At 36.9% G+C, this 161887-nt stretch carries 160 protein-coding genes, 3 pseudogenes, 2 riboswitches and 1 other annotated feature (1 of these 166 only partly in view); of the genes and pseudogenes, 56 read left to right on the forward strand and 107 right to left on the reverse strand.

What is annotated here, in order from left to right:
• From ACIQX2_RS03840 to ACIQX2_RS03915, 16 genes are all read right to left on the reverse strand, one after another.
• Positions 1-1218 carry the 5' portion of a (Fe-S)-binding protein gene (locus ACIQX2_RS03840; RefSeq protein WP_402847161.1) on the reverse strand. The gene continues 939 nt to the left of window position 1, outside the view, so the window shows 1218 of its 2157 coding nt (coding positions 1-1218); its start codon is at positions 1216-1218; the stop codon falls past the left edge of the window.
• Positions 1219-1495: 277 nt separating this feature from the next.
• Entirely contained in the window at positions 1496-2158 is a 663-nt protein-coding gene (locus ACIQX2_RS03845) for a hypothetical protein (RefSeq protein WP_402847163.1), read from the reverse strand.
• Positions 2151-2633: an ECF transporter S component gene (locus tag ACIQX2_RS03850; RefSeq protein WP_402847164.1), complete on the reverse strand. Its 483-nt coding sequence runs from the start codon at positions 2631-2633 to the stop codon at positions 2151-2153. Before ACIQX2_RS03850 ends, ACIQX2_RS03845 begins: the two co-directional genes overlap by 8 nt.
• Positions 2634-2638: 5 nt before the next feature.
• Positions 2639-3229 (reverse strand): cob(I)yrinic acid a,c-diamide adenosyltransferase, encoded by a 591-nt coding sequence (locus ACIQX2_RS03855; RefSeq protein ID WP_402847166.1) that lies wholly within the window; start codon positions 3227-3229, stop codon positions 2639-2641.
• Positions 3213-3614: a bifunctional adenosylcobinamide kinase/adenosylcobinamide-phosphate guanylyltransferase gene (locus tag ACIQX2_RS03860; RefSeq protein WP_402847168.1), complete on the reverse strand. Its 402-nt coding sequence runs from the start codon at positions 3612-3614 to the stop codon at positions 3213-3215. The genes ACIQX2_RS03855 and ACIQX2_RS03860 overlap by 17 nt, the downstream gene beginning before the upstream one ends.
• Entirely contained in the window at positions 3566-4165 is a 600-nt protein-coding gene (locus ACIQX2_RS03865) for a histidine phosphatase family protein (RefSeq protein ID WP_402847170.1), read from the reverse strand. Before ACIQX2_RS03865 ends, ACIQX2_RS03860 begins: the two co-directional genes overlap by 49 nt.
• Positions 4135-4884 carry an adenosylcobinamide-GDP ribazoletransferase gene (gene cobS / locus ACIQX2_RS03870; RefSeq protein WP_402847171.1) on the reverse strand — a complete coding sequence of 250 codons (750 nt, stop codon included), beginning with the start codon at positions 4882-4884 and terminating at the stop codon, positions 4135-4137. Before cobS ends, ACIQX2_RS03865 begins: the two co-directional genes overlap by 31 nt.
• The gene (locus ACIQX2_RS03875) at positions 4881-5711 is read right to left on the reverse strand and encodes a cobyric acid synthase (protein ID WP_402847172.1); all 831 of its coding nucleotides are present in this window, start codon (positions 5709-5711) and stop codon (positions 4881-4883) included. The genes cobS and ACIQX2_RS03875 overlap by 4 nt, the downstream gene beginning before the upstream one ends.
• Before the next feature lie 8 nt (positions 5712-5719).
• Positions 5720-6250 (reverse strand): bifunctional adenosylcobinamide kinase/adenosylcobinamide-phosphate guanylyltransferase, encoded by a 531-nt coding sequence (locus tag ACIQX2_RS03880; protein ID WP_402847174.1) that lies wholly within the window; start codon positions 6248-6250, stop codon positions 5720-5722.
• Positions 6223-7299: a pyridoxal phosphate-dependent aminotransferase gene (locus tag ACIQX2_RS03885; protein ID WP_402847176.1), complete on the reverse strand. Its 1077-nt coding sequence runs from the start codon at positions 7297-7299 to the stop codon at positions 6223-6225. The genes ACIQX2_RS03880 and ACIQX2_RS03885 overlap by 28 nt, the downstream gene beginning before the upstream one ends.
• Entirely contained in the window at positions 7286-8245 is a 960-nt protein-coding gene (cbiB, locus tag ACIQX2_RS03890) for an adenosylcobinamide-phosphate synthase CbiB (protein WP_402847178.1), read from the reverse strand. Before cbiB ends, ACIQX2_RS03885 begins: the two co-directional genes overlap by 14 nt.
• Before the next feature lies 1 nt (position 8246).
• A complete protein-coding gene (locus ACIQX2_RS03895) occupies positions 8247-9716 on the reverse strand; it encodes an adenosylcobinamide amidohydrolase (protein ID WP_402847180.1) in 1470 nt (489 codons plus the stop codon).
• Positions 9717-9718: 2 nt separating this feature from the next.
• Positions 9719-10702 (reverse strand): FecCD family ABC transporter permease, encoded by a 984-nt coding sequence (locus ACIQX2_RS03900; RefSeq protein ID WP_402847490.1) that lies wholly within the window; start codon positions 10700-10702, stop codon positions 9719-9721.
• A gap of 4 nt (positions 10703-10706) precedes the next feature.
• Positions 10707-11693 carry an ABC transporter substrate-binding protein gene (locus ACIQX2_RS03905; protein WP_402847182.1) on the reverse strand — a complete coding sequence of 329 codons (987 nt, stop codon included), beginning with the start codon at positions 11691-11693 and terminating at the stop codon, positions 10707-10709.
• A gap of 124 nt (positions 11694-11817) precedes the next feature.
• Positions 11818-11958: riboswitch (cobalamin riboswitch) on the reverse strand.
• A 276-nt stretch (positions 11959-12234) separates the two neighbouring features.
• Positions 12235-13902, reverse strand: coding sequence for an arginine--tRNA ligase (argS, locus tag ACIQX2_RS03910; protein WP_402847184.1), 1668 nt, complete (start codon positions 13900-13902; stop codon positions 12235-12237).
• Positions 13903-14322 carry a YwiB family protein gene (locus ACIQX2_RS03915; RefSeq protein WP_402847186.1) on the reverse strand — a complete coding sequence of 140 codons (420 nt, stop codon included), beginning with the start codon at positions 14320-14322 and terminating at the stop codon, positions 13903-13905.
• A gap of 149 nt (positions 14323-14471) precedes the next feature.
• Between ACIQX2_RS03915 and ACIQX2_RS03920 the strand changes: the two genes are divergently transcribed.
• Positions 14472-15569 (forward strand): diguanylate cyclase, encoded by a 1098-nt coding sequence (locus ACIQX2_RS03920; protein WP_402847187.1) that lies wholly within the window; start codon positions 14472-14474, stop codon positions 15567-15569.
• Between the two features lie 54 nt (positions 15570-15623).
• Here the strand turns inward: ACIQX2_RS03920 and speB are convergent, their stop codons facing one another.
• Positions 15624-16496 carry an agmatinase gene (gene speB, locus ACIQX2_RS03925; RefSeq protein WP_402847189.1) on the reverse strand — a complete coding sequence of 291 codons (873 nt, stop codon included), beginning with the start codon at positions 16494-16496 and terminating at the stop codon, positions 15624-15626.
• A gap of 4 nt (positions 16497-16500) precedes the next feature.
• Complete coding sequence (speE, locus tag ACIQX2_RS03930; protein WP_093061358.1) at positions 16501-17334, reverse strand: spermidine synthase; 834 nt, start codon at positions 17332-17334, stop codon at positions 16501-16503.
• A gap of 168 nt (positions 17335-17502) precedes the next feature.
• Here speE and ACIQX2_RS03935 point away from each other — a divergent pair, with 168 nt between their 5' ends.
• Positions 17503-19569, forward strand: a complete 2067-nt coding sequence (locus tag ACIQX2_RS03935) for a transglycosylase domain-containing protein (protein ID WP_402847192.1) — start codon at positions 17503-17505, stop codon at positions 19567-19569.
• A gap of 289 nt (positions 19570-19858) precedes the next feature.
• On the opposite strand, the gene ACIQX2_RS03940 is transcribed toward ACIQX2_RS03935, so the two are convergent.
• Entirely contained in the window at positions 19859-20374 is a 516-nt protein-coding gene (locus ACIQX2_RS03940) for a YwhD family protein (RefSeq protein WP_402847195.1), read from the reverse strand.
• 66 nt (positions 20375-20440) lie between these two features.
• Between ACIQX2_RS03940 and ACIQX2_RS03945 the strand changes: the two genes are divergently transcribed.
• Positions 20441-20626 (forward strand): 2-hydroxymuconate tautomerase, encoded by a 186-nt coding sequence (locus ACIQX2_RS03945; protein WP_090564533.1) that lies wholly within the window; start codon positions 20441-20443, stop codon positions 20624-20626.
• A 434-nt stretch (positions 20627-21060) separates the two neighbouring features.
• Here the strand turns inward: ACIQX2_RS03945 and ACIQX2_RS03950 are convergent, their stop codons facing one another.
• The 3 genes from ACIQX2_RS03950 to ACIQX2_RS03960 all read right to left on the reverse strand — a co-directional run bounded on the left by ACIQX2_RS03950 (position 21061) and on the right by ACIQX2_RS03960 (position 23212).
• Positions 21061-21576, reverse strand: coding sequence for a YwgA family protein (locus ACIQX2_RS03950; RefSeq protein ID WP_402847199.1), 516 nt, complete (start codon positions 21574-21576; stop codon positions 21061-21063).
• A gap of 28 nt (positions 21577-21604) precedes the next feature.
• Positions 21605-22900 (reverse strand): HD domain-containing protein, encoded by a 1296-nt coding sequence (locus ACIQX2_RS03955; RefSeq protein ID WP_402847204.1) that lies wholly within the window; start codon positions 22898-22900, stop codon positions 21605-21607.
• 84 nt (positions 22901-22984) lie between these two features.
• A complete protein-coding gene (locus ACIQX2_RS03960; protein ID WP_093061364.1) occupies positions 22985-23212 on the reverse strand; it encodes a YuzB family protein in 228 nt (75 codons plus the stop codon).
• A gap of 171 nt (positions 23213-23383) precedes the next feature.
• On the opposite strand from ACIQX2_RS03960, the gene ACIQX2_RS03965 reads away from it, so the two are divergent.
• Positions 23384-24007 carry an RsfA family transcriptional regulator gene (locus ACIQX2_RS03965; RefSeq protein ID WP_402847213.1) on the forward strand — a complete coding sequence of 208 codons (624 nt, stop codon included), beginning with the start codon at positions 23384-23386 and terminating at the stop codon, positions 24005-24007.
• Positions 24008-24143: 136 nt separating this feature from the next.
• Here the strand turns inward: ACIQX2_RS03965 and lipL are convergent, their stop codons facing one another.
• Both lipL and pta read right to left on the reverse strand, forming a co-directional pair.
• Complete coding sequence (lipL, locus tag ACIQX2_RS03970) at positions 24144-24983, reverse strand: octanoyl-[GcvH]:protein N-octanoyltransferase (protein WP_402847217.1); 840 nt, start codon at positions 24981-24983, stop codon at positions 24144-24146.
• Positions 24984-24994: 11 nt separating this feature from the next.
• A complete protein-coding gene (gene pta / locus ACIQX2_RS03975; RefSeq protein WP_402847221.1) occupies positions 24995-25939 on the reverse strand; it encodes a phosphate acetyltransferase in 945 nt (314 codons plus the stop codon).
• 151 nt (positions 25940-26090) lie between these two features.
• Here pta and hemQ point away from each other — a divergent pair, with 151 nt between their 5' ends.
• A complete protein-coding gene (gene hemQ, locus ACIQX2_RS03980; RefSeq protein WP_402847223.1) occupies positions 26091-26840 on the forward strand; it encodes a hydrogen peroxide-dependent heme synthase in 750 nt (249 codons plus the stop codon).
• Positions 26841-27151: 311 nt separating this feature from the next.
• A complete protein-coding gene (gene gerQ / locus ACIQX2_RS03985) occupies positions 27152-27490 on the forward strand; it encodes a spore coat protein GerQ (protein ID WP_402847225.1) in 339 nt (112 codons plus the stop codon).
• Positions 27491-27587: 97 nt separating this feature from the next.
• On the opposite strand, the gene ACIQX2_RS03990 is transcribed toward gerQ, so the two are convergent.
• Genes ACIQX2_RS03990 through ACIQX2_RS04010 form a run of 5 tightly spaced genes read right to left on the reverse strand, consistent with a single transcriptional unit; the run spans position 27588 to position 29868 of the window.
• The gene (locus ACIQX2_RS03990) at positions 27588-27968 is read right to left on the reverse strand and encodes a DUF423 domain-containing protein (RefSeq protein WP_402847227.1); all 381 of its coding nucleotides are present in this window, start codon (positions 27966-27968) and stop codon (positions 27588-27590) included.
• A 27-nt stretch (positions 27969-27995) separates the two neighbouring features.
• Positions 27996-28244 (reverse strand): YwdI family protein, encoded by a 249-nt coding sequence (locus ACIQX2_RS03995; protein ID WP_402847229.1) that lies wholly within the window; start codon positions 28242-28244, stop codon positions 27996-27998.
• Positions 28241-28420 carry a uracil-DNA glycosylase gene (locus ACIQX2_RS04000; RefSeq protein WP_402847231.1) on the reverse strand — a complete coding sequence of 60 codons (180 nt, stop codon included), beginning with the start codon at positions 28418-28420 and terminating at the stop codon, positions 28241-28243. The genes ACIQX2_RS03995 and ACIQX2_RS04000 overlap by 4 nt, the downstream gene beginning before the upstream one ends.
• 37 nt (positions 28421-28457) lie before the next feature.
• Positions 28458-29117, reverse strand: a complete 660-nt coding sequence (locus tag ACIQX2_RS04005) for a uracil-DNA glycosylase (protein WP_402847491.1) — start codon at positions 29115-29117, stop codon at positions 28458-28460.
• Between the two features lies 1 nt (position 29118).
• A complete protein-coding gene (locus ACIQX2_RS04010) occupies positions 29119-29868 on the reverse strand; it encodes a DUF4230 domain-containing protein (RefSeq protein ID WP_402847233.1) in 750 nt (249 codons plus the stop codon).
• Between the two features lie 104 nt (positions 29869-29972).
• On the opposite strand from ACIQX2_RS04010, the gene ACIQX2_RS04015 reads away from it, so the two are divergent.
• The 5 genes from ACIQX2_RS04015 (at position 29973) to ACIQX2_RS04035 (ending at position 33904) form a co-directional block, all read left to right on the forward strand.
• A complete protein-coding gene (locus tag ACIQX2_RS04015) occupies positions 29973-30230 on the forward strand; it encodes a hypothetical protein (protein WP_402847235.1) in 258 nt (85 codons plus the stop codon).
• A gap of 69 nt (positions 30231-30299) precedes the next feature.
• Positions 30300-31133, forward strand: coding sequence for a bifunctional hydroxymethylpyrimidine kinase/phosphomethylpyrimidine kinase (thiD, locus tag ACIQX2_RS04020; RefSeq protein ID WP_402847238.1), 834 nt, complete (start codon positions 30300-30302; stop codon positions 31131-31133).
• 271 nt (positions 31134-31404) lie between these two features.
• Complete coding sequence (locus ACIQX2_RS04025) at positions 31405-31755, forward strand: YojF family protein (protein WP_093061378.1); 351 nt, start codon at positions 31405-31407, stop codon at positions 31753-31755.
• A gap of 13 nt (positions 31756-31768) precedes the next feature.
• Entirely contained in the window at positions 31769-32455 is a 687-nt protein-coding gene (gene bshB2 / locus ACIQX2_RS04030; protein ID WP_402847241.1) for a bacillithiol biosynthesis deacetylase BshB2, read from the forward strand.
• A gap of 108 nt (positions 32456-32563) precedes the next feature.
• Positions 32564-33904, forward strand: coding sequence for a YjiH family protein (locus ACIQX2_RS04035; protein ID WP_402847244.1), 1341 nt, complete (start codon positions 32564-32566; stop codon positions 33902-33904).
• A 130-nt stretch (positions 33905-34034) separates the two neighbouring features.
• Here the strand turns inward: ACIQX2_RS04035 and ACIQX2_RS04040 are convergent, their stop codons facing one another.
• The 3 genes from ACIQX2_RS04040 to ACIQX2_RS04050 form a co-directional block, all read right to left on the reverse strand.
• A complete protein-coding gene (locus ACIQX2_RS04040) occupies positions 34035-34766 on the reverse strand; it encodes a class I SAM-dependent methyltransferase (RefSeq protein WP_402847246.1) in 732 nt (243 codons plus the stop codon).
• Between the two features lie 266 nt (positions 34767-35032).
• Positions 35033-35371, reverse strand: coding sequence for a hypothetical protein (locus tag ACIQX2_RS04045; RefSeq protein WP_402847248.1), 339 nt, complete (start codon positions 35369-35371; stop codon positions 35033-35035).
• A 62-nt stretch (positions 35372-35433) separates the two neighbouring features.
• Positions 35434-36402 carry an NAD(P)-dependent alcohol dehydrogenase gene (locus ACIQX2_RS04050; RefSeq protein WP_402847251.1) on the reverse strand — a complete coding sequence of 323 codons (969 nt, stop codon included), beginning with the start codon at positions 36400-36402 and terminating at the stop codon, positions 35434-35436.
• Between the two features lie 494 nt (positions 36403-36896).
• Here ACIQX2_RS04050 and ACIQX2_RS04055 point away from each other — a divergent pair, with 494 nt between their 5' ends.
• Positions 36897-37094: a hypothetical protein gene (locus ACIQX2_RS04055; protein WP_402847253.1), complete on the forward strand. Its 198-nt coding sequence runs from the start codon at positions 36897-36899 to the stop codon at positions 37092-37094.
• A gap of 305 nt (positions 37095-37399) precedes the next feature.
• Here ACIQX2_RS04055 and ACIQX2_RS04060 read toward each other — a convergent pair whose 3' ends face one another.
• Positions 37400-38359, reverse strand: coding sequence for an L-threonine 3-dehydrogenase (locus ACIQX2_RS04060; RefSeq protein WP_402847255.1), 960 nt, complete (start codon positions 38357-38359; stop codon positions 37400-37402).
• A gap of 165 nt (positions 38360-38524) precedes the next feature.
• On the opposite strand from ACIQX2_RS04060, the gene ACIQX2_RS04065 reads away from it, so the two are divergent.
• The gene (locus ACIQX2_RS04065) at positions 38525-39163 is read left to right on the forward strand and encodes a hypothetical protein (protein WP_402847258.1); all 639 of its coding nucleotides are present in this window, start codon (positions 38525-38527) and stop codon (positions 39161-39163) included.
• A 245-nt stretch (positions 39164-39408) separates the two neighbouring features.
• On the opposite strand, the gene ACIQX2_RS04070 is transcribed toward ACIQX2_RS04065, so the two are convergent.
• The 10 genes from ACIQX2_RS04070 to ACIQX2_RS04115 form a co-directional block, all read right to left on the reverse strand.
• Positions 39409-40599: a glycine C-acetyltransferase gene (locus tag ACIQX2_RS04070; protein WP_402847260.1), complete on the reverse strand. Its 1191-nt coding sequence runs from the start codon at positions 40597-40599 to the stop codon at positions 39409-39411.
• Positions 40600-40846: 247 nt separating this feature from the next.
• Positions 40847-41908, reverse strand: coding sequence for a hypothetical protein (locus tag ACIQX2_RS04075; protein WP_402847263.1), 1062 nt, complete (start codon positions 41906-41908; stop codon positions 40847-40849).
• 78 nt (positions 41909-41986) lie between these two features.
• Entirely contained in the window at positions 41987-42634 is a 648-nt protein-coding gene (locus tag ACIQX2_RS04080; RefSeq protein ID WP_402847266.1) for a YczE/YyaS/YitT family protein, read from the reverse strand.
• Between the two features lie 240 nt (positions 42635-42874).
• Entirely contained in the window at positions 42875-43357 is a 483-nt protein-coding gene (gene ybaK / locus ACIQX2_RS04085; RefSeq protein WP_402847270.1) for a Cys-tRNA(Pro) deacylase, read from the reverse strand.
• Between the two features lie 15 nt (positions 43358-43372).
• Positions 43373-44044 carry a hypothetical protein gene (locus ACIQX2_RS04090; protein ID WP_402847272.1) on the reverse strand — a complete coding sequence of 224 codons (672 nt, stop codon included), beginning with the start codon at positions 44042-44044 and terminating at the stop codon, positions 43373-43375.
• Between the two features lie 195 nt (positions 44045-44239).
• Positions 44240-44773: a thiol-disulfide oxidoreductase ResA gene (gene resA, locus ACIQX2_RS04095; protein ID WP_402847276.1), complete on the reverse strand. Its 534-nt coding sequence runs from the start codon at positions 44771-44773 to the stop codon at positions 44240-44242.
• A gap of 26 nt (positions 44774-44799) precedes the next feature.
• Positions 44800-45204 (reverse strand): disulfide oxidoreductase, encoded by a 405-nt coding sequence (locus tag ACIQX2_RS04100; protein ID WP_402847280.1) that lies wholly within the window; start codon positions 45202-45204, stop codon positions 44800-44802.
• Entirely contained in the window at positions 45194-45835 is a 642-nt protein-coding gene (locus ACIQX2_RS04105) for a DsbA family protein (RefSeq protein WP_402847284.1), read from the reverse strand. Before ACIQX2_RS04105 ends, ACIQX2_RS04100 begins: the two co-directional genes overlap by 11 nt.
• A gap of 57 nt (positions 45836-45892) precedes the next feature.
• On the reverse strand, positions 45893-46741 hold the full coding sequence (locus ACIQX2_RS04110) for a M56 family metallopeptidase (RefSeq protein ID WP_402847288.1): 849 nt from the start codon (positions 46739-46741) through the stop codon (positions 45893-45895).
• A gap of 3 nt (positions 46742-46744) precedes the next feature.
• Positions 46745-47158, reverse strand: a complete 414-nt coding sequence (locus tag ACIQX2_RS04115; protein WP_402847292.1) for a BlaI/MecI/CopY family transcriptional regulator — start codon at positions 47156-47158, stop codon at positions 46745-46747.
• Between the two features lie 155 nt (positions 47159-47313).
• Here ACIQX2_RS04115 and ACIQX2_RS04120 point away from each other — a divergent pair, with 155 nt between their 5' ends.
• Together ACIQX2_RS04120 and ACIQX2_RS04125 are read left to right on the forward strand one after the other, a co-directional pair.
• The gene (locus ACIQX2_RS04120; protein ID WP_402847294.1) at positions 47314-48255 is read left to right on the forward strand and encodes a VOC family protein; all 942 of its coding nucleotides are present in this window, start codon (positions 47314-47316) and stop codon (positions 48253-48255) included.
• 103 nt (positions 48256-48358) lie between these two features.
• Positions 48359-50548 (forward strand): DNA topoisomerase III, encoded by a 2190-nt coding sequence (locus tag ACIQX2_RS04125; protein ID WP_402847311.1) that lies wholly within the window; start codon positions 48359-48361, stop codon positions 50546-50548.
• Positions 50549-50614: 66 nt separating this feature from the next.
• On the opposite strand, the gene ACIQX2_RS04130 is transcribed toward ACIQX2_RS04125, so the two are convergent.
• The 5 genes from ACIQX2_RS04130 to ACIQX2_RS04150 form a co-directional block, all read right to left on the reverse strand.
• Positions 50615-51919, reverse strand: a complete 1305-nt coding sequence (locus ACIQX2_RS04130) for a DUF4179 domain-containing protein (RefSeq protein WP_402847313.1) — start codon at positions 51917-51919, stop codon at positions 50615-50617.
• Positions 51912-52430 (reverse strand): sigma-70 family RNA polymerase sigma factor, encoded by a 519-nt coding sequence (locus ACIQX2_RS04135; RefSeq protein ID WP_402847316.1) that lies wholly within the window; start codon positions 52428-52430, stop codon positions 51912-51914. The genes ACIQX2_RS04130 and ACIQX2_RS04135 overlap by 8 nt, the downstream gene beginning before the upstream one ends.
• Before the next feature lie 250 nt (positions 52431-52680).
• Positions 52681-53244: an NADPH-dependent FMN reductase gene (locus tag ACIQX2_RS04140; RefSeq protein WP_402847318.1), complete on the reverse strand. Its 564-nt coding sequence runs from the start codon at positions 53242-53244 to the stop codon at positions 52681-52683.
• Positions 53245-53326: 82 nt separating this feature from the next.
• Positions 53327-55153, reverse strand: coding sequence for a cation:proton antiporter (locus ACIQX2_RS04145; RefSeq protein ID WP_402847321.1), 1827 nt, complete (start codon positions 55151-55153; stop codon positions 53327-53329).
• An 11-nt stretch (positions 55154-55164) separates the two neighbouring features.
• Positions 55165-55923, reverse strand: a complete 759-nt coding sequence (locus ACIQX2_RS04150) for an oxidoreductase (RefSeq protein WP_402847325.1) — start codon at positions 55921-55923, stop codon at positions 55165-55167.
• Positions 55924-56000: 77 nt separating this feature from the next.
• Here ACIQX2_RS04150 and ACIQX2_RS04155 point away from each other — a divergent pair, with 77 nt between their 5' ends.
• The 3 genes from ACIQX2_RS04155 to ACIQX2_RS04165 are packed head-to-tail and all read left to right on the forward strand — an operon-like array spanning position 56001 to position 58839.
• Positions 56001-57005, forward strand: a complete 1005-nt coding sequence (locus tag ACIQX2_RS04155; RefSeq protein WP_402847328.1) for a hypothetical protein — start codon at positions 56001-56003, stop codon at positions 57003-57005.
• A gap of 48 nt (positions 57006-57053) precedes the next feature.
• Positions 57054-57239, forward strand: a complete 186-nt coding sequence (locus tag ACIQX2_RS04160; protein ID WP_402847330.1) for an SE1832 family protein — start codon at positions 57054-57056, stop codon at positions 57237-57239.
• A 34-nt stretch (positions 57240-57273) separates the two neighbouring features.
• Entirely contained in the window at positions 57274-58839 is a 1566-nt protein-coding gene (locus ACIQX2_RS04165) for an ABC-F family ATP-binding cassette domain-containing protein (RefSeq protein WP_402847332.1), read from the forward strand.
• Between the two features lie 202 nt (positions 58840-59041).
• Here the strand turns inward: ACIQX2_RS04165 and ACIQX2_RS04170 are convergent, their stop codons facing one another.
• The 3 genes from ACIQX2_RS04170 to ACIQX2_RS04180 form a co-directional block, all read right to left on the reverse strand.
• Positions 59042-59590, reverse strand: a complete 549-nt coding sequence (locus ACIQX2_RS04170) for an RNA polymerase sigma factor (RefSeq protein WP_402847333.1) — start codon at positions 59588-59590, stop codon at positions 59042-59044.
• Between the two features lie 378 nt (positions 59591-59968).
• A complete protein-coding gene (locus ACIQX2_RS04175) occupies positions 59969-60427 on the reverse strand; it encodes a DIP1984 family protein (protein WP_402847334.1) in 459 nt (152 codons plus the stop codon).
• 103 nt (positions 60428-60530) lie between these two features.
• Positions 60531-61802, reverse strand: a complete 1272-nt coding sequence (locus tag ACIQX2_RS04180; protein WP_402847335.1) for a hemolysin family protein — start codon at positions 61800-61802, stop codon at positions 60531-60533.
• A 176-nt stretch (positions 61803-61978) separates the two neighbouring features.
• Between ACIQX2_RS04180 and ACIQX2_RS04185 the strand changes: the two genes are divergently transcribed.
• On the forward strand, positions 61979-63376 hold the full coding sequence (locus tag ACIQX2_RS04185; RefSeq protein WP_402847336.1) for a dipeptidase: 1398 nt from the start codon (positions 61979-61981) through the stop codon (positions 63374-63376).
• Positions 63377-63681: 305 nt separating this feature from the next.
• A complete protein-coding gene (locus ACIQX2_RS04190; protein WP_402847337.1) occupies positions 63682-64449 on the forward strand; it encodes a hypothetical protein in 768 nt (255 codons plus the stop codon).
• A gap of 103 nt (positions 64450-64552) precedes the next feature.
• Here ACIQX2_RS04190 and ACIQX2_RS04195 read toward each other — a convergent pair whose 3' ends face one another.
• On the reverse strand, positions 64553-65128 hold the full coding sequence (locus ACIQX2_RS04195) for a nitroreductase family protein (protein WP_402847339.1): 576 nt from the start codon (positions 65126-65128) through the stop codon (positions 64553-64555).
• Positions 65129-65269: 141 nt separating this feature from the next.
• Between ACIQX2_RS04195 and ACIQX2_RS04200 the strand changes: the two genes are divergently transcribed.
• Positions 65270-65842 carry a glycerol-3-phosphate acyltransferase gene (locus ACIQX2_RS04200; RefSeq protein ID WP_402847341.1) on the forward strand — a complete coding sequence of 191 codons (573 nt, stop codon included), beginning with the start codon at positions 65270-65272 and terminating at the stop codon, positions 65840-65842.
• Between the two features lie 105 nt (positions 65843-65947).
• On the forward strand, positions 65948-66796 hold the full coding sequence (locus tag ACIQX2_RS04205) for a DegV family protein (RefSeq protein ID WP_402847342.1): 849 nt from the start codon (positions 65948-65950) through the stop codon (positions 66794-66796).
• Between the two features lie 50 nt (positions 66797-66846).
• Here the strand turns inward: ACIQX2_RS04205 and ACIQX2_RS04210 are convergent.
• Positions 66847-67326, reverse strand: a pseudogene (locus ACIQX2_RS04210) (amidase domain-containing protein); the annotation flags it as partial.
• A gap of 124 nt (positions 67327-67450) precedes the next feature.
• On the opposite strand from ACIQX2_RS04210, the gene ACIQX2_RS04215 reads away from it, so the two are divergent.
• Complete coding sequence (locus ACIQX2_RS04215; protein WP_402847344.1) at positions 67451-68473, forward strand: DUF2804 domain-containing protein; 1023 nt, start codon at positions 67451-67453, stop codon at positions 68471-68473.
• Positions 68474-69114: 641 nt separating this feature from the next.
• On the opposite strand, the gene ACIQX2_RS04220 is transcribed toward ACIQX2_RS04215, so the two are convergent.
• The gene (locus tag ACIQX2_RS04220; protein WP_402847345.1) at positions 69115-70155 is read right to left on the reverse strand and encodes an NAD(P)/FAD-dependent oxidoreductase; all 1041 of its coding nucleotides are present in this window, start codon (positions 70153-70155) and stop codon (positions 69115-69117) included.
• 124 nt (positions 70156-70279) lie between these two features.
• Here ACIQX2_RS04220 and ACIQX2_RS04225 point away from each other — a divergent pair, with 124 nt between their 5' ends.
• The 4 genes from ACIQX2_RS04225 to ACIQX2_RS04240 are packed head-to-tail and all read left to right on the forward strand — an operon-like array spanning position 70280 to position 74044.
• The gene (locus ACIQX2_RS04225) at positions 70280-71074 is read left to right on the forward strand and encodes an ABC transporter ATP-binding protein (protein WP_402847347.1); all 795 of its coding nucleotides are present in this window, start codon (positions 70280-70282) and stop codon (positions 71072-71074) included.
• Position 71075: 1 nt separating this feature from the next.
• The gene (locus tag ACIQX2_RS04230) at positions 71076-71996 is read left to right on the forward strand and encodes an iron-hydroxamate ABC transporter substrate-binding protein (protein ID WP_402847348.1); all 921 of its coding nucleotides are present in this window, start codon (positions 71076-71078) and stop codon (positions 71994-71996) included.
• 57 nt (positions 71997-72053) lie between these two features.
• A complete protein-coding gene (locus tag ACIQX2_RS04235) occupies positions 72054-73040 on the forward strand; it encodes a FecCD family ABC transporter permease (RefSeq protein WP_402847349.1) in 987 nt (328 codons plus the stop codon).
• A complete protein-coding gene (locus ACIQX2_RS04240) occupies positions 73037-74044 on the forward strand; it encodes a FecCD family ABC transporter permease (RefSeq protein ID WP_402847350.1) in 1008 nt (335 codons plus the stop codon). The genes ACIQX2_RS04235 and ACIQX2_RS04240 overlap by 4 nt, the downstream gene beginning before the upstream one ends.
• 124 nt (positions 74045-74168) lie before the next feature.
• Here ACIQX2_RS04240 and ACIQX2_RS04245 read toward each other — a convergent pair whose 3' ends face one another.
• Both ACIQX2_RS04245 and ACIQX2_RS04250 read right to left on the reverse strand, forming a co-directional pair.
• Complete coding sequence (locus ACIQX2_RS04245; protein ID WP_402847351.1) at positions 74169-74888, reverse strand: glycerophosphodiester phosphodiesterase; 720 nt, start codon at positions 74886-74888, stop codon at positions 74169-74171.
• A 41-nt stretch (positions 74889-74929) separates the two neighbouring features.
• A complete protein-coding gene (locus ACIQX2_RS04250) occupies positions 74930-75643 on the reverse strand; it encodes an AAA family ATPase (protein WP_402847352.1) in 714 nt (237 codons plus the stop codon).
• A 312-nt stretch (positions 75644-75955) separates the two neighbouring features.
• Here ACIQX2_RS04250 and ACIQX2_RS04255 point away from each other — a divergent pair, with 312 nt between their 5' ends.
• Positions 75956-76873, forward strand: coding sequence for an aldo/keto reductase (locus ACIQX2_RS04255; RefSeq protein ID WP_402847353.1), 918 nt, complete (start codon positions 75956-75958; stop codon positions 76871-76873).
• A 178-nt stretch (positions 76874-77051) separates the two neighbouring features.
• Here the strand turns inward: ACIQX2_RS04255 and ACIQX2_RS04260 are convergent, their stop codons facing one another.
• The 5 genes from ACIQX2_RS04260 to ACIQX2_RS04280 form a co-directional block, all read right to left on the reverse strand.
• Positions 77052-77285, reverse strand: a complete 234-nt coding sequence (locus tag ACIQX2_RS04260) for a hypothetical protein (RefSeq protein ID WP_402847355.1) — start codon at positions 77283-77285, stop codon at positions 77052-77054.
• A gap of 136 nt (positions 77286-77421) precedes the next feature.
• Complete coding sequence (locus ACIQX2_RS04265; protein WP_402847357.1) at positions 77422-78288, reverse strand: GNAT family N-acetyltransferase; 867 nt, start codon at positions 78286-78288, stop codon at positions 77422-77424.
• Between the two features lie 10 nt (positions 78289-78298).
• Positions 78299-80119, reverse strand: a complete 1821-nt coding sequence (locus ACIQX2_RS04270) for an ABC transporter ATP-binding protein (protein WP_402847359.1) — start codon at positions 80117-80119, stop codon at positions 78299-78301.
• Positions 80103-81839 (reverse strand): ABC transporter ATP-binding protein, encoded by a 1737-nt coding sequence (locus tag ACIQX2_RS04275; protein ID WP_402847361.1) that lies wholly within the window; start codon positions 81837-81839, stop codon positions 80103-80105. The genes ACIQX2_RS04270 and ACIQX2_RS04275 overlap by 17 nt, the downstream gene beginning before the upstream one ends.
• Before the next feature lie 108 nt (positions 81840-81947).
• The gene (locus ACIQX2_RS04280; protein ID WP_402847363.1) at positions 81948-82877 is read right to left on the reverse strand and encodes a DMT family transporter; all 930 of its coding nucleotides are present in this window, start codon (positions 82875-82877) and stop codon (positions 81948-81950) included.
• A 130-nt stretch (positions 82878-83007) separates the two neighbouring features.
• Here ACIQX2_RS04280 and ACIQX2_RS04285 point away from each other — a divergent pair, with 130 nt between their 5' ends.
• A complete protein-coding gene (locus tag ACIQX2_RS04285) occupies positions 83008-85023 on the forward strand; it encodes a sensor domain-containing protein (RefSeq protein WP_402847366.1) in 2016 nt (671 codons plus the stop codon).
• Positions 85024-85536: 513 nt separating this feature from the next.
• Here the strand turns inward: ACIQX2_RS04285 and ACIQX2_RS04290 are convergent.
• The 3 genes from ACIQX2_RS04290 to ACIQX2_RS04300 all read right to left on the reverse strand — a co-directional run bounded on the left by ACIQX2_RS04290 (position 85537) and on the right by ACIQX2_RS04300 (position 88977).
• Positions 85537-85986 (reverse strand): threonine/serine exporter family protein, encoded by a 450-nt coding sequence (locus ACIQX2_RS04290; RefSeq protein ID WP_402847368.1) that lies wholly within the window; start codon positions 85984-85986, stop codon positions 85537-85539.
• Positions 85987-85998: 12 nt separating this feature from the next.
• Positions 85999-86742, reverse strand: a complete 744-nt coding sequence (locus ACIQX2_RS04295) for a threonine/serine exporter family protein (RefSeq protein WP_402847369.1) — start codon at positions 86740-86742, stop codon at positions 85999-86001.
• A gap of 117 nt (positions 86743-86859) precedes the next feature.
• Positions 86860-88977, reverse strand: coding sequence for a beta-propeller domain-containing protein (locus tag ACIQX2_RS04300; RefSeq protein WP_402847370.1), 2118 nt, complete (start codon positions 88975-88977; stop codon positions 86860-86862).
• 200 nt (positions 88978-89177) lie between these two features.
• Between ACIQX2_RS04300 and ACIQX2_RS04305 the strand changes: the two genes are divergently transcribed.
• Positions 89178-90494, forward strand: coding sequence for a short-chain fatty acid transporter (locus ACIQX2_RS04305; RefSeq protein ID WP_402847371.1), 1317 nt, complete (start codon positions 89178-89180; stop codon positions 90492-90494).
• 305 nt (positions 90495-90799) lie between these two features.
• Here ACIQX2_RS04305 and ACIQX2_RS04310 read toward each other — a convergent pair whose 3' ends face one another.
• Genes ACIQX2_RS04310 through ACIQX2_RS04320 form a run of 3 tightly spaced genes read right to left on the reverse strand, consistent with a single transcriptional unit; the run spans position 90800 to position 94647 of the window.
• On the reverse strand, positions 90800-91993 hold the full coding sequence (locus ACIQX2_RS04310) for an acyl-CoA dehydrogenase family protein (protein ID WP_402847374.1): 1194 nt from the start codon (positions 91991-91993) through the stop codon (positions 90800-90802).
• A 2-nt stretch (positions 91994-91995) separates the two neighbouring features.
• The gene (locus ACIQX2_RS04315) at positions 91996-93153 is read right to left on the reverse strand and encodes a saccharopine dehydrogenase family protein (RefSeq protein ID WP_402847375.1); all 1158 of its coding nucleotides are present in this window, start codon (positions 93151-93153) and stop codon (positions 91996-91998) included.
• Between the two features lie 15 nt (positions 93154-93168).
• A complete protein-coding gene (locus tag ACIQX2_RS04320) occupies positions 93169-94647 on the reverse strand; it encodes an aldehyde dehydrogenase family protein (protein WP_402847376.1) in 1479 nt (492 codons plus the stop codon).
• Between the two features lie 161 nt (positions 94648-94808).
• On the opposite strand from ACIQX2_RS04320, the gene ACIQX2_RS04325 reads away from it, so the two are divergent.
• Positions 94809-95609, forward strand: a complete 801-nt coding sequence (locus tag ACIQX2_RS04325) for a TIGR00266 family protein (RefSeq protein WP_402847377.1) — start codon at positions 94809-94811, stop codon at positions 95607-95609.
• Positions 95610-95898: 289 nt separating this feature from the next.
• On the opposite strand, the gene ACIQX2_RS04330 is transcribed toward ACIQX2_RS04325, so the two are convergent.
• The gene (locus ACIQX2_RS04330) at positions 95899-96429 is read right to left on the reverse strand and encodes a DUF2798 domain-containing protein (RefSeq protein ID WP_402847378.1); all 531 of its coding nucleotides are present in this window, start codon (positions 96427-96429) and stop codon (positions 95899-95901) included.
• A 277-nt stretch (positions 96430-96706) separates the two neighbouring features.
• Positions 96707-97270 carry a TetR/AcrR family transcriptional regulator gene (locus ACIQX2_RS04335; protein ID WP_402847379.1) on the reverse strand — a complete coding sequence of 188 codons (564 nt, stop codon included), beginning with the start codon at positions 97268-97270 and terminating at the stop codon, positions 96707-96709.
• Between the two features lie 206 nt (positions 97271-97476).
• On the opposite strand from ACIQX2_RS04335, the gene ACIQX2_RS04340 reads away from it, so the two are divergent.
• The 5 genes from ACIQX2_RS04340 (at position 97477) to ACIQX2_RS04360 (ending at position 101868) form a co-directional block, all read left to right on the forward strand.
• Complete coding sequence (locus ACIQX2_RS04340) at positions 97477-97680, forward strand: hypothetical protein (RefSeq protein WP_402847380.1); 204 nt, start codon at positions 97477-97479, stop codon at positions 97678-97680.
• An 81-nt stretch (positions 97681-97761) separates the two neighbouring features.
• Positions 97762-97868: riboswitch (SAM riboswitch) on the forward strand.
• Between the two features lie 82 nt (positions 97869-97950).
• On the forward strand, positions 97951-99069 hold the full coding sequence (locus tag ACIQX2_RS04345; RefSeq protein WP_402847381.1) for a methionine biosynthesis PLP-dependent protein: 1119 nt from the start codon (positions 97951-97953) through the stop codon (positions 99067-99069).
• Positions 99066-100253 carry a cystathionine beta-lyase gene (metC, locus tag ACIQX2_RS04350; protein WP_402847382.1) on the forward strand — a complete coding sequence of 396 codons (1188 nt, stop codon included), beginning with the start codon at positions 99066-99068 and terminating at the stop codon, positions 100251-100253. The genes ACIQX2_RS04345 and metC overlap by 4 nt, the downstream gene beginning before the upstream one ends.
• A 1-nt stretch (position 100254) precedes the next feature.
• Positions 100255-101361 carry a 5-methyltetrahydropteroyltriglutamate--homocysteine S-methyltransferase gene (locus tag ACIQX2_RS04355; protein ID WP_402847383.1) on the forward strand — a complete coding sequence of 369 codons (1107 nt, stop codon included), beginning with the start codon at positions 100255-100257 and terminating at the stop codon, positions 101359-101361.
• Between the two features lie 201 nt (positions 101362-101562).
• Positions 101563-101868 (forward strand): hypothetical protein, encoded by a 306-nt coding sequence (locus ACIQX2_RS04360; RefSeq protein WP_402847384.1) that lies wholly within the window; start codon positions 101563-101565, stop codon positions 101866-101868.
• 91 nt (positions 101869-101959) lie between these two features.
• On the opposite strand, the gene ACIQX2_RS04365 is transcribed toward ACIQX2_RS04360, so the two are convergent.
• From ACIQX2_RS04365 to ACIQX2_RS04380, 4 genes are all read right to left on the reverse strand, one after another.
• On the reverse strand, positions 101960-103108 hold the full coding sequence (locus ACIQX2_RS04365; protein ID WP_402847386.1) for an acyl-CoA dehydrogenase family protein: 1149 nt from the start codon (positions 103106-103108) through the stop codon (positions 101960-101962).
• 11 nt (positions 103109-103119) lie between these two features.
• Positions 103120-104271: a thiolase family protein gene (locus ACIQX2_RS04370; RefSeq protein WP_402847388.1), complete on the reverse strand. Its 1152-nt coding sequence runs from the start codon at positions 104269-104271 to the stop codon at positions 103120-103122.
• 194 nt (positions 104272-104465) lie between these two features.
• Positions 104466-105236: a 3-hydroxyacyl-CoA dehydrogenase gene (locus tag ACIQX2_RS04375; RefSeq protein WP_402847389.1), complete on the reverse strand. Its 771-nt coding sequence runs from the start codon at positions 105234-105236 to the stop codon at positions 104466-104468.
• A 109-nt stretch (positions 105237-105345) separates the two neighbouring features.
• Positions 105346-105912: an NADPH-dependent FMN reductase gene (locus ACIQX2_RS04380; RefSeq protein WP_402847391.1), complete on the reverse strand. Its 567-nt coding sequence runs from the start codon at positions 105910-105912 to the stop codon at positions 105346-105348.
• Positions 105913-106076: 164 nt separating this feature from the next.
• Here ACIQX2_RS04380 and ACIQX2_RS04385 point away from each other — a divergent pair, with 164 nt between their 5' ends.
• The 4 genes from ACIQX2_RS04385 (at position 106077) to ACIQX2_RS04400 (ending at position 108203) form a co-directional block, all read left to right on the forward strand.
• The gene (locus ACIQX2_RS04385) at positions 106077-106985 is read left to right on the forward strand and encodes an AEC family transporter (RefSeq protein WP_402847392.1); all 909 of its coding nucleotides are present in this window, start codon (positions 106077-106079) and stop codon (positions 106983-106985) included.
• A 146-nt stretch (positions 106986-107131) separates the two neighbouring features.
• Complete coding sequence (locus ACIQX2_RS04390; protein WP_402847393.1) at positions 107132-107356, forward strand: spore coat associated protein CotJA; 225 nt, start codon at positions 107132-107134, stop codon at positions 107354-107356.
• The gene (locus tag ACIQX2_RS04395) at positions 107353-107619 is read left to right on the forward strand and encodes a spore coat protein CotJB (protein ID WP_402847394.1); all 267 of its coding nucleotides are present in this window, start codon (positions 107353-107355) and stop codon (positions 107617-107619) included. Before ACIQX2_RS04390 ends, ACIQX2_RS04395 begins: the two co-directional genes overlap by 4 nt.
• A gap of 14 nt (positions 107620-107633) precedes the next feature.
• Positions 107634-108203 carry a manganese catalase family protein gene (locus tag ACIQX2_RS04400; protein WP_093061459.1) on the forward strand — a complete coding sequence of 190 codons (570 nt, stop codon included), beginning with the start codon at positions 107634-107636 and terminating at the stop codon, positions 108201-108203.
• Between the two features lie 51 nt (positions 108204-108254).
• Here the strand turns inward: ACIQX2_RS04400 and ACIQX2_RS04405 are convergent, their stop codons facing one another.
• Positions 108255-110345 (reverse strand): MMPL family transporter, encoded by a 2091-nt coding sequence (locus ACIQX2_RS04405; protein ID WP_402847395.1) that lies wholly within the window; start codon positions 110343-110345, stop codon positions 108255-108257.
• Positions 110346-110449: 104 nt separating this feature from the next.
• The gene (locus ACIQX2_RS04410) at positions 110450-111025 is read right to left on the reverse strand and encodes a TetR/AcrR family transcriptional regulator (protein WP_402847396.1); all 576 of its coding nucleotides are present in this window, start codon (positions 111023-111025) and stop codon (positions 110450-110452) included.
• A gap of 169 nt (positions 111026-111194) precedes the next feature.
• Between ACIQX2_RS04410 and ACIQX2_RS04415 the strand changes: the two genes are divergently transcribed.
• Positions 111195-111968 carry an SDR family NAD(P)-dependent oxidoreductase gene (locus ACIQX2_RS04415; protein WP_402847397.1) on the forward strand — a complete coding sequence of 258 codons (774 nt, stop codon included), beginning with the start codon at positions 111195-111197 and terminating at the stop codon, positions 111966-111968.
• Positions 111969-112060: 92 nt separating this feature from the next.
• Here the strand turns inward: ACIQX2_RS04415 and dacB are convergent, their stop codons facing one another.
• The gene (gene dacB, locus ACIQX2_RS04420; RefSeq protein WP_402847398.1) at positions 112061-113542 is read right to left on the reverse strand and encodes a D-alanyl-D-alanine carboxypeptidase/D-alanyl-D-alanine endopeptidase; all 1482 of its coding nucleotides are present in this window, start codon (positions 113540-113542) and stop codon (positions 112061-112063) included.
• 216 nt (positions 113543-113758) lie between these two features.
• Between dacB and ACIQX2_RS04425 the strand changes: the two genes are divergently transcribed.
• Both ACIQX2_RS04425 and ACIQX2_RS04430 read left to right on the forward strand, forming a co-directional pair.
• Positions 113759-114094 (forward strand): PadR family transcriptional regulator, encoded by a 336-nt coding sequence (locus ACIQX2_RS04425; protein ID WP_402847399.1) that lies wholly within the window; start codon positions 113759-113761, stop codon positions 114092-114094.
• Positions 114091-114756: a DUF1129 family protein gene (locus ACIQX2_RS04430; protein ID WP_402847400.1), complete on the forward strand. Its 666-nt coding sequence runs from the start codon at positions 114091-114093 to the stop codon at positions 114754-114756. Before ACIQX2_RS04425 ends, ACIQX2_RS04430 begins: the two co-directional genes overlap by 4 nt.
• A 63-nt stretch (positions 114757-114819) precedes the next feature.
• Here ACIQX2_RS04430 and ACIQX2_RS04435 read toward each other — a convergent pair whose 3' ends face one another.
• Complete coding sequence (locus tag ACIQX2_RS04435; RefSeq protein WP_402847492.1) at positions 114820-116076, reverse strand: erythromycin esterase family protein; 1257 nt, start codon at positions 116074-116076, stop codon at positions 114820-114822.
• Positions 116077-116199: 123 nt separating this feature from the next.
• Positions 116200-116460, forward strand: a binding site (T-box leader).
• Positions 116461-116519: 59 nt separating this feature from the next.
• Here ACIQX2_RS04435 and ACIQX2_RS04440 point away from each other — a divergent pair.
• The 3 genes from ACIQX2_RS04440 (at position 116520) to ACIQX2_RS04450 (ending at position 119446) form a co-directional block, all read left to right on the forward strand.
• On the forward strand, positions 116520-117722 hold the full coding sequence (locus ACIQX2_RS04440; protein WP_402847401.1) for an MFS transporter: 1203 nt from the start codon (positions 116520-116522) through the stop codon (positions 117720-117722).
• Between the two features lie 283 nt (positions 117723-118005).
• Complete coding sequence (locus tag ACIQX2_RS04445; RefSeq protein ID WP_402847402.1) at positions 118006-118692, forward strand: TVP38/TMEM64 family protein; 687 nt, start codon at positions 118006-118008, stop codon at positions 118690-118692.
• Positions 118693-118711: 19 nt separating this feature from the next.
• Positions 118712-119446: a metallophosphoesterase family protein gene (locus ACIQX2_RS04450; protein WP_402847403.1), complete on the forward strand. Its 735-nt coding sequence runs from the start codon at positions 118712-118714 to the stop codon at positions 119444-119446.
• Positions 119447-119719: 273 nt separating this feature from the next.
• Here ACIQX2_RS04450 and ACIQX2_RS04455 read toward each other — a convergent pair whose 3' ends face one another.
• Positions 119720-120217: a flavin reductase family protein gene (locus tag ACIQX2_RS04455; RefSeq protein WP_402847404.1), complete on the reverse strand. Its 498-nt coding sequence runs from the start codon at positions 120215-120217 to the stop codon at positions 119720-119722.
• A gap of 151 nt (positions 120218-120368) precedes the next feature.
• Here ACIQX2_RS04455 and ACIQX2_RS04460 point away from each other — a divergent pair, with 151 nt between their 5' ends.
• The gene (locus ACIQX2_RS04460; protein ID WP_402847406.1) at positions 120369-120689 is read left to right on the forward strand and encodes a YflT domain-containing protein; all 321 of its coding nucleotides are present in this window, start codon (positions 120369-120371) and stop codon (positions 120687-120689) included.
• Positions 120690-120758: 69 nt separating this feature from the next.
• Here the strand turns inward: ACIQX2_RS04460 and ACIQX2_RS04465 are convergent, their stop codons facing one another.
• Complete coding sequence (locus tag ACIQX2_RS04465; protein WP_402847407.1) at positions 120759-121817, reverse strand: C45 family autoproteolytic acyltransferase/hydrolase; 1059 nt, start codon at positions 121815-121817, stop codon at positions 120759-120761.
• Between the two features lie 176 nt (positions 121818-121993).
• Here ACIQX2_RS04465 and ACIQX2_RS04470 point away from each other — a divergent pair, with 176 nt between their 5' ends.
• Both ACIQX2_RS04470 and ACIQX2_RS04475 read left to right on the forward strand, forming a co-directional pair.
• Positions 121994-124129, forward strand: coding sequence for a type IA DNA topoisomerase (locus ACIQX2_RS04470; protein WP_402847408.1), 2136 nt, complete (start codon positions 121994-121996; stop codon positions 124127-124129).
• Positions 124130-124151: 22 nt separating this feature from the next.
• On the forward strand, positions 124152-124352 hold the full coding sequence (locus tag ACIQX2_RS04475; RefSeq protein WP_402847409.1) for a hypothetical protein: 201 nt from the start codon (positions 124152-124154) through the stop codon (positions 124350-124352).
• Here ACIQX2_RS04475 and ACIQX2_RS04480 read toward each other — a convergent pair.
• Both ACIQX2_RS04480 and ACIQX2_RS04485 read right to left on the reverse strand, forming a co-directional pair.
• Entirely contained in the window at positions 124337-125386 is a 1050-nt protein-coding gene (locus ACIQX2_RS04480; RefSeq protein ID WP_402847410.1) for a DmpA family aminopeptidase, read from the reverse strand. The two genes, ACIQX2_RS04475 and ACIQX2_RS04480, sit on opposite strands and share 16 nt — an antisense overlap.
• A gap of 5 nt (positions 125387-125391) precedes the next feature.
• Positions 125392-126780, reverse strand: a complete 1389-nt coding sequence (locus tag ACIQX2_RS04485; RefSeq protein ID WP_402847411.1) for a bifunctional metallophosphatase/5'-nucleotidase — start codon at positions 126778-126780, stop codon at positions 125392-125394.
• A gap of 136 nt (positions 126781-126916) precedes the next feature.
• On the opposite strand from ACIQX2_RS04485, the gene ACIQX2_RS04490 reads away from it, so the two are divergent.
• Positions 126917-127417: a TspO/MBR family protein gene (locus ACIQX2_RS04490; RefSeq protein WP_402847412.1), complete on the forward strand. Its 501-nt coding sequence runs from the start codon at positions 126917-126919 to the stop codon at positions 127415-127417.
• 418 nt (positions 127418-127835) lie between these two features.
• On the forward strand, positions 127836-131564 hold the full coding sequence (locus ACIQX2_RS04495; RefSeq protein WP_402847413.1) for a DUF6359 domain-containing protein: 3729 nt from the start codon (positions 127836-127838) through the stop codon (positions 131562-131564).
• A gap of 52 nt (positions 131565-131616) precedes the next feature.
• Here ACIQX2_RS04495 and ACIQX2_RS04500 read toward each other — a convergent pair whose 3' ends face one another.
• The 4 genes from ACIQX2_RS04500 to ACIQX2_RS04515 form a co-directional block, all read right to left on the reverse strand.
• A complete protein-coding gene (locus tag ACIQX2_RS04500; protein WP_402847415.1) occupies positions 131617-132462 on the reverse strand; it encodes a DUF1028 domain-containing protein in 846 nt (281 codons plus the stop codon).
• Positions 132463-132556: 94 nt separating this feature from the next.
• The gene (locus ACIQX2_RS04505; RefSeq protein ID WP_402847416.1) at positions 132557-133414 is read right to left on the reverse strand and encodes an MBL fold metallo-hydrolase; all 858 of its coding nucleotides are present in this window, start codon (positions 133412-133414) and stop codon (positions 132557-132559) included.
• A gap of 312 nt (positions 133415-133726) precedes the next feature.
• Positions 133727-134074 carry a hypothetical protein gene (locus tag ACIQX2_RS04510; protein ID WP_402847417.1) on the reverse strand — a complete coding sequence of 116 codons (348 nt, stop codon included), beginning with the start codon at positions 134072-134074 and terminating at the stop codon, positions 133727-133729.
• A 43-nt stretch (positions 134075-134117) separates the two neighbouring features.
• Entirely contained in the window at positions 134118-134489 is a 372-nt protein-coding gene (locus tag ACIQX2_RS04515; RefSeq protein ID WP_402847418.1) for a hypothetical protein, read from the reverse strand.
• A 272-nt stretch (positions 134490-134761) separates the two neighbouring features.
• Here ACIQX2_RS04515 and ACIQX2_RS04520 point away from each other — a divergent pair, with 272 nt between their 5' ends.
• A complete protein-coding gene (locus ACIQX2_RS04520) occupies positions 134762-136768 on the forward strand; it encodes a methyl-accepting chemotaxis protein (RefSeq protein ID WP_402847419.1) in 2007 nt (668 codons plus the stop codon).
• 227 nt (positions 136769-136995) lie between these two features.
• Here ACIQX2_RS04520 and ACIQX2_RS04525 read toward each other — a convergent pair whose 3' ends face one another.
• From ACIQX2_RS04525 to ACIQX2_RS04535, 3 genes are all read right to left on the reverse strand, one after another.
• Complete coding sequence (locus ACIQX2_RS04525) at positions 136996-137928, reverse strand: GNAT family N-acetyltransferase (RefSeq protein ID WP_402847420.1); 933 nt, start codon at positions 137926-137928, stop codon at positions 136996-136998.
• A gap of 212 nt (positions 137929-138140) precedes the next feature.
• Entirely contained in the window at positions 138141-138329 is a 189-nt protein-coding gene (locus ACIQX2_RS04530) for a hypothetical protein (protein ID WP_402847422.1), read from the reverse strand.
• 326 nt (positions 138330-138655) lie between these two features.
• A complete protein-coding gene (locus ACIQX2_RS04535; protein ID WP_402847424.1) occupies positions 138656-138907 on the reverse strand; it encodes a hypothetical protein in 252 nt (83 codons plus the stop codon).
• Between the two features lie 454 nt (positions 138908-139361).
• On the opposite strand from ACIQX2_RS04535, the gene ACIQX2_RS04540 reads away from it, so the two are divergent.
• The gene (locus tag ACIQX2_RS04540; RefSeq protein ID WP_402847426.1) at positions 139362-139553 is read left to right on the forward strand and encodes a hypothetical protein; all 192 of its coding nucleotides are present in this window, start codon (positions 139362-139364) and stop codon (positions 139551-139553) included.
• 358 nt (positions 139554-139911) lie between these two features.
• Here ACIQX2_RS04540 and ACIQX2_RS04545 read toward each other — a convergent pair whose 3' ends face one another.
• The 4 genes from ACIQX2_RS04545 to ACIQX2_RS04560 form a co-directional block, all read right to left on the reverse strand.
• Positions 139912-140409, reverse strand: a complete 498-nt coding sequence (locus ACIQX2_RS04545) for a hypothetical protein (RefSeq protein WP_402847428.1) — start codon at positions 140407-140409, stop codon at positions 139912-139914.
• A 311-nt stretch (positions 140410-140720) separates the two neighbouring features.
• Positions 140721-140903: a hypothetical protein gene (locus tag ACIQX2_RS04550; protein ID WP_402847430.1), complete on the reverse strand. Its 183-nt coding sequence runs from the start codon at positions 140901-140903 to the stop codon at positions 140721-140723.
• A 1143-nt stretch (positions 140904-142046) separates the two neighbouring features.
• On the reverse strand, positions 142047-142472 hold the full coding sequence (locus ACIQX2_RS04555) for a GNAT family N-acetyltransferase (protein ID WP_402847432.1): 426 nt from the start codon (positions 142470-142472) through the stop codon (positions 142047-142049).
• A gap of 473 nt (positions 142473-142945) precedes the next feature.
• A complete protein-coding gene (locus tag ACIQX2_RS04560) occupies positions 142946-143818 on the reverse strand; it encodes a DUF2785 domain-containing protein (protein ID WP_402847433.1) in 873 nt (290 codons plus the stop codon).
• A gap of 359 nt (positions 143819-144177) precedes the next feature.
• Between ACIQX2_RS04560 and ACIQX2_RS04565 the strand changes: the two genes are divergently transcribed.
• Positions 144178-145026 (forward strand): methyl-accepting chemotaxis protein, encoded by an 849-nt coding sequence (locus ACIQX2_RS04565; RefSeq protein WP_402847435.1) that lies wholly within the window; start codon positions 144178-144180, stop codon positions 145024-145026.
• A gap of 566 nt (positions 145027-145592) precedes the next feature.
• On the opposite strand, the gene ACIQX2_RS04570 is transcribed toward ACIQX2_RS04565, so the two are convergent.
• Positions 145593-145913, reverse strand: a complete 321-nt coding sequence (locus ACIQX2_RS04570) for a hypothetical protein (protein ID WP_402847437.1) — start codon at positions 145911-145913, stop codon at positions 145593-145595.
• Between the two features lie 404 nt (positions 145914-146317).
• Here ACIQX2_RS04570 and ACIQX2_RS04575 point away from each other — a divergent pair, with 404 nt between their 5' ends.
• A complete protein-coding gene (locus ACIQX2_RS04575; protein ID WP_402847439.1) occupies positions 146318-147994 on the forward strand; it encodes a putative bifunctional diguanylate cyclase/phosphodiesterase in 1677 nt (558 codons plus the stop codon).
• 53 nt (positions 147995-148047) lie between these two features.
• Positions 148048-148299: pseudogene (locus ACIQX2_RS04580) on the forward strand (winged helix-turn-helix transcriptional regulator); the annotation flags it as partial.
• Between the two features lie 448 nt (positions 148300-148747).
• On the opposite strand, the gene ACIQX2_RS04585 reads toward ACIQX2_RS04580, so the two are convergent.
• The 14 genes and pseudogenes from ACIQX2_RS04585 to ACIQX2_RS04650 all read right to left on the reverse strand — a co-directional run bounded on the left by ACIQX2_RS04585 (position 148748) and on the right by ACIQX2_RS04650 (position 161705).
• Positions 148748-149314, reverse strand: a complete 567-nt coding sequence (locus ACIQX2_RS04585) for a hypothetical protein (RefSeq protein ID WP_402847441.1) — start codon at positions 149312-149314, stop codon at positions 148748-148750.
• Positions 149315-150359: 1045 nt separating this feature from the next.
• The gene (locus tag ACIQX2_RS04590) at positions 150360-151922 is read right to left on the reverse strand and encodes a sensor domain-containing diguanylate cyclase (RefSeq protein WP_402847442.1); all 1563 of its coding nucleotides are present in this window, start codon (positions 151920-151922) and stop codon (positions 150360-150362) included.
• A 99-nt stretch (positions 151923-152021) separates the two neighbouring features.
• A complete protein-coding gene (locus tag ACIQX2_RS04595; RefSeq protein ID WP_402847444.1) occupies positions 152022-152288 on the reverse strand; it encodes a hypothetical protein in 267 nt (88 codons plus the stop codon).
• Between the two features lie 36 nt (positions 152289-152324).
• A complete protein-coding gene (locus ACIQX2_RS04600) occupies positions 152325-152687 on the reverse strand; it encodes a methyl-accepting chemotaxis protein (protein WP_402847446.1) in 363 nt (120 codons plus the stop codon).
• Between the two features lie 107 nt (positions 152688-152794).
• Positions 152795-153055 (reverse strand): annotated as a pseudogene (locus ACIQX2_RS04605) (MCP four helix bundle domain-containing protein); the annotation flags it as partial.
• A gap of 951 nt (positions 153056-154006) precedes the next feature.
• Positions 154007-154504 carry a zinc metalloprotease gene (locus ACIQX2_RS04610; protein WP_402847447.1) on the reverse strand — a complete coding sequence of 166 codons (498 nt, stop codon included), beginning with the start codon at positions 154502-154504 and terminating at the stop codon, positions 154007-154009.
• A gap of 720 nt (positions 154505-155224) precedes the next feature.
• A complete protein-coding gene (locus ACIQX2_RS04615; RefSeq protein WP_402847493.1) occupies positions 155225-156208 on the reverse strand; it encodes a phosphatidylglycerol lysyltransferase domain-containing protein in 984 nt (327 codons plus the stop codon).
• 781 nt (positions 156209-156989) lie between these two features.
• The gene (locus ACIQX2_RS04620) at positions 156990-157391 is read right to left on the reverse strand and encodes a hypothetical protein (RefSeq protein WP_402847448.1); all 402 of its coding nucleotides are present in this window, start codon (positions 157389-157391) and stop codon (positions 156990-156992) included.
• 197 nt (positions 157392-157588) lie between these two features.
• Positions 157589-158002: a VOC family protein gene (locus ACIQX2_RS04625; RefSeq protein WP_402847449.1), complete on the reverse strand. Its 414-nt coding sequence runs from the start codon at positions 158000-158002 to the stop codon at positions 157589-157591.
• A gap of 280 nt (positions 158003-158282) precedes the next feature.
• Positions 158283-159032 (reverse strand): glucose 1-dehydrogenase, encoded by a 750-nt coding sequence (locus ACIQX2_RS04630; RefSeq protein WP_402847450.1) that lies wholly within the window; start codon positions 159030-159032, stop codon positions 158283-158285.
• 273 nt (positions 159033-159305) lie between these two features.
• On the reverse strand, positions 159306-159692 hold the full coding sequence (locus ACIQX2_RS04635; RefSeq protein WP_402847451.1) for a DUF7668 domain-containing protein: 387 nt from the start codon (positions 159690-159692) through the stop codon (positions 159306-159308).
• A gap of 620 nt (positions 159693-160312) precedes the next feature.
• A complete protein-coding gene (locus ACIQX2_RS04640) occupies positions 160313-160882 on the reverse strand; it encodes a P-loop nucleotide/nucleoside kinase family protein (protein ID WP_402847452.1) in 570 nt (189 codons plus the stop codon).
• Between the two features lie 68 nt (positions 160883-160950).
• Positions 160951-161181, reverse strand: a complete 231-nt coding sequence (locus ACIQX2_RS04645; protein ID WP_402847453.1) for an ATP-dependent Lon protease — start codon at positions 161179-161181, stop codon at positions 160951-160953.
• Between the two features lie 395 nt (positions 161182-161576).
• Positions 161577-161705, reverse strand: coding sequence for a hypothetical protein (locus tag ACIQX2_RS04650; protein WP_402847454.1), 129 nt, complete (start codon positions 161703-161705; stop codon positions 161577-161579).
• Positions 161706-161887 lie beyond the last annotated feature (182 nt).

Consider the following 161887-nt stretch of genomic DNA (forward strand, 5'->3'; position numbering starts at 1 on the left):
CATTACAAGGTAGCGGCGAAGATCAATAATTTTGTCTACATGCTCGTTCATAACGGGACATTGATCTTCACAGTTACGGCAAGTTGTACAAGCCCAAATTTCTTCTTCTGTTATTACATCTCCAATAAGAGATGGGCTATAAATATCTTCGATTACTGCTCCTTCTGCTCCAGCAGCCATCGCAAGTTGGTTTCCTTTTGTTCCTTGGAAAGCTAATGCAGGTACCCAAGGTTTTTTCTTCGTTTCAACTGCTCCAGTGAATGTTAAGTGATCGCGTAGTTTCACGATTAAATCCATTGGTGACAGCATTTTCCCTGTTCCAGTTGCTGGACACATATTCGTACAGCGTCCACATTCTACACATGCATAGAAGTCGATCATTTGTGCTTGTGTAAAGTCTTGAATTCGACCAACACCGAACGAAGGCATTTCTTCTTCAGCCTCCGGGTCTTCATCTTCCTCTTCTTCAAAATTGATTGGACGTAATCTTCCAACTTTGTCTAAACGATGGAAGTATACATTTGCTGGTCCAGTGATTAAGTGGAAATGTTTTGATTGTGGAACATATACTAAGAATGTTAGTAAGATTATTAAATGCACCCACCACATCGCAAAGAAAACAACAGCTCCAGCGGTTGGTGGTAAAAATCCGAAAATAGTAGCGATAGCTGAAGCAACTGGTTCTGACCAAGTAGCACTATGTTCGTGCCAAACCATCCCCATACCATTACCGATTAATACAGAAAGCATTAAACCACTGAGGAAAATAAGTACTAATCCATTTTTCCATCCTCGTTTTAAGCGAACTAGTTTCTCTACATATCGACGGTAAAACGCCCATACAACTGCAACCAAAATAAGTAAAGTGACAATTTCTTGGAAGAAAGTAAACGCAGGATATAACGGGCCAAGTGGCAAATGTGAACCTGGCGCTAACCCTTTCCAAATAAAATCGATTGCTCCGGCTTGGACAAGCAAGAAACCATAGAAGAACATAACGTGGATTGCTCCACTCTTCTTATCTTTTAGTAGTTTCTTTTGACCAAAAACATACACCCAAATTTTGCGAAGTCTTTCCTTCACATTATCTTCAAATTCGACTTTTTTCCCTAGTTTGATGTAGGTATATCTAGTTTTCAACAAATATACGAACAATCCTAAAGCATACAGGACTACTGCGATAAACAGCAACCAGTTTGCGAATAACAATGGATTCATCTTATTTCTCCCCCTCTGAGTTGTAAAATGACATTATGAATAGAATAATACATTAGATTCTTAAACTAATATATAAGTAATTCAATATTAAAACTGAATGAGCATTCAGTCAACAATTATTTATTCGAATTGATGTGAATTTTGAGATTTCGAGGACTCATAATTGCTCAAAAAGCTTATTATATCCACTAGCTGCTTGGATTTTTTGGAATAATTATCCTAATCGAGAGTAGCGTACGGACCCACAAATAAAAACTCCTCAAAAAAGGCTATCTCCTCAAGAGATAGCCTCAAAATAATCGCCAAAATGAAGTTTCGCTTCTTTTTCTTTAGAAATATCCACACCCAGTAAAACTATCGTAGCAGGTCCGCCAGATTTCTCCACGTCCCAATCGACTAAATTGCCATGCAATCCTAGTCGTTCACACTCTCCTTTAATCCCGTTGGATCCTACTGGCCAGACTTGATGCACGAGTCCTGTATTTATAGCTTCTCTAATTTTTTTCAAGTTTGCGATTTTATCACTATTCTTGATGACTTCCGCACCGACGCTTGGTTTGCCATATGCATACCACTGAATTTTCGCAAAATATTCTTCTACCTTTTCACCTATCATTGTTACCGCAATTGCCGATTGCAGCGTTTCCATATTTGTCTCACTGCTGCCGGTAATTTCGGGGCATTTTACACCGATTTCGTTAAATAACTTTTCTATTCCATCGACATATTTCACCCAGCTTTGGTTACCTGAAAAGTTATGAACGACGATGGATAGTGGCGTTGCACCAGCTGCCCATTGCTCAAGTAATGCGACTCTTGCTGCGAAATAGGAAACTATTTCGTCTGGAGTTGAAACTACATCTTCTATTTTTTCTCCAATGCCCGCTGAGTTATCTGTCGTCAAAACAAATCCATTTGGCAATAAAACTGCATTACGCATGTGTTTTCACTCGTTCCATTACTCGCTCCACAACTGGTGAAACAATCATGGCAATTGCTGCATTCAAAAAAGTAGCAAGCGTGATAGCTGGTAGCACCGCTGCAAAGAACTCTGGTGAAATGATCCAGTAAAACGGAAGCGTTGCAAGCACACTATTCGCAAATATAAAGAATACCCATTTCCAAACATGATGCCCTGCTTGATGCAGCTTTGTGTAAACGAATAAAATGACAAACATTTCAGCTGCAATAATTATATGCATTGGACCTAACGGAAAGCCTGCATACAACGAAGAGGTTAAGTGGCCAATTAACGATGCTGCTCCCGCATAAATCGGTGGTAAAAAGGACGCGGAAATGAGAGCAGGCACCGTATCTAAGGCCGCACTCCCGATCCCGACAGGAATCTTGATGAAGGCACCAATTGCACATAGGGCAGCAAACATTGCTGCAAGTGTTAATAATCGAAGTTTCATACGATTTACTCCTCTACTTTCTTCTCGCTTCCTACATTTTTAAATACTTTTGCACTGCGCACGTATTCAATGTCTGAGACATTTTCTCTCACATTCGCTACGCGAGCTACTGCAAATAAATAATCAGATAAGCGGTTTAAATAGCGCTGTACTACTGTTGGTACATCCTCCTGTGTTTTCGTCAAAGTCACCGTTAAACGCTCTGCACGTCTCGTAACTGTTCGAGCTATATGAAGTGTTGCCGCAGCTGGAGTTCCACCCGGTAAGATGAATCGTTCTAAAACTGGTCCTTCTTCTACTAGCACATCGATTCTTTTTTCCATTGCTTCGATTGCTTCATCTGTCATTTTATAAACGCGTTTATTAGATACATTCGCTAAATCACCACCACAGTCAAATAGCTCATGCTGAATCGTCTCTAAATCCTCTAAAATATCGGCAAATTTTAAAGGATCTAGCTCTGTAACTGCTTTTCCGATAAAGGAATTCAATTCATCTATAGTTCCGTAAGCTTCTACTCGGATATCGTCTTTGTCCGTTCTTCCCCCGATTAAACCTGTTTGTCCTTTGTCACCCGTTTTAGTGTAAATTTTCAATTTGTCCATCTCCCTTTATTGTTTGTGAAATACCGTACCAAATTCGTGTCACACTGTCTGCTTTTGTAAAAAGCTGCTGATAAAACCGACCGACATCATCTCGAAGCTTACGCATACTTGCTTCCATCGGTACTATTCCACGACCGATTTCTGTGGCGATGACTATCACTTCTGCTTGTTCTTCCCATTGTTCCATTTTCTCTAGTAACTCAACGCTCTTATGTTCTAGCAAATTTTCAACGCCAAACACAACGATCACTTCCATATTTGGCAAAAATACATGTGCATCTGATTCCGCATCCAACCACTGCACGTTGCGTCCTTGAACTCTTTGCTCTACATACGCTCGTTTTCCATTAAATGCTCCACCGAAAATGACGTGCATCGCCTTCCCTCCAATATCGCTTCTTTGCTTTCCCAGTTCAATGTATACATACAGCCATGTAGTACTTCCCAATCCCAAAAACTCTTTTCGAAAGTTGCAAATTTCGTTAATAAAAATCGCATTGGTCCACCGTGTGTAATAATTAATGGGTCATTCAACAGTTCAATTGTTTCCAAGAAAGCTTGTAAAACTCGGCTTTCCATTGCTTCCATTGACTCTCCATTTGGAGGGGCTATTTTCTGCGGATTATCAAGCCAATTTCTGTATGAATCTTCTTCTTTTAATTCATTATATGTTTTTTGTTCCCAATCACCAAAGGAGCATTCCCGGAAATTGGCATTCTCTGTATAAGGAACTCCACTAAATAGATGGGCTGCAGTTTGCTTGCAGCGCAGCAAATCACTACCGATAACTTGAACAATGTCTCTAGGAATTTTTTCCACGGTTCCAGTGGCAATTATCGGTTCATCGGTCCAACCAATATACTTTTTGTCTCGATTTCCTTGGGTTGGGAAATGCCTTATGAGAGTAACAGTAAAAGGGTTAGCCATAGCACCACCTCCGACATTTCTACACTTGCACCAAGTAAATCCCCTGTGACTCCCCCGAAGTTTTTCAACATCCAATTTCGAAACATACAAATAAAAGTAAATATCACTACGAAAACAGTAACGGCAACCATCCAATTGGTGATCCAACCTAATACACCTATTCCGATAAAGAAGGGGCACACTACTGCAATTAGAACGACATTCGCATTCATTTTTTGCTTAAAATAATAAGCAAGCCCACTCGTTTTAGCACTCGCTGTTATTGAAAATAATACTGTCAGTGTTGCTCTTGAGAAAAACGGAATAAGCAGGACGAAAATCCAATGAAACGATTCGGACGATAGTACCTCTGATACAATAATTACTTTCCCGAGTACTAAAAAAACAACCGCCATCACACCAAACGCACCGACTCTCGGATCTTCCAATATTTCGAATCGCTTCAATCGATCCTTGTAGGAAAAAAATGCATCCGATGTATCAATAAATCCGTCCAAATGGAGACCACCTGAGAGCATAATACCGAGAAGTACAATACTAAACGCCGACATTAGTGCACTCCATTCAAAAAAGAGAACTAAACAAGCAATCGCCCCAATGCCAGCTCCTATCCAAGGAAAAATACTGTACATTCCTGTTATCGATCGTTTGTCCATCGGCAGATTTTTATGTATTGGAAGGACGGTGAAAAATTGAAGTGCTAACAAAATGCTCTTCATCTTATCACCACATCGTTCGACAAAAGGCTTATGATTTTTTCCCATTTCACATGATTTTTAAAATGACTTGCCCATTCATTAATTTGTTCATCTGAAGCACTTTGCCCTTTTTTTGATTCGCCGTCTTCTTCCTCGAATTCATTTGAAAAATAAGGGATTACTCCTAAAACCTCTATTCCTGTGTAAGATTCTATGAAGTCTATTCCGTCTTGAAACAAGGACACGTCCCCTTGAAACTTATTTATAATAATCCCTTTTACACGTGCTCTCTGTGGTTCTGGCAGGAGAGCAAGCGTACCGACTATAGATGCAAACACACCGCCATATTCAATATTAGCTACTAAAATAACTGGAACATCTGCCATATCCGCCACTCGCATATTTACTAATTCTCGGTCACGTAAATTTACTTCCACAGGACTGCCTGCACCTTCTATTATCAAATACTCATATGAGTTAGAAAGAATAGTTAAACTTTCTTTTATGAGTTCTTGCCCTTTTTCAAAGAATTTTTCTCGGTAGTGCATGCCACTCATTGTATTCAGCTTTTTCCCTAAAATAATAATGTCTGACTCCATATTTCCAGTAGGTTTCAATAATATGGGGTTCATTTCGGGTAAATAAGGTATTTTTGCTGCCCTTGCTTGCAAAGATTGTGAAACACTTATTTCCAACCCATCTTCTGTTTGAATGCTTAAGCCTGACATGTTTTGTGATTTAAAAGGGGCTACTTGCTTATCTTCATTTGCAAGTAGTCGGCAAATAGCTGTACATATCAAACTTTTCCCTACACTAGAAGCAGTACCTTGCACCATTAAGCCCTTCATCTAATCCCTCACTTCCACTGATGCCTGATGCCGTATTCCATTTCGAAGACATGATCCGCCTTCGCTACAAGCTGTTGATGGATTCGGCCGATCCAAGCTTGATACATAGCCGTGTATTCATATTTTGATAAAGCTTCATCGAGCACTTCATTTGAAACGATGACGACTACTTGAGCTTTTTCTAATAACTGATCGATTGCCACATATAGCTGCTTTTTTACTTCTTCCATATGACCTTCGTACAGTTCGTTAGCTAGCCATGTAGTGACACAGTCCCACAAGATCCCATCCCCTCGCTGAATTTGAGGTACGACTTGTTCAAAATGGCGTGGTTGCTCGATTGTAATCCAATCTACTGGGTAGCTTTCACGGTCGTCTTGGTGCCTTTTTATGCGCTCTTTCATTTCGCTATCAACTGCAACTCCAGAAGCGATATACACATTTCGTTTTGCCTGCTCATTCATCAAATAATGTTCTGCAAAGCTGCTTTTACCACTGCGCACGCCGCCCGTTATGAAGACAAGTTTTCCTCGAACCATATAGTCATCTCCTTTTGCAAATGCTCCATTTGTGAACTTTCTTTCATTCCTATACGATACCATTTTCCGTCTAGTCCTTTGAAATTCTCGGTATGGCGGAGCACACATCCTTTAAGCAATAAATACTCAAAAAACTCCTTTGAAAGAGCAGGATCCGGTAATTGAAAACAAATAAAATTAGTCGCCGATGGTAACACGATGCAGTTCCATTTCTCTAAGAACACCGTCATTTGTTCGCGCATTTCTTTTGCAAAAGTAATTGCTTTCATTCGGTAATCTTCCTCCAGCAAACACTCCGCTCCAATTGTTGTCGCAATGGCATTACTATTCCAATGAGGCATTCTCGAACGTATGTCGTTTACGATTGTTCTACTCGCCAGCGCGTACCCAAGTCGAATGCCAGGAATTGCATACATTTTCGTCATCGATCTTACGACAATAACGTTTGGAAAGTCAGTCAAATACGGAATAAATGATTCTTTTTCATCTATAAAATCTAGAAATGCTTCGTCTAAAATGACCTCACATTTAAATCTTCTAGCGTATTTTGCTATTTGAATAATCTCTTCTAATGGAATTAAATATCCAGTTGGATTATTTGGTCTGCAAATATAAATCACTTCTGCAAACTCAACTTCATCGAGCACTTCGTCTAAAGGGAGCTTCCCAATCGCGGTTATTTCTTTTATGAACACTTTGTAAGGAGCTAGTGTTGCCTCATACTCTGAAAAAGTTGGATGAATCAGTACAGCTCGTTTATTTTCATATCGTTTGGCAAGGCTTGAGAATATTTCCGCTGCCCCATTTCCAACGATTACATTTTCAAGTGATACATCGTGATATTTGGCTGCTGCGGATAAAAAAGGCTCTCCAATTGGCTCGGGATATTTCGTAATTAGAGGTGCATACGATTCCCACTGTTCATACACAAACTTTGGAGGTCCTAATGGATTTACATTTTCACTATAGTCAATTACCGTTTCCGGCATTTCTATTCCTAGCCGTTCATAGACGTGATGAGCATTTGCTCCGTGATTAGGTAATGCCAAACAAAATCCCTCCAATGACCATCATCCACAGCCAAAATAAAATGACAGCCGAATTCAAATGAGAAATGGTACTTAATATATGGGGTGGCGATAATGGAACCTCTCCAATTCCCATAAGTGCACGATTAGAAACAATTCCTTTATATGTATTAATACCGCCAAGTTGAATACCTAGTTGATAAGCGGTGGCAGCTTCCAAATAACCGCTATTAGGACTTGGATGTTTTTTCGCATCTTGCCACCAGCCTTTCATCCGTTTGCTAAAAGGCAAGCGGCTCTCTTTCTTGCCCCATAGCATAATGATATAGCCTGTCAGACGACTTGGTATGTAGTTCGCAATGTCGTCTAGCTTAGCAGCTGCATATCCGAAGTCCTCGTATTTCTCATTTTTATAACCAACCATTGAATCAAGCGTATTTATCGCTTTATATAGCCACAGTCCCGGTGCTCCTGCAAACACAAATGCATAAAAAAGTGGAGCAGTTATTCCATCACTAATATTTTCGGATACTGTTTCGACAACACCGCGAGTTATTTCTTGCTCATCCAATTTGTCTGTATCACGACCGACAATCCAGGAAAGCTTTTGCCTAGCAGCGGGTAAATCTTTTTCAATCAAAGGTTTATACACTTCCATTGCTGCCACTTTTAAACTTTTTTGAGCAAGCCCAGAGGCAATCAGGATACTTTCCACTGCAATTCCGACCCACAGATGAACAGAATATGCACCTATTAAAATGGCAAGTGTTACGGAGAAAGTTATACCAACGACAATTAAAACGAGCAGTAATCCTTTCGCCTTGCGAGCTCTTCCTTTATTCAACCAGCCTGTTAGCTTCGAAATAAGTGTTCCGATAAACCTAACAGGATGCGGCCAACTTGGTGGGTCGCCTATTATGTGGTCCAATATTAAGCCAAACGCTATTGCAATTATATGTGGACCCATATTATTTCCAACCCTTTGCTTTTTTGTATATTTGAATAGCTTCCACTGTACATTCATATACTCCAAGTCCGATTTTATTTCCTATTTCCGTAATAGGACCAGCATATGGAATATGTCGACCTTTTTGTGTAGCCGCTATCAATACACTATCTGTGGATGTTCCAGTAGCAATCGTTCCCGTACGAGGATCTGTAACCTGCTCGAAGGCAAGTGCTTTCGTTTTAGACTCGGTTGCTGTAATAACTGCTTGAATAAAAGCCTCATCGGAAAGTTCACCGTTAACAATTATCCATGTATTAATGGTTCCGATTGCGGGAAGCATCTCTACTTCATGCGCTCTAGAAACATCCACTGCATTCCCCACTCCTGCGGTAACCATAATGACTATGCTTCCAAAAGGTGTGTCATATTCTTTAATGATAGCATCTGTTGTTTTTACCGCAGTCATCATTCCAACTGTATCGGCTTCAGAAAATCCTTTATTGGCCAAGTATTCAAGCATTTCTTCTTGTACGTTATCACAAGCGTAGCTAGCGTCTACTCTTCTATTGACGAAGTTTTTGTACCATCCACTTCCGGCATTAATTACTGCTGATGACCATGTTTTGAGTTGGGTTTCAGCTTGAAAAATAACTAAATCAGCCGTTGCCTGAAAGTTATCTACTGTAATTGTTTTTTCACTTCGCTTTTCATTTACATCCGGAAGAATGGTAATTTGAGGCTTTGGTCTTTCTGGATGTGGATTTGTGCTAATACGGGCTTTGTATACCTTTTCGATTTGATCTTTTTTCACAACTTCATGCGGTACACCTAATACTTTAACCTCTCCTTCATCCATCAAAAGCAAACGATCACAGTATAGAGAAGCAAGATTGATATCATGAAATATACTAATAATCGTAATTCCTTTTTCAATTGCCTGGGTTTTAATCGTATCTAGTAATTGTTTTTGATGGGCAATGTCTAGATGATTGGTCGGCTCATCGAGTAGCAGTATAGGTGCTTGCTGAGCAAGTGCTTGAGCGACAAATACGCGCTGTTGCTCCCCACCTGATAATAAATCCAGCATTTGATGTTCGTATCTTGCCATTCCTGTCAGTTTCATTGCTTCAAGAACAGCGGTTTCGTCGTCAGCTGACCAAGACGAGAACAATCCTGTTTGATGAGGATAGCGACCGAGTGCAATTGTATCTCTTACAGAATGTGAAAAGGTATGACTATGTAATTGTGGTAAAACGGCCATTTTTTTCGCAAGCTCTTTCGATGAATATGCTGCTAGTGGTTTCCCATCAATCAGGACATTCCCCGACTCCATATGTAGTATTCCGCTTATTACCTTCAGCAACGTTGATTTTCCGCTTCCATTGGGACCAAGAATCCCTAACATTTCTCCTTTTCCAACTTCAAAAGAGACGTTTTTAACAATCATTTTGCGATCATAGCCACCTGATACGTTTTCCACTTGCAACATAGTTAAATGCCTCCTTTTTTTCGTTGTCTAAAGAAAATAAATGCGAAAACGGGTGCCCCTATAAAAGCAGTTATTACACCTATCGGTAGCTCCGTTGGCGAAATAATTGTGCGAGATACTAAATCACAAATAATTAATAATGCCGCTCCATTTATAAAGCTTAGTGGTAATACATGACGATTATCTGAACCGAATAATAGTCTTGTCATATGCGGAACTACTAAACCGACGAATCCAATCGTTCCCGATACAGCAACCGCTGTTCCAGTAAGCATAGAACCACCGATTAAAATCATCATCTTCCGTTTTTTCACATTGACGCCTAAATGCTGTGCTCGTTCTTCTCCAAACAGCATCGCATTTAACTCTCTCCTATTCAACCACAATAAAAACGTACCAATAACAACAAACGGCAACGCCATTTGGACAAAACTCCACCCACGCATCGATACGCTTCCGAGGAGCCAACCAATAATTTGTCTGAGTTCCTCTCCAGTCAGTGCAATCATTAACGAAATGACAGAGCCTAAAAAAGAACTAAATATAATACCAGTCAATATAATCGTTTCCATTTTCATCGCACGATCGACTAGTTTAGCAAAAGTTATGACTAGTAGCATCGTAACTAGAGCACCGATCATACTAAAAACAGGCAATGTATATATTCCTAAAAACGGCACCGAAATACCGAAAAAGAGCGTAGTCACGGCACCTACTGAGGCACCCGACGACACTCCTAACGTATAAGGATCGGCAAGCGGATTTTTTAATAATCCTTGGAATGCAGCACCTGCAATGGCTAGTGATGCTCCAACTAGCCCTGCAAGTACCACACGTGGCATGCGAATTTTCCAAACAATATTGGTCGCAATTGCATCTGCTCCCGTATCCCATAATGTGCTGATCGGTACCTTTACGGATCCGACCGATACACCAAGCCAAATTGCAACGAAAAGTGCAACTATAGACAAGATGTAGCCGATCAACGCTTTACTCACTAAAAGCCTCCGGGTAGATTGCTTTCGCTACTTCTTCCAATCCTTCTGCAAGACGTGGACCTGTACGACTTGTTAAGTTTTCATCTACTTGTACAACTTCATTGTTTTTCACAGCCGTAATAGAATCAAAACCGTCACGAGCCTTTACACTTTCTACAATTCCTTCGACATAGCTGTACATCACTATAATTACATCTGGGTTGCGGTTAACAATTTCTTCTGGCTCCATTTTAAACCAGCCTTCTTGATCCGCTGCAATATTTTCTGCATTCACCATATCTAAAATTTCTTGCATGAACGTCCCTTTACCAGGTGTATAAATTTCCGGAACGTCCGAAGTTTCAATGAAAACCGTTTTCTTTGTTTCAACTTTAGCAACTTTCTCTTTCACTTCATCTACTTTTGCTTTCATGTCTTCAACAATTTTTTGTGCTTCTTCTAATTTGCCAGTAGCACGACCAATTTCTTCAATTGTTGTATAAGTTTCATTGAAATTCATTGCATTTTTTACTACAAATAGTTTCACACCCGCATCGCGAATTTGTTGGAACCCAGCTTCACCCATACCTAGAGCCGATTCATGTGCAAAAACAACATCCGGTTTCATCGCAATAATTTTCTCTACGTTGAATTCCATACCACCGATTTTCTCTTTTTCAAGGGCTTCCTCTGGGTAATTATCATAATCATTAACACCAACGATTTCATCATTTAAACCAAGTGCAAATAAAATTTCTGTGTTACTTGGTTGCATAGAAATAATTGTTTTAGGTGCTTCCTCCAATGTAATTTCATTGCCGACTGCATCGGTCATTGTTATAGGAAAAGTTGTTTCATCCACTGTTGCTTCATCTGTAGTTGCCTTTTCTTGTTGTGTACTGTTGTTATTTTCATCCGTTTTTACTTCTTCTTGTCCACATCCTACTAACAGCAGTACTGCAAATGCTACTGTCATCCATAATTGCCAAAGTTTCTTCATTTTACATTCCTCCTATATTGAAGCAACAAAAAATCCCCCATCCTTTAGATGAGAGATAGATAGGTATAAATCCGCACGAAGTCACAGTGAACCAGATCTACACCAAACCTATCCTCGTAGGTAAAGGGCGTAAAGCATACAGGCAGGTTTTCTGACTCATGATGGGTTACATCATATACAGTGGCGGGACCGTGCTGGACTTTAACCAGCTTCCCTTTTAACTCTAGTAATCCGTAACTAGAGCACCTCTATGCATCGAATTATTCATATTGCTTTGTATTCATTATACCTTAACTTTTATGCCTGTCGACCTCGATTTTGGGGATTGGGAGGTCTGACCTTTGGAGTGGGTCTCTCCTATAAAGCCAGCTTTTCCTTTACTCGCTGTCGTTTGCCGGTTACTCTCTTTCGTTCCGCCTTTACCTTTCTTGCGTTCTGAATGCGAATACTCGCGGACGATGTATGTTTACTCGCTCAGGATATTTATCCCAAATTTCAATTAGAAAAACCCTCGAGCAACGTCGAGGGTTTGGGTTTCGATTTACATTTGTTCTGGAGCAGATACACCAAGCAGGCGTAAGGCATTTGCGATTGTTTGACGTGCTGCTGTTACTAGTGCAAGGCGAGCTTCTGTTTGCGGAAGATTATCGGCATTTAAAACTTTGTCTGCGTTATAGAAGCTATGGAATGTCGTAGCTAATTCTTGGATATAAGTTGCAATACGGTGAGGTGCACGAAGTTTTGCAGCATCTGCAACTATTTGTGGGAAGTCACCAATTTTTTTCAATAAATCTAATTCTTTTTCACTTTGTAATAACTCAAGTGAATCCATTGATATTTTCATTCCCTGTGTTTCTGCTGAACGCAAAATCGAACAGATACGTGCGTGTGCATATTGCGCGTAGAACACTGGGTTTTCATTTGACTGAGAAACGGCTAAATCTAGGTCGAAGTCCATATGGGAGTCCCCTGATCGCATACCGAAGAAATAACGTACTGCGTCTAGCCCTACTTCTTCTACAAGCTCACGCATTGTAACAGCTTTCCCTGTACGTTTACTCATTTTCATTTTTTCGCCGTCTTTATATAATTGAACCATTTGAATGACAGATACTTCAAGTTTTTCACGTTCATATCCAAGCGCTTCAATTGCTGCTTTCATACGTGGGATATAGCCGTGGTGGTCTGCTCCCCAAATATTGATCAGCTGATCGAATCCACGAACTAGTTTGTCTTCATGGTATGCGATATCTGGCAATAAATACGTGAAAGAGCCATCACTTTTAATAAGTACACGGTCTTTGTCGTCTCCAAATGTAGTAGAACGGAACCAAGTTGCTCCTTCTTCTTCAAAAATATGCCCATTTGCACGTAATTTATCTAAAGCAACTTCGATTTTGCCGTTTTCATATAAAGAAGTTTCTGAGAACCAGTTATCAAAGCCAACACGGAAATCAGCTAAGTCTTTTTGTAGTTTTGCAAGCTCTACTTTTAACCCATGTGCACGGAAGACTTTATAGCGCTCTTCATCCGACATGGATACGAATTTATCTCCATGTTCTGCAACAAGAGCCGCAGCGATGTCGATAATATCTTGTCCATGGTAGCCACCCTCTGGCATTTCTTTGTCTAATCCCAAAGCTTGGAAGTAACGAGCTTCAATCGAAATAGCTAAGTTATGAATTTGGTTCCCAGCATCATTAATATAATATTCGCGAGAAACGTCATATCCAGCAAAATCAAGCACATTACACAAGGAATCACCGACAGATGCCCCACGTGCATGCCCTAAATGTAAGTCGCCGGTTGGATTTGCAGAAACGAATTCCACTTGAACTTTTTCTCCAGCACCTGAAGTTGAACGGCCGTAGTTCTCTTTTTCTGCTAAGGCAGCCTTTACTACATCCTGTAAGTAATCTTTACGAACCGTGATATTCATAAATCCGGGACCTGCAATATCAATTTTCTCCATCATTGTTCCAGACATATTAAGGTTTTCTACGATTGCTTCCGCTACTTGACGAGGATTCTTTTTTGCAAGCTTTGTCAGTTGCATTGCAATATTTGTTGCGTAATCACCATTTGCTTTGTCTCTTGGTGTTTCCAGTTGAATAGCAGGAATTTGTTCTTCATTGACAAGTTCTGCTTTCAATATTGCTTGTTGTAATGCTTCCTTAATGGATTGTTGTAGCTTCTCTACTGCGTTCATTTAATCCGCCTCCGTATAAATTAGTTCTAATGTATATGTACCAGCAACTTCTTCATTGATAATTAGCTCATATTCAACTTGAAAATGACCGTTTTCAAAATGTAGGTGCTTTGTATTTGTTGTAATCATTAAAGTGCCATATGGTGTATCATAGCTTCCTGTTTGAAGTTCTCCACGTTCAAAAGGCAAACGCATTTTAACTCCACCACTTCGTAATATTAATGCATTCTTACCGCTTAGTTTTACAGTTGTTCGAATTGCTTTTTCATCTTGCAGTTCTTCGTAAACTAAATAATACTGGGTACCTTTAAGCGTTAGCGTACCTGAAGTTTCTAAATTAATAGTTTCTGCGGGGACATTCGGATGACGAATCGAGGAAACTAATTGTATATTCACGGTCTTTTGTAATGATGTAGACATGCCTAACATCCTTTGTAGAAATTTTATTTGCATTTTACTATAACCTTCATATTATAGCTTAAATTAAATGCAGGTGACAACTAATCATTCAATTAGTAATATACTATTCATTTGCTAAAGGTTATAATGGACCGAGATATTTTAAGAAGGTGACCATATTGCTTATTGACTTTATAATAAATTTTTGTATTCTATTTACTTTTGCGATTCTTACCTATATACCATTTCAAAATAGGTTAAATGTTTATATTCCATCATCCAAATACACCCCTTTTATTCTTGGAATACTAAGTGGATTTACTGGTTGTTTATTAATGTTAACCTCTGTTAGCATTTCTGATTTCGTTATTATGGACGGTAGAATGGCTGTTATTGCATTGTCTGGTGTCCTAGGAGGACCAGTTGCAACTATTATAAGTGGAACAATTATTGGAGTGTTCCGTTTGTTTATGTACGGATATTCACAAACTTCCCTTATTGCTGGAAGTAGCACTATTATAGTGGGAGTGGTTATTGGATTTTGGAGTTGGAAGAAAACGATGACCTATCAAAACGTTTACTACTTTTTTGGATACTCAATCATACAAACCTCTCTTGTAATAGGTTTTTTAGATAACTGGAAACTTGAAACATGGTTGGCAATTATAAGTTTTATCTTATATTCAATCTTGTCGTTTTCCATTATTTTTGTCATTTTAAAACAACTTAGCAACCTCTTTGAAAAGATTAAGCATATTGAAGAGATGTCCGTAACAGACTACCTCACTGGTTTGAATAATAATAGGAAGTTTCAAGAATATACCCATAATCTTTTATCGAAAGGTGAAATATTTTCACTTCTCTTATTAGATATTGACTATTTCAAAAAAGTAAATGACACATATGGACACCCTGTAGGCGACGAAGTATTGAAAGAATTAGCACTCCGAATAAAGGAAACAAGTAATTCCTTTGGAGGTATTGTTTCACGAAATGGAGGCGAAGAGTTTTCCGTCCTCCTTCCAAATACTTCTGAGGAAAAGAGTCTAGAAATTGCCGATCTTATTAGACAAGCGATAGATAACAATTTGTTTCAAATTTCAACGGGAGAAAAATTGGGCATTACCATTTCAGGTGGTATTAGTACTTTCCCACAGGATGCCGTAACCACACATGAACTATACAAGCTTGCTGATGAGGCCCTTTACCTGGCTAAAACATCAGGAAGAAATAAAGTAGTCCATATCAATGATGATAAATCAATTTGAATATGAATATAAAAACGTGATGTCCTTAGTTAGGACATCACGTTTTTATGCTTCCTACTTAACCCAGCCTAAGATCATTTCTCTTAGAAGCTTCGAAGCAGTGTTTACTGTTTGCTCCGACGGGTCATAGTTTGGTGCTACTTCGACTAGATCGAAGCCTACTACGTTTACGCCAGAATTTGCGATTGCGTGGATGGATGCTAGTAGCTCGCGGCTTGTGATTCCTCCGCAGTCTACTGTTCCTGTTCCTGGTGCGTGTGCAGGGTCGAGTACGTCGATGTCGATTGTTACATAGACGGGACGTCCTTCTAATGTTGGTAGCACTTTTTTCAATGGCTCCAGCACTTCAAATTTATGAATTTGCATGCCATTTTCTTTTGCCCAATCGAACTCTTCTTTCATGCCAGAACGAATTCCGAATGAGTAGACGTTTTTTGGACCAATGTATTCAGCAATTTTACGGATTGGTGTGGAGTGAGATAGCGGTTCGCCTTCGTATTCTTCACGTAAATCTGTATGTGCATCCATATGAATAATCGCTAGATTGTCATAGTTGTCTGCCACTGTTTTCATGACAGGCCAAGACACTAGGTGTTCGCCACCCATGCCGACAGGAATTTTCCCGTTTATTAACAGCTGACGAATAAAACCTGCAATTAGCTCTAAGCTTTTTTCTGCATTACCAAATGGTAGCGGAATATCTCCAGCATCAAAATACTTTACTTCATCAAGCTCGCGATCTAGATACGGGCTATATTCTTCTAAACCAATCGATGCTTCACGGATACGCTGTGGACCAAAGCGTGAGCCTGGACGATAGCTTACCGTCCAATCCATTGGCATACCGTAAATAACTGCCTGTGCTTCGTCATAGTTTTGCTTACTTTTTATAAAAACATTTCCTGAGTAATCTTCACTGAATCGCATAGACTTACTCTCCCGCAAGATCTTTCACAAATTTTGGTAGTACAAATGCCGCTTTGTGAAGCTCTTTTGTATAATATTTTGTTTCGATATCAAAGAATTGCTCGTCTGGTACTTGTAGTGGATCATATTTTTTTGATCCGATTGTAAAGCACCATAGTCCGCTCGGATATGTTGGAATGTTCGCCAAATACATATTAGTAATTGGGAAAATTTCTTTCACATCTTTTTGCACTTGGCGGATTAAGTCTGCCTTAAACCAAGGGTTGTCCGATTGTGCGACAAATAGACCGTCTTCTTTTAATGCTTTAGAAATTCCAGCATAGAAGCCTTTTGTAAACAGATTTACAGCAGGTCCTACTGGTTCAGTAGAGTCTACCATAATTACGTCATATTCGTTTTCAGATTCTGCGATATGCATGAATCCATCCCCCACTTGAACATCTACGCGTGGGTTTTCTAATTCACATGCAATTTCTGGTAAGTATACTTTTGAATACTCAATAACTTTTCCATCTATATCAACAAGTGTTGCTTTCTTCACTTTTGGATGCTTCATAATTTCACGAATTACTCCACCGTCTCCACCGCCAACTACTAACACATTTTCAGGATTTGGATGCGTGAATAAAGGAACATGTGCCACCATTTCATGGTAGACAAATTCATCTTTTTGCGAGGTCATGACCATGCCATCTAAAAAGAGCATATTTCCCCATTCTTCAGTTTCTGCCATTTCTAACAGTTGAAAATCAGTTTGCTCGGTATGAAGAGTGCGTTTCACCTTCATTGTGATGCCAAAATTCTCGGTTTGCTTTTCTGTAAACCAAAATCCAGCCATTTATCTATCTCCGTTTCTATAATGGGATTTGGTATTTATTTAAAAAAATAAATACATTGAAAGTATAGAGCTTTTTGACAAAAGTGCAATACTTTTTTGTTTTTCCGTTTAATTTGAATCTATTGTTCTCATACTAATGAAAACATCATTTAGAACGGAGTTGATTTCATGGGGCGTGTTCAACATAGAAAAAAAGTCATCCGAAGCAAACGGTGGAAAAGGCTATTACTGATAAGTATTGCTGCTACCTGTGCACTTTTTAGCGCACTCATCACGCTCCGAATATATGCACAAATTGTGGGTGCCCCTAGGATTCAGGTGCCAATTTCTTCTGTTTTTTTAGACAATCAAGGAAATGTTATTGGTGATCGTTTTGAGGATCAACGTAGATACTGGATTTCATTGGAGGAAATGTCTCCTTTTCTACCTCAAGCCACTGTAGCAGTAGAGGATCAGGATTTTTATGAGCATCACGGGTTTGATTATTCTCGAATTGCCTCTGCTATTTTAAAGGATATTAAAGCGGGTAAAAAGGTGGAGGGTGCTAGTACCATTACGCAGCAATACGCTCGAAACTTGTTTTTAACTCATGAAAAGTCTTGGACTCGAAAAATAAATGAAGCGTTATATGCGTATCGTCTAGAGCTGTTCTACGAGAAGGAAGAGTTACTAGAGGGATACTTGAATACGGTGTATTTTGGCCATGGTATGTATGGGGTCGAAGCTGCTAGTAGATTCTATTTCGGAAAGAGTGCCAAATCTTTAACTCTAGCAGAATCTGCACTTTTAGTCGGCATTCCGAAAGGTCCTACCTACTATTCACCTTTAGTAAATGAAGAAAAAGCAGTAAATCGCCAGCAGCTCATCCTTCGATTGATGGAAAATCAACAATTAATCACTACCGACCAAAAGGAACGTGCTATGAACGAAAAATACGTATTAAAAGCGGATGATTCCTTGATTAAGCGAAAAACTGCTCCATACTTTTTAGAGGAAGTATGGAAAGAGGCTACAGAAATTGCGTTGGAAAAAGGGCGACGAATTGAAGAAGGTGGCTGGACGATTGAAACAACGTTAAATAAGCAGCATCAACAAGTGGCAGAAGAGATGATTGAAAAGTGGATGCCAGACGGAGAATTACAAGTAGCATTCGTCAGTATGGAGCCAGATACTGGTTATGTGACGGCGATGATCGGTGGACGTAATTTTGCGGAAAGTCCCTTCAACCGAGTTACACAGGCTAAAAGGCAGCCTGGTTCTACGATAAAAGCGTTATTATTTGCGGCGGCTTTAGAAAATGGATTCTCCCCACTTACGTATATGAAAAGTGAACGAACTATTTTCACCTATGATAATGGGCGCAGAGAATATGAACCAAAAAATGTGAACGGAGAGTTTGCTGACCATCCGATTTCCATGGCACAGGCACTTGCTATTTCAGATAATATTTATGCGGTTAAAACACTAGAACAAATTGGCTATAAACCTTTTCAACAATTAGCAGAAAGATTTAACTTGGATATGAGCGTCAAGGATACGCCCGCTACAGCGCTTGGTACTACGGAAATTTCTCTTTTAGAGATGACTAAGGTTTATAACACTATATCGGCTAAAGGAATTCAGCAAGAACCAACGTTTATTACTAAAATTACGGATAATAGAGGAAATGTCATTTATGATATTAAAGAAAGTGATGTAAAAGGGAAAAAGGTATTAACTGAACAAGATTCTTTTATATTATCCCATTTACTCACAGGTATGTTCGACCCCGTCTTCAACGATTACTCTCCAGCTACAGGAATCAGTATTCGAGCAAAACAAACGAGACCTTATGCAGCGAAGTCGGGAACTACGAATACTGACCAATCTTTGATAGGCTTCTCTCCTCAGTTAACAGCAGGTGTATGGAATGGATACGATCAAGGCAAACAAGTGAGCGAGGCCGAGGCAAGACAAGTAACAAAACAAGTATGGATTGAATTTATGGAAGCTGTTCATCAGGGACTCCCAGTCGAACCTTTCATCGCTCCAGATGGTGTGCAGGGCGTCATTGTTGATATTGAAACAGGCGGAATCGCTACTTCTGCCTGTGAAAAGCAGCGACTTGTATATTTGAAGAAAAAAGATGTTCCTACGAAGCTTTGTACCGATCCTAAATTGAAGCAACAAACGTTCGAGGCGAAAGTGGAAGATTCTGTTCCATGGTCTATCTTCCCATTTAATTTATTTGAATAAGGTTATAAAATGAGAATCGGTCGAAAGAGGTTCATAACCGGTTGAATCATAGTGGATATAAAAATAAAAAGCATTCTCCTACCTAACTCTAGGTAGGAGAATGCTTTTTCTTAGCTTGGCTTTCTGTAAAAAGATTGCGTTTATTGGATTGGGTGTCAATTTGCACAAACCATTTACTTACTCGAGTCCACTAAGTGTCCTAGCATTACATGGAAGTAAGCTTTAACTAAATTGTACTGTCTTTTTACTTTTAATTCAACCACCTAAACAGACTATTTGAGTGTGTAGCTTAAACAGATAAGTCTTGGTGTAGCTTTGCGTCGCTTCTGTCCCACATTTCTTTGTTATGAGACTGCAAAAATTCACTTAAAATATTTTTGGAACGATCATCCATAAAATCTACTAAAATTTGGCGTTTCATCGATTTGTCCATTCGATTTACATGATCAGCTAAATTTTTATAGCCGCGGCGTTTTTCACGGTTGATAACCATTTCGCAGGCACTAACTCCAGCAAAATACGGTCCTTGTGGATTGTAATCTATCGTGACCCACACAAGCCAATATGGTTTCCCTCCAGCTGAGTCTTCTCGGTTCGTTGTAAATTTAATGCCACGCTCCGTGTCACTTCTGGCATGCATCGCTCCGATTTCGACCTGTGCAATGCCTTCTTCTATATCAATAATGACTGGAGATACATTCTCTAAAGAAAGAGAACCTATTCCGAATCCTTTATGTCCATCGGTCGGATCATTTTTTATTATCGTAAAGCCAATCTTTTGTTTTGGTTTTTCTTCATTTGCCATTCGACAGTTCCCTCCGTTCTGTTATGATACTAGTATACAGAAAATTTCACTAAAGGAGGAAACGAAATGCCATATGTAACAGTCAAAATGCTTGAAGGACGTACAGATGAACAAAAAAGAGCATTAGTAGAGAAGGTAACTGCAGCAGTTTCTGAAACAGTTAATGCACCTGTGGAGAACGTTACTGTATTTATTGAGGAAATGCCGAAGAATCATTATGGAACTGCTGGAAAGCTGTTCAGTGATCGATAATTAGAACAAAAACGAACCCTTTTTTGTAGGGTTCTTTTTTTAGGCATATTATCGAATTAATTTCATATAAAACATACTCTAAAAAGTGAAATCTAATTTCTTCATTCTTAATTGCAAAATAGTATAACTTATTCCAGGGACGGTTTTATCTATATATTAACTTTGAACTATTATCATCTAAGCGATACGCTATGCTAAATCTTTTAGTCGAATACTACACATAATATTGATTGTAGTGAAGGGTGGCGACTCCAGCGGGATGAGTGAGACAGATGAGTTATCACAGCGACGTGTAGCGACGGTGATAGCTCATCGCTCCCCCCGCGGAACGCGTCCACCTGTAACGGAAATCACAAGTATTATCCATCCTTTAAAGTGCTATGAATTGAGTGTTCACGGGATATTTTATTATAGATTCTTTAAAAAGAGCCATCCTATTGGATAGCTCTTTCATTCATGAGATTCATGACAAATGTAAATGCTTCGTCTATTTCTTCTTTTGAGAAGTTAAGTTTCCCTTTAACGACGTGAAGTTTTTCGATTTGCTCTTCTTTTGGAAGGTAATCAAAATACAATAATGTCGATACTAGCTCTAGGAAACGAGAACTTTTATCTTTCATATTGTTAATGCATGCTACTAAATCTCGTGTCGCTTCAGGGACTTGAGCCATTTGCATGAAATGTTCGCCTGCGTCGGTCATTTGGTATTTATATTGTACATAGGAGCCTTTATCTTGTCGTTCTTCTTGTAAAAATCCCATATTGCACAATTCTTCAATTCTTAAGGTAAGCTCTTCTGAATAAGGGCCATAAAAATGGAATTCGTACTTTTCCTTATATGGATATTGCAGTTTTTTTGCAATGTAAATCATTTTTTGTAGTTTTTTTCTACCGGTAATGCCGTTTGCTGCTCCGATAAATTGCACAATTTTAGCATGTTCTTCTATCAATTAGACCCCTCCTTTACTTTCAATTACATTAAGTCAATAAATCGAGTATTTGTTTTTTTAGTGCTTTCTTCTTACCATCCTTTGTTAAAATATCCTCTGGGAAATACAATTTATGATCCGTTCTTCTTTTTCCAGAAATCGCCTCTACTATTTCAGATTCTCTTGAGAGCTCTCGGATTTCTCCGTTCGGCTTCAACAAGTGAATTGGTATGCGTTCCCCTTCTTCCCCTGGACGATAGAAGTCATAAGGCAAATCTGAAGAGGAATCGAAAACAAGGTAATACTCTGGGTCTATACCCGCTTTTTTGAACAGCAACTCCAACTCTTTCATTTTCATATAATCTTTCGCTAAATCAAACTCAATATATTGAAATAACTTTCGATTCACAAAACGATTACTCAAGTCAGATAAAATTGGATCTTTTTCAGTCATCCAAAGCTGAAAATAAGTCAATAAAACCCCTTCATCTAATGCAAGGTACTCGTCTAGTGTGTATGTACTATCAAAGAAACCTTTAAAATGAGTCGGCTGCTGGTCAAAGTCATATCCCATCTCACTCAATGCTTTTGCTCTATGCAAAATTTTCGTCAAAACTACTTCCGCACTGCGTGAAACTGGATGAAAATACACTTGCCAATACATTTGATATCTACTCATTATATAGTCTTCAACTGCATGCATTCCGCTCGATTTGATGACTACTTGATCTTCTCTTGGTCGCATCACGCGCAATATTCGTTCCATATCAAAGTGTCCGTAACTTACTCCAGTAAAATACGCGTCTCTTTGTAAATAATCCATTCGATCAGCATCAATTTGACTCGATATTAAACTAACTACCTGCTTGTTTGGGTATGTTTTACCGATAACATTTGCAACTCGCTGTGGAAAATCGTCACTAACTCTTTTTAAGATCTCATTGACTTCGGTATCGCCAAGTATTATTTGTTGGGTGAAATATTCATGGTCTAACCCGAACACATTTTCAAACGCATGAGAAAAAGGACCGTGCCCTAAATCATGGAGAAGAGCGGCACATAGCACTACTAGCCTTTCAGAATCATCCCATTCCGGACGTCCACTAAAACTATCATCTACAATTCTTCGTACAATTTCATACACACCTAAAGAGTGATTGAAACGGCTATGTTCAGCACCATGAAAAACTAGATACGTAGTTCCAAGCTGTTTTATGCGGCGAAGTCGTTGAAATTCTTTTGCGCCAATAACATCCCAAATAACCTGATCGCGTACATGGATGTAGCGATGAACTGGATCCTTAAACACTTTTTCTTCTGCTAGCTTTTGTGTCGCATAGCTCATTTTTCCACCCCCAAAATGTTAGTCATCATTAAGTATTCATTATAAAGAAAAAAGCCGCATATGGAAAGGCGGCAAAAGTTCGTATTAATCAGCTATCTTGGCGCGTACTTTTTCCATTAATTCGTCTTCCGTTAATGCTGCAACGGGACGGTTATTGATAAAAGCGAATGTTTTTTTACGTCCGGGACCGCAGTATGATTGACATTCCTTCACTTCAATCTCTGCCTCCGGATCAATCGCCTTAAGTTTTGGAATTAATGTTTTTAAATTAACGGCCTGACACTCATCGCAAACTCGAAAATGGTTTGCCATCGTTCACAACCCCTTTGATATTTTTAAATAGGTGAAATAGTAATAGTCTACAGGTCATTGTATCTTAAAGATTATATTGCTATCAAGTGTATATTACGTGAATAAAAGAGCAATAAGTTGACCATTATGTTAATAGAACAACGAAACTATGAACATGGTAGGAGGAAAAACATGGTAAAGATTAGACAAGACGCCTGGATGACAGAAAATGATGAAATGCTAGCAGAGCTGGTATTACGTCACGTTCGCGAAGGCAGTACGCAACTAAACGCATTTGAGGAAGCTGGTGATGCTTTAAGTCGAACTGCAGCAGCATGCGGGTTTCGCTGGAATGCAGTCGTTCGCCATCAATACGAAAATGAGTTAAAGGAAGCGAAAAAAGAAAGAAAAGAAAAGCTTCGTATTTTAGGAAAAGATTATAGACGAAGAGGAAACGGAATTTATCTAGCAAAATCACAAGACGATGAAGATCGTGCACAATCCATTCCAGTATCTGCACTTTCAATTGACATTATTATTGCCTACCTAGTACGCTTGCAGCATAGTGATTCAGATATTTCTAGATACCGTCATCTTTCCACTATTGCGAATGAAAAGATTCGTAAATTAGAAAGCGAACTTGCGAAGCTCGAAAAAGAAAACGCAGCAATTAAACAGGATTACGAGCAATTTGTACAAATCATGAACCGTGCAAGACGTCTTGTCACATTAAATGAAGAAGAAGTTCCAACAGTACCCGTTTTTCAAATGGAGAAAAATGGTAATCTTGTATCTAAAGAACCACCAATCGTTTAGTAGATTGGTGGTTCTTTTTTGGTTGGAATGTGAGTGTACCGGTGGATGTCATTTCCAATTAGGTTGGCTTTGCTTTCGTTTAGAACGGAATCTCTCTCGTATGTCTAAGCTCTTTCTGCACTACCTGATTTCTATATTAATTCTCTAGCATTTTTTTATTTCGATCGACTACTCGCTGCATGTAAAATAAATACAGATCCATTTCATCGGGTGTGACAGATTGATTGATAACTGTATCGGATAATTGTTGTAGTAGCTGTTGGATACGAATGACGATATCCTCTACTCTGAACGATGTACCTATTAGTTCATTCATGGAAGCCATTACTTCTGGTTTAATAACGGGATATGTAAACTTTGTGGTTTCTCCTTGAATCCCGATTTCGTAAAAACTACGAATAAGTTCTGCTCGTTCACTTCCACTGCCTTCAATACATAAATACACTTGGACCGCAATTCCCTGTCGCAGTCTGCGCTGAGAAATTCCTGCAAACTTTTTACCACCTATACTTAAATCATATGAACCTGGACAATACGATCCTATAATTTCATAAGCTTCTATTTTACCTTCTGCCTCTGGAAATAAAAGCTGAACAAATGCAAGCATTACTTCATATCCAGTAGGTATATCAATTGCTTGCTTTGCTTCTGGCAAAATAATAGATACATTCAATACACCTTCATCTAAGACTACAGCTAATCCCCCCGAATTCCGTACGATTGGGGAAAAGCCCTGTGTGCGAAGAAAATCCTGTGCGTCCTCTATAAACGGTAGTCGGTGATCTTGTATACCTAACACCACTGCTTGATCGTGCACCCATGTGCGTACAGTCGCTGGTGACTGCCCTTGTCCCACTAAATGACAAAGTAAATCGTCCGAAGCGAATGATTCGAGTGCAGATCTATTTTTACCACTAAGCGATTGATCCCAAAACCGCCACTTTTCTTGTTGCAATAAATCTTCTATCTGTGACATGTGACTTCTCCTTAAATAAGTGCTTGTGCAGCAGTAATATAAGCTAGCTTATATACGTCATCTGCAGAACAACCTCGTGATAAATCGTTTACCGGTGCATTCAATCCTTGTAAAATAGGACCAATTGCTTCAAATCCTCCTAGACGCTGAGCAATTTTATATCCAATATTCCCAGCTTCTAACGAAGGAAATACAAAAACAGTTGCATCACCTTGTACCACTGCATCTGGTGCTTTGGTAGCCGCAATCGACGGAACAATGCTCGCATCGAATTGAAGCTCTCCCTCTATTAGAAGATTTGTGTCCAATTGTTTAGCTAATTCAGTAGCTTTCACTACTTTTTCTGTTTCTTCTGACTTGGCAGAGCCTTTTGTAGAGAATGATAGCATCGCAACTTTAGGTTCTATCCCAAAAGCGGCAGCAGTTTTAGCACTCTCTACTGCTATTTCTGCTAAATCCTCGCTCGTTGGTGCAATAGTTATGGCGCAATCAGCGAATACATATCGAATATCCTCTTTCACCATGATGAATGATCCACTCGTTTTCGATATCCCTGGCTTCGTTTTAATAATTTGCAATGCAGGGCGCACAGTTTCGGCAGTCGTATGCGCCGCTCCACTTACCAAGCCACTTGCTTGCTTCATATATACGAGCATCGTCCCGAAATAATTGACGTCCTGTAGAATCTCTCTTGCTTGTGCTTCTGTCGCTTTCCCTTTTCGGCGATCTACGAAAGCAGCGACAAGTTCGTCCATCTCTTCATATTTTTTTGGATTAATAACAGTTATAGCGGAAGGAATTTCTTCTTCATTTCCAATAATGATCGGACGTATGATTCCTTCTTCCTGCAATTTTAAAGCCGCAGCAATAATTCGCTCATCGTTTCCTTCGGGCAATATAATCGATAAATTGGCATCCCTTAATTTCTCTTTTATTTCCCCTAAAAAATCCGCCATTTCGTCTCCTCCTACGCACATTTTTGTTACTTCAAGCATACACGAGTTTGTCACAGATTGTCATGTCAAAGCCGTATCATTAGAAGAAATGTTCGAATGTATATGATACACTTAATATGCGATTATTTAAATTAAAGGAGTGTCATAAATAATGAATGAAGCAGCAATTACATTAGATGGCTGGTACGTCTTACACGATTTCCGCCAAATGGACTGGGCATCCTGGAAACAACTTGATCCAGAATTACGCAAACAAGCTACAGATGAGTTCGTAGCATTTTTAGATGAAATGCAACTAGCGGATGATGCTAAAACGGGAGCACATGCTTTTTACACAATCGTTGGGCAAAAAGCAGATTTTATGTTAATGACATTACGTCCTACAATGGATGAGCTTCAAGAACTTGAAGCAAGGTTTAATAAATTAACAATAGCGGACTTCACGATTCCTGCTTATTCATATGTTTCAGTAGTAGAATTGTCTAACTACCTAGCTGGTGAATCTAACGAAGATCCATATCAAAATCCACATGTACGTGCTCGTTTATACCCTGAGCTTCAACGCTCCCAATATATTTGCTTCTACCCAATGGACAAGCGTCGTGACGGTGATGACAACTGGTATATGCTTCCAATGCAAGAGCGTAAAGATTTAATGCGCAGCCATGGTTTAATCGGCCGCAGCTATGCTGGTAAGGTAAAACAAATTATCTCGGGTTCAGTAGGATTCGACGATTTCGAATGGGGCGTAACTCTATTCTCAGATGATGTTCTTCAATTTAAAAAATTAATTTACGAAATGCGTTTTGATGAAGTAAGCGCTCGTTATGCAGAATTTGGTTCATTCTTCACAGGTACAATTCTTGCAGGCGAAAAACGCTCAACATTTTTTAGTATCTAAGAGGAAAAGGCTGCATTAATGCAGCCTTTTTTTATTTACAAAAAGAATTTTTCCTATTATTTCCCAAAGAGCGAGTAAATGATGATTGAACGCAAGTAAAATACATGTAGTCGAGAGTAAGCTTAAGCTTAAAGAAAGTAATTTAATCCTCAACACAAGTAAACATTAAATGAAAGCGAGTAAACACGTTTTAGACTACCTTTGTTCATGATTACTGAACTGGATGCATAGTGTATGGGTAGGAGGTGATGCCTACCTTGACTTCAAAGATCACCCGCACACTAGAAATTTAATCGAGAAAGGATGTATGAATGGTTCAATATTATTGGCACCCTGGAGGTTTTCCCCAACAACAACAACAAATGCAAATGCAACACCCTATGACCCCACCTCAAATACCGGCAGCTACTAGAGGTCAGGAAGAATCTTATATCGAAAATATATTACGAGCGAACAAAGGTAAGTTAGGGACATTCTATTTTACGTTCGAGAACAACCGAGAAAGGAATAATTTTGTAGTTACTGGCTATATAGAAACGGCTGGTCGCGATCACGTCATTATTAGTGATCCAAATGGTAAACGATACTTAATGCTTATGATTTATTTAGATTATGTAACATTTGATGAGGAAATCAATTATTACAAGTAATGCTTAAAGCTTATTCGTTATGCGAATAAGCTTTTTCTTTTACCGGTTGGAACTCAGACAACAAAAAAGCCGAACCTATGATAGATTCGACTTTTGTTTAGCTTGCGTATTTCACAGCTGCTACTATAAGCATGATCCAACCCGCTAAAAACGCTACGCCGCCAATTGGAGTAATGGCTCCCAATATGCCGATGCCCGTTAAGCTCAATACATACAAGCTGCCAGAGAATACAATAATTCCTGCAAGTATTAAATATCCAGCCGTATTCAAGGAGGATACAGGTCCTATTAGCTTACTACTCATTAAAATGCCAATCGCAATCAATGCTAGTGCATGGAACATTTGATATTGAACCGCCGTTTCCCAAATTGCTAAATACTTTTCGGATAGTTTTTCTTTTAAAGCATGTGCACCAAAAGCTCCCAATGCTACTGCTAAAAATCCGTTGATCGCTCCTGCAATGATAAATAACTTCACAATCATTCCTACTTTCTATCTTTCTATTTAGAAATCAAATAATGACTCTCCATTTGCATCTTCTTCCTTTAGCGCTACTGTCTGTTGTATCGTTGGTGCGACTGGTATTGCTACGGATGTATCTTGTGGGAAAGGCGAAGGTACTGATTCTAGTGCTAAATCACATAATGCTCGAATTGCAGCGAGCGCTTCCCTCTTTGTTTGTGCATTGCGAGTTACTTTTGCTTGTTGCAATTGTTTATCTATTTGCATTAAAAGTTGATCATTAGAAATCATCGTCTTTGTCCCTCCACTTGCTTTGGTTCAAATTTCAAGCATTCCATTCCGGAGGAACGCTGTACTACTACGGAGGGGAGTTCCTTTGTTTTAAATCCATATGCTTTACATCCACGGGGATTTCGCGCATCCCATGTCGTAAAAAAATGTCGACATTTGAAACAGTTTACAGCCAATGTCCTTCCCCTCTTTCCACTGACTATCGTAGCATATTTATAGACAAAAATCGATTGGCTGGTCACCCCATGCCACTAATTGAGCATTAATCTTGGAATATGGCTTACTTCCCAAAAATCCTCGATGTGCACTCAAAGGACTAGGATGTGGAGCTTTTAAAATCATATGTTTTTCTGTATCGATTAGTTTTATTTTAGACTGAGCTGGCTTGCCCCATAAAACGAAAATAACGGGGTTTTGACGTTCAGAAAGCTTTTGAATCACAGCGTCCGTAAACGTTTCCCAGCCCATTCCTTTATGGGAATTCGCTGCCCCAGCTCGAACAGTCAATACCGTATTTAAAAGCAAAACACCTTGTTTTGCCCATTTTTCTAAATAGCCACTAGCTGGTAAGGGACAGCCTAAATCATTCTCTAATTCTTTCAGCATATTTCTCAAGCTTGGCGGTATACGAACACCTGGTTTTACGGAAAAACTCATACCATGTGCCTGTCCCTCCCCATGGTATGGATCTTGCCCCAATATCACTAGCTTGACGTCATCGTAAGCTGTCATCTGAAAGGCACTGCCAATTTTGTTTCGTGCTGGAAAAATGGTTTGCGTAGCATACTCCTTATCTAAAAATAATTGTAGCTCTTTAAAATATGGCTTCTCCATTTCCTCCTTTAACACCGCTTTCCAACTAGTCATGACCATGTCACTCCTTAAACTCAACTTCTACATCATAATCCACTAACTGGAACATTTCTTTCACCGATTTAGCAGCATTTTCTTCTGCTAACTCTAAAATACCCTGCCCCGTTGTTTCTTCAATCATCATCTGTTTTGCAGTCTCTGCAAGTTCATATGCTTCCTTAATATCTGCTTTTTCACGGAATAATCCTTCATACGAGAATACCTCCACCTGTTCAAACAAAATCTCCGGTCCGCCTAAAAACTCAGGTTTTGGCAATGTTAACATGGCTGTTCTATTCTCATCATCTACTTTTATATCCGATTCCGTCACCTGCGAAAAATCGACACCTGCTTTGACCGAGCCTGGCACAACAACAAGTAGCTGCCTTTTCGTACCAGGTAAATCAATGCCAATCTCTTTTCCAAATACAGCATTATCTTGTCTTTCAATAATTACTTTCGTGTATGCCTGTGCTGTAGACAGCTCATTTAAGGCTTGTACTTGCTCCACGAATGACCCTTTACTTTCGGTGAATGTACTTCCTTTAATAGCCCAAAATGCAGCGAATGGAAGTGCTGCTATCAATAAAAGAACGAGAAGCCCAATTAGTAGGAAGGACTTGGAGCCAAATCGAAATAAAACACCAGGCATCTTCCAAAAGTCAAATCCTTTATGAGTGGGGCTTTCTGCAATAGTAGCAGCCGTTTCATCCTGTGCTTTTAATTCCTGAAGAAGCTTTTCCATTTCACGAATCTTGTCCTCTTTTCGCATATCATCCCTCTTTTCCTCTAAATCTATTACGTTTACAATATATAAAAGTTTCGCTATTAACAACCAATTCGCCATGATACGATAAAAAAAAGGAGATTTTCTAAATGGCAGACTTACACTATCGTGAAAAGCTAAAACAGATTGAAAAAGCAGCTAGCTCCAATAACATTTCCGAAGATGCGAAAACCATCGGAATGGGCTGCTTTATTATTGCATTCATTCTTCTAATTATATTTCTCCTATTTTTAGCTATTTCGTTATGGATTAACGAAATTATAGCAGGTTCACTTATAACAGCAGTTGTAATGATTATTTGTATGCTTGTATTATACAAGCTATGGACTGCTCCCAATATTCCATAATGTAATTATCTGAAAAAATCTGATACAATGAATTAAATACACACAGCACAGAAAAAGGAGAAAAGTTCAATGTCTATCAAAAAAACACTTACAATAGCTGGTTCCGATACTTCTGGTGGAGCTGGAATTCAAGCAGATTTAAAAACTTTCCAAGAACACGGTACATATGGTATGAACGTTTTAACAGTAGTAGCTACTATGGATCCTGATAACGGTTGGAGCCACGGTGTATTTTCATTGCCAGTAGACGAAATTAAACGTCAAGCAAAAACAGCATTATCTACAAATGTAGATGCTATTAAAACTGGTATGCTTAGTACCGAAGAAATTATCGAAACTGCAGGGAATATAATCGAAGAAGCAGGAGTTCAAAGTGTCGTTATCGACCCTGTTATGGTATGTAAAGGTGAGGATGAAGTACTAAATCCAGGTACAGTGAACGCGATGATTGAGTTTTTACTTCCACGCGCACTAGTAGTCACGCCTAATCTATTTGAAGCTGGTCAACTTTCTGGACTTGGAGCATTAAAAACTGTTGAGGATATGAAAGCTGCCGCAGAAAAAATTCATGCACTGGGTGCTAAAAATGTTGTCATTAAAGGTGGAAAGCAGTTAAAGCATGAAAAAGCTGTCGACCTATTCTTTGATGGTCAAACCCATACACTATTAGAAACAGAAAAAACCGAAACTACTTATAATCACGGTGCTGGCTGTACATTTGCTGCAGCGGTAACTGCAAACCTAGCTAACGGCTTATCTGTTGCTGATTCAGTTTTTGAAGCAAAAGAATTTGTTTCTGCTGCCATCGCACATGGCTGGAAACTAAATCAATATGTTGGACCAGTTCTTCATGGTGCTAAAGGTAAATTTGGTGCACCAGAAGTAACTACTACAACTGTTTAATACGTATTTAATAACTCGTAATGTCATTTATGACTTGCGAGTTTTTTTTGTGATTAAGAAATTATAAATTCTTTGGCCATATGGCTAAGAACGGCTCGAGCCGTGCCCTCAGAAAGCGTCCGCACGGGGAAGAAATCAAAGGCATATCCAGTTTTTTTCTTAAAGGACCCGTACTCTATTACCCGGTTTTTCTTATTTTAATTCAATCATTCGCTTCAGGCACTTTTTTTCATTATACTAGTAACAGACAGTATGTTAGGAGGCAATATGAATGGAACTTGTTCAAGTAGATCGCTTGCAGGAGCTTTTGAATAACTTTGCAAACGAAGATATATATATACATTTAGAAACGACAAATGGTGCGTATGCAGCCCATTTTAATGAGAATGTTTTTAATGCGGGAGCCTTTATCCGTAACGTAATGATCCGTTATGAACTTGGGAAAATAGCTGGAGAATCTCCACACCGTATAGGTTTGAAACTTCCATATGGCTGGGTTTATGCGCAAGGGATTACCCATTTCGAGCTAGATGAGCACGGGCGATTGCTTATGGCAGGACATGACCAAGCTGGAAAGCTAGCTGTGGCATTACAAATTAGTAAAACACCATTTACGTATTAAGGAGGACATATAAATGACATTACCAATGGAACGACATGTACTTGTAGTATTCCCCCATCCAGACGATGAAGCATTTGGGGTATCAGGTACAATAGCTACTTATATCAATCAAGGGATTCCGGTTACATATGCTTGCTTAACATTAGGTGAAATGGGAAGAAATTTAGGTAACCCTCCTTTTGCTACACGCGAAACATTGCCGCATATCCGCAAGGAAGAATTACTTGCCTCTGCTAAAGCAATGGGTTTGACAGATCTTCGCATGATGGGATTACGTGATAAAACAATCGAATTTGAAGATGATGAAAAAATGGTGGAAATGATGCAAGATCTGATTTCCGATACAAACCCTTCTCTAATTATTACGTTTTATCCGAACTATGCAGTTCACCCTGATCACGATGCCACTGGCCGTGCTATGATTCGAGCTGTTAGACGTATGCCTGTGGAGCAGCGCCCTAAAATTTATGCATTGGCATTCTCCAATGACTCAAAAGAGGTTCTTGGAGAACCAGATATTATTCATAATATAAAAGAAGCTGCAGAACAAAAAATGGGTTCGATGCGTGCGCATATTTCACAAACTGCATGGATGTTAGAGGAAATGGATAAACGCCTAGCGGATGGTGAAGTCGAGGCAGAAAATTGGCTTAACTTTGAACGTTTTTACACATACGATTTCTCCAAAGATTTCGAATAAAAGAACTTCCATATATCCTATAGACTTCTTCATGCATTTGAATTATTATGTATAAATATCATTCAATGATGTATAAATATCCACATTTACAGAAAGTTGGTCTTATGCATGAAAAAGTTTTCCTTATCTACCTGGTTATTGTTCCTGCTTCCTTCTATAGCAGGTGTTATATTATTCATGATTCCTCTACCGATTGACGGTGGGTTTCAAATACCTATTGCATGGCTAGCAGGTCTTCTATCAGGAGTGCTTGAACCGGTTGTTCAATGGCTTGCGTTAATCACTTTATTAGTCGCGGCAATTGGTTCGATTATTTTTCTTTTCTTACCAAAAGAGGATACGTTTATTAATAACTTGTTTAAAGTGACGCCATTTTGGACAGTAACACGGATTGTCGGAGCGGTGTTTGCTATCTTAATCATTTGGCAGCTTGGTCCTGAAGCAATTTGGAGTGAAAATACTGGTGGGTTGTTATTAAGTCCTACTGGATTAGTATCCTTCCTGTTCACTATTTTCCTTTTTGCTGGATTGTTACTACCCCTTCTATTGAACTTCGGTCTCTTGGAGTTCTTTGGTACAATGATGGTGAAAATCATGCGTCCTTTGTTTAAGCTTCCTGGTCGTTCTGCAGTTGACGCCCTTACTTCTTGGGTTGGAGATGGAACAATCGGAGTCTTGCTAACGAGCAGGCAGTATGAAGAAGGCTATTACACGAAAAAAGAAGCAGCAATTATTGGATCTACTTTCTCTGTTGTTTCAATCACTTTTTGTATCGTTGTTTTAGAACAAGTAGGTTTAGAGAATTACTTTATTCCCTATTATTTAACTGTTCTTCTTTGTGGGGTAGTTCTTGCGTTTATAATGCCAAGAATATACCCACTTGCTGGAAAAGATGATACCCATATTGATGGTCGTCCGCTAGATTTAGAAGCTGAAAAATCCCCTGAAAATTATAATGCTGTTACACATGGTTTAGAAAACGCATTAAATACGGCAAATAAAAACCGCTCAATCAGTAAGTTTTTTTCCGATGGTATAAAAAACGTGGTTGATATGTATATTGGGGTTGCACCTGTAGTACTTGCTTTCGGTACGATTGCATTAATGCTTGCAGAATATACTTCAATCTTCTCTATATTAGGGAAGCCATTTGAGCCACTATTAATGTTATTTGGTATTCCAGAAGCAGCGGCTGCAGCCCAAACAATGGTTGTTGGCTTTGCGGATATGTTCCTACCATCCATTCTTGGGGCATCAATTGAATCGGAATTGACTCGTTTCTTTATTGCAACGATGTCGGTAACTCAGTTGATTTATATGTCTGAGGTTGGTGGATTGTTATTAGGTTCGAAAATTCCGGTTAATTTTAAAGATTTACTCGTTATTTTCTTATTACGTACGCTTATTTCGTTCCCAATCATTGCAGCTGTCGCACATATATTATTTTAAATATGGCTATGTTAAAGTTAATGATTGATTTTGTACAGAAAAAAGAGCCAGGAGAATCATTTCCAAGCTCTTTTTTTCTTGATTTTTTTTACAAATACACACGTTCGATCAACAATATTAGGATATTTATTTACTTCACACAAGAAAAAGCCAGTACAATAGGAATCCGTTGCCTTCTTACAAATTCATCTTCACTACTAAAATGTTCCCGCTTTGGTGTACCTTCACGTAAATCTAGAACTGAAAAGCCAGCCTGTTTAAGTGCTATAAAATAATGTTCGATTGTTCGATGGTATTTAACCACTATTTGGTCAATCCAAGGTTCTTTTCTTTCCCCCTCATGAAAGTAGTCATCAACAATCCAATTACCGCGTCTATCTCCAGATTGTTTACTAGCAAAAGACGAGGTTGTAAGTGGATGTTGGATACTAAAAACAAATCTCCCATTTTCTTTAAGTGTTTTATGAACATCTTGAAACAGGCGGTTAATGTCCGAAACATAATGGATTGCAAATCGAGATGTCACAAGATCAAATGCCTCTTTTGGATAATTATAGGATTCCATTGTTTCAAAGTGTATTGTCCCTTTTTGTTCAAGCATATTAGAGCGTGCTACTTCCACCATTTGTTCCGAACCTTCCACTCCTGTGTAGTTTTTTGCTCCTAAATGCAAGAGTTCTTTTCCAAACGATGCATCACCACACCCTAAATCTAAGACGCTATTATCTTGAAAGTTCCCTATTAATTCATAGATAATCGGTCCTTCAATGGCATTATTTGGACTATCTTTTCTGTTTCTTCTAGTCATATAATTATTAAAAAAATTCGTTTGATCGTAAACGCTAGATCCTTTAAATTCCATCGAAACGTCTCCCCCTCGAATACACAAATTAATGTATTCTATCACATGTTTCTTAGAATAGACAAGTTGGATGTTATTTACTTTCTATAAAAAATTATCTCTATAAACGATTCCTGATTGAACAAAACTCCTGCGTTAGTTGTTAAAAGCTGTAACTCGGCAGCACTGATTTACTATGTCGCCATGTTAGTATCATATCTTTTTTGTTCTGATGCACTGGTAAATATTCGAAAGAAAAACGTCCTTATAGAACATTTCTTAATTTACTATTTGTCTTCTGTTTTAATTGGTCTAATTACCTTTCCGTTTTTAACCATAGCCCATTGTTCAATCTTGTCTTCTTCATTCAAGTATAATAGGTATTCTAAATCGCTTTCCTTATCATCATCTAATGGTTTCACAAGATATGTTCTCGTTGCTGCTCTCAATGTACCGTGTGATTGTCTATCTAGTACTTTAATCTCAAAACCCAATTTTAACTCGATTTGTTGAACTTCCTTGGATCTTTCAGTCGAGTCCCATATACTTAATCCTACCAACGCCAGAATTACTATTCCTATGCAAATAAACATAATCCATTTTAAAGTACTGCTTCTAGTTTTCATCACTTCCCCCTCCTTTGTTATAGATTTTTATATTAATTTGTTTAATTCGCTAATCTGCTGCTTCAGTTCCCCAGGATGACAACCTTTCCCTTTGCGTTACCTTCTCCAAGATACTGTATAGCGTCTGCAACCTGGCTTAAGGAATATCTTCTATCTATTACAGGTCGCACTGTTCCATCTAAAAAAAGCTCCTGTAAAATGTTTTGATCATGTTTGTTGGGTTTATGGACAAGGATATTCATATTCTTTCTTTCCATTTTAGAGATTATAGGTCCCAGAAACAATATTTGAGAGATTAGTGACATCGGACCGCCGACCATTACATAAGTGCCTTTAGTTTTTAATAAACGCTTATAATCAAAAATGGACCGATTTCCTACTACATCAAGAATAAGATCATACAATTTACCTTTTTGCACGAAATCTTCATGAGTGTAATCAATTACATAGTCTGCTCCTAACGCCTCCAGCATTCCTAACTTCCCTGTGCTGTCTACACAGGTTACTTCGGCACCATGTAATTTGGCAATCTGCAACCCGAACGTACCCACACCGCCGCCTGCCCCATTAATTAAAACCGTTTGCCCTTCCTGAATCCGTCCTTTATCGCGAAGTCCCTGCAAGGCAAGAACAGCAGCTTGTGGTATGGCTGCTGCTTGTTCAAATGTCATACTTGATGGTTTTAAGGATAATGCATTTTCATGCACACATACATACTCCGCAAATCCACCCCAGCCACACCAGGAAATATCTCCAAATACCTCATCTCCTGGAAGAAGGTGTGTTACATCCCTGCCAATCGCTTCAACCCGCCCCGCTACGTCTGCTCCGAGTATTTTGTATTTTGGTTTAAGCAATCCTCCAATACGAGCTACAAATGGTTTACCTCTTAGGAGGTCCCAGTCCCAAGAATTCACGGATGCAGCATGGACTTTTACCAATACTTCATTGTTCCGAGGAACTGGTATTTTTACTTCTTTGAGTGTAAGAACGTCTGTCATTCCGTACCTATCGTAGACCATCGCCTTCATGAAGATTCCTCCTTTACATTTAATTGATGCCAGTTCTAAAATATTTATTGAATATAATAATTTCTTCATTTTTTTGTTAATTCCTTCTTCCAATAACTTGTTGCTTTAGTTCCATTAGAAAAAGGCTTTACTCCTTCATGAAGAAGAGTGCCCATTTTGAAGATGCGTTATTGATAAATAGAAAGGTTATAACAAATAAAATTACAATGGTCCCAATTAGTGTGACTTTTCTCTTTTTCAGTTAGTAACCTTCTTTTTTAATTTAAGTATATGACTGAATAAGAGTTCGAAATCACATAATACGGATTATTGAACTAAACTGCGTGAATAAGAAAAAAAGCTTTACTCCTTCTTGAAGTAAAGCACTCGTTGAACAAGCGCCCTCTCTTCTATTACAAATTATGGTTAGCTTGTGTCATTTACTTTTATTTAGCTATAAGAGTATTTTTTAGCCTTTTAACCCACACTAATGTGGTCAAGGGGGTGAACTAGTCATGGTGAATAACAACAATAAAAATAAAAACCGCAATAATAACAACGACCAAAATAATTCAGCTGAATTTGGTGATGATTACAACTTTGAAAATTTAAATTTGGAATATCTAAACTTAGATAGAAATGAGCGAAACAAAAATCGCAACGACAATAACAAAAATAAAAATAACAACAACAACAACAACAATAACAACTAGAAATACTATTTAGTTAAAACAGTCATTTCTAAATATAACTTTAGTGATGACTGTTCCTTTATAGATTATCAACAGTCTCAGTTTTATAACACTTTTTGGTCAAACTGTACTATTTCAATTTGGATGATTATTACAACTTACACACACTTTTTCGTCATTAACTGATTCAGTTTCTTCGCACATTATAAAAATGTCTATTGTGTGATTTTGAGACATATTCTTCATCTCCCATACTCCGCGAAATGTTCAACTTTGACATAAAAACTCTCCTTCTCTAAGCCTTAAATAAAAACAGCGGACCTATTTTAATAGGTTTCCGCTGTTTTTTTTGCTGCTAGTTTAGTTAACATATCCTTTGTCATAGCATCTAAATCAAATTTATATGAAAAGCCCCACTCTTCCTTCGCAGCTGTAGCATCGATAGAATCCGGCCAGCTATTGGCTATTCCTTGTCGAACTGGATCTACTTCATAGTCCATTGTAAACGTCGGTATTTCCTTTCGTATCGACGCTGCAATTTGCTCAGGTTCAAAGCTCATTGCTGTTACATTAAATGCATTTCGGTGAATCAATTTTGAAGCATCTGCTTCCATTAAATCCACAATTGCTTGAAGTGCATCGGGCATATACATCATATCCATATAGGTCCCAGCTTCTATATACGAAGTATAAGAACCATTTTTAATGGCTTTATAGTAAATATCGACAGCATAATCAGTCGTTCCCCCACCAGGTAAGGTTTCATTCGAAATCAGTCCAGGAAAACGAACACCTCTTGTATCTACTCCAAATTTATTAAAGTAGTAATCACATAATAGTTCACCAGATACTTTGTTCACACCATACATCGTTGTAGGGCGTTGAAGGGTATCTTGAGGCGTATTCTTCTTAGGTGTGGATGGACCAAATGCTCCGATAGAGCTTGGAGTAAAGAATTGCAGCCCAAGTTCTCGGGACGCTTCTAATGCGTTGACTAGACCACCCATATTTAAATTCCACGCAAGTAAAGGCTTTGCCTCAGCAGTTGCTGATAAAAGAGCTGCCATATGAATCATCGTATCCGCTTTAAAATCCTTCGCAAGCTGATGCATTTTTTCTCCATCTGTAACATCCAAAATTTCAAAAGGACCACTTTCTGTTACTGGTGAAGCTATATGTCTAATATCTGTTGCTAATATATTCTCCGAACCGTATTCTTTTCGCAATTTGGTTATTAACTCTGAACCAATTTGACCCAATGCTCCGGTAACCATAATTTTTTTCATAATTTTCTTCCTTTCAAAAACATTTGTATTTTTGAAGAGTACACTAAATTCTTTAAAACCATTGATAGTACTAGTCTTTTATGGGAGTTATTATACAGTGTTCATTCAATAAACACAATATCTCAACATAAAGAGTTTTGGTATAATTAATTAAAGGAGGATAATATGAGACTATTACCATTTATTTATATATTTATTTTTGGGGTTGCACTAACAGTAGCTTTGCTGTCTATAGATTTATCATTTTGGTTAATTTATGCTGTAATTATAGCGGTATATATTGTATTGATTGTTTTACCACCAGTATATACGATTTATAAATCCAACAACCTAAAAAAAATTGAGCGCTTTTTGGAGAATAATAAACGAAAGCCCTTATTTGCTTTTCCACTAGCAGTAAAAGGTGGTAATCGCGAAGAAATAATTCGTGCGATTCAGGTGATCTTATCAAAATACAAGCAACCATATATGAAACAAGTGTATAAAACGAATTTAGCTTTATTTGAAAAGAATTTAACACTGTTTGAACAGCATGCAAAACAAATAAGTAAAGAACCGCTCTATACATATTACGTAGCTTATGCAGAAGCATGGAAGGGTAATTTTGAAAAATCCCAAGCTTTAAAAGAAAAATTACCTACGGGTTGGATGCCTTCAGCAATTGATGCAGTCATTGCTAAGGAAAAAGGTGACTTAATTGATTTTCGAAGAGCGGCTGACGAGAGTATTCGCTTAGCTAGAGGCGTTCAGAAATTTAATTTATTCTATTCATTTGAGTGGATGGAAAAAGAAACTACAAAATAAACGAAAAAAACGCTGAATGAATGTCAGCGTTTTTCCACTATTTGTCCTCTTCCATTGTCAATATCCTACCATCAACATTATCCATCCCTTTGGTTTCACTCCCTTTCAACCCAACGACGACTAAAGTAATAAAAGCTTTTCAAAAATATTTACCAGGCTAGATATTCATTCTACCTTCTCTATATGTAAACCTCTTTCCTCATAAAAAATAGCTACCAAGCACTTGACTTGGTAGCTGTTTCAATTTATTTAATTACCCCAAGCTCTTTACCTACTTTTTCGTAAACAGCTATGGCATCATCCAACATTTCTTTTGTATGGGCTGCAGTTGGCATATTGCGGACGCGGCCAGTTCCTTTTGGTACGGTTGGAAAGACGATGGATTTTGCATAGACGCCTTCCTCGAATAGCCTTTTGGAGAATTGTTGTGTTAATTTTTCATCTCCGATAATACATGGTGTAATCGGTGTTTCGGATGCGCCGATGTCAAAGCCAAGTTTCGATAATCCTGCTTTTAAGTAATCGCCGTTTTCCCACAGCTTGTCGTGCAATTCAGTAGAATCGATGATCATTTGAACTGCTGCTGTTATTGCAGCAACATCACCAGGTGGTAATGCTGTGGAGAATAAAAATGGACGCGAACGAACTTTTAACCAGTCGATTAAATCCTTTTTACCTGCAACATATCCACCTACAACACCGATTGCTTTAGAAAGTGTACCAATTTGGAAGTCAATTTCTTTTTCTAACCCAAAATGCTTTACAGTTCCCTTCCCTTTACCAGTTACACCTGAACCATGTGCATCGTCTACGTAAGTGATCAGGTCAAATTCTTTTGCAATTGCCACGATTTCGGGAAGCTTTGCAATGTCACCATCCATAGAGAAAACACCATCTGTAATAACCATTACTTTGTTGTATTGACCAGACTCAGTTGCAGTTTTTGCTTTTGCACGTAAATCATCCATATCTGAGTGGTTGAATGGAATAATTTTAGCTTTCGATAGTCGGCAGCCGTCGATTATAGATGCATGGTTTAATTGGTCCGACAGTATTGCATCGTTTTTGTCCATCACCGCAGAAATAGCAGCCATATTACAGTTGAAGCCTGATTGGTACGATATAGCAGCTTCTGTTCCTTTGAATTCCGCTAGCTTTTCCTCTAACTTCACGTGAAGATCAAGCGTTCCGTTAATCGTACGAACAGCACCTGCACCTACCCCATACTTGTCCACTGCATCTTTGGCAATTTGTTTAAGCTCTGGATTTGTCGCAAGCCCTAAATAGTTATTTGAAGATAGGTTTATGAGTTCAGAACCTTTTACATTGATTTTCGCCCCATTTGGACCTTCTACAGGGTCAATTTCGTTATATAAACCTTGGTTTTTTAATTCATTTAAGTTTTCGGATAAAAAATTATTTAATACGTTAGACATGCTCCTCATCCCTTCATACTTATTATTCCATTCTATCTTACCATGCCAGGTAACTGAATGAAATGAACATACGAAATCCACCGCTGATACAAATCAGCGATGGATTTTTATTAGTTGGAATTTTAAGCAATTCAGTTGGGATTTTTGAATAGTTTAGTTGGAAAATGAAAAACAAATAATTTACCGACAGCTTATTTGTCTCAAAAACTAATTTCTAACTTGCATTTAAAAATCGGAAAGTATTTTTTCATCTTATCGTTTCAAGCATTTTCTCTAGTAATTCACTCCACTTTTCCTCATCAATGGCTGAATCGTACAACATTTTAATCATTTTGGATTCTCCTGCATATGTGCACAAATAATCTTGAGCAAGCTCCATTTCATTTGCGTAACGCTGTCTTACTTCTAATATCTTATCTTCATCTAACATAGTTTTGTCTATATGTGAGAAGAAATCGATAATTTCATCCCCACTTCTTTCAGGCTCATATACATGAGGGCTTGTAGCGTCTACCAAACATAATTGAAGCTCTGGAAGCACTACTCCATCTACACTACTCGCATCTAGACCACACCAAATATACCGGACATCCAAACCATGTAGTTTTGCTTCTTCACCAAACTTCTTCATAAAAGAAGATTTTCCGCTACCCGGTAATCCTTTTATATATAATCTAGTCTTTAAATTTTTTGAAATAGATTCTAGTGTATCCTTTGCACCGAGTGGAGTAAGGGATCCCATTAACCGATGGGATACTTTAGGATTTTTTTGCAGCTGAATATTGCCGATATTTTTCTTGGTGCGCTCTTCAAGTAATGCATTGATCCCATCCCAGTTGACAGCTACTTGTATAAGCTGCTCCCATTCATCATGAATCTTCTTTGCTCGAGATAACGCTTGAAGTCCTTTTGTTAGCCAAACATCATTACTAATCTGCTTTTCTTTTACGATGGAACCAATATCCCGGAGCTTCCTATCATTATATGCATCGTAATATGGAACCCATTCATGCCCTGCTCCATAGTATGACGGATCTATATTATCCGCTTGCAAGTAAAGTGTTTTTGTTTCACTAATATATAAACCTTCTAACAGATCCTCATGCATTGGATCATAGAACCACTCCATATTTTTACCTCGGCGTACGGCGTTATAGCCTATTTCCTTCAATATATCCGTCAATCGATAGGTAGTCGGTCCTTTAAAGAAATATACTTTGTTTGCTTCTTGAATAACTTCCTTATAAAAGTTTTTCACACCTTGTCCAGTATATGACCTTCCCATATAATGAGTAATTATTCCGTTCATAGCGTCATCCTCCCTATCATTCCTTCAAGAAATACTATATGCAACGCTCCGGTAGAATATGAAAAAGAGTGTGGAAAATCAGGATTGATTTTCTACACTCTTCTTTACATACGGCACTGTATAACCGGAGATCTTATATAATAGTTTTTGAGATAAAGGCAATGAATAGTGAACGATCTGACCGAGTAATAAAGCAATAACAATAGTACCTAGTCCTACCGGCCCACCAAGCGCCCACCCGGCCAGCGCCACGATTATTTCAATACCGGTGCGAACCATTTTAATACTCCAACCCGTTTTCGCCATAACCAGCAGCATTAGAGAATCTCGTGGACCTGCTCCCACATTAGGAGAAACATAAACCCCTACCCCCACTGCAATCACCACAATCCCAACAATAAATATAATAAGCTGACCTATATAACTCGTCACATCTGGCAATAGCCAGTTAAACACATCGATAAAAGAGCCTATAAAAAGAATATTTAGCCATGTTCCAAGCTGCGGAAATTTCTTCGTTCCAATCATTGTGATCAGCACAATGATAATACCCGTCAAAATAGCCCAAGTACCAATAGTTAAACCTAAATGATTATGTAAACCAACATGAAACACATCCCATGGTCCAATTCCAAATTGCTGTCCCTTAATCGTCATCGAACTACCTAAAGCCATTGTAGTGACTCCGGTAACAAAAAATATCCAACGCCAAACTATTTGCTTCATCTTAAAAGTCCTACTTCCTATCCTGAAAAGCTCATGCGCCTATGTTCGCTACATCATGGTGCTCCTGTACAAAATACAAAAACACTTCGCAACGACTGACTTCCCCGCAAATTTGAAGCGACTAAGACGGACTTGGCGCTATAGCTATCCAGTTAATAACTGAAAAGCACATACTCCCTTTGTTTTTTTACAAAAGGAGTATGTAGTAGGTCTATTATAACGATATTTTTATAGATACGATTACATTTTAATAATTGTTGCAATTCGGCCATTCGTCAATTGAAGCAAATCTTGCAAGCTTAGTTTTACTTGCAGACCAATTTTACCTCCACTAACAATGATAAAATCAAGTGCCTCTGCACTTACATCTATCCACGTTGGAAATAGTTTCTTCATCCCAATTGGAGAACAGCCACCGCGGACATAGCCAGTAGTCTGCAGTAATTCTTTCAAAGGCAGCAGCTCCACTTTTTTCTCACCAACTGCTTTAGCTACTTCTTTCAAATTTAACTCTTTGTGAACCGGGATAATGCACACAAAATGTTTATTTGTTCCAGCCGTAACAAGTAAAGTTTTATATACAACAAAAACGGGATAGCCTATTTTATCCGCTACAGTTACCCCGTCTACTTGATCGCCAGTAAGCTCGTATTCTATTAACTCAAACGATATTTTCTGCTGCTCTAATCTACGAACAGCATTCGTTTTTAGTTTTTTACTCATATTCGAGTGCTCCTTTTAAGCTATACGGAAAAAACTTGGCTGTTGGTCTGCAAAACCATACTTTTTCATGTGTACTTGGTATGCATATTTGGCAATTGCTTGTTCTTTGAATCTTCTTTTCTGTATATCTTCACTCAACACTTTTGGAGATTGAAAATCCGATTGAACGGAGCGATTTGATATAGCTGCCTCATCTTCTCTTTGCCTTTTAGCTTCCACTTCAATTTTTCTAATGGCTTCTTGGTTCAGTGAAATTTGTGATTGGACCGTTTGAATTTTCGCGGTAGCATTCGCAACTACTCGCAGGTCCTGTGGGGTCGGTTCATCCGAGGCAAGAGCTGAGCTTCGAACTTTTTCCAATAGCTCGATCGTCTTTTCTGGCGTTGGTCCACCAATTGTTTGCACTGGAATGGCGGGGCCTTTTACATCTAGCATGCTTTTGTTTTTTTCTATTTCCTGATATTCTTTTACTGCTGCACTTACTTCTTTTGATTCGCTCTCTTTTTCTTTATTGCCAAGTAGTAAATCCTCTAACTCAGCTAAAGTAGGATGCTTTTTAGGCTGATAGAACTCAGAGTGTTTACGGTAGGCTTGTCCTACATCTTTTCGTTGAAAAGCTAGCTTTCTTTGCTCTATTTCAGCTCTTACATTTGCAGCACCATTCCCTGTTGCTTTCACTAACGTCATCTCTTCCACCTCTTTCGCCTAGTTATCCTTCTTAACATTTTACCATTTTCACAAAATATTCAAACTTACTATTGTCATAAATTTCACATGCACAAAGGCTCAATTATTATTTTTGAAAATTTTAGTGAATTTAGGTCTTTAAAACTATACAAAAAAGCCCCCCAAATCAATTAATGGAGGACTTACTCAAAAAATTTAGATAGGGATAATTTGTTCCATATATTCCTTAATCATTTCTTCGCTCATTTCACCTGTAATGACTTTCTCAATTTTTCCTTCAGGATTGATAAGTAATGTTGTTGGTAAAGGATTAATCTTGTACGTTTCCATTACACTTTTGTTGTTGTCGATTAGTACTGGAAAACTTAAACCTTTGCGATCTATAAATTTTTGAACCGCAAAATCAGATTCTCCTATATTTACCGCTAAAATTTCAAGTCCTTTATCTTTATAATCTTGGTATTGCTTGTCCATAAGTGGAAATTCTCTTTCGCATGGTTTACACCAGGTTCCCCAGAAATTTAAAAAGACTCCTTGTCCTTTATAATCGGATAATTGATGTTTTTCCCCATTCATATCCACAAGAGCAAAATCAGGCGCATCATCTCCCACCTGTATTAATGCAGTTCTTTCCTTCGTTACATTCGTATAAATTGTAAATACAATTGCCACTAACATTAAAGCTAAAATAACTGTACGCATATAGAAGCGTTTTTTCTTTTTATCCATCTTTGGTCTGTCCCTTCCTTAGTGAATTACTTGCGTTTCCACAGCACTAGCATCATTCCAGTTATAAGTGAAAATGCAATGAGCGCTAAAAATGGAATTGTTACAAAACCAAACCAGTTGATATATTGGCCCGAACATGGTACTCCGTTTGTACATGCACTAAACTCACTTAATGAGGGAATTTTCTGCAGTGCATAATGATAACTAGAAACTACCATTCCAATCAGTGACAGCGGAAGAATATACTTATAAACCTTTCCGTCATTTTGGTAAAAAGCGATACCTAGAAAAACCACCAATGGATACATCAAAATCCGCTGATACCAACAAAGGGTGCATGGAACAAACCCCATTCGCTCACTAAAAATTAAGCTTCCTACCATTGCGATAATCGATGTTATCCACGCTAAGAGAAGAGGTTTATTGACCATTTGTAGACTCATCTACCATTTCTACGAAATCATCCATTGTTTGACCAGTGAATTCCTTACCACCAATATAAATTGTAGGCGTTGAATTGACACCTAAATTATTTGCCGTATTCATATCTTTATCCAAAGCTGCTTTCGCTTTGTCATCACTGAATGCAAGCTTCACTTTTTCCACTTCTTCCTCCGTTGCAAATTCTGCTAAGACAGTAGTCAAAAACTCCTCTGACATTAAATTTTCTTGCCCAGACTCGTTTGTTTGGTTTGCGAACAGGAGATGATGAAACTCCCAGAATTTTTCATTACCTAGTTCTTGAAAAACAGTTTCTGCAAATTGTGCCGAAGTCGTAGAATCTGCCGCTATAAACGAATAGTTCATAAAGTAAAATTTTGCTTTCCCAGTTTCCACTAATTCCTGATTGATCATCGGAAGGAGTGTGTTATTAAAATCCCCACAGTGTGGACATTTATAATCACCAAATTCAACAATCTCCACTGGCGCAGACTCTTCACCTATAAATGGTTGTCCTTCATAATCTATTACTACTGCATCTTCTTTAGCATTCGTTAAGATGACTATGGCAATAAGGCATATTGCCACTACACCGATGAACCAAAATAATTTCTTAGACAATCGAAACACTCCTCTGTTTAAATAAAACTACATCATGTAGTGTAAAAGAATAAAAATTTACGCAAGCGCGTAAATAAAAAATGCACATAGCAAAATAAAAATAGCTAATGACAAAAATGCTTTTTTATATGGAACCTCGCATGGAACATACTTTAATGGATTTAATATATGCTCAATCCGGTAGTTGACCGATGTATCTGCAAATGATGCATAAGCAAATGGCATTTTATCTTGTTTGCCAACTTTCAACATCTTTAATAGTGCGCTTCCCAAGTTCACAGATGTCTCCTGTTTCCTAATGGCAAATTCATCTGCCAATACTTCCTGGATGATTCTATATTGATGATTGAACCACTTTAGAATTGGAATATACCCAATTGTGGATGCGCAAAGTGAAAGTAAAAATATTTTTAACGGATCACGGTTATCCTTATGGTATATTTCATGAGAAATGACAGCTTTTAACTCATCATCCGTCAATAAGTTTATCAACCCTGTTGATATAACAATTTTAGGTTTTACAAACCCCATTGTTATCGCTATAGGTGCAGGATTCGAAATGATGATGAAATCTTTTTTCCCACTACTGTGTGTCTGATTCATATCGTTAGTAAGCAAATTATCTTTATATTGCTCAAAATGTTTTTTCAAACGTGATGCATAGAAAAATTGAGATGCTATATGCCAAATGGAAAATAAGAGCGTATAGATTACGAGTGCATCAAGTGCATATTCAAGTGAAGACAATCCGATTGCCTTTAACCAGCTATGACAAACTTCCACAATATTAAATTTAACGTTCCAGCCTGCCAGCATGGAAAGAACGTATATAGCCATTTGAATAAAAATCGTTCCCGAAATAATAAGTGATAAGTTAAACATGAAAGATGATTGACGTTTAGACATAAATTACATACCCTTTTTCAATTCTTTAATTTTCTGCTCGAGCTTTGCCACAAGATCATCATCTACGTCTTCCAGCGCATCTAGCATATGACTGACCACAACGTTTCCAAACTCATCCATTAATTCATTTGTCATTTCTTTTGACTGCTCACTCAAAAATTCTACTCGTGATTGAACAGGTTTATAGAGAGAGGATCTGCCTTCTGCACGTTTTTCTAGAATCCCTTTTTCGACTAAACGATTCATGACAGTCATTACTGTATTAAAGTTAGTCATCTTATCCTTGTCCAAAACTTGCTGAACGTCTTTTATAGTCATTTCCACGTCATTCCATAGAATATCCATAATTTTTGCTTCAAGTGGTCCGAAAAAACGATTCAACCCACTTTCATTAATTTTAAACTTTCGAATCAACACGAATTTACCACCTCACATTACTTATTGTAGTGTGAGTGACTTATCTAGTCAACAATTGTTCCTCCATAACCATTTGGAAACATTTAAAGATGAATTACTTCGTATATCCTGTTACACTACAAATTGTAGTTTATATAAAAAAGGAGATTTATGCAATGATAAACAAACGAATAACTTTTATCGGTATAGCGCTAGTTTTAGTACTCACTTCCCTATTCTTTGTGTTCAAATCGAAGGAGTCAGCTTATGGAATATATGATATTAACTCCCCTTCTCGATTGCAGGAAGTACATTTGAATGTATCTAACCTTGAAAAATTATCTACGTTTTACCAAGAAGTAATTGGCTTTGATATTTTAAAAGAAGAAAAAAATAGAATTACACTTACAGCTGACGGATCTACCCCTTTACTAGTCTTAGAGGAAACTCCTGACTCAGTGGAAAGGCCAATAAAAACAACTGGTCTCTACCATTTTGCTATTCTTTTACCGGACCATGCTAGTTTAGGTACAATGCTTGTGCATCTTTCTCAGACTGAGTACCCAATGGATGGTGCCGCTAATCATCAATATAGTGATGCAATCTATTTCACAGATCCGGATGGTAACGGAATCGAGATTTATGTGGATCTTCCTCCTGAAAAATGGGAACGATCTAAAGAAGGTGGATACGTAGGTGGTTCTTATCCGATTGACTTTGACATGCTTATAGAAGAAGCTACTCCTTCTTGGGCTGGTCTTCCTGTTGATACTCGAATTGGTCATATGCATTTGCAAGCTGCTGAACTTGAAATTACAGAACAATTTTATGTAGAAGGCCTTGGCTTTAGTGTTACGACGAAAGGAAATGGAGCTCTCTTTTTATCAAAAGATAACTATCATCATCATGTCGCACTAAACACATGGGCTGGTACTGGTTTACCTGCTCCTCCATCTAACTCGAGAGGCTTAAAACAGTTCACAATTATCTTTACGAAAGAGGAAATAGAACAAGCAAAATCAGAGCTTAAACGTTTAGATTTTCCTTTTGAAACAGCTGAAGACTCGATTGTTGTCGAGGATCCTTCCGGTAATACTTTACACATAGTATCCAAATAAGAATTTGGAATCTTATATGCCAAAAAAGGACGTCCATCACTGCAATTGCCATTGTCGTATGATATATTAATTTTTAGTGGTAGTTCGAAGGGATGTAATAAAAATGAAGAAAAGTGTAGTAATTGCAGAGAAGCCCTCTGTTGCTCGCGATATCGCAAATGTACTGAAGTGTCATAAAAAAGGAAACGGTTATTTAGAAGGTGACAAATATATCGTTACTTGGGCATTAGGGCATTTAGTAACATTAGCAGATCCTGAAGTTTATGATGCAAAATATAAAACTTGGAACTTGGATGATTTACCAATGCTCCCTAACGACTTGAAGCTAGTCGTTATTAAACAAACTGGCAAGCAATATAATGCAGTCAAAAGCCAATTAATTCGCACAGATGTTAGTGATATTATCATTGCGACCGACGCTGGTCGTGAAGGCGAGTTAGTAGCTAGATGGATTATAGAAAAAGCAAAAGTACACAAGCCAGTTAAGCGACTTTGGATATCCTCTGTAACAGACAAAGCTATTAAAGAAGGCTTTCAAAATCTAAAACCAGGTAAGGCATATGAAAACTTGTATCATGCAGCTGTAGCAAGGTCCGAGGCTGATTGGTATATCGGACTAAATGCAACCCGTGCACTTACGAGTAAATTCAATGCACAGCTTTCATGTGGACGTGTCCAAACTCCTACTGTCGCTATTATTGAACAAAGAGAAAATGAGATACGCAATTTTAAACCGAAAACCTATTATGGCGTAGAAGCACATACGGACCAAAAGCTAAAGCTTACATGGGTAGATAAACAAACGAATGATTCCAGAACATTTTCAAAAGAAAAAGTAGAACAAATTCTTGCGAAAGTAGATAAAAAGCAAGGGACAATCGTAGAAGTAGATAAAAAACAAAAGAAAAGCTTTGCTCCTCAACTATATGATTTAACTGAATTACAGCGTGATGCCAACAAAATCTTTGGCTATTCAGCGAAAGAAACACTTGGCATTATGCAAACTTTGTATGAGCGACATAAAGTGCTGACGTATCCTCGGACGGATTCAAGATATATTTCTACTGATATTGTAGAAACACTACCAGAACGATTAAAGTCATGTGGAATCGGTCAATATAGACCATTCGCAAACAAAGTTTTACAAAAGCCCATAAAAGTAACTAAGGCTTTTGTCGATGATAGTAAGGTTTCGGATCATCATGCAATTATTCCAACCGAAGAAACTGTGATCCAATCTAACTTCACAGACAAAGAACGTAAAATTTATGATTTAGTTGTTAAACGCTTTATCGCAGTGCTTTATCCTCCATTTGAATATGAGCAAATTACAGTCAAAGCATCTATTGGTGAAGAAACATTTGTAGCAAAAGGAAAAACGATTCTTTCTTCCGGTTGGAAAGAAGTATACGAAAATCGTTTTGAAGAGGACGAAAATACGGAAGACATGAAAGAACAGCTACTTCCTAGTATAAACAAAGGCGATAAGTTAGTCGTAAAATTAGTGGCGGAGACTTCCGGACAAACGAAAGCACCTGCAAGATTTAACGAGGCATCCTTACTTACCGCTATGGAAAATCCAGCAAAGTATATGGGTACACAAGATAAAGAACTAGCCAAAACACTAGATAAAACAGGTGGTTTAGGAACAGTTGCTACAAGAGCTGACATTATTGAAAAGCTGTTTAACTCATTCCTTATGGAGAAAAAAGGGAAAGATATTTACTTAACATCCAAAGGGAAACAGCTACTCGAATTAGTTCCAGAGGACTTGAAAACCCCTGCCCTTACAGCTGAATGGGAGCAAAAGCTGGATGCAATTGCAAAAGGAAAATTGAGTAAAAACCTATTTATCAATGAAATGAAAACTTATACAAAAACAATTGTTAACAATATTAAAAATAGCGATAAGAAATTCAAGCATGACAATATTTCCACCAAAAGCTGCCCAGACTGTGGTAAACCTATGCTTGAGGTTAACGGAAAAAAAGGAAAAATGCTCGTATGTCAGGACCGTGAATGTGGTCACCGTAAAAACGTAGCCAGAGTAACCAATGCCCGCTGTCCACAATGTAAGAAAAAACTAGAATTACGTGGTGAAGGGGAAGGTCAGATCTTCACTTGTAAATGTGGATATCGCGAAAAACTATCCGCTTTCGAACGTCGCAGAAAAAATTCAGGTGGCAAAGTCGATAAACGTGATGTACAGAAGTATTTGAAGAAACAAAACCAAGAAGAAGAACCTGTAAACAATGCGCTAGCAGAGGCATTGAAAAAACTGAACTTGAAATAATCTTAAAAAGGGGAAGAAAAACTAATCATTTTTCTTCCCCTTTTATAAATTTTTTGAGTAGGTTGCTTATTTTATTTGAATAGAAACAGAACCGTCTAAGTAATTAGGATACGCGACAAAGTCTAGCTTAACAGGGTTAATAATATCCTTTGTATCAATCGTAACTTCAGCATACTGTTCGTTTTCATTTCCTGAGTTACTTTCTCCTAATAAATCAACTACCTCTCCTAGCGCATTTTCTCCCTGAGAAAACAAAGCGTACATGTGATCCTTTCGTGTTGTACGATACTTCATTTCAATCGTGTTACTGCTAATGTTTAATACTTTTATTTTTTTATCCGAAGGTTGCTTCAGTATTTCTTTTTTCGCAAAGTCCACGAGCAAATAGCTTTCCTCCTTAGGAAGTGCCTGCACTTTATCGAATTTTAAATAAAGCTCTTCCGGCTCTTTAAAATAGTTACTTTGTAAGAAATACGTATTTTCTTTCTTTTGGTTTTCACCTAAACCTGTTATTCCATTCTGAATGGAACTCCAAACTTCCCCGTTTTCATCCTCAATTCGCATATCCTCAAACTGCAATATTTTCATTTCATTTTGTTCATTAAATTCTAAAGTTACCCGTACCCTTAGTGGATATACCTTTATTTCCTTAACTTCAATTTGTTGTCCATCTATCTCGACTGTTTCATTTAGTGTAAATATTTTCCCCGACTTCATTTCTTTTTTGATTGTGAAGGGTATATTGAAATTTATCTTTTCATTACCCTGCTTCACCTCTAATTGTATTTCAAAATCAGAACTAGTAAATTGTTCTGTCTCTACAAAAACAAAACTAAACTGACCTTCTTTTCTATTTTCAGTTAAATGACCTGGTGGGTCATAACTCATTGATGCCATTAGCTCCTGACCACTATTCAAGAACTTAATTTCCCCATATTCCATATCTTTAAGTGAGTGAGCTGCTTCTAGTGTATAAAAAATTTCAGCCCCTGTTTCATCGATAATAATTCCATCTACCGTAAACGTTATATTATCCATTACTTGGCTTTTACCTAAAGACTCATAGTAATCATTTTCGACGATTGCTTTCATACCCTTATCAAACTGAATGAGATGTACAAACCGCTCCATCCCTGGAATAGTAGAAACAGCACTCGCGAAAGCCGGCGATACGCGAATAGAGGTCACAAAGGTTAGAATCAGAATTGCTGCAACGGAGAAAGCCCATAACGTTTTTTTCCGTTTTCGCTTCTTAGCTTTAGCTTGGAGTAGCCCCTGTTGAATAGCGTTATTTACAAGCTCTTCAGGTACTACAACTTTTTCTAATTTCTTTTTAGTTGTATCTAGCATCTCTTCTTCTTTTTCAAACATGGTCTGCATCTCCCTTCTCTGACAGGAAATTCCGAAGTGACTTGAGTGCGTTGTGAAGCCTTGATTTAACCGTGCCTTCTGGGATTTTCTCTAGTTCTGCAATTTCTTTTATCTTTGTATTTTGAAAATACTTTAGAAATATTAGCTGCTGTTCTTTGCTCGACAAGGATGCGATTGCTTCGTTGATGTCTAGGTGAGTAGTGTCTTCGCTAAACCCAATCTCCTGTAGTATTTCGATCGATCTATATCTTTTACTCTTTTTCAACTGATCCTGACAATAATTCATCATGATTCGAACTAGCCATGTTTTCACGTAGCTCGGTTCTTTGACAGTGTGTATTTTTTGATAAGCTCGAAAAGTAACTTCCTGCATCGCTTCCACTGCTTCATGTTCCGTTTTTAAAAAGGCAAATGCTGTTCGATATAATGTATCTTTATATAATTGCATTATCTGTAAGAAAGCCTCGTCATCCCCTTTAATAGCTTTCTTAGCTATTTCTATTACTTCCACTCGGTCACCCCCTTGTTCTGTTATACATTAGACATCGTAATGCGGAAAAAGTTCATTTTATTTTTCAAGACTTTAAGATACTCTCGTTCCATGGTTGTTTATTAGCGCTCATCTTTTCATTACTCTCGGATCAGATAGATTTACTCTCGGTCAATTCTATTTACTCGCTCTCCTGGGTACAATACTCTCAGAAAGGATATTTCTTCCACAAAAAAAGATGTCTCTTTTTAGCGAGACATCCTGATTGGACTTAATGTATGTCAATTGGCTCCTTGCAGAGGCTTTTGCTCATTTCGGCGTACTGGATAAACACGCGAGCGAGCTCTCTTAAGCGATCGTGTACATCGTTATCAATAATTTTATTGTTTTCATCAAAGTGGTCTTTATGTGTATATACATAATTAGGGGTTACTAAGCATCTAAAATAATCTAAAATTGGTTTCAGCTGATTTTCAATTACTAGATGATGCTGGTACGTGCCACCATTTGCCACGATGGATACTGGTTTATAGCGCATTGACTTTGGATGTAGGAAATCGAATGTATTTTTTAGCACACCAGGTATGGAACCTTGAAAAATCGGTGATGCGATAATAAAACCATCCGCTTGGTCGAACTTACTTACAAGCAACTTCATGTCGTCATTGTAATTTTCAAAAGGACGTCCATCTACAAATTGATGCTCATAATTAGAAAGTCGAATAATCTCTATAGTGTATTCGTTATTCATTTCTTCTATATAGTCTTTCACTTGATCTAAAATGACACCTGTTTTCGTGCCGATGATCGTTCCGTCTACGAGTAAAATTTTCACCTTGCGTAAACCTCCTTATTCGTCCTATATTGTATCAAAAAAAGGAGTTATTATCGTCAAAAGAGATCGCATTTATCAAAGTTCATCCTTTTGACGGAGAGTTATTAATCGTATCTGACTCTTGCATATGAGTTGGAGGGGTCAAGCTGACAACAAAATCACCTGGATTTGCAATGAGTTCCATTTTGGTCGTAAAGAACTTCAGCGTGCCATCTGCTCGAATAATATACAGTAAGATCGATTCTTTCATGCGAGCATCTAAGTATTGGTTGTAGTCGTACTGCTCTGTAATATTAGTCTTTCGAATGACGAAGCCTTTTAGTACAAGTTCTGTTAGATCAAAAATATTTGCATCGCTATTGAAAAGCGTTTTACCACCAATAGATGGGTGATACTTATTTCCTGTAACATGACTAGAAGCGGTTTGATATAGCGCATCTCGTCCTAACTCTACTACAAAGTTCGAGCAGATTAATGCATTATAGGCATCCATTTCGGTTGCCGCAATCATTTTAGGATAGGGAGCTAGATCTAACGAATACTCCGTTTGCTCCGATAATATATCCCCTGCATAAGTGGGGACTCCTAGTTTCCTTGCATATCGTAGCTGCTCCCATGAATTATCAACTACTAGTACATCCATGTTCTCTTTCAGCAATGAATGGGCGAGCTCTGCTGTAAATGCATTTCCTCCTACAATAAGTACGCCAGGTTTTTCTGTAGCAACAAGCTTGAGTTTTTTGGCAACCCATCCGATAGAAAATCCATGGAAGATTACAGTTGCAAATACGAGGGCAAATGTTAAAGCTGTTAGCATTTCCGCATCCTTGTATCCACTTTCTTGTAACACCGTAGCAAAATAACCGGAAACAGTAAGTGCCACAATCCCTCTAGGAGCAATCCAACCGATCAATATTTTTTCATTGTTCATTAAGTCCGTTCCAATGGTCGATAACCATATGGATAAAGGACGGACGATAAATAGCATTGCTAATACAAAAAATACGATGCGAGGATTGAATATTTCCAATAATATACTAGGATTTAAGGAAGCCGTTAACATAACAAAAATACTAGAAACGAGTAATATAGATATATTTTCCTTAAAATGTCTCATATCATTGATGGAGGCAATATGCATATTGGCCATAGTTATACCCATTGCAGTTACAGCAAGTAAGCCAGTTTCATGCATAATTACATCAGAGAAAACAAAAACCAATAGTACAACCGCAAAAACGACAGGTGCCTTTAAATACTCAGGTATCTGTCCTTTTTCAAACATTTTCCCTAAGATTCTGCCGAACAACCAGCCGAGTCCCCCGGCAAAAATGGAACCTGTGAAGAACAGTAAAAATGCTGTGAACGTCTCATTGCCATTAATAAATTTAATAAGTTCAAATGCAAACACCGCTAATAATGCACCAAACGGATCTACTACAATCCCTTCCCACTTTAAAATTGCAGCAGGTCTGGATTTTAGTTTCGCTTGTCTTAGTAGCGGCAAAATAACCGTTGGACCAGTTACGATAAATAGCCCGCCGATAACAAATGCGACAGCAACGGATAGCCCTGCAATATAATGAGCAGCTAGGGAACCAACAATCCAAGCAATAAACGCACCGAGCGTCACTATTCGGGTAAGCGGTTTGTTAAAGCTCCGCACTTCGCGGAAATCTAGATTTAAGCTTCCTTCAAATAAAATAATGGCGACTGCTAAAGAAATAAGCGGGCTAAACAATTCCCCCAAACTCTCCTGCGGGTTGATCAAGCCTAAAATAGGTCCAACCAATAATCCAACAATGGACATTAAAACAATTGCAGGCATTCGTATACGCCACGCTAACCACTGTGAAAATATTCCTAATACAACAACAAACATCAAAACAAATAATATAGAGCCTAACATTGCATCTCTCCTTACTTGTTGACCTTTTCCTGATCCACAAAAATATCCTTTCGATTATCCCAATTGAATAATTCTTCTCGAGAAATCGGCTGTTCTTCTATTTTCTCTATAGGCTTAGCGTTCAAAATATCGATTGGTTTATAAACCGTTACAGCTTTTTTTGTATTATGTATTGCATAGTGATACATGGCATATGCAAGCTGTTCCCCTGGAATGGAGCGCATTCTTTTAAACGGTCCGATTAATAAGGGATTTACTAGCTGGAAGATACCTTCGGATAGGCGCTCGCCCAAGCGAAATTCTCTTCTTCCCCCCGTTAACAAGGAAGGTCTATAAATGAAAAGATGCGGTAGTTCCATTTCTATTAATCCCTCCTCCATCTCGCCTTTCACTCGGCTATAGAAAAAAGGTGAATTTTTATTAGAGCCAATTGCAGAAATGACATGAAAATTTGGAATGCCACGTTTTTTTGCTAAAGAAGCAATTCGTAATGGATATTCTAAATCTACTCGCTCAAAGTTCTCTTTTGACATGGCTTTTTTCATCGTAGTTCCTAAACAGCAAAATAGATCATCCGCAATTTCTAAATCGTTTTCCTCTAATTTATCGAAATCTTTTACTTGTACGTCAAGTTTGGCATGCTTAAAAGTAAAATCTCTTCTGACAATGACGGAAACTGCAGCATACTCTTCACTCTCACATAATTGTTTTACCAAAAATTGTCCAGTAAAACCAGTAGCACCTACTACTATAGCTACTCTTCTAGCCATTTTACTTTCCCCCTTGTCATAAGCACCTGTCCATTCCCATACACTAAAGAGATAACTTATGGAAAGGAAGATAAAATATGAAACTAGCCTACTTATTGAATACATTACCACATCGCGGACACTATCCCGCAGATCGTGCAGTAGCATTGCTTTCTTCATTAGAACCGACTAACTCCGAAATTTTTGTGCATCATTCTAATACAAGCCTTATTCAATATTTAAAAAAACAACAGATTCAACCTCTTTTATATAGAAATAATGCCCACCTAATCGAAGAAATGAAAGCTTTTCAACCAACTTGCATTATGCACGATGGTGGAAATTCGGAAAAAGATCTTATTCGGCGTTTAAAAGCGTTAAATAGTAAGCTTATTCATTTAGACGACCATGGGGATGGCGGGGCTTTAGCTGATCTTGTTATTCAATCGCTGTATGAAAATCCAAAAGACGTTACGAAAGAGAACTATGTATTTGGTCCGCTTGGATATATTCCAGCCAAAAAAGTTATTTATAAAAATAATAACACGATACAGGATCCCCCGCATATAATCGTCTCTTTCCCTCATGAAGATCCCGAAAATTTAACCTATAGGACCTTAAGACATCTTGTACAGCTCCACATCCCACTTAAGATTAGTGTACTAGTGGATGAACATTACAAGCATGACATATTTGAATTAAAACGTTTTGCACTTACTCGTAAATCTATACAAATTATTTCTACCTCGGAGCCTGAAACACTGTTACCTAAAAGTGATATTGTGATTACAAGTGGGTCTTATATGCCTTTTCTAGTTGCACAGTTTCACATACCCTGCATCGTTCTTTGTGCACATGAAGAAGAAGTAAATTATGCATTCCCACAGGAAGGACATGGCTTCGCAAACCTTGGTCTTGGTAGGAAGATTAAACAATCTTATCTACAAAATGCGGTGATGGAAATTATCCTGCACAATAACAGAAGAAACGCCTATATACAGAAACAGAGTCGCTTTGACTTTAGTAATAACTTAGAAGAATTAGTAAAATTGATTGAGCAAACGATTGCAAGTTCAAAAGAGGAACAAGAAATCGTACGCTAAGTCCTTTTTTATGCTACAATAAATGCAAAATGCTGAAGGTGATTGATAATGACAAAATCACAGCTACAAGCTGAAATTGCAGAGCTAAAATTGGACTATATTAACTTGCAAGGTGATATGGAAAAATTAGAATCTAATGGCCACCCTACTCAGGTTGAAAATGCTGAACGTAGACTAGCAAAAATGGAAGAAAAACTTGCTGAACTAAACAAACAGCTCGCGGAATTATTATAATCCGCAGAGCTTTCTTTTTGGAGGAAATAGATACATGAGCTTATTAGTAGAAAATTTAGGACATACATTCGGAGACCGTACCCTTTTCAAGGAAGTTTCATTTCGCTTAGTCGAAGGTGAGCATGTAGGACTTGTAGGTGCAAACGGTGTTGGCAAATCAACATTGATGAATATTTTAACAGGAGAAATCATTCATGACGAAGGCCGAGTAGAATGGTTACCGAACACACATTATGGATATCTAGATCAGCATACACGTCTGCAATCTGGACGTTCTATGTTTGATACACTGCGAGATGCATTTTTGCCATTGTACAAAAAAGAAGAAGAATTAAACGAAATTATCGGTAAAATGGCGGATGCAACGCCCGAGGAGCTAGAAGTATTATTAGAGCAAATGGCAGAAATTCAAGATGCTTTGGATGCTGGTGACTTCTATTCTTTAGATATGAAGGTAGAAGAAGTTGCTCGTGGTCTTGGTTTGGATGTTATTGGTCTAGAGCGCCCAGTAGAAGCACTTTCTGGTGGTCAGCGTACAAAGGTATTACTTGCAAAGCTTTTATTAGAAAAGCCAAAAGTATTGTTACTTGATGAGCCTACCAACTATTTAGATGAAGAACATGTAAACTGGCTTTCCAACTACTTGAAAAACTATCCGCACGCATTTTTATTGATTTCCCATGACACCGAGTTCATGAATGGGATTGTCGACGTGATTTTCCACTTGGAATTTTCGAAACTTACTCGATACACTGCGTCCTATGAGAAATTCTTAGAGCTTGCTGAGTTAAATAAACGTCAGCATATCGATGCTTATGAGAAGCAACAGGATTTCATTAAGAAACAAGAAGATTTTATCGCCAAAAATAAAGCCCGATACTCAACGACAGGACGAGCAAAATCTCGTCAAAAACAGCTAGATCGAATCGAACGAATTGACCGACCTGAAACTGCAGCAAAACCAGAATTTAGCTTTAAGGAATCCCGTAGCCCTAGCCGCTATGTTGTAGAAGCTGAGCATTTAGAAATCGGTTACGATAAAGCGTTACTACCACCTTTAACATTTACAATTGAGCGCGGTGAAAAAATTGCGCTTGTTGGAATGAACGGAATTGGTAAATCGACATTACTTAAAACAATTCTTGGCAAGATACCTCCTGTCAGCGGAACAGTAACACGCGGTGATTTCTTAACTCCTTGTTATTTCGAACAGGAAGTAAAAGCTGGAGATATTACACCGATCGAAGCAATCTGGGAAACGTATCCAAGTATGGGACAAGCCCAAGTACGTGGAGCCTTAGCTCGTACTGGTCTTAAGAGTGAGCATATCTCCCGCCCGCTATCAAGTTTAAGTGGTGGCGAGCAAGCAAAAGTGCGTCTATGTAAGCTAATGATGGAAGAAACGAACTGGTTAATCTTCGATGAGCCGACAAACCATCTGGATATTCATGCGAAAGAAGAGTTAAAGCGTGCGATGAAAGAGTTCAAGGGGACAATCGTGCTAGTCAGTCATGAACCAGAATTTTACGAAGGTCTTGTAACAAAAGTATGGAACGTGGAAGAATGGTTCTCTACTGGTAAAGAAGTTATTAAAGAATAGACACTATATGCAGACCCTGAGCGCCTTACACTCAGGGTCTTTTCATGATTTTGTAGTGTGTTCGCTTGCTTGACGAGAGTAATCACTTAGTATCCAAGAGTAAAACAAGTGCGTACGAGAGTATTCTGTGGCCATCCGAAAGTAACCATTCAAGACCGAACTACATCAAAAAAAAGCCTTCTTTAATAGAAGGCTCTTACTTTTATGCTAGCAGTAATGATTCTTTTGCAAATTCGTCATTCATGATTAATTCTTTCAAACGTTGTTTTGCGCGGAACAGTCTAGATTTCACAGTACCGATTGATACTTTCATCACTTCGGCAATTTCGATTAGTGAAAATTGATGTACATAGAAATACATTACTGTTTTCTGATATATACCATCCAATTCACTCACTTTGGATCGAATCATTTCACCAACGTCTTCCTTCTCTAATTGCTCCTCAACAGTTAGAACATCTGCAGCGATTAAATCCAGCAAGGAAATATCTAATTGCTCCGGTTGATTTGCTACGTATTTGCTGCGTCTAACCTGTTTGCGATATCTATCACGGAATGTGTTCATACAAATTGTTGTTAACCATGCTTTTACATGATCGACTTCTTTCATATATGATTCATATCGTACGACTTTCACCCAAACTTCTTGCATTAAGTCTTCTGCTTCTGTTTGATTTTTAGTTAGCTTCAAAGATAAATAATATATATAACGGTTATATTCCTCGTAAATTTCTTCTAATTGAACCTGCATGTTAGTTTCCTCCGCTCGGCTTTTCTTGTTAACTCTATAATGCCAAACTTTAACCTTACCCTCTATCGTATTCTCTTTCAGAAAAATTACAAAGGTGTAAGCCAAAATTTAGGAGGACACCGAACTAACATAGGTGCATTGAAAAAAGACTGTAAGATAGTCTTAACTTTTAAGTTCCCCTTATCCACCCTCACGAAATGCAAATCAGTACGCGGTAGTTAATTGTAAAAAATAACTTGTACTCATGTGACAGTACTGGGTATAACTTGTATTAAGAGGACTCGAACCTCGAGGTTACCCCGAAACCTCTACCCGTAAGTCCAACTTGACCAGTTGGAGGTTTTGTACTCGCCTTTACATTTCGCTACCAACTTTCGGCTATTCGATTACATTTGTAAGCCAATTAATTTCTTGAATTTTAGTATCTAATACTCGATGTTTTTGGGATAGTTCATCCACATAATTCTGCGTTTCTCTTACATTGATAGTCGAGACATGTTTAATCTCTGTTCTGGAATATCTATCATGCGACAAAGAAGCTGCATCCAATAAAGCACTATATATTTTTCTTTCCTGACTAAGCAGATCACGTTCAGTTAAGGCGTCTGCTAGAGATTGACGATCGTCAAATGCAGTGTGTAAATTTGTCCGATTAATATTTTTTATTAGTTTTTTTAAATCACTCAATAGTTGATCCAGTTCCTTTATCAATACTTTAGGGTCTTCGTTTGGAGTCTCCCCTTCTTGTATTTTAGCATTTTGAAGTAGTCGATTTCTCAACTGTTCCAGTCGCTTTTGGTAATCGGATCTTACTATTAAAGCTTCTGCTAATTTCATCCTTATCCCCCCTGTATCCAACTATTCGGTGTATGCTGGAGTATGTCCTCTTTTTATAAGAAAAAAGTTCTTATTATGAAATAACAAAAAAACAAGAGGTTTTTTAATCCTCTTGCTTTTCTAGCTCTGGCAATGCAGCTACTTCTCTTTTAGTTATAGTCAATTTAACTATACGACTGCGATCCATTTCATTAATTTCAACTATTAATTCTTCATAGGCGAATTGTTCATTCTCTTCCGGCACATGCCCTAACTGATCCAAAACAAAGCCACCTATTGTTTCATTTTCATTGACGATAGCAACGTGGAATAGCGAATTGACTTCTTCGATTTCCATTCTACCTGCACAGACTAAACGGTTTTCCGTCATCTCATGCACAAGAATTTCTTCGTCCACATCGGTTTCATCTTCTATTTCCTGCCCAATCATTTCTTCTATTAAATCTTCATGAGTGACAATCCCAAGTGTTCCACCATATTCATCCAACACAATGGCCATATGTTTTTTATGGGTCAGCATAAGTTTAAATACTTTTTCCACACTCAGGGTTTGTACAACGAATAATGGTTCTTTGTCGATAAAAGTGTCGAGTTCAATAGATGTATCCATGGACCATTCGATAAACTTTTTCGAGTAAAACATACCAACAATTGTATCTAAGCTATCATCGTAAACTGGATATCTAGTATAATGATGCTCCAGGATGGTATCACGAACCTCTTCATATGTAGCTTCAATCGGGATACCTACTACTTCCGTTCTATGTGTTGACAAAACATCGGAAACATCCTTATTTGGAAAATCCAGCATTCCTTTTATTCGTTCAGATTCTTCGTCTTCAAACGTTCCATCCGTTGAAGCAAGATCAACCATGGAAAGTAACTCTTCTTTTGTAATTGTCGTTTCCGTTATAGCACCCTTTGAACCAATTCGAATAAATAAATTGGTGATTTCAGCTATAAATGCTGTAATTGGTCGCAAAATGATGACGAGTAAGCGTATAAATGGAGAAACTACATACACAACACGATCCGAGAATGTTGCGGCAATTGTCTTAGGAAGTACTTCACAAAATAAAATAATAAACGCCGTTAAAATGGCAATAGACCAACCAATATGCCATTCAAAATGTTCTGCGATTAATATTAAAATTACGGCCATACCTATATTAGCTATTGTATTTCCTACTAAGATGGTAATAATCATTCGGTCCGGCTTTGAAAGTAGGGATAGTATTTTCTCAGATTTTTCGTCTCCCTGTTCTGCTCTAAGCTGGACCTTCATCCTATTAACTGTCATTAACGCTGTTTCACTACCTGATAAAAAAAGGGATACGAGTACTGAAATAGCAAATAGTACAAATTCTATGTACAAAATTGTTGCCTCCTGTGGGTATTAATATACGTTCCATATGCTTTCTTATAACTATATCATATTGTGATTTTAGTTGTCACAAAACTAATATCAACCCTGACTAAATACCTCTAATATGCACAAAACTTATGCTATACTATTTCTATTCACGAAATTTTTTGAAAAGAGGGATTGTAATGAGTCAACTAACTACATTAGACCATTATTTCACAGAAAAAAGAGAAGAACATTTAGAAGAACTAAAACAGTTTTTACGTATCCCAAGTATTTCTTCTTTATCGGAACATAAAGAGGATATGCAAAAAGGTGCCCAGTGGCTTGCTGATTCCTTAACAAAAGCAGGACTGGAAAATGTCGTAGTCGATAAAACAAGCGGACACCCAGTTGTCTATGCGGATTGGTTACATGCAGAAGATAAACCTACTATGCTTATATACGGACATTATGATGTTCAACCAGTCGATCCTCTAAATCTTTGGGATAGCGAACCGTTTGAACCTCAAGTAAGAGACAATAAATTATATGCACGTGGATCAAGTGATGATAAAGGGCAAGTATTTATGCATGTTAAAGCTATTGAGGCACTCCTACAATCAAACAAATCCTTACCAGTAAATGTTAAGTTTTTAATCGAAGGAGAAGAAGAAGTTGGTAGCCCTAATCTAGAAGAATATATTGAAAATAATAAAACAAAGCTCGCTGCAGATGTTATTGTGATTTCCGATACAGGTATGCAAGGCCCTGGTCAACCAGCAGTTTGCTACGGTTTACGTGGACTATGCGGCGTTCAAATTGATGTAAAAGGGGCTAAAGGCGATCTTCACTCCGGCCTTTATGGTGGTGGGGTACAAAACTCCATTCATGCATTAGTTTCTATATTAGAATCCTTCCGTGATGCAGAGGGAACTATTGAGGTAGAAGGCTTCTATGACAATGTACGTCCCTTATCGGACGAAGAAAGAGAAGCTTATGCCTCCCTTGGCTTTGATGAAGATGAATTAAAAGCAGAAGTTGGAGTCGAAGAATTATTCGGCGAAAAAGGCTTTACGCATTTAGAACGCGTTTGGGCACGCCCAACTTTAGAAATCAACGGTATCTTCGGTGGTTTCTCTGGTGAAGGTATTAAAACTGTACTTCCAAGTGAAGCTGGTGCAAAAATAACTTGTCGTCTAGTTCCCGATCAAGACCCGGACGAAATTGTTGCTAAACTAAGGGCTCATATTGAAAAGAACAAGCCAGTTGGAGTCACCGTAACACTTACGGAATTCGATAAAGGTAAACCATTCATCACTCCTTTCGATCACCCTGCTATTCAAGCAGCTGGTCGCAGTTACGAAAAAGTATATAACGTTCCTACAGCATATACTCGTGGTGGCGGTTCTATTCCAATTGTTGCTGCATTTGACGAAATTCTCGGACTTCCAGTTGTATTAATGGGCTTCGGACTATCTACAGAAAATTTCCATGCTCCTAACGAGCATTTCCATTTGGAAAACTTTGACCAAGGTCTTCGTGTCATTAGCGATTACTATTTCGAATTAGCTGAGCTTTCGAAAGAGGATTTGAAAAAATAATTATTAGAACACATGGGTTGTCTGATCCATGTGTTTTTCATTGACTGGCTAACGCATACCCTGGGATATATTTTTATAATAAATATAAAAATATATACACTACTGATTTCCGTTTCAGGTGGACGCGTTTCGTGGGGTGAGCGATGAGCTATCACCGCCGCTAGCGCGTCGCCACCTGTAACGAAGATCAACGAAGTAAGTGGTACTACACTCTATGATTGAGCATTGAATATCGCCAAGCGTCTATTTAGCGGAAATCAAATTGGATTCTTTTTACCTAAATTATCTTGTTGGAGGAGGAATGTATGGATACGACAGGTGTTAGTTTTGTATCTCGTAAGCTAATAGCGTCTTTTGTTACTACATTACTTTTGGCTATGGTTATGAGCCTTTTCAATGTAGATCTGGCTATTTATGAGCAGGGTAATCATTTTGTAGGTTGGACTTTCGTTATCTTTCTGTACGCTGGAGCAATAATCTTAACATATGGAAATATTATTTCTATAGGAGTCGAATTATTACAAAGAAAATATTTTGCCCGTCACAATTGGTTATACGTAGCTGTTCTTGGACTTTTCGGGTCTTTATTTGGCATTTTATTTGAAGAAATACTCTTTGCAGCTCTCGGATTTTGTAGTGCAGTCTTATATGCTTTTTTAGATTTAGGGTTAATGAAAAATAGTTATAAAACGAAGCAATTATTCATCTTAATCCTATCGCCTATGTTTATTTTATTTAGCCTTTGGTTATATTTTCAGGTAATGTCTCCCCCTCTACCTCCTTTTACAAAGGAAGCTGCAGTTACGTTTGCAACTTCAGGGGAAGGTACGAATATCAGCGAGTTCCCAAAAGAAATAGGTTCATGGAATGGAACAATTGGAGACTATGAAGTAAAGAGGGAAACAAGTGTAATTTCCAGTGGTAATGAAAAATATTTAGTCATCTTTAAAGAAGAATGGAGAAAAGGAGACACAACTGGCAGCTCTTTCACCTCTTATATCGTTGAGCGAAATTCGATGACACTCAAAAATTCGGAAGGGGAATTTCCTCCGTATTATACAAACAATCATTAACGATACTTCGTCAGTGTCATTTTGGTGGAACTATCCCTCTTCTTAGTAGAATACAAACAAAAAATCGAGTGAGAGACGGATATCTCTTACTCGATTTTTTTAGTTATTCTTTTTTCTCAAAAATAGTTACTACGTCTTCTACACCTTTACGTTCTTTTGGTTTTGGCATTTCATCAAAGTAGCCGACTTGGAGCATGCTGATAATGCGTTCACCTGGTTGAACTCCAAGCTCTTTGCGGAACAACGGGTTGTCTAAAAACCCTGGAGTTTTCCAGCAAGATCCTATCCCTCTGTCCCAAGCAAGTAATTGAATATTTTGTACTAGCATACTTGCTGCTGCATAATCCTCTAAACGTTCCTTTTGACGAGCATCCTCCGGCACCACAACAAATACATATCCGCCGGGATTCGTAAATTTCTTCATTTGTTTTTCTAGGTCCTCTTCCGAAAGCTCTTTCCATTTGGGAATGGCAAATTCCTTTAACACGCTATATAAATCATCTAATTCTTTTCCACACGCCACTATAAATCGCCAAGGCTGTCTTAATTGATGGTTAGGTGCCCATACTGCGTCATCTAAAATAGATAACAGTATTTCTCTTTCTACGGGCTGTCCGTTAAACAATTTAATTGACCTTCTTTGAATTATTGCATCGCGTACCGTTAGTGAATGCATCATTAATTAGTTCATTCTCCCTTTTACAATTGAATTATTTCCTTCATCATACCAATTTAATCATTTATTAGAAAGTGTAGTGTATTATAAAATTAGAGGTTCAATAGTACTCCTCTTTTTACTCACATACATTGAGGTGACAGCATGCTACTCTATTGGTTGTTTAGTTATATAATTGGTAACTTCCTTACTGCTTGGTGGATCGGTAAATGGAAAAAAATTGATTTAAGAAAAGAAAGAAGTGGCAATTTAGGCGCAAGGAATGCTGGTGCAGTACTTGGAAAATCTGCATTTCTTCTTACTTTTTTAGGTGATGCCTTAAAAGGTGTTGGTGTAATTTATATCGGCTTTTATTTTCAATACTCTTTAGAGTTTATTGCTATAGCAGGTGGAGCAGTAATTTTAGGACATCTTTTTCCGTTCTGGTTAAAAGGAAAAGGCGGAAAAGGTATTGCTACGTTCATCGGCGTAGCTGGAGCAATAGAACCTACATTGTTCGGTATATTGGTCATTTGTTTTATCATTATAATGGCGCTGCTTAGAAGTGCAACTTTAAGTATGACCATTGCATTTAGTGCATATGCTATTTTAACTTGGATTATACCTGTATTCGCTTCTCTTTGGCCACTTTCCATTGCAATTCTTATTATTCTTCTCCGTCACAGGTTAGATATTGTAGAATCTTGGGATAAGAGATGGTGGAAAAAGCAACTATAATATTATTAAATTTATAATTGATTTCTTCTATAAGAATCATACTTTAAGTCTTAATATGATATAATTACTATCATTTAAATAATAAATTAGATAGGATGTCCGAAAATGACTTTGAAAAAGATTGCGTGGTTAGTCGACAGTAGTGCATATATAAGCAATACATTAAAAGACCACTCAGATGTATACGTTATTCCTCTTAATATTCATTTTGGTTTGGAACAATTTGTAGATGGCGTTGATTTAACACCCGACCAATTATACGATCGTCTTCGCAATGGAACAGAAGCCGCTAAAACCTCTCAGCCTTCTGCGGGTGAATTTGCCATGTTATATGAAAAACTAAGTAAAGAATATGATTCTATTATAGCAATTCACGTTTCTAATAGTCTTAGTGGAACACTCTCTTCCTCTATCAGTGGTGCTGAGATTGCGCAAATTCAAGTAGAATTTATCGACTCCTTTTCCTTATCAGCAGGTATTACAGGTTTAGTAGAAAAAGGACTGCAATTACAAGAAGCAGGTCAATCATACCAGGAAATTGCAACTGAATTAAGAAATATGACCTCGAAGTTCCGTAACTATATCTTAATAGGCAACTTAACTCAACTGTATAAAGGTGGTAGACTGAGCAGTGCTCAATTCTATTTGGGTAGCCTACTTAAAATAAAACCAATTATTCAGATCAATGCTGAGGGCGAGCTAAAGGAACTAGATAAGGTTCGGTCTCATAAAAAAGCAATCCAGTACCTCATCAATAAGGCAGTTGAAGCTGCTGAAAAGGATGATTTAAAGCATGTGTACATCATGCATGCTAACGCTGAGCAACAGGCAACAGACTTAAAACTAGCAATTTTACAACAAGCACCAAATTTACAGTTCACTATCGGTGAAATTAGCACATCCCTTGCAGTGCATGCAGGCGAAGATACAATTGCCTTGCTTTGGTATTTGTAGAACGTAAAAAAAGAGACTTCCGAATACACTTTCGGAAGTCTTTTTGTGTTTTAAAAATTATCTTTTACATGGAAAAATATATACTTTGTTCTTGGTGTATGTGCATATGAATCCTCGTAGCTCCAATAACGATTGCGGCTATTATTCGTATGTGCATTTACATAAGGAACACCATCCTGAACACTTGTTACAATGGTCGAGTGATCAAATCGACCATCGCCTTGGAAGTCATAAAAAATTAGATCTCCTGGGATTAACTGATCAGGTGAGCTAACTTGGGTTGCCTGCAGACCCTTTGTAGAGCCCGCTAAGTACCAGCGTAATGAATGAGGTGTGCTCCAGCTCAAACTCCACGTTTCGTTGCTCAACCACCACCCTCGCTCCCTGTTTGGTTGCCCTCTCATAGGGGCTCCCCCCGCAAACAAGCATTGCGAAATGAAATTTGTACAGTCAACATCGAATATCGGAAACCTTGGATTATAACTGTTCCACCACTTTTGTGCATAGGCTACTGCCTTCTCTCGATTGTATGTTGCCAATTTTCATCCTCCCTCTATTTTGTTTATATGATTAAACAGAAAATATATGCTAGTATGGAATTAATGAAATAATTTATTTTTTTGGCAAATTACTTTTTAGAAAGGAAGATGGTCAGTGAGACAGCATGCAGAAAAAGAAATTTCAGTGCCCACTTTACTTTGCGATAAAAAAGGTAATTTGAATCCTAAAGCAATTGGATACGCAAAGAAACCATTGATTGAAAGTAATTTGAAGGGTCACTATATGCGTAAGAAAAAGTGGAATTACTGGTGTGTTTTTGGAGATGATATTCTTTTCTCTGCCACTATTAGTCATCTAGATTACGCAGCGGTCTGCTTTGTCTATTTCCTTAACTATGAAACGCAACGCTACGTTGAAAAGACAGTTACGATTCCCCTAGGAAATAAAATAAAAATGCCCACTAATATCTTGGAAAGTATACAGCTTCATTCCAAAGAAATGTCTATCCAATTACTTTATATACAAAATGAAACTCATATGACTGTAACTATCCCAGATTTTGATGGTGATTTGTTACATGCAGATTTACATATAACTCATCCAGTTGAAGATGAATCTTTGAATGTAGTTATCCCCTGGAATCGGACGCAATTCCAATTTACAGGAAAGCACCACACATTGCCTACATCTGGCTTTGTGAAGATCGGTGATTCTCGCTTTAGCTTCCAGCAAGAGGACAATTTTGCGGTACTCGATTATGGTAGAGGTATATGGCCAAGAGAAGCTATCTGGAACTGGGGCTTTGCATCTCAACGAGTGGGCACTAAAAGAATTGGATTAAACTTTGGCGGAAAATGGACAGATGGTACTGGTATGACCGAAAACGCGATTATCATTGATGGTAAGTTGACTAAAATACACGAAGACTTATTGTTTACTTATGATTCGAATGATTTTATGAAGCCCTGGAAGGTTAAGTCTAAATTTTCCGATCAGGTGAATATGACATTCACTCCATTTTTTCACCGCATTGCGAAAACTGATCTGAAACTTATTTCCTCTGAGGTTCACCAGATGATTGGTTATTTTAATGGCAAAATTCAGCTAGAAAATGGACCCACCCTGGAGATAAAGCAATTACTAGGGTGCATTGAAGAACATAAAGCTAAATGGTAAATAACATGAATAGTGGTCTGTGACTCAAGTCACAGACCTCTTTTTTTGTGTGTCAGGGTAGTTTTTGGTTTAGTTGGATATTAGATTAGTTTAGTTGGAATAATCGAGTTCTCAGTTGCAACATTTAAAATCTGGATATGCCATTGATTTCCACGCAGATCGGACGCTTTCCGTGGGCACGGCTCGAGCCTGTAGCTTCTCACTCGTGCTGTTCCCACAGGAGTCGCAGACCTGCGTTCCAATTAATAATAACCTCTTTTATATAAGGAAAATTCCAATCAATCTCACAAATATTTGTCTTAACATCTATCATTGGCCTACAATTCAAATTCAAAAAAGTTAATGGAATGTAGTTAATTGTTCTCTAAAATTTGCTTTATCTATTTATGTGAAGCATAAGCTATGCAAAATCTCTCCATATAGTACTACACATCAATTGATTGTAGTAAATGGTGGCGACTCTGGCGGGATAAGCGAGAAAGTCGAGACCCCGCAGGGAACGTAGCGTACGAGGAGGCTTTGCCTCGCCCGCGGAAAGCGTTCACCTGAAACGAAAATCATAGTATTTATTTATCCTGACTAGTCCCTTGAACTGAACCCGGCGTTAACGAGACAACTTTGGGAAACTTGATGCAGTCCTTTTAAACAAGTTGCTTCACAAATTTTTTATTTCGTTCTTTAAATACTTCGTTGTGCGAAGAGACCATTGCAAATTTGTTTGCATCTGGCTGGATATATTGCTTAGCCTGATTGACTGCATTTGCAGCATCCTGGAAGGTGCCAGCTATTAAGTTTACTTTGCCCGGATATTGGATGATGTCTCCTGCTGCATATATTCCAGCAACAGATGATTCGCACGAGCTAGTACCCTTCACATAAAAATCATCTGCGATATCGATTGATATTTTACTATTTTTCAGAAGCTCTGCATCCTGATCGTAGCCATGATTGATTATGACCTCATCAACTTCAATATTTGTAACTTCTCCTGTTTCATCATTTAAAACAGCAACTCTTTCTATCATTTCATGATTTTCACTAGCAATTAACTTCGTAATCTTTGTATTGAAAAAACACGTTACAGAGCTCTCCAGCAATTGTGTAACCTGTGCTTCATGACCATTTAACGCATCTTTGCGATAAGTGAGGTACACTCTTTTAGCGATAGACTCGAGTTCATTTGCCCAGTCAATTGCTGCATTCCCTCCTCCTGATATAATGACAGTTTTATCTTTAAAACGCTGGATTGATTTCACCGTATAGTTTAAATTGCTTACCTCGAAACGTTCGGCCCCTTCTATTTCAAGCTTAGTTGGCTTTAAAATCCCACTACCTACTGCAATAATAATAGTTTTCGAATAATGTTCAACACCGGTAGTAGCATGCAAAACAAAAACTCCATCTTCTCGGTGAGTAATCGATTCAACCTTCTCATTCAGTACCACCTCAGGGTCAAATGTTAGACCTTGTTGAACTAATTGACCGATTAGTCGCTCTCCCGAAATCGGAGTCTGGCCACCTACGTCCCAGATCATCTTTTCTGGATACACATGCAACTTACCACCTAATTGCGGTTGATATTCTATAATCTTCGTTTTCATTTCTCTTAAACCACTATAAAAGGCGGAATATAGACCTGCAGGACCTCCGCCAATAATCGTCACATCAAATACATTTTGCATCTGTTAGTCTCCCACCCTCTAAAAAATTTTGTTGACATAAGTAAAATAATTAAATATAGTTGCTAATATGATAATGATAATCGTTATCAATTAATTAAGCAACATTTAGTTTGGAGGTATTCAAATGGTTCGTTTATATACAGACGATTTGTCTATTGGCTATGGTGACCAGCTCATCATAAAGGATTTGTCTGTGCAAATTCCCAACCAGAAAATCACTACAATTATCGGACCAAACGGATGTGGTAAGTCCACTCTTCTCAAAGCAATTACTCGAATCATCTCTCATCAGTCTGGTGCAGTCGTATTAGATGGTAAAAATGTTGCAAAGGAAAATACTAAAATTCTTGCAAAAAAAATGGCCATTTTACCTCAAACACCAGAGAGTGCAAGCGGTCTAACTGTGGGTGAGTTAGTATCGTATGGGCGTTTTCCCTATCAAACTGGATTTGGAAGACTTTCTAAAAACGATTATGAGGTGATAGATTGGGCACTTCAGGTTACGAACACGAGTTCATTTAAGTATTTGCCTGTCGATTCTCTTTCCGGTGGTCAACGTCAGCGCGTGTGGATAGCTATGGCTCTTGCACAGGAAACAGAGATTATATTTCTTGATGAGCCCACCACCTATTTAGATATGGCACATCAGTTAGAAGTTCTTGAGCTTTTGCAGCAACTAAATAAGGAGGAAAAACGAACGATTGTAATGGTTTTACATGATTTAAACCAAGCAGCTCGATTTGCCGACTATATCGTTGCCTTAAAGGGTGGACATATTGTGAAAGCAGGATCCTGCGAGGAAGTTATAACAAAAGAAGTTTTACGTGATGTCTTTAATATTGATGCTGAAATTGGAAAAGATCCACGAACAAGTAAGCCGATGTGCATATCATATGATTTATTAAAAGGAGAAAAATAAAATGAAAAAATTAATTTTGCCAGTTCTGTTAATTTTAGTACTTATCCTAGGTGCTTGTAATAGTGAATCAGCCACAACAAAAACAAATGAAACGAAAGAAGATCCAACAACTATTACATATGAATCAGAAACTGGACCAATAGAAGTACCGGCAGACCCTCAAAGAGTTGTCGTCTTATCTACATTTGCAGGAAACGTTGCCGCACTGGACGTAAATTTAGTCGGAGCGGATTCTTGGTCAAAGTCTAACCCAGGATATGATTCATTCTTAGCTGATGTTGAGGAAGTATCAGAAGAAAATTTAGAGAAAATTATTGAGCTGAACCCTGATTTAATCATTGCTCTTTCAACCGTTCAAAACTTGGATAAAATAAGAGAAATTGCGCCAACAGTTACATACACTTATGGAAAAGTAGATTATTTAACTCAGCATTTAGAAATCGGAAAATTACTGAATAAAGAGCAAGAGGCTCAGACATGGATTGATGATTTCAAAAAACGCTCTGCTGTGGCTGGTGAAGAAATTAAAGCAGTAATCGGAGAGGATGCAACTGTTTCCGTTATCGAAAACTTTGACAAACAATTATATGTGTTCGGTGATAATTGGGGTCGTGGAACAGAAGTTATCTATCAAGCAATGGGCTTGAAAATGCCTGAAAAAGTAAAAGAAATGGCTTTAGAACCTGGTTATTATGCTTTATCTTTAGAGGTTCTTCCGGAGTTTGCTGGTGACTATGTCATCCTGAGTAAAGTAGCAGATCAAGATAATTCATTCCAAGAGACAGATGTATTTAAAAATATTCCTGCTGTCCAAAATGGTCAATTGTTTGAAGCAAATGCTGAAAAATTCTACTTTAATGACCCTATTTCCTTAGATTATCAATTGGAGTTCTTTAAAGAAAGCTTCTTAAACAGCAAGTAATCATAGCGGAGGAATTCTACTGGATTCCTCCGCTATTTTTGTAGAAAGGATAATTTGATGAAAACCTCTATTCAATTTGTTATTGGTCTTATTTTATTGATTGTAATGTTCGGTATTGCCATGATTTTTGGTGCTGCTTCTACATCAATACAAGATGTATGGCAGGCACTTTTTTCTAATGTAAAAAGTGATTCTATCAATATTTTGCGAGAGCTTCGATTACCTAGAGAAGTCGGTGCTATATTGGTTGGAGCTTCCTTAGCTGTTGCTGGAGCGATTATGCAAGGAGTGACCCGTAATCCGCTCGCTGATCCAGGTTTGTTGGGTTTAACTTCCGGTGCAAACGCTGCTCTAGCTATAAGTCTTGCATTGATTCCTGGGATTAATTATTTCGGAATTACGGTTGCCTGCTTTATAGGTGCTGCGGTTGGTGCAGTAATGGTATTTGGGATTGGTGCAATGAAAAAAGGAGGATTTTCTCCACTACGTATTGTGCTGGCAGGTGCTGCGGTCTCCGCTTTTTTATATGCAATTGCCGATGGTGTTGGTATCTATTTTAAAATTTCCAAAGATGTCTCTATGTGGACAGCCGGCGGTTTAATTGGAACCTCTTGGAGTCAGCTCCAAATGGTGACTCCTTTTATCGCTATTGGAATTCTTGTTGCTCTTCTGTTATCTAGACAGCTCACTATTTTAAGTTTGAATGAAGAAGTAGCAGTCGGACTTGGACAAAAAACTACCCAAATAAAAACGATTTTATTTATCGTCGTAATTTTACTAGCGGGTTCCTCTGTTGCACTTGTTGGGAATATGGCTTTCGTTGGGTTGATGGTTCCTCATATTGTACGAGCAATTGTTGGAACGGATTACCGATTCATTATCCCGATGTCCGTAATAGCAGGAGCCATCCTTATGCTACTAGCTGATACAATTGGACGAACTATTAATATTCCATATGAGACACCAGTTGCTGCAATCATAGCTATTATGGGATTACCTTTCTTTTTAGTGATCGTTCGTAAAGGAGGGCGTGTATTTCAATGATTCATCGTCAGCAAGTTAAAAAACAACGGATACTTTTGATTGTTTTACTGTCATTGATTATTATTACTGCCTTTGTGAGTGCAGGAATTGGATATTCCACCCTATCCTTTAATCGTCTTTTACCAACCTTTTTTGGTCAAGGAACATTTAAAGAGGAGTTTGTTTTGTTTTCCGTTCGTTTACCAAGAATTATCATTACAATTCTTGCGGGAATGGCATTAGCGCTGTCTGGTTCTATTTTGCAAAGTATTACGAGAAATGATTTAGCGGACCCCGGGATTATTGGTATTAATTCGGGAGCTGGGGTAGCGGTTTCTATTTTCTTTTTATTCATGCCTATACAGCCTGGTTCCTTTGTGTATTTACTGCCGGTAGTGGCATTTATCGGGGCATTGATCACTGCCTTTTTCATCTACATCCTTTCCTATAACCGTGAAGTCGGGCTACAGCCGGTTCGATTAGTTTTGGTTGGGGTTGGTTTCTCAATGGCTCTTTCAGGATTAATGATTGTCTTTATTTCATCTGCCGATCGCCAAAAAGTAGATTTCATCGCCAATTGGATGGCAGGAAATATTTGGGGCGCTGATTGGCCATTTATATTGGCTCTCTTGCCTTGGCTAATAGTATTAATTCCGTTTACGTTATATAAAGCAAATAAATTAAATTTACTTCATTTAAACGAGCCGGTTGCAATTGGATTAGGAGTAGCTATTGAGAAGGAAAGAATTATCCTCTTATTTGCCGCTGTCGCCCTTGCAGCTTCAGCAGTATCAGTAACAGGTGGAATTGCTTTCATAGGGTTGATGGCCCCTCATATCGCTAAATCATTAGTTGGACCGCGCCATCAATTGTTCATCCCTATTTCCATCCTCATCGGTGGTTGGTTATTACTTTTCGCAGATACAATCGGTCGCAATGTTGTCGAGCCAAATGGAGTTCCCGCAGGAGTGGTAGTCGCCCTAATAGGAGCGCCTTACTTTATGTATTTATTGATGAAGAAGTAATTCATAAACCTTCTCATTGGAATAATTTTGGTGAAATTAATGGATGAATTTCCCTTTTTGTGAGTAAATCAATAAAGTTATAGTATTAAAAAATGGACTACGATTTTTTTCGTAGTCCATTTTTCTATGACTGAAGGTATTTCCACATTTTCTCTGGATAGTCTGTGAAAATAGCATCCACCCCAACTTGTTTTAGCAAATCAGCATATTTCTCTTCATTGACAGTAAAAGTACGAACTTTTTTGCCACTGGCAATGGCCTCCGCTCCCATCTGCCTTAGAGCTGCCGGGAAAAAAACATGTAATGCATCTGCTCCCACCAGTTCTGCATATTTGTGTGGCTCTATCATCACTTCCATAAAGAGAATAGCAGTTTCAATAGGAGGTGCCATTTGTTTGAATTTCCTAACCATCTCATGGTTAAACGATGAGATTACGACACGTGGTTCTAGTCGGTAATCGGTTAACATTTGCAATACCGCCTGCTCCATGCCTTCGTAAGGGAAAATATCTGATTTTAGCACTATATTTAGATGGTGATCTGTATCTTTAAATACATACAACACTTCTCTTAGTGTTGGAATTGTTTCCTGTTTAAACTTAGGGGAGAACCAAGAACCAAATTCAAATTCCTTCAATTCAGTTAACGTCATATCTTTAATAAAACCTGTTCCATTGGATGTCCGATCAATCGTCTCGTCGTGAATAACAACCAATTCATGATCTTTCGTCATATGAACATCAAATTCAACGCCGTGCACAGGCAATTTTGCAGCCGCTTTAAAGGCTGCGAGTGTATTTTCTGGATGTGTACCTGAAGAACCTCTATGGGCATAAATTTTCATAAAGCCTACCTCCTTGTACCATTAATGACTCCATTATACTTCTAATCCTGTTCTAATATCTCTTGTAAAAACTTTTCTCTATTTTGTAAAAAATATTTTGTTAGTTGAAAATGATCTGTTTCCTCATACTCTACCTCTTTAATTTCCCCATCATCAAAACTTAGAATGGTGGCATCTGGGTAGCCTAATAGGATCGGAGAGTGCGTAGCAATAATAAATTGACTATCGTCTTCTTGCAATAAATTATGTAAAATCCTTAAAAATGCTAACTGACGCGAGGGCGATAAAGCAGCTTCCGGTTCATCTAACAAATAAATTCCTCTACCTCTAAACCTATTAGAAAAAAGCGAGAAAAATGCCTCTCCATGAGACTGATGATGTAAGGACTTTCCACCGTAAGGACCTGTCCCCATTGTGTCGATATGAGATGCGAAACTATAAAAGGATTCTGCTCGGAGAAAGAAACCATTTGTTACTTTCGGTAACCAGGATAGTTTAATATAGTCGCCAAGTGCTGACTCCGATGCATCTACTTCGTAAAAATTGTTCCTTCCCCCTCCTGCTGTATTAAATTCACATTTATCAGCAATGGCTTCTAACAAAGTAGATTTTCCGGAACCATTTTCTCCAACGAAAAAAGTAACTTTGCTTTGTAAGTCGATTTGTTTTAAATTTTGGATAGAAGGGATAGAAAATGGATACTGATTAAAAGATGAAATATTTTCTCGCTCGAGTACAATTCTTTTTAAAAACAAGCTTATCACCTACGATTCACTTTTCTTTATTGTACCATTATTCTATGATGGATTATTCGGATTTCATGCTATCGTGGACTTATCTAATAGCTTGAAAGATTCTACAAATTTACTTGTTATTTGGCTGTAATCCTTCGCTAGATTACTGCGTAGTAGTTTCTTGTAAACGCTGTACCTGTGTGTCACAATCAATAAGGGATACATAAGCAGAATTTCCCATTTCTCGTATACAAATACCTTTGCCACCAGCGTGGAAGAAAAGTTCAAACTCATTAAATGAAATTACATAATTATAATCAAGGAGGATATAACATGAGGACTATGAAACTTGGAAAAAGTAATTTAGAAGTGCCGGTTGTTTCAGTCGGCTGTATGCGCATTAATTCTCTGAAAAAGGCTGAGGCTGAGCACTTTGTCCAAACAGCGCTTGAATTAGGTGCGAATTTCTTCGACCATGCTGATATTTATGGGAGTGGAACATGCGAGGAAATATTTGCTGAAGCCATCCATATGAACGATGATATTCGTGAAAAGATTATTTTACAATCTAAGTGCGGTATTCGAGAAGGAATGTTCGACTTTTCAAAAGAACATATTATAGAATCTGTTGACGGAAGCTTAAAGAGATTGAATACAGATTACCTAGATATTCTGCTGCTACACCGTCCTGATACGTTGGTAGAACCAGAAGAAGTGGCAGAGGCTTTCGATATTCTTGAAAGTTCAGGAAAAGTTCGTCACTTTGGTGTTTCCAATCAGAAGCCAATGCAGATCGAATTACTTAAGAAGTCGGTGAAGCAAACAATCGTTGCTAATCAACTTCAATTAAGTATTACCAATGCAAATATGATCTCAAATGGTTTTAATGTGAACATGGAAAATGATTCTGCTGTGAACCGAGATGGCAGCATACTTGATTATTGCAGACTGAACGATATTACCATTCAGCCATGGTCGCCTTTCCAATACGGGCTCTTTGAGGGAGTATTCCTAGGCAATGACAAGTTTCCTGAATTAAATCATAAGATTGATGAAATCGCGAACAAATATGAAGTGAGCAACACAACCATCGCTATCGCGTGGCTATTGCGTCATCCAGCAAACATGCAACCTGTTATCGGTACGATGAATGAAAGCCGTTTAAAGGATTGCTGTAAGGCAAGTGATTTCCTTCTTACTCGCGAGGAGTGGTATGGCATCTATCGTGCTGCAGGTAATGTACTGCCTTAATTGCTTTTTGCTACAATGTAAGTAAAGCATCCAATACAGGACCAATAAAACCAGGCACCATAAAATCATTTGTTGACAAAGGGTGCTTGGTTTCTCAATCGAAATAATGGTCTTGTTTACTAAGCACCAGGTACCGTTACTTTAAGTGTAATTCTTCACAATGTTTTTTACTGTTATTTTACTTACTTTGCTTAGCACTAAAAATACTAATACCAGATACTACACATAACAATAACAGTAATAATAATCTTAACCAATCCATTGAAAGCCAAAAGCCTCCTCCATTAACAATGTCAGTACTTAGACCATACTCATCAACAAAAATACTTAAATTCCAAAATAATCTAACCGAAATAAGTAATGAAGAAAGACTTAATAAGAATAATACAATTGATAATTTCCGTTTTCCCATTCTTAAATCCCTCCCTAATTATCCCTTAAAAATTTGTACGTTTTACACGTCTCTAAGTTCCAATAACCTATGATTTTAAAAAAAACAGCGAACAAATCAACACACAATTTGCTCGCCGTTCTCTTTAAATTTCTGATTACCCTTTTTTATAAAAATGCGTGTTACTTACTGTGGTAAATCCAACTTTTTCATAAATGGAAAGTGCCTGATCATTGTCTGTCTCTACATCTAAATACACGAAAGATTTCCCAAGACGGTTGGCTTCGTTTTTACTCCAATTCAACAAGTAAGTCGCAACACCTTTACCACGTGCTTTTTCATGTACAGCAAGTCCTGTCAGCCATAGCTTTTCACCGTCATCAACTAAAGTAAACGTCCCTACTATTTCATCATGTAATTTGGCAATCATCAAATGGCGATTTGGCGTTTGTGTATTAAACGCGATTAACTCACTAGCATCTTCTTCCGTGTCACCAAATGCACTTACTAGTACGCTAACAATCTCTGACTCTTCATCGGCATAACGCGAAACTTCGACTTCACTTGTTAATGCCACTTCCCTTGCATCAGCTACCATCGTTCGCTCCGAAAAATCAAAAGCATAACCAAACTTCCGAAGAAGATGCTGACCTGCTTCGAAGCCTTCTGGAATTAAAGCAATATCCGCTACCGCTCCTCGTATTTTTAGATTCCTACCTAGCTCTGTGACTAATCGTTCGCCAATTCCTTGTCTTCGAGCACTCGGCAAAACAACCATACTCCACTCGAAATCGAATGTCGCTATTCGATCAATAGAAGTTAACAACCCAACTAATCGGTCGGTATCGTCATCATAGGCGAGTGTGCAAAAACCTTTTGTATAATAATCGGATAGCTCTTCCACACTTAATAGAGAGGTATAATCCACTTTATCCACTATTTCTGCTTCCGCTATCAATTGCTTTATTTCTTTCATTGTCTCCTGGTCTAGCGGAAACGACACTGTCATTACAGATATATTCATGTATTTCTCCTTAAATCTTTGAATTCGTTAACATACTATAATATCTGCCTCGCTTTTGCAACAGCTCTTCCTGTGGTCCAGACTCTACTAATTTCCCAGCTTCCATCACAAATATTAAATCTGCCTGACGAATGGTATTTAATCGATGGGCTATGACAAAGCTTGTTCTGCCTTCCATCAGTCGTTCCAGGGCTTCTTGAATTTTCATTTCTGTAACCGTATCTATACTAGACGTTGCTTCATCTAACAATAGAATTGCTGGATCTGCAACTAAAGCTCTGGCAATAGATAATAACTGCTTTTGCCCCTGACTAATTTCTCCTCCATCAGCAGATAAAATTGTGTCGTACCCTTCTGGTAATTTCATGATGAAGTCATGCGCATTCGCTTCTTTTGCAGCGTAGAGAACTTCTTCATCTGTGGCATTTAGCTTGCCGTAACGAATATTTTCTCTTACAGTCATTTCGAATAAAAATGGATCCTGCAAAACAAAGGCCGTTTGACTACGTAATGTATGCCTAGGCAGCTGGTCAATCGGTATGCCATCTACTAGTATGCGACCACCATTTACTTCATAAAAACGTGCAAGTAACTGCATAATAGTAGTTTTTCCTGCTCCTGTAGCTCCAACTAATGCAGCAGTTTTTCCAGACTCCACATGAAAGGAAACGTCGGAAATCGTCGGAGATTCATCTTCTTTATTGTAATAAAATGTTACATTTTCAAAAGTAACATTACCTTTCAGCTTATACGCTGTATGATCTACAGCAGCATCTTCTTCCATAGGCTCATCCATAATAGCAAAAACACGCTCTGCTCCTGCGATTGCAGAAAGCACCGTATTAAATTGGTTCGCTAAGTCATTCAATGGACGAGTAAACTGCCTCGAATACTCCGTGAAAATAACAATTTCTCCTATTGTCACATGCCCATAATAGGCTAATAATCCGCCTGCCGCAGCAACTAAGGTAAAACTTGTATTGTTCAACAAGTTCATCACTTTTGGGATGAAACCTGAGTAAGTTAATGCCCAGAACCCGGTTAGTTTTAAACGCTCACTTTTAAGTGCAAACTCTTCTTGCATCCGACTTTCTTGAGAGAAAGCTTTTACAATTCGTTGTCCAGAAATGGTCTCTTCAATCATTCCATTTAGCTCACCTACTGCTTTTTGCTGCTCCTTGAACAATTTAGACGTTCTTCTTGTAATCCATCGCATCGCAAAATACATAAATGGCACAATTATAAGCGTGATTAAAGTCATTAGTGGACTCAATAATAACATGACCACAGTTGTCCCAACTAAAGTAAGAATACTTGAGAACACTTGTATGAGAGATGAGTTCAATGTTTGACTTACGTTTTCAATATCATTCGTCATCCTACTCATTAACTCTCCGTGCTGACGTTTATCAAAAAAGGACACAGGAAGCTTCTGTAAATGTTCAAATAATCCAGTTCTTAGTCTATAGATGGTTTGCTGTGATATACCAATCATCCAATAGCTTTGTAAGTAAGTTGTTAAAGAGAAGAATAGGTACACAATGAGTAGTACACCTATAATTTTAGCTAAGCCCTCAAAAATACTTTTGGAAATATGTTCATCCACAATAACCCCTATTAAATACGGGCCAACTAATGCTAGTCCAGAACTGGCGATGACCATCAACATTACAATGATTAATAGAAATCGCTGTTCATCGACCAACTGCCATATTCTCTTTAAAACGCCTTTCCAATCAGATGCTTTATCGACTTTCTTTTTATGATCTTTCTTTAAATCTTCTTTAGTAATAATAGGCTCATAGCCAAAAGGTTTACGAATGAAGTTCATCAGGCTCGCCCCCCTCTTGTTGTGATTCAGCTATAGCTTTATAGAGAGAAGAGCCTTCCATCAACTCATCATGTGTACCATAAGCAGATACTTGACCTTCCTCTAATAGTAAAATGTGATCCGCACCTTTTGCAGTTCGAATTTTTTGTGTAATAACTAGCATTGTTGCATTTTCTTCCTCTAGTGCTTCCCATAATGCGTTTTCTGTCGACACATCTAAAGCGCTTGTACTATCATCTAATAATAATATTTCCGGCTTTCTAACGAGTGCACGTGCGATGGAAAGTCTCTGTTTTTGTCCACCAGAAAGGTTGACTCCCTTTTGACCTACTCTCGTATTATATTGGTCTGGGAATTGTTCGATAGAGTCATGGATTTGCGCTTGTTTTGTGGCTTCCCTCAACAGCTCTTCTGTTGCAGTAGAATCTCCCCATCCTAGATTTTCCTCAATACTTCCTGTAAAAAGAATAGATTGCTGAGGGACAAGTCCAATAATCTTTCTCAGTTCTTCTAGCGGCCATTCTCTGACATCTATCCCATCTATTAAAATATCTCCTTTTGTTGTATCGAAAAACCTTGGGATCAGGTTGAGTAGCGTAGATTTACCAGAGCCAGTTGCTCCCATAATGGCTAGCTTCGATCCAGGTTTAACCCTAAAGGATACATCGTTTAATACGGGCATATCTGTAGTAGGATAATGAAATGACACATGTTTAAACTCAATTTCTCCTATTCCTGGAGCTGTCCCTTCTGAGTCTGTATTGATAATTTCAATTCCATCTTCTACAAGGAGCACTTCCTCCATACGCTCAGAGGATGCTTTCGCTCTTGAGAAGAAAATAATGATGAAAGCAAACATAGAGAAGGCACCTGTCATACGCATTGCATAGTTAATGATAGCTACGAGCTCTCCTAGTTCCACAGCTCCTGTTTGAATTTCTTTGGCACCAAACCAAAGAACTGCCAACAAACTCACATTCATGACAAACAGTAAGACCGGCAATATTAACTCCATAATTCGGAATGCCTTTACATTATCTATTTTCAGGTTTGCCGCAACCGTTGCAAAGCGACTCGATTCAAAATTACCACGCAAATACGCTTTTATTAGTCGCACTGCCTGTAAATTTTCTTGTATCTTTCTTGTAACCTGGTCCACCCTTTTTTGAACTTTCCCAAATAGTTTTAAACCGTTCCGACTCATTATGTAAAGGAATAGCACTAAAAAAGGGGCTCCAATTACTAAAAACATAGCTAAATATGGATTCACTATAAAGGACATAATAATACTACCGACAACTAGTAAAGGAGCACGGAGCATAATACGTAAGCCCATAAAGATTAGATTTTGTGTGATTGTTACATCCGTAGTTAAACGTGTGATTAAGCTGGCTGTTGGAAATTTTAAGAAAGTAGCCATCGTAAAAGCCTGCACTTTTTTAAATAGTGCTTGACGTATATCAAACCCATAGCTTTGAACAACATGCGAAGCGATAAATGTATTAATAACACCTGCTAAAAATGCCAAAAACGATATCCCGAGCATAATACTGCCCCAAAAAATAATAGCTTGCTGATCTCTAGCTAAAATCCCATCATCAATAATGATAGCGATTAGCAATGGTTGAATAAGCTCCACAGAAAGCTCCACTAACATTAGCAATAAAGCGAAGAGTACCAACATCCGATATGGAGATAAATAAGAAAAAATAGTCTTCAAAATGGAAACACCCCTAGATTCTTCGACACTCGAATTAATTACTGTAAAATCTATTATGCCATAAAGTTATCTGAAGATATAGAAAAAGATGACTTAATATTACCAAAGTCATCCTTTTCTTTTTCGTATCCATTTAATTTCCCCTGCAATAGACAGCCATGTAACAAATACAAGCATGACAATAACACCAACATATTGCCAAACTCCAAGTATTTGACTAAACCAGAAGACGGAGATAATCATCGCGGTTAGTGGCTCAATACTAGATAATATACTTGTTTCCACTGCAGTTATGTATTTCATGCTCGATAAAAATAATATAAATGCAACGGTTCCGATCAATATAACAATTACTACAATCAAGTTTAAGGGGTATGCCGCAAGATAGATCCATTCATCTGTATTCCATATTTGTGTAACCAGCGCGAGTACTGCCCCACCGATTAGCATTCCCCAGCCGACAACAACGAGAACCCCCCACTCTTTCATCAGCCTAGCTGGATAAACGGTATAAATAGAAAATGCTACCCCTACTGCCAAGCCCCAAAGTAAAGCTTCTCTACTTATTAACAATATGCTCACATTTGCATTCGTTAATAATAAAAACAAACCGATTAATGTACCGATAATACCTATAACCTGATATTTAGGTGGAAACACTTTGTTCCTCCAGGACAAATATAAAATAATATAAACAGGTCCTAAAAATTGAAGCAAAGTGGCGATCGATGCATTGCTCGCTTCAATTGCTGCAACAAATGTATACTGTACACCCAACATTCCTAATACGCCGAAAACTATTAATTGTTTGAGCCAACTGACATCTTTCCAGATAAGAAAAATTCGCTTCCCCGTGATTAATAAAAAAAGCAATATACATAAACCAGCTGTTATTAAGCGAACCGTTAAGAAAAAAGAAACGGATAAGCTAGTATTATTTAATATCCATTCCATCATTGGTCCTGTTGCACCCCATAAAATAGAACCTAAAACTATGAGTAATATACCTTTGGACCTTACAAACTTACTTTCCGTCATATTTTTCAACTACTTTCTGAAGTACTTTTTACCCACCTATATATTTCCTTATGAATATATGGTATTATACTCATGACTAATTTATTGAAACCATAAAAAATAATCCCAGAATATTTAAGGAGGCTTGAATATGTTTCTCAAAGAAGAAGAATCTTTAAACTTAAGCAACACTGTCTTTAGCCACTTGCCAACACCTTGTTTTATGACTGATAACGAGGGCAAGATTGTCTGGTGGAGCCAAGAGGCCGAAAAACAATTTGGTTACTCTATTAATGACTTACAAAACACAGATGTACCACTTTTTACTGACTATACGCAAGGGCACTTCACTGCAAATTGGGAAACTATTTTACATACAGAAGATCCTTTTGAGGTAAGTCCTGTAGTCCTTTATTCGAAAGATAAAAAAGCTATAAAAACATCCTTTGTTGCAAAGTCCTTTGCGTATCAGGATATGCGCTATGTATTATTTCAGATTAGAACAGATGCAAGTAATTTATTGGAAGCATCTTCTTTTCAAGAGGTTCAACTTATAAAAAAAGGATTGTCCAATTCTTTCATGGTCGTTTATATTGATCCTGAAGGGCTAATCATGCATGCTAACGATAAGTTTTTGAAAAAAAGTGGTTGGACTCCTAAACGAATCATTGGAAAATCATTTTGGCAGCTACTCCCGGATACTCCCGAATATATAGCAATCGGGAAACAGATTATTACGAAGCTTCGAGACGGCAAGGTATTTCAAAGTGCGGTCGAGAAAGTCACAAAAGATGGCACTGTATATTGGGTGAATTTGTTAGGTATCCCTGTATCTAATACTCAAAATAATACCCCTTACTTTTTATTATTGGAAGAAGAAATTACCGAAAAGAAATTAATGCAGAACAAACTAGAACAGATTGCTTATGTAGACACAGAAACAGGTTTGTTAACCAGACATCGATTAGAAGAAATAGTAAATGAATATATCAATGAAAATAAATCATTTTCTTTTGTTTTCATTAGCATCGACCAATTTTATACATTAAAAGAAATTTTCAATGATCAAACGGAATCGATAATGTTAAATGAATTTGCCATAAGATTGAAAATTTATTTCGAAGATTCTATTATAGCAAGATCTGGCAGAGATGATTTTGCGATCGTAAGTCCTTTAAGTGATTGGTATATTCAAGGGTTTACACATTATTTGAAGCAAAATCCTATTTACTTAGATGGCAAGATTATTCCAATTACTGTAAGCGGAGCTATAACTCGCTACCCGGAAGATCAGCAATCTTATCTTCATCTATTAAAAGCTACTACTAATACGATTCAAAAGGTTAAGCTAGAAGGTGGCAGTATGATCACTACTCTTTCTAAGTCTGACCACTCGAAACTTTCTCGCAAAGTTCAAATTGAAAAACGATTATTAGAAGCATTGAATCATAATGATCTACACGTTATGTTCTTACCTCAAAAAGATGTGAAGACCGGTGCAATAACTTCCGTAGAGGCATTAGTGAGATGGGAAGACAGTATACTAGGCACTGTATCACCAGAAGAACTAATCCCAATTGCCGAGGAAACAGGACTAATCAACGAAATCGGTCAGTTTATGCTCGAAAAATCTTGTGAGCAAGCTGCTATTTGGGAACAAAAAGGAATACCTATCAAGGTGAGCTTCAATTCATCCATTCGTGAATTTAGAGATAAAAACATGGTGAGGACGATTCGCAAAGTGCTAGAGAAGTATAAATGTTCCCCACAGCTGATTCAAATAGAATTCACTGAGAAATTTGCACTCGAGGCTGAAGCCGAAAAAGCCATTGTTCAGCAAATTCAAAAGCTACAGCAGGATGGTATCGTCTTTGTGTTGGATGATTTCGGAACTGGATATGCCTCTTTACGCTATTTACAAATGCTACCAATTGGTAAATTAAAGATAGATAAATCATTTATAAGTTCCATTACTCAGCAAGAAAAACTAGAAAAGCTAGTTCAAGGTTTAGTACAATTTGGCCAATCGTTAAATCTACAAGTAGTTGCAGAGGGTGTCGAAACAGCCGAACAGTTTGAGATCCTCAAGCGAGTGGGCTGTGATGCGGTCCAAGGCTATTATGTAAGCTTACCAATTTCTGCTGATGAAGTAGAGGAAATGTTATAAACAATAACAGTAACCGGCAAAAGAATAATAAAAAAACTAGTTATGCCGTTGATTGTAACGAAGGGCGAAAGCTTTCCGGGGGCACGGCTCGAGCCTGTAGTCTCTCACTCGTGCTTTTCGCCTAGGAGTCGTCGCCCTGCGCTCCAATCAACAAGAGCCACTTTTTATAAGTAAAGGTATTGACAATACCACATAAATAAGGCCTCTTTCTTTAGCATTGAATATCATTAATTATTCAAATAGAATTACAATTAATTGGAATTAATACGTAAAAATTTGCCCAATCTTTTTATCTTATAGATAAACTATGTTTATTTTTATAGTTGAGTACTACGCACTATTTTGAGTGTAGTGAAAGGTGGCGACTCTGGCGGGATGAGTGAGACAGATGAGACATCAAAGCGATGCGCTAGCGTCTACCTGAAACGGAAATCAGGAGTATTTTTCATTCTTACAAGTCCCTTTAACAAATGTTTACAGTAAAAAAACCGTGTGCAGAGTTTATCTCTTTGCTCACGGTTTTGTTTTTAATCTCAAAGATGCCTTCACCCAAAGTTGAGTAATAATTTCTGCGAATACTAAGCCCATTGCAATAGAGCCTGAAATTAATAAGGCTTGGGAGCCAAATTCAAGCGCCATGGCGTAATCTTTTTCCACAACATGCCTCATAGCATTATAAGCAGTGCCCCCTGGAACTAGTGGAATGATTCCGGCAACACTAAAAATAATCATCGGCATTTTAAATTTTTTAGACATTATATGAGATACGAATGCAACAGTAAAAGCACCCGCAAATGATGCACCTACCTGATCCTGGTTTAGTTGATTTACGCACATATAAACAATCCAACCTGTCATCCCAGCGATTCCACAGTAAAAGAGTGATTTTTTCGGTGCGTTAAATACTACTCCGAACGCCATAGCTGCGATAAAACTTAAAATACCTTGAGTAATATATATCAATCCTAATCCTCCTTATAGTGAAATTATTAGCGCTACTCCGGCTCCAATTGCAAAAGCCGTAAGGAAGGCTTCTGCTCCCTTTGAGAGACCTGATACAAAATGACCTGCCATTAAATCACGTACAGCATTAGTGATTAATAAACCAGGTACAAGTGGCATAACAGAGCCAATAATAATTTTGTCAATTTCTATCCCTAGCCCACTAGTAACAGATAAAATTGCTATGATGGTAACGAGCATAGCTGCTAGAAACTCCGCAAAGAATTTAACTCTAGTCCTTACTTCTAACCGGTCTGCTATTGCATAACCTACACCGCCAGCGAGTAAAGCTGTTGATACATCCATTAGCCTTCCTCCGTATAATAATAGAAAAGCACCTGATGCAATGGCAGCTGCAGCTACTTTTATCCAAAGAGGAAATGTTTCATGACCCTCATCAATTTGTTTTAGCTCGCTATAGGCTTCTTCAATTGTAATATCACCAAAAGTTAATTTTCTTGATACATTATTTACTAATGCTATCTTTCCTAAATCAGTCGTTCTTGCTTTTATACGCACTAATCTTGTTGGAAGATTTTTGTTTCCACTAAAAATGATTCCTGTTGGAGTGACAAAGCTTTGAGATTCCCTCAGGTCCTGTGATACTGCCATACGATCCATCGTATCCTCCGCTCGATATGTCTCAGCTCCACTTTCCATCATTAAACGCCCAGCAAGTAAACAGCATTCCACTACCAATTCATAATCTGCAGTCAATGAGGAACACCTTCTTTCATCCATTTAAGCTAATCTTATAGAACCAACTGAAAAAAAACAATTGCTGTTGGCATTTTATCCAAAATAAAGAAAGTGACTATAATAGCCACTTTCGTTCTAATACTTCACTACCCCAGTTTGTTTATAAGTAACGATATTATAGCTTTTAATTTCTTTCATCGCAATTGTATAAATTGTGTCACGTGCGTAGACAATTCGTTGGATGGAGCTTTCCCATTCTTCATACATTTGACCAGCAACCTCAGGACGAAGTAAGTCACCTTTTCGCCGGATTCCATTTTCGGGTGTTATTTCGTAGATTAATGCTCCATCCTGTTTGAAATCTGAATATTGCTTGCCAGGTAGTTTTTCGTAAATGGATACCGGGAACCCATATAAACTATTCTGCTGGTGTTCAAAAAGTGCATGATGGTCATATTGTAATGGTGAATACGTACCTTGATCACCTATTATCTCTGTATCTTTTTCTTTTGGATTTGCAAAGTCACTTACATCGAACAAGGAGATTTTCATACCTTCAGTTATAATCAGTGGCTCTTTCCCACCATCTCGGGTATCAATTCTAGTCTCGTAGCCGAATCCGATAAGATGATTTTCATCCAATGGGTGTAAATAATTACTAAATCCAGGTATCTTTAATTCTCCTAATACTTTAGGAGAAGTAGGAGTAGCAACGTCTATTATGAATAGCGGATCTGTTTCTTTAAACGTCACCATATAAGCTTTATCCCCCATAAACCTTGCCGAATAAATTCGCTCATCCTTTGCAAGACCTGTCAGAGAGCCTACCAATTTCATCCCATCATCTAATATAAATAAGTTATTTTCAGACACTTCATTTTCATCCCAACTATTACCCTTAGTTGTCACTACTCGGAAATATCCATTATATTCATCCATGGAGAATTGGTTTAAAATATGACCCTTTAGGCGATTGGAAGCAACAAATTGGATCGCTGTTTTGTTTAACGCAAACTTGAACACTTCCGTATCCATAGAGCCTGGATTCCAAATCATTTTGTCGATAGAATTACTTTCCTCAAAAATACTCGAAGTTAAAAACAAACTATTTTTTGACATATATAGTTGTTCGCTTCCCCCAAGATATCCCTTCGTGATTACTTCGTTTTTATCTGAATTTGAAAGGTCCAATGCCGTAATAATGCTATAAGTCGCCTCCTTCGAATTTGGTAAGATGGAGAGATCCTCGTACGGTATAGGATTGACTGTTTCCCCTTTTTTCGAATCGTATGTGAGTGGACGTAGCTCTACATTTTCTTGTTCCTCTATTATCCAAAAATTAGGGTAGACATTTGTAACATAGTAGAGCGTATCATCTGTTAGCCTAGCCCCAGACATATTCCCTTCCGTCCCGACCTCTCTTTGTAATTTCGGGGCTGTTGGATTGGAAATATCATAAAATAACGCAGTCGTCATAGAATTCATTGGCATATACATTCGTGCGTCGTTATTACTATCTTCCTCATACTGTAATGTTTGATAAGAATTCTTTTGCGCCAAAACTATTAATGTTTCATCGGTTAGGAACAGCTGCATTGGATAATAATCCTGACCAAACCGAATCTTTGTTTCCTCTTTCATTTTCGTTGGATCCTCAATATTTACGATGGCGATGTTATTTTCTGTTATGGAGTAAATATGGGTGCCATTTGTTTTTACTATATCTGCTTCGTCTACTCCCTCAACTTGGTTATTCGTTGTAGAGTGATCATTGCCTCCCTTTGCATCTGATGATACCTCCGCAGATTCTTCCACCGATTCCGGAAAAGAAAAATTCTTGTTTTGAATGTTTTGCAATTTCATTACCATTTCAAAATGGGCTTTTAGCTCCGCTTGTGATTGAACTGTTGGCAGCTCTTTATATACGTGAAAAGGAAAGTCAGTTTTTGTCCTTCTGAGTTTGTCTTTCACATACAGAGTATATGAGCCCTCATTCAAGCCCTCAATTTCTAGGGATTTACCGTTTGAAGCGAGCGAATAATTCACATTTACTTTCTTGCCTAGTTGATCCTCTACATACACATCTCCATTTTCTAGAGCATCCTTCCCGATGGCAGAAGAAAAAGATGCTTGAAAAACTTGACCAGATAGCACAACTGATTGAGCTGTCACAGATAATTTGGCAAAATAGAATACACTACCTAATCCAACCACTAAGACTAAAGCGGCTATTGATATAATCCACCTTTTCAATATGGATCACCCTTCCTTTTTTCTTTGTAACCCATTAGACTTTAAAAAATTGAATTAGTTACACCTACGCAAAGAAAATTCAGAATCATTATTAATCCCTTTCTCTAGATTAAATATTATGAATTGTATAGCGAATTAACTAGTATTCAATTATCATAGTTAAGAGGGGGATGGAAGACAAAATAAAGGGGGACATTAATTTGAAGGTTTTAACACGATTTACAAATTCCTTAATGGAAAGGTACTTACCGGATCCGTATATTTTTGTAGCAATATTAACATTACTTGTTTTTTTACTTGGAGTGACTCTAACGGACTCTACTCCTCTTGAAATGGCTACTTATTGGGGAGATGGATTTTGGGGATTATTATCCTTCACTATGCAAATGGTTGTAGTCCTATTAGCAGGACATGTATTAGCAAGTAGTCCAGTTTTCAAAAAAATACTAAGTTCTCTTGCTGGTACTGCGAAATCTCCAGGAGCTGCTATACTTCTAGTATCAGTAGTTTCACTTATCGGTTGCTGGATTAACTGGGGTTTTGGTTTGGTAATTGGGGCTTTATTCGCCAAGGAAATTGCTCGACAAGTAAAGAATGTAGATTATCGCTTACTAATTGCTAGTGCTTATTCTGGTTTCATCATTTGGCACGGCGGTTTAGCTGGTTCTATTCCACTGTCTATCGCAACGGAAGGGCATCCCTTCGCAGACATAATGGGCATTGTTCCCACTACAGAAACTCTATTTACTACATACAATCTATTCATTGTAATTGCACTTTTTGTTTCTGTTCCACTATTAAACAGATGGATGATGCCAAGTAAAGAAGAAACATTCTCTATTGATCCTACTCTACTTGAAGAAGAAGATACTGTTGAAGAGAAAACTAAAAATCTTACACCTGCTCTTCGTTTAGAGAAGAGTTATATTCTAACCGGTTTAATCGGACTGCTTGGTTTAGTATATCTAATTCAACATTTTATGAATAAAGGATTTGATTTAAATCTTAATATCGTAAACTTGATATTTATCGTTCTCGGTATAATTTGTCATGGTACTCCACAGCGATTCTTAGTAGCAGTAAAAAATGCAGCTAAAACCGTTGGTGATATTGTTATTCAGTTTCCATTTTATGCGGGGATCATGGGGATGATGGTTGCCTCTGGACTTGCAGGTGTCGTATCTGAGGCATTTATCAGTATTTCTAATGAGCATACTTTTTATTTGTTTACTTTTTTTGCAGCAGGAATTGTAAACTTCTTTATCCCATCGGGAGGTGGGCAATGGGCAGTTCAAGCACCAATTATGTTAGATGCTGCATCTGCTTTAGATCTTAGTTACGCTAAGACTGCAATGGCAATTGCTTGGGGTGATGCGTGGACAAACATGATTCAACCTTTCTGGGCTTTACCAGCATTAGCTATTGCTGGTTTAAAAGCAAAGGATATTATGGGCTATTGTGTATTTATCCTGCTACTAAGTGGGGTAGTTATAAGTATTGGTCTATTTTTCTTCTAAGAGCAGTATGATTTTAGTAGTATTTCTATCCTCCTCATAGAAAGCGTTTTAAGAATCGTTTTAAATAATAGGTTAAGCTCTCGAATAAATTATTCGAGAGCTTTTTTTGTTACCCTATTCCTAGTCTTGAATATAGGTTTCCCGCTTAGGAGTGGCGGTTGCTTAATCAACTCTTTAGGCTACTCCCGTTCACGGGAGGTTTACTTGTGAAACGGAATACTTTCACATTCAACAATCTATCTGTAAATGCAAACGCAAGAATGTTATTCACGGTGGTGAACGACATTCTTGCGTTTTTATATGTTTTATTCTTCAAATGGCCATTTCGGCAGCATATTGCTTAATGTTTTGTCTTCACGGTAACCAAGGACATATTCTGCTTGCATGATTGTATGAATCTCTCGCGTTCCTTCATAAATAACAGGAGCTTTTGAGTTTCTCAAATATCGTGCTACTGGGTATTCATCTGAATATCCATATGCGCCATACACTTGCACGGCATCGTCCGCTGCTTTATTGGCAAAATCACATGCCTGCCATTTGGCTAGTGATGTTTCCCTTGTATTGCGTACGCCTTTGTTTTTTAGTTCGCCTACTCGGTACACGAGGAGCCTACTCATTTGGAGACCAGCTTCCATTTTGGCAATCATTTGTTGAACAAGCTGATGCCTGCCAATCTCTTTTCCAAATGTTTGTCGCTCTTTACTATACTTCACGCTAGCTTCTAGGCATGCTAACGATAACCCTACTGCTCCTGCAGCTACCGTGAATCGACCATTATCTAGAGCCGACATCGCAATTTTAAATCCTTCTCCTTCTTTTCCGAGAAGGTTTTCTTTCGGTACGCGCATATTATCAAAAAACAGTTCTCCAGTATTACCTGACTTAATGCCATATTTACCTTTTATGGCTTTTGATGAAAAACCTTCGAATGTTCGCTCGACTATAAACGCACTTATGCCATGATGCTTCTTGGATTTATCCGTATAAGCAAAAACGATGAAATGATCAGCCACATCACACAGCGAGATCCATGTTTTCTGTCCATTTAAGACATAGTCATCTCCGTCTAGCTCTGCAAACGTAGACATTGCCGCTACATCTGAACCGGCGCCTGGTTCGGTTAAACCAAATGCTCCAATTTTCTCACCATTTGCCTGCGGAACTAAATATTTTTGTTTCTGTTGCTCTGATCCCCACTGCATCAAAGTCATAGAATTTAAACCAGTGTGAACGGAAACTGCTGTACGGAAGGCTGTATCCCCACGCTCCAATTCCTCACAAACAATAGCTAGTGAGTTATAATCCATTCCACTTCCACCATACTTTTCAGGTATACAAACTCCCATCAAGCCAAGGTCTGCAAGTCTTTTCCAAATGGAAGGATCAAATGCGCCGTCTGATTCCCATTTTGCAATATGCGGAATTATTTCATTATCCACAAACTGGCGAACCGTTTTGCGAAGTAGTACTTGTTCTTCTGAGAAGTCAAAGTTCATCTTTACTCACCTCTAGTAATGGATTCTCTTATTTCTACGCCTCTTGCTGCCATTTCTCGGATATAAAGGTCTCCAGGGACGATTAGCTCGGGAGGATACACTCCACGATTATTAATGACCTCGTTTCCAATCATTTGCGCAACGACGGAAACAGTATTTGCTGTTGCTCGAGCCATTGCGGTTTCACCAGAAAGAGGGTCTTTTTTGGTTGCCATTTCATATGTGTAATTAGTGAGCACTCCGTCTTTATAGCCTTCTACAATTACACGAAGCAATACTGCATCCTCTTTATCTCCTAGTAATAACTGAGGTGTTAGAACTTCCTTCAATACATCTCGCGCCCTTACCATGTTGCCATTTACATTTACGACTGTTTTTTTGTCCGTTAACCCTAAGTCTACGAGCAGTTTAAACTTATCTGCATGTCCTTTATAACGAATTGTTTTATATTCAAGTGTATCTACATTTGGAAAAGATTTAGGTAAAGTTGAAGTGCCTCCAGCTGTGTGGAATGCCTCTAGTTCACCGTACTCTTCAAAATTAATCGGTTCTACTTCGGAAAGAGATGGCACCTCCTGAAGCCTTCCTTCTCTTATTACATGAGAAGTATCCGTATAATGATCGAAGACTCCTTCTAACGAAAAGACGATATTGTAACCAAAAATCCCCTCGGGCTCTACTGGTATTCCTCCAACATATAATCGAAGTGCATTCACCTCATCGAGTTTAGAGGCTCCGTATCCAGCTAATATATTGATCATTCCTGGAGCCACGCCTAAATCAGGGATTAAAGTAATTCCTTTAGCTTTAGCCTTTTCATGAAGTATTAATACGCTATCTGTTGCACCGCCAATATGCCCTCCCAAATCGATAGAATGAACCCCTACTTCTACAGCAAGTCTCGCTATTTTTTCGTTGAACGTATAAAATAATGCATTAATTACTACATCTGCTTCTTTCATTATTTTCCGTATACTATCGTCATCATTTGCATCTAGTCTCAATACTTCGATTTTGGAGTTTTGCAATCTTTCCTTAAACATTTTTGCCTGTCCCACGTCTAAATCACATAAGAAGACCGTTTCTACGTTTGGGCTTAACACTAAATCGCGGGCTGCTTCTTTCCCCATTAATCCTGCGCCTAATACAGCAACTTTCATGTAATCATCCCCCTATTATTCTGTGTCTATTTGTGCACGTTGTAATTTCCCACTGTAATCTATATATATGCTTTTCCATTCCGTATACACGTCTAAAGCTGCAACGCCTGAATCACGATGTCCATTTCCAGTACCTTTTGTTCCACCAAAGGGTAGGTGAATTTCTGCACCAGTTGTACCAGCGTTCACATAGACAATCCCAGTATCCAAGTCACGCTGGGCACGGAAGATTTTATTGACATCTCTTGAAAAGATCGAGCTGGATAATCCAAACTTGACGCCATTATTTACTTCAATCGCTTCTTCTAGTGAATTCACTTCGATTAAGGAAACAACTGGTCCAAAGATTTCCTCCTGTGCTATTCGCATATTCGGTGTCACATCCGTAAATAGAGTAGGAGCATAGTAATTCCCTTTTGCTAGCTCTGCCTCATTTAAAATTGTGCCTCCTGTTAGGAGAGTCGCCCCTTCATCTTGTCCTATTTTTATATAAGAATGGATTTTTTCCAGAGCATTTTTATTAATAACTGGTCCGATTTTGACCGTTTCATCTAAGCCATCGCCAATCGTTAGTTTTTCCATTTGTTCAAGGAGCATTTTTTCTAAATCTTCTCTTACATCTTTATGCACAATTACCCTACTACATGCCGTGCATCTTTGTCCTGCAGTTCCAAAGGCACTCCACAAAATACCCTCCACTGCCAATGATAAATCTGCATCATCCATTACAATTACTGCATTTTTACCACCCATTTCAAGGGAAACTTTCTTTAAATGACGACCACCAAGCTCCGCTACTTTACTCCCAGTGTCAGTAGAGCCTGTAAATGATATAACTTTTACTTCTGGATGCTCAATCATAGCCGTACCTACTTGAGAACCTGAACCAAATACTATATTAGCAACTCCAGGGGGTAATCCAGCTTCATCAAAGATTTTCGCCATTTCAAATGCCATCATAGGAGTTTCCGTTGCTGGTTTCCAAATGAATGCATTTCCTGCAACGATAGCCGGAAATGATTTCCACGTAGCAATCGCAACTGGGAAATTCCAAGGGGTAATAAGTCCAACGACTCCTATAGGTGCGCGAACACTCATCGCAAACTTGTCCGCTAGTTCGGATGGAGTTGTCTCACCAAATAAGCGACGACCTTCCCCAGCCATGTAAAATGCCATATCGATGCCTTCCTGTACTTCTCCACGGCCCTCTTCAATCACTTTACCCATTTCTTTTGTTAACACCTGGGCAAGATGCTCTTTCTTTTCTTTCATCAATCTTCCAATCTCATATAAATAATCCGCACGTTTAGGTGCAGGAACGAGTGCCCACTTCTTTTGAGCTTTTACTGCTGCTTTTACGGCAAGATTTACATCTTCCTCTGTTGATAGCTTGACCTCAGCTAGCCGTTCTCCATTCGCAGGGTTCAATACTGCCGTATACTCCGCACTCTCGTCGTCTTGCCATTTCCCATTAATATAATTTGTTAATTTCATTTTATTCCCTCTTTCTTTTAAAAATGTAAACGCTTTCACTACTTGTATTATTCGATAACAATTCTTAAAACCCTTTTAAAAATTTTGAAATTTTAGGATGAAACCTTTTAATCTTACTTTCGTATACTTAGTAGCTAAAAAATTTCAGGAGGAATGTGTTCATGAATAATCATGAAATTGATTACAAGTTATACGGAGACGACATGCAATTTGTAGAAATCGAATTAGACCCAAAAGAAACGGTTGTTGCAGAAGCTGGTAGTTTAATGATGATGGAAGACGGCATTTCCATGGAAACTATTTTCGGTGATGGCTCATCTGGTTCTGGTAATAGTGGACTTATGGGTAAATTAATGGGTGCAGGTAAACGTATGCTTACGGGAGAAAGTTTATTCATGACAACGTTTACTAATACCGGAAGCGGAAAAAGACATGTTTACTTTGCATCACCTTATCCAGGCAAAATTATTCCTATGGACTTGAGTCAATACCGTGGCAAAATTATTTGTCAAAAAGATGCGTTTCTTGCTGCTGCTAAAGGCGTTACGATTGGCGTAGAATTTCAGCGTAAATTAGGAGCAGGGTTCTTTGGTGGCGAAGGTTTCATCATGCAAAAGCTTGAAGGCGATGGTCTTGCTTTTGTTCATGCAGGAGGAACGATTCATAGAAAATCACTTCAGCAAGGCGAGGTTTTACGCGTAGATACTGGATGTCTTGTAGCAATGACTTCGGATGTAGATTATAATATCGAAATGGTAAAAGGAGTAAAAACTGCCTTATTTGGTGGAGAAGGATTATTCTTTGCTACTCTGCGTGGTCCAGGTACCGTATGGATCCAATCACTGCCGTTTAGCAGATTAGCTAGTAAGGTGTTTGCTGCTGCTCCACAAATTCCAGGTGGCGGTTCTAAGGGTGAAGGAAGTATCGCAGGTGGATTGTTTGATCTTCTAGGTGGAAAATAAATATAAGTATCGAAGAATGACTTTTTTAGAGTCATTCTTTTTTTGTTGGATTAAGAATTGTTATTGTTGCGTAAACTGGCTTAAATGTTGTGTGTACCCGGCTAATGTTGCGTATATTCCTTCCTATTTTGCGCATCCCTAAATGTATGTTGCGTATAATAAATTGTTGCGTAAACTGATTTCAATGTTGCGTACACGCGGCTTATTGTTGCGCATATGCCTTCCTATGTTGCGCTCTCACATATTTAATAGAAAAAAAGCTCAGACAATAAAATTGTCTGAGCATTTTTTAGTTATTTTGTACTTCTGGTACAACTTCCTCAACTTCTACTGGAGCTTTGCCATCTTGAGACTCATGTAATTTCACCATTGCAAAACGTGCGATCGGTTGAATTATTAAGCTTTCGGCAATGAGCACAATTACAAAGTTACGTGGCCAATTTTGAATCCAATTGCTGAAAACTTCAGTACTAAATCCGTTTCCTACTATATCACCAATAAACGTCATAGCGGCTGACATTCCTAACACAGTGAAAAGAATACGGAATAAGATTTTAGCATTAAAACTGTCTGTTGGTTTCGTAAATTTCGCCACTAAAGCTTCTGCAATACGTCCGAAAATTGTTGGTTCAATAATCATAACAATAATCCAAATAATCGGTAGGACCTTCAATATTTCCATTAATATCCCTACGTTAAATTCTCCTTCAGCGATAATGACACTAAATGATGTCATGAACAAAACTGTTAACGTAGAAATAATAGTGCCATACAAAAGGCCCTCTTTCCCGTTTCTTGGTAATCTTTTTTCTAAATGCATACTTAAATTATCTCCCTTTCAAAAAGCTAATTTTAGACCTTTGGAATGGTATAAGGTAAACAGTGACGATTGTGTAATAGTTGATAACGTTATGGAGGGAAAACGTTTGAAGTGTCGATAAATTCTTTATTTAATATCCTAGATAAAAACCATATTGTGATGGTTCTCGAGGACTAAAGATAGTACTTAGGTTCCTAAGTGCAATATTAAAGGCTGTTTCAATAAACAGCCGACAATTCCTACTATATAACAGAATCTTCATTACCTAATCTGTTTCTTAATAAAAACTCTTTAATAAGGTAGGTAATAGTTTTGCAATTGTTTTTAAAGGTTCGGTCGATTGTTGGGTCAAAGAAAGCATCATTGCTCCTTCAATTGATGCAGTCAATAATAATGAAATAGAAGCAGCCGTTTCATTCGAAAACCCATCCTCTAAAAGTTTATTACAGTACATTCGCTCAATCTTTTCATATAAATCACTGCAAGCTGTCCGGACAGGCTCGCTCATTGTAGCCATTTCACTAACAATGCTGCTAAATGTATAGCCACTAATAGTTCCATCCTTCTCAAAACTATTAACTAACTTGTTAATCATTGAAACTATGGCATCTTCAGTTGTTGAATGCTTACTGAATATATATTTAATATCTGACGTAATACCTTCTTTTAAAACGTGTAAACAAGTAAGTAGCAGTTCATCTTTGCCATTTGGAAAATGATGGTATAGAGCTCCTTTTGTAACATTACAGGCTTTCAAGATTTCATTGAGTCCAACAGCTTTGTAGCCTTTTTGCTGGAAAAGTGTTGTAGCAGTTTCAATCAAGAGTGATTTAGTATCCATATCTGACTCTCCTCTCCGACATACCGACTGGTCTGTTTTAAATAATAACAGTTTTTTAATATTATTCTAGTATTTTGTTTATTTAATTAAATGAAAGCGTTACCAAATCAATCCGCAGATTGTTTATGTACATTCCCTTCACCTCCATATAATAAATGAAGGAACGGTATGTCACAGGGTTCCTACAATAGGACGGGAGGTGTGTCATGTTGAATTCTTCTACAAGTATATGGGTTGGTTTGTTGGGGATTGTCTTAGGGGTGCTTGGTTTCTTTTATGCTCCACTTTGGTTAGGTGCTGGAGCAGTTCTATTAGGGCTAGCAGCATTAGCTTATTCTTACAAGTTAGTAGTAGGCTGGATATCTTTAATACTAGGGGTAATTGTTTTAATATTGACATTTTTGACATAATAATAATTAAAAAGCGTATTGTATTAATATCCACTACGTGTTAAGCTTATTTAAATTTAAAACTTTGATAATTTCATATATTTCTTATCCAGAGAGACGGAGGGATTGGCCCGAAGATGTCTCAGCAACCAGCCAAGTTGAGGTATGGTGCTAATTCCAGTAGACGTTTACCGTCTTGAAGATAAGAAGACAAACTTCGATATTTACTTGAGGGTTCTCTTCTTATTAGAGAATCCTCTTTTTTATTTTAATTGTAAAGGATGAATATTTATGACAAAAAACAGTATTGACACACAGCTAGTACAATTGGGAAATCATAGTGATGAAAAAACCGGGGCTGTAAACCCACCAATTTACCTATCCACTGCTTACAAGCATAATGGAATCGGGCAATCTACAGGATATGATTACACGCGTACAAAAAATCCAACAAGAGCTATTTTAGAAGAAGGAATCGCTAAACTAGAAGGCGGAGACGCTGGTTTTGCTTGCAGTTCGGGTATGGCCGCTATTCAATTGGTGCTATCCCTTTTCCGTTCAGGTGATGAAATTATTGCTCCTGAAGATTTGTATGGAGGAACGTACCGTCTATTTAACCAGTACGCAGACTCCTATAATATTCGTACTACATACGCAAAGTTTGAATCCGCCGCTGAAGTAAATGCTTTGATTACAGAAAATACAAAAGCCTTATTTATCGAAACGCCAACTAACCCTTTGATGCAAGAAATCGATATTCAACTATTTGCGGATGTAGCAAAAAAACATAATTTATTATTAATCGTAGACAATACGTTCTTAACCCCATATTTACAGCGACCAATTGAATTAGGTGCCCATATTATCATCCATAGTGGGACCAAATATATTGGGGGGCATAACGACGTTCTGGCAGGATTAGTTGTTACAAAAGGAACCGAACTAAGCGAACAATTGCAAACTAACCACAATGCTGCAGGTGCTGTTCTTTCCCCTTTCGATTCTTGGTTATTAATAAGAGGGTTAAAAACGCTTCACCTACGTATGAAGCAGCATGATGCAAATGCTAAAAAAATTGCCGAGTTTTTAAAACAGGAAGCTACCGTTAAAGATGTATTGTACCCCGGTATTGGTGGAATGTTATCATTCCGTTTACAGAAAAGCGACTGGGTTGCTCCTTTCTTAGAAAGACTTCAACTAATTGTTTTCGCAGAAAGCCTTGGTGGTGTGGAAAGTTTTATCACGTATCCTACTACGCAAACACACGCGGATATCCCTGAACAAGAACGGAACGCACGAGGCGTTGATAATAGCCTACTTCGTTTTTCGGTCGGAATTGAAGATGTAGAAGATTTAATCGCAGATTTAAAACAGGTATTGGATACCTTAGAAAGCGAGGCTACAGAATGAGTAATTACAAAGAATCGTTGGAAACTAGTCTAATTGTTGCATCTACACGAGGAGATTCAGAGATAAAAACTGGAGCAGTCAATGTCCCTATCTATTTATCCTCCACTTTCCATCAAGAAGGCTTTGATGATTTTGGACCTTATGACTATAGCAGATCTGGAAATCCTACGAGAGATGCACTTGAAAAAACCATTGCGGAATTAGAGGGTGGTGCGAGAGGATTGGCATTCGCATCGGGTATCGCTGCAATTTCATCCGCATTTATGCTTTTGTCCTCTGGTGATCATATCGTTATCACCGAAGATGTTTACGGTGGTACTTTCCGTTTTGTCACAGAAGTCTTGCCTCGTTTTGGAATCGAGCATACTTTTGCAGATTTTACTGATTTGGAGGCAATTGCAAATGCAATACAATCTAATACAAAACTAATATACATTGAGACGCCATCGAATCCACGCTTAGGTATTACAGATATTCCTGCTGTTGTCGAGCTCGCGAAATCTAATAATTGTTTAACTTTTTTAGATAATACATTTATGACACCTATTTATCAGCGTCCACTAGATTTAGGAGTTGATATAGTTTTACATAGTGCAACAAAATTTTTATCTGGACATAGCGATATTATTGCAGGACTTGCGGTTACAAAAGACGAGGAATTAGGAAAGCGGTTAGCGTTTATCCAAAACTCATTCGGCGCAATTTTAGGGGCACAAGATTCATTTTCTTTAATACAAGGCATCAAAACATTAAGTGTACGTTTTGAGAAATCTGCGAATTCTGCACAAAAAATAGCAAACTATTTAAACGAACATGATTTAGTGGAAAAGGTCTATTTCCCTGGCCTCTCGTCTCATCCTGGATATGAAACGCATAATAGGCAGTCTAGTAGTGCCGGTGCAGTTCTTTCCTTCCGTTTGCCAAATAGGTCTCTTGCAAAGTCTTTTGTTGAGAACGTTAAAATCCCTGTATTTGCGGTAAGTCTTGGTGGAGTAGAATCCATTCTCTCTCATCCTGCTCAAATGTCGCATGCTGCGATGCCTAAAGCCGAACGAGAAAAACGTGGAATAACAGATGGTCTTTTACGCTTTTCAGTTGGGTTAGAAAATGTAGAGGATTTAATCTCGGACTTTGAGCAAGCATTGGCAATTGCAGCCAAACAAAATGAGAAAGTAGGAATATGAAATGTCAAAATCATTAGTTGTAAATTCACCATTCAAAGCAGATCATGTTGGAAGCTTTTTACGACCAGCTCGCTTAAAAGAAGCTCGACTACAATTTGAAAATAACGAAATAACTGCAGATCAATTAAAGCAAATAGAAGACGAAGAAATCACAAAACTAGTAGCAAAACAAAAGGAAATTGGACTTCAGTCTGTTACAGATGGAGAGTTTAGACGTAAATGGTGGCATTTCGATTTCCTCGGTGGATTTGATGGCGTAGAATTTTACGATACAGACAAAGGGCTAACTTTTAAAGGCGTGCAAACTAGAGCCCACGGGGTTAAAGTAAATGGGAAAATTGGATTTAGCACTCATTATATGATTGAACACTTCAAGTTTCTTCAAGCTATTGCTGGTGATGCAGTAGCAAAATTCACCATACCTAGTCCAAATATGTTATTGTACCGAGCTACCATTGAAGATGGCATTTATTCAAACCAAGAAGAATTGTTTACCGATTTAGTAGTTGCTTATCAAGGTGTGATTCAAGCATTGTACGACGAGGGTTGTCGATACCTTCAAATTGATGATACTTCTTGGGCAACAACTTTTTCTGAGGAAGGAATTGCATCCTTAAAAGAAAAAGGTCTTCAATTGGATGAAGCATTGGCATTATCAGCACGTGCTATTAATGAGTCCATTACAAAACGTCCCAAGGATATGTTAATAACTATGCATATTTGCCGAGGAAACTTCAAGTCAACGTATATTACAAGTGGAAGCTATGAGTTAGTTTCGGAAACTATTTTTGCAGGATTAGATGTAGATGGTCTATTTCTAGAGTTTGACGACGAACGTTCAGGTGGATTCGAACCACTTCGTCATGTTAACCGTTCAGATTTATCAATTGTATTAGGGTTAATCACATCTAAACATGGAGATTTAGAAGATGCTAAGCTTATTAAAAATAGAATTGCTGAAGCTACTAAATATGTACCTCTTGACCAACTTTGTTTAAGTCCACAATGTGGATTCTCATCTACTGAAGAGGGAAACCTTTTAACGGAGGAAGAACAATGGTCGAAGGTTCAGCATGTTATTCAAATCGCTAATGATGTTTGGAAATAAAAAAATACAAATTACTAAAAGTGTGCATCCAAATAAAATCGGATGCACACTTATTAGTTTGATCATTTTGTTCATATTTTAACCGCGTTTTGCTAGTTCAATAAGATATTAAACTTTTTCCGATTCTACCTAAAATGTTTTAGACATGTTGCGCCGGGTAAATAGATAGCAGAGGTTACAAACTTGAAGGAGGAATTTAAGATGGGAAACCAACAGTATGAACACGCAACAGATGATATAGTGGAAGAAACTGGAGCGTATACATGTGAGGCTGGAATTACTAAAACTTTAAATAAGGGCGATAAATTCCCTTCTTGTCCAGAATCAGAAATAGCTACTTATTGGAAACATGCAGAAGGTCATCATCATAATTCAGGTGAACCTGTAACTGAATCTGGAAAGTATATTGATGAGGACGGCGACGAGATTGATTTAGTTGAGGGAGCGACATTCCCTAATTGTCCAAAAGCAGGAACTCCGACACAATGGAGACATGCTGGCAGCTAAGTCTTATCAGATATCTAATACTAATAAAGCTCGACCTAGTGATTAATTCTTGGGTCGAGCTTTTAATCATTCATTTGCTAAATTATCAAATCTATAAACCTAGGTTCTTTGAAATAATTACCTTCATTATTTCATTTGTCCCTGCGTATATAGAAGCTACTGGAATATCTCGATATCTTCTTGCAATTTTATATTCTTCCATATAACCATAACCACCATGCAATTGCATACATTCAATCGAAAGTTCTCTTGCAGTTTCGGTTAGCCAATATTTAGCCATCGACACTTTAGTAACTACTTCTTTACCTTCAATATGATCCTCTATTAGTGATTCTAAAAATGACTTTCCAAGCTCTACTTTTGTTGCCATCTCTGCTATTTTAAACTGTGTATTTTGAAAGGAAGATATTGATTTTCCAAAAGCTTTACGAGACTTTACATACTCCATTGTCATTTCTAACATATCCTCTGAAGCAATTTGAGCAGATATTGCTACTACTAATCTTTCCTGCTGTAATTTCTCCATTAGGTAGCCAAAGCCCTTTCCTTCTTCGCCAATTAAATTAGAAATAGGAATTCGACAATCCTCGAAGTATAGCTCTGCCGTATCCTGTGCATGCAATCCTACCTTATCTAACTTACGCCCTTTCGAAAATCCATGAGTCCCTTCTTCAACAATAACTAAACTAATACCTTGGTGCCTAGGTTCTGCTTTTGGATTAGTTTTCACTACTACTAAAAATAGATTTCCATTCACTCCATTAGTAATGAATGTCTTTTGTCCATTTAAAACGTAATGATCTCCATCGCGAATTGCTGTTGTTTGTATATTAGCTAAGTCTGAACCTGCTCCCGGCTCGGTCATAGCGATACCAGTAATAAAATCAGAAGTTATACACCCGGGTAGCCAGCGCTTTTTTTGCTCCTGCGAGCCAAAAGACTCTATATAAGGAACTACAATATCATTATGCAATCCAACCCCTACAAGACTCGAACCGATTCTTTCTAATTCCTCTGAAATAATTACACCAAAACTAAAATCTAAACCAAGACCACCATAATCTTCCTCTACTTGCGGACACAAATAACCCATCTCACCTAGTTTTCTCCAGAAGTCCTTTGGAATAAGACGGTTCTTTTCCCAAGAATCATAATTAGGAGCTGCCTCCTTCTGTAGAAAACTTCGTAAAGATTTTCGAAATAATACATGCTCCTCTGTCTCAAATCTATACCTTCCCACTACAAGACCCCCTATTCAATTCTCTCAATAATTGTGGCATTTGCCATGCCCATTCCTTCACAAATAGCGAGTAGACCAAAGCGACCACCAGTGCGTTCAAGTCGGTGTAGCATTGTAACTAGTAGCTTCGTTCCTGTAGCTCCTAAAGGATGACCTAAAGCTATTGCCCCTCCATCAGGATTTAACTTTTCTAGATTTGCACCTGTTTCTTTAAGCCAAACTAATGGAACCTGCGCAAAAGCTTCATTTACTTCATAGGTATCCATGTCTTTGATTGTAAGACCTGCTTTCAACAGCACTTTTTTCGTCGCTTCTATTGGACCAGTTAACATAAGCGTAGGGTCTGATCCTGTAACACTGCGTGCTATTATTCGAGCTTTCGGCTTTAGTCCAAGTTGATTTGCTTTTTTGCGAGACATTAAAAGAACTGCAGACGCTCCATCACTCATTTGACTAGCATTCCCAGCTGTAATCACTCCGTTTTCATCAAATACAGGCTTTAATCCACTTAATACATCAACAGTAGAACCTGTACGAGGGCCTTCATCGGTTGCAAAGCTCTTAAAAGTGCCATCTGCTTGTGGAACCTCTACCGGAACAATTTCTTTTTCAAAATGTCCTTTTTCAATTGCTTCAATCGCTTTTGTATGACTTTCAGAAGCATACTTATCCAATTCTTCACGCGTTAGGTTCCATTTCTTCACCATTCGCTCGGACGATAGCCCTTGATTGATAATTTCATATTTCTCGGTTAGCTTTGCACTCGGTTTTGTGTCTCCCATATTTGAAAACATCGGTACACGCGTCATACTTTCTACACCACCAGCAATGACTATATCCATATCTCCAGAAGCAATTGCTTGTGCAGCAAAGTGGACTGCCTGCTGACTAGAACCACATTGACGATCAATGGTTACTCCTGGTACATGTATTGGAAAACCGGCGATCAAAGCTGCAGTACGCGCGACATTCCCACCTTGCTCTCCAACCTGAGTGACACAGCCTAAAATGACATCATCAATTTCTGCTTTATCCACTCCTGCACGATTTACTAATTCGTCTAACACTATAGCTGCAAGTTCATCTGCTCTGTATTCTGAAAGTGCCCCTTTTCTTCTTCCTATTGCTGTACGTACCCCTTCTACTATTACGACTTCTGTCATGTCATTCCCACCCTTCGCTTTTTTTGTTTAGCTTCAGCTCCCAGGCTAGATGGTGCTCTCCGCTTTTCTGAATTTCCAGCTCCGAGAACCAGCCTCTCAAGTCGTTTCAGAATGTCGGATAAAGGCAAAGAACGCCTTTACCGTCATTCTTCCAACGCTTTTCGAGGCATACATAGGCGCTTCCGCTTTTCTTGTTACCTTGGTTGCATTCTAATTGCTCCATCTAATCGTATTACTTCCCCATTGATATATTCGTTCTCAATCATAAAAGCTACTAGTGAAGCAAATTCTTCAGGTCGTCCTAGCCTCTTTGGAAATTCCACCAATGACTCTAGCTTTTCTATTACTCTATCGTCTAAACCTGCTGCCATAGGTGTACGGAATAATCCTGGAGCAATTGCATTGATACGGATTCCATTAGCGGACAGATCCCTTGCAATAGGCAAGGTCATCCCCACTATCCCTGCTTTACTTGCACTATAAGCCGCCTGCCCCATTTGTCCCTCAAATGCTGCAACTGAGGCTGTATTGATAATAACTCCCCGCTCACCGGATTCTGTGAGAAATTCATTTTTTGTCATTTCTACAGCAGCTAATCTCAATGTGTTAAACGAACCTATTAAATTTATATCTACCACTTTTTTGAAATTTTCTAGAGGCATCACTCCATTTTTTCCAACTGTTTTTTGCGGAGGAGCTATACCTGCACAATTCACACAAATATGTATTGCCCCAAACTTTTCTATTGTTTGCTGAATAGCTTCATGAACAGATTCTTCATCTGCCACATTAACTATCTCGTAGGTTACGTTTTCTCCGAATTCCTGAGTGACCTTTTTAGCTAATTCTTCATTTAAATCAAAAATTACTACCTTAGCCCCTTTTTGTAATAAATGCCTAACAGTTCCTAGCCCCAATCCAGATGCTCCACCTGTTACAATTGCCACCTTGTTTTTAATCTCCATTGCTCCACCTCGTTATTATCGAAAAATTTATAATATTCCACTTTTAATTATAACTGTAAAAAATCCAAGGGAAAAGTATTACTCCCTTGGATATGAATTACTTTTTAAATTAACGAAGAGTTTTTAATGCTCCGCTCCACGCAAGTAACTGGTCAAGCATTGTATTCGCATTACTTTGGTGATAATCAGCAGGTTTGAATAAGGTCATATTTTCAAAGTCAGACAAAAGTGAGAAAGTTACTGCAGTACGGACATCTGCAACCTGTAATTCCCCTAATATTAAGCGCATATTTTCATGTGCACGCGCTCCACCTAAACTACCATAACCTACAAAACCAGCCGCTTTATTGTTTAACTCGGGGTTTAAGTAATCTAATGCATTTTTTAATGCGCCACCAACTGCGTGGTTATACTCCGGAGTAACGAAAATGTAGCCATCATACGTAGCCATTTTCTCAGACCAATTTTTTATTGCGGAATTGGCTTGTTCCTGTTGTTCTGAAGGAATCTCTTGCCCAAGAAGAGGTAGTCTATAATTTATCAAATCTACTAATTCATAGTCTGCGTCGTTTCTTTTTGAAGCAAAATTATACATCCATTTTGATACAGCCTCTGCATTACGTCCTTTTCTTACGCTTCCTACTACGATACCAATTTTTAATTTTTCTATCGACATTATCTCTTCCTCCGTCTGTTTGTTTAAAGACATTATACACTCTTCTTTATCATTTCCATGGGAATGATTTCTACACATTTCATGCCATTATCTATTGTAATAATGATATAGTAATTTTAATAGATAGAATTATTAAACTGTGATGTTAGATTGAAGGTGTTGAAGTGGAACTTATATTAATTATTTTGCCGGTTTTTATTATTTTCTTTATCGGATTTATAGGACAAAAATTTATTGGTTTCGATATTAAATCCATCTCTACAGCTGCGCTCTACCTAATGTCCCCTTTTTTAGCTTTCCGAACTTTTTATACGAATGCCTTAACGATAGAATATTTTTATATCGTATTGTTCTGTCTTATTTTGGCCTTTATTTTACTTATAATTACTTGGATAACTGGAACTCTTATGAAATCTTCACGCTCAGAACTTTCCGCAATGATTTTAGGTGGCATGTTTATGAATAGTGGAAATTACGGTGCTCCGGTAGTGTTATTTGCTTTAGGGGCTACCGGCTTTGACTATGCAGTGATGATCATGGTTCTACATGGTTTGTTCATCAATACATTTGGTATATTTTTTGCATCTTTTGGTGGAGGTGAGAAGGCAACTTGGCAGCAATCCTTGCAACGCGTTATAAGGATGCCAGTCGTGTATGCAGCTGCACTCGGTATTTTTTTACAAGAAACCGGACTGACCGTTCCACAGGCGGTAATGGAAGGTGTGGGACTTGTAGCAGATGCTTCTATACCAACCGTGATGCTCGTTCTTGGAATGCAATTAGCTGTCATTTCTCAAAAAAAGGTTGCTTATCGATACGTCGCTGCAGTTTCTGTTATTCGGATAATTGTATCCCCACTTCTAGCTGTTGGAATTTTATACTTTTTGCCGGTTAATGATACTGTCAAACAGGTTGCAATTATATTAGCCGCTATGCCAACAGCAGCTAATACAACCATGTTAGCATTGCAGTTTAATACCGAACCGGATCTTGTTTCGTTTACAACTTTAGTTACAACGCTCATCAGCATTATTACTATTCCGTTAGTTCTATTTTTCTTAGGAATATCTTAGAGTAATAGAGATTAAAAATCAGCAAACTCTTATTAGTTTTTCATTGCTAATAAGAGTTTTTATGTATTCGCCAATACATTATTAAAAATAACAATTTTGTTGAGAATTAGACAAGTTCTAGCTTCATAGGTTAGGTAGAAGGAGTGATGACATTGCAACATCCAAGTTATCGAGGAAGTTTTATGCCCTTTGTTTCGCCACGAGATCCCTGCCCCCCGATTACTGTGAAGTATTTTGTGTTACCTCCACAGATTTTCACCAATTTTCAGCAGCCTGGTCTACCTCAATTTTCTCCTGAGGAGGCACTAATTCACGGTTCGCTCTGGCCTCAATTTGTGGATGGATTCTTCAGAGAGGAAGGAATTTCATGAGTGTTTTTGATGAAAGAATGGCTCTGTTAAAAAATGTACAACAAATGGATTTTGTAGTTGTTGAATGGACATTATACACGGACACACACCCCGATGATGAAGATGCTTTAGAGCAATGGAGAGAAGCGATTAAAAAAGCTGCCGGTGCTCGCAAACAATACGAAAACAAATTTGGACCAATATCACTAAAATCCGCCCCTTCTAGACAGGCGCTAGAAGTTGGTTGGCGCTGGAACCAAGCACCTTGGCCATGGCAATTATAGAAAGGGGATATTAGATGTGGGTATATGAAAAAAAGTTACTTTATCCTGTTGAAGTAACCACCTGTAATCCGATGCTCGCAAGATATATTATGGAGCAATATGGAGGTGCTGATGGCGAACTGGCAGCTGCACTCAGATACATGAATCAGCGTTATACTGTACCGGATAAAGTAATAGGATTGCTTACAGATATTTCCACGGAGGAATTCTCCCATCTTGAAATGCTCGCAACGATGATTTATAAATTAACGAAGGATGCTACTCCTGAACAATTAGAAAAAGCAGGTCTCGGTGCACATTTTGTTAATCATGGCCATTCATTATTTTATGAAAATGCAGGTGGTGTTCCTTTTACAGCAACCTATATTCAATCTAAAGGAGACCCTATTGCAGATCTCTATGAAGATATTGCTGCTGAAGAAAAAGCACGCGCAACTTACCAATGGTTAATCGATATATCAGATGACCCTGGCATTAACGATGCTTTACGTTTCTTAAGAGAACGAGAAAATATTCATTCGCTTCGTTTCCGTGAGGCAGTAGAAATGCTTAAAGATGAAAGGGATAGAAAGAAAATTTTTTAATCGAAAACGCATGGTCGTCTTGGATGTACTCCAAATGACCATGCGTTTATATTATTTTTTATCTTTTTCAAAAAGGACAATTAATGCCGGTAAAAGTATTCCTCGTATTAAGAAAGTGTCCAAAATAATACCGACTGCTACGATAAATCCGAAAACGAATAACAGCTGGATTGGTTGCGTCATTAATACCGCGAATGTTGCTGCAAGCAGGATACCTGCTGAAGAAATAACTCCACCCGTGTGAGACACCGCAATGTCTACAGCCTTTTTCACAGGATGTTTTTCACGCTCCTCCAAATATCTAGAGATAAGAATAATATTATAATCTATTCCTAGTGCCACTAGGAACACGAACGAATACAATGGAACGCGATTACTAATCGTATCAATATCGAAGAACAGATTCGATAGGAACATACCTAGACCAAGTGCTGCCAAGAAGGACAATAGAATAGTCCCCATCATGTATATTGGCATTTTAATAGATTTCGTTAATACGATTAATAAGATGAATATTAATATTGTTTCCAGTACAACAATAAGAATTAAATCTTGGCTATTTACCGAACGATCATCTACCTGTGAGGCTGTTTCACCCGCAAAGTATAAATCGCCTTCAATATTACTATCGTTAACAATACTTTCCTCATCTTCAATCATCTTCTCAAGTGCATCCATTGCCTCTGTTGAATATGGACTTTCCTCAAATGTTAATTGGAATTGTGCTGCAAGACCATCTTCCGAGATCCCTGTAGGTCTAACAGTACTTACTAAATCTTGTTGTAATAACTGTTCTACTAAATTTGCTTGCGTTTCTTCCGTAATCTCACTTTCAGATTCAAAGAGTACAGTTGTAGGAGCTAAATCTCCTTTTGCAAATTCCTTTTCAATAACTTCATATCCTTCACGAGATGGCATATCATCTGGGAAAGACTTCATCGTATCAAATTCATAATTCAAATTGAACAAGTTCAATGCGGAAACTACTAAAATCACTAATATCGAAACTGCAGCGACTATAGGTTTGTTGACAACAAACTTTGCAATTTTACTCCATACCGAGTTTGCTTTTACTTCTTCTTCCCCATATTTCGGAACACGTGGCCAAAAAGACTTACGCCCGAAAAGTGGAAACAATGCAGGAATTAATGTAACCGAAGCAAACATAATGACAAGCATTGTTGTACCAAAAATTGGTGCGAAATTACGGTAATCACCAAATGATGCAAAGAACAGTACAAGCATTGCAGCTAAAACTGTACCACCTGCAAAGAATACCGGAATTCCAGTCTCACGCATTGCATACTTCATAGCATCAAATTTAGTTTCATAGTTCTTTAACTCTTCTCTGTAACGAGAAAATACAAACAATGAGTAATCAATCGTTGCTGCAAATAACAAAATAGACATGATGGATAATGACTGACTTGCTAAATCTAATCCGTTAGCACCAAGAATTCCAAGCAACTGATTTACTACTTGATATACAACACCTGCTGCTAAAAGTGGAATTAAAGCTAATAACGGAGAACGATAAATGACAATTAATAGAATTAATATAATGCCTACTGTCGACAATATTAAAACAATATCAGCACGTTCAAATAAGTTCGTTGTATCTACAGCAATCCCTGCTGGTCCTGTCATATAAACGGTTGAACCGGTTTCCTCTGTTACAATTTCATTCACCTGATCCAGGCTCTCTTCTAATTCAGAAGTTTCTAAAGAAGTGATAAAGCTTAGAGGGATAACCGATGTTTTCTTATCCTCTGAGAAAAAACCTTCTAGAGCTTGAGGTGGCAAACTACTAAACGGAATCATCTCTTTCAACCCATTTATATCCGCTGCTGCTACTTTGTCTAATGCCGCTCCAAGCGTTGCAACATCTATTTCGTCCTTTGACTGAAGGACAAGAATTCCTGGTAAACTTTCTGCATCCTTAAAATGCTCATCAATATTTTCTTGGGCTATTATCGACTTGGCATCTTCAGGTAATGAGGGTACACTTGATATTTTATAATCGCTTGAACCTGGTGCAACACCTGTAAGTATTACTGTTAGGGCAATCCAAATGCCTAAAGTAATCCACATACCTTTTCGAGATGTAACAAAGTCTGTTATTTTCCCTAGCAACTTTTTCAATAAAATCACTTCCTACTCCAATAAATTAATGACACTTGTGTCACTTTGAATAAAAAAACATACCTGCTTTTTTACATTATGTGCAAAAGTGACAGGTATGTCAATTAATCTTTTGTGAACATTCCTTCACTTAAAATTTCTTTTATTGAACCTATCCATTGATCCTGAGGGATCCCAAAATGATTAGGAATTGCAATTGTTTGAAAAATCATCCCCAGAATTATGGCGTTAGATAAGTGATTTTTAATTACTTTTTCTTTCTTTCCTTGCTCGATTAATATCTGAAATTGTTTGTACATTTCAACATAATATGTTTTTAATCGGGTTTGATTGGATAGGTGTGGGTTGTTCGACTTTTTAGGGATTTGATTGATAATCTCCAATATTTGATGGATCTCACTATGACTAAAAATAAAATCAATAATTAAAAATAGCTGTGTTTTAAAATCGCCACTTTTATCGAGCTTGTTAAAATCTTGAAGAAATCGATTCATTTCATATACTAGAAATGCGGAAATCAATTCATCTTTGTTCTCATAATATTTATAGATACTTCCACGCGAAACTTCCATCATTGAAGCTAACTTACTAAATGTAAAGGAATCATAGCCGGCTCCTATTAGCAATAACTTCGTTGCTTTAAATAACTCGTCATCTGTAAATTTTCGTTCACGTGCCACTCAACTCACCTCACTACACAAATAGTATAGTACATAAATCCAAATACTTAAACTCACAATATAAATATTGAAAGTCAAGTCAGTTGACAATTTTCAATAAAGGTAGTATCTTGAATTCAAGAGATAATTATCTCGAATTAAAGATAATATAATATAAGGAGTTTTAATAATGGGTAAATTCGAAAATAAAGTAATTATCATCACTGGTGCAGCTGGTGGAATAGGAAAAGTTACTGCTAAAAAACTAGCTGATGAAGGAGCTAAATTGGCACTTGTAGATTTAAATTTAGAAGCTGTACAACAAGTGATCGTTGATTTAGGTTTAGACGACACTCGTGCAGTTGCACTTCAAGCTAATGTTGCAAAAGAAGAGGAAGTTAAGGCATATGTAGATGCAACAATTTCAAAATTTGGTCAAATTGATGGATTCTTTAACAACGCAGGAATTGAAGGAATAACAAAACCAATTGAAGAGTATCCAGTAGAAACATTTGATTTGGTTTATAACGTTAACATCAAAGGAGCCTTCTTAGGATTGAAATATGTATTACCAGTGTTGAAAAAACAAGGATTTGGTGCTGTGGTTAACACAGCAAGTGGTGCAGGGTTAATGGCTTCTCCAGGTATGGTTGGATATATTATGTCGAAACACGCGTTGATTGGTATCACCCGTGTAGCTGCTCTTGAAGCAGCACCAGCCGGTGTTCGTGTAAATGCCGTTGCTCCTGGAATCATCAATACACGCATGATGCGCCAAATTGAAGAAAATACGCTTCCAGGTCAAGGCGAAGAAGCTATCAAAGCATTCGCTCAAGCCGTTCCTATGGGACGTTACGGAGAACCGGAAGAAGTTGCAAATGTCGTATCATTCTTATTATCTGAAGATGCATCATATGTCAATCAATCTATCTACACAGTTGACGGTGGACAATTGAATCAATAAAAAGCATCCCTATGAGGTGTTTTTTATCCAGATAATTCCCTTAGCTTAAGACAAATAAAAACGCCGCCATTACAACTATGGCGGCGTTTTTATTAATTGTTAGCAATTGTTGTAGCGATTCTATCTATCACCGGAATTGTGCTCGATTTATTTTTTTCTGTTAATACGGTGAAAATAAGTGTTTCACCACTTTTAGTTTGTGCATAGCCAGCAAGTGACTTTATGTTGTTTAGACTGCCGGTTTTCGCCGTTACATTTCCTTTAGCAGGAGCTGCTTTCAATCTGTTTTTTAAAGTCCCTCCAACTAACCTGTCTGGAGAACCTGCAATGGGGAGACTCTTAATATAATATTTATACCAAGGCTCTGAACGTACTAAATATAAAAGCTCTGATAGCTCTCTTGAAGTAACTTTGTTGGAATAGGACATTCCAGATGCATCTTCAAACTTCCATTTAGTAACGTCCAACCCAATCGATAATGCATAGTGTTGCATGACAAGCAGTCCAGCTTTCCAGCTTCCTTCATCATGCACTACCTTTCCCATTTCCTTCGCTAATACTTCTGCATGTGTGTTATTGCTTAGTTTCATAAAAGGGATCATTAAATTTTTTAAGTACATTGACTTTCTAGAAGTAAGAGCTTTTGCATTTTCCGGTGTTTTACCTCGCACTACCTTAGAACCCGGTGAAAATGTTATTCCTTTTTCTGCTAATGATTTTTTAAATACGTCTAGCGCATAGGCTGTTGGATCCGTCACAGAAATCCATTCCTTCACACCGGAAGTTCCTAAAGGAGCATTTCCACTAATAATTACTTTCTTAGTCCCTACTTTGCGCGTTATTTTTAATGTATTTTTATATCCTTTAGGGACAGTTTTGGAGTTATTCACTACTTGTAGAACACCTGTGGCTGGTGTCAATGTAACATTTGTTGATCTTCCCTTTTCACTTGGTCTTGCTGTTACAATAACCGATCCCGCGTCAAAATCTTCATTTGGTGAAAGTGTTAACGCTGAAATAGGTGCTGCATAGTAATATGGCTCGTCCTCAGCTAAAATACCAGCAGAAAGTCGAACTTTATCATACCAAGTATCATCTCCGACTAAATTTCCGTTTACCTTTTTGACCCCATTTTTTGCAAGGCTCGCAGCAAAACTATCCAAATGATTTTTAAGTAATGTTGGATCTCCTTGACCTCGTAAATATAGATTCCCGGTTAATATACCTTTTTCAATTTTACCTTCCGTTAAAACAGTCGTAGTGAAACGATAATTTTCACCAAGCGTTTCCAATGCAGCCGCTCCAGTTAACAATTTCATCGTAGATGCAGGTGTGACTGCCTTGTCAGCATAATATTCATACACGACTTCTCCAGTAGAAGCCTTCCTTACCGTAACACTTGTAGACGCATCTTTCATTCGGCTATCTGCCATTATATTATTGATTTTACTTTTTAGACTACTGTATGAGGTAGCTGCTTCTACAGTATTGTGCTCACTCGTAGAAATAAATACAGAACTACTGATCATCACGATTGATACGACAGAAACTAATAGTTTTCTCCAAATCCCCACTATACTCCTCCTAATTCGTCTTTTAAGTTAATGTTATTTTAACACGTAATTGTCAGATAATAAGGAATTTTTTTATCTTTACAAGAAAGTGGACCTTTTACCTAGTAGACAATTCATTAAGTTATCTTTATACTAGGTTTAACTACTTTGTAAAGCAAGGTAGTGTTTTTTAACATAACTATTTTGTTTTACAAGATAGTGATAAGGAGACAAAACATGTCTATAAGGAGTCAACTACTTAAAGGAATTCTTGATGGCTGTGTCCTCGCCGTTATCGAAAAAGAAGCCGTATATGGTTATGAATTGTCCAAGAAGCTACAAAAAGTGGGTTTAGAGGACGTAAGTGAAGGAACAATTTACCCTGTTTTATTAAGACTTCAAAAAAACAAGCTTATTATCGGTGAAATGAGGCCTTCAGAATCTGGACCTAACCGTAAATATTATTCACTAACTTCTGCTGGTAAAGATGCTCTTGAAACCATCTCTACAGAGTGGAATCAGCTGGCAGTACCTATTAATGCATTATTATCGAAAGGGGATGAAAAGATTTGAATGCAAGTGAGTTAATCGAACAAAACAACCAAAAAAGAGAGTTACTACCAGAGGAAAATGAGAAGTATTACACCAATTTACTGCTCTATATCCGAACAAAGTTAACCTTATCTGAACAGCAATCTGAGGAAGTTTTACTGGAAATGTTAGATCATCTTATTGAAGGTCAACAGGACGGTAAAACAGCGAAAGAAATCTTTGGCAATGATCCTAAGGGATATGCAGATGAGATTATTAGTCATTTACCGCGTGAAAATAAACGCAATAGCTTCATATTCGTGAGTCAAATAGCTATAAATTTAATTGGATGGTTTTTAATAATGAGAAGCATAATTATTCCAATAATCGGAGGAGAAAATTCGGAAAAAGTGTATGTTATTTCTTCCCTACTTCTCATCATATTGATAATGATTATGACGGCTTTTGGCGTAAGAATGATTTTCGGCTTAATAAGTCAAACGTCCTTTGATGAAAATGCTAGTGATAAAAAGATGATGATTAAGGCTGGTTTATATGGAGCTGGCGGGTTTTTAGTTATTGCAATCTTTAGTTTTTTTGTAAAGGAAGTCGGTCCAACCTTTACATTACGATGGCAAGTATCTCTTGGTATAGGCTCCCTCTTAATATTGATCTCATGGCTTATTAAAAAGTATAGAATCTAGATAATATAGACAGATGGAGAAATTAGTTCCCTCTCCATCTGTAAATGAATTTCAATCATTTACTTAAACTGGTGTTAATGCATTAGTTTTGTCTATATAGATAAAGGCATCATATCTGCTCCCGATTTTAGAAGGCACGTAATTTCCATAAGCTTCGAACTCTGGATTATACACGACTCCAATAGCACGATGCCCCACCAAATCATTAAAGTATAATCGATTCTCCTCATCAAAAAGCAAAATCTTATCAGAAGCTTCAATACTATGAAGCATATCTTCCCATGAACCTTTCTTTGCAGGTGGCACAGTCATTTTTTTAGGAGTAGTCCCCCACTCGTCTGCTGCAATAACCTCCCCACTATGGGTACCAAATCCGACCGAAAACACATTTGCTGCCTTGTTCTGTAGACGTAGGATTTCCCCAACATTTGTCATACCTTCTTCTTTCATATCCGTTGCGGATGCATCCCCAATATGCGTGTTATGTGCCCAAATTATTATTTTTGCGTCTTTTCCATGATAATCCATTATTTCATTAATCGCTTCAACCATATGCTCATCACGAACATTCCATGAAAGTTCATCACTCCGAACCATAGCTCTGTAATATTCTTCCGCGTTTTGAGCAACTAAAGCATTTATCTTTAAATTTAAATCTTCTTCCTGACCATCATCATACTGTTTTTCATTTTTACGAATGGAAGCCACTAACGTCACCACTTCCTCCACACATGCATCGGAAATGTGAATTGACGAAAAAGCATACGTTTCGGGATGACGGTTAAAAGGCTCAAAACAAGAAATTGCTTTTTTCGCAAAAATCATGTCAGTTCCTTCTGGATTCGTTTTACGCAAATAGCTTACCACCTCATCAAGAGATTCCCATAAACTGTACACATCGATTCCATAAAATCCTATTTTGTTATTATCTTCCATTTGGTTATTATATTTTTCTAACCACTTAACTAATTCAGAAATCTCTTCATTTGCCCACATCCATGTTGGCCAGCGCTCGAATGCATTTAATAACCTTTGTTTGTTGTCCTCTGTATCTGCATCTTTATCGTATCCTTTTATAAATCTATTAACTCGCTGAGTGGACGGCCAATCCCCTTCAACCGCAATTAAAGTAAACCCCTTTTCTTCTATAAGGCGTTTTGACAACTCTGCTCGTACTTTATAAAACTCTGATGTCCCGTGACTAGCTTCCCCCAATAGAACAATCTTCGCATCTCCAATCGCTTTTAAAACAGGAGTCAAATCCTCGGAAGTATTTAATGGTAGTGCAAACTTTTTTATAGCTTCTGTAAATGATTTTATCGTAAACACTCCTTTTCTCTAGAAGTTTGCGTTACACTAGCACTCTTTATACCGATAAAGTATACTGCCAAAACTAAAAAAACAACTAGTATTTAAAGGTAGATATGGTATGATAGGAAAAATTAAAAAGCAATGAAGAGAAGAGTAGGTAATCGAATTTCTTAACAGAGAGCCCTGTTAGCTGCGAATGGGTAAGAATGAAGTTACCGAAACAAGCCTCTGAGCTTCATATAGGACTTGTACAGAACAAGGTATTATGTGACAGACGCTCCTGTTATCGAGCTAGGGTATAAGCATGCATACATGCCGTACTTGAAAAGGCCACTAATGGTGACATTAGGGCAAACTAGGGTGGCACCACGACATATTGATCTCGTCCCTAAGACAGCAGTCTTGGGGGTGGGATTTTTTATTGGCCAATAAAATATGTCGGAGGTTTTAAAATGAGTTCCTTTAAATGGAAGTTCCCTATTTTATATTTGTGTTCCGTTGGCTTCGCCAATATCGGAGGGTGGATATACTTATTAACGATTAACTTAATGGTATTAGACATTACCGGATCTGCTCTAGCCGTTGCTACATTATATATTATCAAGCCGATCACTCAGTTATTAGTCGGGCCATGGGCTGGAAGTATCATTGACCGAGTTTCTACTAAGCATATTATGGTTTATTTGGACATAGTTAGAGCAATCTTAATTTTCTTCATCCCTTTTTCCGATTCCATTCTTTTCAGTTATATACTAGTGTTTTTCATTCAGATGGCTGGGGCAATATTTGAGCCAGCATCCTTTACTTATATGACACATTTGCTCCCTGAAAATATAAGACATCGGTTTAACGCAATTCTTAGCTTGGTACATTCAGGTGCATTTGTAACTGGCCCTTTAATTGCAGGTGTTTTATTTATGATTGGTTCGCTTAAGGAAGCACTATTTGTAAACGTCTTTATTTTTCTTTTATGTGCTGCTCTTACACTTCTACTCCCAAAACAAATGTCTACAGCTAACTATGAAAACTCAAGAATAACTTGGTTGAACATCCGAAATGATTGGAGTTTAGTTATATATTTTAGTAAAAAGGCTATTCCTTTTTTCGTCATATATATGATGTTTCAAATGGCAATGCTACTCACTGCCGCTTTAGATTCCATGGAAGTGACCTTTGCTAAGAAGGTTCTCAATCTATCCAATACTGCCTATGGATCTCTCGTCACTCTTGCTGGGATTGGTTTTCTAGTAGGTGCTATCTGTACCAACGTATTAGTAAGATTAGCTCCAGCTAAACTATTGATGAGTATCGGGGCACTGTTTGTCTCAGTTGGTTATGTTATTTACAGTTTTTCCACAACCTATTTGTTAGCAAGTATCGGATTTTTTGTTCTTTCATTTTTTTTATCTATTTCAAATACGGGATTTATGACATATATTCAATCCAATATCCCTACCGATATGATGGGTAGAATATCAAGCCTTTATGAGATGATATCGAGTTTTATACAAATTATCGTTATTCTTTTCCTAGGATTTGCTACTCAATGGCTATCTGTTAGAGAGGTCGTCATTGGAGGTTCTATTCTAATGTTTTGTGTGGCTCTCAACTTAACTTTTCTTTCAGCAAGTAAAGTTAAAAGGAAAATAGCCTAAAAGAATGCGTTTTTTCGGTCTTTACAAGATTCATTTGAATATCTTTTTAAGAAGGGACCTTAAAAGTTTTTTAGTAACCTCAAACCATGTTACGATTGGAATAAAGTGAAACTTCAATCAGTAATAATTTTCTTCATTGCCACTGATAGTTAGTTGAACCATTCGGACTTTTAGGGGCAGTTGTCCTCCACATATGCTTTGTTAGTTGGGATAAGCTATAGAGGATGAGATGACGGCCCGTAAATACGGGATAAACTTGAGAAGGACTAGGTGACGTTAACAAATGAAAAGTAAAATTCAACATCTTACGAAAAGGCAATGGATTATATGGGGCGGTTTGCTGCTAACTTTAGTTTTTGTCTTATTAAACAAAGATATTGTGACGTCTTTATTGCTTGGAGATATAGATGAAGTCCAACTGTTTTTAGAAAGAAATATCGGCTATTCTCTTTTTTTTATGGCGCTAGTCATGCTCATACAAAATTCATTTACTATATTCCCACTTATTTTAGTAATTACAATCAATATTACGTTATTTGGATTTATTAACGGATTCTTATGGAGCTGGTTTACGGGTGTCATTGCTTCCATCATTGTGTTTTCCGGTGTTCGCTATGTTTTCCAAGAAATTATTATAGATAAGTTCAATAAAGGTTTGATCGAAAAGGTTGATGCAAATGGTTTTGCTTATGTGCTTCAAGGAAGACTTTTCCCTTTTATCCCAACAAGTCTGATAAATATCTTGTCAGGGCTAAGCACAATACGAATCGTCCCCTTTACCGTAGCTACTGCAATTGGAAATTTCCTGTATTTTTTTGTTCTTGCCCTTATACCAGCTGGGATACTGTCGTCTGAGGTTGATGAATTCGTCATTTTCGGAATAGTCTTTGTGACGATTCTAATTTATTATGTAATGAAATATGTGAAGCACAAAAAAAAAGCTACTGAAAAAGTGGAAACGTTAGACTAAGCTATAGGGGGGATTATTTTTGAAGATTGCGATCATAACAGATATTCACGGAAACGAACTTGCTTTACAATCTGTTTTGAATAAAATAGATATTGATAAAGAGGTGCAGGAAATTTGGTGTCTTGGGGACATGATTGCTATGGGGCCAGATACAAATGAGGTTCTTGATATTCTATTTGAGCGTCCAGATGTTCGAATGATTACTGGCAATCATGACGAAGCTATCCTATCCCTTATTTTAGGTGAAGGCCATCCTGATAGTTACAAGCATACACGCGATCACCATGAATGGATTGCTAACCAATTAACAAGTGAAAATGTGAAACGCCTTCAGCAATTACCAAGAATAATTACAAAAGAAATTAATGGCACGCGTCTATTTGGTATCCACTACCATATAGAAGCACATATGCGTGATGCTCATATTAGAGAAGAGCCCTTTTATACTATTTTAGAGCCAACGCTAGAAAATTCGATCAACATGTTTGGTGATTATCCTGCTGATATTATTTGCTTTGGGCATAATCATCCTGAGCATCTTTTTAAAACAGACAACAAGATCCTATTGAATCCAGGAGCCCTTGGTGTGTCTAAAGGAAATACTGCACCTTATGCAATAATAGACTTTGGTTTCGATAAACCAGCAGTTACAATTCACCACGTTAAGTATGACAAAGAAGCTTTCCTAGAAAAATTTGAGAAACTCCAAGTACCACAAAGAGAAATATTGTTTAAGCTTTTTTATAAAGAATAATAGTTTTACCTCAGAGAAGTACTGGTGGGATTTCACATAAAGGCTTATAATGCCTTTACCGAAATTCTGAAACACACGAGGGGCTGGGCGCTAAATCTAGACCGACGTTTAATAAATAGTCATATACTTTCTTGACTCAAAAAAATGTCCTCCAAGAAATTACTTGGTGGGCATTTTAGTTCTCTACTATTAAATAACCTTTGAATGAGTAAAAAAATTACTATGTCGCCACTAAAAAAGGACATCCATCTGGATATCCTTTTCAAGTATTGATCATTTATAAAATTCTGTTGGTATAGCACCGATATTTCTACGGTGATATAACAAAGGCTCTTTTGCCGCATTTTGAATGTGTAGTACTTCACCAATCATAATTGTATGGTCGCCAGCTTCCACTTTGTTAAATACTTTACATTCTAAAGTTGCTAGCGAGTTAGAAAGCACCGGCAAATCCAACTCTGATTTATTCCATTCACATTGTGCAAATCTATCCTCCACTCTACTAGCGAATAGATTACAGATATCTCCTTGATCTGCTGCTAGAATATTCACCGTAAATTTATCTACTTTTAAAAACTCGTCATACGAAAATACCCTTTTATCAATAGACCATAATATTAATAATGGATCCAACGAAACAGAAGCGAAGGAATTTACAGTCAAACCCATTGGTTTACCTTCACTATTAAAAGCAGTGACTACAGTGACCCCAGTAGGATAATTTCCCATGGCCGCTTTAAAGCTGGCTACTTGATCTAATTTATTTTCCATCTATATAACATCCATTCTTTTTTCTTTTAAGCATATCAAAACCAACCCATTCTTTCACACATTTGGATTCATCCGTTCCTATTTGTTTAAAGTTGCTACTACCGGGTAAATATATACTAGAATACATTACTAACAAAATGGAGGAATTTACATGACAGTCAAACTAACAGTTGAAAATGCAGTTCAAGCTAAACAAGAAATTGAAAAACTTGAAACACAAGGATACGTTCGAGACAATATTCATATTTTCGCCCATTTTAAAGAAAGAGCAGACGATATCAACGATGCGCTCGACACATCTGATGTCGGTATGAAAGAGCAAGGCTTTTTACAATCATTTAAAAATATGTTTACCTCTCGAGGAGATGAACTTCGTAGCAAAATGGAAGCTGCCGGAATTTCTAAACAAGAGGCTGAAGCAGCTGAAAAAGAACTAGACAAAGGTAAATTAGTTATTATTGCGCATAACTAAATAAGAAAAGCACTTCCCATTCCTTTTTAGGAATGGGTTTTTATTTGTATTTTATCATTTTCTCCGCGTTTATTTTTCGTAAACTCTATCCATATTAACAAATGGTATATGATAATTAAGCATTCCTTTTATTTGCTTTATATTTATTCTTTCCCCTTCTAAGAAGCGATTAAAATCTATGATAACTGGTGCCCGATTTCCCCCGATAGCAAATAAAGCCTTTTTTGCGCTCGGAATATAAGCAGATGTGTGTATTGTTCCTGCAGATGCATCATATTTGCTAGAAAATATCTCATTCTCTGTATCGTTCAAGCTTTGATATGCCCCATATATATCCATGTCATCACTTTGCTGACTTTCCAGTATTTTATGTCTTCTCAAAGAATCATTCGTGCGATAACGATTTTCTTCGGTTAATATTTCAAAATGATTTGTACTAATATTCGATTTTTTCGCGATTACCTTTCTAGGAGAGGCTTCTACCACAAATGTATCCCCACTTGGATCGAGTAGAACATAATTAAATGAAGTTCGATGAGGAATTTCTTTTAATAAAGTGATAGCTTCACTTACATTTGCACAACTTTCTAAAATAATTCGACCAATCATATTACATACAAATCCATCTTCTGAACGAACCCGGTTTATAAAGTTATAACCCATTGCAAGCCCTTTTTCATTCATCCCATCGGTACGTCCTGTTATTTGCATGGAAGGACCTATCGTCGCATAGCCCTTATCTGTAGGTTGATAAATGACATACCGCCCTTCGTAGTATCCGGGATGGCTATCATAATTACGTATTATATATTCAGATCCTGTTAAAATAGAGCATCCACTTTTCTCATAATCGACATAATACCCACCGAACTCTCTGAGTGCTTCCTCCATTGTACAATGGAGTGCATCTGCTAGTCCCTGTAGTTCATCCAGCATGCTAGGAAGAAATGTAGAAAATAGTTGGACTGCTTCTTTTTGGTTTATAGTAAAATGACGTTTTCTCATGGAATCCCATTGTTTTTCGCGGTTAAATAAAATAGGTGACTCCTTTAAAAGCTCCCCTTGCATATAACCGAAATCATAATGATTTCCTCTATACTGAATGACATCGCTATAAAAATGATTCATATACATATTCTCCTCGTCATTTTTTAGGATGCTTGAATTTATCCTATTGTTAGGATATTTGCCAATCCTATCATTAGGACTATACCGTGTCAAATAGTTGAAATAGAAAACATTTCATATTTATGCGATAATAATAGAACTAGCGTTTCTATTATTGAAACCAATGAGGTGAAATCATGAAACCTGTTATTTTAGCAGAAAAGCCTAGTCAGGCAAAAGCATATGCGGATGCTTTTAAGGTAAAACGACACGAAGGATATTTAGAAATCCAACCATGTCCCATTTTTCCTGAGGGAGCCTATATTACTTGGGGAATTGGACATCTTGTGGAACTAAAAGAACCGAAAGCATATGATCCGAAGTGGAATAAATGGTCACTTGCAAGTTTACCCATCTTACCAGAGAAGTATGAATTTCAAATTGCCAAAGGAAAATTTAAACAATTTTCTGTCGTCAAAAAATTACTTAAAGCTACAGATACGGTTATTAATGCGTGCGACGTAGACCGAGAAGGTTCGAATATCTTCTATAGTATATACAACCAAAGTGGAGCACGCGGTCAAACGATTAAACGCTTATGGATTAATTCCTTAGAGATTGAGGAAGTGCTAAAGGGCTTTAGTAACTTACAGGATAATCGTAAGGATCTATTATTATACGACGAAGCCAAAGCTCGTCAAATTAGTGATTGGTTAGTAGGTATGAACGGTTCTAGATTATATTCGTTATTGTTGCAGGGACAAGGCATTAAAGAAGTATTTCCTATTGGAAGAGTTCAATCACCGACCATTTTCTTGATTTATCAACGTCAACTGGAAATTGAACAATTTGTATCGGAGCCTTTTTATGAGATAGAAGCTACCTTCCATGCAGAAAAAGGAGCATACAAGGGAAAAGCGAAAGCGAAGGAATCCAAAAAAGAAAAAATTCAAGCACTTCTTTCTAACCATTATATTCAACCAAATTCACCGGGTGTTATTACTTCTGTTGAAAAAGTAGATAAGCGAACTCCGCCACCCCAGCTCCATTCTTTGTCGACATTACAGGCTACCGCCAATCGGTTGTGGAAAACGAGTCCAGCAGATGTATTAAAAACGATGCAGGGACTTTATGAAAAAAAATTAGTTTCTTACCCGAGAACGGATGCAAGACATATTACACCAAACGAGTTTTCCTATATCGCTGCTCAGGTTTCGGCTTATCAGCAAATTATTGGTCTTCCTTTTGAAGTTGCTTCACTCGTTCCTAAAAAACGATATGTCGATAGCTCGAAAGTCCAGGAGCATTATGCCATTATTCCAACGAAGAAGCTCCCAACACCCGCAAAGTTGGGTGGACTTTCTATTCTCGAGCGAAATCTTTATGAAGAAATCGTCCGCACTACTTTGGCGATGTTCCATTCCGATTATTTATATACAGAGACCAAGGTTACAACAGATGTGAATGGTCTCCCCTTTTTCACAACTGGAAAAACAGAGCGAGATCAGGGCTGGAAAGCATTATTTACCCGTTCATCTAAAGAGAAAGAAGAACATCCACTTCCTCCATTGCAAGAGAAGGAAAAAGTTGAGAGTGAAATCGGTATTAAAGAAGGAAAAACTATGCCTCCAAAGCCTTATACGGAAGGACAGCTTATCGCTATGATGAAAACCTGTGGAAAGCTTGTGGAGGATAAACTAGAAACTGAAATTTTAAAAGAAGTAGAAGGTCTCGGCACAGAAGCAACACGTAGTGGAATTATTGAAACGATTAAACGACATGGCTATATAAGTGTATCGAAGAACATTGTTTCCATAACTGATAAAGGTCGTGTACTCTGTCAGGCAATAGAGGGTAATCTTCTTGCTAGTCCATCTATGACAGCTAAATGGGAAACCTATTTACGAAAAATCGGTAATGGGGAAGGCTCGATGGATCGTTTTCTAGGTAGTATAGCTAAGTTTATCCAAAGCTTGATGGATGAGGTTCCCAATCAATTAAATACTAAACAGATTAATATAAAGCTAGCACCTCGTGCCTCCAAGTTTGATAAGTTCAAAAGAGATCCTATTGTAGCCTGTCCTAAATGTCAAAAAGGATCGATCATTGCCCATAAGAACTTTTATGGCTGCACAGAGTATAAAAATGGTTGTACACAGACGTTTAACGGATACTTTTTAAAGAAAAAAATAACACCTAGCCAAATAAAGCTGCTTTGTACAAAGGGGAAAACAAACATCATCAAAGGATTTGAAGCTGAAAACGGTCAAAAGTTTGATGCGAGCTTAGCATTAGTTGAAGGAAAAATAAAACTAGAGTTTAAAAAAGAATAATTCTTTGTGATCGGTTATCGAGTTGTGTCGATCGATGTTTGGTGGTGATCGACCGATTATCGTCGCTAGTCGATCGATATTTGGCGATGGTCGATCGATTATCGGTCAGCATCGATCGATTTTATCAAAAACTGTTCAGCACAAGACCTTTATTAAAGCATTAAACATCGAAAAGGCTGACCTCAATAGCGAAGATCAGCCTTTATTTCATTCAAAAGGATAGGAATAAACGGTTGTTCCATTTCGTCCTGTTGTAGCTATTGCCTGTGATAAAGAATTTAATATGGCTTCTTCCGTAACCTCTGCCACTCCTTGGAAAAACTCATTCATAATGGGATGATCATCTCTTAATTGCAGTCTTGTTTCCACAATTTCTTCAGAATTATGCTGAATTTTATGAGCAGTTGAGAATGCTATGACAACGTCTCCACTTCCATTACTAAAATGACTACCGGTCCGTCCTAGCCCTACCCCGCATCTTTTAGCAAATCGTGTAAGCTGTCTGTGACTTAAAGGTGCATCTGTCGCCAATACAATCATAATGGACCCATCAGCAGGCTTAGGAAAGTGAGGAACATCTTCATTTACATTCACCTTATACCGGGAAGCTTGGAATTCCTCTTTTCTTCCAAAGTTGCTAAGAACCATACATCCAATCGAATAGTTCTTATCTTTATCGTGGATAATACGTGAAGAGGAACCTATGCCTCCCTTATATCCAAAGCAAATCATACCTTTACCCGCACCAACTGCTCCCTCCGGTGAGGTTTCAGACGAAGCACCTTGAATACAGTCAATCGCATGTTTCGTTTGAACTGGTAGCTTTCGAATCGAATTTAACCTACTATCATTACATTCCCCTACCACTATATTAATTGTACCCGTAGATTCACCTATTTCTGGATTTCTTTCTAGCATATACTCGAGAGTCCCTTGCATAACTGCTGGAATACCAAAAGTATTCGTCAGCATGATCGGTGATTCAATTAGCCCTAGTTCATTTACTTGAACAAGACCCGTCGTTTTTCCGAAACCGTTTAGAACATAGCTTGCTCCAACTACTTTCTGTCGAAACAAATTACCCCCATGCGGTAGGATTGCGGTTACGCCAGTACAGGCATATTCTTCTCCCCCAAGAGAACTATCTAGTGTAATATGCCCCACCTTCACGCCTTCTACATCTGTTATGCAATTCTTTTGACCGACTGGCAAAACCCCTATTGGCATACCACGTTGTCTAATCTTTTTAGGCTCCATGTTTTCTATCCCCTTATTTTAGAAACTTCTTTCCATTTATGAATAATTGATTCCTCGCAAAAGTCTTTCTTTTCCCCATATAAACGCAGAACATCTTTTATCTCTTCCCCTAAATATCGTTCATTTCTATTGTTTGCAAGACAGGGATACCCAGAACCTCTTTGTAAATAATCAGAGCTACCGACTAAGTACCATCTATCCTCTTCTAATAATTTTCCATTTACATAGATTGCATGTATTTTCTTACCATCATGATCTATTTGAACTCCCGAAACATGCAATCTTCCTACAAATCTCCCTCTAAATCCCGGCCCTCTTCCATCTCCGAGGCAAACCTGCGTATCTAATGACTGCTCCAACGCTTCTCCTAAAAACTTACCTTGAATCTCAAAGGAAGTTGGATTTAACGGAGAAGGACATATTTCAATTAGCTTTTTTTGTGTCATTTCATGAAATATACCTGCATTACAAATACCACTATTGATAAGACCAATTTCTGTTCCCAGCATATCCCTTAATCCGTCGGCTATTAAATTGGATATTGGATTCTCTTCTACTACGTCATGCCAAAACGGATGTTCCACTGTATACAAAGGTTTACTTAAAGCTTCTATAGCTTTCTCTTTATTTAATCTTAAGATAGAATCTATCTGTTCATTCTCTATTATATCTTTTGTAGAAATAGTCTCTGAATGGACAAGATGTACTTTTCCATCCTGTATTTCTAATTCCATAATACCTACATGTTCCCCATAATTACCTGCACTATTTATTATAGTCTTATCAATAATCTTTGCTTGGTCAAACAATTTGTGATCGTGAGCAGAAATAATAATATCGATCTCTTTAATCTCTTCAGCAAGTGGTTGATCAACAAATGTACCTACATGACTTAGCAAAATACAAACATCATACTTATCTTTATTTTTCTGGATTTCTTCTTTTATAGCGCTAGAATAATCGGTCATGTGAATGCCTAAGCCCTCATTAAAAACCCCCATATCGGGAGAAGAACCTGTAATGAGAATTCGAAGTCCGCTTTTTTCTAAAATAACACTAGCTTTAACTCCATTAATATTGGAACAATCTTTTTTAAACAAATTATTGCTTATAAATGGAATAGAACTGTTACTCGCCATAAGCTCTAATGTGTCTATTCCATTGAACATCTCATTGTTACCAATCGTTATTGCATCGTACCCTGCAGCTTCCAACAACTCTATAGCGGCCATACCCCTAGTACCTTGGAGCTCGATACTTTTAAAATCAGCAAAATCTCCACCGTCTAAAATAATCGTATTTTCATCTTTATGTTCATTGATTAAAGTAACTACTTTTTTATAGTTATCAAAATTACTATGTACGTCATTTGTATGAATAATCTTAAGTCTCATTTGTACGCTCCTAGTCTATATTTTAACTTGATAATTATACCATATTCTTATTTTTCAAATTATTTTATTTTTTAAAAATAGATTATTTCGAGAAGTTTAGGGAATCTAATAATAAATAGAGTTCGGAGGTTGTTAAATGGAAATACTACAAGTAAATGGTCGTATAAACAAAAAAAATTTAGCACTTAGTATCCTTATACCAGTAATTGGTGGCTCTATTACAGGTTGGATTGCCAATAAAAATGCACAAGAGAAATACAAAAAACTAAAGCAACCGTCATTCTCACCACCTGGTGTTGTTTTTCCGATTGTTTGGACTGCACTTTATACAACGATGGGAATTGCTAAATACCGTGTAGACCAAAAGACGAAAAGTACAGGGAAAGATTCTTCACCTGCTATCCCCTTATATGACTTAAAATTAGGGTTAAACTTTTTATGGTCTTTTCTATTTTTCCGTTGGGGATTACGTGGAACTGCACTTGTAGAAATTAGCCTTATGCTAGCATGCATTGCGTTAACGGCATACGAGTTTCAACAAGTAGATAATACAGCTGGAGCTCTAATGATTCCATATGTAGGATGGGTTGCTTTTGCATTGGGTCTAAATTATGCTGTTTGGAAATTAAATAAGTAATCAGAATGCAAGCCTTCTAATTATTAAAAATACCAGGCATCAGTAACCTGATGCCTGGTATTTAATTTAGTTTAAAAGTCTTTTACTTTATCGTAACTACTCCGATTCATCGATAATCGAACAATTCATCCTGTTTCCCCTTCATACTTTCCGCAAGTTTTCGGACTTCATCTTCCATCATAGAAAAACCTTATCTATGCTTTCCAGCTCCATTACTTGTCAACTCTAATTTATACAAATTTTGCAGTCCTTTAGATTCAATAAGCCGTAGTTATTTTTTAATAGAAAATAATTCTACTTACCTACTTCTCACCTGTTTTTATTGGAATATTTAAGTTTTTACAAATTTCACACAATCCTGACATTTTGTTTTGCTATAATCTATGCGAAATACAAAATTGTACAAGGAGTGAATAAAATGACGAAAAAGGGTATTTGGAATCATGCTTATAATAAAGTTATCATTTCCTTTATATTAGTAGTTTCCATGTTTGTGCCATTTATTATTGCCCCTAGTGTTCAGGCAGCTGAACCAATCAGCGTGTCAGAGGCAATTGCAAATAACTCTGGGACAGCAACTGTTCATGGTTATATTGTTGGTGTAGCTATCTCTGGGACTTCCTACGATCAAGAAGCACCATTTACTGGAGCTACTAATATTGGTTTAGCAGATTCACCAGATGAAACAAATCCGGCCAATATTTTACCTGTACAATTGCCAACTGGTGCAATCCGTACGGCATTAAATCTAAAAGATCATCCAGAAAACTTTAAAGCAGAAATTACTGTGACTGGTTCATTAGAGGCATACTTTTCTGTTCCTGGTTTAAAAAGCACAACTGCTTATACGATAATTGCTGATGGGGAAACTCCTCCTGAAGCTCCTAAAGCAGAGGAATTGGAAAACATCGCAGCTGCTCGTGCAGTAACAGATCCAAACAAATTAATCAAAATAACAGGAACTGTAACAACTGGCTCTGGATTCTGGGGTGGTAAAGCGTTCTATATTCAAGATACTACAGCAGGTATTTATGCATATACATCTACTGCAGATGTTAATCCTGGTGATGTCGTTGAACTAGAGGGCAAAGTTAGTCCCTACAGCGGGGAATTACAAATTCAACCTACCAAAATAACGAAAATTTCGTCTGGCAATGAACTTCCAATTGAGCAAATCATTTCACCAGCTGGAGTAAATGAGGAAACTCAAGGGGAACGTGTAGCATTAAACAATGTAACTATTACGGATTTACAGAAAACAAACGATTTTGGTACATTTGAATTTACTGCAACAAATGAAAACGGAGAGTCCGTTATAGTTCGAAACGACAATCGAAATGGTCTAGATTATAATACATTCACTCAGCGCTATAAAGTAGGCGACTTAGTACATGTATCTGGTATCTCATCAATCTTCAACACGACTTATCATTTAAAAACACTCGGTTTAGAGAGCTTTGACATAGTAAATAAGCCTGCAGTCTATACGGATATTTACCCTGGGACAGTATCGGAAGGAACTAAAATATCCTTAATCTCTCCTATTGAAAATGCAGCAATCTATTACACATTAGATGGTTCAACACCTTCAGTAGATAGCACATTATATACTTCACCAATTACACTAACAGCTGATACAACGATTAAAGCAATCGCAGTTAGCGATACTACATCAGACGTATTCACTTTTACGTATAATGTGTTAAAAACGACTAATCTAGCAATACGAGATATCCAAGGACAAGCCCACTTTTCTGACTATGAAGGAGCAACAGTTCAAGAGATTACTGGAGTCGTAACTCATTTATACAATTCAGCAAACTTTGTTATCCAAGATATTAATCCGGACGATGACAATACTACATCTGAAGCAATAATTGTCAACAAAGCTTCCAATGGTTTAGCTATAGGTGACTTAGTTACAGTAGCTGGAACAGTAGAAGAATGGTATTACGAAGGCTATTCTGATATGAAAGCTAATGATCTTCCTATTACTAGAATTCGTGCAACCGCCGCTACTAAATCTGGAACAGCTGAATTACCTGAACCTTTAGTAATTGGAGAAGATATTTTTCCTCCAACTGAAATCATTGATAATGATGGTTTAACAACATTCGATCCATTAGAAGATGGAATTGACTTTTGGGAATCTATTGAATTAATGCGTATAGCTGTACCGAACGCAAAAGTAATTGGACCACAGGAATATGGAGAAATACCTGTAGTTGCAGGTAACTCAATGAACACTGAGTTCAATGTTCTAGGTGGAATTAATATATCTGCGAATGACTATAACCCTGAAAAGATATTAGTATTAACAGGTAACGAATCCTATGATGCTAAATCAGGCGATTATTATACAGGTGATATCGTTGGAGTTTTAGGCTTTGGCTTTGGTAACTTCAAGCTATGGACAAAGGAGTCTACTCTTCCTCCAATCACTCGTATTGAAAAGCCGACTGTAGTTACAGATATTGAACCTACTGAAGATAAATTAACAGTAGCAGCTTATAATGTGGAAAATTTCTCAACAAATACAACAAACACGCCAGATGAGAAAGTAGAAAAAATCGCAAAATCTTTCGTGGAAAATATGAAATCTCCAGATATTATTACACTAGTAGAAGTACAAGATAATGATGGTCCTACTGCATCTGGAAGTACAGATGCTTCCGCTAGCTATGAACGGTTAATCGCAGCAATTGTGAAAGCCGGTGGACCAACATATGCTTGGACAGACATAGCACCAGAGTATGACCAGGACGGCGGACAGCCAGGCGGTAACATTCGTGTTGGTTACCTTTATAACCCTGAACGTGTAACACTTTCAGAAGGAACAAAAGGAAGCTCAACTGAAAAAGTTGCTTGGGACGAGGATGGAAATCTTACGTTGAATCCGGGTAGAATTCTTGACCTGCCACAAGAAAACACTCGTAAACCATTAGCTGCACAATTTGAGTTCCAAGGAGAAAAAGTAGTCGTAATCGGTGCTCATTTAAATTCTAAAGGCGGAGACCAACCTTTATTCGGTAAAAATCAGCCTCCATTGCTTGGCTCTGAGGCTGAAAGAATTGAACTAGCTACGATGATTAACAACTTCATTCAAAAAGGACTAGAAAAAGATCCTGATTTAAATGTAGTCGTTGCTGGGGATATGAATGATTTCGAATTCACTCCAACACTTGCTGCACTTAAAGGTGGAATTTTAACAAATATGGTAGAAAAAGTACAGGCCGGCGAACGTTTCTCTTATTATTATCAAGGGAACAACCAAGTACTAGACCATATTCTTGTAACAAATAATTTAGCTAGTAAAACTGCTGTGGATATGATTCACATTAACGCTAACTATATGGATATTCACGGTCGTGCATCAGACCATGACCCAATTCTGATTCAATTAGATTTAAGTGAACCAGATACAAAAACACTAGCAGCTGATAAAACAGCAGTTGAGCTAGAAAAAGATCAAAAGTCTAATATTAAGCTTATCGAAACAACAACGAAACAAGATGGCACTGCTACAACAAAAGATGTTACTTCTGAAGCAACTTATAGTGGCTTTGATAGTGAAATTATTACTGTAGATAAAGGTATAATCACTGCCAAGGCAACTGGTACTACAACTATTATCGCTGCATATGGTGATAACTCTGTATCTATCACTGTTAATATCCATTCTGCAAAAGATGGAGAGACTATTATTACAGAAGATGAAGTGGATACTTCTAGCGAGGTAATCACAGTAGACGGCTCCGTAATGCACAATGCAGGAGACGTTAAAATCCATTTTACTAAAGCAGCTACAAGTAAAATCGATGCGGCTGACAAAGATGTGATGATCGAGCTTCTCAATGGAACATTCCTGATCCCAGCTAAAAACTTTGATGTACTTGCAGCTAGCGGACAGTTCACTTTGCACTTGGATTATCATATCCCTCCAGGGTTACTGAAAGAAAAGAACAAGCATAAAATTAAAGACGATTTGAAACTAAAAGACATAGCTTTCCTTGATGGCAATAACAAAGCAATTACTGAAGGCTTCTCCGAGTACTTTGTCATCACTACAGAAGGTAAAAAAGTAACGCAAGAAGCCGCTTTTTACGATCAAAAATCGAAGAAGTGGAAATTCAAGAAGATTAAGTGAACGACAAAAAACGAGAGTCGTGACTAGCGTCATACTCTCGTTTTCTCTTTATCTACTTATTAATACGCATAAACTCTACCACTTTTTGATCGATGAAACCCCTTTCTTGCACACGTTCATCAAAATTTTCAATTAGATGATAAGACTTAATAGCATCAAGGAGGTCATCCATTTCCGTGAGATCTCGATCTAAAAAACCATTTTCATAGAGCATAGTCTGAATCTCCTCAGCCAGATCACCTTCTATAACCACAATATCCTCTGGAGTAGTTCCTGTAAAATAGAGCTGATGGAGTTTTAGAAGCCTAGCTAATTCTTTTACCGGGTCCGCATGGTCATCCACTCGAAGATCGATGTAACGATCCGTATAACCGCCATAACTACCATTTTCTTTAACTACTAATATTGCTGCTGATTGTTTGCCCCGATTGTCTCCACCTGCACTATCACCAGCTTGTAAGGCCGCTAAAAGCCGTTCTGCCAAGGACCCTTCGTTTTGTAAAAAGACCTCCTTCATAGCATTGACTGTATCTTCACTGACCAATAAATTCCCCTGAACCGCAAAGTTCATTTCAGCAAACCCACCTGCCCATTCGAAGCAATCTTCTCCAGTAAATATAGCACTACGCCCACTTGCATCTACAATGCCAACTTGTCGAGCACTAGATTTGTCATCACTTGCAACTAATTCTTTTAGAACCTCTTCCGGCGACAGACCCCTTTGTAGCATTTCCAATCCATCAATACCATAATCTAAATTTGCCCAGGACTGAGTCGCGATTGCGCCAACTCCGGCTTTGGCGAACGGAACAACTGCTCCAACACTTAAAAACTTGGATGCAACAGCTACACCTAACTCTTTTGTTTGCGGATCGAAACCAACGATAGAAAATGTCATCTGCATCCCCCTTTACTCTTCTATTTTTATTTTAACTTTTTATTCAGACAATTAAAAGAAGATCCCATCATTTTTATGAATGAGATCTTGAAATTTACTGCAATTTATTATTTACATATTTTCCATAGTGCGGCATTGCGATCGAGTTAAAGTCAGTGACTAACAAATGTAGATTACTTGTTAGTAAATCACCTGTCATAGGTAAGCCATGTCCTGTTATAGCTACTTTTGGTTTTAAACTGGCAAGTTTACTGATAGATTCCCTTGCTGTTTCCCAATCAGGAGTAAGATATCTTGGAGGACCACTTATTTCCTGTTCCTGCGTGAACACCTTATATAAGTATTCTTGTTTTACTGTAACAAATGCATCTCCGACTATTAATACTCCGTCTTCTTCTCTATACAATGAGATATGCCCAGGTGTGTGACCTGGAGTATGAATCCATTGAAAACCAGACATAAAAGGAACTGTTCCATCGGAAGGAAGTACTTTTACATGGTCACCTAGATTTATAGCATCAATCGGGAATATGAAGGACATTTTTGCCACAGTTCCTCCTTCAACAGTAGGATCTGGCTTTGGATAACTTTCTTTACCTGTTAAAAATGGTAATTCCAACTCGTGAGCGTAGACTGGAATTCTCCACTTTTTTACTAATTCAATTATTGCCCCTACATGATCAAAGTGTCCATGAGTTAAGATAATGGCTTTGGGCTGCTTATTCACACCATATCGGTCCTCTACGACAGAAATAATTTCTTCAGCAGAGTAAGGCATACCGGCATCTACCAGGACAAAATCATCCGAATTAGGATTGCCCACTAAACAAATATTGACGATTTGAATCGTGTGGCAATAAATATCAGGCAGAATCTCAGTTCCGATGCCACTTCCTACTGAAGTTGCTGGTATATATTTATAATCATCGCCGTAAGAAATTGAATGGTCCAAGCTGATTCACTCCTTCTTCAAACTGCGATTAGCATTTCACCCGAATAATATTTTTATACAACTAATATAAATTTGTTAGAACTTATTAAGTTACATTTTTTTGAATCAATTTGAAAATAATTAGTTTTCCTTCTTCAACTAAACGCTGCTTTAGTTCAATGAGAAAAAAGGCTTTACCTCTTCTTGAAGTAAAGCACCCGTTAGTTTAAGTGCAATGTTTCACAATATTACTTCTCTTTTTGACTAACCAGCCCCTACTACTTAATTAATAAATTGCGTTAATCTTTAATTGCGTAATTTCTTTATAAAAGTTTAACGATCCTCAGTTACAAAACTACAGTTTGGAACAAAAGGTTCCTTTTGAAGCTTTATAGCAAGTTTATTTAAAATTGGCGTAAACTCAGCACGTTCACTTTCATCAATGACATACTCTAAACCGCATTGATATATATATGGTTTTATTTCATTCATCCAGACTATGGAGCCAAGTAGCTTAAAAGTTTCTCCAAATAAGTATGTCTCAAATTCAAAAATGATGTGAGGGTTTACTGCTAATTTTAAATCAGTTAAAAACCGGAGCCCTTCAATTCCAATATCCTCAATTAATATTATTGTTTTTCCCACATCCACCGTACGACCATTAATTCGTGTAAAAGTCATTGAACCCCTGAGTGGGAAATGGAGAGCGACACATAATATTAAATTATTCATTCATGTTAATGATTTTCATTCCAGCTAATAAAGTTTTTGCATCCTCGTTTAAATAATGTTTTATATCTTTTCTTACTAATAGTTCAGGATTATTTTTAATCGAAAGTTTTAATCCTCCGACATCAAAATTGGATGCATGAGCATTTATTGAATATAAAACATTCATTTCTTTACGATTCAATGAGTTGATTACTGACTCTGTATTATTTGTTAGCATTTCAAATAATGACCTTGCATTCCTTCTAAGAAGGTGCCTATTCTCACTAATTAGTTCTAAATTGTTCTCGATTAATCTTCTGGCAGAAATTAGATCCAATTTCTCCATGCTTTCATTTATTTTTTTCATCAATTCATTTATTTCCATTAGGAATCCCCTTTAATAAACTATATACAAGATATTTATCGGTAAAGACAAATAATTATTAATGTATTCTTCCGCAATGCAGTAGTATTAAGTTATATTTCGGCACATCCTTCTCAAAAAATAATTACAGAATATAATTTATATACTATATTTACCCATTAAATATATTATTTTTGTTAATTCTACTCTATTAATATGCCAAATTACCTGTTATAATAAACCGTCTGTAAGATTAAAGTATTAGTGAAAATAGAGGAAAAAGGAAGTTGAAAATGAGAAAGTCAGTAAAATGGAAAATAATTGTTACGGTGATGGTGCTAATTATCATCAGTATGTCAGTGTTAAGTTTAATTAGTACATTAATGGTGAGTGAAAAAACAGAAGAGAGTTTAATTGCTCAAAGTCAAGTAGTAGTCAATGGCATGTCTTCCACAATTGAAACCTACCTCGGTTCTTATGAAAAAGCATTGCTACAAATGTCTACATCGTCAGAGATTGTTAACTTCGATAAAGAGTATGTTAAAGTGGATGAAATAGCGAAAGGTCAACTTCAACAGAGCTTAACAGAGAAATTTAAAGAGTTTAAGTCGGTATATGATGCGACTTCAGCTATCTACTTTGCTTTACCAAGCAAACAATTAGAAATATATCCAGCAGCAGATCTGCCTGCAGATTTTGATCCTACTACAAGGGATTGGTATCAAAATGGATTAACTAGTAAAGAAGAGTTTGTTTGGTCTAAACCGTATTTGGATGAAATAACTAAGACTTATACGATTACTGGTGCTAAAGCAGTTGTGATAAACGGGGCAGTTGTGGGAGTTATGGGTATTGATATTTTACTGTCGAATTTGACAGATACCATATCTCAAAGTGAACTCGGATTTGAGGGATACCCTGTTATTGTGGAACAGGATGGGACAGCCATTACACATCCAACGTTAGCGGGTGAAAACCTATCTGACATTGCATACATCAAGAAAATGATAGCAAGTGACAAAGAAGAAGGCGTTATTCGTGGTAACTCGGATGGGAAGCCAATGGTTTCTGTTTTCACTACTCTGCCGGGGTTAGATTGGAAACTTGGAGCCGTATATGAGCAAGATAATATAAATGAAATAGCAGGTAGTATACGTAACGTAATCATCATCATTGCTTTAGCTGTTATGGTTTTCATGTTCATCTCGCTCTTCTTTACAACAAGACGTATATTAAAACCTATTGAACATTTGAAGAAACTAATGGACCAGGTAGCTGAAGGTGATCTAACTGTTCAAGCAAATGTAGGCTCCATAGATGAAATTGGTCAATTAGCAAACAACTTTAACAAAATGACCGAAAGCATGCACAATATCATTGGGGTAGTCAAAGATTCCGCCAATCATGTGCAATCAAACTCGGAAAGTTTAAGTGCCGTTGCAGAAGAAACTACTGCATCAGCCGAACAAGTTTCTGTAGCTATTGGAGAAATTGCCGAAGGAGCTGCGAAATCAGCTGAAGATGCTGAAGAAGTTACGAGTAACTCTGTTCATTTAAGTGATCAAATTAATCTAATAAGTGAGAAGTCACATGAAATGACAATTATTGCAACACAAGCTAGTAAAATTAATATTAATGGACAAAATCATATGAGTGAGTTGAAAACATCCTTCCATACATGGGAAACCAATCTAACTTCTATGAGTGGTGTAGTAAGTACCCTTGAACATAAAGTAAAGGCTATTGGTGGAGTAATGGAAACAATCATGGAAATCTCTGCACAAACAAACTTACTTGCATTAAATGCTAGTATTGAAGCAGCTAGAGCTGGGGAGCATGGAAAAGGTTTTGCGGTGGTTGCTGAAGAAGTTAGAAAACTTGCGGAGCAATCAGCGAAAGCTACAATTGATGTAAAAAAAACCATTATTGAATTACAAAATGAATCCGCTCTAGTAAGTGAGCAAATGAATGAAACGAGAGAAACCTTCCAAAAACAAGGAACAGTCGTGGTAGCTACAGAAATGACCTTTGGGGAGATTTCGGATCTTATGTCAACAATGCAATCTTCTATCGATGAGATATCAAAAGAAGTTGAACAAGTTTCAAATTATAAAGATCAGGTAGTAGAGACGATACAGATGATGGCTGCTACTTCTCAACAAACAGCAGCTGCTTGTGAAGAGGTGAGTGCTTCTTCGGATGAACAACTTCATGCCATTCAATCGGTTGCAACTGCATCCGAAACATTAACTGGATTAAGTGATAAGCTAACAGATGCCGTAAATCGATTTAAAGTATAAAATAGAAGGAATTATTGATTTGGAATAAAGATTAGTTAAAACACAGCTACAACTACTGATTCTATTAGAAAATTATTGCGCCTATTTGAACAAATATGTTCAAATAGGCGCTATTTTTCAGACCAGAATCGAGCTTTTTAATAATAAAGATTGATTATTTCAGAAACCGAATATTCAACTAAAGTACTCGTTAGTTCAAGAAGCAATCAAAAATAAAGTTAATACTATTAATTATTTTTATTCAATTGATAGTAAGCATCAATAAGCTCTTCTACTGGAACATTATCTATTTTCATACCTGTCAAATCACTATTTTGTATTTCTACATTTCTAAGATTACTGTTACTAAATTTACTTCCTTCAAGGTCACATCTTTCAAATGAGATTGGCATATTTTCATCTCCAAGGTTTGTATCAATGAAATTAACCCCACCTAAAGTGACAAATATCATCTCACTGTTAGAAAGATTTAAATCGGCATATAGTGAATTTCTAAGATTTAAATTTTGGAACTTTGAGTGGCTGAGATTACAATTGCTAATATGACTATTCATTACATTACTGTTACTGAATGAACTTCCTTCTAAATTTACACCATAAAACTCCGTTTTTGCCATATCGCAATTCTCGTATTGGATACTTGAAATGTTTTTATTTTCAACTAAGTTTTCTATTTCTGATGAAGTTTCTATTTTCTTTAGATAACCATATTCCTCTTCAGTTTCAAAGGTTGTTCTATAACCCATTTTTTCATAAAAGTAATGATTGTTAATTTGTCTACCTGATGTTTCAAGGTCCCAAGTTCTTACATTAGGAAACTCATTCTCTATTAAATTTATTACCCTTGAACCAATTCCTTTACCTTGGTAGTTAGGGTCAATGAAAATACGGTCTATTCTCCCGTAACTAATACCAGAAATAGTTATTATTATTCCACCTACAATTTCTTTATCCTGTAAGACTTTAAAATACTCCAATTCTCTAATCATATACTTAGTCATCTCAATAGAAGAATATCCTGGTGGCTGAATATTGTAATCAATTACATTTTCTTGAGTTGGAAGCCACTTTTTCAATTCTTCATCAAAAGTCCTTTTCTTAATTTCTGTTAGTTTTTCAGCATCCGTAATGGTTGCTTTTTCAATGGTTATAAGTGACATTTAAGTATTCCTCCTTCATATTTATCCTTATATCACCATATTGCAATGGTATTTTCTTCTTCAACTAAACTGCGCCGTTAGTTTAAGTGTAACATTTCACAATGGATGTCTAAGATCTACTTGAAGTTTTGGATAAAAAAATAGGCCATCTAAATCACGGTCTTGTTAAACTAAAGCACCCGTTAGTTAAATTACCAAATCCGTTCATTCATTTAAAGCGTTCCACTTTGATTGTTATACCGACCAACTTCCCGAAGAGCATCTGCTTCAGCTGAACTCTGGTGTAAAGTGTTTTCCTGTTTATTTAAGCTATATTTCCTTCGAGTCAAAACATCCACTAGATAACTACCTAAAATTAAAGCCGCTACGGAGCCCCAAATAATCCACATCACCCAATGCATACATTTTCCCCCTTTTTCAGTCATTGCTTCCATCGTTCCTCAATACATTATTATACGTTTTATAGCTATAAATAGTTTCAATTATCAGTATTTTAAAATTAACATATATAAATTGGTTTCTATCTAAAATTCTTTTGTAACTCTAACTCTATATAACTTTAAACTAAGCCTTTCTATTAGAAACCGAGTTCACGTCCTCATTATTACGAGTTCCGAATCTTCAACTAAACTGCCTCGTTAGTTCAATAAGAAAAAAAGCTTTACTCCTTCTTGAAGTAAAGCATCCGTTAGTACAAGAAAGAAAATTGAGTCTATTTTTAATAGTATCAACTACTTTCTCTTTGCCTTATTTGCCATAAATCATAAATAATAATCAATACACCAATAATAAATAAAATAATGCTTAATGTATAAGGTACCCATCCAATTATTTCGTTTAGAATTGTTGCAAGTTTACCAGGTGGACTCCAACCTGATAAATTAGGAATGTATAGAGCAATAGCCAGATGCATTAAACCGAATAAAATAATACCTGAAATAAATAAAACATAACCAAACAACTTTAAACTCTTATTCACTCAATTCACCTTCTTGTATATTACTTATCCCAATAGTATTCGAGATATAGCCCTAAAATCCTTCTTGCACTAACCTGCTTCGTTAGTTCAATAAGAAAAAGCTACCCTTACAGGCAGCCACTTGTTAAATCAATTTTTTTATTGAGTTGCATACCATTTTGTGTACAAAGGTATCGAATAGAATCAATTAATTTGTGATACTTTTTTTGAGTTCTTACCTATAAATGTATACTTCAACAGTTGAAAATACAGTGTTTTATTAATGCATTTTATATTCTAAAGTAACGTCACTTTGGTTACTAATTTTTACTATAGGTAAATTGACGTCACTTTGCTTATAAAATACATTTTAAATTTCCCTATATATAGGTCACTTTAGTAAATAAAATGGTTGAGATGAATAAAGTCCGTATGAAATAATGTATGTAAATAAAAATGGAAAAGAGGTGTTATTTTGTTTGATGATTTTAAAAATAAAAAGTATTGGATTCTTATGCCACCTTTTCTAATTCTTTTATTCGCTTTAATATTCTATTTACCTGAGAATTACGGACCTGCTCCTTTTATCTTTATCTCCGTAATAATTGCTTTTTGGACTACTTATTACCTTTGGAATTATATTGATAAAAATAAAAAAGACAGATAAAAATGAGCTTGGAAACGGTAGATCCAGTCTACTTCTCTAAAAGTAGTTTTAAGTGGTACTGGTCAAATTGTTGAAGCCGGAAATTCCTTGAATAAATCATAACGACTCACCACACTAAATATGTGAGCTTTAAAATAAAGTTTGATCATAAGTACCTTCAAAAACCCATATTTTACAATAAATAATAAGAACCCATTTTGACAAAAGATTGATCAAAATGGGTTCTAATCCAGCAGATTTAAGTTTGGTTTTATAAAAAAGATTGATTATTTCGGAAAGCGAATCTTTAACTAAACTGCCGCGTTAGTTCAATAAGAAAAAGCTACCTCAAGGCAGCCTTTGTTCTGCTAAAGAACCGTTAGTTAAATGTCACAGTATCATTAAATGAAATTCCAAGAAATCTATAACTTATATGAACCTTATTTATTTCTTCATAATGAATTACACTAATCCCATAAATTTCATCATTTTTAGAAGCAGTCACATCATTTAATTTTTCAAAGTTATAAGAAAGAGAAGTGCCTGCTTTAATGGCTACATCATCTATATTCATTAAGCCATATTTTTTCGCCTCTTCATTGTTATAATCATCCGTTATGATAAATCCTTCCAACGCACTACTGACTTGTAATTTTGTTTTTACTGGTTCTTCATTATTATTCACTGAAACATCTAATATTTTCACTTCACGGAAGCCTTTATTACCAATACCAACAACAACTGATTTATTGTCTTCACTTGAAGCAAGTATACCAATCTCCAATGGTGAATTAAATTTCAAAAAGAAATAGACACCACCGATAATTATTGCTAAAAATAGAACAGAACTCCAAATTTTCTTCTTCAATTTCTCCACCCCATTTATTCCGCGTTAGTTCAGGAAAAAAGTGCCACGCCAAGACTTGAAGTAAAGCACCATTTTTGTTCAAAAATTTATATATATTAGCTTATTCAACATAATAGCAAAAAAGCCATCTTCTTCAACTAACCTGCCCCGTTAGTTTAAGTGTAACATTTCACATTGCATATCTGGGATCAACTTAATATTTTGGACATAAAAATAGACCATCGAAAAGATGGCCAGATTTTGCTAAAGCACCCGGTAGTTGAATAAGATTTTTGATAGTATAACGAAAAATATTATTAGTTAATAATTCTCATCCTCTTTTATTCATTACAAGCATTAGTTGGTTCGTCACCTACTACTTTGGCAATTGTGTTCGAAATACCCTGTGCCCCTAAACACCCTTTATATTCCGCTTCATCAGATAATTCAATTTTAAGGTATATACCTAATGCAAGTGCGACTACTATTACCCCTGTTACTACTGTTAATAATTTTTTCTTCACATTGAACTCTCCTTTATAAGAAAATATTCCCATAAAAAACATATCAAAGATTTATTGTGTCGTAAATACAGTCATAGTCTTATAAAATATAAGACCTTAGTCGTAGCTCCCTCGCTATTATTAGATAGGTAAGACCCGTTAGCACAATAATTGTAATTAGTATTAACAATTCTTTTTTCTCACCCTAGCCAATCACCGTTATAAGCTATAATTCCTAAAAACGCTCCAATTATAGCACCAACCAATAAACCTATTACAGTCGACTTTTTTGGTTTCAAACTATTTCCTTCCAAGTTAAACTCCTCGCTTCTTAAACTAACCTGCCCCGTTAGTTTAAGTGTAACATTTCACAATGCATTCTGAGTTCTACCCGATGTTTTGGTTATAAAAATAGACCATCGAAATGATGGCCATGATTAGCTAAAACACCCGTTAGTTAAAGACTACCTCTATTCAGTCGCACTCATATATGTATTGTTCAACATGAATTAAAGTTCAACTACAATCATAAATTCCAAATACTTATTATTAGTAAGATTACTCATTGTTCCTAAATTTTTTTAGAATGGTTATTAGTGCAAATAACGCCACTATTGGTAGTGCGATTATTAATATTAAAAACAAGAGTAAAAATATTGAGGAAAAACCACTTATACCAACCATTATTATTTCCCCCTTTATATTAATTTATCATTGACATCGCTTTTGTTGAAAATTATGTTGCTCCTCTTTTCGTAGGGGAAGTCACAGATTACACAGCTGAAAAAGTAAATATAACGAGTTAGAAAAAAAGGAAGTAAGTAGCAATGCAACTTTTCAAACATTGCTATTTTGGTTTTCTCCTTACTTCCTTATTGAAGTAAAGCGCCCGTTAGTGAAAAGTCAGAGTTTCCTTTTTAATATATTTATTAGGTAGTACATGAGTGAAATCAAAAATGATAGAAGTATAACAATTATTGTACCGAATGTATAAATCGCTGTTTCGGCATAATCTCCACCATCAAACAAATTAGAAAAAATAAAAAAGAAAATTACACTAACCAATAAAGTTAAGAAAAATATACTAATGTATCTTGGCATTTTATCCCCCCTACACTTAAACTTCTCGTTAAGCTAAAGCACCCGTTAGTTGAACAAGATATCTCAATAAGTAAGTTTCTTTGAAAGGTAATACTGTTGATTATCTTTATTAGGATGTTCTTCTATTACACCAACTACTTCATAACCATATTTTTGATAGAAATTTGGGGCTTGAAAGCTAAATGTATCAAGTTGAATGAGGTTGCATCTATTCTCTCTTGCGATTTCCTCTATATTATCTAATAACTGTCTTCCATATCCTTTACCTCTAAGAGATTCATCGACCCATAAGAAATCAATATGTAAGTGATACCAAAAAATGGTTCCTGTAATGCCACCTAAAATTTTCTCCTCTTCATCTCTAAGGATAAAGCTAATGTTTTTGACTGGGTGTTTTACTTCATCTGGTAGTTTAGAAAGGTTGTGTTCAATTACCTTTTTACGAATATAATCACTGTCTTCTTGATTCCATTGCTGAGTTATTTTCATAATTTTTCCTCCATATAGGTTTTTGAATAAATATTTTACCACAAAAATTAACTTATATTTACAAATAATCCATTTTTCTTATTCAACTAACCTGCCCCTTTAGTTCCAAAAGAAAATGATACCCTTACACGCAGCCACTTGTTTAACTAAAGTACCCGTTAGTTGAAGAAGGAAAAAAATCTTATATACTTCCCATTACTGAATAAATAAATAATAATGCCAAAGTAGTTCCTATCACATATTTGGAAACCCGTTTAAGTCTATCACTTTCATATGTCTTGGTTAACAAGTAAAAAAATCCGACTACCCAGATACCATCTAAAAAAAATTTAGAAATTATATTTCTAAACATATTGAAATAGAAAAATGAATCCATTAATATTCCTCCCATACCTAATAATAATTTATCGCATTTAACTGAACTACTTGTTGAACTAAAGCACCCGTTAGTTGAGTAAGCTATTTTAAGGCTTCTAATACAAAGAAATTTCGGATAGACACTTTTCAATACTCTTTTTAAGTGGTATTAATTCACAATTCATACTAACTTTGATGTAAAAACTCTTCAAGAATGTCTTACAGTTAGAATATAAGAACCAATAGTCTTCTTCTGCCAACTGTTCTTTTTGAATTTTCAGTTCTGTTGGCACATTTTGTATTAATGTTATTATTTCTACTTGATCTAACCCGTTATTCACCATTTCTAGTATAGGAATTAAAATCCTTTCATCTTCATCGTGGATATAAACACTAGTTGAAACAAATACCTTATTCCACAGTACTTTTAATATTTCCAAGTAAAATTTCTGATCTATTTTTGAACTCTTTACAAGTTCATCAATAGCGTCAGATACATGAGCTATACTATGAGCCCAGCCTTTTAAAGATATATACCCCCGTATATCCTTCTCCAAGTAAATATAATCGATTAATTTATCTTTTATTTTTAACACCATTTCTCGAGAGAGAAAGTTATCTACATTATCCCTATATAGAATAAGTGCTATTAAAAGAGTAGTAAATGACCTTGTAAAAACAGTATCACTTTCATTTTCTCCAATTCCTTTAAATAACAAGTCACTTAAACACAATTCAAGTAGTTCATTTAATAACTCATGCTCAATTTGATTTTTTTCTACAATTAATTGATAAAAAGAGCTATAGATTAATTTGTCTCTAAGTTCACTATCGGTTGAGCCGATATGCTCGACCATAGATTTTACAATACGTACTTTACTTTCTTCTTCCCAAGTTTTTCCCCAGCTCTTAAATTCCATTAAGGTTTTTTTCAGTTCATTCGCATTCATTGGTACAGCGTTGTTACAACTTAACTCTAACCTTTCCATATCATCTACCCCTTTTTCTAATATCACAAATCTCTTATTCAACTAAACTGCTTCGTTAGTTCAATAAGAAAAAAGAGTTGCCTAAGTAACCCCATGATCTTGAAATAAAGCACCCGTTAGTACAATAAGTTCAACATAAAGAGCATTAATCTTTTTTAGATAAAGCTATTTATTATAAGAGAAAAATATTAGGAATAAGACAATCAATTATAATAAAGCTTATATCCTCTAATTTAACAGAAAATTCACAACGATAGTAGTAATGGAGCACCAAAAAAATACAATTTAGCAGACAATTTTAATTACTAGTGATAAGATAAATTAAAATCCATCATTTAGTAGAAAAGGAAAAACAGAAAATGACTAATATTAAAATTTTAAATTCGAATTCAGCCATTCATCCAAGTCTACAAAACTATTTAGAAATCTTACCTATATTCCACTCGATGTTACCAGACATATCTATTGGATTAACAAATACGCAAGAATGGATTGCTTACCATCCTGGGCGTAAAATAGATGTAGGAGCAAGAGCTGGTACTAAAATCAATCCACGCGAACCATTAGCAGATTGTATTAAAAACAAGATAGTAATAAATGAAGAAGTTCCATCAGAATTCTTTGGAATTCCGTTCACAGGATCAGCTGCACCTATTTTAGATAATGGTCAGGTAATTGGAGCATTAGCCATTCAATTACAAAAACAAAACGAAAAACAACTTAGAACCATTTCAGAGCAGATTGTACAATCACTTGAACAAGCTAATAATCGTGTTGTATCTATAACAGATGGCTCGGAAGGTCTCTCAAAAATAAGTAATGTATTGTTAGAAAAGTCCAATCGTGCTACGGAAGAAGTGAATAATACGGATGAAGTACTAAATTTCATTAAGAGAGTCGCTGATCAAACAAATCTTTTGGGGTTAAATGCTGCTATTGAAGCAGCAAGGGCTGGTGATAAAGGTCTTGGCTTCACAGTAGTTGCTAATGAAATAAGAAAACTTTCTTTAGAAACAGTTTCTTCCACAGAAAAAATAAGACAAACATTAACTAACATCCAAAAGTCTGTGAATGAGATTACAGCTTCTATACAAGAGGTTGTTATTGTTGGGCGAGACCAGGTATCCTCTACTGAAGAAATCTCTAACATCATTACCAAAATTCAATCGATGAGTAAAGAGTTAAACAAGTATGCTTCCGAATTATAAAAATTAAGAACGTATTTAAATAGAACCTCCTGACATTAATCGTTTTGATTTAGTCAGGAGGTTCTTATTTTATAATCCAACAACTGATAATAGTTTGTGTGACTGTTGTTTTTACGTCAACTTTGTTCAACTAAACTGCCGCTTTAGTTCAATAAGAATAAGGCTTTGCTCCTTCTTGAAGTAAAGCACCCGTTAGTTGAAAAACATCATACATTAATTTTCTGTTTCTTTTTCGTCTCTCTCTTTTATATTTCTTCCGTACGCCTCTTTCACCCTGTCATTGCTATGGCTGGTACTACATGATTATGAATCTCATTAATTAAAATAAATGACCTGAAAATGACACCGACAATAATTGCACTTAAGATATAGATTCCAGTAGAACCAAAGTACCTAAAAGACCAGCTAAGAGAATGGATAACAATAACTTCACAAAACTCCCCCTTAATCTGCCTACCTGTATTCCACAAAGAGCCATCTAGCAGCTCAACGATCTTTAACTAAAGCAACCGTTAGTTTAAGTGAAACCTTTCACAACCCTATCATATTTTTAGTTCTGAAATCTCTTAGAAATAACTTCTGTAATGAAAAATCATTGCTACGAGTGTTATGATGGTGTATGCCAAAGATGTGATAAAAACAATATTAGGCGAAAAATTAAACTTTTGACTTTCCATTCTAATACCTGTTGAACCTTGAATGGTCATATCCAAGTGTCGTGTACCAATACCACCCTTAGAAGTAAAAAATCCAATAACAATGGTAGCTGCTAATCCAATGAAAAATGAATAGTCAGTGAATTTAGCATGAGTGAAATATGTTATACCTAAACTCAAACCTATTAAAACTAATAAAGTTATACCGCTAATTAGTAATTTTCGTTTCATTTTAATTTATCCCCCTTTAGATTCAATTACTATGTGTCTAAATATTTTCATAATATATACGATTCAATAACCACTTGGTTTCAGTGTCTTGAAGTTCCTATTTTGCTATTTGAACTAGTTCGGTACGATTGTTAATATTAATTTTTAAATCCCCCTTCTAAAAAAAACTGCCCGTTTATTATCTATAAATTAATTACTTCTACAACCTTTCAAAAAACACCTCCATATTCATCTAGACTGCACTCTTTAGTTCATGTAGCAAATATTGTTCAACCATATTTCCCATCTTTACATCACTCTTGATACAATTGTTGTGAATCTGATTACTCCTTCATAATCTCTTCTCTTTACCGATAAAAAATAAGATTAAGAAATAAATTATGTTGGGTCATTAGGGGGTCACAATGAAAGAGCGAGATATAAAAGGATTGAGCCAGACAGAGCTGACGTTGATTGAATACTCATATGGTTTGGATTCTTCAATAGACGGAATTGGCATTACAGATGAAGATGGTAAATTTGTATTTGCAAATGAAGCTCATGCCACCTTGTATGGATTTACTAAAGAACACCTGTTGAATAACACCTGGCATATTTGCTACGATGAAGAAGCTTTGCAAGGAATTTTAAATGTTATTCCCACCTTAAATGAAAGAGGGCTTTGGAGAGGCGAGACAGTTGGAACCAGGTTAGACGGAACGAAATTTCCGCAAGAGCTTACGCTTTCCAAAGTCGAAGAAACAAACAAGATTGTTTGTGTTGTAAGGGATTTAACCGACATTAAAATCAAGGAACAACATATCGATTTCCTAGCAAATCATAATGAAATAACCAATCTTCCTAACAGAAGAAGTCTTGAAAGAAAACTTACCGACATAAAGCATTCAAATACAGTTTCAGTTCTATTTATGGACATCGACAGGTTGAAGCTGATAAATGATAAGTTTGGACATAGAGTGGGTGATGCGTTGCTAGAAGGAATAGCTGAAACATTAAGATCATTCCAAAATGAATCCATCTCTGTGTTCCATTTAAGCGGTGATGAATTTATCGTATTAATCACCAATAAAAGCCAAGATGTTGCTCTTATGATTGCAGAACAGATTATTGAACAAATTAAGGTTCCTTATTTCCTTGAAGGAAATGAAATATATGTTACTACTAGTATAGGCGTAAGCCATTTTCCTTCTGATAGTACCGAATTAACTGAACTGATAAATCTAGCGGACATGGCTATGTACTCTGCAAAACAAGCTGGCAAAAACAATTTCAAGATGTTTAATAAACACCTAAAGGAAAAGCAAGACCAAAAAATTAAGGTTGAAACAGAACTGCGGAAAGCAATTGAAAATAATGAGTTTCTTCTTCATTATCAGCCTAAGATGGATTTGGCCACTTTAGAACTAAATGGGATGGAAGCGCTTATTCGATGGAGAAACCCCGTGCTTGGTAATGTACCTCCTATGGATTTTATTCCAATTGCTGAGGAAACAGGCTTAATAGATGAAATCGGGAAATGGGTTATCAAAGAGGCTTTAAATCAGATCTCCCGATGGGAAGCAAAAGGCTATTCACTCGTTAAAGTGTCAGTGAACGTTTCTCCTCATCAGTTTCGATATACCAAATTAACTGAGTATATAGAAATGTGCATGATGGCCGCTAAGGTAGAACCTAAATATTTTGAGGTTGAAGTGACAGAAAGCGTTTTTGAAGATTTTGAAATAGTTCATCCTATCCTCTCACAATTTAAAAAAATGGGGATTGGCATTTCGATAGACGACTTTGGGACGGGTTACTCTTCTTTAAGTCTATTAACGAAACTACCCGTAGACACGTTGAAAATCGATCAGTCTTTTATTCGTGGCGGAATGCAAGACTCCAAGGATTTAGCTCTTGTTAAATCGATAATTGATATAGGAATAAATTTAAACCTAAACGTCGTTGCTGAAGGAATTGAAACAGACAAGCATGTAAATCTCCTTAAGAAGTTTGGATGTCTTAGTGGCCAAGGATATCTGTTCAACCCGCCTTTAACTGCGGATGAAATTGAACAAACCTATCTAATCCAATCAGTCCAATAAGAAAAACTTCTATGGATCTTTTGGGGTTCCATAGCAGCTATATTTATAGGTAGTTACATTTATTGAAGGAAGGTACACAGCGATTTAGTGAATTGAAACGAAGTCTACCAGAAATCACACAAAAAATGCTCACCAAGCAATTAAGAGAGTTAGAAGAAGAGGACATTGTCGAACGTAAAGTTTACGCTCAGGTTCCACCTAAAGTTGAATATTCTATAACTGAATACGGAAGAAGTTTAGAACCAATATTAGTAAATATGCACGAATGGGGTTTAAATTATCAAAAACATAAAATGCAAAAGTAAGTAGAAAAAAGAATAGTCGATGCTTTAGTAATTATTTGCTACTTACTTTTGTCTTCTTATTAAACTAACCCTGTCGCGTTAGTTTAATAAGAAAAAAGCCTTTACTCCTTCTTGAAGTAAAGCACCCGTTACTACAATAAATTATTTATTGTAGTTATTCTTCTTTTTCCTTAAAAAGCAAATATATTAGCAACCCTCAAAAAATCCAATAAGATACAATTTCAATAAAACTCCCAGCATTAAAGCTGAGTATTATTGCAACAAAAATGATTAATGCACTTAATAAAAAATTTCCCATTCCATACTTCGCCCCCATTATTTCATAAGAACCCTTTATGTTACTTGTTAAACTAAACTGCCGCGTTAGTTCAATAAGAAAAAGAGTTACCAATGGCAACCCCATGATTTTTACTAAAGCACCCGTTAGTTGAATAACTTTTTAATTTCATTAATCCTCTTTAATTGGTTTAATTGTAGAATAAATTAACTTTCCTGTTTCAGAAAATCCATTAATGTTTATAGGCATTACTACCTCTCCATTTAATTTTAAATAGAAAAAACGAGTTTGTCCTGAATTAATTAATAAAGCACTTTCAAAGGAGTTTTTTTGTGTTTCTATTTCTATATTTCTAATTTCAGGATTAATAATTTGCCCAAAGTAATAGGAGGGTTTCCCTACTTCTGTAATTGACGCACCCCATATAAAATCGTCTTCTTGTAAAGGAGGATGGTAAGTTGAAACTAATGTTGTTTCCATTTCATTATCATCCTTGAACGTCCAAAATCCTAACCAGTTTTGCTCTAATCGACCAAGCATAATTGAATGAGTATTTCTAAAAATAGTTAACCATTCACCATCTATTTTTTTCACTAAATAGACTTCCTCTGTTGCTTGAGCCCAGTTTTCTGTAATGTTAAAAACACCATCTTTAGAGGGTAGTTGTTTGTGATTATATATTAGAAACACCGTTAAAAGTATTGTTATTTTTGCTATACTAATAAGTAATTTCCTCATTACATTCCCCTTTTGTCCAGTAATTTACATATATTTACTTATTCAACACAATCGCAAAAACACCTTCTTCTTCAACTAAACTGCTGCTTAAGTTGAAGAAGAAAAAAGCTTTACTCCTTGTTGAAGTAAAGCACCCGTTAGTTGAAGAACGGCAGACACAGGGAGTGACAACTATTCAACTTAATCGACCTTTTTAGTAAATATCCAGATTAGACTAATTATTACTGAGCTAACTATTGTTGCCATTAATAAGGAAAATAATATTACAAATAAAAATGAACCATAATCCTCTAATTCTTCAAACGGATTATTTGTAATGTAAGTATCACTGAACAGAAATGCTAATAAAGTGGGGATAAAAATAAAGGGAAATAATTTCTTAAAATAGTTGTTGAAATTTGGATATTTATAGTCTTTTGTTTTGCTTATCATATAATCCTCCCATTCAAATCTTTCTTTGATAAACTGCACCGTTAGTTCAGGAAAAAGTGCTGCCCCGACTTGAAGTAAAGCACCCCTTTTGTTCAACAATTTACATATATTAACTTATTCAACACAATTGCAAAAAAACCTTCTTATTCAACTAAACTGCCCCGTTAGTTCAATAAGGATGTATTAATAAAGCGTTCCATTAGTTTGGTTTCTTCATTTAGTAATCGTGAAAGAAATAATAATTGAGGAAATGGTTGTAAGATTAAATTCATATCTATCTCTGTTTTTAGTATAGAAACTCCATCCAACTTTTGATAATCACTTAAAGATATTTTCTTTCTGCAGATAAGATCGTACATTCTCTGGGGAAATTAACCGTCATAATTATTAATTTCCTTTCTACTAAAAACTCATTTCGCATAATCTATCTATTTCGTCTTCAATTAAAAAGTTAACAGCTCTTGGGTAAATGATTTAATTACTTCTTCTTTCAAATTTTTAACGATTATTACCAAAATAAAAAGCACCTGTACAAAAACAGGCACTTTTACTCCAAAGCAACATAATTCTATTTATGTTGCTTTGGATTCTTATTGTAAGTGACATAATGTCGCTAGTTTTTATTTTTGTTTAAACGATTTGCAATGACTACTCTATTTCTTCCCTCTTCTTTCGCTTTGTATAAAGCTTGGTCAGTCACTTTGAATAATTCTGTAAAATCACTTGCTGTAGTTGGCAAATTTCCAATTCCCATCGAAATCGTTATCGGCTTTCCAGTAGGACTAATTTTGGCCTCAGCTATTTTCCTTATTCGTTCTGCAATCGTTTGAGCCAATGCTAGATCCGTTTCCGGGAGAACAATTAAAAATTCTTCTCCACCTATACGGAAACACAAATCACTTTCTCTGGTTTCTTTTTTAGCTAATTCGGAAATGTATGTTAATACCTCATCCCCCACTTGATGTCCGAATTGATCGTTTACGGTTTTAAAACGGTCAATATCAAACAAAACGATGGAGTACATTCCTAAATGGCTAATCTTTTTTTCTAAAGAGCGGCGATTATAGTAGCCAGTCAGTGGATCAAGATTTGATTCACTCTCCACATACGTCAGTTTTTTTTCATAAAAATCAACATTTTTTAAAATAGCACGCTTTAATTCCATCAACTCAAAATACCAGCCAGGAATGCGGGGCGTAGGCACCGATGGATCAAGTGTAATTTGTTTTGCGTAGAGGGCTAACGATCTTATCGGATTCACAATTTTTTTAAACATGGCAAAGGTTAGGACAAAAACAAAAATCATAAAGGGAATGGCAATGAAGCTAACTTGCTTTGCCATTTCAATCGTTGGTTCCATAACGGCTTTTTTAGGTGTTTGGGAGACAATGCCCCATTTGCTTGTAGAAGAAGCGTAACCAGCTAGCGTTTTAATACCTTGTGTGTTAATAACTTCTAGACTTCCGTTATTCCCTTTCAACACTTGCTGTACGGCTTTGTTTTCTTTAGCGCTATCGTTAATTCTATCTTTATCTGGATGATAAATAATATTACCTTTAGAATCGACTACATATACATACGAATCATTTTCATGTTTTGGATGTTGGCCAAGAACTCTCGTTAGGCTGTTTTCTTCATGTAAATGGATGGTCCCTCCTATAAACCCTTTATATGCCCCACTATCATCAAAGACAGGTACAGAAACAAGCAATATCAGCTTCCCCGTCATGGCTACATAAGGTTCCGATATTAAGGGTACTTTCTTTTTCAAGGCTTCTTTTGCACCGATCCTATTCGATTTTGTACCCTCTAATTCCCTATTTGGTGCTGATACAACGATACTTCCTGTTTGATCCACAAAAACTACGGAATTAAAAAACGTAGTAGATTCTAGCGTCTGTTTTACTTCCTCATATATTTCTTTAGAATCTGCGGTTGAATATTCTTCCTCTTCTGACTCCATGGTTAAGGTTTTAATCATATTTTCAAAAAGAGAATCCGTTGTACTAGCCAATTTCTGAGCGTAGTATTGATTCTCTATTAAATAATTCTTCTCCAAGTTGTTTTTACTTACTAAAATGCTTGAAATAGTACTTCCAACAAAGGTACCAATCATGGCAAAAGTCAGTAAGCTCAAAACAAGAAATTGTATACTTAATCTAATAGGTTTCTTCATATATCTCCACCAATCAATGAAAAAGTGCCATTCATATTCTGAATAGCCCAATAAAATATACCGTCTGACTTCTATCAATCTTAAGTCAGACGGCGTATTTTATAATCTAAACTTACTTACAAGTTCTTGTAGATTCATGACCATCTCCGATAAATTGTTAGATGCCGAAGAGATTTCCTCCATAGATGCCAATTGCTCTTCCGTTGCAGCAGCGACAGATTGAGAGTTCTCGCTAGCATTTCTTGACATAGAGGTGCTACTCGTTACATTTGCAGAGACTTCTTGTGCACTTGCCGACATTTGTTCAGCTGTCGCCGCCGTATCATCAATTTGCATACCCACTTTATCTAAGGAATCCAAAATCATTATAAAGCTTTCTTCCGTTTTCTCGACGATTGTAAGTCATTCTTGCACATCCGATTTTACTTGATTAATTGAATCGTTTGAGCGTGCCATATCCACATGTATTTCATTTATTAACGTTGAAATCTGAGTGGAAGATTGTTGGGATTGTTCTGCCAGCTTACGAACTTCATCTGCAACTACGGCAAACCCTTTTCCATGCTCCCCTGCCCTTGCTGCTTCGATAGCTGCATTTAATGCAAATAAGTTAGTTTGGTTAGCTATTTCTGTAATTACTTTTGTGATTTCTCCAATTTCCTGTGAACGTGTATCTAAAGAACGAATAGCTTCTCCACTTTCATTTACCGATCGATGGATTGCGTGAATTTGTTGAGCAGTCTTACCAACAAACTCACATCCCATTTTCGCTTGTCCCGTTGCATGTGAACTAGCTTCTGCAATGGTATTCGAACTATCCGCAATGTTTTGTATTCCTATCGTTACTTCTTCTAAACCAGACGCACTTTCTTCTAGACTAGCAGTAGAAATCTCTGATCCCTCGAATCAAGCATAATTTTGTTTAATTCAATATCTTTTAATTCAGTATCAATATCTTCTTTAATAGTGATGATAACATCTTCAAACTCTTTCTTTTGTGAAGCAGTTTCTGCCACAAATACCATATCTCGTATATTTACACGAATCTGCTGATATAAAGTCTCCACATTACCTAATTCACTTATCGGGACAACCCGTTCATTAAACATAAATTGTAGTTGTTCTTTCGATTTATTAAAATTTGTTAAGCATTATAACCCTACTGCACCTAACACAATACTCAACAATACAAATGCTGTAACCAATTTGACCGAAGTTTTTAAGTTTTAAAAGAAATTCACTATTTTTCCTCATCCATTTTCATTCTTAAAACATAAAGTTTTAGCAACACTATATTTTACCATCATCCTTTTGCCAAAAAATATAGGGAAAACAAATAAAACATGTCATAAATATGAATTTTGTAATGGAATCTATAATTGCTATAAAATTTGTTCTAAACCGTATAGAAACGAATTAAATGGAATATAGTTACATCATAAATTGAACTAGTCAAGTAGAAGGGAACCTCTCAACATTACGGTAGATTGTGTTCCTCCCCCTCACAGAACCGTGTTTGCGCTATTTACGCATACGTCACCATTCATAAAATGTAGTTAATCTCTTTCGATCGGATTTTGCTAATTCCGCTATCCTTAATAGTTTAGTTTACATTTATTATCTCTACCCCTGTGTGTAGTAAATGTGTCCCAAGTAAGGGTGATAACTTGGTAGCAACCTTTCCTCCATCGGCATTACCCAACTTCATTGGTACTACGCTGCTATCCGACTCCCTACAATGGCATTTGGTTTCCTTGCTTATTATCGCTTGTACAACATACTCTTCTATAAGAAGAAAAGACCGGTAGGGTCTCCCGAGTTGCCGCATCATATCCATGTGTGACGTGCCAAGGTCTTCTCTAACTCCAGAGAGGTTTTATCCTTCTTGCCTTTAACGATGGATAAAATGTAGCTTTCTGCTGTGCTTTAGCTAAAGCACCCGTTAGCTTAACAAGATTACTTGTTTATTTTTCTCCAAACCAATGTTGCGACTATGATTAGAGGTGTAGGATAAGTTCAAAAAATAGGAAGCTAAACTCTTTGCTGGATCAAAGTCCCTGTATGTACATTTAGACATTTTCTTCTTATGAAACTATTTTTTGCTGTTTTCTAATTTCTTGAAGTATATTAAAAATCTTTAAACCATCATTTTGTAAACCGCCTATATTTCTTAGGAATGAAGGATATCTAAAGGGAATTACTGAAGTTAAGAATATTAACAAACTTATGAATGCAATTTTATTAATTATTATGCCTAACACGCCAGGAATCAATTGGGAGAAAAAATATAGTGCTACAAAACCTAGTAATGAAGCAATCGGTCCACCTGCAAAAAAAATAAGTCTTTGTTTATTTGTAGATAGTGGCAATTCTTCTGAGTTCGAAACCCAACATCTACCTGAAAAGGCTATGGTTAGATAACATATAATTCTTCCAAGACTTAGCTTCAGCTTTTTCTCTTTACTTATTGAACCAAGATATAGCTCTGCCTTTGCTTTCTTATTCCGTAAAAGTACTGCAATTGCATGACCGATTTCATGTATAAAAATAGCAATTGTAATAACGATTAATATTAAAACCACATCAAGAATATTCAGTAAAATGATTCCCCGTTTCTCTATAAATAAGTAGTATTTGTTACCTTTATTACTTCTTTAGAAATGATGAATTAAACAAAAAATTCCCTTTCTGTACTACGTTTGTAAAAAGTAAAAGATTCAACTAGGGTTAAATTTTCCATTTTGATTTATCAAAATTCATTTCTTCTTCAACTAACCTGCCGCTTTAGTTCAAGAAGAAAAAAGAGTTGCCTAAGCAACCCATGATCTTTACTAAAGCACCCGTTAGTTTAAGTTTAATTGTTCACAAATTTGTTAATTAAATATTTACAGCTATTTTTTTCAATCGCCATACGCAAGTTCGAGATAACTCCAAGAAGCAATACTAACGAACAAACCATTTTTTCAAAAGGTGTTCCAAACAATTGTTGTATAAATCCAAAAGACCAAAGTACAACAAAAAACCAACATATAACCGTTATTCCTCTTTTGTATTTATCTAGTTTAATTCTACCAACAATCAACGTAAAAACTAATCAAATAATAGAAATAACGATATTTATAACAGTTATTGGTAGCTGTTCAGCGAATTTTTTGAATAATGTAATCAGAAATGACCTCATCTATTTCTTCGGTTATATGCTTATCCCCATCTTGTAAATTATCTTTATTTCCAAAATTTTGAGCGAATATAAATAAAAGGCATCTTAGGAATTAATATCCCAAGATGTCTTTTTATGTGTGTTATCCTGCTTTTTTTAAGAAAAGTTTGATTTTTTGAACAAAAATCGGTTGAGGTACAGGTGTCTTATGAATAACTAAATATATATGGAAAAGAGCAACTGGTAGAAAAGCTCCTTTATAAGCTAAATACTTTGGTTCCCATACACTCGCAAATTTACTCTTAAATTCTTTCAACCCTTTGATGTTATAAGAAAATTTTCCGTATGAGAAAACCTTGTGAATCATTTTTTCGCTGAATAATGAAGTCGTAGAATTTCCGACATTCGCTAATGGTGCCATCCCTAAACTACAACTTTGGTATTCATGATTCTTTGCCCATTTCATGATATGAATAAATAGAACATCCATTGTCCCGTGTGGGGTATTTGGGATTTTTCGCATAAGGTCGATAATTATGGTCTTTCGATAATCGGTTGCTAACGTCACAAATGCCACTGTTTGTCCATTCGAATTATAGAGTAGTGCAACAGGAAAACGTTCTACATATTCCTTACTAAACGATACAACGGAAAAACCTTTCTCTTTTTGATTACCTAGCCATGTGTTCGAAACGACTGAGAGTTCATCAATAAATGCATCTGAATAGGGAGGCGTTACGACTCGAAATGTATAGCCGAGTCGAGAAAATTTATTGAATTTTGTTCTTAATTTTGCCCCTTGTTTTCCTTCAAGAGAATAAGTTGGAAGGGTAACCTTTCCTTCTTCCCCTAATTTCATGAAGCGATAGCCAATTTCTTGGTATAAATGCATATTTGCTAAACTTATTTGATAGAAAAGAGGTTTCAATCCTTTGTCATTACAATTCTCAAAGAATTCATTGATTGCTGCTTGGAATAATGTTGGTTCTCCAATCGGATCGCTCAAAACAATTGCTCGATTAAAAATCGTTTTATAAACAATAAGCACTTTATTCTCCTGTGCCCAGTAGAGCTGTTTGTCCTTTAAAAAAATAAGATGAGAGATATGGTTCCCACCATAAGTCATTAAAAAAGCTTGTAGATAACGTTCATTAATTTTCTCAACTGTACTATTACTAGATTCTTTAGAAACTTTTTTATTTAAATAACACACGTAAATTATGACTGCCAGTAACGAAAAATATATTAAATATAACGAGACGAGTTCAAGTTTCAGTTAAAATTCCTCCTTGTACATTAGAACTTTATAAAGATAACATACAGGGGGAATGTTTTCTATATAGAAATAATTTTTAAAATTCAAAAACACTTCATTTTACCGATGAGTAGAAGTCAGTATACTGAAGTGTTTTTGTAATGATTGTTGTCCCGGAACTTGTTTGAAGTTCTTGTTTTTACTATAACAATGTATTTAGATGAAGTAACTGACAGTTTAACAATAACAGATAAACGGTCATAATTCCCGTTATTATCAGTGAATCGAAATAAACGAATATCTATAAATCTACTTGCTAATGTTTTGTGGACATTGCGTAATACGTATTGAGACTTAAATAAAAATAAAACGTCGGATACCATTTAATTCACCCCTCATAACTAGAATATTTCTCATTAATAAATATAATCAAATTATTATTTAACTTCATAATTTATTTTAACATAATTAGACAACTTTCCGTTGGGAGTAATTCAACAATATGGCCCGATTGTTGAACACAAGTTAAACAAAACTCTTCAACTAAACTGCCCTGTTAGTTAAATTAGAAAAAACAATAAAAAATGCTTTACTCATTCTTGAAGTAAAGCACCCGTTAGTTGAAGAAGAACGGAGATGTCAACGTAAAAAACTAATTTACTTTGAAGTTAATTAGTTCTTCATATTCGCCTGTATTAGTCCGCCATTTAATTTCAACAGTAGCGTGGTTTAACGATATAATTGCTTCATCTTTAGTAGCTGGAGGATTATTCCCTCCGCCCGTCCCAAAGGATATTGCAGTTTGTTCTTCTTGAGGTTCAACTTCCCCACTAAGTCCTCCTTCGTCAGTAACTACCGTATAAGTGACATATAGGAGTTCCTCATCTCCTGTATATTGGATTCCTCCTCTGTGAAGGAGATCGGTATCGGTCATCTCGTATATTAGTTGTGCATTCCAAAAGTCGCCTTCACCAGTAGCTTTAATAGTTTCCTGATTTGAATAACAAGCTGTTAGTAGAATCATTGTAAATAGTAAAATAACTATTTTTCTCAACATAACTCCTCCTCAAATGCGGATTGAATTGTCCCTAAGTAATAACTATTTCGACAATTGTAAATAAATACCTCTTATTAAACTAACCTGCCCCGTTAGTTGAGCAACGTTATAGTTTATTTAAAGTTCACGTTAATTCCCCATATTGTTTCTTTGAATTGCTTCTACTAATTAAGAAAATTCAAGTTTATTTTTCTTTAGTTATTCAAATAGCTACAAAGTTCGATTAAAGTTCCATCAGTTGATGCGGGATTAACATAAATGAGCCTTCTTCCACGCGTGTTAATACGTAGTGTGTCTTCTAGAAAACGAACTCCTTTTTTACTAGCCTCGAGTATTGCTTTGTCCAAATCGTCAACTCGATATGCAATATGATGCACCCCTTTTCCTCTTTGCTTTATAAACCGAGCCATTGGAGAGTTCTTGTTGGTTGGTTCCAGTAATTCAATTACTTTATCATTGGTTCTGACAACAGCAACGTGTACTTCAACACCAGGTGTATCACTTGTATAACGGTCCTCTAATGATCCGTTTAATACATTAAGATAAAAGGGAAGAGCATCATCAATACTTCTAACAGCAATTCCAACGTGATCTAAAACATATTCCAATTTAGTTCCTCCGTTCAATATTATTATCCTTCACCCTCAAAAAAATCATTTTGTTCCACTATCCTGCCCCGTTAGTAAAAAAGGCTCTACTCCTTATTGAAGTAAAGCACCCGTTAGTTGAACAAGATTTATTACAATCAAGTTACGGTAGAAAGGAAATGCTATTGGAGCTTCTGTACAAAAGTATTCATTTTTTTCTATTAAATTTGTGAAACATGATGATTCAGTAAATCACCTTGGATAAATTAGGCTCTATTGATAGCACTTCTGTATTTACCACCTATTCCTCATACATCATTTTCCTCGTCATTCCTCCGTCTATGACAAGATTAATACCTGTAACAAAATCATTTTCTTTGGCTGTTAAATAAAGACAGGCTCGTGCAATATCATCTGGTTTTCCTACGCGCTTTGATAGATGCTGTTCATGATCAATTTTACTTAATTTTGAATAATCTCCTGTTTCAATCCAACCTGGGGAAATAGCATTGACTGTAATCCTATCTTCGCTAAATGAGGCTGCAAGTGCATGTGTAATGGCTACGATACCACCTTTTGTGGCAGCATAAGATTCTGAATTTGGCTCAGACATAATGGCCCTTGTGGAGGAGATATTAACAATTGATCCACCTTCCTTATTGTGTCGCATATACTTTGCTGCTTCACGTGAACCCAAGAAAACACTTCTTAAGTTTGTGTTTATCACATCGTCCCATTCTTCTAGCGAAATATCATAAGGGGACTTGAATAACGCTTTTCCTGCATTATTGATTAAAATATCTATCCGGCCATATGTTTGATTAGCTAATTCCATTAATCGAACAATATCTATTTCGAGCCTTACATCTGTTTTTACGAAAAGTACTTCTTTACCCTGTTCTTTCATCCTGGTAACTGTTTTTGTACCTGCTTTTTCGTCGATATCTGCTAAAATAACATTGGCACCTTTTTCTGCATAATGTAGGGCAATTCCTCTCCCAATTCCATTTCCAGCCCCTGTTATGATCACTGTTTTATTAGAAAAATCCATTATAATTACACGTCCTTTTTAAATAAGCGCTAATCCTAGTTATAGAATTGCGCCCTATTCTTGAATAAACAATATTATCTTATGTTCCCGTACAATTTTATTTCGATACTCCATACCAAAATACAATCCAAGCTTCTTCAAAGCGAATTAGAAAATCATCATAAATAAAGCTCTCCGTAAATAATCCATCTAACAAGAAATAAAAAGCTGATCGGAACGTTTGTTTAGGGATATCTCTTAATTGTCCTCCTTCTATTCCTTAAAAAAACATTTTTATAATACGTGTAGATTTTCAACAGTAAAAGCACGAATATTATTATATTCGTCTATTAGAGCTTCACAGGATAATGTTAAATCGCTTCTTTGATTATCAATCCAAAGTTCAAATTCCAAGGCATATCCTGAACCATCATCATACTTATAAAAATCTACATTTTCATAAGCTGCATCAGGCGGAATCGTTAATGAATCCCAGTAACTCAACTCTTCTTTAAGGTCACTGATTGATAGCCCCTTTTGTAACTTTGCTTGAATTTTATTAAAATCGCCTTGGACAAAATCTATAACAGTCTCCCTCAGTAATGACTTTATTTTACTTTTTATGTTCATCCAATTCACCATTTTAAATAGTCTCTCTTTTAAAATTCTACGTGTTTTCAATATCTTCCTTCTTGAAGTAACCTGCCGCATTAGGTCAATAAGAAAAAAGGCTTTAATCCTTCTTGAAGTAAAGCACCCGTTAGTTTAAGAAGAAGCGACGCTTATTAAACAATCGCGCCCTTTTGTTGAAGATAAACGATCAATAATTAGATAAAAAGTGCCAAAATCTTTGGTATCCAAAATATAGGGATATAGAAATTATTAAACCTACAGCTATTGAAGAGGTAGCTAATACTATAAACTTGCTAGTATTTATTTTCCCTTTTTTGTAGACTACCCTAAACACTGTGATTAGTTTGAAAACTGTCATAAAAGTAATTAATGTCGCACAAATACTTATTAATACAACTGCCATAACAACCCTCTTTCCCCACTTCTGAATTCTCTAAAAAAACTTTATTAATGATCCTGCCTTAATACCAATTATTTCAAATCCTCATCATTTATACAATACGTTATTCCAGATAATGGCCCGATTGTTGAACACAAGTTAAACAATTCAACTAACCTGCCTCGTTAGTTTAAGTGTAACATTTCACAATGCATTCTGAGTTCTACTCGATGTTTTGGTTATAAAAATAGACCATCGAAATGATGGCCATGATTAGCTAAAGCACCCGTTACTTCAATAACTCAATTCTCCGTTTTTCATCCTCTATATAGTCATAAACATTCAATATTTCTTTGTCATAGTCGTTTTCGATTTCAAAATACCTAACACCTACTTGTAAACATTTTGTTTTAAATTCTTTATGTTCCTTGATTAGTTCTTTTATCGTTCTTTCTTCGGGCCAATTACGGAGTTCAACAGCATTCCTATGTTTCACTATTTTTGTTTCGAAGTTTTCTTGAATATAATTCGTCGAAAAACCAAAGAATACTGGAATGATTTTTTCTGAATAATTGATGTCAAAGCCCTTCATATAGTGAGGCAATATATAGCATCCTTCAATAATGATATGTTGTTCATTCTCGATATTTGTCATAATAATCCCTCTTAATATTGGCCAGAGCTTATCTCCAATGAATTCGGTACTATCTAGTGGTGTAAATCCACAATTCTTATCTCCTCTGTACAAGCCCATTTTTAAATGGTCTATAGAGAGATAAGAAATATGATATTTTTCTAGCAACTTTTGAGCCATCAATGTTTTTCCAGTACCACTTACAGCACTTATTAAAATAACCATTTATTACTCCCATCTGATTTATTTGTTTATTACACTAAACTGCCGCGTTAGTTGAAGAAAGTCATACATTAATTTTCTGTTTCTTTTCCTTCTCTCTCTTTTACATATCTTTCGTACACCTCTTTCACTCTGTCATTGCTATTGGCTGGTACTACTTGTTTATGAATCTCATTAATTAAAATATATGACCTGAAAATGACTCCGACAATAATTGCACAAACCATATAGGTTCCAAAAAAACCGAGCATAGCCAAGATACCTAAAAGCCCAGCTAATAGAATGGATAACAATAACTTCATAAAACTCCCCCCCTTAATCTAATCTGCCTACCTGTAATCCACTAAATGTTCGGATTGTTGAACACAAGTTATTTAACTAACCAGCTGCGTTAATTCAAGAAAAAAGTGCCAACCCCAGACTTGAAGTAAAGCACCCATTTTATTCAAAAATTTACATATCTAACTTATTCAACATCACTCTTAATACTCCTTCTTATTCAACTAAACTACCCCGTTAGTTTAAGTGTACCGATTCACAATTCATTTCTGAGATCTACTTGATTTTTCGTATAAAAAAATAAACCATCGATAAATGATGGTCTTGTTTAACTAAAGCACCCGTGAGTTGAAGAACAGGGCTGTCTCCTGACAGTCCTGTTCTGTTAATGTACCCGTTAATGTAAAAACACATTGTGTTAATCTTGAATCATTTCTTTGGACAGTTTTTCAAATAGTTCTACTGGCATTGTGAATTTTGTTGTTTTCTCATTACGCACATATGTAACTATTTCTACTTGATTCCCTTTTCTTTCAACTTGCGCCACTCGTTTACTAAAGCACCCGTTAGTTGAATAAACTTATTTCATCATTTTTTTGCAAGTGTGTAATGATAATGTAGTTGATCATCAATTTCAACATTCCCTCTAAGGTGAAAACCACATTTTGCTATTACTTTATTTGAAGCTACATTTCGTGGAAGAACCACAGCATTCAACTGTTCAACATC

The sequence above is a fragment of the Psychrobacillus sp. NPDC096623 genome, assembly GCF_044762655.1.
Taxonomy (GTDB): Bacteria; Bacillota; Bacilli; order Bacillales_A; family Planococcaceae; genus Psychrobacillus.

What these genes read in the sequence shown, in the direction of transcription:
- ACIQX2_RS03845 (WP_402847163.1), bottom strand. Translation starts at nt 2,158, where the DNA reads ATGCGTAATGCAGTTTTATTGCCAAATGGATTTGTTTTGACGACAGAT.
- ACIQX2_RS03850 (WP_402847164.1), bottom strand. Translation starts at nt 2,633, where the DNA reads ATGAAACTTCGATTATTAACACTTGCAGCAATGTTTGCTGCCCTATGT.
- ACIQX2_RS03860 (WP_402847168.1), bottom strand. Translation starts at nt 3,614, where the DNA reads ATGCACGTCATTTTCGGTGGAGCATTTAATGGAAAACGAGCGTATGTA.
- ACIQX2_RS03865 (WP_402847170.1), bottom strand. Translation starts at nt 4,165, where the DNA reads ATGGCTAACCCTTTTACTGTTACTCTCATAAGGCATTTCCCAACCCAA.
- cobS (WP_402847171.1), bottom strand. Translation starts at nt 4,884, where the DNA reads ATGAAGAGCATTTTGTTAGCACTTCAATTTTTCACCGTCCTTCCAATA.
- ACIQX2_RS03875 (WP_402847172.1), bottom strand. Translation starts at nt 5,711, where the DNA reads ATGAAGGGCTTAATGGTGCAAGGTACTGCTTCTAGTGTAGGGAAAAGT.
- ACIQX2_RS03880 (WP_402847174.1), bottom strand. Translation starts at nt 6,250, where the DNA reads ATGGTTCGAGGAAAACTTGTCTTCATAACGGGCGGCGTGCGCAGTGGT.
- cbiB (WP_402847178.1), bottom strand. Translation starts at nt 8,245, where the DNA reads ATGGGTCCACATATAATTGCAATAGCGTTTGGCTTAATATTGGACCAC.
- ACIQX2_RS03895 (WP_402847180.1), bottom strand. Translation starts at nt 9,716, where the DNA reads ATGTTGCAAGTGGAAAACGTATCAGGTGGCTATGATCGCAAAATGATT.
- ACIQX2_RS03905 (WP_402847182.1), bottom strand. Translation starts at nt 11,693, where the DNA reads ATGAAGAAACTTTGGCAATTATGGATGACAGTAGCATTTGCAGTACTG.
- argS (WP_402847184.1), bottom strand. Translation starts at nt 13,902, where the DNA reads ATGAACGCAGTAGAGAAGCTACAACAATCCATTAAGGAAGCATTACAA.
- ACIQX2_RS03915 (WP_402847186.1), bottom strand. Translation starts at nt 14,322, where the DNA reads ATGTCTACATCATTACAAAAGACCGTGAATATACAATTAGTTTCCTCG.
- speB (WP_402847189.1), bottom strand. Translation starts at nt 16,496, where the DNA reads ATGCGATTCAGTGAAGATTACTCAGGAAATGTTTTTATAAAAAGTAAG.
- speE (WP_093061358.1), bottom strand. Translation starts at nt 17,334, where the DNA reads ATGGCTGGATTTTGGTTTACAGAAAAGCAAACCGAGAATTTTGGCATC.
- ACIQX2_RS03935 (WP_402847192.1), top strand. Translation starts at nt 17,503, where the DNA reads ATGGGGCGTGTTCAACATAGAAAAAAAGTCATCCGAAGCAAACGGTGG.
- ACIQX2_RS03940 (WP_402847195.1), bottom strand. Translation starts at nt 20,374, where the DNA reads ATGGCAAATGAAGAAAAACCAAAACAAAAGATTGGCTTTACGATAATA.
- ACIQX2_RS03945 (WP_090564533.1), top strand. Translation starts at nt 20,441, where the DNA reads ATGCCATATGTAACAGTCAAAATGCTTGAAGGACGTACAGATGAACAA.
- ACIQX2_RS03955 (WP_402847204.1), bottom strand. Translation starts at nt 22,900, where the DNA reads ATGAGCTATGCGACACAAAAGCTAGCAGAAGAAAAAGTGTTTAAGGAT.
- ACIQX2_RS03960 (WP_093061364.1), bottom strand. Translation starts at nt 23,212, where the DNA reads ATGGCAAACCATTTTCGAGTTTGCGATGAGTGTCAGGCCGTTAATTTA.
- ACIQX2_RS03965 (WP_402847213.1), top strand. Translation starts at nt 23,384, where the DNA reads ATGGTAAAGATTAGACAAGACGCCTGGATGACAGAAAATGATGAAATG.
- lipL (WP_402847217.1), bottom strand. Translation starts at nt 24,983, where the DNA reads ATGTCACAGATAGAAGATTTATTGCAACAAGAAAAGTGGCGGTTTTGG.
- pta (WP_402847221.1), bottom strand. Translation starts at nt 25,939, where the DNA reads ATGGCGGATTTTTTAGGGGAAATAAAAGAGAAATTAAGGGATGCCAAT.
- hemQ (WP_402847223.1), top strand. Translation starts at nt 26,091, where the DNA reads ATGAATGAAGCAGCAATTACATTAGATGGCTGGTACGTCTTACACGAT.
- gerQ (WP_402847225.1), top strand. Translation starts at nt 27,152, where the DNA reads ATGGTTCAATATTATTGGCACCCTGGAGGTTTTCCCCAACAACAACAA.
- ACIQX2_RS03995 (WP_402847229.1), bottom strand. Translation starts at nt 28,244, where the DNA reads ATGATTTCTAATGATCAACTTTTAATGCAAATAGATAAACAATTGCAA.
- ACIQX2_RS04005 (WP_402847491.1), bottom strand. Translation starts at nt 29,117, where the DNA reads ATGGTCATGACTAGTTGGAAAGCGGTGTTAAAGGAGGAAATGGAGAAG.
- ACIQX2_RS04010 (WP_402847233.1), bottom strand. Translation starts at nt 29,868, where the DNA reads ATGCGAAAAGAGGACAAGATTCGTGAAATGGAAAAGCTTCTTCAGGAA.
- ACIQX2_RS04015 (WP_402847235.1), top strand. Translation starts at nt 29,973, where the DNA reads ATGGCAGACTTACACTATCGTGAAAAGCTAAAACAGATTGAAAAAGCA.
- thiD (WP_402847238.1), top strand. Translation starts at nt 30,300, where the DNA reads ATGTCTATCAAAAAAACACTTACAATAGCTGGTTCCGATACTTCTGGT.
- ACIQX2_RS04025 (WP_093061378.1), top strand. Translation starts at nt 31,405, where the DNA reads ATGGAACTTGTTCAAGTAGATCGCTTGCAGGAGCTTTTGAATAACTTT.
- bshB2 (WP_402847241.1), top strand. Translation starts at nt 31,769, where the DNA reads ATGACATTACCAATGGAACGACATGTACTTGTAGTATTCCCCCATCCA.
- ACIQX2_RS04035 (WP_402847244.1), top strand. Translation starts at nt 32,564, where the DNA reads ATGAAAAAGTTTTCCTTATCTACCTGGTTATTGTTCCTGCTTCCTTCT.
- ACIQX2_RS04040 (WP_402847246.1), bottom strand. Translation starts at nt 34,766, where the DNA reads ATGGAATTTAAAGGATCTAGCGTTTACGATCAAACGAATTTTTTTAAT.
- ACIQX2_RS04045 (WP_402847248.1), bottom strand. Translation starts at nt 35,371, where the DNA reads ATGAAAACTAGAAGCAGTACTTTAAAATGGATTATGTTTATTTGCATA.
- ACIQX2_RS04050 (WP_402847251.1), bottom strand. Translation starts at nt 36,402, where the DNA reads ATGAAGGCGATGGTCTACGATAGGTACGGAATGACAGACGTTCTTACA.
- ACIQX2_RS04055 (WP_402847253.1), top strand. Translation starts at nt 36,897, where the DNA reads ATGGTGAATAACAACAATAAAAATAAAAACCGCAATAATAACAACGAC.
- ACIQX2_RS04060 (WP_402847255.1), bottom strand. Translation starts at nt 38,359, where the DNA reads ATGAAAAAAATTATGGTTACCGGAGCATTGGGTCAAATTGGTTCAGAG.
- ACIQX2_RS04065 (WP_402847258.1), top strand. Translation starts at nt 38,525, where the DNA reads ATGAGACTATTACCATTTATTTATATATTTATTTTTGGGGTTGCACTA.
- ACIQX2_RS04070 (WP_402847260.1), bottom strand. Translation starts at nt 40,599, where the DNA reads ATGTCTAACGTATTAAATAATTTTTTATCCGAAAACTTAAATGAATTA.
- ACIQX2_RS04075 (WP_402847263.1), bottom strand. Translation starts at nt 41,908, where the DNA reads ATGAACGGAATAATTACTCATTATATGGGAAGGTCATATACTGGACAA.
- ACIQX2_RS04080 (WP_402847266.1), bottom strand. Translation starts at nt 42,634, where the DNA reads ATGAAGCAAATAGTTTGGCGTTGGATATTTTTTGTTACCGGAGTCACT.
- ybaK (WP_402847270.1), bottom strand. Translation starts at nt 43,357, where the DNA reads ATGAGTAAAAAACTAAAAACGAATGCTGTTCGTAGATTAGAGCAGCAG.
- ACIQX2_RS04090 (WP_402847272.1), bottom strand. Translation starts at nt 44,044, where the DNA reads ATGACGTTAGTGAAAGCAACAGGGAATGGTGCTGCAAATGTAAGAGCT.
- resA (WP_402847276.1), bottom strand. Translation starts at nt 44,773, where the DNA reads ATGGATAAAAAGAAAAAACGCTTCTATATGCGTACAGTTATTTTAGCT.
- ACIQX2_RS04100 (WP_402847280.1), bottom strand. Translation starts at nt 45,204, where the DNA reads ATGGTCAATAAACCTCTTCTCTTAGCGTGGATAACATCGATTATCGCA.
- ACIQX2_RS04110 (WP_402847288.1), bottom strand. Translation starts at nt 46,741, where the DNA reads ATGTCTAAACGTCAATCATCTTTCATGTTTAACTTATCACTTATTATT.
- ACIQX2_RS04120 (WP_402847294.1), top strand. Translation starts at nt 47,314, where the DNA reads ATGATAAACAAACGAATAACTTTTATCGGTATAGCGCTAGTTTTAGTA.
- ACIQX2_RS04125 (WP_402847311.1), top strand. Translation starts at nt 48,359, where the DNA reads ATGAAGAAAAGTGTAGTAATTGCAGAGAAGCCCTCTGTTGCTCGCGAT.
- ACIQX2_RS04130 (WP_402847313.1), bottom strand. Translation starts at nt 51,919, where the DNA reads ATGTTTGAAAAAGAAGAAGAGATGCTAGATACAACTAAAAAGAAATTA.
- ACIQX2_RS04145 (WP_402847321.1), bottom strand. Translation starts at nt 55,153, where the DNA reads ATGTTAGGCTCTATATTATTTGTTTTGATGTTTGTTGTTGTATTAGGA.
- ACIQX2_RS04150 (WP_402847325.1), bottom strand. Translation starts at nt 55,923, where the DNA reads ATGGCTAGAAGAGTAGCTATAGTAGTAGGTGCTACTGGTTTTACTGGA.
- ACIQX2_RS04155 (WP_402847328.1), top strand. Translation starts at nt 56,001, where the DNA reads ATGAAACTAGCCTACTTATTGAATACATTACCACATCGCGGACACTAT.
- ACIQX2_RS04160 (WP_402847330.1), top strand. Translation starts at nt 57,054, where the DNA reads ATGACAAAATCACAGCTACAAGCTGAAATTGCAGAGCTAAAATTGGAC.
- ACIQX2_RS04165 (WP_402847332.1), top strand. Translation starts at nt 57,274, where the DNA reads ATGAGCTTATTAGTAGAAAATTTAGGACATACATTCGGAGACCGTACC.
- ACIQX2_RS04170 (WP_402847333.1), bottom strand. Translation starts at nt 59,590, where the DNA reads ATGCAGGTTCAATTAGAAGAAATTTACGAGGAATATAACCGTTATATA.
- ACIQX2_RS04175 (WP_402847334.1), bottom strand. Translation starts at nt 60,427, where the DNA reads ATGAAATTAGCAGAAGCTTTAATAGTAAGATCCGATTACCAAAAGCGA.
- ACIQX2_RS04185 (WP_402847336.1), top strand. Translation starts at nt 61,979, where the DNA reads ATGAGTCAACTAACTACATTAGACCATTATTTCACAGAAAAAAGAGAA.
- ACIQX2_RS04190 (WP_402847337.1), top strand. Translation starts at nt 63,682, where the DNA reads ATGGATACGACAGGTGTTAGTTTTGTATCTCGTAAGCTAATAGCGTCT.
- ACIQX2_RS04195 (WP_402847339.1), bottom strand. Translation starts at nt 65,128, where the DNA reads ATGATGCATTCACTAACGGTACGCGATGCAATAATTCAAAGAAGGTCA.
- ACIQX2_RS04200 (WP_402847341.1), top strand. Translation starts at nt 65,270, where the DNA reads ATGCTACTCTATTGGTTGTTTAGTTATATAATTGGTAACTTCCTTACT.
- ACIQX2_RS04205 (WP_402847342.1), top strand. Translation starts at nt 65,948, where the DNA reads ATGACTTTGAAAAAGATTGCGTGGTTAGTCGACAGTAGTGCATATATA.
- ACIQX2_RS04220 (WP_402847345.1), bottom strand. Translation starts at nt 70,155, where the DNA reads ATGCAAAATGTATTTGATGTGACGATTATTGGCGGAGGTCCTGCAGGT.
- ACIQX2_RS04225 (WP_402847347.1), top strand. Translation starts at nt 70,280, where the DNA reads ATGGTTCGTTTATATACAGACGATTTGTCTATTGGCTATGGTGACCAG.
- ACIQX2_RS04230 (WP_402847348.1), top strand. Translation starts at nt 71,076, where the DNA reads ATGAAAAAATTAATTTTGCCAGTTCTGTTAATTTTAGTACTTATCCTA.
- ACIQX2_RS04235 (WP_402847349.1), top strand. Translation starts at nt 72,054, where the DNA reads ATGAAAACCTCTATTCAATTTGTTATTGGTCTTATTTTATTGATTGTA.
- ACIQX2_RS04240 (WP_402847350.1), top strand. Translation starts at nt 73,037, where the DNA reads ATGATTCATCGTCAGCAAGTTAAAAAACAACGGATACTTTTGATTGTT.
- ACIQX2_RS04245 (WP_402847351.1), bottom strand. Translation starts at nt 74,888, where the DNA reads ATGAAAATTTATGCCCATAGAGGTTCTTCAGGTACACATCCAGAAAAT.
- ACIQX2_RS04255 (WP_402847353.1), top strand. Translation starts at nt 75,956, where the DNA reads ATGAGGACTATGAAACTTGGAAAAAGTAATTTAGAAGTGCCGGTTGTT.
- ACIQX2_RS04260 (WP_402847355.1), bottom strand. Translation starts at nt 77,285, where the DNA reads ATGGGAAAACGGAAATTATCAATTGTATTATTCTTATTAAGTCTTTCT.
- ACIQX2_RS04265 (WP_402847357.1), bottom strand. Translation starts at nt 78,288, where the DNA reads ATGAATATATCTGTAATGACAGTGTCGTTTCCGCTAGACCAGGAGACA.
- ACIQX2_RS04270 (WP_402847359.1), bottom strand. Translation starts at nt 80,119, where the DNA reads ATGAACTTCATTCGTAAACCTTTTGGCTATGAGCCTATTATTACTAAA.
- ACIQX2_RS04280 (WP_402847363.1), bottom strand. Translation starts at nt 82,877, where the DNA reads ATGACGGAAAGTAAGTTTGTAAGGTCCAAAGGTATATTACTCATAGTT.
- ACIQX2_RS04285 (WP_402847366.1), top strand. Translation starts at nt 83,008, where the DNA reads ATGTTTCTCAAAGAAGAAGAATCTTTAAACTTAAGCAACACTGTCTTT.
- ACIQX2_RS04310 (WP_402847374.1), bottom strand. Translation starts at nt 91,993, where the DNA reads ATGAACTTTGACTTCTCAGAAGAACAAGTACTACTTCGCAAAACGGTT.
- ACIQX2_RS04315 (WP_402847375.1), bottom strand. Translation starts at nt 93,153, where the DNA reads ATGAAAGTTGCTGTATTAGGCGCAGGATTAATGGGGAAAGAAGCAGCC.
- ACIQX2_RS04320 (WP_402847376.1), bottom strand. Translation starts at nt 94,647, where the DNA reads ATGAAATTAACAAATTATATTAATGGGAAATGGCAAGACGACGAGAGT.
- ACIQX2_RS04325 (WP_402847377.1), top strand. Translation starts at nt 94,809, where the DNA reads ATGAATAATCATGAAATTGATTACAAGTTATACGGAGACGACATGCAA.
- ACIQX2_RS04330 (WP_402847378.1), bottom strand. Translation starts at nt 96,429, where the DNA reads ATGCATTTAGAAAAAAGATTACCAAGAAACGGGAAAGAGGGCCTTTTG.
- ACIQX2_RS04335 (WP_402847379.1), bottom strand. Translation starts at nt 97,270, where the DNA reads ATGGATACTAAATCACTCTTGATTGAAACTGCTACAACACTTTTCCAG.
- ACIQX2_RS04340 (WP_402847380.1), top strand. Translation starts at nt 97,477, where the DNA reads ATGTTGAATTCTTCTACAAGTATATGGGTTGGTTTGTTGGGGATTGTC.
- ACIQX2_RS04345 (WP_402847381.1), top strand. Translation starts at nt 97,951, where the DNA reads ATGACAAAAAACAGTATTGACACACAGCTAGTACAATTGGGAAATCAT.
- metC (WP_402847382.1), top strand. Translation starts at nt 99,066, where the DNA reads ATGAGTAATTACAAAGAATCGTTGGAAACTAGTCTAATTGTTGCATCT.
- ACIQX2_RS04355 (WP_402847383.1), top strand. Translation starts at nt 100,255, where the DNA reads ATGTCAAAATCATTAGTTGTAAATTCACCATTCAAAGCAGATCATGTT.
- ACIQX2_RS04360 (WP_402847384.1), top strand. Translation starts at nt 101,563, where the DNA reads ATGGGAAACCAACAGTATGAACACGCAACAGATGATATAGTGGAAGAA.
- ACIQX2_RS04370 (WP_402847388.1), bottom strand. Translation starts at nt 104,271, where the DNA reads ATGACAGAAGTCGTAATAGTAGAAGGGGTACGTACAGCAATAGGAAGA.
- ACIQX2_RS04375 (WP_402847389.1), bottom strand. Translation starts at nt 105,236, where the DNA reads ATGGAGATTAAAAACAAGGTGGCAATTGTAACAGGTGGAGCATCTGGA.
- ACIQX2_RS04380 (WP_402847391.1), bottom strand. Translation starts at nt 105,912, where the DNA reads ATGTCGATAGAAAAATTAAAAATTGGTATCGTAGTAGGAAGCGTAAGA.
- ACIQX2_RS04390 (WP_402847393.1), top strand. Translation starts at nt 107,132, where the DNA reads ATGACATTGCAACATCCAAGTTATCGAGGAAGTTTTATGCCCTTTGTT.
- ACIQX2_RS04395 (WP_402847394.1), top strand. Translation starts at nt 107,353, where the DNA reads ATGAGTGTTTTTGATGAAAGAATGGCTCTGTTAAAAAATGTACAACAA.
- ACIQX2_RS04400 (WP_093061459.1), top strand. Translation starts at nt 107,634, where the DNA reads ATGTGGGTATATGAAAAAAAGTTACTTTATCCTGTTGAAGTAACCACC.
- ACIQX2_RS04415 (WP_402847397.1), top strand. Translation starts at nt 111,195, where the DNA reads ATGGGTAAATTCGAAAATAAAGTAATTATCATCACTGGTGCAGCTGGT.
- ACIQX2_RS04425 (WP_402847399.1), top strand. Translation starts at nt 113,759, where the DNA reads ATGTCTATAAGGAGTCAACTACTTAAAGGAATTCTTGATGGCTGTGTC.
- ACIQX2_RS04440 (WP_402847401.1), top strand. Translation starts at nt 116,520, where the DNA reads ATGAGTTCCTTTAAATGGAAGTTCCCTATTTTATATTTGTGTTCCGTT.
- ACIQX2_RS04445 (WP_402847402.1), top strand. Translation starts at nt 118,006, where the DNA reads ATGAAAAGTAAAATTCAACATCTTACGAAAAGGCAATGGATTATATGG.
- ACIQX2_RS04455 (WP_402847404.1), bottom strand. Translation starts at nt 120,217, where the DNA reads ATGGAAAATAAATTAGATCAAGTAGCCAGCTTTAAAGCGGCCATGGGA.
- ACIQX2_RS04460 (WP_402847406.1), top strand. Translation starts at nt 120,369, where the DNA reads ATGACAGTCAAACTAACAGTTGAAAATGCAGTTCAAGCTAAACAAGAA.
- ACIQX2_RS04465 (WP_402847407.1), bottom strand. Translation starts at nt 121,817, where the DNA reads ATGAATCATTTTTATAGCGATGTCATTCAGTATAGAGGAAATCATTAT.
- ACIQX2_RS04470 (WP_402847408.1), top strand. Translation starts at nt 121,994, where the DNA reads ATGAAACCTGTTATTTTAGCAGAAAAGCCTAGTCAGGCAAAAGCATAT.
- ACIQX2_RS04480 (WP_402847410.1), bottom strand. Translation starts at nt 125,386, where the DNA reads ATGGAGCCTAAAAAGATTAGACAACGTGGTATGCCAATAGGGGTTTTG.
- ACIQX2_RS04485 (WP_402847411.1), bottom strand. Translation starts at nt 126,780, where the DNA reads ATGAGACTTAAGATTATTCATACAAATGACGTACATAGTAATTTTGAT.
- ACIQX2_RS04490 (WP_402847412.1), top strand. Translation starts at nt 126,917, where the DNA reads ATGGAAATACTACAAGTAAATGGTCGTATAAACAAAAAAAATTTAGCA.
- ACIQX2_RS04495 (WP_402847413.1), top strand. Translation starts at nt 127,836, where the DNA reads ATGACGAAAAAGGGTATTTGGAATCATGCTTATAATAAAGTTATCATT.
- ACIQX2_RS04500 (WP_402847415.1), bottom strand. Translation starts at nt 132,462, where the DNA reads ATGACATTTTCTATCGTTGGTTTCGATCCGCAAACAAAAGAGTTAGGT.
- ACIQX2_RS04510 (WP_402847417.1), bottom strand. Translation starts at nt 134,074, where the DNA reads ATGACTTTTACACGAATTAATGGTCGTACGGTGGATGTGGGAAAAACA.
- ACIQX2_RS04515 (WP_402847418.1), bottom strand. Translation starts at nt 134,489, where the DNA reads ATGGAAATAAATGAATTGATGAAAAAAATAAATGAAAGCATGGAGAAA.
- ACIQX2_RS04520 (WP_402847419.1), top strand. Translation starts at nt 134,762, where the DNA reads ATGAGAAAGTCAGTAAAATGGAAAATAATTGTTACGGTGATGGTGCTA.
- ACIQX2_RS04525 (WP_402847420.1), bottom strand. Translation starts at nt 137,928, where the DNA reads ATGTCACTTATAACCATTGAAAAAGCAACCATTACGGATGCTGAAAAA.
- ACIQX2_RS04530 (WP_402847422.1), bottom strand. Translation starts at nt 138,329, where the DNA reads ATGCATTGGGTGATGTGGATTATTTGGGGCTCCGTAGCGGCTTTAATT.
- ACIQX2_RS04555 (WP_402847432.1), bottom strand. Translation starts at nt 142,472, where the DNA reads ATGAAAATAACTCAGCAATGGAATCAAGAAGACAGTGATTATATTCGT.
- ACIQX2_RS04560 (WP_402847433.1), bottom strand. Translation starts at nt 143,818, where the DNA reads ATGGAAAGGTTAGAGTTAAGTTGTAACAACGCTGTACCAATGAATGCG.
- ACIQX2_RS04565 (WP_402847435.1), top strand. Translation starts at nt 144,178, where the DNA reads ATGACTAATATTAAAATTTTAAATTCGAATTCAGCCATTCATCCAAGT.
- ACIQX2_RS04570 (WP_402847437.1), bottom strand. Translation starts at nt 145,913, where the DNA reads ATGAAACGAAAATTACTAATTAGCGGTATAACTTTATTAGTTTTAATA.
- ACIQX2_RS04575 (WP_402847439.1), top strand. Translation starts at nt 146,318, where the DNA reads ATGAAAGAGCGAGATATAAAAGGATTGAGCCAGACAGAGCTGACGTTG.
- ACIQX2_RS04585 (WP_402847441.1), bottom strand. Translation starts at nt 149,314, where the DNA reads ATGAGGAAATTACTTATTAGTATAGCAAAAATAACAATACTTTTAACG.
- ACIQX2_RS04590 (WP_402847442.1), bottom strand. Translation starts at nt 151,922, where the DNA reads ATGAAGAAACCTATTAGATTAAGTATACAATTTCTTGTTTTGAGCTTA.
- ACIQX2_RS04595 (WP_402847444.1), bottom strand. Translation starts at nt 152,288, where the DNA reads ATGATTTTGGATTCCTTAGATAAAGTGGGTATGCAAATTGATGATACG.
- ACIQX2_RS04600 (WP_402847446.1), bottom strand. Translation starts at nt 152,687, where the DNA reads ATGGGATGTGAGTTTGTTGGTAAGACTGCTCAACAAATTCACGCAATC.
- ACIQX2_RS04615 (WP_402847493.1), bottom strand. Translation starts at nt 156,208, where the DNA reads ATGACTTATGGTGGGAACCATATCTCTCATCTTATTTTTTTAAAGGAC.
- ACIQX2_RS04630 (WP_402847450.1), bottom strand. Translation starts at nt 159,032, where the DNA reads ATGGATTTTTCTAATAAAACAGTGATCATAACAGGGGCTGGAAATGGA.
- ACIQX2_RS04640 (WP_402847452.1), bottom strand. Translation starts at nt 160,882, where the DNA reads ATGGTTATTTTAATAAGTGCTGTAAGTGGTACTGGAAAAACATTGATG.
- ACIQX2_RS04645 (WP_402847453.1), bottom strand. Translation starts at nt 161,181, where the DNA reads ATGAAGTTATTGTTATCCATTCTATTAGCTGGGCTTTTAGGTATCTTG.